The sequence below is a fragment of the Maribacter orientalis genome (assembly GCF_900109345.1).
Lineage (GTDB): Bacteria > Bacteroidota > Bacteroidia > Flavobacteriales > Flavobacteriaceae > Maribacter > Maribacter orientalis.
The window spans coordinates 288,358-519,043 of record NZ_FNZN01000002.1; the positions used below are offsets into that span (position 1 = coordinate 288,358).

Annotated in this window: 213 protein-coding genes and 1 pseudogene (2 of these 214 running past the window's edge); 91 read left to right on the top strand and 123 right to left on the bottom strand. The window is 34.8% G+C overall.

Annotated elements, in window-relative coordinates; all coding sequences use genetic code 11:
* The 5 genes in view from BMY56_RS04880 to BMY56_RS04900 are tightly spaced (at most 6 nt apart) and all read left to right on the top strand, a layout consistent with a single transcriptional unit that may run on beyond the window.
* Positions 1-66: the 3' end of a VCBS repeat-containing protein gene (locus BMY56_RS04880; RefSeq protein ID WP_091621803.1), read on the top strand. It extends 3,291 nt beyond the left edge of the window; the window shows 66 of its 3,357 coding nt (coding positions 3,292-3,357); the start codon falls outside the window, past its left edge; it ends in the stop codon at positions 64-66.
* Entirely contained in the window at positions 56-3,307 is a 3,252-nt protein-coding gene (locus BMY56_RS04885) for a VCBS repeat-containing protein (RefSeq protein WP_091620705.1), read from the top strand. Before BMY56_RS04880 ends, BMY56_RS04885 begins: the two co-directional genes overlap by 11 nt.
* A 4-nt stretch (positions 3,308-3,311) precedes the next feature.
* The gene (locus tag BMY56_RS04890; RefSeq protein ID WP_091620708.1) at positions 3,312-4,658 is read left to right on the top strand and encodes a vanadium-dependent haloperoxidase; all 1,347 of its coding nucleotides are present in this window, start codon (positions 3,312-3,314) and stop codon (positions 4,656-4,658) included.
* Between the two features lie 6 nt (positions 4,659-4,664).
* A complete protein-coding gene (locus tag BMY56_RS04895; protein ID WP_091620711.1) occupies positions 4,665-5,564 on the top strand; it encodes a GyrI-like domain-containing protein in 900 nt (299 codons plus the stop codon).
* The gene (locus BMY56_RS04900; RefSeq protein WP_091620714.1) at positions 5,557-6,414 is read left to right on the top strand and encodes a hypothetical protein; all 858 of its coding nucleotides are present in this window, start codon (positions 5,557-5,559) and stop codon (positions 6,412-6,414) included. The genes BMY56_RS04895 and BMY56_RS04900 overlap by 8 nt, the downstream gene beginning before the upstream one ends.
* A 9-nt stretch (positions 6,415-6,423) precedes the next feature.
* On the opposite strand, the gene BMY56_RS04905 is transcribed toward BMY56_RS04900, so the two are convergent.
* On the bottom strand, positions 6,424-10,134 hold the full coding sequence (locus BMY56_RS04905; RefSeq protein ID WP_091620716.1) for a metallophosphoesterase: 3,711 nt from the start codon (positions 10,132-10,134) through the stop codon (positions 6,424-6,426).
* Positions 10,135-10,191: 57 nt separating this feature from the next.
* Between BMY56_RS04905 and BMY56_RS04910 the strand changes: the two genes are divergently transcribed.
* Positions 10,192-11,409: a Pycsar system effector family protein gene (locus BMY56_RS04910; protein WP_091620719.1), complete on the top strand. Its 1,218-nt coding sequence runs from the start codon at positions 10,192-10,194 to the stop codon at positions 11,407-11,409.
* On the opposite strand, the gene BMY56_RS04915 is transcribed toward BMY56_RS04910, so the two are convergent.
* On the bottom strand, positions 11,398-13,770 hold the full coding sequence (locus tag BMY56_RS04915) for a GAF domain-containing protein (protein ID WP_091620722.1): 2,373 nt from the start codon (positions 13,768-13,770) through the stop codon (positions 11,398-11,400). The genes BMY56_RS04910 and BMY56_RS04915 overlap by 12 nt on opposite strands.
* Before the next feature lie 111 nt (positions 13,771-13,881).
* On the opposite strand from BMY56_RS04915, the gene BMY56_RS04920 reads away from it, so the two are divergent.
* The 9 genes and pseudogenes from BMY56_RS04920 to BMY56_RS04960 all read left to right on the top strand — a co-directional run bounded on the left by BMY56_RS04920 (position 13,882) and on the right by BMY56_RS04960 (position 22,889).
* A complete protein-coding gene (locus BMY56_RS04920; RefSeq protein WP_091620725.1) occupies positions 13,882-14,781 on the top strand; it encodes a metallophosphoesterase family protein in 900 nt (299 codons plus the stop codon).
* Positions 14,782-14,788: 7 nt separating this feature from the next.
* Positions 14,789-15,958, top strand: a complete 1,170-nt coding sequence (locus BMY56_RS04925; protein ID WP_091620727.1) for a helix-turn-helix domain-containing protein — start codon at positions 14,789-14,791, stop codon at positions 15,956-15,958.
* 77 nt (positions 15,959-16,035) lie between these two features.
* Positions 16,036-17,154: an acyltransferase family protein gene (locus tag BMY56_RS04930; protein WP_091620730.1), complete on the top strand. Its 1,119-nt coding sequence runs from the start codon at positions 16,036-16,038 to the stop codon at positions 17,152-17,154.
* Positions 17,155-17,348: 194 nt separating this feature from the next.
* Positions 17,349-18,048, top strand: a pseudogene (gene aqpZ / locus BMY56_RS04935) (aquaporin Z).
* A gap of 97 nt (positions 18,049-18,145) precedes the next feature.
* Positions 18,146-19,462, top strand: a complete 1,317-nt coding sequence (locus BMY56_RS04940; RefSeq protein WP_091621806.1) for a gluconate:H+ symporter — start codon at positions 18,146-18,148, stop codon at positions 19,460-19,462.
* A gap of 13 nt (positions 19,463-19,475) precedes the next feature.
* The gene (locus BMY56_RS04945; RefSeq protein ID WP_091620733.1) at positions 19,476-19,943 is read left to right on the top strand and encodes a RidA family protein; all 468 of its coding nucleotides are present in this window, start codon (positions 19,476-19,478) and stop codon (positions 19,941-19,943) included.
* Positions 19,944-19,948: 5 nt separating this feature from the next.
* Positions 19,949-21,061: a D-TA family PLP-dependent enzyme gene (locus BMY56_RS04950; protein ID WP_091620737.1), complete on the top strand. Its 1,113-nt coding sequence runs from the start codon at positions 19,949-19,951 to the stop codon at positions 21,059-21,061.
* Between the two features lie 2 nt (positions 21,062-21,063).
* Complete coding sequence (locus tag BMY56_RS04955; RefSeq protein WP_091620739.1) at positions 21,064-22,128, top strand: dipeptidase; 1,065 nt, start codon at positions 21,064-21,066, stop codon at positions 22,126-22,128.
* Positions 22,129-22,235: 107 nt separating this feature from the next.
* On the top strand, positions 22,236-22,889 hold the full coding sequence (locus BMY56_RS04960; RefSeq protein WP_091621809.1) for a hypothetical protein: 654 nt from the start codon (positions 22,236-22,238) through the stop codon (positions 22,887-22,889).
* 61 nt (positions 22,890-22,950) lie between these two features.
* Here the strand turns inward: BMY56_RS04960 and BMY56_RS04965 are convergent, their stop codons facing one another.
* Positions 22,951-25,128 carry an acylase gene (locus BMY56_RS04965; RefSeq protein ID WP_091620742.1) on the bottom strand — a complete coding sequence of 726 codons (2,178 nt, stop codon included), beginning with the start codon at positions 25,126-25,128 and terminating at the stop codon, positions 22,951-22,953.
* A gap of 47 nt (positions 25,129-25,175) precedes the next feature.
* Positions 25,176-26,249: a TPM domain-containing protein gene (locus BMY56_RS04970; RefSeq protein WP_245737140.1), complete on the bottom strand. Its 1,074-nt coding sequence runs from the start codon at positions 26,247-26,249 to the stop codon at positions 25,176-25,178.
* A 106-nt stretch (positions 26,250-26,355) separates the two neighbouring features.
* Here BMY56_RS04970 and BMY56_RS04975 point away from each other — a divergent pair, with 106 nt between their 5' ends.
* On the top strand, positions 26,356-28,092 hold the full coding sequence (locus BMY56_RS04975) for an ABC transporter ATP-binding protein (protein WP_091620747.1): 1,737 nt from the start codon (positions 26,356-26,358) through the stop codon (positions 28,090-28,092).
* A 121-nt stretch (positions 28,093-28,213) separates the two neighbouring features.
* Here the strand turns inward: BMY56_RS04975 and BMY56_RS04980 are convergent, their stop codons facing one another.
* From BMY56_RS04980 to BMY56_RS04995, 4 genes are all read right to left on the bottom strand, one after another.
* Positions 28,214-28,546 carry a 2Fe-2S iron-sulfur cluster-binding family protein gene (locus tag BMY56_RS04980; RefSeq protein WP_091620750.1) on the bottom strand — a complete coding sequence of 111 codons (333 nt, stop codon included), beginning with the start codon at positions 28,544-28,546 and terminating at the stop codon, positions 28,214-28,216.
* A 70-nt stretch (positions 28,547-28,616) separates the two neighbouring features.
* On the bottom strand, positions 28,617-29,675 hold the full coding sequence (locus BMY56_RS04985; protein WP_091620754.1) for an NAD(P)/FAD-dependent oxidoreductase: 1,059 nt from the start codon (positions 29,673-29,675) through the stop codon (positions 28,617-28,619).
* 70 nt (positions 29,676-29,745) lie between these two features.
* Entirely contained in the window at positions 29,746-29,988 is a 243-nt protein-coding gene (locus tag BMY56_RS04990; protein ID WP_091620757.1) for a NifU family protein, read from the bottom strand.
* A 2-nt stretch (positions 29,989-29,990) separates the two neighbouring features.
* Positions 29,991-31,136, bottom strand: coding sequence for an Mrp/NBP35 family ATP-binding protein (locus tag BMY56_RS04995; protein ID WP_091620760.1), 1,146 nt, complete (start codon positions 31,134-31,136; stop codon positions 29,991-29,993).
* A 196-nt stretch (positions 31,137-31,332) separates the two neighbouring features.
* Between BMY56_RS04995 and BMY56_RS05000 the strand changes: the two genes are divergently transcribed.
* On the top strand, positions 31,333-33,006 hold the full coding sequence (locus tag BMY56_RS05000) for an amidase (RefSeq protein WP_245737141.1): 1,674 nt from the start codon (positions 31,333-31,335) through the stop codon (positions 33,004-33,006).
* 71 nt (positions 33,007-33,077) lie between these two features.
* Here the strand turns inward: BMY56_RS05000 and BMY56_RS05005 are convergent, their stop codons facing one another.
* The 8 genes from BMY56_RS05005 to BMY56_RS05040 form a co-directional block, all read right to left on the bottom strand.
* Complete coding sequence (locus tag BMY56_RS05005) at positions 33,078-33,743, bottom strand: ABC transporter ATP-binding protein (RefSeq protein WP_091620762.1); 666 nt, start codon at positions 33,741-33,743, stop codon at positions 33,078-33,080.
* Positions 33,744-33,781: 38 nt separating this feature from the next.
* Positions 33,782-36,232 carry an ABC transporter permease gene (locus tag BMY56_RS05010; protein ID WP_091620765.1) on the bottom strand — a complete coding sequence of 817 codons (2,451 nt, stop codon included), beginning with the start codon at positions 36,230-36,232 and terminating at the stop codon, positions 33,782-33,784.
* A 12-nt stretch (positions 36,233-36,244) separates the two neighbouring features.
* Entirely contained in the window at positions 36,245-38,644 is a 2,400-nt protein-coding gene (locus BMY56_RS05015; RefSeq protein ID WP_091620768.1) for an ABC transporter permease, read from the bottom strand.
* A 71-nt stretch (positions 38,645-38,715) separates the two neighbouring features.
* Positions 38,716-41,148 (bottom strand): ABC transporter permease, encoded by a 2,433-nt coding sequence (locus BMY56_RS05020; RefSeq protein WP_091620769.1) that lies wholly within the window; start codon positions 41,146-41,148, stop codon positions 38,716-38,718.
* A gap of 29 nt (positions 41,149-41,177) precedes the next feature.
* Positions 41,178-43,613 (bottom strand): ABC transporter permease, encoded by a 2,436-nt coding sequence (locus BMY56_RS05025; RefSeq protein WP_091620772.1) that lies wholly within the window; start codon positions 43,611-43,613, stop codon positions 41,178-41,180.
* 107 nt (positions 43,614-43,720) lie between these two features.
* On the bottom strand, positions 43,721-44,416 hold the full coding sequence (locus BMY56_RS05030; protein ID WP_091620775.1) for an ABC transporter ATP-binding protein: 696 nt from the start codon (positions 44,414-44,416) through the stop codon (positions 43,721-43,723).
* A 64-nt stretch (positions 44,417-44,480) separates the two neighbouring features.
* Positions 44,481-45,731: an efflux RND transporter periplasmic adaptor subunit gene (locus tag BMY56_RS05035; protein WP_091620778.1), complete on the bottom strand. Its 1,251-nt coding sequence runs from the start codon at positions 45,729-45,731 to the stop codon at positions 44,481-44,483.
* A 17-nt stretch (positions 45,732-45,748) separates the two neighbouring features.
* A complete protein-coding gene (locus tag BMY56_RS05040) occupies positions 45,749-47,095 on the bottom strand; it encodes a TolC family protein (RefSeq protein WP_091620780.1) in 1,347 nt (448 codons plus the stop codon).
* A 201-nt stretch (positions 47,096-47,296) separates the two neighbouring features.
* Here BMY56_RS05040 and BMY56_RS05045 point away from each other — a divergent pair, with 201 nt between their 5' ends.
* Together BMY56_RS05045 and BMY56_RS05050 are read left to right on the top strand one after the other, a co-directional pair.
* Entirely contained in the window at positions 47,297-48,661 is a 1,365-nt protein-coding gene (locus BMY56_RS05045; RefSeq protein WP_091620783.1) for a sigma-54-dependent transcriptional regulator, read from the top strand.
* Complete coding sequence (locus BMY56_RS05050; RefSeq protein ID WP_091620786.1) at positions 48,661-50,007, top strand: sensor histidine kinase; 1,347 nt, start codon at positions 48,661-48,663, stop codon at positions 50,005-50,007. Before BMY56_RS05045 ends, BMY56_RS05050 begins: the two co-directional genes overlap by 1 nt.
* Positions 50,008-50,016: 9 nt before the next feature.
* On the opposite strand, the gene BMY56_RS05055 is transcribed toward BMY56_RS05050, so the two are convergent.
* Genes BMY56_RS05055 through BMY56_RS05075 form a run of 5 tightly spaced genes read right to left on the bottom strand, consistent with a single transcriptional unit; the run spans position 50,017 to position 53,475 of the window.
* On the bottom strand, positions 50,017-50,352 hold the full coding sequence (locus BMY56_RS05055) for an MGMT family protein (RefSeq protein ID WP_091621814.1): 336 nt from the start codon (positions 50,350-50,352) through the stop codon (positions 50,017-50,019).
* Between the two features lie 13 nt (positions 50,353-50,365).
* On the bottom strand, positions 50,366-50,992 hold the full coding sequence (locus tag BMY56_RS05060; protein ID WP_091620788.1) for a LysE family transporter: 627 nt from the start codon (positions 50,990-50,992) through the stop codon (positions 50,366-50,368).
* Between the two features lie 4 nt (positions 50,993-50,996).
* Entirely contained in the window at positions 50,997-51,665 is a 669-nt protein-coding gene (trmB, locus tag BMY56_RS05065; RefSeq protein WP_091620790.1) for a tRNA (guanosine(46)-N7)-methyltransferase TrmB, read from the bottom strand.
* Positions 51,666-51,717: 52 nt separating this feature from the next.
* Entirely contained in the window at positions 51,718-52,788 is a 1,071-nt protein-coding gene (locus BMY56_RS05070; protein ID WP_091620793.1) for a sensor histidine kinase, read from the bottom strand.
* Entirely contained in the window at positions 52,789-53,475 is a 687-nt protein-coding gene (locus BMY56_RS05075) for a response regulator transcription factor (protein ID WP_091621816.1), read from the bottom strand.
* 180 nt (positions 53,476-53,655) lie between these two features.
* Here BMY56_RS05075 and BMY56_RS05080 point away from each other — a divergent pair, with 180 nt between their 5' ends.
* From BMY56_RS05080 to BMY56_RS05100, 5 genes are all read left to right on the top strand, one after another.
* Positions 53,656-56,463, top strand: a complete 2,808-nt coding sequence (locus BMY56_RS05080) for a TonB-dependent receptor (RefSeq protein WP_091620795.1) — start codon at positions 53,656-53,658, stop codon at positions 56,461-56,463.
* Positions 56,464-56,485: 22 nt separating this feature from the next.
* A complete protein-coding gene (locus BMY56_RS05085) occupies positions 56,486-58,510 on the top strand; it encodes a hypothetical protein (protein WP_245737142.1) in 2,025 nt (674 codons plus the stop codon).
* A gap of 149 nt (positions 58,511-58,659) precedes the next feature.
* Positions 58,660-58,968, top strand: coding sequence for a T9SS type A sorting domain-containing protein (locus tag BMY56_RS05090; protein ID WP_091620798.1), 309 nt, complete (start codon positions 58,660-58,662; stop codon positions 58,966-58,968).
* 179 nt (positions 58,969-59,147) lie between these two features.
* Positions 59,148-59,471 (top strand): T9SS type A sorting domain-containing protein, encoded by a 324-nt coding sequence (locus BMY56_RS05095; RefSeq protein WP_079511186.1) that lies wholly within the window; start codon positions 59,148-59,150, stop codon positions 59,469-59,471.
* 74 nt (positions 59,472-59,545) lie between these two features.
* On the top strand, positions 59,546-60,523 hold the full coding sequence (locus BMY56_RS05100; RefSeq protein WP_091620801.1) for a LuxE/PaaK family acyltransferase: 978 nt from the start codon (positions 59,546-59,548) through the stop codon (positions 60,521-60,523).
* Here the strand turns inward: BMY56_RS05100 and BMY56_RS05105 are convergent.
* From BMY56_RS05105 to tyrS, 4 genes are all read right to left on the bottom strand, one after another.
* On the bottom strand, positions 60,520-60,960 hold the full coding sequence (locus tag BMY56_RS05105; protein ID WP_091620804.1) for a hypothetical protein: 441 nt from the start codon (positions 60,958-60,960) through the stop codon (positions 60,520-60,522). The genes BMY56_RS05100 and BMY56_RS05105 overlap by 4 nt on opposite strands.
* A gap of 70 nt (positions 60,961-61,030) precedes the next feature.
* Positions 61,031-61,564 (bottom strand): hypothetical protein, encoded by a 534-nt coding sequence (locus tag BMY56_RS05110; protein WP_079511189.1) that lies wholly within the window; start codon positions 61,562-61,564, stop codon positions 61,031-61,033.
* Positions 61,565-61,648: 84 nt separating this feature from the next.
* A complete protein-coding gene (locus BMY56_RS05115) occupies positions 61,649-62,035 on the bottom strand; it encodes a hypothetical protein (protein WP_091620806.1) in 387 nt (128 codons plus the stop codon).
* 49 nt (positions 62,036-62,084) lie between these two features.
* Positions 62,085-63,377, bottom strand: coding sequence for a tyrosine--tRNA ligase (gene tyrS / locus BMY56_RS05120; RefSeq protein ID WP_091620809.1), 1,293 nt, complete (start codon positions 63,375-63,377; stop codon positions 62,085-62,087).
* Positions 63,378-63,481: 104 nt separating this feature from the next.
* Here tyrS and BMY56_RS05125 point away from each other — a divergent pair, with 104 nt between their 5' ends.
* Positions 63,482-64,489: an NAD-dependent epimerase/dehydratase family protein gene (locus tag BMY56_RS05125; RefSeq protein ID WP_091620811.1), complete on the top strand. Its 1,008-nt coding sequence runs from the start codon at positions 63,482-63,484 to the stop codon at positions 64,487-64,489.
* Here the strand turns inward: BMY56_RS05125 and BMY56_RS05130 are convergent.
* The 3 genes from BMY56_RS05130 to BMY56_RS05140 are packed head-to-tail and all read right to left on the bottom strand — an operon-like array spanning position 64,486 to position 66,973.
* A complete protein-coding gene (locus BMY56_RS05130) occupies positions 64,486-64,908 on the bottom strand; it encodes a DUF4296 domain-containing protein (protein WP_091620814.1) in 423 nt (140 codons plus the stop codon). The two genes, BMY56_RS05125 and BMY56_RS05130, sit on opposite strands and share 4 nt — an antisense overlap.
* Positions 64,905-66,242 carry a dihydroorotase gene (locus BMY56_RS05135; protein ID WP_091620817.1) on the bottom strand — a complete coding sequence of 446 codons (1,338 nt, stop codon included), beginning with the start codon at positions 66,240-66,242 and terminating at the stop codon, positions 64,905-64,907. The genes BMY56_RS05130 and BMY56_RS05135 overlap by 4 nt, the downstream gene beginning before the upstream one ends.
* A gap of 2 nt (positions 66,243-66,244) precedes the next feature.
* The gene (locus BMY56_RS05140; protein WP_091620819.1) at positions 66,245-66,973 is read right to left on the bottom strand and encodes a polyprenol monophosphomannose synthase; all 729 of its coding nucleotides are present in this window, start codon (positions 66,971-66,973) and stop codon (positions 66,245-66,247) included.
* A 135-nt stretch (positions 66,974-67,108) separates the two neighbouring features.
* Between BMY56_RS05140 and BMY56_RS05145 the strand changes: the two genes are divergently transcribed.
* From BMY56_RS05145 to BMY56_RS05155, 3 genes are read left to right on the top strand one after another with little or no spacing between them, the layout of a single operon-like run.
* Entirely contained in the window at positions 67,109-68,782 is a 1,674-nt protein-coding gene (locus tag BMY56_RS05145) for an ArnT family glycosyltransferase (protein ID WP_091620820.1), read from the top strand.
* A gap of 53 nt (positions 68,783-68,835) precedes the next feature.
* Positions 68,836-69,435 carry a DUF4271 domain-containing protein gene (locus BMY56_RS05150; RefSeq protein WP_245737165.1) on the top strand — a complete coding sequence of 200 codons (600 nt, stop codon included), beginning with the start codon at positions 68,836-68,838 and terminating at the stop codon, positions 69,433-69,435.
* An 8-nt stretch (positions 69,436-69,443) separates the two neighbouring features.
* Positions 69,444-70,187: a uroporphyrinogen-III synthase gene (locus BMY56_RS05155; protein ID WP_091620826.1), complete on the top strand. Its 744-nt coding sequence runs from the start codon at positions 69,444-69,446 to the stop codon at positions 70,185-70,187.
* 55 nt (positions 70,188-70,242) lie between these two features.
* Here BMY56_RS05155 and pckA read toward each other — a convergent pair whose 3' ends face one another.
* The 4 genes from pckA to BMY56_RS05175 all read right to left on the bottom strand — a co-directional run bounded on the left by pckA (position 70,243) and on the right by BMY56_RS05175 (position 75,156).
* Positions 70,243-71,859: a phosphoenolpyruvate carboxykinase (ATP) gene (pckA, locus tag BMY56_RS05160; protein ID WP_091620828.1), complete on the bottom strand. Its 1,617-nt coding sequence runs from the start codon at positions 71,857-71,859 to the stop codon at positions 70,243-70,245.
* Between the two features lie 249 nt (positions 71,860-72,108).
* Positions 72,109-73,242: a glycerate kinase gene (locus BMY56_RS05165; RefSeq protein WP_091620831.1), complete on the bottom strand. Its 1,134-nt coding sequence runs from the start codon at positions 73,240-73,242 to the stop codon at positions 72,109-72,111.
* A complete protein-coding gene (locus tag BMY56_RS05170; protein WP_091620834.1) occupies positions 73,239-74,708 on the bottom strand; it encodes an SLC13 family permease in 1,470 nt (489 codons plus the stop codon). The genes BMY56_RS05165 and BMY56_RS05170 overlap by 4 nt, the downstream gene beginning before the upstream one ends.
* 55 nt (positions 74,709-74,763) lie before the next feature.
* On the bottom strand, positions 74,764-75,156 hold the full coding sequence (locus BMY56_RS05175; RefSeq protein ID WP_091621822.1) for a DUF423 domain-containing protein: 393 nt from the start codon (positions 75,154-75,156) through the stop codon (positions 74,764-74,766).
* Positions 75,157-75,237: 81 nt separating this feature from the next.
* On the opposite strand from BMY56_RS05175, the gene BMY56_RS05180 reads away from it, so the two are divergent.
* Entirely contained in the window at positions 75,238-76,611 is a 1,374-nt protein-coding gene (locus BMY56_RS05180) for a saccharopine dehydrogenase family protein (protein WP_091620837.1), read from the top strand.
* Between the two features lie 61 nt (positions 76,612-76,672).
* Entirely contained in the window at positions 76,673-77,143 is a 471-nt protein-coding gene (locus BMY56_RS05185; RefSeq protein ID WP_091620841.1) for an Lrp/AsnC ligand binding domain-containing protein, read from the top strand.
* A 56-nt stretch (positions 77,144-77,199) separates the two neighbouring features.
* Here the strand turns inward: BMY56_RS05185 and BMY56_RS05190 are convergent, their stop codons facing one another.
* The 4 genes from BMY56_RS05190 to BMY56_RS05205 all read right to left on the bottom strand — a co-directional run bounded on the left by BMY56_RS05190 (position 77,200) and on the right by BMY56_RS05205 (position 82,656).
* Positions 77,200-77,895 (bottom strand): zinc metallopeptidase, encoded by a 696-nt coding sequence (locus BMY56_RS05190; protein ID WP_091620844.1) that lies wholly within the window; start codon positions 77,893-77,895, stop codon positions 77,200-77,202.
* 135 nt (positions 77,896-78,030) lie between these two features.
* The gene (gene ald / locus BMY56_RS05195) at positions 78,031-79,131 is read right to left on the bottom strand and encodes an alanine dehydrogenase (RefSeq protein WP_091620846.1); all 1,101 of its coding nucleotides are present in this window, start codon (positions 79,129-79,131) and stop codon (positions 78,031-78,033) included.
* Positions 79,132-79,272: 141 nt separating this feature from the next.
* Positions 79,273-79,569: a SemiSWEET family sugar transporter gene (locus BMY56_RS05200; protein ID WP_218144551.1), complete on the bottom strand. Its 297-nt coding sequence runs from the start codon at positions 79,567-79,569 to the stop codon at positions 79,273-79,275.
* A gap of 165 nt (positions 79,570-79,734) precedes the next feature.
* Positions 79,735-82,656 (bottom strand): leucine--tRNA ligase, encoded by a 2,922-nt coding sequence (locus tag BMY56_RS05205; protein ID WP_091620849.1) that lies wholly within the window; start codon positions 82,654-82,656, stop codon positions 79,735-79,737.
* A gap of 146 nt (positions 82,657-82,802) precedes the next feature.
* Here BMY56_RS05205 and BMY56_RS05210 point away from each other — a divergent pair, with 146 nt between their 5' ends.
* The 6 genes from BMY56_RS05210 to BMY56_RS05235 all read left to right on the top strand — a co-directional run bounded on the left by BMY56_RS05210 (position 82,803) and on the right by BMY56_RS05235 (position 88,188).
* On the top strand, positions 82,803-84,674 hold the full coding sequence (locus BMY56_RS05210) for a T9SS type B sorting domain-containing protein (RefSeq protein WP_091620852.1): 1,872 nt from the start codon (positions 82,803-82,805) through the stop codon (positions 84,672-84,674).
* Between the two features lie 65 nt (positions 84,675-84,739).
* On the top strand, positions 84,740-85,618 hold the full coding sequence (locus BMY56_RS05215) for a cell division protein FtsX (protein ID WP_091620855.1): 879 nt from the start codon (positions 84,740-84,742) through the stop codon (positions 85,616-85,618).
* Positions 85,619-85,627: 9 nt separating this feature from the next.
* Complete coding sequence (locus BMY56_RS05220; RefSeq protein ID WP_091620857.1) at positions 85,628-85,888, top strand: DUF3098 domain-containing protein; 261 nt, start codon at positions 85,628-85,630, stop codon at positions 85,886-85,888.
* A 6-nt stretch (positions 85,889-85,894) separates the two neighbouring features.
* Positions 85,895-86,689, top strand: a complete 795-nt coding sequence (locus tag BMY56_RS05225) for an undecaprenyl-diphosphate phosphatase (protein ID WP_091620860.1) — start codon at positions 85,895-85,897, stop codon at positions 86,687-86,689.
* On the top strand, positions 86,690-87,394 hold the full coding sequence (gene truB / locus BMY56_RS05230; RefSeq protein ID WP_091620863.1) for a tRNA pseudouridine(55) synthase TruB: 705 nt from the start codon (positions 86,690-86,692) through the stop codon (positions 87,392-87,394). It begins immediately after the preceding gene.
* Positions 87,395-87,459: 65 nt separating this feature from the next.
* The gene (locus BMY56_RS05235; RefSeq protein ID WP_091620866.1) at positions 87,460-88,188 is read left to right on the top strand and encodes a hypothetical protein; all 729 of its coding nucleotides are present in this window, start codon (positions 87,460-87,462) and stop codon (positions 88,186-88,188) included.
* Here the strand turns inward: BMY56_RS05235 and BMY56_RS05240 are convergent.
* The 6 genes from BMY56_RS05240 to BMY56_RS05265 form a co-directional block, all read right to left on the bottom strand.
* Positions 88,171-88,767, bottom strand: a complete 597-nt coding sequence (locus tag BMY56_RS05240; RefSeq protein ID WP_091620869.1) for a thioredoxin family protein — start codon at positions 88,765-88,767, stop codon at positions 88,171-88,173. The two genes, BMY56_RS05235 and BMY56_RS05240, sit on opposite strands and share 18 nt — an antisense overlap.
* Before the next feature lie 64 nt (positions 88,768-88,831).
* Positions 88,832-89,710 (bottom strand): YitT family protein, encoded by an 879-nt coding sequence (locus BMY56_RS05245; RefSeq protein ID WP_091620871.1) that lies wholly within the window; start codon positions 89,708-89,710, stop codon positions 88,832-88,834.
* Between the two features lie 20 nt (positions 89,711-89,730).
* Positions 89,731-91,134 carry a TolC family protein gene (locus BMY56_RS05250; RefSeq protein ID WP_091620874.1) on the bottom strand — a complete coding sequence of 468 codons (1,404 nt, stop codon included), beginning with the start codon at positions 91,132-91,134 and terminating at the stop codon, positions 89,731-89,733.
* 2 nt (positions 91,135-91,136) lie between these two features.
* The gene (locus BMY56_RS05255) at positions 91,137-92,489 is read right to left on the bottom strand and encodes an HlyD family secretion protein (RefSeq protein ID WP_091620877.1); all 1,353 of its coding nucleotides are present in this window, start codon (positions 92,487-92,489) and stop codon (positions 91,137-91,139) included.
* Entirely contained in the window at positions 92,482-94,164 is a 1,683-nt protein-coding gene (locus BMY56_RS05260; protein ID WP_091620880.1) for a peptidase domain-containing ABC transporter, read from the bottom strand. Before BMY56_RS05260 ends, BMY56_RS05255 begins: the two co-directional genes overlap by 8 nt.
* Entirely contained in the window at positions 94,157-94,843 is a 687-nt protein-coding gene (locus BMY56_RS05265; RefSeq protein ID WP_091620883.1) for a TetR/AcrR family transcriptional regulator, read from the bottom strand. The genes BMY56_RS05260 and BMY56_RS05265 overlap by 8 nt, the downstream gene beginning before the upstream one ends.
* A gap of 227 nt (positions 94,844-95,070) precedes the next feature.
* Between BMY56_RS05265 and BMY56_RS05270 the strand changes: the two genes are divergently transcribed.
* The gene (locus BMY56_RS05270) at positions 95,071-95,433 is read left to right on the top strand and encodes a hypothetical protein (RefSeq protein WP_091620885.1); all 363 of its coding nucleotides are present in this window, start codon (positions 95,071-95,073) and stop codon (positions 95,431-95,433) included.
* A 139-nt stretch (positions 95,434-95,572) separates the two neighbouring features.
* Positions 95,573-95,890, top strand: coding sequence for a divalent cation tolerance protein CutA (gene cutA, locus BMY56_RS05275; protein ID WP_091620888.1), 318 nt, complete (start codon positions 95,573-95,575; stop codon positions 95,888-95,890).
* Between the two features lie 6 nt (positions 95,891-95,896).
* On the opposite strand, the gene BMY56_RS19020 is transcribed toward cutA, so the two are convergent.
* From BMY56_RS19020 to BMY56_RS19030, 3 genes are all read right to left on the bottom strand, one after another.
* Positions 95,897-96,178 (bottom strand): LysR substrate-binding domain-containing protein, encoded by a 282-nt coding sequence (locus BMY56_RS19020; protein WP_317040592.1) that lies wholly within the window; start codon positions 96,176-96,178, stop codon positions 95,897-95,899.
* Entirely contained in the window at positions 96,141-96,545 is a 405-nt protein-coding gene (locus tag BMY56_RS19025) for a LysR substrate-binding domain-containing protein (RefSeq protein ID WP_317040593.1), read from the bottom strand. Before BMY56_RS19025 ends, BMY56_RS19020 begins: the two co-directional genes overlap by 38 nt.
* An 81-nt stretch (positions 96,546-96,626) precedes the next feature.
* Complete coding sequence (locus tag BMY56_RS19030; protein WP_317040598.1) at positions 96,627-96,800, bottom strand: helix-turn-helix domain-containing protein; 174 nt, start codon at positions 96,798-96,800, stop codon at positions 96,627-96,629.
* Positions 96,801-96,901: 101 nt separating this feature from the next.
* Between BMY56_RS19030 and BMY56_RS05285 the strand changes: the two genes are divergently transcribed.
* From BMY56_RS05285 to BMY56_RS05300, 4 genes are all read left to right on the top strand, one after another.
* Complete coding sequence (locus tag BMY56_RS05285) at positions 96,902-97,216, top strand: hypothetical protein (RefSeq protein ID WP_091620890.1); 315 nt, start codon at positions 96,902-96,904, stop codon at positions 97,214-97,216.
* Positions 97,217-97,297: 81 nt separating this feature from the next.
* Complete coding sequence (locus BMY56_RS05290) at positions 97,298-98,260, top strand: sodium-dependent bicarbonate transport family permease (protein WP_091620893.1); 963 nt, start codon at positions 97,298-97,300, stop codon at positions 98,258-98,260.
* Between the two features lie 35 nt (positions 98,261-98,295).
* Positions 98,296-98,859 (top strand): DNA-3-methyladenine glycosylase I, encoded by a 564-nt coding sequence (locus BMY56_RS05295; RefSeq protein WP_091620895.1) that lies wholly within the window; start codon positions 98,296-98,298, stop codon positions 98,857-98,859.
* A 23-nt stretch (positions 98,860-98,882) separates the two neighbouring features.
* On the top strand, positions 98,883-99,470 hold the full coding sequence (locus tag BMY56_RS05300; RefSeq protein WP_245737143.1) for a hypothetical protein: 588 nt from the start codon (positions 98,883-98,885) through the stop codon (positions 99,468-99,470).
* Positions 99,471-99,486: 16 nt separating this feature from the next.
* Here the strand turns inward: BMY56_RS05300 and aat are convergent, their stop codons facing one another.
* Positions 99,487-100,140 carry a leucyl/phenylalanyl-tRNA--protein transferase gene (gene aat, locus BMY56_RS05305; protein ID WP_091621830.1) on the bottom strand — a complete coding sequence of 218 codons (654 nt, stop codon included), beginning with the start codon at positions 100,138-100,140 and terminating at the stop codon, positions 99,487-99,489.
* A 111-nt stretch (positions 100,141-100,251) separates the two neighbouring features.
* The gene (locus BMY56_RS05310) at positions 100,252-100,626 is read right to left on the bottom strand and encodes a DUF3127 domain-containing protein (protein ID WP_079511227.1); all 375 of its coding nucleotides are present in this window, start codon (positions 100,624-100,626) and stop codon (positions 100,252-100,254) included.
* Between the two features lie 126 nt (positions 100,627-100,752).
* Here BMY56_RS05310 and BMY56_RS05315 point away from each other — a divergent pair, with 126 nt between their 5' ends.
* Positions 100,753-101,901, top strand: coding sequence for a sensor histidine kinase (locus tag BMY56_RS05315; RefSeq protein ID WP_091620898.1), 1,149 nt, complete (start codon positions 100,753-100,755; stop codon positions 101,899-101,901).
* Positions 101,902-101,903: 2 nt separating this feature from the next.
* Complete coding sequence (locus tag BMY56_RS05320) at positions 101,904-102,260, top strand: hypothetical protein (RefSeq protein WP_091620901.1); 357 nt, start codon at positions 101,904-101,906, stop codon at positions 102,258-102,260.
* Here BMY56_RS05320 and BMY56_RS05325 read toward each other — a convergent pair.
* Both BMY56_RS05325 and greA read right to left on the bottom strand, forming a co-directional pair.
* The gene (locus BMY56_RS05325) at positions 102,247-102,639 is read right to left on the bottom strand and encodes an HIT family protein (protein WP_091620905.1); all 393 of its coding nucleotides are present in this window, start codon (positions 102,637-102,639) and stop codon (positions 102,247-102,249) included. The two genes, BMY56_RS05320 and BMY56_RS05325, sit on opposite strands and share 14 nt — an antisense overlap.
* A 75-nt stretch (positions 102,640-102,714) precedes the next feature.
* A complete protein-coding gene (gene greA / locus BMY56_RS05330; RefSeq protein ID WP_091620908.1) occupies positions 102,715-103,191 on the bottom strand; it encodes a transcription elongation factor GreA in 477 nt (158 codons plus the stop codon).
* A 132-nt stretch (positions 103,192-103,323) separates the two neighbouring features.
* On the opposite strand from greA, the gene BMY56_RS05335 reads away from it, so the two are divergent.
* Entirely contained in the window at positions 103,324-103,761 is a 438-nt protein-coding gene (locus tag BMY56_RS05335) for a Rieske (2Fe-2S) protein (protein WP_177170921.1), read from the top strand.
* Positions 103,762-103,764: 3 nt separating this feature from the next.
* Here BMY56_RS05335 and BMY56_RS05340 read toward each other — a convergent pair whose 3' ends face one another.
* Both BMY56_RS05340 and BMY56_RS05345 read right to left on the bottom strand, forming a co-directional pair.
* Positions 103,765-104,430: a hydrolase gene (locus BMY56_RS05340; protein WP_091620911.1), complete on the bottom strand. Its 666-nt coding sequence runs from the start codon at positions 104,428-104,430 to the stop codon at positions 103,765-103,767.
* A 105-nt stretch (positions 104,431-104,535) separates the two neighbouring features.
* Entirely contained in the window at positions 104,536-106,698 is a 2,163-nt protein-coding gene (locus BMY56_RS05345) for a TonB-dependent receptor (RefSeq protein ID WP_091620913.1), read from the bottom strand.
* 368 nt (positions 106,699-107,066) lie between these two features.
* On the opposite strand from BMY56_RS05345, the gene BMY56_RS05350 reads away from it, so the two are divergent.
* Positions 107,067-109,514: a hybrid sensor histidine kinase/response regulator gene (locus tag BMY56_RS05350; protein WP_091620916.1), complete on the top strand. Its 2,448-nt coding sequence runs from the start codon at positions 107,067-107,069 to the stop codon at positions 109,512-109,514.
* Here BMY56_RS05350 and BMY56_RS05355 read toward each other — a convergent pair.
* The 9 genes from BMY56_RS05355 to BMY56_RS05395 all read right to left on the bottom strand — a co-directional run bounded on the left by BMY56_RS05355 (position 109,489) and on the right by BMY56_RS05395 (position 116,504).
* Positions 109,489-110,844 carry a sigma-54-dependent transcriptional regulator gene (locus BMY56_RS05355; protein WP_091620918.1) on the bottom strand — a complete coding sequence of 452 codons (1,356 nt, stop codon included), beginning with the start codon at positions 110,842-110,844 and terminating at the stop codon, positions 109,489-109,491. The genes BMY56_RS05350 and BMY56_RS05355 overlap by 26 nt on opposite strands.
* 176 nt (positions 110,845-111,020) lie before the next feature.
* The gene (locus tag BMY56_RS05360; protein WP_091620921.1) at positions 111,021-111,338 is read right to left on the bottom strand and encodes a hypothetical protein; all 318 of its coding nucleotides are present in this window, start codon (positions 111,336-111,338) and stop codon (positions 111,021-111,023) included.
* 597 nt (positions 111,339-111,935) lie between these two features.
* A complete protein-coding gene (locus BMY56_RS05365; RefSeq protein WP_143057780.1) occupies positions 111,936-112,241 on the bottom strand; it encodes a hypothetical protein in 306 nt (101 codons plus the stop codon).
* Positions 112,242-112,394: 153 nt separating this feature from the next.
* Positions 112,395-112,697 carry a hypothetical protein gene (locus tag BMY56_RS05370; protein ID WP_091621835.1) on the bottom strand — a complete coding sequence of 101 codons (303 nt, stop codon included), beginning with the start codon at positions 112,695-112,697 and terminating at the stop codon, positions 112,395-112,397.
* A 205-nt stretch (positions 112,698-112,902) separates the two neighbouring features.
* Complete coding sequence (locus tag BMY56_RS05375) at positions 112,903-114,441, bottom strand: DUF4301 family protein (RefSeq protein WP_091620926.1); 1,539 nt, start codon at positions 114,439-114,441, stop codon at positions 112,903-112,905.
* Entirely contained in the window at positions 114,438-115,001 is a 564-nt protein-coding gene (locus BMY56_RS05380; protein ID WP_091620930.1) for an AAA family ATPase, read from the bottom strand. Before BMY56_RS05380 ends, BMY56_RS05375 begins: the two co-directional genes overlap by 4 nt.
* Positions 114,962-115,594 carry a nicotinamide riboside transporter PnuC gene (gene pnuC / locus BMY56_RS05385; protein WP_091620933.1) on the bottom strand — a complete coding sequence of 211 codons (633 nt, stop codon included), beginning with the start codon at positions 115,592-115,594 and terminating at the stop codon, positions 114,962-114,964. Before pnuC ends, BMY56_RS05380 begins: the two co-directional genes overlap by 40 nt.
* Positions 115,578-115,838 carry a thiamine-binding protein gene (locus BMY56_RS05390; RefSeq protein ID WP_091620935.1) on the bottom strand — a complete coding sequence of 87 codons (261 nt, stop codon included), beginning with the start codon at positions 115,836-115,838 and terminating at the stop codon, positions 115,578-115,580. The genes pnuC and BMY56_RS05390 overlap by 17 nt, the downstream gene beginning before the upstream one ends.
* Before the next feature lie 30 nt (positions 115,839-115,868).
* Positions 115,869-116,504 (bottom strand): 4'-phosphopantetheinyl transferase family protein, encoded by a 636-nt coding sequence (locus BMY56_RS05395; RefSeq protein WP_091620938.1) that lies wholly within the window; start codon positions 116,502-116,504, stop codon positions 115,869-115,871.
* 125 nt (positions 116,505-116,629) lie between these two features.
* On the opposite strand from BMY56_RS05395, the gene ahcY reads away from it, so the two are divergent.
* Positions 116,630-117,946, top strand: a complete 1,317-nt coding sequence (ahcY, locus tag BMY56_RS05400; RefSeq protein WP_091620941.1) for an adenosylhomocysteinase — start codon at positions 116,630-116,632, stop codon at positions 117,944-117,946.
* 68 nt (positions 117,947-118,014) lie between these two features.
* On the opposite strand, the gene BMY56_RS05405 is transcribed toward ahcY, so the two are convergent.
* Complete coding sequence (locus tag BMY56_RS05405; protein WP_091620944.1) at positions 118,015-118,599, bottom strand: DUF3332 domain-containing protein; 585 nt, start codon at positions 118,597-118,599, stop codon at positions 118,015-118,017.
* Positions 118,600-118,830: 231 nt separating this feature from the next.
* Here BMY56_RS05405 and BMY56_RS05410 point away from each other — a divergent pair, with 231 nt between their 5' ends.
* Positions 118,831-119,352 carry a 5' nucleotidase, NT5C type gene (locus BMY56_RS05410; protein ID WP_091620946.1) on the top strand — a complete coding sequence of 174 codons (522 nt, stop codon included), beginning with the start codon at positions 118,831-118,833 and terminating at the stop codon, positions 119,350-119,352.
* Between the two features lie 88 nt (positions 119,353-119,440).
* Here the strand turns inward: BMY56_RS05410 and rpmA are convergent, their stop codons facing one another.
* The 3 genes from rpmA to BMY56_RS05425 form a co-directional block, all read right to left on the bottom strand.
* Positions 119,441-119,701, bottom strand: a complete 261-nt coding sequence (gene rpmA / locus BMY56_RS05415; RefSeq protein WP_091620949.1) for a 50S ribosomal protein L27 — start codon at positions 119,699-119,701, stop codon at positions 119,441-119,443.
* A 40-nt stretch (positions 119,702-119,741) separates the two neighbouring features.
* Positions 119,742-120,407: a 50S ribosomal protein L21 gene (gene rplU / locus BMY56_RS05420; RefSeq protein ID WP_091620952.1), complete on the bottom strand. Its 666-nt coding sequence runs from the start codon at positions 120,405-120,407 to the stop codon at positions 119,742-119,744.
* A gap of 94 nt (positions 120,408-120,501) precedes the next feature.
* Entirely contained in the window at positions 120,502-120,957 is a 456-nt protein-coding gene (locus BMY56_RS05425) for a DUF4199 domain-containing protein (protein ID WP_091620955.1), read from the bottom strand.
* Between the two features lie 187 nt (positions 120,958-121,144).
* Between BMY56_RS05425 and BMY56_RS05430 the strand changes: the two genes are divergently transcribed.
* Together BMY56_RS05430 and BMY56_RS05435 are read left to right on the top strand one after the other, a co-directional pair.
* On the top strand, positions 121,145-122,467 hold the full coding sequence (locus tag BMY56_RS05430) for a M16 family metallopeptidase (RefSeq protein ID WP_091620957.1): 1,323 nt from the start codon (positions 121,145-121,147) through the stop codon (positions 122,465-122,467).
* A gap of 6 nt (positions 122,468-122,473) precedes the next feature.
* The gene (locus BMY56_RS05435) at positions 122,474-124,549 is read left to right on the top strand and encodes a M16 family metallopeptidase (RefSeq protein ID WP_091620960.1); all 2,076 of its coding nucleotides are present in this window, start codon (positions 122,474-122,476) and stop codon (positions 124,547-124,549) included.
* 71 nt (positions 124,550-124,620) lie between these two features.
* Here BMY56_RS05435 and BMY56_RS05440 read toward each other — a convergent pair whose 3' ends face one another.
* Both BMY56_RS05440 and BMY56_RS05445 read right to left on the bottom strand, forming a co-directional pair.
* Positions 124,621-125,364, bottom strand: a complete 744-nt coding sequence (locus BMY56_RS05440; RefSeq protein WP_091620962.1) for a head GIN domain-containing protein — start codon at positions 125,362-125,364, stop codon at positions 124,621-124,623.
* Positions 125,365-125,452: 88 nt separating this feature from the next.
* Positions 125,453-126,328 carry a DMT family transporter gene (locus BMY56_RS05445; RefSeq protein WP_091620965.1) on the bottom strand — a complete coding sequence of 292 codons (876 nt, stop codon included), beginning with the start codon at positions 126,326-126,328 and terminating at the stop codon, positions 125,453-125,455.
* 157 nt (positions 126,329-126,485) lie between these two features.
* On the opposite strand from BMY56_RS05445, the gene BMY56_RS05450 reads away from it, so the two are divergent.
* Both BMY56_RS05450 and BMY56_RS05455 read left to right on the top strand, forming a co-directional pair.
* Positions 126,486-126,842 (top strand): heavy-metal-associated domain-containing protein, encoded by a 357-nt coding sequence (locus BMY56_RS05450; protein ID WP_091620968.1) that lies wholly within the window; start codon positions 126,486-126,488, stop codon positions 126,840-126,842.
* A gap of 1 nt (position 126,843) precedes the next feature.
* Positions 126,844-127,266: a hypothetical protein gene (locus BMY56_RS05455; protein ID WP_091620971.1), complete on the top strand. Its 423-nt coding sequence runs from the start codon at positions 126,844-126,846 to the stop codon at positions 127,264-127,266.
* A 24-nt stretch (positions 127,267-127,290) separates the two neighbouring features.
* On the opposite strand, the gene BMY56_RS05460 is transcribed toward BMY56_RS05455, so the two are convergent.
* The 5 genes from BMY56_RS05460 to mutY are packed head-to-tail and all read right to left on the bottom strand — an operon-like array spanning position 127,291 to position 131,684.
* Positions 127,291-128,238 carry a pyridoxal-phosphate dependent enzyme gene (locus tag BMY56_RS05460; protein WP_091620974.1) on the bottom strand — a complete coding sequence of 316 codons (948 nt, stop codon included), beginning with the start codon at positions 128,236-128,238 and terminating at the stop codon, positions 127,291-127,293.
* Between the two features lie 12 nt (positions 128,239-128,250).
* A complete protein-coding gene (gldD, locus tag BMY56_RS05465) occupies positions 128,251-128,808 on the bottom strand; it encodes a gliding motility lipoprotein GldD (protein ID WP_091620977.1) in 558 nt (185 codons plus the stop codon).
* Positions 128,798-130,126, bottom strand: coding sequence for a gliding motility-associated protein GldE (locus tag BMY56_RS05470; RefSeq protein WP_091620979.1), 1,329 nt, complete (start codon positions 130,124-130,126; stop codon positions 128,798-128,800). Before BMY56_RS05470 ends, gldD begins: the two co-directional genes overlap by 11 nt.
* Before the next feature lie 19 nt (positions 130,127-130,145).
* A complete protein-coding gene (locus BMY56_RS05475; RefSeq protein ID WP_091620981.1) occupies positions 130,146-130,607 on the bottom strand; it encodes a single-stranded DNA-binding protein in 462 nt (153 codons plus the stop codon).
* A gap of 27 nt (positions 130,608-130,634) precedes the next feature.
* Positions 130,635-131,684, bottom strand: a complete 1,050-nt coding sequence (gene mutY, locus BMY56_RS05480; protein ID WP_091620983.1) for an A/G-specific adenine glycosylase — start codon at positions 131,682-131,684, stop codon at positions 130,635-130,637.
* A gap of 127 nt (positions 131,685-131,811) precedes the next feature.
* Between mutY and BMY56_RS05485 the strand changes: the two genes are divergently transcribed.
* Together BMY56_RS05485 and BMY56_RS05490 are read left to right on the top strand one after the other, a co-directional pair.
* Positions 131,812-132,102 carry an HU family DNA-binding protein gene (locus tag BMY56_RS05485; protein WP_027065813.1) on the top strand — a complete coding sequence of 97 codons (291 nt, stop codon included), beginning with the start codon at positions 131,812-131,814 and terminating at the stop codon, positions 132,100-132,102.
* A 258-nt stretch (positions 132,103-132,360) separates the two neighbouring features.
* The gene (locus BMY56_RS05490; RefSeq protein WP_091620986.1) at positions 132,361-133,908 is read left to right on the top strand and encodes an Rne/Rng family ribonuclease; all 1,548 of its coding nucleotides are present in this window, start codon (positions 132,361-132,363) and stop codon (positions 133,906-133,908) included.
* A 69-nt stretch (positions 133,909-133,977) separates the two neighbouring features.
* Here BMY56_RS05490 and BMY56_RS05495 read toward each other — a convergent pair whose 3' ends face one another.
* On the bottom strand, positions 133,978-135,618 hold the full coding sequence (locus BMY56_RS05495) for a hypothetical protein (protein WP_091620989.1): 1,641 nt from the start codon (positions 135,616-135,618) through the stop codon (positions 133,978-133,980).
* Positions 135,619-135,745: 127 nt separating this feature from the next.
* Here BMY56_RS05495 and BMY56_RS05500 point away from each other — a divergent pair, with 127 nt between their 5' ends.
* Positions 135,746-136,225, top strand: a complete 480-nt coding sequence (locus BMY56_RS05500; RefSeq protein ID WP_245737144.1) for a regulatory protein RecX — start codon at positions 135,746-135,748, stop codon at positions 136,223-136,225.
* Between the two features lie 4 nt (positions 136,226-136,229).
* Here BMY56_RS05500 and BMY56_RS05505 read toward each other — a convergent pair whose 3' ends face one another.
* The 4 genes from BMY56_RS05505 to bioA all read right to left on the bottom strand — a co-directional run bounded on the left by BMY56_RS05505 (position 136,230) and on the right by bioA (position 140,854).
* Complete coding sequence (locus BMY56_RS05505; protein ID WP_091620991.1) at positions 136,230-137,102, bottom strand: cupin-like domain-containing protein; 873 nt, start codon at positions 137,100-137,102, stop codon at positions 136,230-136,232.
* A gap of 77 nt (positions 137,103-137,179) precedes the next feature.
* The gene (gene bioB / locus BMY56_RS05510; protein ID WP_091620994.1) at positions 137,180-138,274 is read right to left on the bottom strand and encodes a biotin synthase BioB; all 1,095 of its coding nucleotides are present in this window, start codon (positions 138,272-138,274) and stop codon (positions 137,180-137,182) included.
* Positions 138,275-138,376: 102 nt separating this feature from the next.
* On the bottom strand, positions 138,377-139,573 hold the full coding sequence (locus BMY56_RS05515; RefSeq protein ID WP_091620997.1) for a beta-ketoacyl synthase N-terminal-like domain-containing protein: 1,197 nt from the start codon (positions 139,571-139,573) through the stop codon (positions 138,377-138,379).
* Positions 139,574-139,579: 6 nt separating this feature from the next.
* Positions 139,580-140,854: an adenosylmethionine--8-amino-7-oxononanoate transaminase gene (gene bioA / locus BMY56_RS05520; RefSeq protein WP_091620999.1), complete on the bottom strand. Its 1,275-nt coding sequence runs from the start codon at positions 140,852-140,854 to the stop codon at positions 139,580-139,582.
* A 63-nt stretch (positions 140,855-140,917) separates the two neighbouring features.
* On the opposite strand from bioA, the gene BMY56_RS05525 reads away from it, so the two are divergent.
* Positions 140,918-142,408 (top strand): ArnT family glycosyltransferase, encoded by a 1,491-nt coding sequence (locus tag BMY56_RS05525; RefSeq protein WP_091621002.1) that lies wholly within the window; start codon positions 140,918-140,920, stop codon positions 142,406-142,408.
* On the opposite strand, the gene bioD is transcribed toward BMY56_RS05525, so the two are convergent.
* Genes bioD through BMY56_RS05540 form a run of 3 tightly spaced genes read right to left on the bottom strand, consistent with a single transcriptional unit; the run spans position 142,394 to position 144,567 of the window.
* A complete protein-coding gene (gene bioD, locus BMY56_RS05530) occupies positions 142,394-143,011 on the bottom strand; it encodes a dethiobiotin synthase (RefSeq protein ID WP_091621004.1) in 618 nt (205 codons plus the stop codon). The two genes, BMY56_RS05525 and bioD, sit on opposite strands and share 15 nt — an antisense overlap.
* Before the next feature lie 7 nt (positions 143,012-143,018).
* Positions 143,019-143,402: a putative signal transducing protein gene (locus BMY56_RS05535; protein WP_091621007.1), complete on the bottom strand. Its 384-nt coding sequence runs from the start codon at positions 143,400-143,402 to the stop codon at positions 143,019-143,021.
* 7 nt (positions 143,403-143,409) lie between these two features.
* Positions 143,410-144,567, bottom strand: a complete 1,158-nt coding sequence (locus BMY56_RS05540; RefSeq protein WP_091621010.1) for an aminotransferase class I/II-fold pyridoxal phosphate-dependent enzyme — start codon at positions 144,565-144,567, stop codon at positions 143,410-143,412.
* A gap of 305 nt (positions 144,568-144,872) precedes the next feature.
* Here BMY56_RS05540 and BMY56_RS05545 point away from each other — a divergent pair, with 305 nt between their 5' ends.
* From BMY56_RS05545 to BMY56_RS05570, 6 genes are all read left to right on the top strand, one after another.
* The gene (locus BMY56_RS05545; RefSeq protein ID WP_091621013.1) at positions 144,873-146,351 is read left to right on the top strand and encodes a PAS domain S-box protein; all 1,479 of its coding nucleotides are present in this window, start codon (positions 144,873-144,875) and stop codon (positions 146,349-146,351) included.
* On the top strand, positions 146,348-146,746 hold the full coding sequence (locus BMY56_RS05550; protein WP_091621016.1) for a response regulator: 399 nt from the start codon (positions 146,348-146,350) through the stop codon (positions 146,744-146,746). Before BMY56_RS05545 ends, BMY56_RS05550 begins: the two co-directional genes overlap by 4 nt.
* Before the next feature lie 92 nt (positions 146,747-146,838).
* Entirely contained in the window at positions 146,839-148,635 is a 1,797-nt protein-coding gene (locus tag BMY56_RS05555; protein WP_091621019.1) for a M61 family metallopeptidase, read from the top strand.
* The gene (locus tag BMY56_RS05560) at positions 148,636-149,169 is read left to right on the top strand and encodes a GNAT family N-acetyltransferase (RefSeq protein ID WP_091621022.1); all 534 of its coding nucleotides are present in this window, start codon (positions 148,636-148,638) and stop codon (positions 149,167-149,169) included.
* Positions 149,170-149,249: 80 nt separating this feature from the next.
* Positions 149,250-149,774, top strand: coding sequence for a DUF2975 domain-containing protein (locus BMY56_RS05565; protein ID WP_091621024.1), 525 nt, complete (start codon positions 149,250-149,252; stop codon positions 149,772-149,774).
* A gap of 2 nt (positions 149,775-149,776) precedes the next feature.
* On the top strand, positions 149,777-149,983 hold the full coding sequence (locus BMY56_RS05570) for a helix-turn-helix domain-containing protein (RefSeq protein ID WP_091621027.1): 207 nt from the start codon (positions 149,777-149,779) through the stop codon (positions 149,981-149,983).
* Between the two features lie 50 nt (positions 149,984-150,033).
* On the opposite strand, the gene BMY56_RS05575 is transcribed toward BMY56_RS05570, so the two are convergent.
* The 7 genes from BMY56_RS05575 to BMY56_RS05605 form a co-directional block, all read right to left on the bottom strand.
* Positions 150,034-150,312 (bottom strand): F0F1 ATP synthase subunit delta/epsilon, encoded by a 279-nt coding sequence (locus BMY56_RS05575; protein WP_091621029.1) that lies wholly within the window; start codon positions 150,310-150,312, stop codon positions 150,034-150,036.
* A 72-nt stretch (positions 150,313-150,384) separates the two neighbouring features.
* Entirely contained in the window at positions 150,385-151,893 is a 1,509-nt protein-coding gene (atpD, locus tag BMY56_RS05580) for a F0F1 ATP synthase subunit beta (protein ID WP_091621032.1), read from the bottom strand.
* A 167-nt stretch (positions 151,894-152,060) separates the two neighbouring features.
* Positions 152,061-153,695 (bottom strand): SGNH/GDSL hydrolase family protein, encoded by a 1,635-nt coding sequence (locus BMY56_RS05585; RefSeq protein WP_091621841.1) that lies wholly within the window; start codon positions 153,693-153,695, stop codon positions 152,061-152,063.
* Between the two features lie 18 nt (positions 153,696-153,713).
* Positions 153,714-156,518 (bottom strand): TonB-dependent receptor, encoded by a 2,805-nt coding sequence (locus BMY56_RS05590; RefSeq protein ID WP_091621035.1) that lies wholly within the window; start codon positions 156,516-156,518, stop codon positions 153,714-153,716.
* A 188-nt stretch (positions 156,519-156,706) separates the two neighbouring features.
* Positions 156,707-158,551 carry a glutamine--fructose-6-phosphate transaminase (isomerizing) gene (glmS, locus tag BMY56_RS05595; RefSeq protein WP_091621038.1) on the bottom strand — a complete coding sequence of 615 codons (1,845 nt, stop codon included), beginning with the start codon at positions 158,549-158,551 and terminating at the stop codon, positions 156,707-156,709.
* Positions 158,552-158,704: 153 nt separating this feature from the next.
* Positions 158,705-160,615, bottom strand: coding sequence for a DUF4270 domain-containing protein (locus tag BMY56_RS05600; protein WP_091621041.1), 1,911 nt, complete (start codon positions 160,613-160,615; stop codon positions 158,705-158,707).
* 5 nt (positions 160,616-160,620) lie between these two features.
* Positions 160,621-161,430 (bottom strand): glycogen/starch synthase, encoded by an 810-nt coding sequence (locus BMY56_RS05605; protein WP_091621043.1) that lies wholly within the window; start codon positions 161,428-161,430, stop codon positions 160,621-160,623.
* Between the two features lie 102 nt (positions 161,431-161,532).
* Here BMY56_RS05605 and panC point away from each other — a divergent pair, with 102 nt between their 5' ends.
* The 6 genes from panC (at position 161,533) to radA (ending at position 166,530) form a co-directional block, all read left to right on the top strand.
* Positions 161,533-162,378 (top strand): pantoate--beta-alanine ligase, encoded by an 846-nt coding sequence (panC, locus tag BMY56_RS05610; RefSeq protein ID WP_091621046.1) that lies wholly within the window; start codon positions 161,533-161,535, stop codon positions 162,376-162,378.
* A 13-nt stretch (positions 162,379-162,391) separates the two neighbouring features.
* Positions 162,392-162,742 (top strand): aspartate 1-decarboxylase, encoded by a 351-nt coding sequence (panD, locus tag BMY56_RS05615; RefSeq protein ID WP_079511283.1) that lies wholly within the window; start codon positions 162,392-162,394, stop codon positions 162,740-162,742.
* A 2-nt stretch (positions 162,743-162,744) separates the two neighbouring features.
* Positions 162,745-163,710, top strand: coding sequence for a lysylphosphatidylglycerol synthase transmembrane domain-containing protein (locus tag BMY56_RS05620; RefSeq protein ID WP_091621049.1), 966 nt, complete (start codon positions 162,745-162,747; stop codon positions 163,708-163,710).
* A 27-nt stretch (positions 163,711-163,737) separates the two neighbouring features.
* Positions 163,738-164,880: an alpha/beta hydrolase gene (locus tag BMY56_RS05625; protein ID WP_091621051.1), complete on the top strand. Its 1,143-nt coding sequence runs from the start codon at positions 163,738-163,740 to the stop codon at positions 164,878-164,880.
* Between the two features lie 44 nt (positions 164,881-164,924).
* Complete coding sequence (locus BMY56_RS18585; RefSeq protein WP_177170922.1) at positions 164,925-165,095, top strand: hypothetical protein; 171 nt, start codon at positions 164,925-164,927, stop codon at positions 165,093-165,095.
* Positions 165,096-165,168: 73 nt separating this feature from the next.
* The gene (gene radA / locus BMY56_RS05630; RefSeq protein ID WP_091621054.1) at positions 165,169-166,530 is read left to right on the top strand and encodes a DNA repair protein RadA; all 1,362 of its coding nucleotides are present in this window, start codon (positions 165,169-165,171) and stop codon (positions 166,528-166,530) included.
* 105 nt (positions 166,531-166,635) lie between these two features.
* On the opposite strand, the gene BMY56_RS05635 is transcribed toward radA, so the two are convergent.
* The gene (locus tag BMY56_RS05635) at positions 166,636-167,676 is read right to left on the bottom strand and encodes an aldo/keto reductase (RefSeq protein ID WP_091621056.1); all 1,041 of its coding nucleotides are present in this window, start codon (positions 167,674-167,676) and stop codon (positions 166,636-166,638) included.
* Between the two features lie 73 nt (positions 167,677-167,749).
* Positions 167,750-168,514 carry an exodeoxyribonuclease III gene (locus BMY56_RS05640; RefSeq protein ID WP_091621059.1) on the bottom strand — a complete coding sequence of 255 codons (765 nt, stop codon included), beginning with the start codon at positions 168,512-168,514 and terminating at the stop codon, positions 167,750-167,752.
* Positions 168,515-168,640: 126 nt separating this feature from the next.
* Between BMY56_RS05640 and BMY56_RS05645 the strand changes: the two genes are divergently transcribed.
* Both BMY56_RS05645 and BMY56_RS05650 read left to right on the top strand, forming a co-directional pair.
* Complete coding sequence (locus BMY56_RS05645; RefSeq protein ID WP_091621062.1) at positions 168,641-169,162, top strand: DUF3575 domain-containing protein; 522 nt, start codon at positions 168,641-168,643, stop codon at positions 169,160-169,162.
* A 27-nt stretch (positions 169,163-169,189) separates the two neighbouring features.
* Positions 169,190-171,277 (top strand): TonB-dependent receptor family protein, encoded by a 2,088-nt coding sequence (locus BMY56_RS05650; RefSeq protein ID WP_091621065.1) that lies wholly within the window; start codon positions 169,190-169,192, stop codon positions 171,275-171,277.
* Between the two features lies 1 nt (position 171,278).
* On the opposite strand, the gene BMY56_RS05655 is transcribed toward BMY56_RS05650, so the two are convergent.
* Both BMY56_RS05655 and BMY56_RS05660 read right to left on the bottom strand, forming a co-directional pair.
* Complete coding sequence (locus BMY56_RS05655; RefSeq protein WP_091621068.1) at positions 171,279-172,823, bottom strand: glycine--tRNA ligase; 1,545 nt, start codon at positions 172,821-172,823, stop codon at positions 171,279-171,281.
* Between the two features lie 37 nt (positions 172,824-172,860).
* Positions 172,861-173,760: a hypothetical protein gene (locus tag BMY56_RS05660; RefSeq protein WP_091621071.1), complete on the bottom strand. Its 900-nt coding sequence runs from the start codon at positions 173,758-173,760 to the stop codon at positions 172,861-172,863.
* A 38-nt stretch (positions 173,761-173,798) separates the two neighbouring features.
* Between BMY56_RS05660 and BMY56_RS05665 the strand changes: the two genes are divergently transcribed.
* Together BMY56_RS05665 and BMY56_RS05670 are read left to right on the top strand one after the other, a co-directional pair.
* Complete coding sequence (locus tag BMY56_RS05665; RefSeq protein ID WP_245737145.1) at positions 173,799-174,509, top strand: ComF family protein; 711 nt, start codon at positions 173,799-173,801, stop codon at positions 174,507-174,509.
* A gap of 45 nt (positions 174,510-174,554) precedes the next feature.
* Positions 174,555-176,171: an Ig-like domain-containing domain gene (locus BMY56_RS05670; protein ID WP_091621074.1), complete on the top strand. Its 1,617-nt coding sequence runs from the start codon at positions 174,555-174,557 to the stop codon at positions 176,169-176,171.
* Here BMY56_RS05670 and BMY56_RS05675 read toward each other — a convergent pair.
* Together BMY56_RS05675 and BMY56_RS05680 are read right to left on the bottom strand one after the other, a co-directional pair.
* Positions 176,155-176,940, bottom strand: coding sequence for an amidohydrolase (locus BMY56_RS05675; protein WP_091621076.1), 786 nt, complete (start codon positions 176,938-176,940; stop codon positions 176,155-176,157). The genes BMY56_RS05670 and BMY56_RS05675 overlap by 17 nt on opposite strands.
* Before the next feature lie 8 nt (positions 176,941-176,948).
* The gene (locus BMY56_RS05680) at positions 176,949-177,413 is read right to left on the bottom strand and encodes an ankyrin repeat domain-containing protein (protein WP_091621079.1); all 465 of its coding nucleotides are present in this window, start codon (positions 177,411-177,413) and stop codon (positions 176,949-176,951) included.
* 135 nt (positions 177,414-177,548) lie between these two features.
* On the opposite strand from BMY56_RS05680, the gene BMY56_RS05685 reads away from it, so the two are divergent.
* From BMY56_RS05685 to BMY56_RS05695, 3 genes are all read left to right on the top strand, one after another.
* A complete protein-coding gene (locus BMY56_RS05685; protein WP_091621082.1) occupies positions 177,549-179,735 on the top strand; it encodes a PAS domain-containing sensor histidine kinase in 2,187 nt (728 codons plus the stop codon).
* A gap of 1 nt (position 179,736) precedes the next feature.
* On the top strand, positions 179,737-180,141 hold the full coding sequence (locus BMY56_RS05690; protein WP_091621084.1) for a response regulator: 405 nt from the start codon (positions 179,737-179,739) through the stop codon (positions 180,139-180,141).
* Positions 180,142-180,344: 203 nt separating this feature from the next.
* Positions 180,345-180,752, top strand: coding sequence for a response regulator (locus BMY56_RS05695; protein WP_091621087.1), 408 nt, complete (start codon positions 180,345-180,347; stop codon positions 180,750-180,752).
* 2 nt (positions 180,753-180,754) lie between these two features.
* Here BMY56_RS05695 and BMY56_RS05700 read toward each other — a convergent pair whose 3' ends face one another.
* On the bottom strand, positions 180,755-182,077 hold the full coding sequence (locus BMY56_RS05700) for a DUF5689 domain-containing protein (protein WP_245737146.1): 1,323 nt from the start codon (positions 182,075-182,077) through the stop codon (positions 180,755-180,757).
* Positions 182,078-182,355: 278 nt separating this feature from the next.
* Complete coding sequence (locus BMY56_RS05705) at positions 182,356-184,881, bottom strand: TonB-dependent receptor (RefSeq protein WP_245737147.1); 2,526 nt, start codon at positions 184,879-184,881, stop codon at positions 182,356-182,358.
* Between the two features lie 105 nt (positions 184,882-184,986).
* Here BMY56_RS05705 and BMY56_RS05710 point away from each other — a divergent pair, with 105 nt between their 5' ends.
* Positions 184,987-186,027, top strand: a complete 1,041-nt coding sequence (locus BMY56_RS05710; RefSeq protein WP_091621092.1) for an endonuclease/exonuclease/phosphatase family protein — start codon at positions 184,987-184,989, stop codon at positions 186,025-186,027.
* Here BMY56_RS05710 and BMY56_RS05715 read toward each other — a convergent pair.
* The 9 genes from BMY56_RS05715 to uvrC all read right to left on the bottom strand — a co-directional run bounded on the left by BMY56_RS05715 (position 186,024) and on the right by uvrC (position 199,123).
* The gene (locus BMY56_RS05715) at positions 186,024-186,620 is read right to left on the bottom strand and encodes a 3-keto-disaccharide hydrolase (protein ID WP_091621095.1); all 597 of its coding nucleotides are present in this window, start codon (positions 186,618-186,620) and stop codon (positions 186,024-186,026) included. The genes BMY56_RS05710 and BMY56_RS05715 overlap by 4 nt on opposite strands.
* Positions 186,621-186,636: 16 nt before the next feature.
* Positions 186,637-187,095 carry a hypothetical protein gene (locus BMY56_RS05720; RefSeq protein ID WP_091621098.1) on the bottom strand — a complete coding sequence of 153 codons (459 nt, stop codon included), beginning with the start codon at positions 187,093-187,095 and terminating at the stop codon, positions 186,637-186,639.
* 91 nt (positions 187,096-187,186) lie between these two features.
* Positions 187,187-189,868, bottom strand: a complete 2,682-nt coding sequence (locus BMY56_RS05725; protein ID WP_091621101.1) for a TonB-dependent receptor — start codon at positions 189,866-189,868, stop codon at positions 187,187-187,189.
* Positions 189,869-190,038: 170 nt separating this feature from the next.
* A complete protein-coding gene (gene pgi, locus BMY56_RS05730) occupies positions 190,039-191,676 on the bottom strand; it encodes a glucose-6-phosphate isomerase (RefSeq protein ID WP_091621104.1) in 1,638 nt (545 codons plus the stop codon).
* Positions 191,657-192,958: a peptidoglycan DD-metalloendopeptidase family protein gene (locus BMY56_RS05735; protein ID WP_091621106.1), complete on the bottom strand. Its 1,302-nt coding sequence runs from the start codon at positions 192,956-192,958 to the stop codon at positions 191,657-191,659. The genes pgi and BMY56_RS05735 overlap by 20 nt, the downstream gene beginning before the upstream one ends.
* Positions 192,958-193,929, bottom strand: a complete 972-nt coding sequence (locus tag BMY56_RS05740; RefSeq protein WP_091621109.1) for a tryptophan 2,3-dioxygenase family protein — start codon at positions 193,927-193,929, stop codon at positions 192,958-192,960. The genes BMY56_RS05735 and BMY56_RS05740 overlap by 1 nt, the downstream gene beginning before the upstream one ends.
* 7 nt (positions 193,930-193,936) lie before the next feature.
* Positions 193,937-194,716 carry a DUF3108 domain-containing protein gene (locus BMY56_RS05745; RefSeq protein WP_091621111.1) on the bottom strand — a complete coding sequence of 260 codons (780 nt, stop codon included), beginning with the start codon at positions 194,714-194,716 and terminating at the stop codon, positions 193,937-193,939.
* A gap of 335 nt (positions 194,717-195,051) precedes the next feature.
* Positions 195,052-197,352 carry a patatin-like phospholipase family protein gene (locus BMY56_RS05750; RefSeq protein WP_245737148.1) on the bottom strand — a complete coding sequence of 767 codons (2,301 nt, stop codon included), beginning with the start codon at positions 197,350-197,352 and terminating at the stop codon, positions 195,052-195,054.
* Entirely contained in the window at positions 197,330-199,123 is a 1,794-nt protein-coding gene (uvrC, locus tag BMY56_RS05755; protein WP_091621114.1) for an excinuclease ABC subunit UvrC, read from the bottom strand. The genes BMY56_RS05750 and uvrC overlap by 23 nt, the downstream gene beginning before the upstream one ends.
* Before the next feature lie 503 nt (positions 199,124-199,626).
* On the opposite strand from uvrC, the gene BMY56_RS05760 reads away from it, so the two are divergent.
* Positions 199,627-200,187: a 5-formyltetrahydrofolate cyclo-ligase gene (locus BMY56_RS05760; protein ID WP_091621119.1), complete on the top strand. Its 561-nt coding sequence runs from the start codon at positions 199,627-199,629 to the stop codon at positions 200,185-200,187.
* Here BMY56_RS05760 and BMY56_RS05765 read toward each other — a convergent pair.
* From BMY56_RS05765 to ileS, 4 genes are read right to left on the bottom strand one after another with little or no spacing between them, the layout of a single operon-like run.
* Positions 200,184-200,849: a lipoprotein signal peptidase gene (locus tag BMY56_RS05765; protein ID WP_091621122.1), complete on the bottom strand. Its 666-nt coding sequence runs from the start codon at positions 200,847-200,849 to the stop codon at positions 200,184-200,186. The two genes, BMY56_RS05760 and BMY56_RS05765, sit on opposite strands and share 4 nt — an antisense overlap.
* 33 nt (positions 200,850-200,882) lie before the next feature.
* A complete protein-coding gene (locus BMY56_RS05770) occupies positions 200,883-201,503 on the bottom strand; it encodes a DUF4097 family beta strand repeat-containing protein (protein WP_143057781.1) in 621 nt (206 codons plus the stop codon).
* Between the two features lie 38 nt (positions 201,504-201,541).
* Positions 201,542-201,925 (bottom strand): TraR/DksA family transcriptional regulator, encoded by a 384-nt coding sequence (locus BMY56_RS05775; RefSeq protein ID WP_091621127.1) that lies wholly within the window; start codon positions 201,923-201,925, stop codon positions 201,542-201,544.
* A gap of 3 nt (positions 201,926-201,928) precedes the next feature.
* The gene (gene ileS, locus BMY56_RS05780) at positions 201,929-205,327 is read right to left on the bottom strand and encodes an isoleucine--tRNA ligase (RefSeq protein WP_091621129.1); all 3,399 of its coding nucleotides are present in this window, start codon (positions 205,325-205,327) and stop codon (positions 201,929-201,931) included.
* A 186-nt stretch (positions 205,328-205,513) separates the two neighbouring features.
* Between ileS and BMY56_RS05785 the strand changes: the two genes are divergently transcribed.
* Positions 205,514-205,885: a hypothetical protein gene (locus BMY56_RS05785; RefSeq protein ID WP_091621132.1), complete on the top strand. Its 372-nt coding sequence runs from the start codon at positions 205,514-205,516 to the stop codon at positions 205,883-205,885.
* A 53-nt stretch (positions 205,886-205,938) separates the two neighbouring features.
* Here the strand turns inward: BMY56_RS05785 and BMY56_RS05790 are convergent, their stop codons facing one another.
* From BMY56_RS05790 to BMY56_RS05805, 4 genes are all read right to left on the bottom strand, one after another.
* On the bottom strand, positions 205,939-208,317 hold the full coding sequence (locus tag BMY56_RS05790; protein WP_245737149.1) for a TonB-dependent receptor plug domain-containing protein: 2,379 nt from the start codon (positions 208,315-208,317) through the stop codon (positions 205,939-205,941).
* A 25-nt stretch (positions 208,318-208,342) separates the two neighbouring features.
* On the bottom strand, positions 208,343-209,071 hold the full coding sequence (gene recO, locus BMY56_RS05795) for a DNA repair protein RecO (protein ID WP_091621138.1): 729 nt from the start codon (positions 209,069-209,071) through the stop codon (positions 208,343-208,345).
* 132 nt (positions 209,072-209,203) lie between these two features.
* Positions 209,204-210,547, bottom strand: coding sequence for an NADP-specific glutamate dehydrogenase (gene gdhA, locus BMY56_RS05800; protein WP_091621140.1), 1,344 nt, complete (start codon positions 210,545-210,547; stop codon positions 209,204-209,206).
* Between the two features lie 160 nt (positions 210,548-210,707).
* Positions 210,708-211,862: a cystathionine gamma-synthase gene (locus BMY56_RS05805; RefSeq protein WP_091621143.1), complete on the bottom strand. Its 1,155-nt coding sequence runs from the start codon at positions 211,860-211,862 to the stop codon at positions 210,708-210,710.
* Between the two features lie 85 nt (positions 211,863-211,947).
* On the opposite strand from BMY56_RS05805, the gene BMY56_RS05810 reads away from it, so the two are divergent.
* Positions 211,948-212,691: a DUF3298 and DUF4163 domain-containing protein gene (locus BMY56_RS05810; RefSeq protein ID WP_091621849.1), complete on the top strand. Its 744-nt coding sequence runs from the start codon at positions 211,948-211,950 to the stop codon at positions 212,689-212,691.
* Here the strand turns inward: BMY56_RS05810 and BMY56_RS05815 are convergent.
* A complete protein-coding gene (locus tag BMY56_RS05815) occupies positions 212,688-213,149 on the bottom strand; it encodes a DinB family protein (RefSeq protein ID WP_091621852.1) in 462 nt (153 codons plus the stop codon). The genes BMY56_RS05810 and BMY56_RS05815 overlap by 4 nt on opposite strands.
* Before the next feature lie 137 nt (positions 213,150-213,286).
* Here BMY56_RS05815 and BMY56_RS05820 point away from each other — a divergent pair, with 137 nt between their 5' ends.
* Together BMY56_RS05820 and BMY56_RS05825 are read left to right on the top strand one after the other, a co-directional pair.
* Positions 213,287-213,640 carry an arsenate reductase family protein gene (locus tag BMY56_RS05820; RefSeq protein WP_091621146.1) on the top strand — a complete coding sequence of 118 codons (354 nt, stop codon included), beginning with the start codon at positions 213,287-213,289 and terminating at the stop codon, positions 213,638-213,640.
* A complete protein-coding gene (locus tag BMY56_RS05825; RefSeq protein WP_091621149.1) occupies positions 213,637-214,542 on the top strand; it encodes a DMT family transporter in 906 nt (301 codons plus the stop codon). The genes BMY56_RS05820 and BMY56_RS05825 overlap by 4 nt, the downstream gene beginning before the upstream one ends.
* A gap of 28 nt (positions 214,543-214,570) precedes the next feature.
* Here the strand turns inward: BMY56_RS05825 and BMY56_RS05830 are convergent, their stop codons facing one another.
* Positions 214,571-215,179, bottom strand: coding sequence for a GntR family transcriptional regulator (locus tag BMY56_RS05830; RefSeq protein ID WP_177170923.1), 609 nt, complete (start codon positions 215,177-215,179; stop codon positions 214,571-214,573).
* A 102-nt stretch (positions 215,180-215,281) separates the two neighbouring features.
* The gene (locus tag BMY56_RS05835; protein ID WP_091621153.1) at positions 215,282-215,755 is read right to left on the bottom strand and encodes an acyl-CoA thioesterase; all 474 of its coding nucleotides are present in this window, start codon (positions 215,753-215,755) and stop codon (positions 215,282-215,284) included.
* A gap of 125 nt (positions 215,756-215,880) precedes the next feature.
* Here BMY56_RS05835 and BMY56_RS05840 point away from each other — a divergent pair, with 125 nt between their 5' ends.
* The 5 genes from BMY56_RS05840 to trxA all read left to right on the top strand — a co-directional run bounded on the left by BMY56_RS05840 (position 215,881) and on the right by trxA (position 219,792).
* Positions 215,881-216,855, top strand: a complete 975-nt coding sequence (locus tag BMY56_RS05840) for an NAD(P)H-dependent flavin oxidoreductase (RefSeq protein ID WP_091621155.1) — start codon at positions 215,881-215,883, stop codon at positions 216,853-216,855.
* Positions 216,856-216,997: 142 nt separating this feature from the next.
* On the top strand, positions 216,998-217,906 hold the full coding sequence (locus tag BMY56_RS05845) for a YheT family hydrolase (RefSeq protein ID WP_317040595.1): 909 nt from the start codon (positions 216,998-217,000) through the stop codon (positions 217,904-217,906).
* Between the two features lie 156 nt (positions 217,907-218,062).
* Positions 218,063-218,542: a c-type cytochrome gene (locus BMY56_RS05850; RefSeq protein ID WP_091621160.1), complete on the top strand. Its 480-nt coding sequence runs from the start codon at positions 218,063-218,065 to the stop codon at positions 218,540-218,542.
* A 201-nt stretch (positions 218,543-218,743) separates the two neighbouring features.
* Entirely contained in the window at positions 218,744-219,433 is a 690-nt protein-coding gene (locus tag BMY56_RS05855; protein WP_091621163.1) for a DsbA family oxidoreductase, read from the top strand.
* Between the two features lie 62 nt (positions 219,434-219,495).
* Positions 219,496-219,792, top strand: a complete 297-nt coding sequence (gene trxA, locus BMY56_RS05860) for a thioredoxin (protein ID WP_091621165.1) — start codon at positions 219,496-219,498, stop codon at positions 219,790-219,792.
* Here trxA and BMY56_RS05865 read toward each other — a convergent pair.
* From BMY56_RS05865 to BMY56_RS05875, 3 genes are all read right to left on the bottom strand, one after another.
* Positions 219,789-220,898, bottom strand: coding sequence for a lactonase family protein (locus BMY56_RS05865; protein WP_091621168.1), 1,110 nt, complete (start codon positions 220,896-220,898; stop codon positions 219,789-219,791). The genes trxA and BMY56_RS05865 overlap by 4 nt on opposite strands.
* Positions 220,899-221,001: 103 nt before the next feature.
* Positions 221,002-221,358, bottom strand: coding sequence for a DUF2237 family protein (locus BMY56_RS05870; protein WP_091621170.1), 357 nt, complete (start codon positions 221,356-221,358; stop codon positions 221,002-221,004).
* 154 nt (positions 221,359-221,512) lie between these two features.
* Positions 221,513-221,896, bottom strand: coding sequence for a DoxX family protein (locus BMY56_RS05875; RefSeq protein ID WP_262493775.1), 384 nt, complete (start codon positions 221,894-221,896; stop codon positions 221,513-221,515).
* A 45-nt stretch (positions 221,897-221,941) separates the two neighbouring features.
* Between BMY56_RS05875 and BMY56_RS05880 the strand changes: the two genes are divergently transcribed.
* Positions 221,942-222,313 (top strand): DoxX family protein, encoded by a 372-nt coding sequence (locus BMY56_RS05880; protein ID WP_091621173.1) that lies wholly within the window; start codon positions 221,942-221,944, stop codon positions 222,311-222,313.
* Between the two features lie 131 nt (positions 222,314-222,444).
* Positions 222,445-222,723: a hypothetical protein gene (locus BMY56_RS05885; protein ID WP_143057782.1), complete on the top strand. Its 279-nt coding sequence runs from the start codon at positions 222,445-222,447 to the stop codon at positions 222,721-222,723.
* Positions 222,724-222,747: 24 nt separating this feature from the next.
* Here the strand turns inward: BMY56_RS05885 and BMY56_RS05890 are convergent, their stop codons facing one another.
* From BMY56_RS05890 to BMY56_RS05910, 5 genes are all read right to left on the bottom strand, one after another.
* The gene (locus BMY56_RS05890; protein WP_091621178.1) at positions 222,748-224,379 is read right to left on the bottom strand and encodes a SulP family inorganic anion transporter; all 1,632 of its coding nucleotides are present in this window, start codon (positions 224,377-224,379) and stop codon (positions 222,748-222,750) included.
* 104 nt (positions 224,380-224,483) lie between these two features.
* Positions 224,484-224,807, bottom strand: coding sequence for a Dabb family protein (locus tag BMY56_RS05895; protein ID WP_091621180.1), 324 nt, complete (start codon positions 224,805-224,807; stop codon positions 224,484-224,486).
* A 144-nt stretch (positions 224,808-224,951) separates the two neighbouring features.
* Positions 224,952-225,746, bottom strand: coding sequence for an SDR family NAD(P)-dependent oxidoreductase (locus BMY56_RS05900; protein ID WP_091621184.1), 795 nt, complete (start codon positions 225,744-225,746; stop codon positions 224,952-224,954).
* A gap of 16 nt (positions 225,747-225,762) precedes the next feature.
* Positions 225,763-227,442: a sodium:solute symporter gene (locus tag BMY56_RS05905; RefSeq protein WP_091621186.1), complete on the bottom strand. Its 1,680-nt coding sequence runs from the start codon at positions 227,440-227,442 to the stop codon at positions 225,763-225,765.
* Between the two features lie 28 nt (positions 227,443-227,470).
* Entirely contained in the window at positions 227,471-228,445 is a 975-nt protein-coding gene (locus BMY56_RS05910; protein WP_091621188.1) for a phytanoyl-CoA dioxygenase family protein, read from the bottom strand.
* Between the two features lie 147 nt (positions 228,446-228,592).
* Between BMY56_RS05910 and BMY56_RS05915 the strand changes: the two genes are divergently transcribed.
* The 3 genes from BMY56_RS05915 (at position 228,593) to BMY56_RS05925 (ending at position 230,055) form a co-directional block, all read left to right on the top strand.
* Complete coding sequence (locus BMY56_RS05915) at positions 228,593-229,441, top strand: helix-turn-helix domain-containing protein (RefSeq protein WP_091621190.1); 849 nt, start codon at positions 228,593-228,595, stop codon at positions 229,439-229,441.
* Positions 229,442-229,556: 115 nt separating this feature from the next.
* Positions 229,557-229,901, top strand: a complete 345-nt coding sequence (locus BMY56_RS18485; RefSeq protein ID WP_143057783.1) for a DUF421 domain-containing protein — start codon at positions 229,557-229,559, stop codon at positions 229,899-229,901.
* Entirely contained in the window at positions 229,879-230,055 is a 177-nt protein-coding gene (locus BMY56_RS05925) for a YetF domain-containing protein (RefSeq protein ID WP_091621196.1), read from the top strand. Before BMY56_RS18485 ends, BMY56_RS05925 begins: the two co-directional genes overlap by 23 nt.
* A 54-nt stretch (positions 230,056-230,109) precedes the next feature.
* Here BMY56_RS05925 and BMY56_RS05930 read toward each other — a convergent pair whose 3' ends face one another.
* Positions 230,110-230,686, bottom strand: partial view of a nicotinic acid mononucleotide adenyltransferase gene (locus BMY56_RS05930; RefSeq protein WP_091621198.1) — the 3' portion only. It continues 338 nt past the right edge of the window; only the last 577 of its 915 coding nucleotides appear in the window; its start codon lies off the right edge, out of view — the gene reads right to left on this strand; it ends in the stop codon at positions 230,110-230,112.

Here is a 230,686-nt window from a genome sequence, read left to right on the forward strand (position 1 = left end):
AATCAATTTATCATTGCAGCAATCAATAATGACACTCCAAAACTTTATCGATTAAATGAAAAATAACATTTTTATTCTTTGTTTATTGGTCTTTGCAATTGGTTGCAAGGAAAATTCGGGTGAGCTTTTTATAAAACACTCCCCAAGTGATACTGGCATTAGCTTCGAAAATACCCTTACCGAATCTAAAGACCTTAGTATTTTAGACTACTTATACTTTTATAATGGTGGTGGTGTCGCCATTGGTGACATTAATAACGATAGCTTGCCAGACATTTACTTTTCAGGAAATCAAGTAAAAAACAAATTATACCTCAACAAAGGAAATCTCAAGTTTGAAGATATATCTATTAAAGCTGGTGTTGAAGGAAATAGCTCGTGGAACACAGGTACTATAATGGGTGACGTAAACGGAGATGGTCTTTTAGATATTTATGTTTGTGCCGTGGTAGGTCTAAACGGGTTTAATGGCCACAATGAACTTTTTATAAATCAAGGTAATGCCACTTTTAAAGAAAGTTCTGCCGAATACGGCTTAGATTATGAATCGTATAGTTCATCGGCAGCATTCTTAGATTATGATTTAGATGGTGATCTAGATATGTATTTACTTAATCATGCTGTACATACCCAAGACTCTTATGGCAACGCAGAAGTTCGCTTCAAAAGAAGCTATGAAACCGGCGACAAATTACTTCGTAATGATAATGGGCAATTTACCGATGTAAGTGAAGAAGCTGGCATCTATGGTGGCATCAATGGTTATGGTCTAGGTATTGCTGTTTCAGATTTTAACCAAGATGGATTTCCAGATTTATACATTGGCAATGATTTTCATGAAGATGATTATTATTATCTAAATAATGGCGATGGTACATTTAAAGAAAGTTTGAAACAATATTTCGGACATACCTCAAGATTTTCAATGGGTAGTGATGTGGCAGATATTAATCATGATGGTCTACCTGATTTAATTTCATTGGATATGTTGGCACAAGACGAAATGGTCTTAAAAACTTCTGAAGGTGATGATGATGTTCAAATTCAAAAATTAAAAACACAAACCTTTGGCTATCATAATCAGTATACCAGAAACATGCTATATGTAAACCAACCCAATGGCATGTTTTTAGAAACTGCTTTGCTTAGTGGCATAGCCGCTACAGATTGGAGTTGGAGCGCATTATTTGGCGATTACAATCAAGATGGCGAGCAGGATCTTTACATTAGCAACGGTATTCCAAAACGCCCGAACGACCTTGATTACATCAATTATGTATCGAACGATAATATCAAACAAAAAATAAATAGTACAAATCTTGTAGACCAAAAGGCATTGGCCATGATGCCATCGGGCTTTGTAGGCAATAAAATTTTCAAAGGCACTAAGAATCTTAAGTTTATCGATGAGTCGAAAACTTGGATTGCTCAAGATACTGTAATCTCTGGCGCAACAGCCTATGGAGATTTAGATAATGACGGTGACTTAGATATCGTGACCAATAATCTATTTAGCCCAGCAATCATACAAGAGAATACCACTAATAGCACTCGTAATTGGTTAAAAATAAAACTGAACTTTAAAAAAGAAAATAAATTCGGAATCGGCACCAAAATTTTCTCCTTTGCAAATGGTATTCAACAGTTCAAAGAGATGTATACTGTACGTGGTTTTCAAGCTTCTTCAGAACCTATTATACATTTTGGTTACGGGAACCTTAATACCGTTGATTCCTTAAAAATAATTTGGCCAGACAAAAGCTTTCAAATACTTAAGAACATAACCACTAACCAAACTCTTTTTATTAAACCAGAGCTAGCAAAACCGTTTGACTATAATAGCTTACACCTAAAACAAAAGCCTCTTTTTGAAAAAGAACCAAATAATCTTGGAATAAATTATGAGCACATAGAAGATGCCTACAGCGATTATCTACGCCAAAAGCTTATACCTTATCAAATGTCAGACAGAGGACCTGCCGTTAGCGTTGGCGACTTAAATGAAGATGGCAAGGAAGATGTCTTTTTTGGAGGCTCTAAATACATTCCTTCTAAGATTTTTATTCAAGGTGATTCAAGTTTTCAATTAAAAATTTTTCCAGAAATTCAGAACGATAGTATAAAGGAAGATATCACATCGATTATTGGTGATTTTAATTCTGATGGCAAAAATGATTTGATAGTTGGCACGGGTGGCGCTGATTTTTTCAATGAAATGAAACCTTTAACCGACTCTTACTACTCAGCAAGCGAGAGCACTTTCATTAAAAAAGAATTTCCTGAATTATTTGAAAATGCATCTGTACTTCTCAAATTAGATTATGATCATGACAATGATTTAGATATATTAATTTGTAATCAATCTATTAGTGCAGATTATGGCAATAAACCAAACAGCTATTTATTAGAAAATAAAAACGGAGACTTTACCATAGCGAACAATCCCTTTGAAAACTTGGGAATGATTACAGATGCAGTTGTTACAGATTTTAATAATGATGGCTGGGAAGACCTTTTATTTGTGGGTGAATGGATGTCTCCACTATTTTTTCAGAACAACAAGGGAGTATTTACTGAAGTACATCTGTTAGAAAATGATAAGGCAAACGGATTATGGCAAGCTGTTACCAGTTTCGATATCGATGCTGATGGTGACCAGGATTATTTGTTAGGTAACTGGGGATTGAATACGAAATTTTCAGCATCTTCAGAACATCCTATGAAAATGTATTATGGTGACCTTGATAAAAATGGAGCTACCGAAACCATCGTCAGCACATATAAAGATGGTAAAAATTATCCGATTGACGGACTAAGAGAGCTATCGAGTCAGTTGGTTTCACTTCGTAAAAAATTCACTAATTACACTTCTTTTGCCGGAAAATCAATGGAAGAAATTTTAGGTGAAGATGTGTTACCTAATGCAAAAATTCAAGAAGTACATACCTTAAGTTCTGGATATTTGAGAAATGATAATGGTAAATTTTCCTTTATTCCTTTTAATTTCGAATTGCAGTTAGCTCCTATTATGTCCTTTTTAGAATTTGATTTTGATGGTGATACTAAAACTGAAGTTTTAGCCGCTGGAAACTATTTTGGAGTAAAACCTTACCACGGTCGTTTTGATTCTTTCCCTGGAGCTTTGATAAATGATGTCAACAATATTACCTTAGCCAATCGAATTGGTCTTGACCTTATGGGTAAATCAATCAGAAATATTAATATTATACAATCAAACAACAATAATTACTTACTGCTAACATTCAACAATGAAGCGGCACAAGTATATAAAATACTAAAACAATAGACGTATGAAAAGGTATATTACATTATTAATGGCCGGCCTTATTCTTGCGAGTTGCGCTAAGAAAGAAGAGCCTATTATAATATCTCCGGAAGAATTGCACAACTCTATCGATAAGATAGTAGAAATAATGATTCATGATATATTCTCGCCCCCTGTGGCTAGTAGAATATTCGCTTACCCCAATATTGCTGCCTATGAAATAATAGCACAGGTGAACCCTGATTATCAAACGTTATCCGGTCAAATTACAGACTTGAAACCGATTCCTAAAATGGATTCTATCTCAGGAATAAATCCTCAACTGTCGGCTTTAATTGCACATATGAATATAAGTCGTCAATTGATTTTCTCAGAAGATAAATTCGATGTTTTGCAAGACAGTTTATTCAATGTATGGAAAACTAAAAATGAAACTGAATTCGAAGCTTCTAAAGCTTATGGATTAAAAGTCGCAGAACATATTAAAGGATGGATGAGCAAGGATAATTATAGCCAAACCCGTACCATGCCAAAGTTTACGGTAAACACGGATGAAGCTTCTAGATGGCAACCCACACCACCTGCATACATGGATGGTATTGAACCACATTGGAGCAAAATTCGACCATTTGTATTAGATTCTGCCTCACAATTTAAACCTGTACCTCCGCCACCTTTTTCATTAGAAAAAGATTCAGACTTCTATAAAGAACTGCTAGAGGTTTATAATATTAGCAACAAAATTACGGCGATTGGAGATGCGTCTGATGAAGTGGCCATTGCCAAATTTTGGGATTGCAACCCGTATGTATCTGTTACTCGGGGACACTTAATGTTCGCTACCAAAAAAATAACTCCAGGTGCGCATTGGATTGGTATTACCAAAATTGCCTGTAGAAGTACAGACAGCAATTTCGACGATACCGTTTTTGCATATACCAAAACGTCATTGGCAATCGCAGATGCATTTATTAGTTGCTGGGATGAAAAGTATAGAAGTAATTTAATTAGACCTGAAACTTTAATAAATCAACATATTGACGAAAATTGGAAGCCTATTCTTCAAACACCACCATTTCCTGAATACACTAGTGGACATAGCGTAGTATCAGGAGCCGCTGCTACTGCCCTAACCAGTATTTTTGGTGAAAATTTTAGTTTTATTGATGATACAGAAACACCATACGGCCTGCCCATTAGAAAGTATACTTCATTTAATACAGCAGCAGATGAAGCAGCCATTAGCAGAATGTACGGTGGTATTCACTATAGAGCAGCAGTTGAAGTTGGAGTTGGTCAAGGGAGGCAAATAGGCGCTCTATTGAACTCTAAAATTAAAATGAAGAACAACTCCAATATCGCACAGAATTAAATAAATATGAGAAAAGGTTATACCATTGCAATAGCTATTATTTCAATTGGATTACTCTGGTATTTTTTCATTAAGCCACAAGACTATCAGGTTAGAGTAACCGCTAAATCGAATACAGGCGTAATTAACCAAGCACTAAAAGCATGGAGCAAAACATTACCCAAAGCTTCTCTAAGACAAGTCAATGACATGAATCATTTAGAGCAAATAATTTATTTTGGTGATTCGACCCATATTTATGAATGGAATATTAATTATGTAACAGATTCTACATCGCATATAGTGGTAGATATAAAAGATGCGGACCATAGCTTAAAAAACAAGTTATACATTCCTTTTACTGATACCGATTTCGAAATAAAATCTAGAAAAACAGTTACTGAATTTATAGAAAATTTAAATGAACATCTTAAAGAATTCAAGGTTACATTTATTGGGAAAGAGGAGCTGCCTTCTACCTATTGTGCATGTGTAGAGCATAAAACCATTCAAAATAAAAAGGCATTTGCAATGATGGAAAGCTATCCTTTTCTTAATTCGGTTATTGGCAATAATGGAATTGAATTTAACGGTATTCCCTTTATAGAAACTACCGATTGGAATATGCAAAACGATAGTATTGTTTTTAACTTTTGTTATCCAATAATTAAAAAAGATACTTTACCGACCATAAAAGATCTTGTTTATAAGGAATTTATAGGAACGAATTCATTAAAAGCTGTATACAATGGTAATTACATGACTTCAGATAGAGCGTGGTATACTTTGCTAGATTATGCTGAAAAGAATGGCATTGAAGTAGACCAAAAACCTATTGAATTCTTTTTTAACAATCCGAATATGGGAGGAGATGCTTTACGTTGGAAAGCTGAAATATATATGCCATTATTAGATTCAGATGAATAGACTAGTATTAATCACATTTACCATATTTTCTACACTTACATCGTGCTCCAATTATGGGCAATTAAAAGTAATAACAGACTTACCAGGGAGCTTAAAGGAAAACTCTGGCTTGGTTACTTATGGTGATTCTACAGTTTGGGCGGTTGAGGATAACGGCAATAAGGATGAAATCTATCAGGTAAATTTTAAGGGTGACATCATAAAAACCCTAGAAGTGAAAAATGGAGATAATGATGATTGGGAAGATATGGCGATGGACCAGGCAGGTAACCTCTACATTGCCGACATAGGCAACAATGCTAATGCTCGTAAAAATTTGGTCATTTATAAATTACCAAACCCAAATATTGAACCGGGCGATAAAATAGATGCTGAACAAATTGAATTTAATTATCCTGATCAAAAAGAATTTCCACCTAAAGAAGACAGACTTTTATATGATGCCGAAGCACTATTTCATCATGAAAATTCACTTTATATCGTAACAAAAAACAGATCTAAACCATTTAAAGGAGAGGCTCATATTTATTCTGTTCCAGATACTGCCGGCAAATATGAAGCTACTTTAGTTGGATCATTTACACCTTGTACAGATTGGCAAATATGTCAAATTACCTCAATTGATATTTCACCCAAAGGAGATAAAATAGTAGCTCTTAGTTATGGCAAACTTTTTGTGTTTACTGAATTTACGTGGAATGATTTCTCTAAAGGAAAACTTCAGGAAATTGATTTAGGCGCAAGAACGCAGTTAGAATCTGTATGTTTTCTAAATGACAACACACTACTTATTTCTGATGAACGCTCACATGGCACTGGTGGCAATCTATACTCCTATTCTTTAAAGTGATTTTCGTTTTTAGAAACCGAAACCTAACCCAAAGGTAAATCTAGCCCCATCTTCACTTGCAAATAGTGCGGTATTAATAGATATAATATCAGAGGCATTCAAAAAGAATCCGCCACCGTATGACGTATGCCATCTTTCAGAACTCAACCCAGGATACCAAACTCTACCATAATCAAACCCTCCAAATAGCCCCATGGCCATTGGCAGTAATCTTGTCCGCTTTTTATTTAGGCTAAATCTGATATCCGTATTTTGATAGTATGATGTTTTACCAGTAAATCGTTGATTTCTAAAACCTCGCAAACCATCTAAGCCACCAATACTTGCTGCCTGGTAAAACTCATAACCATTACCCATATTAAAATGGGCTTTCCATTTAGTAGCCAAAACTAAGCGGCCACTTGGAATCAATTTATAATCGAAACTTATTGAAGGTATAACATATCCATAATTACCTCCATCTGTAGAAATATTGTCTTTAAAACCAACTTGTAAAGAGCTTGCCATACCTAATGTAGGAAAAGCTTCATTATCTCTGTTTTCATATGAATATCCTGCATGAGCACCAATAAAATCGCTATTGGTCTCTTCCCCATTTTGTTGGTAAAATGTATTTATAAATCTATCATCTGTTTCTTCAACACTAATATCTTGATATGATAGACCAACCTTTACTTTTGCCCCTAATTCCCCTCTCCAAACCAAAGAAGGTGAAAATTCAATTTGCCTAAGTTTTACTCGATTGTAATCAAGTTCTAGGTCATCATCTAAATTTACTGTGTTATTCCCATATCCGAAAAAATTCACGGCAAAATTAGGACTAGTAAAACGAGCGGATATTTCGCCGTTCCAATTTTCAAACAAATGTGCAAACTCACCCTGGTATTTAAAATCAAAACCACTGGTAGCAAAATAATATGATGCCCCAAAAGTATGCTGTTGGGTGAATGGATTCTGTCTAAATCCGTTATAGGTATATGTATTCATAAATCCAATACGTATGCCATCATCAGGATTAAAGCCAACAGTAGGGATAATTTGATTAAAACTATTTCTTAATTTAAGAGGTTGATACGTGTTTAGTTCATAATCATCGGACAATTTAACTTTTGCCCCTCCTCTTTCTTCAAAGGTATTCTCTTTGCTTTTGTAATCATATAGCGCAATATTCTTTCCATTTTCAACTCTATAGATATCATTATTATGGCCACCTATTATCCTAACTTTTACCCCATTATAATTTAAAGGATTGTTAACTTCAAAAATATCATCATCATCTAAACCAAATACCCATATTTCTTTGGTATCCTCTTTTGTAAATACTTTGTAAAAGAATAACTTATCCTTTTTACCATCTATATTTCTATATACTTTTACTTCTGTTTCTTTTTCATCAAGTCTGTTTATTTCAAACCAATCGTCCTTATCGGTACCTGCGACAACCGCATACTTATTCAATATTTTATAATACTCTTCAGCTGTCTCTTGAATATGACTTAAACGTGCTAACAAAATATTCTTTATCTCTTCGACTGTTTCATCGCGAACCTCTTTAGGAAAGGCTTCGAATGCTTTGTCAATGGCACTAACAGTCAAATTTTCTTGTAAATACTTTGCTTGAGCTAACCATTGGCTTTTTTCAGTTTCACCTAATAAGGTCAGATCCAAAACATAAGTCATCGGTGAAGAATTGAAACCTTTTACGCTTCTAATATCTTTATTAAAACCTTCCATGAGTCTTAAACCAGGTATAATACGTGTAGCAATGTTCATTAATGCTCCATCTCCCATTTTAGAATATACTTGGTCGCGATCTCTAGGTATAGGTCTATAAATTATTTTTTTCTTATCTTCAAATTCTGCCCAACGCCATTGGTCTACATGCCTATCCCAATCTCCCAAAACCATATCAAATAGTCTAGATCTTAGATATAAATCTTTATCGACTCCATACTTTTCATCATCACGTAAATCTTCAAGCATGCTATCGGTGCTTTTTAATTCGTTCGCGTAACCAAAACTCGCCAAATCGCCATGACCATCACCAGTATGTTCTTCTATCATATACAGCTCATCACCAAAAGAATCATTGTACTGCTTTAACGCAGGTTGTTTTGGCACATAGTAAAGTACAGGGTTAGTATGGTATATACCAACTGCATCTGAGAGCACACCTGTCGTAAACGGTCCATATGGGTGTGACCCGGTATAAAAATCTTGTAATATTTCTTGGGTATACGTTTCTTTTAAATCATCTAGCACATATTGGTCTTTAAATGCCATAGACTGTAAATAAAGCTCAGCGCTCTTTTTCAAAGCCCTCATTACATATTCTCTACCATCTTTATGTTGAAGACGTAAAGATTTAGACTGATGGCCTCCGCCTTTTTTTACAGGAACTAAACCGCCCATCAATGTATCAAGATTTACAGTTGGCACCTTGACCTCAGTACCATAATATTTACGATAACGTTCTCCCCAAACTCCTTTAAAGAAACCACTTTTATCAATTTCTTTTTTAGTGTAAACCGATGCTTTTACAGAATCAGGAAAGTTAGTTGTAAAGTCACCTATATATTCATTTAAAGTAGGTGGTAAAACAACATTGGTAAATAAAAAATCTTCTTTTTTATCTGTACCAACAGCATAAAATCGAACTCTAGAAGAACCATCAGTATACACTTCTAAAGTAGCAAATCCCATTTTACCTGTATTAAATTGAGATCCATTCAATAACTTAGTAGTACCCTCTTTTGATCCAGACCCACTAACAATCTGCGGCGTATTATTTTCAACTATATATTGTAATGTATGCTCATGACCCGATACAAATATTACCCGTTCAGAAAATTGAGCCAATGTAGTCATCCTGTTCATTAGCTCTCTATATCGCTTATTATTTAAATCTTCTATTGATGCACCAGATGTATTTCTTAAAACATTAATGAATGTACCCAAAACCGGAATTGGGAATGGTAATTCTTTGGGGTAAAATTGTTTTCTTAAGGAATATTGACCACCATGAGGACCATAACTGCTTGAAGGATGATGCATGGCAATAACTGTAGTTCTATCACGATAATCTTTAATAGCATCTTCAAGTTCTAACAAGAACTTTTCCCTACTTTTTATATCGCACTTGTCATTCATATCGGGCCTTTTATCCCAATTGGTAAGGTACCACTCCGTATCTATGGTTATAATCGCTATATCGTCACCAATTTCAACAACATCAATAGGGCAACCGTTTTCCGGTAAAAATGGATTCTTTTGTTTTAAGGCCTTTTTAATATAATCTTCTTCACGCTCAAGACCAACTAATCCTTCTGTATACCAATCATGATTACCTGGAATAAAAAGTGGTCTTCCTTTAAAATCGTCAAGTGTTTTCAACTGTGCATCTAAATGATTTTTTGCAGTCAAATAGGCCACTGTTGAATCTTTTGGGTCTGGCAAACCTGCTGGATATATATTGTCACCCAAAAAAATAGCGGTACTATTCTTATCTGCCTTATCTAATTTATCTTTAAAAATCTTAAGTGCAGGGTTCATACTTCCCATAGGTGATAAACCAGCATCACCTATTAAATAGAATGTATGTGAAATCTCTTTTAACTCTTTAACATCTACAGCATATTTCTCATCTACATACTTAGTGCTATATGTAGCGCAACTAGTAATGAATAATAAAATTAACAGATAGGAATAATATTTTTTCATAGCAATGTAACCCTATTTATATTTTCGTAATTTGTGTAATTCTAACCAACAGTTTCTATGTCGAACATTTTAGAGAAGACACAACAGTTTGTAGTCGAGCTACTTACCACCAAATTGGATAAAAATTTTCTGTACCACAACCTAAGACATACACAAAGAGTCGTTAAAAGTACTAAAGAATTACTTGAGGCATGTTCTCTTTCCAATCAAGAAAGAGAGCTATTACAATTAGTAGCTTGGTTTCATGACACTGGTTACACCAAAGGAACTGAAGCACATGAAGAAAGTAGTTGTGAAATAGTAGAAGCGTTTTTATTGAAAGAAGGGTATTATAAAGAAGGAATAGAGAAAATCAAAGCATGCATTAGGGCCACAAAATGGAATGCCAAACCATCTAATTTGATGGATGAAATCATTCGAGATGCAGATTCTTCTCATTTTGCCCAAAGTAGCTACATAGAAACTTCAGAGTTATTACGTGAAGAACTGAAGCTTTTAGGCATTAAAGATTATAGCCCAAAAGAATGGTTAGACGGAAATATTAAGGTTTTTAGAACTGACCATCACTACTATACAGATTATGCTAAAGAGCATTGGTTAGAAAAAAAAGATAAAAACCTTAGAAAATTAATTAAGGATAAAAAATCTGAAAAAAAACTAGCCAAAAAAGAAAGACTAAAAGTTAAGTTTAAAAGTGAGAGTCCAGATCGAGGAATCCAAACTTTATATCGTGTAACTTTAAAAAATCATATTGCCCTTAGTGATATTGCAGATACCAAAGCAAATATTCTATTATCTGTAAATGCCATTATTATCTCATTGGCCCTATCTAATCTTATTCCAAAATTAGATAATCCTTCAAACGATTATTTAATTTACCCAACCGTAATATTCGTTTTGTTTGCTATTATTTCAATGATATTGGCCGTATTGGCAACCAGACCAAACGTTACCAGCGGTGAATTCACTAAAGAAGATGTAGAAAATAAAAATGTTAATCTATTGTTCTTCGGTAATTTCCATAAAATGAATTTGACAGAATATGAGTGGGCAATTCAACAAATGCTAAAAGACAAAGACTACATCTACACCTCATTGACAAAAGATCTTTACTTTCTAGGTATTGTATTAAATAGAAAATATAAACTTTTACGTTGGACCTATACCATTTTCATGATAGGAATGATTTTATCGGTTATCGCGTTTGCAATATCTTTTAAATTCTATGGTCCAGATCGTAAATTAGAGCTACTAAGTCAGGTGTTATTCTTTTAAAGCTTCCATCAAATCCTCATAAGTGTAGGTCTTTTCAGGCTCTTGATCTCTTTTGTATAGAATTTCGGCACGTATAGCTTTTAAACCAGAAACACCCTGTAAACCTTCTAGCTCTACAATTTCAATCTTATCGGTGAAATAGCCTTTAGATCTTAAGAATGTGATGTATCTCAAATATTCTAACTCATCTTTTTTCTGAGAATAAACTATAGAAAGTAATCCTTTTTGCGTTAAACGTTGAGTAGTTCCTTTTATAAATGATTTATCAATTCTCTTTTTAATTACCTCATAACGAGCGTTATATGTGCCGTCAACATCAAATTGTTTTTCATCCATTCTAAATCGGATAGACAATGATGTATTATATACCAATATCAATGATGTGGCATCTAATGGTATCGGTAATTTTGGTTTTAATACATAATGAACATTCTCCATTTCACACATAACCTGCAATTGCCACAATCTAAGATTGTTTAGATATAAATTATTGTAGTCTGTATTTTCTGAAATAGAAGCGCCGATATACATATTATGTTCAACACCATCGGTTTTATAGCGCTCATAATAATGAGGAAACATTGCCTGTGCACTTTCCTGTCTTTTATCTATTACCGAAGACAGCTTCTTATTAATTAACGTAACACTTTCATCATAATTTTTTCTATGATCATAATAAGAATCTGTTCCCAGATCTATTTTAGCCTCATAAGCCAAAATATGTTTTTCTAAAACAACATCTGACTTTTTAAGGTGTTCAAAAACTGGAGAAATTTCATCTTTAACAAAGTCGAAAATGGATTGTTCACTATTTGTATATAGCATTTCTTTAATGCTTTCAAGATGATTGTTCACCCTAAAATTTAATTCTTCGTAGATAGGTAAATTCCATTTTTTCAATGCAATTACCAAGACATCATTAATTTCAGAAAGTTGAATCATCAAATCTCTTTGAATAGCTAAATTTCTAGCTTTCGATGAGTCTTTTATATCAATTTGTCCAAATAACGGATAAACATCTTTAAAAACAATTTCTCTAAAAGTAGGTGCTTTACCTTCTAGTTGATCGTTCAAAAACCTTTTGGCTTCCTCTTGAAATTTCCAATAAACAGATGAGTGCACAGAAGTACATTCATTTTGAATTATAGCATCTATTCTATTATTTTTTTCATTATTATTACGAACTAATGCTGAAACAATATATGGCAATACATCATCAAGCTTTTGAGCATTAACACCATTAAGCACCCCTTTTTTCTCAGATACTATTTCCAAAATTCCTAAGAGTTTATTCTCATAGGCAATAGGTGCAAAAATTGCACTCTGAACTCCCTGCTTTTTTAAGCCTGCATAAGGCTCCATCCCGCTAGATTGTTCAGCCATCCGATTAACATCTGTAATTGCAAAATATGAATTTTCCTTAATCAGTTTTCTGTAAGATTCTTCACAAAGCGCACGCTTACAACCGACTATTACTTCTCCATTTAAAAGATAACTTTCAAACCCCATACCTGCAACTGCCTCGAACTGATCTTGTCTTACATTGAAGTTTGCGAACCCTACTCTAATATTTGGCAACTTAAAAAACGATTTAAAAGTTTCTTGAAGTTCTTCCGTAAAATTATCTGGAGCCAAATGGTCCTTTGAAATCAATTTTGACTTTATATCAGAAATTGCCTGTTCCATAGTAACATCGAACAAATTGGCGATAACAAATCCTTTAGATATAAAACTTTCAGGTGGAATTTTATCCATCCAAAGATCAACATCATTTGGCCTTGCAAGTAATTCATCTACATCTTCTTGGGTAATCTTCTTAGATTTTTCTGTAGGAATAATGTTAATAAAATCAGCATTATATAAAACGCGATAGTGACGCATTACTCCATTAACATCTGGTATATCATAAAAGTATGGGCGACTAAAGTCTAACTGAAAACCATAGTAGAAATTTAATATGACCACACAGCTCATAATATAATCCATATCGTCGCCAAGACTTCGCAGTTCTGGCTCATACTCCTTACCCGCTTCGCTAATAATTTTCTGAAAGCGTTTCGAAGACTTTATAATGGTATTTTGATAAGGTAAGGTAGCCACCTTTATTTCATTCGTACTTAAAGCTTCCGTAAATGTATCTTGTAAAATACGATCAATTACGTCCTTATATTTTTCTAACAATGTAAAATCAGAAAATCCGTCACGTAATTCTGGGTATTCGCTTTGAGCATACAATATTCTCTCGGCAGTAGCGGCTAAAAAGGGATCATCACCTTCTAAATGTTCATCGTACTTCTTGAGAAGTTCTTCAAAACTAATGAGGTGCTTTACAGGCATTATCTTTCTCTCGTGCTGAACCATGAATTATTTAGTCTACTAAATCACTGTAAAGTTACAAAACAATACAAGTTTTTTAGGAGACTCACCCCCTATGGTTAACTGGATTTTCGGATATTTAACGAAAAATAGCCCATGTCATCGGATAGTAGACTTAATAGAGCTTATGAAAATGCCAAGGTCATTCCATTTGACAACAACTCTAAATTCATACTTTTTAGTGATTGTCACAGGGGTGACAACAGTTTTGCCGATGAATTTGCCAATAATAGAAACATCTATTTTCATGCCCTAAAATTTTATCATTCAGAAGGATTTCAATACTGCGAGCTCGGTGATGGTGATGAACTTTGGGAGAATATTAATTTTGCATCCTTATTTGAAGCCCACAAAAATATTTATAAACTTTTAAAGCAATTTCATTTAGAACATAGATTACATATGATTTGGGGAAACCATGATATGGTCTATAAAGATGAAGATTACGTAAAGAAACACCTGTCAAGTTATTTTGAACCGATAGAAGATAAAGACAAGGCGCTTTTTGAAGGAATTAAATATCATGAAGCAATTATCTTAAAACATAGGGACACTCAACAAGAAATTTTTCTAACCCACGGCCACCAGGCTGATTGGTGGAATTATACTTTTTGGCGTTGGGGTAGATTTTTAGTGAGGGTACTCTGGAAACCATTACAGGTTTGGGGTATTGCTGACCCAACATCACCAGCCAAGAACTACACAGAACTTATAAAAGTTGAACGACGTATTAAAAAATGGATCCTTAAAAACAGTTTAAAAGTAACCGTTGTTGGCCATACGCATAGACCCCGTTTTCCTGAACCGGGCGATATACCCCTATTTAACGATGGTAGTTGTGTACACCCAAGAAGTATTACTGGAATTGAAATAGAAAAAGGCAACCTCTCTTTAATAAAATGGCAGATAAATACCACAGATGATGGTACATTACGCGTAGTTCGTATTTTGTTAGAAGGACCTCAAAAATTAAAAGATTATTTAGAAAAAAGTTAAAGTGAACATGCTCAATGATCTCATAGAACAAATTCCGATAAGACATAATCTTACGTCAAGTTTTATGCTATTAGGCGTTGTTCAAAATCTATTTTTAAGCATTGTACTTTTCACCAAGAGCAAAGGTAATTTACCGTTGATTTATTTAGGACTCTTAATCTTTTTTGGAGCAATTGTATTTTTGGACACCTATTTATGCTACACTGGCCTAATGAAATATATACTAGTATTGAATGATTCAACTGAAGCCCTGGTTCTGTTGATAGGACCATTTCTATACTTTTCTATTTATGGTTTTTTAAAAAGAACATCTATTTCATTTAAGAAACATTGGTGGCATTTTGTTTTACCACTTGGTTATTTTATATCTCAAATCCCATTTTATCTTGCTCCTATTTCTGTAAAATTGAATGCCTATTTAGGCGCATATTACAGTAAAATGGAAACTGCAACCGTTCCAGAATCATTTAATTATAATTATCATTTTATAAAAGACATTTTAGATTGGCTCATACTTTTTAGCCTTTTGCTATATACATTACTGAGCTTAAAATTGGTCAGAGAAGAATGGTTCAGAAACTTAAACAATAATGCTGAAAAAAAATCGTCCAAATATATTTTCACACGAAATTCAGCTATTATACTATGTGCCTTCTTTCTGCTTCTATTTTTAATTTTCTACATATTTGATGATGATGGAGGCGATCATTATATTTCAATTTTTCAAACCATAGTCGCTTTTTCAACAACCTACATAATTATTACAGAATCACGATTCTTTGACAAATCTTGGGTTGCCGACAAATACGAGACCTTAGGTAAACCAATTAAAGAAATAGCATTTACTGATATTGAAAAATTTGTTGATGTTGAGTGTTATTATTTGTCCAAAAATACAAGTTTGAATGATTTGGCCAATCTTTTGAATATTCATCCCAATCAAATATCAAAATCAATAAACTCAGGGTTTGGCTCTAATTTTAACCATTATATCAATTCGAAAAGAATTGTTGTTGCTAAGGAAAGACTTGTTGATCCACAATACAATAAACTTACTATAGAAGCAATTGGAGATTCAGTAGGCTTCAAATCTAAGTCTGCTTTTTACAATGCTTTTAAAATTCAAACAGGCTACTCACCATCTCAGTACGTAAAGTCAATCTCTCCAAAATTGTAATTATGGACGAATTGTAAATGCTAAAATTTAATTTCCATATCATATTCCCTCAATTTTGACCAATTAAATATTGGGTCATGGAAAAAACATTTAGGAGGTACGATTTAGATTGGTTACGGGTAGTGGTCTTTTCGCTTTTGATTTTTTATCATGTCGGGATGTTCTTTGTCCCTTGGGGATGGCATCTAAAAAACAATATTATCTATGATTGGATTAAATGGCCAATGCTATTTTTGAATCAGTGGCGTTTACCCATTTTGTTCCTAATATCTGGTATGGGTACCTTCTACGCTTTATCAAAAAGAACTATTTGGCAGTTTAATAAGGAACGGTTTCTAAGATTAGGTATTCCACTGCTATTTGGGATGTTGGTGGTAGTGCCGCCACAAATATATTTTGAACGATTGGCAGAAGGTCAATTTCAAGGTTCCTATTTACATTATCTCAGTACCGTAGCTTATGAAGGTATCTATCCCGAAGGAAATATCAGCTGGCATCATCTCTGGTTTTTACCCTATCTATTTGTTTTCTCAGTGTTACTTTCAACCATCTTTGTGTATATCAAAAAAAGAAAAACCAAAATAGTTGATTGGTTTAGCAAAGTGATACAAAAGCCATTCGGACTCTATATTTTCACCCTACCCTTGTATTTATTAGAATCATTACTTGAACCTTTTTATGATATCACGCATGATTTAATTAATGACTGGTTTAATTTCTTTTCCTCAATGACCTTATTTTTCTTTGGATTTATCATGGTATCATGTGGTCAAATTCTTTGGATAGAGATAGAAAAAATACGTAAAAAAGCGTTTATTCTAGGCATTCTATGCTTCATAGGATTACTCATTATATGGCAATTTGAAGATGGTTATACTAGACATTTTACCGAAGCCCTTTTAAAAATTATTAATCTTTGGTCTTGGATATTGGTGCTATTGGGTTACGCCGCCAAACATCAAAATAAACCTAGTAAATTGTTGAGTTATGCGAATAGGGCCGTTTACCCTTTCTATATTCTTCATCAAACCATAACTGTTGCGATAGCTTATTACCTGATGTATTTAGATTGGGGATTGTTACCAAAAGCGCTTATTCTTGTTATTGGAACATTTTTAATTAGCTGGATTATTTATCACTTTATCATTCTAAAAATAGGTCTTCTGCAACCACTATTTGGTATAAAAAATAAATGACAGAATTACGAACTAAACACTTTTGAGTTCGTATTGATACAGCGTTTTAAAAACAACTCATAAATCCTTTCCATGCAAAATTTTCTGCAAAATTGAATCTACACTAGGTGTTTATTAAACAAAATGGTTAAAATTATGTGACTTACGTAATGTTTTTATTTCTAAATAAATAGAAACCAAATAACCTTTTTAAAATGAAAAAAATAATAGCAGAATTTGTTGACACCCTTTGGTTGGTGCAAGGTGGCTCTGGTAGTGCCGTACTTGCCGCAGGATTTCCTGAATTAGGAATTGGCTTTGTTGGGGTTTCCCTTGCCTTCGGTTTAACTGTAATTACAATAGCTTATGCCATTGGCCATATTTCTGGTTGTCACTTAAATCCCGCAGTCTCAATAGGCCTTTGGGTAGTTGGCCGTTTTGATGTGAAAAACGTACTACCTTATGTAATTGCCCAAGTCATAGGTGGTATTGCTGGGGCAGCAATACTTTTCTTAATCGCTTCAGGCAAGCCTGATTTTGTTATTGGTGGTTTTGCAGCCAACGGTTATGCCGAACACTCCCCAGGCGGATTCAGTATGACATCAGCATTAATTATTGAGGTGGCAATGACTTTCATTTTCATATTTGTTATTTTAGGATAAACCTATACCAAGGCGCCAAGAGGTTTCGCAGGCTTGGCAATAGGCCTTTGTTTAACCCTAATACATTTAATTAATTAGTATACCTGTTACAAATACTTCTGTAAATCCAGCAAGAAGTACCAGCCAGGCTCTTTTTGTTGGTGATTGGGCCATTGACCAACTATGGTTATTTTGGCTAGCCCCAATTGTAGGCGCCATTTTAGCAGGTCTACTTTATAAAATTAGTTCTCCAGAATTAACGGATCGTAAGTAGATTTTTATTGAATAGGCTCAACGTGTTTAGATAAAATATGTTGAGCTTATTTTTTATGGTATATTTAGGTTATCAACCTATTCAAACCAAATATAATATGCCATTAATCATTGTCATTTTAGGAATTTTACTCTTATTTATCCTCATTGCCAAATTCAAACTTAATGCCTTCATCACCTTCATTATAGTATCACTGTTTGTTGGTATTGCCGAAGGTATGGAGCCGTTATCTGTGGTAGACTCCATTCAAAAAGGAATTGGAAACATACTTGGTTTCCTTGTTATTATTTTAGGCCTAGGAGCAATGCTAGGAAAGCTGGTGGCAGATAGTGGGGCTGCACAACGCATCACAACAAAATTGGTAGAGAAATTCGGAAAAAAGAACATTCAATGGGCAGTGGTCCTAACAGGATTTATTGTAGGTATCCCTATGTTTTATTCCGTCGGATTTGTGATTTTAGTACCCTTGGTCTTTACCATAGCCGCCGCAACCGGGCTACCACTATTATATGTAGGGTTACCCATGTTGGCTTCCTTATCGGTTACTCATGGTTATTTACCTCCACATCCTGCACCAACAGCCATTGCGGCCACATTTAGTGCAGATATCGGTAAAACATTATTATACGGAATATGTGTTGCCATACCAGCTATCATCGTTGCTGGACCATTACTTTCCAGAACACTAAAGGGAATTAATGCGACTCCACTTAAAGAATTTTTAAATCCGGTTATTTTAAAGGAAGAAGAAATGCCGAGTATGGCAAATAGTATTATTAGTGCACTTCTACCTGTTATTCTAATCGCTATTGCTGCGTTAGCTGAGTTTGCATTACCCGATTCCTTTTTCTTGAAGAAGACCTTGATTTTTATGGGAAATCCGGCAATAGCAATGCTTATTTCAGTTTTGGTGGCGATTTACACCTTAGGTTTAGGTCGTGGTAAAAAAATGAAAGAGGTTATGGACTCGGTAGGTAGTGCTATAACGGGAATTACCATGGTTTTACTAATCATTGCTGGTTCTGGCGCATTAAAACAAGTGCTTATCGATAGTGGTGTTAGTGAATACATCGGTGCCATGCTACAAGAATCATCTATCTCCCCATTAATATTAGCTTGGCTGATAGCCACCGTTATTAGAGTTTGTGTCGGTTCTGCTACGGTTGCAGGTTTAACTGCTGCCGGTATCGTCTTACCGCTTACCCAAGGAACAGGTGTTAGTCCAGAATTAATGGTATTAGCAATAGGCTCTGGTAGTTTAATGTTGTCCCATGTTAACGATAGCGGATTTTGGTTATTTAAGGAATATTTCAACCTTTCGGTCAAAGACACCTTAAAAAGCTGGACTGTTATGGAAACTACAGTTGGTGTTATGGGCCTAGTAGGTGTCTTAGTTATTAATATGTTTATTTAAAATCTAAAGTATTATGAAAATGAAACCTTCAGAAAGAATTAAAGAGTTGGGTCTGGTTTTACCCCCTGCACCACCTCCTGCAGGCCTTTACAAACCTGTTTTAGTGGTTGACCACTTTTTATACATTTCCGGTCAAGGTCCAATGAAAAATGACGGTTCATTAATTATTGGCCGTGCAGGGCATGACATGACTATGGAGGAAGCTAAAGTAGCTGCACGGCAAGTTGCACTTACCATGTTATCTACCATACAAACTCATTTTGGAGATATCGATAAGATTAAAAGAATTGTCAAAACCTTGGGTATGGTAAATTCCACCCCTGATTTTGGACAGCAACCATTGGTCATCAATGGTTTCAGTGAACTTATGGCAGATATTTTCGGACCCGATAATGGCGTAGGTGTACGGAGTGCAGTTGGTATGATACTACCTGGTGGCATCCCTGTTGAAATAGAAGCTCATTTCGAACTACATCACTAAGAGCTATGCAAAAGAAAAATTGGTATTCCTTAAAAAATACACAGGAAGTTATCTCTCCTTCTTTATTGGTTTATCCTGATAGAATTCAACATAATATAGAGTTGATGATCTCTATGATTGGCGATGTAAATCGTTTGCGTCCGCATGTAAAAACATACAAGAACGCGAATATCATAAATATGCAGATGGCACGCGGAATTAAGAAATTCAAATGCGCTACCATCGCCGAAGCAGAATTACTTGGTAATTGTAATGCTCCAGATATTTTGTTGGCCATGCAACCTATTGGGCCAAATGCTCAACGGTATATTGAATTAACAAAACAATACCCAAATTCAAAATTTTCTACTATAGTCGATAACGAGACAATGGTTTCTATTTTAGGGAATTTAGCAGAGGCCAATAATGTCAAAATTCATCTTTGGGTTGATATTAATAATGGTATGAACAGAACTGGTATTGCTCCAGATAAAAAAGCCTTAGAGTTATTTACACAATTAAACAATCACCCTAATTTGATAGCAGAAGGCCTTCATGTTTATGATGGTCATTTAAGAAATACCGACCCGAAAATAAGAGAGGCAGAATGCAATACTGCTTTTGAAGAGGTCGAATTATTAAAAAAATCTATAGAAGACCAAGATATCCCTAGCCCAAAAATTATTGCTGGTGGGTCTCCGACGTTTCCATTTCACTGCAAACGCAAAAATGTAGAATCAAGTCCAGGTACAACCTTATTATGGGATATAGGTTATGGTGCTCAATTTCCTGAAATGAATTTTCTACCTGCTGCTGTTTTACTAACTCGAATACTCAGCAAACCTACTACCGGTATCTTATGTTTTGATTTGGGACATAAATCAATAGCTCCAGAAATGCCTTTTCCACGGATTGAATTTTTAGACCTTGAGCACAGTAACCAAATTAGTCAATCAGAAGAGCATTTAGTAGTTGAATATGATGATTTGACCATTCCAGAAGTAGGTGATGTTCACTATGCCATACCAAAACACATTTGCCCAACAGTTGCGAAATACGATACATTAACTGTTGTAAAAGATGGCATTATTATCGACTATTGGAAAGTAACCGCTAGAACCCATAAATCTACTATTTAAGCATGTTTATATTTGATGCGCATTTAGACCTGTCCATGAATGCTATGGACTGGAATCGTGACCTCACATGGTCAATAGAAGAAATAAGAAAGAGCGAACAGGGTTTAACCGATAAGCCAGGTCGTGGCAACAACACGGTTTCTCTAGAGGCTATGAGAGAAGGAAATATAGGACTCTGTATGGCTACCCAAATTGCACGCTATGTGCATAAGGACAATACCCTACCGGGATGGAAATCACCGCAGCAGGCTTGGGCACATACGCAAGGTCAATTGGCTTGGTACAAGAGTATGGAAGAAGCTGGCGAAATGGTACAGATTACTAACAGAACCCAACTAGAGGCCCACCTAGAACTTTGGAAGTCTGATGAAGAAAAAAAACCTATTGGTTATTTATTAAGCCTAGAAGGCGCAGATTCTATAGTCGATATCTCGTACCTACAAAAATCTTACGACCTAGGCCTACGTGCAATTGGGCCTGCTCATTATGGCCCTGGAACATATGCTCATGGCACAAATTCTGTAGGTGGCATTGGTACGAAAGGAAGAGAACTATTAAAAGAAATTCAACGATTAGGAATTATATTAGATGTTACCCACTTATGTGACCTTAGCTTTTGGGAAACTATGGTGAATTATGACGGTCCTCTATGGGCCAGCCATAATAATTGTAGAGCATTAGTAAATCATCATAGACAATTTACCGATGAGCAGTTGAAAGAAATTATTGCGCGAAAAGGCGTAGTTGGGGTTGTTTTAGATGCTTGGATGATGACGGCAACATGGGAACGCGGAGTATCAACACCTGAATCCGCTAACGTAAGTTTACAGCAAATACTTGATAATATTGACCATATATGTCAACTTTCTGGAAATGCAGACCATGTCGGTATTGGCTCTGACCTTGATGGCGGTTTTGGAAAAGAACAAGGGCCGGCGGATGTTGACACTATTGCCGACCTTCAAAAAATAGTGAGTTTGTTGGAAAATAGAGGATACATTCAGTCGGATATTGAAAAAATAATGAATGGAAATTTTATCGGCTTTCTAAGAAAAAATCTCAAATAATTGTAATTCGTTTATCGAATAATCATAGTATCGAAGTTAATTTAACGAAGCCTTAAGTACGCATGGCAGGGTATTTGTTATCTTTATTTCATCATATTGATAACTCAATGAGGAAACCTTTTTTTCTTTTTAGTATTTTATTCTGTTTTAACGTGGTTATCGTTTCCGCACAAACAGATTTACCTACGTCTAAGCCACTTAAAATTGAAAGTGCAAATCCTATTGAGCCTTTAGGAAAACCAAGTGCGGGTCCTGTATTAAATATGCCTTCTCTAATTAAAGAGCAGCCTAATGTTAATATGAAAGACCCAAATCCTGTTAAAATGCTGCGCGATGAAGAATTGGTTCAAGCTGGTACAGGTATGAAAATTGACCCTCGAATTGGTCCTGGTGAACGTTTAGGTGGTTCAGGACAATTTTTTGCTGACCAGTATTTAGGAGACGTGAAAAGCAGTGGAAAATTTATAGGTATTGTTTGTAGAGATCATGAATATGTAGATGGTGACCGAGTTAAAATCTACATGAATGATATGGTTATAGAGCCAAACCTATTACTTACCGGTGCATTTAAAGGAGTGAATGTCGATTTGCAAGATGGTTTCAATCGTTTAGATTTCGAAGCACTAAATCATGGGTCTTCTGCACCAAATACTGCCCAGGTCGATGTGTATAATGATAAAGGAGAATTAATTTATTCGAACAAATGGCTTCTATCCGCAGGTTCGAAAGCTACGTTGATTGTAACCAAAGAATCTATGTAGGTCTACTACTTCTCTTTATTGGATATACCTACCATTAGTACATACCAATACGCTTATAATATTATCTTTTCCCTGGAGTATATGTTTCTTGCGCTCTTTTTAATACATCTTCTCGATAATAAGCCGCATCCTTCCAATCTATGTTTAGATACTTTTCGGTTTGATCGTCAAAATGAGGTGATGTTGAATCACCACTTTGTCCGCCTGCCAAAATGGTTTTTGCTTTTACTTTATCCCCAAATTCTACCGCGGCAACAAAACTATTGCCTCGTGTACCGTATATTTTTTTAGCGCCAGGTGCAGTATATCTTGCCCCATAAGCAGCTAAAGCACCCCAAGTTCCCGAAGCAAAACCTACACCAATACTTGGTAAACCATCATTGAACGCTTGCCTAATATCACCATTTAAACGTTGGTATCGGTTGACTTCGCCCCAAGGCATTTTCCATGTTCCAAAATCATCATTTAAAATTTTTATAGTCTCTTTAAATACCGCCAGCTTTTCGGTATTAGGAGAGTCACTTCCCCAATATTCGACCAACTCCATACTATTAAGACCCGTTGGTCGAACTGCTTTTTGGTAATTCAACGTGCCATAGAAATGTGCTAAAGTCATCGCTACAGATTCTTTTGAAGTTCTATAGTCCCAATTGCGAAACACCTCAATCGCTTCTTTTAACTCCTTTTTTGGGCTAGCGTCATATGCTTTTACCAAACCAGGAATCAGCGCTTTAAAGGCTGGCAAATATGGATCGTGCGCTAATTGAATTAAACTATCGATGGTATATCCTTTTCTATCCGTTAGTAATTCAATGGCATGCACACCCCTAAAATTCTCTTGGTCTTTCGACATATAATTGGGATAATTCTCTTTTTTCGGACTGAACTCCAATGCTGAAGTATAGGGCGTAGAATTACAATTCTGAATCCATCCATTTTCTGGATTCAATACCAAAATATTTTCATCGACCGTGTGCAACCCTTGCCAATCTGTTTTGGGATTACTACCATCTACGGGCTCTTCATAATTAAACCTCACATCTCTTTTAGGAACAAAATTTCCGTGGAAATAAGCAATATTACCTTCTGCATCGGCATACACCGTATTGTTACTTGAATTCGTGCGAATGTCCATCATTTCACGAAATCCTTTATACCCACTTTGCTTGGTTCTAATAAAAGACTGCTCAAGTGCCTTTACAGGTTCCCACATCATAGCCGAAGCGGTCCATTGGCCATCGGCAAGGTGCGTTATTGGTCCGTGGTGTGTTCTGTAAGCGGGATATTTTTTTTCTTTAAGCTCATCGCCATCCAAATATTTAAGCACTATTTCAGATGATGTTACTGGGCGTAATTCTTCACCATATTGATACAACAGATTATCATCGTTTTTGACAATGGTTTCCTTGAATTCATCCATAACATCCGTGTAGGTCGATGTATGCATCCAACCCGTCTTTTCATTGAAACCTTGATATACAAAAAACTGTCCCCAAGTAACCGCTCCGTAGGCATTCAACCCTTCCTCCGAAACCACATGAACTTCTCCTCGAAAATAGAATGAGGTATGCGGATTAATCAATAACAACGGATTACCTGACTGCGTTAATTTTCCTGAAATTGCGATTCCGTTAGACCCTTGCGGTTCTTCTGCTTCCTTTTCCTTTTTCATTTGCAGCAATTGAATCTCTGGTAATGCCATATCGCTTTCATAAAAAGCCGCTATTTTTTTTGTAGAAATTCGCTCAATATCCCCACCTATTGAACCTTCGCTAAAATACATGGGCATCCACGGTTCAAAATGTGTCAATAATCTTGGTTGTACCTCAGGATGCGTATAGAGATAATAATTTACCCCAGCGGCAAAGGAATCACACAATTTCTTTAACCAATCGGGACTCTTTTCATAATTAGCTTTCGCCTCTTCTTCAGTCATGAACAATTTAGCCCGTAAATCACTATACAACGCCTCTTCCCCATCTAATTCTGCCAGCCTGCCGGTTGCCCATATATAATTCTGCTCTACCCGATTAAAATCGTCTTCGCACTGCGCATATAATAATCCGAATACAGCATCAGCATCCGTTTTACCATAAATATGCGGCACACCAAAATCATCTCTTATAATTTCCACATTATCAGCTTGTTCTACCCATTTCTCTACTTCTGGATTTTTAGAATTTTCAGCCTTACAGGCTATAATCAATACAAAAACTACCAAGTAAATTATTCTGTTCATAAAAATGCTATTATCAATTGTTTGAAGGTATATAAATGTAACTGTTTTTACCAACTTCCGCTAGAACCACCACCGCCAGAACTACCTCCTCCACCAGAAAAGGAACTTGAACTACCGCCAGAAGAACTACTACCCGAACTAAATGAATGTGTTCCTGAAGAAGAAAATGTTTTTCTATAATATGTTTTATCGTTCTTTAACCAAGATATACCTAATTCTTCTTTACCCAGCACCTTAAGTTTTATAAAAGCTATGATTGCTGCAATACCAAAATAAGGTAGTAGTAACCACAGTAAAACAGTTGGTTCATCAAAAACCTGTTTAGCGGCTTCGTGATTAGACGAATATATACTGTAAGCTACAACAAGCGGTACCATCATAAAAATCAGTCCAAAAATGCTTGACAGAGACCCAGCTACAATCATAAAAAATCCAGGTATGACTCCTAGTTTACCCATAAAAATTCCCCTAAAAACTTCTATTATATTTTTATAGCTCTTATAGAAGAACAATCCACCTACGGAGGTAAAAATCAAAAGGAAGAAACCAAGAAATAGATACCCGATAAGTTGGTCGTTATCTTCTTCGTCGGCTATCTCTTTTTTAAATTCTTCTAAAGCATCCGGGTTATTTAAAAATTCTATTAATTGATCTGTAGCTTCATTTATACCTTGAAAATATTTCTCCTCCTTAAAATTAGGAATCATGGTATTTCTTATAATTCTTGAAGCGACGGCGTCTGTAATATAAGGCTCTAAACCATAACCCACTTCTATTCTCACCTCTCTATCGAATGCTGAAAACAAAATCAACAAACCATTGTCCTTTTCTTGTTGCCCAATGCCATTTTGATTAAAAAGACCATTGGCATAGGTTTCAATCGTATCAAAACCCAATTCTTCTATAGTAACAACAACTAACTGATTCGTCGTTTTATTTTCAAAATCCACCAATTTTTGGTTTAAACCTTCAACTTGATTTTTAGTGAATATCTGTGCACTATCAGTTACAAACTCTTGTAACTGATAATACTGTTGCTGGGCATTAGCATGCACTGAGTTTAATAAAAGAAAGAATATGAGAATTTTATTGCTCATGGCTAAATCGATACCGACACTCAAATATAAAAACCTTTATCGATACTGTACCCCAATTTCAAAACCTTATCAATAAACATTCAAATCTTTAGAATTGAAGTAACTTGCAGACTTTTAAAATCTCCTTTTCATGTCAGAAAAAAAAGTAACTATACTTTCCGCATTTAAAACTATCATTTGGCCCAGACGAAAGCTAGTCTTCATAGGATTACTGTTAATCGTAATCAGTAAAGCTGCAAGTTTTGTAGCACCCTTATCCCTTAAGTATTTAATGGATGATATTATACCCAATAAAAATGTAGACCTTTTAAAAATTCTGGTACTTTCCGTTGGTTTGGCAATATTAGTGCAAGCGGTTACTTCTTTTTTACTAACAAAAATACTAAGTGTTCAGGCTCAATATTTAATATCAGAGCTGAGGGCACAAGTACAAAAGAAGGTTCTTTCATTACCTATTCGATTTTTCGATAATACGAAATCAGGAGCATTGGTTTCTCGAATTATGAGTGATGTCGAAGGTGTTCGTAATTTAATAGGAACTGGATTAGTACAACTCGTTGGTGGCACTATAACAGCTGTAGTATCCTTGATATTACTACTCCGAATTAGTTGGACTATGACAATTTTCACTTTAATACCCTTGGCTATTTTTGCTTTAATTGCTTTAAAGGCATTTAAAGTTATTCGCCCCATATTTAGGAATAGAGGAAAAATAAATGCGGAAGTAACTGGTCGGCTAACCGAAACTTTAGGCGGTGTCCGTGTAATTAAAGGTTTTAATGCCGAGGAACAAGAAAATAGAATTTTTGAGGAAGGTGTAGAACGTCTTTTTCAAAATGTGAAGAAGAGTTTGACTGCAACTGCTTTTATGACAAGCTCATCTACTTTTTTATTAGGGTTGGCAACTACAGGTATTATGGGAATTGGAGGTTACAAAATAATGATGGGTGAATTGACCATTGGTGATTTCTTGACCTTTACCTTCTTGCTGGGTCTTATGGTGGCTCCTATTGTTCAAATGAGCAATATTGGCAGTCAACTTACAGAAGCATTGGCCGGTTTAGACCGTACCGAAGAACTGATGAATATGACTCCTGAATCTGATGAAGAAAATCGTACCGAAATACTGAAAAACCTAGAAGGCCATATCGTTTTTAATGATGTGTCATTTGCCTATGAAGAGGACAAAGAAGTGCTACATAACATAAGTTTTGAAGCAAGATCGGGAGAGGTTATTGCTTTGGTCGGTAGTTCAGGTTCTGGCAAAAGTACTATTGCAGGATTAGCAGCGACTTTTTTGAACCCACAATCAGGTGTAATTACCGTTGATGGGGAAGATATCTCTAAAGTGAACTTAGGTAGCTTTAGAAAACATCTAGGGGTCGTTTTACAAGATGAATTTCTTTTTGAAGGTACTATACGACAGAACATTCTTTTCCCGAGACCTGATGCAACAGAGGAGGAATTGACCGCAGCAGTAAATGCTGCTTATGTAAATGAATTTACAGACCGTTTTGATGACGGATTAGAAACATTGATTGGTGAACGTGGTGTTAAATTATCTGGTGGACAACGACAACGTATCGCCATAGCAAGAGCTGTGTTGGCCAACCCAAGAATTTTAATATTGGATGAAGCAACATCCAACCTTGATACGGAAAGTGAAGCATTAATTCAGAAAAGTTTAGCAGAACTTACTAAAGGCAGAACCACCTTTGTTATCGCACACCGCTTAAGTACCATTAGAAAAGCTGACCAAATTTTGGTAATTGAAAACGGACGTATTGCAGAGCAAGGAACACATGATGAATTGATTGCAACGGAAGGAAGGTACCATAACTTGTTTACATATCAGGCGAGGATATAATTTGGTCGTTTGCTGTTGGAAAATAAAAATTCTATTTTAAATTTTGGCGCCATGGAAAATCTTCAGAACGCCAATTCAACAGATTACTTCGTCACTAAAATGTACATTTCAATAAATGGTATTAAGCCTCTTCTGGAGCTAGCTCTACTTCTAGCCCATCCATATCTTCAGAAATATGTAATTGGCAACCTAATCGTGAATTATCTTTTACATTAAATGCCTCTGACAACATGGCTTCCTCATCATCACCCATCTCAGGAAGTTCGTGATCGGATAACACATAACATTGACAAGATGCACACATCGCCATACCACCACAAATACCTATTGTCCCTTCTGGAGCTAATTCGTACGAACGAACTACTTCCATTAAATTCATGTTCATATCTGTTGGTGCATCGATTTCATGTGAAATGCCCTCTCGGTCAATTATAGTAATTTTAATATCAGTCATTAAGTAACACTTTTTTAAGCCAATAGCATTGTACTCGTTTTACATCGCTCAGCATATCATTATAATTCATTTATTCTATGGCCTTCACGACCGCTTTTGGCGATTCCTTCTTACTACCGTCAAAACCTTCTACCCCACCTACCGTAGTATACTTCATAACATATTTCTTATCCGGAAATATTTTTTGAAATGCACTTTGGCACATTAAAGTTGCTTCATGAAAGCCACAAAGAATCAGTTTTAATTTGCCAGGATATGTATTTACATCTCCAATTGCATAAATACCGGGTATATTGGTTTGATAATCAAATGTATTGACCTTAATAGCATTTTTTTCTATTTCCAAGCCCCAGTCATCAATGGGCCCAAGTTTAGGAGATAGTCCGAATAAAGGAATAAAAGCATCAACAGCTAAGGTGATATCCTCTTTAGCATCACTAGTCTTACGAATTAAAACAGACTCCAGTGAATTCGTTCCATTTAACCCTATAATTTCTCCCGGGGTAACAAGGTTGATTTTTCCTTGATTTTTTAGTTCTTGTACTTTTTCAACGGAGTCTAAAGCTCCCCTAAATTCATTTCTTCTATGAACCAAGGTTACTTCTGATGCAACATTAGATAAGAAAATACTCCAATCGAGAGCAGAATCACCACCACCGGCAATGACCACTTTTTTATCGCGATAGACTTCAGGATCCTTGATCATATAGGCAACCCCATTATCTTCAAATTTTGTCAAATTTTCCAATAGTGGTTTTCTAGGCTCAAAACTCCCTAAACCACCTGCAATTGCTACAATTGGCGCATGGTGTTTCGTGCCTTTATTAGTGGTTACCACAAAAGAACCATCGTCTAGTTTTTCAATAGTTTCAGCGCGCTCACCCAAGGTAAAACCGGGTTGAAATGGCTTAATCTGTTCCATAAGATTATCTACCAAATCGCCTGCCAAAACTTCTGGAAAACCGGGAATATCGTAAATAGGTTTCTTAGGATAGATTTCAGAACACTGCCCACCTGCTTGAGGTAGCGCATCGATTAAATGGCATTTTAATTTTAATAGTCCTGCTTCAAAAACTGCGAAAAGACCCGTAGGTCCCGCGCCAATTATAAGTATGTCGGTCTTAATCATTAAAAAAAGTATTTTTAAAACCCTTCAAAGTTATTGTTATGCTTCATAATATATAATGACATATCTCAGGTTATACACCTACTACATTAATCACCTCTTCAATTTGTGGTGCGTATTTTTTAATCGTCATTTCCACACCACTTTTCAATGTCATTTGATTGACACTACACCCTACACAGGCTCCTTCCAATCTTACTTTTACGGAATTTTCTTCAACAGAAATCAATGTAATATCTCCTCCATCACTTTGTAAAAAAGGTCTGATTTCCTCTAATGCTTTTTCAACATTCAATGTTAGTTCTTCCGATGTCATATCTATTTTTTCTTAACAGCAGAACATCCTGCCATTGTTGTAATCTTTATTGCTTCGGTCGGAGGCAGTGTCTTATTTCTTCCAACAACCTCACTTACTACTTGCCTGGTGATTTCTTCAAAAGCAGCTTCTACAGGTGTGCCACTTTGTAATGCCGCAGGTCTACCTACATCACCCGCCTCACGTATACTTTGAACTAAAGGTATTTCACCAAGGAAAGGAACATTCAAATCTTCCGCAAGATGTTTTGCCCCTTCTTTACCAAATATATAATATTTATTTTCTGGCAACTCTGCTGGTGTAAAATAGGCCATATTTTCTATGATACCTAAAACTGGCACATTAATAGAGTCTTGTTGAAACATTGCCACTCCCTTTCTAGCATCTGCAAGAGCAACTTCTTGTGGTGTACTTACCACAACTGCGCCAGTAATTGGTAAAGCTTGCATAATGCTTAAATGAATGTCGCCCGTACCTGGGGGTAAATCGATCAACATAAAATCTAAATCGCCCCAATGTGCATCAAATATCATTTGATTTAGTGCCTTGGAAGCCATTGGCCCTCTCCAAATCACCGCTTGATCCCGTTGTGTAAAAAAGCCTATTGATAATAGTTTTACCCCGTAGCTTTCAACAGGTTTCATTTTAGATTTACCGTCTATATTTACCGCAAGTGGTTTTTCATTTGGCACATCAAACATAATCGGCATCGATGGCCCATAAATATCGGCATCTAACAAACCTACTTTAAAGCCCATTTTGGACAAAGTAACTGCCAGGTTAGCCGTAACAGTAGATTTACCAACTCCACCTTTACCTGATGCTACCGCGATTATATTAGAAATACCAGGAATAGCCTTTCCCTTTATTTCATTTACTTTATTTGGCTTAGTATCAGGAGCCTCTACTTTAACGTTAATCTTGATCTTTGCTTTCGCATAAACCTCTTTATGGATTATTTTTAAAATCTCGACCTCTGTCTTTTTTCGGGCTTGTAGACTAGGGTTTTTAATGGTAATATCAACCTCAACCTCATCGCCAAAAATTTGAATATTGGTAACTGCACCACTATCTACCATATTCTGACCCTCACCAGGAACCGTAATATGTTCCAAAGCCTTCAAAATGTCCTTTTTATCTATCTTCATTATATAAATTCATTCTAAACAACAAAGATAATCCTTAGATGGGAGATTATGAAGTTCGTGTATTGAAAATGAAGATGCCATCATAAATAGAACCTTTTATTACTAGAAAATCATTTCTTATTCAATTATAATCCAGACAAGAATAGAAACTAGACAAAAATCGTAATTTAGAACACGACTAAAAATTCTATCAAGCATGTACCTACCAACCAAAAAAACAATTCAACAATTTGCTTTAAGTTCAATAATATTAATGACTATAGCTTGTTCAAGTTCAAAATCTGAATTTTCTAAAAAAGATGTCGTTCGGTCACAAAAATTAGTAGGCCTCGATTTTGATAAAAAATATATCGACACCCTTTACCCTTACCTAAAAAGTAATAAGGAGGGCTTCGATTCTTTACGCAAATATACGTTGGACAATGACGTTTTTCCTGCGATTCAATTCAATCCTTTACCTCTAAATTTTACACCAAAACCACAGGCTGGATTTCCAGATTGGGAAATTCCGGAAAATGTACAACTACCAGAAAAAGAAGCTGATTTAGCTTTTTATACCATCCCTCAACTTGCTTCCTTAATTAAAAATAAAAAAATAAGTTCTTTAAAATTGACTGAATTTTTTATAGCCCGATTAAAAAAATACAATCCCATATTACAATGCACCATTACCATTACCGAACAAATGGCTTTGGATCAGGCAAAAAAGATGGACCAAGAATTAGCTGATGGCCAATACAGAGGCATTTTACATGGAATACCTTACGGAGTTAAAGATTTAATGGCGGTTGAAGGCTACAAAACCACTTGGGGCGCAGAACCTTATAGAGACCAACAAATTGAGATGACTGCAACCGTAGTTGAAAAATTACAAAATGCCGGCGGAGTTTTAGTTGCTAAACTGGTTTCTGGTTCTTTGGCACGTGGTGATGTTTGGTTCGATGGAAAAACAAAAAACCCTTGGGATACCGAACAAGGTGCTACAGGCTCATCTGCAGGTTCTGGTTCTGCCACATCTGCTGGGTTAGTGCCTTTTGCACTTGGAACAGAAACATTAGGCTCTATAACCTCGCCAAGTACTAGAAACGGAATTACAGGTTTACGGCCCACCTATGGTAGGGTTAGTAGACACGGAGTTATGAGCCTTAGTTGGTCTATGGATAAAGTTGGTCCTATGGCAAGAAGTGCAGAAGAATGCGCCATAGTTTATAGCGTTATTACCGGAAAGGATCCAAAAGATGGTACGACTACAGATTTTCCTGATGGTTTTGAACCGAAAAAAGATTTTAAATCTCTTCGGGTAGCCTATCTAAAAAAGGACATTGAAAAAGATACCTCCCTAAACAAACCTAATTTAGAAAAAGCATTAGAAACTTTTAAGAAAATGGGAATAACACTAAATGAAGTTGAATTACCAGAAGATGTGCCCTATTCAAGTTTTGATGTGATTTTAAGAGCAGAAGCAGGTGCATTTTTTGACGACTTGGTGCGCTCAAGAAACGTTGATAAAATGGTAGAACAAGACCAAGGGTCAAGAGCCAATTCATTACGTCAAGCTCGCTTTATACCCGCTGTAGAATATTTACAGGCCAACAGGCACCGCCAAGTACTCATTGAAAAAATGGAAGGTATCATGAAAAATTATGACATTCTTATATCTCCAACCTTCGGAAATAGACAATTAATAATTACGAACCTTACTGGTCACCCCGTGATTTCTATTCCTACAGGATTGGATAAAGAAAAACACCCAACCAGCATTACTCTTGTTGGAAATCTATATGATGAAGCCAGTATTCTTTTGCTCGCAAAAGCTTTTCAGGACAATACCGAGTTTGATGAAATGCATCCGAAAGGGTATACGGATTAGGCTTGACTTAGGTATGAGTATGTCATTTCGATTTCTATTGCACCGTTAAACCGATTAAGGTGCTTTATTTATTAAATCTGTCTACCATCTAAAAGGTTGATGATTCTTGAACCATACTCGGCATTCTTTTCTGAATGGGTAACTTGAATTATGGTTACCCCATCTTCTTTATTCAGTTTTTGAAAAAGTTGCATAATTTCCTCGCTCTGTTGAGAGTTTAGATTTCCTGTGGGTTCATCTGCTAAAATCAATTTTGGTTTTCCAATCAATGCTCTGGCAACACCTACTAATTGCTGTTGCCCACCACTCAATTGGGTTGGGAATAAATCTTTCTTACCAACAATATTAAACCTATCAAGCATATCAGCAACCAAAGCTTTTCGTTCAGAGCCTTTTACCTTTTTATATAATAAAGGCATTTCTAAATTTTCCTCAACCGTAAGTTCATCCAATAAATGGTAGGATTGAAAAACAAAACCTATATATTCCTTATACAAATTAGACCGGTATTTCTCTTTTAAGGTATGAACCGATTCACTCAAGAAATCATATTCACCTTCATCAAAAGTGTCTAACATACCAATGACATTTAGTAAGGTTGATTTGCCTGAACCGGACGGACCCATAATGGAAATAAACTCACCTTCTTCCACTTCAAGATTAATATCTTTCAGTAAGAAGATGCGCTGGCCGCCTTGCTGTACCCATTTGAAAATATTGTTTAATTGTAGTAACATTCTTTTTGTTTTTTGGTTGTTATCAAAAATTCACATAATTACTCCGTACGTAAACTTTTTACTGGGTTTGTATTGGCAGAATTTATTGTTTTAATCGTCATTATTAAAAGTGAAATCAAAATCATTAAAAAGCCACTTAAGGCAAAAATCCACCAGCTTAAAGTTGCTTTATTCGCAAAACCTTCTAGCCAGTAATTTAGTCCGTACCACGCGATTGGCGTTGCTATTAAAAAGGCAATCAACACTAATTTTAAAAATTCTTTTGACAATAAAAAATTAAGTTGAAATAGATTGGCACCGAGTATTTTACGAATACCTATTTCCTTTGTTCTACGCTCAGTTGTGTGTATGACCAAACCAAACAACCCTAAACAACTTATAAGAATTGCAAGGCCAGTAGCCCATTGTAAAAGTATCGATGTTTTTTGCTCACTTTCGTAAAACTTTTTTACGGTATCATCCATAAAACTATACTCAAAATCAGACTCTGGATACAGGTTTTTCCATATGGTTTCTATCCGAGAAATAGTAGTTGACCAATCACCAGTATCCAAACTATTCAACTTAAAATGAATGGTTCTAAACTGTGTCCATTTTCCACTATAAGAACCTCCTGTAAATGCCATTGGTGCTACTCCATATTTTAAGGAGTGTTGGTTAAAATCTTCCATGACACCAACAATAGGAAACATTTTATTATTAGCCTTTAGATTTTTACCGACTACATCTTCAGGATTCTCAATTCCAATTACTTTTAAATAAGACTTGTTGATTACATATTCTATAATTGAATCATTTAAGGGCATTCGGCCTGCAACTAATTTTAAATTGTATAAATCAAAATAGTTGGCATTGCCATACATTAATTGTAAATCTGAATTTACTTCCTTTTCTCCATCTACAAACAAGGCGTTCATAAACATAGTTGAAAATGAAGCAGGCGGATTTCCAGAAAGTACAACCTGATTAATTCCTGGTAATTCTTTTATTTGACGCACAAACCTTGCTCGTTTAATTGCTGATGTATCTCGCCAAGGAGTTCTTAAATATGCAATGGCTTCTGTCTTAAAGCCCATGTCTTTTTTCATAATATAGTTCAATTGCTTACCTACCATCAGCGTAGCTATTATGAATACTTGCGCAATTACAAATTGAAATACGGTTAAATACTTTCTTAAAGAGCCTTTATCAGAATTGGGTAGAATCTGCTGTTTAAACACCGAAACGGGTTTGTATTTGGACATGACCAATGCCGGATAGAAACCCGATAAAACCGTTACTATAAGAAGCAACAAAACAATACCAAGTATAATCCAAGGATTCCAAAAAAGCTCAAAAGTGAGTCCTGTAGGAATAAAATCAGAAAATAATAGGAGCAACCATTTAGACAAAAAAAAAGAAAGAGCGGCAGCAGCCAAAGTCAATATAAATGTTTCCCCCAAGAACTGAAATATCAACTGCTTTCTAGAACTTCCCAATGTTTTTCTAATTCCAATTTCCTTTGCTCGTTGTATGGCTTGGGCAGTATTTAAATTGATAAAATTTATACATCCTAAAAGAACCAAGATGGCAGCCAATAACAACAAACTTTTTAGCGCTGCTATTGTTGTTCGGCTATCATCAAAATCAAACGTATTATAATCGGGATTCAAATGAATGTCAGCTAGCGACTGTATGGTATAGGTATTACTTCTGCCAATGGCAACCATTTCTGGCTCATCATGTTCCTTGGCAATTTGGGTAAGCGTTTCTTGAACCTTTATAGGGTCTGCCCTTTGCGAAAGTTTTATGAATAATTGAGAGGCAGAGTTGGTGTTGTTCCAATTTGCTTCGTTTACAGCATTGGTCATATCTTGGGTGGCTGCAGTTTTTAAAGAGATAAATTCTTCAAAAACAAGATCTGTTCTATTATCAAAATTTGCCACAATGCCCGATACCGTCGCTGGTATTGTATCATTATATATTACTGACTTCCCTAAAATGCCATTTAACTCTTTATTAGGGAAATATTTTCTAGCACGCTCTTCGGATAATACCACCATATTAGGTTCCTCCAACGCACTATTCTTATTTCCTGCTAACCAATTATATTCAAAGGTCTTGAAGTAGGATGGCTCGGTATAGATTACAAATTCAGGATTTTTAAAGCGATTGCCTGTTTCCTGATTTTCAACATGCAAAGGATATGTGATGAAAAATGGTGCTATCGTTTCCAATTCTTCCATCTTAAGATCTACAAGTGCTTGTGCCAGCGGTACCGTTACACCTGCATTGTAAAAATCGCCATCAGGACTTTTAAATGATGTGGTTACTCTATAGATTCTATCGCCATCTTGGTGAAATTTATCAAAAGAAAGATCATAAAAAACCATCGCACCAATTACAAAAGCAGCACTTAGACCAATGGAAAGACCCAAAATGTTTATCAATGAAAACACCTTATTTTTCCAAACATTCCGAAAAGCAATTTTTAAATAATTACGTAACATATAAGTTTAGTTTCACTCTGTTCTCAAACTTTTTACAGGGTTGGCCTTTGCTGCTTTAATTGCCTGAAAACTAACAGTTAAAATTGTCACCAACATCGCACCAACCATGGCCAAGGCGAATATCCACCACTTTAAGATTACCCGGTAAGGGTATTCTTGAAGCCAACCGTTCATAATGAAGTATGCAATTGGCACTGCTATAAAACAAGAGATGATTACCAGCTTTAAAAAGTCTTTCGAAAGCATATTCCACACATTAAATATACTTGCACCCAACACCTTTCTTACCCCTATTTCTTTCTTACGTTGTTCTGCAACGAATGATGTTAAACCGAAAAGGCCTAAACAACTTATTAAGATGGCCAATGCTGTAAAAATGCTAGAGAGGGTGCCAATACGTTCTTCTGAGGCGAATTTTTTACCATATTGTTGATCAACAAAATCATATTGAAACGGAATATCTGGAAAATGCTCCTTAAAAACGTTTTCTATAATTGCGATATTCTGACTAGCACTTTGGTTTGGGTTTAATCTTAAATTGTAATAACTACTATTCCCGTTTTTGTCATAAATATACCAGCCTTGCTTTACAGGTTCGTATGGTGATTGGGCAATCATATCTTCTACCACTCCAATTATTTTCATGGGAGGATCTGGGTTTTCTTCCGATGAATCCTTTACCAACTTACCAATAGGATTGGTCAATCCCATATACTTCATCGCCGTTTCATTAATCAAAATGGCATTGGAATCCGTAGCCATTTCCCGAGAAAAGTCACGCCCTTTTATAATTTTTAGACCTAAAGACTTAGCATATTCCGGGGTTACCTCCGTCCAGGCTAAATCCTCCTGAAAACCTTCTGGCTTTCCTTCCCAGGTGTACCCATTTCTGTTAGACCATATTTCTGTGGTTGGACTACTGGAGGCTGACATTTCCGTTACGGCCCCTGAATTTAAAAACTCAGTACGCATCAACTCATATTTTCCAGAAAAATCTTGGCTCATGGTTGGAATCTGTACCAATCCTTCCTTATCATACCCAATAGGCCTATTTTTTGCATAATTGATCTGCTGCATAACGATTACCGTTCCAATGATAAAAGCAACAGAAACCGTAAACTGTACCACTACCAAAATCTTACGTGGCAATCCGGCATATTTACCCACTTTAAAAGTTCCCTTTAAAACATCAACCGGCTTAAAGGAAGATAGATAGAGTGCAGGATAACTTCCTGCCAATAAGGATGTGAATAAAACAAATAAGAATGAAACCAACCAGAAAACACCACTATCCCATGGAAATGAAATCTCCTTTCTGGAGAGGTCATTAAACCCATTAATAGAAGCCAGAACAATTATAACAGCAAGAAAAAAAGCAACCAAAACCACTAAAAAAGACTCGCTTAAAAATTGATAGATCAATTGTCCCCTTTGTGAACCAATCGATTTTCTGATTCCAACCTCTTTACCTCGTTTTTCTGAACGAGCCGTGCTTAAGTTCATAAAATTGATACAGGCCAAAAGCAACACAAATGCACCAATAATACCAAATAACCAAACATTTTTAATACGGCCACCTACTTGTTTTCCATTTTCAAAATTTGACCTCAAATACCAGTCTTTCATAGGTAATAGAAAAAGCTGTGGATTAAATTCCTCACCATCTTCTTCAGCATTTTTTTTAACATCCTTAATGGTTGTACTTACCTTTTCCATAGTAGCATTATCGACAATCTGGACGAACATTTGAAAAGAGTTATTACCCCAATTATCAATTGCATATTTCAACCAATCTTGAGTTGTCAAGTATTTTTCCCAAGGCATAAAAAAATGTGCGTCGTTGAAAGAATTGTTAGTGGGTATATCTTCATAAACAGCGGATACAACCATGTCATACTGACTATTGACTTTAATGACCTTGCCAACAGCTTCTTCATCACCAAACAATGCTTTAGCAACGGATTCAGCCAACATGATCGAATTGATCTCCCTCAAACCATCTTTTTCTCCCTTTAAAATATTGAGGTCTAACATTTCGGGTGCTTTTTCTTGAATAAAATTCCCTGTACGGGAAATACTGGTTTCCTTATATTCCAAGTATTGAGGTTGGCTCCATGACGCCATTGTTAAATATTTGAAATTGTCTCCATAACCATCTCTTAAAGCACGTTCTAAAGGAATTGGAATTGCCGGCCCGGTTCCTATTTCCCCATTAAAGGTCTGTGATTGAAAAATTTGGGCGATTTTATCTTTTTTACTGAAATAGTTATTGTACGAAAGTTCATCGTGAATCCAAAGACCAATAATCAATGTAACGGCCATGCCTAAAGCAAGCCCTCCTACGTTGATAAACGTATACCCTTTGTTCTTCCAGAGATTTCTCCATGCGATTTTCAAATAATTTTTGAACATGATTAGTTTTTTTTATGATTGATGATGTTTGCTTTATACTACTATAAAGAGTGTTTTAAAATTGAAATGTTTCATTCTGAACGTAAACTTTTAACCGGGTTGACTATCGCTGCTTTAATACTTTGATAGCTTACCGTAACTACCGCTACCATAATTGCTAGAAATGCTGCCAATGCAAAAATTCCAAACCCAATTTCAATTCGGTATGAAAAATCTTCAAGCCACTTGTTCATGGCATACCAACCCAACGGCAAAGAGACCAAAATAGCTATCCCTACCAATTTTAGAAAGTCTACCGTAAGTCGATAAGAAATCTGACTTACAGTAGCCCCCAATACTTTTCTAACGCCAATTTCTTTAGTACGCTTTTCAGCATTAAAGGCAGCTAATCCAAATAATCCCAAACAAGCAATGAAAATGGATAGAATAGTAAAAATGAAAAATATTTGGCTAAGCTTTTGTTCCGCTTCATAAGTGGTATTAAAAGCTTCGTCCATAAACTGATAATCAAATGGTTGACCAGGTGCCATCTCATTCCATTTATTTTCTATCTCGGCAATTGAATTTGAATAATCACCGCCACTTAAGCTTATCGCCATATTTTCTGCAGTATTTTCTAAATGCATTCCTAATGCTCCTATATTTTCCCGAAGCGATTTAAAATGAAAATCTTTTACCACCCCAATAATGGTGTAGTAAGTAGGATCTTCCAATTCTATCTCCTCAGAAATTCGCATCCCTAACGCTTCCTCTGCAGTTGCATTTAAAAGTGGCAAGGTGGCTTCATTAATAATCAAAGCGGTTGAATCTGTGACATACTGCTTATTAAAATCGCGCCCCGCAACAATATCCATCTGCAACGTCTTTAAATAATCCGTATCTACCCCCCAGGTCTGCATTTGAATTGCATTTTCTTGACTTCTAACACCTTCCAGAAAGAATGAACTATCCGATCGCCATGACGGCGTAGGGTAATAGTTACTTAAGGTGACATCTTCAACATTGCCCATTTTAAGAATTTCTTCTTTGAATGTATTTGTTCCAGACCCTAAAGGACTTATCTCGTTGATCAACAACACTTGGTCTTTTGCAAAGCCTAAATCTTTACTCTGTATATAATTTAATTGCTGAAATACTACCAACGTGCTTACAATAAGAAAAACGGAAATTGAAAATTGAAATATTACCAAAGCATTTCTTATTCTACCATTACCTACACTTTCTGATGTTCCACCCTTTAGGGTTTTTACGGGAGTAAATCTAGACATGAAAAAGGCAGGGTAGCTTCCTGAAAAAAGTCCCAACACTATAGTCGCAGCCAGCAATACCAGCCAGAATAGCGGTTGTGTAACAGGAATGGTAATGGACTTACCCGTGAAACCGTTAAAAAATGGCAATGCTATCGTTGTGATCAATAATGCAGCTATTAATGAAATAAATGCTATTAAGCCAGATTCCGTCAAAAATTGAAAAATCAAATTCAATTTATTTGACCCCAAGGTTTTTCGAACACCCACTTCTTTGGCTCTTTTTAACGAGTGCGCCGTTGAGAGGTTCATGAAATTTACACTTGCCAAAATAATCAAGAACAGCCCTATAAATGAAAGTATATATATGTTCTGTATACTACTGGTAGCATTCATTTCCGAGCTTCTATCGGAATATAAATGAATATCTGTTAAAGCCTTAGTGTGGTAACGTATATAATTACCTGATGCCGCAAAGGATTCTGCCGTCATACCTGGAAAATATTTTTGTGCCCATGGCAACATATACCTTTCCAGCATGCCCTGTAATGGCTCTTTAAAATCTTCTACAGATGCTCCGGGTATTAATTTTATGAACGTGAAATAGTTATTACTGCCCCATAACTCTTCTCTTGATGCAACATTACCTGCCATTGCCAAAAAAACACTGTATTCGTTAAAATAAGAGTTTTTGGGCATATCATCAATAATCCCTGTTACTGTATAGGTATCGGAATTATCCAGAAGTAAATCTTGTCCCAGAACATCTGTTGATCCAAAGTATTTTTCTGCGGCTGTTTTTGTCAGCACTAAGGAGTTTGTAGCTGTTAACGCGGTTTTAGGGTTACCTGTCATTAAATCAATCCCGAAGAATTCGAAAAAAGTGGAATCTACATAGGTTACATGGGTTTCTTTAGAACTTTTATCACCACCTACCTTTTTTAAGTACATGCTACCCACCGTCCTGAAACGTACTGTAGATTCTACCTGAGAATAATCTCTTTTTAAGGCTGCCGCCATTGGCGGTGCAGATTCAGCTGCCTTTGTTTCCGCTCCACCAAATTTTATATCCGTATCTATTCGGTAAATACGGTCTGCATCGGCAAACATTTTATCATAGCTCAGTTCATCATATATGTACAATGAAATCATTAGTGCCCCAGCCATACCAATGGCAAGACCAAATGTATTTAGGAACGTAAAAAAGGCTTGCTTCTTTAAACTTCGCCATGCGATTTTAATATGATTTTTGAACATGATTTTCGTTTTTTGATTGATGATTTTTTTTATTCTGAACGTAAACTTTTGACCGGATTTACAATGGCTGCTTTTATACTTTGATAGCTTACCGTTAGCACAGAAATTAAAATCGCCAAGAATGCCGCCAGAAGAAAAACCCACCACGGAATGGTTATTCGATATGTAAAATCTTCTAACCACTTGTTCATGACAATCCAACCCAGTGGTAAAGAAATTAAAATAGCAATACCAACCAACTTCAAGAAATCTATCGTAAGTCTCATGGATATTTGACTTACACTGGCACCCAAAACCTTACGTACCCCTATTTCTTTAATTCGCTTTTCTGCATTAAATGCAGCCAACCCAAAGAGACCCAAACAGGCAATTAACAGGGAAAGGACGGTGAAGATGATGAAAATATTACCTAATCTTCGCTCACTTTGATAGGTATTATTAAAGGCATCCTCCATAAAATAGTAATCAAAGGGTTCACCAGGCACAATGGTATTCCAAACACCTTCTATTCGTGCAATGGCGTTAGAGAAATCACCTGCCTGTATTTTTACGGCCAAAGCGTAAGCTCTGTCTCCTAACCTAAGACTTACTGCATCGATTTCTTCTTTTAACGAAGCAATATGAAAATCTTTAACAACACCGATTATGGTAAAATACTCTGGATTATTTGAGTCAAAATTGGGGGTATATCGTTTGCCGAGAGCTTCTTTCGGGCTTAATTTCATTATTCTTACCGCGGCTTCATTGATTATAATAGTCGTAGAATCATTTCCGAAATTTTTATCAAAATCACGGCCAGCTACCAATTCAAAATCCATGGTCGAAACATAGTCATAGTCAACCGCCCATGTCTGCATGCTTACCGCATTCTCTTGATTGGTACCGCCTTCTTCAGGACTAAAAGTAGAATCACTTCGGCTAGAAGGCGTCGGGAAAAAACTACTTAATGTGGCATCTTTTACAAAGCTCAATTGTTTCACCTGTTCTTTAAAAGAGTTGACCTTATCGCCTGCAGTATATACATCATTAATAATCAAAACCTGATCTTTAGAGAATCCTAGGTCCTTACCTTGTATATACTTTAATTGTTGGTAAACTACCAACGTACTCACGATTAAAAAGACTGAAATGGCGAACTGAAATACAACTAGGGAATTTCTTATCGTTCCGCCACCAACACTGCTTCCGCCACCCCCTTTTAACACTTTAACAGGCATAAATCGCGACATAAAAAATGCGGGGTAACTTCCTGCAAATAGACCTAAAATAACTACCGAACCTAAAAGGATGACCCAAAAAACCGGGCTACTAAAGGGTATGTAAACCTCTTTATTCGCAAGCTCATTAAAAAAAGGTAATGCAATAACAGCAAAAACCAGGGCGAGTACTAAGGAAAGAAAAGATATTAATCCGGACTCCACCAAAAACTGCCGTACCAAATCTATTTTATTTGACCCCAATGTTTTTCGTACCCCAACTTCCTTTGCTCTTTTTAGAGAGTGCGCCGTAGAGAGATTCATAAAATTAACACTAGCTAAAACAATAAGAAATATTGCTATAAATGATAGAATATAAATACTTTGAATATCATTGTTAGCACTAATTTCGGCCACCCTATGTGATTTCAAATGAATATCGGTCAATGGCATCGTGCTATAAACCAAGTAGCTACCAGATTCCTTTAACTGTTCTTCAGTTATACCCGGCATAAATTGTTGTACCCCAGGAATGACATATTTACCTAAAAATCCCCGTAATTGTTCTTGTATATCTGCAGCTTTGACCGATGGTATTAGTTTAATAAATGTCTGATAGTTATTACTGCCCCAATTAATCTCTTTGGCATCACCATTCCCTTCCATAGATTCAAAAACAGAATAATCCCTTAAGAAAGAATTCTGTGGAAAATCATCAATGACACCAACTATGGTATAAGTCTCTTCATTATTAAGCACCAAATTTTGTCCTACCGCATTGCCAATCTCAAAATGTTTTTCAGCAGCCGTTTTAGTTAGCACTAACGTATTTGGATTTTTTAAAGCCGTTTTCACATCGCCTGACAATAATTCTACCCCGAACATTTCAAAAAAGCTAGGGTCAACAAAAGTGGTCTGCTCTTCTTTTACATTAGCTTGATCATCCGCCTTACGAACCAATGCACTACCCCGAGTTCTAAACCTAGTGACCAACTCGATTTCAGAAAAATCATTTTTTAATGCAGCAGCCATGGGAGCTGGTGTTACGGCAAACTCACGTGCATCGCCACCAAATTTTATGTCTGCATGAATTCTATGAATGCGATCAGAATCGGTAAACATTTTGTCATAACCCATTTCATCATGGATGTATAATGATATAAGTAGTGCCCCAGCCATGCCAATAGCTAGACCGAATGTATTGAGAAATGTAAAAAAAGGTTGCTTTTTAAGACTTCTCCAAGCGATTTTGATATAGTTTTTAAACATGATTCTCGTTTTATGATTGATGACAATTTTATTATCCGTGATCAAGGGATAAGTTTGGTTGGTTTGGTCTGTTGGCTGATTACTTGTTGATTGATGAATAAACTCGGCTACATCATGGCTCCTATTGCCCTATTTTGGCTCTCGGTAACTACTTGACCATCAAATAGATTCACCACTCTATGGGCATAATGTGAATCTCTATCTGAGTGCGTAACCATTACTATGGTGGTTCCCTCTTGGTTTAATTCTGTTAACAGGTTCATTACCTCTATGCCGTTTTTAGAATCTAGGTTACCTGTAGGCTCATCTGCCAGAATCAATTTCGGATTCGTTACTACCGCTCGTGAAATAGCTACACGTTGTTGCTGACCACCCGATAATTGCTGAGGAAAATGCTTTTCTCTATGTGCAATTTTCATACGCTCCAAAACCTTCATTACTTTTTCTTTACGCTCCGCTTTGCCCATTTTCAAATAAATCAATGGCAGCTCTACATTTTCAAATACCGTAAGTTCATCTATTAAATTAAAGCTCTGAAACACGAAACCTAGATTTCCTTTTCTTAACTGTGTACGTTGACTTTCTTTTAAGCCCCCAACTTCGTTACCAGCGAAATTGTAACTACCATCGGTAGGGTTATCTAACATACCTATAATGTTTAGAAGGGTAGATTTACCGCAACCCGAAGGTCCCATTATCGCGACAAACTCACCATCCTCAACTTTTAGGTTAACGTTGTTCAATGCTAAGGTTTCTACTTCTTCCGTTCTAAAACTCTTTTTAAGATTCGTAATGGTTATCATTTTCGATTGATTTTAATTGTTATATAAAAGACAGCGCTACACCGCCCCTTGTGACAGTTTGTTTCTATTTTAATACTATTCTTTCGGCCTCTCCGAAATTATCATAGTTACTTGAAATTACTTTTTCACCCGCTTGCAAGCCTTCCAATACTTCATAGAATCTAGAGTTTTGTTTTCCTATACGGATGTTTCTTTTAATGGCCTCGTCACCATTTGGTCCTACTACAAAAATCCATTGTCCTCCTGTGCTTTGAAAAAAGCTTCCTTTAGGTAATAAAAGTGCATCATTAGATTCTCCCAATTGTAATTTTATATTATAACTCTGACCTGATCGTATCGTTTCTGGTTTGTTATCTGTAAAAACCAAGTCTACCTTAAACCTTCCATTTCTTACTTCCGGATATACTTTTCTCAAACGCAAAGGAAACTCTGTGCCGTTACGTTCTAAAACTGCCGTTAAATCTCTTTTTACACGATCAATATAATGCTCGTCAATATCAGCTTCAATCTTATAATCGGTCAATACATTTATCTGACCAATTCGCTGCCCTTGTGCTATATTCTGACCAATTTCAGCATCTAAAAACCCTAATTGACCATCGGCCGGGGCGCGCACATTTAAATGATCCAATCGTTGGTATACCATGCCTAAAGTTTTCTGCATTCGGTCTAAATCGGTATCCAATCCTTTTAATGACGTTTCACGCAGTTCATCATCTTGTACGGTCTGTACTTTTATAATTTCATACTGCTTTTGAGATAGCTCATAATTTTCTTTCGAAAGTTGATAGACTTCTTTAGATATTAGCTCATCATCATACAAGGCCTTATTTTGCTCATAATTTCGCTTCAGACGCTGCAAATCGGTACTTGCCGTTGCCAATGATTTTCTACCTTCTACCTGTCTTGAATCGAAATTCATCTTAGTCGACCGCAAATCGTTTTGCTTCAATGCCAAATTACTTTCGCTTGCCAAAATCTGTTCATACAAGTTCATATTTTCCAACTTAAGGATGATGTCTCCTTTTTTGACTATAGCACCTTCTTCAATTAATTTTTCACTAACGCGACCACCTTCATAGGCATCCATATAAATAGTGGCAATAGGAGCAACATTCCCATTAATGGTGATGTAATCATCAAACTTCCCTGCTGTTACATCGACAATAGACAGTTTGTCCTTTTCGGTCCTAAAGGTTGAAACAGAACTCCCGAACAAAAGTTTATATCCGACAAATAGGATAAATAAACCTATTGCGATGTACCCATAATGCTTGGGTCTTAATCCTTTTTTCTTTTCTAATTTTATATCCATCTTTCGTGTTACTGTTTCTAGTTTATATTAAATACGGGTAATCCTCTGTAAAAATCTAAAGTACTTTTATTGATTTCTGAACGAAGTCTCACCTGTAAATTTTCATTTTGTGCACTAGCGAATAAATTTTTTGCAGTAAACAATTCAAGTGCGTTGATCATACCTTTTTCATAGCGTTTTTGAGCAATCGTGAATGCTAAGTTTTGCGCCTCCATTTTTTGATTACTCTGTACCAATTCTACCAAAAGTGAATTATAATCTTGTACCAATTGCTGTATTGCCTGAAAAAGCACTTGTTCTTGCGTCTTTAAATTATTTTCTGCCCTAAGCCGTTCAATTTTTGATTGTTTCACCCTAGATCTTGCAGACCACCCGTTACTTATAGGAACATTTAAATTTATACCTACATATTGTGAGGTATTATCTCTAAACTGCTCTCTAAAAGGTAATGTATTGCCCAATGTATCTCGTGTAGTCTCGAAATAGCCTGTACCCACACCAGCAAATAGTGATAGTGACGGATATAGTCTTCCCCTTGAAATTGCCACCTGCTTTTTAGCTGCCTTAGCTCTCAATTCTTGCGCCTTTATTAAAGGTAAAAATTCTCGTGCCTCATCGTAAATTGAATCTGATTTTAGCTCGTTATCCTCTTGCACCTCTTCTATGGCACCCAAATCTTCTTGAATCGAAATATCTGAAGTATTCTCTAAATTCATTTCTTGAATCAGAGTAAGTTTGGCGCTGGCCAATTGATTATTACTTTGTGTCACATTCAACTTATCTGTCAATAATAAAGATTCCGCTTCATACAAATCGGCACCAGCTTTCAGCCCTAATTCGATTTGCTTTTCAACTAAATTATAATTCGATTGTGAAACGGATAACTGTTCTTTTGAAATGGCTACCAACCCTTCAAAAAATTGAATATCATAAAAAGCCTGCATAACCCTAAATGCCAACAAATACTTTTGTTGTAAAACTTCTTCTTGAGTCGCCTTATATAAAAACTTTGATGCTTTAATGGAATTGATTTTCTGAAATCCTTGAAACAAATCTATCGACGATTCTAGCGAATAGTTATTCGAATAAAAATCTTGATTAACGAATGTTCCTGTATTTGGATCTTCAGCTCTACCAAAACTGATATTATAATTACCACTTGCATTTACAGATGGCAATAAATTTCGGATAGATTGTCTATAGGTCTCCTTATTCGATTGGTTGGTATACTCAACATCATTAAGCTGTAAATTATGCTCTAAGGCAAATGTTACACACTCCTCTAATGTCCACGTTTCTTGAGCAAAGATGGAACCCCAAATGGTTAAGAGTAAAATAGTTGTTATTTTAAATTTTTGATTCATTTCTATATTGGTATGCCATACTCATTACTATATATGTGCCAAAACTACAACTACCTGTTTATCAGTAATTTATATTTTTAAAAGAAATTCAAAATTAAGGATACTGTAAAAATGTTGTACAGATATTGTAAAATATTTTGACACTGTGTTGAAAATATAATCTTCTATGTGTAGTTTTAAATACGTTAATCGATTTCTCAAATGAACGAAGCCAAAATATTAGTAGTCGATGATACCAAAAGTGTTCTGAGCGCTTTGGAAATCTTATTACAGTTCGAATATAAAAGTGTTCAAACCATTTCAAATCCCAATCTTCTTACATCCTTTCCAAATCTCAAAGAAATTGATATCATATTATTGGATATGAATTTTTCAGCAGGAGTGAACACTGGTAACGAGGGACTATATTGGTTGCGAGAAATAAAAAAGAAAGCACCTCATATTTCGGTGATAATGATGACTGCATATGGTGCTATTGAACTTGCAGTTGAAGCGTTAAAAGAAGGTGCCACAGATTTTATATTAAAGCCTTGGAATAATGAACGCCTATTAACAACGGTTAAATCTGCTTACGAACTTCGAAAGTCACAAAAAGAAGTACGTCATTTAAAACAGAAAGAGAGCAACCTAAAACAGGTTATTAATCAGAATAAGAATTATATCATCGGCAATTCTAAAGCCTTGAACAGTGTTCTTAGTCTTGTACAAAAAGTTGCCAAAACAGATGTAAATATTTTGGTGACGGGCGAAAACGGAACAGGAAAAGAATTGATTGCCAGAGAATTGCATAAATCATCGGTTAGAAACAATGAGGTTTTTATTTCAGTGGATATGGGTTCTATATCTGAAAATTTATTTGAAAGTGAACTTTTCGGACATGTAAAGGGTTCCTTTACCGACGCAAAAGAAGATCGCGCAGGTAAGTTTGAAGCTGCAAATGGTGGAACTTTATTTTTAGATGAAATAGGAAACCTTTCTTTACAAATGCAGGCCAAATTATTATCGGTCATTCAAAATAGGGTCGTAGTTCGTGTGGGATCTAATAAAACCATACCTGTAGATATTCGGTTAATCTGTGCTACCAATTGTAATTTAGACCAAATGGTAGCAGATGGTTTATTTAGGGAAGATCTTTTATATAGAATTAATACTATTCAAATTGAAGTTCCGGCTCTTAGAGACCGTGACGGAGATGTTTTGATTTTATCTGATTTCTTCCTAAAAAAATTTGCTCATAAATATGGAAAGCCGAGTTTAAAAATTAACCAATCTGCCCAAGAAAAATTAATGGAATATGCTTGGCCTGGCAATATCAGGGAGCTTTTGCATACAATGGAGCGTGCTGTAATTCTATCTGAAGGAAATGTTTTAAAACCAACAGATTTTCTATTGGAAACCAAAACCTCTTTTTCCGTAGAAGACGAACCCAAAACTTTAGAAGAAATGGAACTTCTTATGATTACAAAGGCTTTGAACGAAAATGAGGGTAATTACAGTGCAGCCGCTGAACAACTTGGCATTTCAAGACAGACTCTTTATAACAAACTAAAAAAATCAGGTAGATAATGGTCAGCAAAAGTATTTACTACCAACTTATTTTCCGAATTATTCTAATTGCAGTTTGCGCTCTTTTAGTAGCTTTTCTATTTTTTAAGGAGCAATATATACTTTGTGGTATTTTCAGCATGGTATTTATTGGGTTATCGTATAGCTTGGTGTATTTTGTCAACCAAACCAATAGAAAAATCGCCTATTTCTTTGATGCCATAAAAAATGAGGATTTTACCTTACGTTTTCCAGAAAAACTAAGTGTTAAATCTTTGGAAGAGCTTAACCATAGTCTGAATATGTTGAACACCATGATTCAAGATATTTATTTAAAAAAACAAGCTCAAGAACAGTATTACCAAGAGATACTTCGGCAGGCAGATATTGGCATCTTTACCATTAATGAGAAAGGACATATTTTATATGCTAACCCAACTGTACAAAACCTATTGAACTACAGGCCTCTTAATCATGTAAAACAATTAAAGCAAATAGACCCCATTCTATATAGCCTTTTTGAATCTTTAGAGCCTTTTAAAAGCACATTATATTCTTTAGGTAACGAACGAGGGAATAAAGAACTGACGCTAAAGTGCACCCCTATTACCATAGAGGAAAAAAAACTATTACTAGTAATCGTACATGATATTCAAAAAGAACTTGATGATAAAGAAACCGATTCTTGGGTGAAATTGATACGTGTTCTTACACATGAAATCATGAACACCATTACTCCTATTACCTCGATATCCGAGTCTATTCTAAAATATTTTAAAAAAGGAAATGAATTAGCTACGGCTGAAGAGTTTGGGGAAATACAGATTAAGAATACGGCAAAAGGTCTCGAGGTTATCAAAGAGCAGGGTAATGATTTAATGAGTTTTGTACAGTCTTACAGAACTTTTCTAAGCGTTCCAGAACCTGACAGAGAATTGATTCAAGCCAAAAAGTTTCTGGAAAAGGTAAGATTGCTTTTACAAGAGTATACCAATGTTCATAACATTACCCTAGAAGTTACTTGTGAACCTGAGGATTTAGAACTTTATATTGATGAAAAACAGCTTACACAAATATTGCTGAACTTAGGTAAAAATGCCCAGCAAGCTATTGAAGAACAAGACGAGGGTAGCATAATCATAAAGGCAGGTATTGACCAACAAGAAAAAAAATATATTACGGTTACCGATAATGGCCCAGGAATTTCAACCGAACTTTTAGATGAGATTTTTGTACCCTTTTTCACCACCAAAAACACCGGAACAGGAATAGGCTTAAGTCTAAGCAAACAAATTATGCGTTTGCACGGAGGTTCTATTCGGGTAGTTTCTAATGACTCGACCACATTTACCCTATCTTTCGAATAGTTTTAAATATCAACTTAGTTCTTTAAAGGGATCCCAAAAATATTTTTCGAGATTTACTATTTGAAGATCTTTTATTATAACCCCTTCACCTTCTAAAAGTTGTTGCATTAAATTGGTGCCATCAAAATGATGCTTTCCGGTAAGGATTCCTGCTTTATTGACTACTCTATGCGCAGGTATATCTTCCATATGATGAGAGGCATTCATGGCCCAACCTACCATTCTAGCACTTCGGGCAGCACCTAAATACTTAGCTATTGCACCATATGAGGTTACACGACCTTCGGGAATTAATCTGGCCACCTGATAGACCCTTTCAAAGAAATTTTCATTTTCAGGTTTCATAGGCATTCAAACTTTACTTAAATAATCTAAAGCATGTAATTATGAAAAGAAGCACCATTAAAGCACTTAAAATATAATTACTATTTTTTGAAAATGCATTTGTTTTATGTTCCATCCTATTAAAATAGAACACATATAGGTACATGGCCAAAAAAGTTCCGCTACCCGCCGCAATTATAAATATAATTTCGTCAGCAATTTTATAGCGCATTAACTCCTGAGTATGAAATACGGTATTTAAGCCGCTATAAAAAGGTATGGCCAACAAATTGATAAGCGCCAAAAAGACTCCTTTAGAAAAGCTTTTACGCTTCTTTGCTTCAACGACTACAAACGGCTCTCTATGTTGCTTTTTTGCCTTAAAAAAAAAGTAAATTGCCAATATAAAAAACAAGACTAAGGCTATTTGTAATAAAACCTCTATAAAATGTTGATTTCTAGAAATGTATTTAGCGATACGAACTGCAAGATAAGTTTGCATCATAACAGCAACCGCAACGCCTAAACCGAAAATAACTCCATTTGCTTTGCCCTTCTCAACACCTGTTTTGGCTGCATTTAAATTGAGCAACCCAGGTGGCAATGAAGCAAAAAAAGCAGCCCCAAAAGTGAAAACAAATAAAGTTGCTAATTGTTGCATTGAATCAGTTTACCTTGAACCTAATAAAGGTAATAGGTTTTCCCTTTTCAAGATACTGATTTTCGTAGAAAGTCTGTATTTCAAGTACTTCTTGAGGACTCCCTTCATTCGTGTATACATCATGATTGGCGTAAATAACCTCTAAACCAAGACCATGAAGCAAGCCTAAGGTGTACCCATGCATAAACTCACTATCAGTTTTTAAGTTCACTGTTCCATCTGGTTTTAAAACCTGTCTGTAACGCTTTAAAAACTCTTGGTTTGTCATTCGGTGCTTAGTACGCTTATACTTAATTTGAGGGTCTGGAAAAGTAATCCAGATTTCGGACACCTCTTGCTCACCAAAAATATAGTCGACCAATTCAATTTGCGTACGTACAAAAGTTACGTTAGGTAAATTCTCTTCCATGGCGATTTTAGCGCCCTTCCAAAAACGTGCACCTTTTATATCAATACCAATAAAATTTTTGTTTGGAAATCTTTTTGCCAACCCTACGGTATATTCGCCTTTACCGCAACCCAATTCTAAGACGATTGGGTTATTGTTTTTAAAATGGGTATCCCATTTGCCTTTTAGCGGAAATCCACCTACAACCTCCTCGCGACTTGGCTGTATAACATTGGGAAAAGTTTCATTTTCCTGAAATCGTTTTAATTTATTTTTACTTCCCACAACTATGAATTCTAAACTTCGGCAAAGCTAAGAAAAAAGAGAGGCTTAGCGATTATTGAACTTCCTCAATTTGAACAGAACTTTTTTCAAGGGTAAAAGAAAACTCCGAGCCAACCTCAACCGCACTTTCCACATAAATTTTTTCGCCATGGGCCTCAATAATATGCTTTACAATTGCTAAACCTAAGCCCGAACCACCTTCACGTCTACTACCACTTTGATCAACCCTATAAAAACGTTCAAAAAGTCTAGGTATATGTACTGCTGGTATACCTTCCCCATTATCGGTCACCCTAACAATAATCTTATTCTTTACTAAATTTTCAACACTTACTTCAGTAGTACCATTTTCGTTGCCATATTTAATGGAATTCACCAACAAATTAGTTAGCACCTGTTGTATTTTTTCTTTGTCGGCATACACAAAAATCGGTTTTGGGTAAACCGTGTCAAATGTGAGGGTGATATTCTTTTTGGCTGCCTTCATTTCTAAAAAGTCGAAGACACTTTGAATCAACTCTATAATATTAAAAGACTTCTTCTCTAAATTAAGGTCACCGACCTCTAGCTTAGTTATGAGATCTAAATCTTTAACGATATAGATTAGACGGTCAACTGCCTTATTAGCTCGTATTAGGTATTTCTTTCTAACATTTTTGTCATCAATAGCACCATCTAACAAAGTTTCTATATAACCCTGAACAGTAAACAGTGGTGTTTTTAGCTCATGGGAAACGTTCCCAAGAAAATCCTTTCGATATTCTTCCCTAATTTTCAGCGTATCAATTTCTATTTTCTTGTCTTTGGCAAATTTTTCAATCTCAGCGGTCAAGGTTCTCATATCGGTCGTTACCGGATATGAAGGGACTATGCTAGATTCTAGCAACTCGACATCGTCATAGATTTTCTTAATTCGTTTGTATATGAATTTTTCAATTCTTAGCTGCAACGTGACAAATGATATTACAAAAAACAACACTGCAGCTGAAACAAGAATACCCCAATTAATAGTACTAAATCGCCATTGTAAAAAAGCTAGAACCGATATACCTATTACAACGATATAAAGCGAAGAGCGAAATGCAAAACGAAATGATCTTTTTGAACGTAGAGTTGAGGCCATCTATAGAACAAACTTATATCCTACTCCCTTTACCGTTTTAAAATGGTCCTCACCTATTTTTTCTCGAAGCTTTCTAATATGTACATCAATCGTACGACCACCAACAACAACTTCATTACCCCAAACCTTATCAAGAATCACTTCTCGTTTAAAAACTTTACTAGGTTTTGATGTAAGAAGTGCAAGAAGTTCAAATTCTTTTCTAGGCAAAATAATCTCTTTACCTTTTTTTATGATTTTATATTCTTCTCTGTTGATTACAATATCTCCTACCTGAACAATATCTTCTTGGGTATTTTCCTCGTTTTTAACTCGTCTTAATAGGGCATTCACCTTACTCACCAATACTTTTGGCTTAATAGGCTTGGTAATATAGTCATCTGCTCCTGCGTCAAAACCAGCTACCTGCGAATAATCTTCCCCCCTAGCTGTCAAAAAAGTAATTATGGTATTTTCCATACCAGGAGTTCTTCTCAAAATCTCACAAGCCTCAATGCCATCCATTTCGGGCATCATTACGTCTAAGACTATTAAATGAGGTAGTTTCTTTTTTGCTTTTGCTACTCCGTCCGCACCGTTTTTAGCAGTATAGACATCATAGCCTTCAGCTGAAAGATTGTAAGCTACAATCTCTAAGATGTCTGGTTCATCATCAACTAAAAGTATCCTAATGTCCTTCTTTTTCATGGTTTTCAAATTGATTGATTCACTCAAAAGTAAAGATAATACTATTACAGAAACGTCAGTTAACATTGATTTAATGTAGTAACGTTAAGGTAACACTAAGAAAATAAATGTTTAACATGGATCTAACTCGGCCTTTACAACAACTAGCGTCCTTTGCGCAAAATTTAAGACCATAGTATAATGAAAAAATTAATCACGTGTTTATTCTTAATTTGTGTATCCTACCTAAGTGCTCAGGAAACGGGCAGCATCATAGGTAAATTGATAGACAAAGAAGTTAATGATGAGCCATTGGCATTCGCCAACATACTCATTAAAGGCACAACTACTGGTACAACATCTGATTTTGACGGTTTATATGAGATTTCAAATTTAGCACCAGGTAGCTATACTATACAAGTTAGCTATTTAGGATATGAAACAGTAGAAATACCAGGTGTAGAAGTTATTGCAGGGAAAGTAACTACGGTCAATGTACCATTAAGCGCATCTGAAGGAGTTTCCTTAGATGAAGTAACTGTTACTACGGTTGCTCGTAAAGATTCTGAAACTGCTTTGTTGCTAGATCAGAAACGAGCTATAGAAATTAAAGAAAGTATCGGTGCTCAACAATTAACAAAAATAGGAGTGTCGGATGTAGCTACAGCAACAACAAAAATATCAGGAGTTTCTAGCAGTGAAGCTTCAGGTGATGTTTTTGTAAGAGGTTTAGGTGACCGCTACCTAAGCACCACATTAAATGGTTTACCAGTACCTTCTGATGACGTTGAAAAGAAGAACATTGATTTGGGCCTTTTTCCAACACGTGTAATTCAAAATGTAAGTGTAAGCAAAACCTATTCTGTTCTGTCATCAGCCGATCAAGCATCTGGAAACATCAATATATCCTCTCGAGAATTACAAGGTTCAGAAGAATTAAGCGTTTCTATTCGATCAGGGGTCAACACAAATGTTGCTAAGAGTGGAGTTTTTGACAATTTTAAAGTGTCTCCTAATCAACGAAATGTAGATTTTGGATTTTTTGACCAAAATGCCTCTACAAGAGATTTAATTACCATTCAAGGATGGAACCCTAAAGTTCAAAGTACCCCTATTAATTACACCTATTCAATAGCTGCCGGAAAGCGAATTAAAGAAAAACTTTCTGCATTCATTACTGCATCTCAATCAGAATCATATGAATACGGACAAGGTCTTTTTAGACAATTTCGGTCAAACTTCGTTGATGATACTATTACAGATGCTACAGTATATAGCAAGAAGGTAACTACAAGTGGGTTGTTAGACCTTACCTACTTTATTAATGAAAAGAACAAATTAAAGTCTAGTACTTTCTTTGTAAATAAATTGACTGATGAAGTTTATGAAGGCGGTAGAAATGGTGAAGGGACCATTTTTGAAGAAACCGACCCCGTAGAAGAACTTTCACAATTTGTTCGTGACCAAAATATTAAACAGACAAGATTATTAGTTTCTCAACTTTTGGGAACACACAAACTTGGTGAAAAGAATTCTTTAGAATGGGCTGGTGGATACAACCTTGTTAATGCAAATGAACCTAACAGAATTAGAAATGAAGTCAATTTTGACTCTAATGGCACTTTAGTGCAATTAGGACGTACAGGAGGATTTCAGCAAAGAAAATCAAAACAACTTATTACAGACAATGAATTCAATGGATATTTAAAAGATGTCATCGAAGTTGTAAAAGACGAGGATAATGAAAACTCCTTTAAAATAGAACTTGGGGTAAACTATAGAAATAAAAAAAGAGATTTTGAATCACTTTTTGTAGGTGTTGAAGAAACAAGTACTAATGCTATAAACCCTGTAGACATTGACAATATCGGTTCTATTTTTCAAGCATCAAATTTCGTTAGTGGCGTTTTAGAGTTAAATGAACTTCAAACAGATTTCTATAATGGAAAGTTAACCTCACAAGCTGCATTTGCAGATTTTAATGTTGGTTTAAAAAAATGGAATTTTAATGCCGGTCTTCGTTTTCAAAAAGATGACCTAAGAGTAACCTATGATGTTGGTAACGTTCCTGGCAGAATTGGTGAAGCGAATAAAAACTACAACAATGTTTATCCTAGTTTAAATGTTAAATATAGTTTAAATGATAATCAAGCGTTACGCCTAGCCGTAAGTAATACTATTACACTGCCTGAGTTCAAAGAAGTTTCTCCTTTTGAATATGTATCACAAACAGGACAAGTAACTAGAGGTAACCCAGATTTAGATGCATCTAAAGATATTAATTATGACCTAAAATGGGAGTACTTTCCTTCCAACGGTCAGCTTATATCCCTTGCTGGTTTTTATAAAGAAATCAAAGATCCAATAAACAAAGTACAAGATCGTGGTTCTGCTGGTGTATTCTCTTATTTTAATTCTGGAAACAAAGGTGAGGTGTACGGCTTTGAACTAGAGACTAAAGTAGATTTAGTAAAAGTTAACGACGAAGGTGAAACACCTAAAGGCATTAACCTTGATCTTAATTTAAATGCTACGAGAATGTGGCATTCACAAGACCTAAAAGAGGTTCGTGATGCCGACGGAAACTTTATAAGAACATTTCGTTACAAAGGCTTAACACAAACGGGTTTACAGGGCGCTTCTGACTGGATCGTTAACACAAGCTTAAACTTTTCGACACCTTCAGACAATCCTTTTTCCGCATCTTTGACTGCGAATTATGCTTCTGACAAGATATATGCTCTTGGGGCCCCAGAGGTACAAAGTCAAAGCGAAACCTTCTATAATGATGCAATTATTGAAAAAGGATTTGTGGTTTTCGATGCCACCTTAACAAAAGAGTTAGGCGAACATTGGACCGTGCGTTTTTTAGGTAGAAACTTATTGAATCCAGATATTAAAAGAACTCAATTAGTAAAGCCTAGTACAACCAATGTAGAAACCGATGAAATAGTACGCTCCTATACTAGCGGTACTACTCTAAGTTTAGGATTGAATTACAGCTTTTAAAAACTAAAATGAAAAAACTAAAATGAAAAAATTTATTAAAATTTCAATGATATTCGCAGCAGTATGCGCTCTTATGATGGCTAGCTGTAGTGGTGATGATAATGATGGAGGTGATCCAATACCAGATGCAACTTGTACCGATGGTAAACAAAACGGTGATGAAACCGGTGTTGATTGTGGTGGTACTTCATGTAATACTTGTCCGCCATTAGAAAGTACAGACCTTAACGGAAGTTTAGCAGAGGACAGAACATTAGATAGTTCAAAAGAATATTCTTTAACTGGAACTTTTAGTGTTGAATCTGGTGCAACTTTGACGATACCCGCTGGTACTAAAATTGTCTCACAAGCTGGGACAGATAAATATATTGTAGTTCAAAAAGGTGGAATGATTGATATTCAAGGTACTGCTTCTGCCCCTGTAACAATGACTTCTTCTAACGAATCTCCAGGTGACTGGGGTGGTTTAGTTATCGCAGGTAACGCAACTACAACAGAAGGTGTCGATGCTACAGCTGAGGTTGGTGGTATTAAGTATGGTGGGTCTGTTGACACTGACAATTCGGGATCTATTGAATACTTAATAATCAACTATGCAGGTGCTCAAATCAATGCTGAGTCACAATATAATGGTCTAACATTGTATGCAGTCGGTTCAGGAACAACCATTGAAAATGTGGCCATGTTAAATGGTACTGACGACGGTGTTGAATTTTTTGGTGGAACCGTGAGTGTAACCAATATGTATTTAGAAAACAATGAAGATGATGCTGTTGACTGGACCGAAGGTTGGAACGGTACTATTACGAATACATATGTACTACATAGCGCAGAAGGATTTTCTACTGCTGCTGAAGGCGATGGCATCAACAACAATCCTACTTTTACCAATTTTACTGCTGTTTCATCGGTTGGTGGTACTGCATTACAATTTAAAAAGGAATCTGGCGCAACAATTACCGGTTTATCATTAGCAGGTTATGAAACCACAATTGACATGAAAGACAATGGACCATTGTCTAATATAAAAATTGATGGTGTCGATGCCGATCCAACTAATACATATATTTCTGCCCCATCTGTAGATATTGCAATATTTGCTTGGGTTAATTCAAATACAGAAGTTACTACAAGTATTTTATCAGGTAGTATTTCTTCTGATCTTACTTTGGATGCTGCTGTAACCTACTATTTAAGTAGCACTTTTAGTGTAAATTCAGGAGCAAAACTAACCATACCAGCAGGTACAAAATTGATTGCAGATGTTGAATCAGGTGATGCAACCCAAACGTATTTAGTTGTTCAAAAAGGAGCGCAAATAGATATTCAAGGTACTGAGAGCAATCCAGTTATCATGACTTCTACTGGAGAAAGCCCTGGAGATTGGGGAGGTTTGGTAATTGCAGGAAATGCAATTACTACAGAAGGAGTTGATGCTGTAGCTGAAGTAGGTGGTATACTTTATGGTGGCAATAATGATGCTGATTCTTCTGGATCTATCAACTACCTAGTAATCAATTATGCAGGTGCTCAAATCAATGCCGAGTCGCAGTATAACGGTCTAACCTTATACTCAGTTGGTTCTGGAACTACCATCGAAAATGTTGCAATTCTTAACGGTAAGGATGATGGTGTTGAATTTTTTGGCGGAACCGTAAGTGTTACCAATTACTATGCTGAAAATAACGAAGATGATGCTGTGGATTGGACAGAAGGATGGAGTGGTACTCTTACCGATGCCTATCTTTTGCATTCTAGTACAGGATTTTCAACTGCATTGGAAGGTGATGGTTTGAACAATAATCCAAAATTTGTTAACCTAACAGCAATCTCAACGGTAGACGGTACGGCTCTTCAGTTTAAAAAAGAATCTGGTGCTACCATTACCAATCTTTATTTAGAAGGTTATGCTACACTTGTAGACATGAAAGATAACGGTGCTTTGGCAAATGTTCAAATTGATGGTGCAGCTGCTACAACAGCCGGACCATACAATACAGGTACACAGGTAGATGTTACTACTTTTGCATGGGCAACAGGAAACTAAATAAATAGTATATAAGATTAAGTAAAAGCCCGCAAATTGCGGGCTTTTTTGCATTTCATCGAAAAATTTAAAAGAATAGGCCTACCACCTTGACATTCAGGAATCAATATACCTATATTTGTGGTATACAATTTGTATTGTAGTAGCGTATGAAGCACCTTTACCTAATCATCTTTTTTCTTTTTATCTCCTTTAGCTATGGGCAAAGTGCCAAAAGCAATGGAGACATCGATGGTTTCAGTATGTACCCAAACCCTGTTACTACTGGTAAAGTCTATATTTCTACAAATCTCAACGCACCCAAAGAAATTTTCATCTACGATGTTTTTGGTACTTTATTACTAAAAACGACCATTCTAGGAAAAGAACTGAATCTATCCGATTTAGATGCTGGTGTGTATGTATTACGTGTTTTTGAAAAAGACAAAATGTCTACTCGAAAACTAATCGTTAAGTAGCCTATTACTCATTTATCCTACCTCTCAATTACTTTACCGCATTCGGTTAAATACACATATATCCGATGAATGGCTGCACGTATCATATTGACCTACAAAATCTTAGCTTTCACAACATTTTCAGACTCCCAGTATAGCTTATAAGTACCTTTATCTCGTTGATCCCAAATCAATTAGAAATGAAGAAAATCTACTTTTTGCTATTTATGGTTCTATCTTTTGGTATTTATGCCCAAGACACAATAGATATCAATAACCTACGTAAAGATGAAATTGCCGGATTTAAATTGTATCCGAACCCTGCACTTGCAGATGTCGTCTATGTCACTACTGAAAAGAACAACTTAAAAGAAGTTAGAATCTATGATGTATTTGGCGAATTGGTATTAACCGATAAATTAACGGGCAAAGCAATGAACATCTCACGACTGTCACCTGGTGTTTATGTTGTTCAAGTAACTGAGAACGATAAATCGATTACTCGAAAATTGGTTGTAAAATAATACGCATACTTAATTTGGTTACCAAACCTTTAAAATAATTTGGTTCAGTACCTTTGCTTCAACCGGAAAAATTCATGGAGCAAAATGCTATTTTCGATATACGTACAGAAAATGAATTTCTTATTCAAGCACTGCGTATTTTTAAGTTTCAATATGCAAATAACAGCGTTTACCGTACTTTTTGCGACCACTTACATGTTAACCCAAATACAGTCAAATCTTTAGAGCAAATACCATTTCTACCTATAGAATTTTTTAAATCGAAAAGTGTAGTAAGCTCCCCCAAGCTTGAAGAAATTATTTTTACAAGCAGCGGAACAACTGGCAGTGAAACCAGCAAACATTTCGTTACAGACTTAGGCCTTTACAAAGAAAGTTACTTACAAGCTTTCAAACAGTTTTACGGGAGTATTGAAGACTATTGTATACTAGCTCTTTTACCTTCCTATTTAGAACGAACAGGCTCTTCCCTTATTTATATGGTTGAAGATTTAATAGTAAAATCTAATCACCCTAAAAGCGGATTTTTCTTAAACGAATATGAACAGCTACACCAACTTCTACTTGAGCTTCAAAAAACAGATACTCAAATTTTAATTATCGGCGTTTCCTTTGCCTTATTAGAATTTACAGAGCAATATCAGCTATCTCTAAAGAACACCATAGTTATGGAGACTGGTGGGATGAAAGGTCGCCGTAAAGAGATTGTACGACAAGAATTACATCAATTACTAAGTGCTGGTTTCGGAGTAAACGAAATACACTCGGAATACGGAATGACGGAATTACTATCTCAGGGATATTCTAAAGGAAACGGAATATTCGATTGCCCTACTTGGATGAAGATTTTGGTTCGCGACACCGAAGACCCACTAACCTATCAAAAAACCGGGAAAACAGGCGGAGTTAATGTTATTGATTTAGCAAATATTAATTCTTGCTCTTTTATCGCTACTCAAGATTTAGGTAAGATTAATGAAGATGGTACTTTTGAAATTATTGGAAGATTTGACAATTCTGATATTAGAGGCTGTAACTTAATGGTGCTTTAGTTTTTACTCAGCACATAATCTAAACCAGGTCCGTCACAGGCTTGCCATGTACTAGAGATTTTAGTGGCCGATTTGTAAACCAACAATTCATTCACCCCATCTCCGCAATTACCAACTAATTCCTCACCAGATTCAAAAGTTAAGAGCAAATAATGTTCTGTATCATTTTCAAATTCCACTACCTCAAATGAGCCATTAGCAACTGTAACAACCTCTTCTCTTGTTCTAGATTTCTCAAATGTACCAGCTGGATTCAACACATAATATTCTTGCCAAGCCATGTCATCACCAGTAGTTTTCGAACCTTTATAATTTCCGGTCATTTGAATTAATTCCCATTTTTGTTCAGAAAAAACAAATTGAGTAGATTCTAAACCGAAGTCATCTTCATTAGAACATGAGAACAACACTAGTGCAAAAGCGGCAAGTTTTCTCATAAAATACTAATTAAAATCTATTAAGAAGATACCATAAGACCAAAGCGTTGCGTTTAATCGGCAACGAAATTTAAAGTCCTAATATCTTGGCATCCACAAAGAATGTTGAATTAACTTCTAATTCATGATCAGCGCTCATCAATTCATCTGTAACCGTATTTAAGCGTAGGCTAAATTCATCTTTCTTAATGTATTCCTTCAAATCTGTGTCTGACGTATTTAGGGTAATTCTATTTCCTGCATCTTCTGGAACTTCACTTAATGATGCTATTTGAATTTCCTCTAATCCGTCTGCAGAAATATATACTTCTATAGAATTTAAGAAACTAAAATCAGCAGTATCAGGAGATATAATAACCAATTCTAATTCAGTTAAGGTTATTTCTTCAATAAGGTCTTTGCGCGTATCGTTTACCGCAAACTTAGATTCAGAATTGGTCTCCATTTCTGGAGTAAAAATATCAAAAGGCAAATTTATACCCGTAGAGGAAGGAATAGTCGCTCGTTGGCTATATTCCATATCAAACTTGGTTAACTCATCTAGTTTATCACAGCTAACGAATAACGTAAATAGACAAAAAATTGAAAAATATCTCTTAAACATAGTGTAGGGGGTTTGACCATGCAAACGTATTATTCGCTTAAATATTTCGCAATAAATCTCATGAAATGATTAGTTCATTCATCTTCATCTTTTAAAAAGAAAAGTTACCTCATCATCTGCAATTTCAGTACTGTCCTGAAATGTCAATGTTAGCAGTGAACCTTCTACCTCAAAACGATATACTGAGTTATCTGAAAAGCCCAATCGGTCTGCTTGACCACCATAAAAATGTTCGCCACTTTCCCTAAAAAAAGTATATCCTCCATCATGGGTGACTGTCACCAAATCTCTATCTGTGTCAAATACAACTTTGGTTAGCGAGAAATCTGTGTCTGGTTCAAAACCACAATAACACACTACTTGTGAGAGCACCCATTCACCTTCTAAGGCAGCATCTGCAATAGCCGGTTCATCATCTGGATCACACGCCAAAAACAATACTGACAAAACAACCAAAAATCTAAGCTTCATATCTAAACCTTTCAATTAAGATGACTTAATATGGTAATGGTTGCTTAATCTAGTTAAATACTAATACAAAATAGTTTTTCTTACCTCTTTGTATTAATACAAATTTGTCGTTAATCAAATCTTCTGAAGTAATTAAAAAATCTTCCTTTACCTTCTCTTTATTTACCGAAATGGAATTTTGCTTTAACTCTCTTCTAGCTTCACCATTAGAGCCTAAAAAATTGGTTTTTGCAGCTAATGCTCCTATCATATCTAAACCATCGGCTAATTCAGATTTAGAAAGTTCAGCTTGTGGTACACCTTCAAAAATCTCCAAGAATGTTTTTTCATTTAATCCTTTCAAATCTGATGCTGTAGACTTACCGAATAAAATTTCACTGGCGCGCACCGCATTATCCAAATCATCTTGAGAATGCACCATTACGGTAACCTCATCTGCCAATCGTTTCTGTAACAATCGTAAATGCGGGGCTTCTTTATGTTGTTTCGTTAAATCTTCTATTTCTTGCTGACCTAAAAACGTAAATATTTTAATATATTTTTCGGCATCCTCATCAGAAGTATTCAACCAATATTGGTAGAATTTATATGGAGAGGTTCGTTCGGCATCAAGCCAAATATTTCCGCCTTCGGTCTTACCGAATTTGGTACCATCGGCCTTAGTAATTAACGGACAGGTAAGCGCATAACCTTTTCCGCCTGCAATTCTTCGAATTAATTCAGTACCCGTAGTTATATTACCCCATTGGTCGCTACCTCCCATTTGAAGGCTGCAATTATATTCTCTATATAAATGAAGAAAGTCATACCCTTGCACCAATTGATACGTAAATTCAGTAAAAGACATACCCTCTTTAGCTTCCGCAGAAAGTCGTTTTTTTACAGAATCTTTAGACATCATATAATTGACGGTTATGTGTTTACCCACATCCCTAATGAAATCTAAAAAAGAGAAATTCTTCATCCAGTCATAATTATTGACCAAAACCGCTGCATTTTCACCATCAACCGTAAAATCTAGAAAACGAGATAACTGCTCCTTTAAGGCATTCTCATTATGCCGTAAAGTTTTTTCATCAAGTAAATTACGTTCTGCAGACTTACCCGATGGATCACCTATCATACCCGTAGCACCACCTATTAAAGCGTAAGGTTTATGCCCGGCCAACTGAAAATGTCGAAGCATCATTACCCCTACCAAGTGACCTATATGTAAAGAGTCTGCCGTTGGATCAATACCCACATAAGCCGATTGCATCTCTTCTAATAAATGTTCTTCTGTACCTGGCATTGCATCATGTAACATTCCGCGCCATTGTAACTCCTTGACAAAATTTGTCATCTCTTCCTTTATTTTTATTGAATTGCAAATATAAATGGAATTCTTGCCAGAACACAGTAGATTAAAGCAGGAATTTATCCGCCTGTATTTCCTAAATTTGAAGCATGATATTAGTTACGGGAGGCACAGGATTAGTGGGGTCACATTTGTTGCTAAGATTAGTCAATGATAATATTGAAGTTCGTGCGCTTTATAGAACGAATGAAAAACTAGAACAGGTCAAAAAAATATTTGGCTATTACTCCCCAAATGCAAAAAAACTCTTTAAAAAAATTAATTGGGTAAAAGGAGATATTTTAGACATCCCATCTTTAGAACTCGCATTTAGAGAAGTAACCCATGTATATCATTGCGCAGCTTACATATCATTTAATCCATCAGATTTTAAATTATTAGAGCGCATTAATAGGGAAGGCACCGCTAACGTGGTTAATATGTGTATCGCATTAGGCGTAAAGAAATTATGCCATGTAAGTACCATTGGCACTATAGGCAAACCCAATTCGAATGATAAAGCTACGGAAGAAACCGAGTGGAGCAGGCAACATGCAAACCCGTATGCTATTACAAAACACCTCGCAGAAATGGAAGTTTGGCGCGGCGCCCAAGAGCAGTTGCAAATAGTTATCGTTAATCCCGGAGTGATTTTAGGACCGGGCTTTTGGGAAAATGGTAGCGGCACATTTTTTAAGACCGCATCTAAAGGCTATCCATTTTATCCTCCAGGGGGTTCAGGCTTCATCACTATCGCTGATGTAACACGTTCTATGGTTGAACTTATGAATTCAAAAATTACCGGAGAACGTTTTATACTGGTTGCCAAAAATCTATCTTATAAAGAAATATTGAGCCAAATAACCTCTACGATGGGAAAGAAAGCACCTAAAAAAGAACTAAAAATATGGCAACTTCAATTAGGGAAATTTGGTGACCAAATTAGAAACATCGTTACAGGAAAAGCTAGAACGATAACTAATAGTACCATTTACGGTCTACTGCACACTACCGAATTCGACAATTCTAAAATATCAAAAGCTTTAGAATTTGAGTTTCAGCCGTTAGATGAAACAATAAAATTTTCTGCTAAACTATTTACCGAGGAACACTCTTAAAGGGTGTCAGAAACCTTATCAGTTGATTTCAAATCTTTGCTTGAGGCTTTTTTTACAAGGTTAAGACTATCTTTTTCCTTTTTCATTGCCTCCAATTGTATGCGCTGATTTTCCAACCTGGATTCAACATCCTTATACATCGTTTCATATAGTAATGGTTTTGATGCATAATAACGATCACTATCTACAAACTGTGCACTATCAATCTCAAATTTTTCAAATATATAGGTAGTTGGTTCAATACCATTATCCTTTAATTTACCAATATTGGTTCCTTTTGCAGCATTAACAATAGCCATTTCCTTAAAAATTAATACCATTTTGTCTTGAGGTATTAAATTTTCTGGCTTTTCTATCAACTCTTCTGCGCATGAAAAGAGTAACAACATAACTAACATAAAACTTAAACTATACCTCATGGTCTATTAAAAGTTAGTCTTTTTGCATTTCTAATTTCTGAGAATTTACCATTAGTAAACCCTAAATGCCCATTTATTATGGTATGCACCACCTTTGAAGAAAAGGTAAGATCTTCAAATGGCGACCATTTACATTTATAAGCAATATTCTCTTTCGTAACCGTCCACGAGTTATTTAAATCGGCAACAACTATATCGGCGTAATACCCTTCACGAATAAATCCTCTTTTCTCTATCTGAAATAATATCGCTGGATTATGACACATTTTCTGCACCATTTTCTCCAACTTTATTCTACCTTCTTTCACCTTTTCTAACATAGCCGGAAGCGCATGCTGCACTAATGGTCCGCCAGATGGTGCTTTCGTATATACATTGTTTTTCTCTTCTAATAAATGTGGAGCATGATCTGTTGCAATGACATCAATTCTATCATCTAATAAGGCATCCCACAATTGTTCTCGGTCTTTTGCAGTCTTCACCGCAGGGTTCCACTTAATTAAGTTTCCTTTATCTGCATAATCAGCATCTGAAAACCACAAATGGTGAATACACACCTCAGCAGTTATCTTCTTTTGTTCTAACGGAATGTCATTTCGAAATAAATTAGTCTCCTTACCCGTCGACACATGAAATACATGTAACCTAGCGCCGGTTTTCTTTGCTAAGGCAATAGCCCTTGAAGATGACAAATAACACGCTTCTTCACTTCTAATAATTGGATGATACTGTATTGGAATATTATCTCCGTACTGTTCTTTGTATTTGGCCAGATTCTCACGAATAGTAGTTTCATCTTCGCAATGGACAGATATGACCATTTCTGTATTACTGAAAATACTCTCTATCACCTTCTCGTCATCTACCAACATATTGCCTGTTGATGATCCTAGAAATAATTTGATACCTGAACATGCATTCTTATCCAGTCTTTTTAATTCTTCAAGATTATCATTGGTGCCACCAAATAGAAATGAATAATTTGCAAAAGCAGAATTTTCAGCAATTGCAAACTTTTCTTCAAGCTTTTCTATGGTAGTTGTTTGTGGCGTTGTATTTGGCTGCTCCATAAAAGTGGTTATACCACCAGCAAGCGCTGCCCTACTTTCTGTCGCTATAGTGCCTTTATGAATAAGGCCCGGTTCTCTAAAATGAACTTGGTCATCGATAATGCCAGGTAAAATATGCATGCCTTTTACATCAATTACTGTTGCATCGGCATCACTAATATCTTTAGCTATTTTAACAATTAAATCATCTTCTATTAGAATATCATTCTCTAGAATGACTCCCTCATTTACAATGACACCGTTTTTTAATAGAATCTTACCCATAATTAAAATTTATTCCTTAAAAATAGACTTCGCATTTTCATTACAAAGACACCCCAAATTGCTTCGCTTATAATTGTAGAACTCATTTTTGATTTACCTAAAACACGGTCTCTAAAAATAATTGAAACTTCTTCTATTTTAAACTTTTTCAAATAGGCCCTAAACTTCATTTCTATCTGAAAAGCATAGCCCACAAAACGAACAGAATCTAAATCAATAGCCTCCAATACCTCCCTTTTATAACATACAAAGCCAGCTGTTGGATCATGCACCCGCATACCGGTAATAAGTTTAACATAGATTGAGGCACCGTAAGACAGCAACACCCTATACAATGGCCAATTTACTACATTCACTCCTTTTTTATATCTAGAACCTACAGCAACATCTGCACCATTCAAACAAGCCTTTTGCAGTCTAATCAAATCTGAAGGAGTGTGAGAGAAATCCGCATCCATTTCAAAAATGTAGTCATACCCTTTCGCTATAGCCCACTTAAAACCATGAATATACGCCGTGCCTAGTCCCGATTTTTCAGTCCGTGTCTCTAAAAAAAGTTTTCCTTCAAATTCCTTTTGAAGTTTTTTTACACAATCGCCTGTTTTATCGGGAGAATTATCATCGACAATAAGAACATGAAATTCTTTCTGCAAATCAAACACTGCCCTAATAATGGCCTCAATATTCTCAATTTCGTTATAAGTAGGTATGATTACAATACTACTGGCCATATATCTTAAAAAAGTATTTCGACAAAAGTAAGGTTTTAATGGTCGTCTTAAAACGTGCTATTATACCTTTATGAAATTTTTAAACTATGTAACTAACCTTAAATTTGTAATTTAGCCATCAAGTATCCTATGCGAATGTTGACTAAAATTCCAAAGCAGTTCTATTTTTTTCTAGCTGCAATTTTCATTCTTAATGTCATTCAATCTAGTTTTACACAACTTATTTTTGATGAAGCTTACTACTGGTATTACAGCCAAAACATGGCTTGGGGTTATTTTGACCACCCACCAATGGTCGCCTTATTGATTAAAATAAGTAGCTACTTTTTTAATGGCGAACTAGGGGTTCGGTTTATGAGCTGTGTGTTAGCTACCGTTAATATCATTTTGCTTTGGCTAATGATTGACAACCCCAAAAAGAACGATTATATAAAACATTTTTTTGTGTTGGTTTTTTCTATGACCCTTTTAAATGCTTATGGTTTTTTTACATTACCCGATACGCCCCTTCTGTTTTTTACAAGTTGTTTTTTATTGACTTACAAGCATTTTATCAAAAAACCAACGGTAGGTCTCTCAATATTGCTGGGTGTATTTATGGCAGCGTTAATGTACAGTAAGTATCATGCTGTACTTGTAATCTTCTTTGTTCTACTTTCAAATCTAAAATTAGTAAAAAACAAATATGCTTGGCTTGCTGTTTTCGTAGCCCTTATTTCCTATACTCCTCATTTTTATTGGTTATATGAAAATGACCTTGTATCCATTAAATATCATTTATACGAAAGACCAAATGGGGCGTATAGCTTTGAGAAATATACCTTAGGTTTTTTCGTGAATTTAGTAGCTGTTTTTGGCCTCACCTTTCCATTTATATACAAGGCTCTTTTTAAAACTAAAAGCAATGATTTATTTACAAAAGCACTAATCTATCTCACCTATGGTGTAATTCTATTTTTCTTTATTTCTAGCTTTAACAGAAGAGTACAGACACAGTGGATTATTATTATTTGTATTCCCTTGGTCATTATCGCCTTTAATTTCATGCTTCGGAACAAACAAGCATTGACATGGATTTTCAGGCTAGGGCTTATCAATACGATAATTATCATTTATCTAAGAATAGGACTTGCTTATCAACCTCTTCTTTTTAATTTCTATTATGAAAGTCACGGCAATAAAGAATGGGCTCAGGCGATTGAAGATGAAGTTGGAAAAATACCTGTAGTGTTTGAAAATTCTTATAGAAATGCCCCGATGTATTCTTTCTATACCAATGGCACACCAACATTTTCTTTGAATAATTATATGTACCGTAAAAATCAGTATTCAATAGATAATTCTGAAGAAAAGATACGAGGTAAGGACATTGCTTATATTTCAAAATATATTAACGACAACTCATTTTCTTACGAAAGGAAAGATGGTGGACTATATAAAGGAAAGTATATACCAAATTTTCAATCTTTTCGAAAGGTTCAATGTATAGTGGAGGACATCGAAAAAACTTTGAATTCGGATGAAAATATTACGCTAAAGGTTTTTAACCCCTATAAAGAGCCCATCGAATTGAGCAAACTAAAATTTGCGGTCACGTACATGGATAATTACAAAATACCAAAAAAAACTTTAAAAATAGTGCTTGAAGCTGTAGATCCAAATACCACAACACTAAAACAGCAGGACACTACTAATTTTACATTTCACTTACCAAAAACAAAAATGGAAAACATTGGTTACTTTAGGGTAGTCATTTCTGAGAACAATCTCTATTTTGGCTTAAACGGAAAACCAATTCCAATCAAATAATGGAACCTATTGCCAGAACATTCTCTCAAAACGATTGGATTACCATAACATTAATGGTAAGTCTTCTGTTTCCATTAATTGCAAAAAGCATCTATTATTCCCGCTTTTTTAGTTTTATAATTCTGCCATTTAACAACAAGTACATAACCATGTACACCAAGAAAGAGAAACTATTCAATTGGTTCCATATACTGTTAAGTATTTTTCAAATTATAAATACCACACTATTTATATTTTTTATTTGGCGTACATATATGCCTACTTCTCAGGTCAAAAATCCGTTTATTTTTCCGTTATTGCTTGCAGGTGTTTTCCTATTCTTATGTGCAAAAACAATAGCACAATTGTTCAACGGTTTTATATTTAATACTTATAACATCTTCAACGAACTGGTTTTTAGGAAATTAACCTACCTTAATTATTCAAGCATTGTTCTTTTTATTGCAAATATTCTTTTAACCTACGTTTTTATTGACTCGAGAATCGTTATCTATATTGCCGTTTTTCTATTCTTGATCATTAATATAATTGGCTGGGTGACAGTACTAAGGAATTACCAAAATTTTATAAGCTCCTATTTTTTCTATTTTATTTTGTACCTTTGCGCACTCGAAATTGCACCCTTAGTTATTATGGGAAGCTTTCTAAAATAGCGCAGCGTATGAAAGTAAAAACGATTTTGGTCTCTCAACCAGAGCCAAAAATGGAAAATTCCCCCTATTCCAAACTTATCGATAAAGAAAAGGTAAAGGTTGATTTTAGACCGTTTATTCATGTAGAAGGAGTTGACGCAAAAAGTGTGCGTCAGCAAAAAATAGATCTGAATGATTTTACTGCTATTATCTTAACCAGTAGAAATGCAGTAGACCACTTCTTTAGAATCGCAGAAGAGATGCGTTTTAAAGTGCCAGATTCTATGAAATACTTCTGTCAATCAGAAGCCGTGGCGTACTATCTACAAAAATACGTTGTCTATAGAAAACGTAAAATTTATGTAGGAAAACGATTATTCACGGATTTAGTGCCTTTGATTAAGAAATATAAAGACGAAAAATTCTTATTACCTTCTTCTGATGTACTTAAATTAGATGTACCCGACACTTTAGAAACTCTAAATATCAATTGGAAACGAGCCATTTTTTACAAAACTGTAATTAGCGACCTTTCCGACTTAAGAAATGTTTATTATGATATTTTAGTGTTCTTTAGTCCTTCTGGAATAGAATCTCTATTACAGAACTTTCCAGATTTTGAACAAAAGGAAACTAGAATTGCAGTATTCGGCAATTCTACTGTTGACGCAGCTACTGGTGCTGGTTTAAGAATTGATATTAAAGCTCCTACTCCAGAAACACCATCAATGACTATGGCGTTACAAAAGTACATTACAAGCGTAAATAAATAACTTGCTCAAAAAAGTCAATAAAAAAAGCCTTGCAATGCAAGGCTTTTTTTATGTTTTAGAATGCGTACCGTTGTGGTCCGCCTCTTCTAATTTCCTCCGTGGCATAACTTTCATACTTTTTAAAGTTTTCCCTAAAGGCATTTGTCAATTTAAATGCTGTGGTGTAATATTTTTCATCATTGTTCCAAGTTGCTCTCGGACTCAAAACAGATGTTGGCACACCAGGACATTCCCTAGGCTGAGCAACTCCGAATACCGAATGAATATGATATCTATCATAAGAGTACAAACCTAAATCACCATTCAAGGCAGCAGATATCATAGCTCTGGTATATTTTAACTTCATTCGTGTTCCAATTCCGTATGGGCCTCCGGTCCAACCAGTATTCACCAACCAAACGTCTACACCAGACTCCTTCATTTTCTTACTCAACATCTCAGCATATTTCGTTGGATGCAATGGCATAAATGGAGCACCAAAGCATGCAGAAAAAGAAGGTACCGGCTCTACTACCCCAGCTTCTGTACCCGCAACTTTAGCCGTATAGCCTGATATAAAATGATATGCAGCTTGACTAGGAGTTAGCTTGGATATTGGAGGTAACACCCCAAATGCATCGGCAGTTAAAAAGAAAATATTTTTAACATTCTTACCAATTGATGGCTGCTGTATGTTATCAATATGATAAATAGGATAACTAACTCTAGTATTCTGAGTAATAGAGGTATCGGCAAAATCGACATTGCCTTTGTCATCCAATACTACATTTTCTAAAATAGCACCTGGTTTTATAGCTCCGTAAATTTCAGGCTCTTGCTCTTCAGATAAATTAATCACTTTAGCATAGCAACCGCCTTCAAAATTAAAAACGGTATTTCTACTCGTCCAACCATGTTCATCATCACCAATTAACTTTCTATTCGGATCCGTTGATAAGGTTGTTTTACCTGTGCCAGATAATCCAAAAAAGATAGCCGTATCGCCATCTTCACCTACATTCGCCGAACAATGCATTGGCAAGGTTTCTTTATAAACCGGTAAAATAAAGTTCAGCGCTGAGAAAATACCTTTCTTGATTTCACCAGTATAACCGGTACCACCAATAAGTGCGATTTTATCAGTAAAGTTTAGTATCGCAAAATTATGCTGTCTTGTTCCGTCTAGTTCTGCATCTGCCATAAACCCTGGAGCGTTGATAACAGTCCACTCAGGAGTGAAATCTTCTAGCTCAGCTTCTGTAGGGCGCAAAAACATATTATAAGCAAACATATTAGACCACGGATACTCGTTTATGACCCTAATATTTAATTGGTAATCAGGATCTGCACATGCATAACTATCCCTAACGAAAAGTTCCTTTTGATTTAAGTAGTCTATAACCTTTGAATATAACGAATCAAATTTTTCCTTTTCAAACGGAATATTAATATTTCCCCACCATACTTTATCTTTTGTAATATCATCTTTTACGATAAAACGATCCATAGGAGACCTACCTGTAAATTCCCCTGTATTGACTGCAAGCGTACCATTGCTAGTTTCAACTCCCATATCCATTTCTAGAGAAACCTTCTGCAGTTGTTCGGGGTCTTCTTGGTAATGAAAATTAGAATGTGTTATCCCATATTTTTTTAGGGATATTGTATTCGCATTTGTTGTTGAGCTTTTCATGCTTTTGAAAATTTAATCAAGTAAAACTAAAAAAATAAAAGGTGACCCCTTGATTTTCAAAGCTTATTTAGCCCTAATTCTCGTCGAAATACGAATTCAATTAAAGAATGATGAAATTTAAAAAAATTCGCAACTAAATTATTCCTTTTATTACATTATTTTAAACTATACCGCATTTAAAATGCATTATTGTAAATTTTGATACGATATTTTAAGAAATAAATAAAATTATTGCTTTTTAATATAACTTTATTTTTTTAACAATTTAAAATATTCAGTCGTTTTAGCAGTCAACAAGCCTGCAGCATGCTTCATATTATAAGCAAGATCTTTAGTATAATCCTGTATTTCAAATACATCAAAAATACCTCGCTTTTTCAGTTCCTCTTTTTCTATTGCCAGCTTTCCACAAACAGCTATTACCGGAATATTTTCACGAGCACCTAAGGCAAGAACACCTTGAATTAACTTCCCATTCAATGTCTGTTCATCAATTTTGCCTTCTCCCGTAATTAAATAATCGAAACGCTCTTTGCTCAATAAATCATTTACACCTGAAAGCTCTAACACAAAATCAATCCCACTAAAATAATTTGCTCCAAGAAAAGTTTTAAGTCCATATGCTACACCACCTGCAGCACCAGAACCTGGTAACTTAGCATTTTGAAAATTATACTTTTTAAATACTATTCTATCCAAATTTTTTAGGCCAAAATCCAATTCTTTAATCATCTGTTCTGATGCTCCTTTTTGTGCAGCATAAACATGTGCCGCACCGTTTTCACCAAATAAGGGATTTGTAACATCATTTATGGCAAAAAACTTAACCTGCTTTAAACCTTCTAAAACATCTGTATCATCAATAGATTTAATTTGACTCAAACTAGCACCAGTTGCTTTAAGCTTCTTACCATTTTCATCTAAGAAAGAATACCCTAAGGCTTGTGCTATACCAATTCCGGCATCATTAGTTGCACTTCCGCCCAAACCTATATACACATTTTTTATACCTTTTTGAACAGCATCCTTTATTTGTAGTCCTGTACCAAATGTACTTGTCAACATAGGGTTTCTGTCTTCCGGAGTAAGCAGCTCCATACCAGACGCATTTGCTAATTCAACAAATGCCGAATTAGCTTCTTGACTATATAGGTAGTACGACTGTATTGGTTTCCCTATCGGATTTTCACTAATTACCTGAACTGAAACACAAGGTTTATAATGTGCTACAGCATTCATAAAACCATCACCGCCATCAGAGGCTTTAATGTAATGTGAAGTAAATTCAACTCCTGCTTTTTCAACACCTGCAATAAAAGCCTTAGACACTTCCTCGCTTGTTAATGAGCCTTTAAATTTATCAGGGATAAGCAATAGTTTCATTTTTTCAGATTTTGTGGGAAACTATCAATAGTAATATCCCATAATTCTGGGAGTACAAAATATACGAAAAATGTTAATATAAATATTGATATTATATTCATAATGAAGCCTTTACTCACCATATCGGGAATTCTTAAATATCCTGAACCAAAAACAACAGCATTAGGAGGCGTCGCGACCGGAAGCATAAAAGCACATGAGGCCGCCACCGCCGCACCGACCATTAATACAAATGGATGTACATCTATTGTGAGTGCCATTGGCGCCAATACCGGCAATAACATGGCGGTAGTTGCAAGATTTGACGTTATTTCAGTTAAAAAATTAACCGCAGCAATCAAAACTAAAACTAAAACCAAAATTGGCAATCCGGCAAGGGATGTCATCTGACTTCCAATCCAAGTTGCTAGTCCGCTTTCTTCAAATCCTTTTGCTAAAGCCATACCCCCACCGAAAAGTAAAATAATACCCCAAGGCATTTTTACGGCTTCTTCCCAATTTATTAATTGTTCTCCTTTTTTCTTTGAAGGAATTAAAAATAAAACAATAGCAAAAAATATAGCAATTATCGTATCATCTAAACCAGGTAATAATTTTTGCAATAAAAAAGAACGGGTAATCCAACAGAAAGCTGTTAAGGCAAAAACAAAAGCCACTACTTTCTCTTCGTAACTAATTGTACCAAGCTTTGACAATAGCCGTTTTATCTCCTCTTTACCACCAGGAAAAGTCTTTTGTTTGAAGGTAAAAGCATATTTTGTTAAATACTTCCAACATATGAATATTAATATGACAGATATTGGCAGTCCAAAAACAAACCATTGCATGAACGTTATTTCATAGCCATAGGTATCTAAAACCACGCCGGCCAACACCAAGTTTGGCGGTGTGCCAATTAACGTTGCCAAACCACCAATAGAGGCGCTATACGCTATTGCCAACATTAAAGCCTTACCAAAAGTCTGGTTTTCGTCTTCAACCGTATCTGGATTATCTTGTAGTTGTTTGATTATTGCCAAACCTATTGGCAGCATCATGACAGCAGTTGCCGTATTCGATATCCACATCGATAAAAATGCGGTTGCCACCATAAAACCAAGAATTATTTTTCGAACATCAGAACCTATCAAATTAATTATGTTCAACGCAATTCTACGATGTAGATTCCATTTTTCGATAGCTATGGCAATAATGAAACCACCCATATATAGAAATACGTATTTATGTCCGAAAGAACCAGAAGTGGCCGATAAATCTAATCCGCCAGAAAGTGGAAATAGTACTATCGGAAGTAATGCGGTAACAGCAATCGGAATTGCCTCCGTTATCCACCAAATAGCAATCCAAATTGTTGATGCCAATACGGCATTGGCTTGCTCAGAAAGCCCTTCTGGATGAAAAAAGAAAAGAATGAAGAAAAAAGAAACCGGACCTAAAACAAGCCCTAATAATTTTGTTTTACCCATTTGTGTGCCATTATGAGTTGAAAATACATCTTTCTTAGCTCTAACCTACTTTCTTCTATTTTAAAACTTTTGATTTCACTATACCAAATAGCATTAAGCCCCAAGCAATTATTAAGAAAACACCCCCTATTGGGGTAACTATACCGAACATTTTAAAATCGAATTGCATTAAATCATTCAACGCCAAAATATAAATAGAAAAGGAAAATAAAACTACCCCAATTACCACGCATAGATATATAGGTCTTTTTGATTTGAGCATGCTATCGGGCAGCAAAGCTAGAACAAATAGAAAAAATGCATGATACATTTGATAGCGAACACCTGTTTCAAATGTCGCAACCGCATCTAAATCGACTAAATTTTTTAACCCATGTGCGCCAAAAGCACCAAGAACAACTGCCAACATACCGAACAAGCATGCAGTACTCAAAATTGTTTTTTTCATAACTTTTTCTATAACTTTCTTTATAAATGTAACAATTTGATACCTTAGTATTTTGTTACCAATCAAAAATACTGAAATCGGATGATGCGAAAAATTCTTGTTATAGGTGCTGGTAAGTCTACCTCATATTTGTTAGATTATCTTTTAGGAAAAGCTGAAGAAGAAAAATTAGAAATAACCATTGGTGACATTAATCCGTCAGCTATACCAGCCACCGTCGCCGGCCATAAACACTGCTCAGTAATTGGGCTTGACATATTTAACAAAACGGAAAGAACAAATGCTATTGCAAATGCAGACATTGTTATTTCAATGCTGCCTGCACGATTTCATATTAAAGTAGCTGAAGATTGTGTTGTTCATAAAAAACACTTGGTAACAGCTTCTTACGTTAGTCCAGAGTTACTTGCTCTTGATGAAAAAGTTAAGCAAAATGGATTAGTATTTATGAATGAAATCGGCCTTGACCCCGGTCTTGACCATATGAGTGCCATGGAAGTCATTGACCGTATTCGAGATAAAGGTGGAAAAATCATACTATTTGAATCATTTTGTGGCGGATTGGTTGCACCGGAACATGACAATAACCTATGGAATTATAAGTTTACTTGGAACCCAAGAAATGTTGTTCTTGCAGGGCAAGGTGGCACCGCCAAATTTATTCAAGAAGGTACTTATAAGTACATACCTTATCACCGCCTTTTTAGGCGTACAGAGTTTTTCGAAATTGAAGGTTATGGACGTTTTGAAGGCTATGCCAATCGTGATTCTTTAGGCTATAGAGAAGCTTACCGACTGCAAAATGCCTTAACCCTATATAGAGGAACTATGCGTCGTGTTGGCTTCTCTAAGGCATGGAATATGTTTATACAATTAGGTGCTACCGATGACACATACACCATTGAGAATTCTGAAAAGATGAGCTACAGAGAATTCATCAACCTGTTCTTACCATATTCGCCAACCGATTCAGTAGAATTGAAACTTAGACACTATTTAAAATTAGACCAAGATGATATTCGATGGGACAAATTACTAGAGTTAAATATATTTGATCATACAAAGTTTATTAATATTCCTAATGCCACACCTGCCCAAGCTTTACAGAAAATACTGGAAGATAGCTGGACGCTTAAAGCAGAAGAAAAGGATATGATTGTTATGTACCATAAATTTGGATACGAACTAAATGGCGAAAAGAAACAAATAGACTCTAAGTTAGTTGTCATTGGTGAAAATCAAACTTTCACAGCAATGGCAAAAACAGTTGGATTGCCTGTAGCGATGGCCGCACTAAAAATATTGAATGGAAAAATTACCACCCCAGGCGTACAGATTCCTATTTCGAAAGAAGTCTACAAACCTATTCTTGAGGAATTAAAAACATACGGTGTCAAATTTAAAGAATATGAAGTGCCTTATTTAGGGTATAACCCTAATTCTGTAATTAACTAATCCTTTTTAACTATCACATTGAAACCAAATAGGTATTTTTATGTTTAAATTGACATAAGACATGAAAGCACCCACTTCTTTGGCTAAAATTGATGGAATAGATAAAAAGATTTTAAGGTTTTTAATGGCAGATGCACGAAAACCCGTATTGGAAATCGCAAGAAGTATCGGAATATCTGGTGCTGCAATACATCAACGCTTAAGAAAACTGGAAGCATCGGGACTATTATCAGGTTCTAAATTTATTGTTAATCCTAAATCGTTAGGGTATACTACCATGGCTTATATAGGCATTTATTTAGACAAGGCGATGAGCAATCCTATGGCTGTCAAACAACTTGAAAAAATACCTGAAGTTTTAGAATGTCATTACACCACGGGTAACTGGTCTATTTTAATTAAAGTTTTATGCAGGGACAATGAACACCTAATGCAGGTTTTGAACAAGGAAATTCAAGCCATAGAAGGTGTTTCTAGAACAGAAACTTTTATTTCCTTAGCGCAACAAATAGACCGACAAATCAGTATATAAAAGTAAAAACCTTCCCATATTGGGAAGGTTTTTACTTTTATATAAGATGGTTTTTCTTAATCTCTACCTCCAAAAACTTGAAGTCCCCAATATACCAATGTCGCCAAAGAACCAATGGCTGCGACCAAATAGGTTCTTGCAGCCCATTTTAGTGCATCTTCAGAACCTTTATATTCTTGTGGAGTAACAACGTTTTTATTCTTCAACCATGCCAGAGCACGATTACTCGCATCATACTCTACCGGTAAGGTTACAAAACTAAACAATGTAGCTAAGCCCATCATAACAAGACCTGCAACTGCAACCCAATATCCTAAACCTATACCAGCTGCTCCACCTAAGACCAAACCTCCAAAAACCACCCACATAGACATTCCAGAAGTTACGCTAACTATAGGTACTAATTTCGAACGCATACCTAACCATTCATAAGCCTGCGCATGTTGTACCGCGTGACCACATTCGTGTGCAGCAACTGCAGCTGCAGAGGCATTTCTTTGGTTATATACACCTTCACTTAAATTAACTGTTTTGTTCTTCGGATTGTAGTGATCCGTTAGCATTCCTGGAGTAGAAATTACCTTAACATCGCGAATACCGTGGTCCGCTAACATTTTTTCTGCAATTTCAGCTCCGCTCATTCCATTTTGCAAATGCACCTTGGAATAAAACTTAAACTTACTTTTTAATTTACTGCTTACTAACCAGCTCACCAAAGCAATGGCTCCGATTAATATATAATATCCCATCATAACGTTTCAATTTTTAAATCAACTAAATATACTTAAAGATTCGCTTTCTCAAGAAAATCTACTTGCAGTAAAGCAAAAACCCCGCCAAATTCCTTTCAGACTTTGTGGGGTATATTTTACTGACAAAATGTACGTTTAGGCAATCACTTCTTCCCAACCGAAGGCTTCAATTATCTCTTGATAAACTACTTCTCCCTTAACTATATTCAACCCTTTCTTTAATGATGCATCTTTCTCACAAGCTGCCTCCCAACCTAGGTTTGCTAATTTTAGCGCGTAAGACAAGGTTACATTTGTCAATGCCATTGTTGATGTATAAGGTACAGCACCGGGCATATTAGCTACGGAGTAATGCACTACATCATCAATAATATAAATAGGATCTTCATGCGTTGTTGGTCTAGTAGTTTCGACACAACCACCTTGATCTACGGCAACATCGACTATCACCGTACCGGGGCGCATTTCTTTTAACATATCTCTGGTAATTAAATTTGGTGCCTTGGCTCCTTTTAACAATACACCACCAATAATTAAATCATGCGTTTTAATAAGTCTTCTAATATTGAACTCGTTTGAGAATTCAGTAACAACATGTGGAGGCATTACATCATTTACATAACGCAAACGTTTCATATTAATATCCATAATGGTTACATGAGCGCCCAAACCTGCTGCCATTTTCGCAGCTTGCACACCTACAACACCGGCACCCAACACTAAAACTTTACCTGGCGCTACACCAGGTACACCACCTAAAAGTACTCCACGACCCTTAGCCGGCTTTTCCAAGTATTTTGCACCTTGTTGTATGGCCATTCTACCAGCAACTTCAGACATAGGGGTCAAAAGCGGCAATGTACCCTCTTCATCTTCTACCGTTTCATAAGCTATACAGACCGCTTTCTGCTTTATCATCGCTTTGGTCAAGGCTTCACTTGAGGCAAAATGGAAATATGTAAAGAGTATTTGCCCTTCTTGAATTAAATCATATTCTTCGGCAATGGGCTCCTTTACTTTTACAATCATTTCGCTCATGGCATAAACCTGACCTATTGTATCTAATATAATAGCTCCTGCCTGTTGGTAATCTTGATTAAAAAAACCACTGCCTTCACCAGCCTCAGACTGGACATATACTTTGTGGTTGTTCTTTACCATTTCGAAAACTCCGGCTGGCGTCATACCTACCCTGCTTTCATTGTTCTTAATTTCCTTTGGAATACCAACTATCATGATGTGTCATTTTATGTTACACTGCAAAACTGAAGCTATTTAATCAGATATCAAACATAAAATCGATAAAAGGCAGGGGTTAATTGTCAAAAAAAGATATTTTTTAAATCATATCCCCTATTTTTTTAGGGGGTGCGTATATTATTTATATTTTATTTTCATTATTACCATCAAAACTGATAGGGTAGCCGTAATAATATTAGCCGCAATTATAGGTAGACTATTAATATAAAAACCATAAACAACCCAAAGTAAAAGTCCTATTAAGAGTACTGTATACATTGATAAAGAAATATCTTTAACTGATTTATTTTTCCATGTTTTATATACCTGAGGAACAAATGCCGATGTAGTTAACGTTACGGCAACCAGTCCCAAAATTTCTATGTTTTCAATCGATAGTCTTTTGTTGTTTCCTTGCGAGTTTAGCTTAGTCATCAGTTAATCAAGTATCCCGAACTGGTAATTAACTACGTCGTGCCTTCTCGTAAAGACGACAATACTAAAAAAATAATTGCGAGTGTGCGGAACAATCTGTTAGTTTTGTGCACTAAACCTACAGATCACTTCGCTTTGCTCGTGATGACGTAATTAGGAAGATGTTTAACCTACGATATTTACGATTTTACCTGGGACTACGATTACCTTTTTAGGTTCGCGACCTTGTAATTGTTGTTGGGTTTTTTCATTGGCCATAACCGCAGCTTCGATTTCATCTTTCGATAAGTCCAAAGCCAACTCCATTGTAAATTTCATTTTCCCATTAAATGAAATAGGGTATTCTTTACTACTCTCTACCAAATATTTGCCTTCAAATTTTGGAAAAGGCACTGTGGCAATAGATGTTGAATGACCTAATTTATGCCATAGTTCTTCAGCTATATGTGGTGCATAAGGTGAAACTAAAATAGCCAATGGCTCTAAGATTTGCCGGCTTACACATTTCTGCGCAGAAAGCTCATTGACACAAATCATAAATGTAGATACCGATGTATTGAAGCTGAAATTTTCAATATCTTCCTCTACTTTTTTGATGGTCTTGTGTAATGTTTTCCAAGAATCTTTTGAAGGTTCATCTTCGCTTACCATAAAGGAAGCATTTTCACCTGTGTGGAATTGTCTCCATAACTTCTTCAAGAAAGAATGTGTACCTGTAATACCAGCCGTATTCCAAGGTTTGGATTGCTCTAATGGCCCTAAGAACATTTCATACAAGCGCAAACTATCCGCACCATATTCTTCACAAATAGCATCGGGGTTTACTACATTGTATTTAGACTTGGACATTTTTTCAACTTCGCGAGCAACTTTAAATACATCATCTAAATTTCTAATAAAGATTGCATCCTCAAAATCAGACCTCCACTTCTTAAATCCTTCAACATCTAACTCATCGGAAGCATTAACTAATGAAACATCAACGTGAGTTGATATCAAAGCACCATACTTAAAAGCTTTTGAATTCACTGGATCAGTATTTCTCCATTTCTTTATTACAGCATCAATATCATTTAAATCACTTTTGTTTATTGCAATAAAAAATTGCTTTTCATTTTCAAACCTTGCAGTAACAAAATGCACAAAAGCACTAGTCCCCGTAATCATCCCCTGATTAATCAGCTTCTTTGCAAATTCATCTTTAGGCACCAAACCTTTATCGAACATGAATTTTTGCCAGAAACGGGAGTACAACAAATGCCCCGTAGCATGCTCGCTACCGCCAATGTATAAATCTACATCTTGCCAATAGTTAATGGCTTTCTGAGAGAATATTTCCTCACTGTTATGCGGATCCATGTATCTATTAAAGTACTGCGAACTACCCGCCCAACCTGGCATGGTATTTAACTCTAATGGAAAAACACTCGTGTTATTTATCTCGCTGTTGTGCACTATTTTATTAGTTACAGCATCCCAAGCCCACTCGGTAGCATTACCCAATGGTGGCTCCCCAGTTTCGGTCGGTAAATATTTTTCAACTTCAGGAAGTTTAATAGGCAAATGCTCCGCTTCTATCATTTGAGGCATCCCGCCCACATAATACACTGGGAAAGGTTCTCCCCAATATCTTTGGCGACTGAATACTGCATCTCGTAATCGGTAGTTGATTTTCCCTTCACCTTGCCCCAATTTTTCCAATTCGAAAATGGCACGTTTCACCGCTTTTTTATAAGGCAAACCATTTAGAAAATCTGAGTTAGCAATCACCGTTTTATCCTTATCGGCATACGCTTCTTCAGAAATATCAACACCCTCAAAGATATTCGGAATCGGAATATTAAAATGTTTCGCAAAATCATAATCACGCTGATCCCCACATGGTACGGACATTACCGCTCCTGTACCATACCCAGCCAATACATAATCACCGATCCAAACGGGTACTGGTTCTTTTGTAAACGGATGCTCTGCGTAAGCACCTGTAAAAGCTCCCGTAATTGTTTTTACATCGGCCATACGGTCACGCTCAGAACGTTTTGCTGTAGCCTGAATATAATTCTCTACATCCGCCCTTTGTTCAGCAGTAGTTATTTTAGATACTAATTCGTGCTCTGGCGCTAGCGTCATAAACGAAACTCCAAAAATAGTATCGGGTCTGGTTGTGAATACTTCAATCGGAAATGACTTCTCGACTGCGCTAGAAGGAATTGTATGAAAAGTGACACTTGCTCCCTCAGAACGACCAATCCAATTGGTCTGTGAATCTTTTAAAGGTTGTGGCCAGTCAATCTTGCTCAACCCATCTAATAACCGTTGAGCATAGGCGGATATTCGCATACTCCACTGGGTCATTTTTTTACGAATAACTGGGTGACCACCACGTTCTGAAACTCCGTTTACTATTTCGTCATTTGCCAATACCGTACCCAATGCCGGACACCAATTCACTTCGGTATCCGCCAAATAAGTTAATCTATATTTTAAAAGAATTTCTTGTTTCTTAATTGCTGAGAAAGCCTTCCAATCATCCGCTGAAAAGAATTCAATGGCGTCATCGCAAACTGCATTTACGGTAGCGTTTCCATTTGTATTAAAAATAGAAATAAGCGACTCTATATCTTCCGCCTTATCGGTGTCTTTATTATACCACGAATTAAAGATTTGAATGAAAATCCATTGCGTCCACTTGTAATACTCAGGACTAGAAGTACGTACCTCTCTGCTCCAATCGAACGAAAAACCTAATTGATCTAATTGTCTTCTATAAGTCTTAATATTTGCTGCCGTAGTTACTGCAGGGTGCTGCCCTGTCTGAATCGCATATTGCTCAGCAGGTAATCCGAAAGAATCATACCCTTGCGGGTGCAACACGTTAAACCCTTTATGTCTTTTATAGCGCGCATAAATATCACTTGCGATATACCCTAATGGATGCCCAACGTGCAACCCTGCTCCCGAAGGATAAGGAAACATATCCAACACATAAAACTTCTCTTTATTAGAGTCATTCTCTGCTTTGAATGTTTGGTTTTCTGCCCAGTACTTTTGCCATTTGGCCTCAATTTCGTTGAAATTGTATTGCATGATAGTTGCTTCTTTGCGATAAGGGGCAAAAATAGGTTGAATCGATGAGAGTTAAAAAAATATTGGTGATTAACGGATTTTGGTTTCGATTACCCTAAAAAATATACCCTCTTATCTAAAAATGGTATCTTAGGTTCGTGAAAATTATGCATCCCAAATCATTCTACTTTTGCTTATTGGTACTCTGCATCGGTTCTACAGAACTTTCTGCACAACTAGGCTTTTGTGGAGGAAATTCTGGCGACCCTATTTTTACCGAAGATTTTGGCTCAGGAACTATAGACGGCCCTGCTTTACCAGCAGGCACTACAACATATAATTTCACCACAGGTACACCTAATGACGGCTCTTACACTATTTCAAGCACCACCAACTACTTCGATTGGCTTTCCATACAAGACCATACACCGGGCGATACTAATGGCAAATCTTTTATTGTAAATGCAAGTTTTACCGCTGGTGAATTTTATCAAAGAGAGGTTACAAGTTTATGTGAAAATACCTCTTATGAATTTTCATCATGGCTCATTAACCTGCAAGCTGCAGGTGGTTGTGAAGGCAATAGTATACCTGTAAATGTCCGTTTTCAAATTTGGGATGAAACGAACACTACCCTATTGGCCCAAGGAGATACAGGAAGTATTGTAGCAAACTCTAGTACCGAATGGCAACAATACGCTCTAGTTTTTAAAACAGAACCCGGCCAAACCTCGGTCATTTTAAAAATGAGAAACAATAGTAATGGTGGTTGCGGAAACGACCTCGCTATTGACGATATCGTTTTTAAATCTTGCGGAGACAATGTAACTGTTTCAACAAATACAAACGAACAAAGACTAGTAGTTTGCGAAGACCAAGGTGGGGTATCTAGAACTATTATAGCAACACCAGATTTTTCTATTTTCAATACCCACGCATACCAATGGCAGCAAAGTACAAACCAACAAATCTGGACCGACATAACAGGAGAAAACAACAATACCCTTTCTACACCTGCTGTAACTGCGACTACTTACTTTAGAGTTAAAACTGCCGAAGACCCCATAAATGTCAACAACGACTTATGTAATGTTGTTTCTGATGTTTTTGATATTATCGTATTACCTATTCCTGCTGCACCAACCAGCAGCGGAGATGTTACCGTTTGTGAGGGCGAAATAGGTATACTTTCTGTCTCTACACAAAACACGTATACCGTTAATTGGTATGATGCCGATACAGGAGGTAATCTAATATTAGCAAATAATCAGAATCTTGAAACCACTAGTGCCGGTATGTATTATGCCGAAACCAATTCTACTGAAATAGAATGTGCCTCTACAACAAGAACTCCCGTCACCCTTACAGTAAACCCGCTACCCGAAGTACCCGATGACACTTTTGCTTTTTTGTGTGAAGACTCATTCATTACCCTTGATGCAGAAGTCGAAAATGTCACTTATTTATGGAATACGGGGGAAACAACTCGACTTATTGATGTTTCAGCTCCTGGTGAATATTCCGTTGTTGTCACCAATATTAATGGGTGTTCGGATAGTCAAAGTTTCATTGTTGAGCAAATAGATTTGCCTAGAATTGAAAGTATAACTTCTGACGGACCGTCAATTATTGTTTCCACATCAAATGAGGGGAATTTTCAATATTCTTTAGATGGAAACATGTATCAAAATAGTCCTGTTTTTGAAGCTGTAGAAGGTGGCTTTTATACTATTTACGTTCAAGATAATGCCAATTGCGGTGTAGTAACCCAAGATTTTTTCCACTTGGTAATCCCTAAATTTTTCACTCCGAATGGAGATAGGGTAAACGACCTTTTTACACCCGACGGATTAGAAGTTTTTAGCACTATATCTTTTTCCATTTTTGACCGATACGGTAAGCTACTTAAATTCGGAAACTCAAATTCGTCTTCTTGGGATGGTTTTTTTCAAGGAAACCAGATGCCTTCAGATGATTATTGGTTTGTAATTGAGGCAGACACCACACAATTTAAAGGTCACTTTAGCCTTAAACGATAACGGGATGAAATTTTAAGTCCCATTTAACTTTACTTTGCTATTTTTACTGCACTTTTAAGTGCTATATGGCTAACTCTTTTGAAAATTATCAGCGACGCAAACTCATCTCATCCTATTTTTCAGTGGTATTGAGTATTGCCTTGGTTTTATTCCTATTAGGAATTTTAGGTCTATTGGTGTTGAATACCAAAAAAATGGCTGATCGATCCAAAGAACAGATTACTATTTCTGTCTTTTTAAAGGATAACACCAAAGAAATCGAAATAGAACAATTACAAAAGACACTCGCTATGTCTGAATATACCAAATCATCTATTTATGTTTCTAAAGAAGAAGCAGCCAAGCAACATAGCGAAGAAATAGGAGAAGATTTTGTAGATTATTTAGGATATAATCCGCTTAAAAACTCTATTGACGTAAAATTGAATGCAGATTTCGTTACCGCGGAAAAGGTAGAAGAAATTGCGGCTACACTTTCAGAAAAAGGATTCGTTGATGAGGTAAGTTATGATAAAGTGTTAGTGAGCATGGTTGCTAAAAGTGTGGAAACCATTGGCTTTTGGATTTTAGTTGCCAGTGCCATATTCACTTTTATTGCCGTTTTATTGATTAACAGCTCTATTCGACTTTCAATATACTCCAAACGATTTATTATTAAAACCATGCAAATGGTAGGAGCGACCAAAACCTTTATTAGAAAACCATTTATATTGCAAAATATAAAATTGGGAATGATCGGGGCAGCAATAGCATTATTAGCCATTAGTGGTGTGGTTTATTACGTAAATACTAATTTTCAAGATTTAGGGCTGTTTGATGAGCCTTATATTCTTGTAATCTTATTTGTAAGCGTTTTTCTATTGGGCATACTTATTTCGTTCATTAGCACCTATTTTGCTACCCAACGCTTTCTAAATCTTAGAACCGACGAATTATATTATTAAATTTGCGCCATGAGTAAAAACAATAAAGCAGAACAGCAAACCAAGCAAGAGTTTATTTTTCAGAAGAAGAATTATACGTTCATGTTCATAGGACTTGCCTTTATCGCCTTAGGTTTTATATTAATGAGCGGGGGTGGTAGTGACGATCCTAATGTTTTTAACCCCGAAATTTACAACTTTAGAAGAATTCGATTAGCACCTACCTTGGTACTAATAGGGCTAGGAATTGAAATCTATGCCATTTTATTAAACCCACACTCAAAAAAATAAGTTCATTTGAATATACTTGAAGCAATAGTGCTTGCCATAATTGAGGGCATTACTGAATATTTACCGGTGTCATCAACTGGCCACATGATCATCACTTCCTCGTTTTTCGGAATTGCACAGGAAGATTTCACCAAACTTTTCACAATCGTTATTCAATTGGGTACTATATTATCTGTAGTAGTCCTTTATTTCAAACGCTTTTTTCAAAGCATCGATTTTTACTTAAAATTATTGGTAGCCTTTATTCCTGCAGTAATTTTGGGATTATTGCTAAGTGATTTTATTGACTCCCTACTTGAGAATCCTATTACCGTAGCGGTGTCTCTCGTAATTGGTGGTTTTATTCTTTTAAAAGTTGACGATTGGTTTACTTATGGTGAAGAAGATGAGGTGAAATTAGTTTCTTACAGTACAGCATTAAAAATTGGATTTTTTCAATGTTTAGCCATGATTCCTGGTGTCTCTAGAAGTGGTGCAAGTATTGTTGGCGGTATGTCGCAAAAACTATCCAGAACAGCGGCAGCGGAATTTTCGTTTTTCTTAGCGGTACCTACCATGTTGGGTGCAACTATAAAAAAGAGCTACGATTACTATACAGATGGTTTCACGTTAACTGATGACCAAGTAAACTTACTTATCATAGGTAATGTTGTTGGATTTTTAGTAGCACTATTAGCTATCAAGACCTTTATAGGCTACCTAAGCAAACATGGATTTAAGATGTTCGGTTATTACAGAATTATTATTGGTTTTATTATTCTTGTAATACACTTTTTTATACAACCCCTAACTGTTATTTAAGTGACCAAAGAAGATTTTTTAAATGGTCAGTTATTATTGATCGACAAACCCTTGGGATGGTCATCATTTCAAGCAGTCAATAAATTAAAATGGGCGATTAGAAAGAAGTTCAGTTTAAAGAAATTTAAAATTGGCCATGCAGGAACTCTAGATCCATTAGCAACTGGTTTGTTAGTGATTTGTACAGGTAAATTCACAAAGAAAATTACAGAATATCAAGGTCAAGAGAAAGAATACACAGGTGTATTTACTTTAGGCGCTACCACGCCCTCGTACGACCTAGAAACAGAAATCAACGAAACATTTTCAACTGATCACATCACTCCAGATTTAATTCAAACAACCACTGCTCAATTTATTGGTGAAATAGAACAAGCACCTCCTGTGTTTTCAGCCATAAAAAAAGATGGAAAGCGATTATATGAATTCGCACGCGAAGGTAAGGCTGTCGATATCCCGAAAAGAAAAGTTTCAGTAAGTACTTTTGAAATTACTGAAATCGACAACTTAAATGTTCACTTTAGAATTGCTTGTAGCAAGGGTACGTATATACGTTCTATTGCCAATGATTTTGGGGAAGCCCTTAATTCTGGAGCACATTTAACATCGCTAAGAAGAACCAAAATAGGTGATTTTAACGTAGATATAGCTGAAGACCCTTTGGTCTTTGCAGATACTTTATTAGGGCCTCAAGTAAACGAGTAAACAAATAAAAGTTTACGTTATATCGATTCCCTAAAATATTTTAGTATTATTAAGGTTATATAACCATGAATCTGAATCGACAACAATTATCATTATTAATCACCTTCTTTAGCATGTCTATAGTGGTGTTGATACTTTATGGTATTCAGTTGGGCGGCGAAGAAGTGACCGAAGATGATTATGTGGTTGAAATGGTAATGGATACTGAAATTTTGGAAGAAATTTTAGAGGAAGAAAACGCCAAAGAAGACCAAGCAAACGCTGACCCTATTAAAAGTCATTTAGCATTCAACGAAACTGCAAAACCTAGTTATGGTAATCCTGAACCTTTACAAACTTTAGAAGAGTTGATGGAGGAACGCAGTGAAATGAGCGATGCAGATCCATCGGAAAATGCGATTTCTGACACTGGGTATGCTGAAAGAGTCAAAGCATTGGCAAAAAAGAGAGAAGAAAAGAAACAACTTTTAGGAGAAAAAGAAGCTCAAAAGAAAGAGTTCACTAACAATCTTGCTGCTAGAAGAACTTCAGTATCCTATTCTTTGGTAGATAGAAATAATTACAAATTACCACCTCCGATTTACACTTGTATTGAAGGCGGAAAAGTCGTCATTAATATTGAAGTGAATGCTTTAGGATATGTTACAGAAGCTGATTTCAATGAAAAAAGCTCTGGCACTTCTAATGGATGTCTTGTTGAAAACGCCATTGCCTATGCACTTAAAGCAAGATTCAATTCTTCCGAGAAAGAATCTCAAAAAGGCACTATTACTTACCTATTTCAAGGGAAGTAAGCGCAATATATCTTGCAACACACTTTGCCCTTTATCTTTATTATAAAACACCTGTAAGTCTTGCTTAAATTCTGGAGTTAATGCACCATGCTTATCTTTAAATGACTCAACCATTTGTGTGGCATTAATAGATCTAGGACCCCATGTTGCAACTACAGATTCTTCTTCATTAATTGCAATAAGTTTAGGTATAGACATAGACCCGTTTGTAAGAAATTGATTCATAACTTCTAAATTCTCATCACGAAGAATTAGAGACAATGAGATATTAGGATTTAATTCTGTTATTTTATGCATAACCGGTAATGCCGGAGCTGCATCGCCACACCAACTTTCAGTTAGCACCACCCAATCAATATTTTGTTTTATCGATTTTATTTTAGCAACGGCCTCTTCGCTAAACTTTAAGGTTTTGTCCCACCTTCGCATACGGCTATTATTTAACTGGGTATACTGTGCTAACACTTCTGTTTGTACTGGGCCTGTTGATTCTCCCTTTTCTGACAAATCAGAGACCAATTTTCTATATTCTAGATAGGTATAACTATTTTCTAAACTTTGCTCAATCACTTTATCCATCAATATTACTATTACTGGTTATTCATACTAAACGATGCCATTAGTAGTGCTAAAATTAGATTACTTACAAAGTGCGTTTCTTAATCATGCCACCACGCGTATCGTTAATTTTACCCATTACTACGAAAGCCTTTGGGTCTATTTTATTGATTTCAATATTAAGACGACGAATTTCTAGACGAGTTATCACTGTATATATCACATCATATTCTCTATGTGAACCCTGTTTACCATACCCGCCTTTAGCTTTATATATGGTTAATCCACGACCTAGTTTGTCGATAATCATACGCCTTATTTCTTCGCTAGAGTCTGATATGATGGTTACCCCTGTATATTCTTCAATACCTTCAATAACAAAATCTAAGGTTTTGGATGCAGATAAATAAGTCAGCATAGAATACAAAGCTGTTTCTAAAGACAACATATATGCCGCTGCTGAAAAAACTAAAATATTCACTAATATTATGATATCGCCAATGGTAGTCCCCAATTTACGACTTAGATAAATTGCCAAAACTTCAGTTCCATCAAGCACACTACCTCCTCTAACCGACAATCCTATTCCTGCACCAAGAAAGAAACCACCAAATACAGAAACCAAAAGTTTGTCTTGGGTTACCTCAGGAAATTTCACAAATGCCAGAACCAAGGCGAGACCTAAAATCGCCAAACCAGTTTTCAAAGCAAATATTTTTCCTATCACCCTATACCCTAAAAACACAAAAGGAATATTCACTAAGATTATTAATATGTACAAAGGTATATCTGCAGTTTCGGCTATCAACAGAGAAATACCAGTAGCACCACCATCAATAAAGCTATTAGGAAATAAAAAACTTTCTAAACCAAAAGCAGCGGCAAAAATACCTGTTACAATAAAAAAAGTATCCTTAGCGAGTAACCTATAGTCTACTTGCTCAATTACCTTATGTGGTCGCATACATTATTTCCTTGTACTATTTATAAATTTTCTGGATTGACGGCCAAACTATTGAACAGCTTCGCCTTAGCGGTAAAATATTTGTTCTCTACTTGGTTCTGCTTTAAAACGGCATCTATTAGTTTACTTTCCCTAGAATTAATTAAAAAAAGCGAACTTTCCCCGAAGCTAAATTTTCTCTCCTCAGCAGCCAATAAAGCAGCATAACTAGAAACAATATCATCAATCAGTATATTTTGATTTTCGAAAGAGTCAAGTTCATTATAAATGGCTATTATTTTATTCTGAATCTGAACCTCAGCATTATCTAGCTCGAATTCTGCATCTCTCAATTTCAATTTCGCCAATTTTAAATCTCCTCGTTCCTTTCGAAGAAACAGTGGCAGTTCAAAATTCAGTCCGCCCTTATAGTTCTGGGATTCAAACGAATCAAAACCATCTGGAGAATCAGTGATGAAATTATACTCTACGTCTATTCTTGGTAGCAATTTATTGGTCTTTAATCGTTTGTCTACAACCAAGCCATCTATCTTATATCCTAAAGATTTTAACTTAGGATGATTCTCAAGAGAAAAACTATCTAACGGTTTACCTAAAATCTCTAATGATTGATCAATTTCAGCATCTAAGGATAGGTCTGGCACCACATAGGGTTGCAATTCCATTGGAATATTGTCGCCCATCCATAGATAGTTGGAAAGATCTAACCGAGCATTCTGCAAGGTTACTTTAGCCTGCTCCATTTCTAATGCTCTATTCTGTACCGCTATCTTCGCTTCTACCGTATCAATAGCAGCAACTTCACCTGCCGCAGCACTACGGCCAACACCCTTAAGCCTTACTTTCGCATTTTTCAAAAAATCATTGAAAACCTGACTATTGCGATACGCTTGTAGCCAATTAAAGTAGGCTAAAGAAGCATCGAACAATATCTGATTTACCAATAGATCCCTATCGGCCTTAGATTGTTCCCTGAAAAATTTAGCTTTTTTTACGGTGGCCATTCGCTCATTCATCCAAGAACCACGACCTAGTGAAAGTGACACACCAGCACTATACAGCCCGTCATCAGGCACATTACGCTCAGCATTTACATATTCACCCGAGTATTGCTCAAAATTTCCTTTAAATTCAATACCATACCATGTTGGTATTTTAAAAGTTGTGTTGAGTAAATCGTAATATTCTGTTCCCTTAAATTCTTTGGTGGAATAATCGACTGCAACTTTTGGGTCAAAACCACCTCTTGCCCTCATAAGGTTTGCTTGACCTACACTCAAAACCATCTCAGCTTGTTTGGCTATAGGATGATACTTTTTCACATACCCCAAATACTCCCGAAAATTCAATTGAATAGAATCGGTGTTTTGAGCACTGGTTAATAAACCAACAGAAAAACAAAACAGAAAAATAGTTTTTCGCATCTTTATTGCTTTACAGGTTTACCTTGAGCACCTTCTGGTTGGTAATAATTAGGGGGAAAGCCATTTAACTGCCTCCATAACTCGTACCAAATTGGCACATCTTCCAATAACGCAATGGTATTGGCGCCAGAGCCTACACGCAGCGCACTGGGCCACGGCTGGTCTTTTTGATCTGGTGATAATAAAACTCTATACTTTCCATTCGGATTTATAAACGTTTCAATCGCCACAACCTCACCTGCATAAGTACCATAAGAAACATTTGGCCAACCACTAAATATGATTGCTGGCCAACCATCGAATTGAATTCTTACTTTTTCACCCAAATGTATTAGCGGTAAATCAATCGGACTCACAAAAGTCTCAACTGCCATGTCATAATCTGCTGGCATAATTCCTACTAATGGCGTGCCTTCTTTAAAAGTTTCACCAATACCTGCGGTAATTACCTTATTGATATATCCATTTTGAGGTGCTCTAATATAGTGTAGCTCATTACGCATTTGGTAATTGGTATAGTCATTTTCTAATTTACTTACTTGTGCTTCTGAGTCATACTGATTTGACATTGCCGTAAACTTATCGCTTTGGGCTTTTGAGATTTTATCTGTGTAAGATGCTTGAACACGATTAATTTCTACTTCAGCATTAATAATCTCATTTTTGGCCGCTAGCAATTTATTTTCTTGCGATAGTAATTTAGCCTGCGTTTCTTGAAGCTTTAACCTTTTCTCTTCTACATCAGTCACCGCTTTAAGCCCTTCACTTTCCAATTGTGCGGTTCGCTCATATTGGCGCTCTGCAATTTTAATATTCGTTTTTGCCGCTTCAAAGTCAATACTATCACTCTGAGCTTTCAACTTTGATTGTAATAATTTGTTTTTGGCCTGCTCAAGTTTTAACCTTTTTTCCTTAAAAAGTGCTGCAACCTGATTATCTAATGACTTCACCTTTTCCCCATAAGACACTACTGATGAACTTTTTGACTTCAATTGTTCACCGGTACGCTCTACCAAATTAGGGTCAAAATACTCTGACTTAATTTCTGATATAAACAGAATAGTATCACCCTTTTTAACATAATCGCCTTCTCTAACGAACCATTGCTCTATTCTGCCAGGTATTTGAGATTGAATCGTTTGTGGTCGTTGCCCTGGAGTTAAAGTAGTCAAGAACCCTCTAGAATTGATAGTTTGAGTCCAAGGTAGAAACAGAACAATGACACCTACCACTGCGAAAGCGAATAAAAAGCGATTAAAATGTTTGTAATGCCTTTTGTGGTCAACTTTTTGAACGGATTTAAAACGCTCTAAAGAAACTTTTTCATTCAGTTTTTTATGAGATATATTAAGCATCTTTCCCCTTTATTTCGTTTACAATTCTTCCTTTATCCATCGTAATGATTCTCGAACACTTTTTAATCCATTTATCACTTTCACTCACAACCAAAAGGGCCCACCCGTTAGATGAATCACTTAAGAAATTTAAAATTCTGTCAGCTTCTTCAGTATTAAATTGATCTAATGGATCCTTTAAAATAAGTAGTTTAGGCTTTCTTACAATACTTCTTGCCAATACAATTTTCTTAGAAATGGTATAAGGTATTTGTTTCCCCTCAGGATAAAGAACCGTATTCAATCCATCTGGTTGTTTTTTAACAAACTCAGTAAGCCCTACTTTATCAAGCGCCCAATATACCTGCTCATTTGTGGTGTTCTTATCCCCAAAAGTTATGTTGTCTAAAATTGTGCCTTCAAAAGGTGATTCTTCGGGCAAAGACTGACCTAAATGAGAACGGTAATAGTTTAAATTCATCCCTTTTAACGAAACCCCATTCACATAAACTCCACCACTGTCTGGCTCCAAAATTCCTGCAATGATTCTTAATAAGGTGTTTTTGCCAGAACCACTCTTTCCTCTTAATAAAATGGTGCAATTTGGCGTAATCGTCAAATCAAGATTTGAAATAATTAGTCTTTTCGGTTGCGGAACACTATAAGAAACATCACTTAACTCAATTGTAAAAGGTTGGTTTTCAATGAATGGTTTTTCTCCTTCTTGTGGCTCTAATTCCTTATCGACCACTTGACCCATTTTCTCTAATGATGTCAATAAATCATAAAAAGTCTCTAAACCTAGAATTAATTTTTCTACAGAATTTATGACCAATAGAATGATAATTTCTGCCGCCACAAACTGCCCGATATTCATCTCTTGATTCAAAACCAATAACCCACCTATCAACAAAAGTCCGCCAGTAACTAAGACTTTAAAGCCGATCATTTGAATAAACTGAAGTACTAAAACATTAAAATGACTTTCTCTGGCATTTAAGTATTCAACGACCAACGCATCATTTTTATCTAATGCATGAGATGTTTTCCCGGAAAGCTTAAAACTAACTATTGATCGTGCCACCTCCTGTATCCAATGCGCTACTTTGTATTTGCTTTTAGATTCATCTAAGCTCGTATCTAAACCTCTTTGCGCTGTAAACTTGAATACCACATATATCAATAAGAGTAAGAGAATACCGTATACGATGAAAAAAGGATGGTAAAATGACAGCAACAATAACCCGAATACAATTTGCAATAAAGCAGCAGGAAAATCTATCAAAACCTTTGATAATGATTTTTGTATAGTCAACGTATCAAAAAATCTATTTGCCAATTCTGGCGGATAATAGTTATGAAGTTCACTCATCTTAATTTTAGGGAACCTGTACGCAAATTCAAATGAAGATCTGGTAAATATCTTTTGCTGAACATTTTCGATAATCCTAATCTGCATTAACTGAAGTATCCCCACAAAGGCAACCCCTATCGTTACAAGTATTACAAGAACAATCCAAGAAGTACTTATTTGAGCACCTTGCATTAAATTTATAATTGCTTGTATACCTAACGGAAGCGACAGGTTTACAACGCCCGCAAAAATGGCGTAATAAAAAACTTGAAAAACGTCTCTTTTATCAAGCTTCAGTAACCCTATGAAACGTTGCCATGATGTTAATATATTTTTAGCCATTAAAATTCTGATTTAAAGTATTAAACACAAGATCGGTTAAATATTCCGTTGGTGTCACCTTATCATTACAATCTGTAATGGAGATGAAATGATCCTTTAAAAAATGCTGATGTAGAGCACCTTCTAAAATAGTACTTGCCAAACTGGAAGGATATTTATAATCTGAATTTACTTCTATTATCATATCACGCAGTCTACCTACCATTCTTTTATAAATAACAAAATACCCTTCTTTGTTTTCAGCATCCACCTCTTTGGTCAAATAGGATTTCGAGTATTCGTTTATAACAATTTTATTCAATAAAATTTCATTAATGTGCGAGAAAGCTGAATCTTCTTTAACTTCTCGGGTAATAATCTGCACAGCTTTCAGTAATTTTTCTTTCGGCTGAGCGATACTGTTTGTTGCAAAAACCAAATAATATTCCATCCAACCCCAATACCAAGAGGTTAAGTACAACAGTAGTTTGTGTTTATTTTCAAAATAACGGTAGATAGAACTTTCATTCGAACCAATTTCATTGCCTAGCTTCTTGAAAGTGAAATTTTCCCAACCCATTTCATTAATCATCAAAATACTGACTCTCACAATATTCTTACCCAATTCAGAAGAAACAGGATCTTTAACAAATAGCTTGTCGTTGATTTTAATAGTTACACCCTGTAATAATCTATCCATGTTTAAATAAATTTAAATCCATTACAAATATAATAGCATTACTATTAACTAATAATAGTTTAACATTATTTAACGAAAGTATTGCTTTCTTATTTTAGATTTTTTGCTATTTTAGATCTAATCAGAAAAATATCTGATGCTTATATTTCTGTATTTGATAAAAAACACATTAATGAAATATATGTTTCAAATGATGAAAACAACGTTTAACCCTTAAATGAAGTATTATGAAGTATACAATTGTACTGCTTGCTTTTTTAATGTTCTCATATAGCAGTTTTAGCCAAAACGAGGTCAGTGATTTGAAACCAGGCGATGTATTAATTATAAGTAAAGATTCAAACACTCCATTTCAATATCTCTATTTTCCAAAGCCCAATTTTATAATTAAACGCGGTTCCATTGCCAATTACAAAGGCCTAAATGGAATGCGTGTACAAATTGAAGCAATATCAGACGAATCTGTTGCTAGACTGATTCCTTTAAATGGTAAAAAATTTTTTAATATATTTTCTTACGTGAATGCCGACTTAAAAAGCGCGTTGAACAATAAGGAGCTTAAGCAATTAAACTCTGGTCAAAAATCTTGACGTAATAAATCAATAAAAATTGATGAAAATCCTAAATGGCACTTTTTATTACAGACCAGTTAGGATTTTTTTTGCTAATTAATCAACACTGAAATAACATTAACGGATACAACTAAAATTGTATCAAAATATTTAAGATATGATATTAGGATATATTACTGTGAAAAATAAAAAGCAAGCCAAGGAGATAGCAAAATTACTTTTGGCCCAAGATCTAATTTATAGTGCAAGTATTTCAACCAAAAAAGTATTTGGCAAAAATTTAAATACGGGTGAAATAGGCTATGAAAAACAAACAATCGTAGAAGGGAAGACGAAAGCTTTATTATTTAGTACTATTAATCAAATTCTTAGAGTCAATTATCCTGAAAATATGCCAATGCTTTATGCTGTACCAATTATTTATATGGATGCAGAACAGACCCAAACGTTACGTGATCAAACGGCCAAAGTATAGAAATGATCAGTAAGCATCTATCCAATTATCATTTATCATTTGTTCTTTTTCTGATCTTAAATATTCTAAAAAAAGCCTTAGCAGTAGGTGATAATTTTTAGACTTCAACCATATTAAATTCCATTTGGTAATAATTGGCCGTCCTTTAACTGGTATAATTTGAGTGTCATTGTTCATGAGCTCATTTTTCAATCCCATAATAGGCATTATCGAAAATCCTAAACCAGCAATAACCGCCTGCTTTACCGCTTCATAAGAAGTAAGCTCTATTTTTTTTTCGAACGTCAAACTTATTCTTAATTATAAATTGCTCCATTGCAACTCTTGTTGCAGATCCCATTTCTCTATAAATTAATGGTAATTGTTCAAAAAGCTTCTTTTCGCTAAGATTGGCTTTATTCAAACCACGTTTACCTGCAATTAAATAGAGTTTATTCTGCATCAGCTCAACACGTTCAAAATTTAATTTTTTAGGCACCACGGAGACCATTGCAAAATCAACTTTGTTCAACTCCAAACTTTCAATTACCTGAACCTTATTGGTAACGTCTATAATTAAGTCGACACCTTTATTTTGACCTATAAAATTAGATAACATATACGGCATTGCATATTTAGTGGTAGTTACTTTTGAGAATTTTAATTTACCGACCAACTCACCTTTAAAAACAAGGGTCTTATAGTTTATCTCATCTACCTCATTTAATATTTTTTCAGCAGCTAACGCAATTTCTTTTCAGAAATCTGTCACATAAAGTTTTCTACCAACCACCTCGGTAAGCGGAATGGAAAATTGGTCTTGAGAGTTCTTTAACTGTATTGAAATAGCTGGCTGTATTAAATGTAGCTCCTCAGAAGCTTTCGTAATACTTTGGTTTTCAAATATATTTAATTGATGATAAAATATAATTCATTAATTATTTTTATGCTTAACATAATTAATATAAATAAAAATTTATGAATTAAAAATATAAGATTTGTATCAGATTTAAAAATAATAAAAAATATTTTATGAAATCAGCAGTAAAAAATCCAGTTCAAAAAATTAGAACAAAACAAAAGATTCAACTTATTGATGGAGAATTTACCGTCTCAGAAGCCAATGATGTAATTCAATCATTAATTAATGAAAAAATAAATTTTCACAAACTACAACGCTTAGCCATGTGTGAAGGTTTTTCTGGAGCAAACACCAAATTTCCTGATAGTAGAATTACAGAATTAGAAAATGATAAATTGGCAGCAAAACAGTTTTTTAAACAAGCGAAGTCTAAAGGGGTTACTATTAAAATAAATGGTGTTTTAGAAATTTCAATTAACGAATAAAACTTGCGTCTCTAATATTTAAAATTAAGTGAGTTATTAAAACAACCTAATTCTTTATTCTCCTTTATAAGTACCAATTTTATGGATTTAAACTTATTGTTAGATAACCTGACCAACCCTGCGCTGCTCTTTTTCTTTCTAGGTGTAATAGCAGTTCAATTAAAGAGTGACTTAGAAATACCTCCAAATTCATCAAAATTCATTTCTCTGTATTTGATGTTCTCCATTGGGTTTAAAGGTGGATTAGAACTTTCTCACAGCCATTTGGATATAGAAATATTATGGTCTCTATTATTCGGGGTCTTTCTAGCCCTCTTTGTACCCATCTATACTTATTTTGCACTAAGAACAAAATTTAGTGTTGCCAATTCTGGCGCAATAGCGGCTTCATACGGCTCTGTTAGCGCAGTAACATTTGTAACTGCCGTTTCATTCTTAGAAATGGAGCAAATAGAATTTGGCGGACATATGGTTGCAGTTATGGCACTAATGGAAGCTCCCTCAATAATCATTGGTGTATTACTCATGTCATATTTTCAAAAAAATAAGGAAAATAAAATTTCATTACCAAGTGTTTTTAAACATTCTCTCACTAACGGTAGTGTACTATTAATCATAGGAAGCTTAGTTATTGGGTTCTTGGCAAGCGATCAACACGCAAGAGGCATTGAGCCATTTACAACAGACATTTTTAAAGGATTCTTAGCTGTTTTTTTATTGGACATGGGAATTACAAGCGGCAAAAAATTGGCTGATTTCCTTAAAAAAGGCTGGTTTGCATTCTTATTCGCAATAATCATCCCTTTAATAAATGGTAGTGTAGTAGCTATAATAAGCTCTGTATTTACCGAAAGTATCGGTAACCGATTTTTGTTTGCTATACTAGCCGCTAGCGCATCTTATATAGCGGTGCCGGCCGCCATGAGATTGGCCGCTCCCAAAGCGAATCCTAGTTTGTATTTACCAATGGCTCTCGCAATCACTTTTCCCTTTAATATTACCATAGGCATGCCCTTATATTTATATATTGTTAATTTATTTTAATTTGACAGCACAGCAATATATAGTACTTTTAAATCATGGGAAAACATCGCTGTGGTTGGTGCAAAGGTGATTCGCTTTACGAAGCATATCATGACGAAGAATGGGGAGTTCCCGTTAAAAATGATGATTTATTATTTGAATTTTTGGTTTTAGAAACATTTCAAGCAGGATTAAGTTGGATTACCATTTTAAAACGACGTGAGAATTTCAGAAAAGCATTTGATAATTTCGATTACCAAAAAATTGCCAAATACCAAGAACCTAAAATTTTAAAACTATTACAAAACGAAGGTATCATTAGAAATAAATTAAAAGTTCGTGCTACCGTAAGTAATGCTCAAGCATACATTGATGTTCAAAAAGAATTTGGAACGTTTAGTGAATACTTATGGCAATTCGTTAAAGGTGTATCGGTGAAAAACAAAGTTCTCAACTACAAAGAAGCTCCTGCGAATACCCCAACTTCTGATGCAATAAGCAAAGACTTGAAAAAGCGTGGTTTTAAATTTGTTGGAAGTACAATTATATATGCGTTTATGCAGGCCACGGGATTAGTTAATGACCATGAGATAGAATGCTTTAGATACCACGAGGTATAATCATCAATTTAAACCTACTACAATTGAAAAAAATATATGTTAATCTTATTTTGGTTTCAGTTTTTGCATGCGGTCATTTGAGCTTTGCACAATCTACTTATGAACGAGAATTTCGCATTTTAAAATCTCAATTTCCTTCAGCCGCTCATGCTCTTATAGTCGATAATATTATAGGTGCTAAACGTTTAAAATTCTATCAAGAAACCGATAGTAAAAAAGTAAGTTTTAGAGCCAAACTTAAGAAAGATAAGCTGTGGTATAGTATAGAATTCGACAAGGAAGGCTCTTTAGAAAAAATTGAAATATTAATTAATTCCACAGATATCCCGAACGACACGTATTCAAATATTGAACAATATTTGAACAATAATTTCTCTAAATATCGAATTAGAAATCTTCAACAGCAATATTATTCAAATGATAATACTATAGAAGAAATATTTAAAAATGCTTTTCAAAATTTAATTCTACCTTCAATCCTTTATGAAATTGATGTGGTAGGAAAAAAAGAAAAAAGGAATTTAGACTATGAAATTCAATTTGATGCAGATGGTAATTTTAAAAAAATGAGAAGCGCGCTTCCTTCAAATTATGACCATGTTCTTTATTAGTTGAAAAACAGATAACTCACTTTAAAAGTTTTAAAAATTCTTTTCGAGATATTTCTTGTGCTCCTAAACTTTCTAAATGATCTGTGTGTAATTGGCAATCAATAATTTTATATCCCTGTTCTTGTAATTCTTGTGCCAGTTTTATGAAGACGAATTTAGAAGCGTTTGATGTTAAACTAAACATACTTTCTCCACAAAATACATGACCTAAATCTACTCCATAGAGCCCACCCACCAACTTATCTCCTTCCCAGGCTTCATATGATTTAGCTATGCCTTTTTCATGCAATTGTAGATATGCCTTTTTCATTTGCTCTGTTATCCATGTGCCATCTTGACCAGGTCTATCTACTGAAGAACAATATTCTAACACCTCTTTGAAACACGTATTTTTGGTTAACCTGAATCGATTATCTCGAAGCACTTTTCCCATGCTTTTAGATATTTTAATCTGCCTTGGATAAAGAACCATTCTCGGATCAGGACTCCACCATAATATTATGGAATCTTCATTGAACCAAGGGAAAATACCCTGATGATACGCTAATAACAATCGCTCTGGAGAAAGGTCACCACCAACCGCTAAAAGACCATCTGAATTTGCAGTATCCACTGGTGGAAACCCTAATTCATCGGTTAAAAAAAACAATCTGTGTTGAGACTTTTCCATTTTTTTCAAATTAAACAAAAGTTCATAAAAACAAAAAACTTGTTTAACCATTAAAGTCAAACAAGTTTTAAATTATAAAGACAATACGTCTATCTATGATTATCTAGCCCTTTAAAATGGTAAATCGTCATGGTCTTCTTCGTTTAAATCATCTGCTGGCTCAAATGCTTCCATAGGTGGTACCGGTGGCATACCTGCTGGTTGTGCTTGAGATGAACCTTCTATTCGCCATCCTTGAATAGAGTTAAAGTATTTTACCTCTCCTTGAGGGTTGGTCCATTCACGGCCTCTTAGATTAATGCTGACTTTTACATCTTGCCCAACCTTATAAGAATTTAATAAATCGCACTTATCCTGAACAAACTCTACCATAATATGTTGTGGATATTGTTCATCTGTAGTTACTACCAATTCTCTTTTTCTAAACCCATTAGAACCAAAGGTTTGGGTTTCACCGATCAATTTTACTTTACCTTCTATTTCCATCTTGAACTCTTTTTACAATAAAGTTCAAAAATAGGTAAAATGAAGCGGGAATAAAACAACCTGTGCAGATAACAACACAACAATTATTTACATTTTAGGTTATCTTTAGTATTAGACAACTTTTGGATGAACTTTATCCCTAAAAACAAGATTTCCAACATTTTTCTATTGATAGGCTCCTTTGCTGTTGTGAGCCTTATCTTATGGAATACCAATAGTTTTTTTAAACAATTTAAAGAAGAGGAACGTTTAAAAATGGAGATTTGGGCAACCGCACAATCCGAATTTTTACAATCGTCTGAGACCGTAGACTTAGGTAGCCTTCATTTAAAGGTATTTCAAAACAACACCTCTACCCCAATGATCCTTATTAATAAGGATGAAACCATTAGGGTCAATAATTTTCCGCCGAACAAAGCTAAAGATTCCATTTACATACAAAATCAGCTAAAAAAGTTTAAGAACGAGAACACTCCTATTTCCATAGACCAACAAGGGGAACACTTGGCAACACTATACTACGGCAATTCAGAGGTACTGAATAAATTGAAGTTTTATCCTATTGCCTTATTACTTATTATTTTTCTGTTCGCAGCGGTTATTTACTTTCTGTTCAAAACCAATAAGGCAGCCGAGCAGAATAAATTATGGGCAGGTATGGCCAAGGAAACCGCTCATCAAATAGGAACTCCACTATCTTCGCTTTTAGGTTGGAACGAATTATTAAAGACCGAATCAATAAACCCAAGCATCACTAAAGAGATTGAAAAAGACATTGATAGGTTGCAAACAATTACCGAACGATTTTCAAAAATTGGATCGTTGCCTAAACTTGTAGAAAGTGATATTGTTAAAGAAACGCAAGACGCCTTCGACTATCTAAAAAGAAGAAGTTCTAAGCTCATTCATTTTTCATTTAGTTCAAAAGTGAATCAATTACCTGTTTTACTAAATAGCTCTTTGTATAATTGGACCATTGAAAATTTAGTCAAAAACGGAATCGATGCTATGCGCGGCAAGGGCAGTATCGCTATAGAAATTGTACCCGACGGTAAATATGTGAATATCTTAATTGCAGATACGGGACATGGTATTTCTAAGAGCAACTATAATAGTATCTTTACACCTGGTTTCACTTCTAAAAAAAGGGGCTGGGGCCTAGGGCTTTCTTTGGTTAAACGTATTGTTGAAGAATATCATGATGGCAAAATAAAAGTGCTATCATCTGGCAAAGAAGGTACTATTATGCAAATTTCTCTAAAAGTGTCCCACTGATTATGGCTAAGGAAAAACTAGTAGTTATTAAAGAAACCGGATTAAACAATAACTGTCCTGAGTGTTTTAACCAAGACTTAAAACTAACCTTCTATCAAAAACATTCTTATGGCAGTTTTTTTCACAAAACCACTGCTGTATTAAGTAACAAACTGGTATGTAATACTTGCCATTCCACAATCTATCCTGTTAGCTGGACCGAAGACATTGAACGCATGTTCAACTATTATCAAAAAACGACTATTCCCGAAAAAAAATCCTCTAAACCAACCTTACTTTTTTACGCATTATTATTGGCTTTAATAGCAATAGTTGCGGGTGCTGTTTATTTATTAATTTCTGGGGCTATTCAATTTTAGCACGTATTGCTTTTGCAAGGCTAGTTAGCTCTTTATCTGTTAATTTCACCTTATGTTGAAAAGTGGCATCTTTCATTTCATTTAATGGTATTAAATGAACATGCACATGAGGCACTTCTAAACCTATTACACTCATACCAATACGTTTACAATCGACTGTTTTTTCGAGAGCCTTTGCAACTTTTCTCGAAAAAGACATTAATCCTAAATAGGCATCCTCATCAAGGTCAAATAACTTGTTTTCTTCCTTTTTTGGGATACAAAGGGTATGACCTTTTGCATTCGGGTTAATATCTAAAAAAGCCAAATAGTTTTCATTTTCGGCAACCTTATAACAAGGTATTTCTCCAGTAATAATTTTGGTAAAAATAGTCGGCATAATTTAAATTTTTGTGGAAATAAAAAATCCTACCCTTTTTAAATGGGTAGGATTAAATATAGTTATTTTAAAAATCTAACCTCTTGTAATTTCAAGAATTTCGAATTTCAATGCACCATTTGGCACAGTAATTTCAGCAGTGTCTCCTACTTTTTTACCTAGCAGACCTTTACCTATTGGCGAATTCACAGAAATTTTACCCGCTTTTAAATCCGCTTCGCTTTCTGCGACCAATTTATAGGTCATCTCCATGCCGTTATTTTGATTTTTCAACTTCACGCTAGAGAGCACCAATACTTTAGATGTATCTAATTGTGACTCATCAATTAAACGAGCATTAGCTACAGTATTTTCTAATCTAGCAATCTTCATTTCAAGAAGACCCTGCGCTTCTTTTGCAGCGTCATATTCAGCATTTTCTGAAAGATCACCTTTATCTCTCGCTTCGGCAATTGCCTGAGAAGCCTTAGGCCGCTCAACATCTCTTAAGTGATTTAGTTCTGCTTTAAGTTTTTTTAAACCCTCGGCAGTATAGTATGATACGTTACTCATAACATCCTCGTTTTATAAATAGACAAATCCTCTGCAATTGCCATTTAGTCTGGCTTTTTAAGAGAGGATTTAACACAAATATACATAATTTTTACGCACATTTGTCCAAGTTTTTCAAAACAAAATTATAGCATGATTCGTTATTTAAGCATCCTAATGTTACTGATAATCACTGCTTGCAGCAATGATGGCACCAATAGAAATCCATATTTACAGGAGATAAGTTTTCGTTTCGAAGCTAATTTAAATTTACCTTCTTATAGCCCTCTAACGAATACGGGTAGTGCAGTATTTATACAAAGTGCCACAGCTGGCACAAAAGGGGTATTTGTTATTAATGCCGGCTTTGATCAATTTAGAGCTTTTGAGGCAAGTTGCCCTAATCACGCTCCAAACGATTGTTCTACTATGACCCTAAATGGTCAAGTGGCAACCTGTTCTTGCGAAGATTATGAATATAGCCTTTTTACCGGTCAGCTCTTAAATAGACCTGAGGATGGCAACCGCTATTATGACATGCTGGAATATAGAACCAGTTTTGGCGGTAACATAGTTGTAATATCGAATTAACGTTTATTCCTCTAATCTATATCTATCCATTATTTCTTTGAAAATCTCACCTGTACTCGGTGGCGTATAAGAAATTGCATTGGCACCAGCCTCAATGGCCATCATTATAGTTTCATCGGTTTTACCACCCGTAGCAATAATGGCTACATCTGCATCTAAATCTCTTATTTTCTTTATGATATCTGCTGTTTTTCCTGCTCCAGAAACATTAAAAATATCTACTCCGGCGTGCAGTCTACCTTTAATATCATCTTTTTCGGATACTACCGTTATAGTAACCGGAATATCAATTTTCTCTTTTAACAGACAAATAAGGCTATTTGGGGTTGGCTTGTTTAATACCACCCCCAAAGCTCCTTGAAATTCTGCATGAATGGCTAACTCTAAAGACCTAGCTCCTGTTGTTATTCCACCACCTACTCCGCAGAAAATAGGTTTATCGGCAGCTAAAATCAATGCATTTGAAATAACTGGCTGAGGTGTAAAAGGATAAACGGCAATTATAGCATTGGCATTTGTATTTCTAATTATTGCAACATCGGTACTAAACAGGAACGATTTAATTGATTGTCCAAAAACCCGTATTCCAGAACACTGCGAAATAACCTCTGGAACTGTAACAATATTGTTTCTCAATCTACTACCAAATACAGGAATATTACGCTCCATAACCCCAGAATTTAAGTAACTAAAATTAGAATATTCTTCCTTACATCGTATCTAATAAACAAATATTTAAGATAAAATAGCTATACTTTAAGTTGACTTTATATATTAAAAATTAAGCGTTGCTCCAATTAGAAAGTTTGTCCCAGCTTGTGGATAATACCCCTGTACTTCAAAAGTATTTCCAGGTGTTGACCATGAATCTAAATACGTATATCCGTTAGAAACATATTTTTCGTTTAACATATTATTCACCAACCCAGAAATTACGATAGACTTCAAAATTTTGTCCATTTTAATCTCATAAGTGACATTAAAATCTGTTGTAAAATAAGAATCTAACTTCGATGCTTCGGTATCTGTATTACTAAGATATTGCTCACCTACATATTTTGAGAAAAGAGATAAATTCAAAGCTTCATATGGTGTATAGTTCAGAATATTACCCGCAACTAAAGATGGTGAAAATGCAATGGTTGTATTCCCCAAATCTTGCAACACATCATCTCTAACAATAAAAAAGTCAACATTTTTATTAGTGCTTAAAGCAACGTTAGGTCGAATACTAAACTTGTCACTAAATCGAATGTTTGCGTCAATTTCAAGTCCTAATCTATAACTATCTCCTATATTTTCTCTTAATGGTGCACCTACATCATTTAGTTCTCCTGTAAGAACCAATTGATCCTTATAGCTCATATAATACATGTTAGTATTAAACTGAACATCGGTCGATACATACCGCCACCCTAATTCAAAATCGTTCAACTTTTCTGGTTTCGGATTTCCGCTTTCATAATCATTTCTATTCGGCTCTCTGTTCGCTACCGCGTAAGACAAATAAAAATTGTTGTTCGCATTCAAGTCAAACGTAACCCCAGCTTTCGGATTAAAAAAATTGAAGGTATCATCTACAATACCTGTATCTTCACCATTCGCTTTATAACCGACAGTTCTATATTGTAAATCTCCATATACCGACCACTGATCATTCAAATGATAATTTGCTTTAGTATATACATTAAAGTCTGTTTTAGATGAACTGTCATCGTAATAACGGTCTTGATAACTACTGTTACTTGCATATCTTGCCCAAATTACTTCACCAAAATGGTCGCCTTCATACTTGTTAAAACCACCTCCCATAATTAAATCTAACTTTTCTTTCCTGTAATTTGCAGAAAAAACAGTTCCATAAAAGTCATTATCTAACCAACGCCTTCTTATTACGTCTGTAGTATTCACTTCTTCCCCATCAACAATTATGGGCTCAAAACCATAGGTAGAAAAATCATCCGCTTCTTTATATTGTTCAAAAAAACCCCTACCTCTGGTATAGTGTAAGGCAATATTGGTGCTCCAGAAATCTGAAATCTTTTCATTCCATAATAACTGGGCATGATCTTGCTTATAATTATCTACCTCATTGTCATAAAACTGGGTATTACCATCTATATCTGTATAAATACCTGAAGGATTAAATGTTCTGTCATCAGTCAAAGTTTGAGAATCAACACCATACCATGCTTGGTATGTAATTTCATGACCGCCGAATAGTAATGCCTTTATTAAAGTATTGTCATCTTTATATGCTCCTTGTAAAAAGTAAGAATCCAAATCTGACTCCGCCCTATCAATATAACCGTCCGAATTAATTTTTGATAATCTCCCAGAAAACTCTACTTGATCATTTAATAGGCCAGTACTGAACTTTAAATTATTTCTCAGTGTATTAAAACTACCAATCGAAGTTGATATTTGACCATAAGCATCTTCAGAAAAACCATCGGTCAATACATTTAAGCTGGCTCCAAAAGCACCTGCCCCGTTGGTTGATGTACCGACCCCTCGCTGTAATTGTAAACTTTCAGTTGAAGAGGCAAAATCTGGCATATTAACCCAGAATGTTCCTTGCGATTCTGCATCGTTATAGGGTATGCCGTTTATGGTAACATTTACCCGCGAAGCATCACTACCTCTAACTCTTATACCTGTATACCCTATACCTGCACCTGCATCTGTGGTCGTTACTACAGATGGTAAAAAATTCATTAAGACAGGAATATCTTGACCCAAGTTTCTTGGTTTAATATCCTCTTTGGTAAGATTAGAAAATGTAACCGGAGACTCTTTGGTTACCCTAATTGCCGAGACGAACACTTCGTCTAGTACTACTTTTTGACCCTCTAAAGAATCGGTTTCCTGGTCTTGGGCACAGACACCCATACTCAGCGCAAAAAACGCCGCAATTGTGAAAATAGATAGTTTCATTCGTAAAATAATTACGAATAAAAGGGGCTATTATTCTAAGTTAAAATTGATTTTTGAGCAACTAAGCTCGGTTTCCAAAAGATTTCATATGAATAAAAAAACCATACTACGTCTTACTTCAAAAATTTAAATTAAATTTTTGAATTGTCCCTTGGCAGCATTACCCGCCCAGGTTCTTTGGGTATAATCTCAGCTTTATTCTAAATATGTTTAGATTTCGGCACCCCTTTGAGATGCAGCAAATGTAATGCAGTTATTTAAACTGTCATAAGGAATTTCATAAAAATAACAGCTTGTTTAATTAACAACATTTTAGAACTTACTCTCAAGGTTTTATCGTATTTATACTAAGCGCATTACTAGATTATATGGATTCTAAAAAAAATAAATTCACTCTTAAAATTACCATAAGCTATTTGCTTTTGGTCATATTAGGTGTCATAGCATCGTACTATATATATACCGAACTTCAAGAATACTTAGCTACAGAAAAGACTACAGAAAAAGACAATAAACTACTTAAAACCAACTCGTTTCTAGCGCAACTTTACGAAGCGGAAAGCCTTTCTAAATTGGCTATACAAACAAAAAGTAAGGTCAATTTTACCGCTTACGAGAACAAAATAGATTCTATTTACACCAATATTGAAGAACTAAAAACCCTTACCGATAGTGATTACCAAGCCGGACTCTTAGACAGTCTTAGCGCTTTGCTGAACAAGAAGGTCACCAATATTAACGCACTACGCTCCATAAGACTTAAAGATCAAACGGGAACAGCCATAAACTCTGCATTAAAAGAGTTTGATAAACTTGAAGAATCCTTAGGCATCATTAAACCAGAAGGATTGGCTCCAAATCTTGATGAACTATCGCCAAAAGCGCAAAGTGCCATTAAAAAGGTAGCAGATTATTTAAATGCAAATGTACTCGATGAAAATAATCCGCTACAAAAAGCACAAACTATGGACAGTGTAGTTCAAGTTTCTAAAAATCTATTGAAAGATGTACAACAAGAAAACACCCTGAACGAAAATTCATTAGCTGTTCGTGAAACGAATATCAACAAAACCGATCTTGAACTTTCACAGCAATTACGTACCATACTTTCTTCTTTTGAGCAAGAGATCATCATGAATAGCTTAGCAAATTCTATTAAAAAGGAAAACTTATTAAAAAGAAGTATCCGTTTAGCGGTAATTGCAGCCCTTCTCGGCTTTTTGGTAGTAGCGTTTTTTACATTTATTCTTAACCGTGATTTTTGGAAAGCGAACCAGTTTAAAGAAAATCTTGAAAAAGAAAAGGCATATTCAGAATCGCTACTAAAAAGTAGAGAACAATTAATAGCAACTGTTAGTCACGATTTACGAACGCCGTTAAATACCATTAGTGGATATGCCAATATCATTGAAGAATCTGATAACCTTGAAAATAACAAAGAGCACATTTCCCATATTAAATCTGCAACCACGTACGTAAATAATCTAGTAAATGATTTACTTGATTTTTCCCAGCTAGAGGCTGGTAAAATGATTGCCAAGAAATCTACTTTTAGGCTAGATAAGTTGATACAGGAAAGCTCAAAAAATATTGCATCACAATACAAAAATAAAGAAATTAAGCTAATCTTAAATTTGGACGAATCATTGAAGACCTCTATAGTTTCTGATGCTTTTCGTTTACGCCAGATTATTTCTAATTTATTAGGAAATGCCTACAAATTCACCGATAAAGGCACTATAACTTTGACTGGAAAGGTGATTGAAAAGAATATGTTTAACCATCTTATATTTCAAATAAGCGACACAGGTATTGGCATCTCAAAAGAGAAGCAGGAATTAATTTTTAAGGAATTCACTCAAGCTGAAAACGATACCGACAAAAAATATGGAGGTTATGGCTTAGGATTAACAATAACTAAGAAGCTTACCGAATTACTAGGTGGTACCATCTTTTTAGATAGTGAAATTGATAAAGGAAGTTCATTTATACTTGAAATACCCGTAGAATTTGGAGTAGAATCTGACCCATTACCCAAAGAAAAGGTAATTTCAAAAAATCTGAAAATGTTGGTTTTTGACGATGACACTTCGTTTCTAAAATTGATAGGTGAAATGTTGAAATCTGAAGATATAGAGACACTACTTTTTTCTGATTTCAATTCCTATAAAACAGAAGAGAAGTTTAAATATGATGTAGTATTAACCGATATTGAAATGCCAACTGTAACGGGTTATGAGATTGTTTCAAAATTAAAATCAGGAGTATATCTTAATTATACAAATCAACCTATTTTGGCTATGACCGGTAGAAGAGATTTACCTCTTGAACATTTTACACATGAAGGTTTTGACGAGCTTATTCTTAAACCATTTTCAAAAACAGCCTTGCTCCAAAAACTTAATGAAATAAGTAATCGTACAACGAAAACGGAAGTTATTGAGACGATTTATTCGAATAAAAAAAATGAAGATTCGTATAGCTTAGAGACTATAAAAATGTTCTTAGGAGAAGATAAAAGGGCAATTAATGAAGTACTATATTCTTTTAAAATGGACACAATAGAAAATAGAAACCATCTTAAATATGCCATATCTAATTTTGACATTTCTAAATTGAACCAAATAGCACACAAAATGCTTCCTATGTTCAGACAACTTCAAGTTCTAAATGCTATTCCAATTTTGGAGAATTTTGAAGTCTTGAAAACAGGTGAAAAAACCTTAGAGGAATTGAAAGAGGAAAGCACAGAGGTACTGCAAAAAATCGAGGCTCTTATGCAAGAAATTACTACAAATCTAAATCATAATAGTTGATTCGATTATACAGTGTTTTTCTCGTAATCTGAAGTAATTTAGCTGCCTTAGACTTATTATAATTTGTGCGCTTTAAAGCATTAACAATCTGCTCTTTCTCAAAATCAGCTTTTGAAAGATTTCCGAAATCAGTTCGCCTTTCTGCCGGACTTAACAATTCAACAGGTAATACCTTCTGTTCTATTTTATCTGCAGTGGTCAATAAAACTGCTCGCTGTATTATATTTTGAAGCTCACGAATATTTCCTGGCCAGTGGTACGCATAGAACAAATCCCATACCTCGTCAGAGAAATCTGTAATTTGCTTACCTAACTTCTCATTGAACTTATTTAAAAAATGATTAGCTAGAGTTTCTAAATCACCTTCTCGATTTTTTAAAGATGGTATCTGTAACGAAAACTCGTTCAGCCTATGATATAAATCTTCTCTAAATGCACCTTTCTCAACCGCAACTTTTAAATCTTCATTGGTCGCAGATAAAATTCTAACATCGACATTGATTTCAGTATTACTCCCAATTCTTTTAATCTTTCTTTCCTGTAGTGCCCTTAATAGTTGCATTTGATTTTCGTAAGACAAATTTCCCACCTCATCTAAAAACAATGTTCCGTAATTTGCTGCTTCAAAGCTACCTGCCTTATCTGCAATGGCTCCCGTAAAACTTCCTTTTATGTGACCAAAAAACTCACTCGTCGCCAGCTCTTTTGGTATTGCGCCACAATCTAACGCTACAAAAGGTTTTTCTTTTCTTGTACTATTTTCGTGTATTTGTTTTGCAGTTACTTCTTTTCCCGTTCCGCTTTCCCCAATAATCAATACCGACATATCTGTTGGAGCAACAAGGGCAATATATTCTTCCAGTTTTTGAGTAGCATCACTCGTTAAAATCAACTCACCAATCTTGGCTTCATTATTCAGAATTACTTTAGAAACAGCCTCCTCTTTTGCTGGTGGAATTACTTCAATACGGGAAATAGGTTTAGCGTTTAAAGCCCCTTCAATAACCAATAGCATTTGATCGGGAGTGAAGGGCTTAGATATATAATCATAGGCCCCCATTTTCATGGCTTTGACGGCTGTGGAAACCTCTGCATAACCCGTCATTACAATAATTGGAATTTTTCCATTGAAATCAGACACTAATTTTATACCGTCATAATCTGGTAAGCGAAGGTCAGTAATAATCAAGTTGAAATTGTTCTCTTTCAATTGCTTTTCACCATCTAAACCTGAATGACTTAAAACAACATCAAAATCATTTCTTGTCAAAAACTTTTGAAGCATTTGAGCAAATGAGGTATCGTCTTCAATTATCAAAATTTTGGTCATAGCGAAAGTGGCATTCAAAGTATCTACGTAAAAATACCATAAGGCGACTATTAGTATTTAAAAATTATCATAAAGCTTACACCAATATCTTCACTTACTTTATAAAAATAGGAAAGGGTAGCATATAGCTACCCTTTCCTGACCAAACCAACTTGAACAAACAAGTATTATTATAATTACATATCTAACCAATTACCGTCTTCATCGGCATAAACGGTACCTTGGGTACCATCATCAAGAGAAAGCACTAACTTGTATTGCTTCTCTTCATTTGCGTATGCTTTATCTAAAGTCGCCATTGGGAAATTCTTAGATATCGCATCAGTGACAGCTTGTGGAATCTCTGAAACCGAAATTTCTGTAAATTCACCGGCAATTACCACAATATCACTGACTTGGTTATGACGTACACCATTCTGAGAAAGTAATGCATCTTGCGCACTAACTGCGAAACCTCCTATTGTTAATGCTCCAAATAAAAATAATGTCTTCATCTTTTTATATTTTAAGTTAATAAATCATTCTAATACTATTAACAGTGTAAAAAGAGTGCCACAAATTATATTTAATACAAAATACTATATATCAATTACTTATATAACCATCACCCTTCTCATGAATGGGTAATCTTGTCTATTTTGTGTACTACTGTATATTTATTACACAGTATAACCCAATATTTTAAAGAACTTTAAGTAAAGTCTTAAATAAAAAAAGGAGCTGCAACCGCAGCTCCCTCCAACCACCTATCAAACTTCTGTCTTAAAATCGTAAATTAACATCTCTATTTGTTTTAAAAATCAAATAAAGTAATGCCAATTTGGGGGCTATTTCAAAACAATTTCTTCTTGGTGGCACCTTCATAGTTAACGGTTAGTGTTTACGCGAAAGTGATATTTTGAATTTTTAATTTTCCCAACATATTTTTGAAATCATAGCTATTGCTAAAACTAAAATTGTTGTTGTAATCGAAATAAAAACTATAGTGACCATTGTTTCATATATTAAGACACCACTTATTTTGGTTGGTCACATTTTTAAATAAAAAAAACTGCATTTTGCAGTTTTTTTAAACGCTAAGAGAGAAACTCTTATTTTTTATTGATCCAATTACCATGTTGGTCAATGTACACAGTTCTTCTAGTCCCACTTTTTAGAACCATAACCAATTTAAATTCTCCTTTATCATTCTTATATGCAGCTCCAAGTTTAGATGTCGGATATTGTTTTAATATCTCCTCTATAACCGGAGGCGTTAATTGATTGGATTTTATTTTTACAAATTCATCAACCGAATTCATTACTACTTCTGATACTACTGTATTTGAAACATTCATAGCCGATGCGTTAAGCGTCATCCCCAAAGCTAATAAAACAAGTATTGCGTAATTTTTCATTCTAACTATTTTAGTCGTTATTACATCTTTAATCTTAATCATTTACGGAGTAAATCAGTAAATGGATTATCCATTTACTGATTTTTCAAATTTTACCTATAAAAAAAGCTGCCGAAGCAGCTCTTTATAAATAACTAAATTGAATAGGGGGTATTACATTTCTATCCAGTTTCCATTGGCATCAGCATAAAGTTCTGTCGAAGTACCATCTTCCATTGAAACCTCTAACTTATACTTGTTTTCATCATCAACGTATGCTTTATTTAATATCGCCCCAGCATAATCCGCTTCTAATGCTTCTATAATTGGTGTAGGTACATCCGAAGTAGCTACTTCAGTATAATCTTGTAAAAATATATCTTCCATAATACCATCATGAAATATAATTGGGGTAGCAGCAGTTCCCATTGTTAAACTACCTAACGCTAAAGCTGTTGCAAAAACTAATTTTTTCATCTTTATAATTTTTAAATTAAACAATCTCATAAACTGTATTAGAAAAATTATGCCAAGACATCTTACGACTCAAAAATTACATTAAAACACTGTAATTCAGCAATCTGAAACAATATTCGCCACCAAAAGAATTGGGTAAAACTGTGCGCAAATAAAAAAAGCGTGTAAAAACTACACACTTTTTAGACTATATTATGTTGGAAACTTATGCCTGATGCGATTCTTTTAAAAGATCAACCACACTTTTTACCGGATTAAAAGTTACCAAAGGCACCTCTACAAAGATTGTATTCCAAAATGCCATAGCTCCGTTCCACAGACCTGGTAGTTCTAGTGCCTTTAATTCTTTACCATCTTTTGTTTTACTGGTGATAAAACCTTGCTTATCATCTACAAATTTTAATAGGTCAAATTTTTCACCTTTATAATTACGAACACCACATACCAAATCAACTGGATTAAAATGAGTTGAATTCTTCATAATATTTGCCTGTTGCTCATTTTCCATATCTATTTGAGCAGATTCTATTATCTGTAAAGAAACCTCACCTTTTGCATTTGTAATCCAAAATGGCCCACCTCCTGGCTCACCTTCATTCTTAACCATTCCACAAATACGAATTGGTCTATTAATTTTACTTTTTAATATGTTCAGCTTATCCGATTTTGATTTGGAATCAAAATCATTAGAAAATCTCACGTTAAGACGCTCCATTAAAAAGGTCTTAATTTCTGTAATTTTATTGTCAGAAACCTCATCTTTGTCCAATTCAGCGGCATATGAAAATGCTTTTTCCTGTACTTTGAGAAGAACGCCAGCCAATACTTTTTTACTATCTGCAACTGCCTTAGCATCTTCCATTACAGCTACATTATCAATATTTTTTATAAAAATGACATCAGCATCTTGGTCATTCAAATTTTGAATTAATGCACCGTGTCCACCTGGTCTAAATAATACAGTCCCATCTTCATTTCTAAATGGGTTGTTATTCATATCAACTGCCAATGTATCGGTTGATGATTTTTGAAATGAGTAATCTACCTCATATTTTATACCTGTAACTTCTGAAACTCTAGGTCCTGATTCTGCAAATTCTTTTTTGAACATTTCTTCGTGCTGCTCTGAAACAGTAAAATGAAGTTTTGCTTTTCCTTTCGAACCCGCATATAATGCGCCTTCTTTTAAATGCTCTTCGAAAGGCGTTGCCGCTACATCTCCATAATTGTGAAATGGCAGTAAGCCCTTTGGATAAAAACCATAATTAAGTGCATTATCATTCAATAATTCTGAAACAAAATGAAAGACTTTTTCACCTTGCGAAGCAAAGTTTTTAGGTAACCTAGCCATTACTTTTTTATAAAACGGCAAACGCTCTAAGCCTTCTGAAAAAATTCTAATGTCTTTATCATTGGTTCTTTTCAAATAAGCATCAAGTGTTTCCTTCTTTGGATTATAAACATCTAAAAAATTAAAAAGGGCCTTGAACATACGGGAAGCGGCACCAGAGGCAGGTACAAATTTTAAAATATCCAAATCTTTTGATTTAGAATCGTAAAAAGTTATAAGCTCTTTTTCTTCCGAACTAGTAAATTTGAGAATTCCATTACCTATTACGGCAGCATTCTTAAGTTGCACAAATGGAATACCTTCTTTAAAAGTATTGATATGACTCTGCATACTTTCTTTAGAAATTCCTTTTTCCTTTAATTGTTTTTCGTCCCTTTCTGTAAGTTCTATCATTTATCTAATAACTGATCTATATGGTTAATGGCTTTATCTAAACGTTGCTTTTTGTTCCCCTTCAAGATAATAAAATTTTTGCCGTATTTTTCTAGGGTACGCTTAAAATAGTTGAACATTTCTTCCCTTTCATTTGGCTTATCTCTTAAATCATCCTCTTCCCAAGGTATATCTATATAGGTCAAGAGGTAAAGATCATAAGAATTCTGCAGGGCATATTTTTCTAAAATAGGGTCGCAATCACCAATATAGTAAGCTTCGGAATATACTTTAGTTTCTAATAAATCAGTATCGCAAACAAGAATTTTTGTTGCTTTTTTGGTAAGCTTATTCTCGAGTCGCATTTGACCCTCAGCTATAGGCAATAAATCATGTGGCTCACAGGTTTTTCGTTCATTATTCCATTTTTCTTGCAAATAGTCTCTAGCATATTCTGGTACCCAAACAGTATTATAATGTCGTGCTAGTTGTTCTGATAAGGTAGTTTTACCGGTAGATTCTGGCCCAAAAAGAACCACTTTTACGATATCTGAAGGTTCCTGCTTATATTTTTCTTCCATGCATTATAACCATATATGGCCAATATTGTAAAAATTAAATATTGAAAACTCGTAAATGTAAATCCTTTATAAAAATAAAGTGGCACCGAAATAATATCGCCAAGTATCCAATATATCCAATTTTCAACTTTCCGTTTAGCCATTAACCACATACCCACAAAAAATATAGCAGTTGTTATGGTATCAACATAAGCCGTCCAGCTGTTCCATTTATCAAAAACTTGATATACAATAAATACAAAAATGACAGTTCCAATAAAAATAAATATCGATGTTCTATTTTCCTTTTTAGTAACTGTGGTAATGGGGGTGAAATGTTCAGCGTCTACTTTTCTTGTCCATATATACCAACCATATATACTCATAATAAAATAATAAACATTAATTAGCATATCGCCAATTAAACCCCACTTTAAAAGTAAGTAAACGAAAATTGAAGTACTTATCAATCCTGTTGGGTACACCCAAATATTATTTTGCTTGGAAAACCAAACAGATAAAAGTCCGAAAATCACTGCAACGATTTCAAGAACAATATCTAAGGTATCATACTCATTATATTGTCCAAAGAAATAATCAAAAATGGGGCTCATAGGCGCTTCTATCAGATTTAACTATTTTCATAAACAACAACCCTCTATCCATTAATTCGAACGCTGTCTTGATTTCAGTAGTCAAGACTTTCATAACCTTATCGTAAGAACCAAAAACTTGAGTACTTAGCGGATTCTCAAGAATGGTTAACCCTGATTCGCGTAATTTTTTAATAAAATCTATAATGTGTTGCTCGAAATCATCTTGCAAAGGTGAAAAGGTTAATTCTACTGATATTTCCATTAATAGTTATTTACTGATATTAATTATACCCTAATTATCTCTTGTTGAATACACACAGGTAAAATCTTCAAATTCTAGAAACCGTACCTTATAATTAGACATATTTCCATTGAAAATTATTTGCGCTGTTGTATTTTTAGTATCAAACCTGAAATCTTGAACATCTATATGATGTAAAAAGCTCAACCCTCTGTGTCCATAAATTTTATATAGAGATTCTTTAGCTCCCCACACAATGGTCAACTTTCTAACAATGGCAGCAGTATTTGCCAAGGTTTTATATTCTTCAAAGGGAGTAAATTTATGCGCTATTCTAAGAATTTTATCACGTTGCATTTCAATGTCGATACCTACATGCTCAGTGGTACTGATAATTATTCCTGTAAAATTATGTGAGTGAGTTATAGAAATAAAATTACCATCGCGTAAATGGGGTTTCCCATTCTCATCATAAACCAAATCAGAATCTACATATCCATACCCAGCCAACAAATGCCTTATACTTAAGAATGCCTTTCGATGAAGTTCAGACTTCATACCATTGAAACGATTTTGGCAATGCGGCGTCAATTCTATCCTTTCCCACAACTTCTCTTCGGTCTCTTCAACCTTCCAAATTGCTAAGGAAGTTTCGTCATTTACTGTTATAGTTTTGTAAAGCGGCATGAGATTCTTAGTGTTATTCCTACATTTGCACGAAATAAATCTAGGTTTGCACGAAATAAATTTAGGTTTGCACGAAATAGGTCTAATTTCGCACCATTAAACGAAAGTATAAAATTTTTAAAGATATGAGCACGAAAACTATTGCGTATGTGCCTTATAAGGTTAAGGATATTTCCCTTGCTGGTTGGGGAAGAAAAGAAATCGAATTAGCAGAAGCTGAAATGCCAGGTCTAATGGCGTTAAGGGAAGAATATAAAAATGAGCAACCTTTACAAGGTGCTCGTATTGCTGGTTGCCTTCACATGACTATACAAACAGCTGTTTTAATTGAAACATTAACAGCCTTAGGTGCAGATGTAACTTGGAGTTCATGTAATATATTTTCTACTCAAGATCAAGCTGCCGCAGCAATTGCAGATACTGGAGTTTCAGTTTATGCCTGGAAAGGTATGAATGAAGAAGAATTTGATTGGTGTATAGAACAAACTTTATTTTTTGGTGAGGATAGAAAGCCATTGAATATGATTTTAGATGATGGTGGCGATTTAACCAATATGGTATTAGATAAATATCCAGAAATGGCAAAAGGCATCAAAGGACTTTCTGAAGAAACCACGACAGGAGTTCATCGTTTATACGAACGTGTTAAGAAAGGAACATTACCAATGCCTGCCATTAATGTTAACGATTCGGTAACGAAATCGAAATTTGACAATAAATATGGCTGTCGCGAGAGTGCTGTGGATGCTATTCGTAGAGCCACTGACACAATGTTAGCTGGTAAACGTGTAGTCGTAGCCGGATATGGTGATGTAGGAAAAGGTACGGCTGCTTCTTTTAAAGGCGCAGGTTCTATTATAACTGTTACCGAAATTGACCCAATTTGTGCATTGCAAGCTTGCATGGACGGTTTCGAAGTAAAGAAACTAGAAACTGTTATAGGAAATGCTGACATAGTGATTACCACTACTGGAAATAAAGATATTATTAGAGCTGAACATTTTGAAGCCCTAAAGGACAAAGCCATTGTTTGTAATATTGGTCATTTTGATAATGAAATCGATATGGCTTGGTTAAATAAAAACCATGGCCACACCAAGGATGAGATTAAACCTCAAGTTGATAAATATACAATTAATGGTAAGGACCTTATTATTTTGGCAGAAGGAAGATTAGTGAATTTAGGCTGTGCTACCGGTCATCCAAGTTTTGTGATGAGTAACTCTTTCACGAATCAAACCTTAGCGCAGATTGAGCTTTGGAAGAATAGCGATAACTATGATAATGATGTATATATGCTGCCAAAGCATTTAGATGAAAAAGTTGCAAAACTTCACTTATCTCGTTTAGGTGCCGAACTCACCGAATTGAAGAAATACCAAGCCGATTATATAGGCGTTACGGTTGAAGGACCATATAAACCAGAGTACTACAGATATTAAAATATCGGTTATAAATTAAAAAGGTCCTGATTTTCATCAGGACCTTTTTTTGTTTAAAATTCTTTGTTTTAGTTGTTTACAGCCAACATACCTTCTAAATAATAGCAATCTGTTTGCTCCTTTATTTGAGCTAAACCTTCTTCCTTAGAACTCAAAGCATTTATCTTAACCTCTGTACCATTTGGCATGTAAACGATATAAAATCCTTCTTCAAAAGATGAAAGTTTTATAATCTCACCATTAGGTCTTACCGCATTCCAGGACTTTTCACTTGGCTTATATACTAAATCAATTTTCTTTCCTTTTTTAGGTCCTTCAATAACCGTTACCTGCATTCTGTTTTTAGTAGCGGTCATTTCAAAAGTGTTCCCGTCTCTTTCTACCATCTGAATTTCTTGCTCACCTTCTTTCATAGCAATAGGATTTGACCCACTCCAAAATTCGATTACGTTAAAGATTATAGTATCTCCTAAAAAGAAAAGACCATATACCGGTATAATATTTAAACCCCAAAAAACTAGGTTATTAACGAACTTACTATCCGATAACCCTTGATTCCAGTCTTTTAAATTATTAAAAGCACTAAAAGAACCCAAACAACTAGAGAATAATAAAGTACTAGCCATTGCAACACAAACGATTGATTTTTTCATGATTTAGATTATTTTAAATTAGATTTCAAAGTATATAAAATTCCTACAGAAACCTATGCTGATTTAATAAAATTATTGACTTCATACCAATTTTCATTAAATACAAGGCTTTAGGCTATTCGCTTTTTATATCCTAAATTTTAAGTTGAACAGAAATATTGAATAATTTCTTTATTGTTTTCATTTTCTCTTTAAAATCGTTTTGACGAACTTCGTTAAAAATTAATTTATATGATACTATTTGTTGATATGGATGAAGTTATTGCTGACACCTATGGTGCTCATATAGAACTTTATAATGCGGAATTCAATGGTGAATTAACTACTGAACTATGCTCTGGATCAGAAGTATGGCGAATGGTACCTGAAGCACATCAAGATAGCGTTAGAAAACACGCCACAAGAAGGGGTTTTTTTAGAAATCTCAAAATTATACCTGGTAGTCAAGATGTTTTAGAACAACTTTCAAGAAAACATGAGGTTTATATAGCTTCAGCAGCCATGCAATTCCCAAATTCTCTAGAAGAAAAAAGCGAATGGCTAGATGAACATTTTCCCTTTATACCATGGCAAAACCGAATTCTTTGCGGACACAAACATGTTTTAAAGGGTGATATATTAATTGATGACCGAAATTATAACTTGGAAAATTTCGATGGTCGTGGCTTACAATTTACCTCACCACATAATGTAAATACACAAGGTTTTGAACGTGTAAATACTTGGTTTGAAATAGGAGAGAAACTTTTGTAAAAATTGATTTTTTTAATACCTCCAAATTATAAAACAAAAAAGCCTCTTCGTAAATGAAGAGGCTTTTTTAAATAATTTACTATTTAGATTAAGCTTCGAAAGGCTCAATGGAAACAAAAGATTTTCCACCTGCTTTTTTCGTAAACTTCACTAAACCATCTACACGTGCGTGCAATGTATGATCTTTTCCTGCGTAAACATTTTCACCAGGATTGTGTCTTGTTCCTCTCTGTCTAACTAAAATGTTACCAGCGATCGCAGCCTGACCACCAAAAATCTTAACACCTAATCGTTTTGATTCTGATTCTCTACCGTTTTTCGAACTACCTACACCTTTCTTATGTGCCATTGTCTAAGGTTTTAAATATTATACTTTAATGATATAAGCCTTATTTAGCTACACCACCATCTAATTCATCTTGCCATTTCTGTAACTCGTCCCATTTACCATCAGCAGCTAATTGTGCTTGCTTTGGCCAAGTATCTGTTACATGGTTTCCACGTACATCAGCAATAATTTCAGAAATTTTTACTGAATCGGTTTTTGCTAACTCTGCAAAAGTAGAAATACCTGCAGCATTTAAAGTTTCGGCGATTTTTGGTCCGATACCTTCAACCTTCTTCAAATCGTCACCTTTACCTGTGGCTTTTTTAGCTTTTGGCTTAGCAGCAACTGGAGCGGCTTTAGCTTCTTCTTTTTTAGCTTTTGGTTCAGCTTTCTTAGTTTCCGCTTTTTTAGCTCCATTTGAAATGATAGATTCGATTACAATCTCGGTTAAAGATTGACGATGTCCATTTTTCTTTCTGTAACCCTTACGTCTTTTCTTATGAAAAACGATTACTTTGTCACCTCTAAGGTGTTTAACGACTTTAGCCTCTACTGCGGCTCCGTCTATAGCCGGGGCGCCAATAGTAACGTTCGATCCATCAGACAAAAGAAGAACATTGTCAAAAGTGACTTTCTTACCTTCTTCTACCTGTAAACGGTGAACGTACACTTTCTGGTCTTTTGCAACTTTAAATTGCTGCCCTGCCATCTCTACAATTGCGTACATATTGTTAAATGTAAAAATTAAACCTGATGGATTTTTTCCATAGGCGGGTGCAAATATAATTCTTAATCATGAATTTACAAGCGTTTTTTTAATTTTAATTCCGCTTATTTTTTGTCGTATTTGAACTCTTAAAAAGTTGCATAAATGATAGGGTCAACACTAAACTTGTTGTAAAACCCATAGTTGCCACAACTAAAAACACAATGGCCTCAAAACTACGATACGTATTTGCCCAGCGTGTTGAAAGTTCTTCTAGAAAGCCTGGCTGAAGCTCTGTTGAATAAATCGCGAAAAATATAGTAAATATTAATGTCGCAACCCCTCCTGTAATAAGACCGGCCATAAAACCAGTTGCATAAGTAAAAGCGCCACCTTTTTTCAATTTAAAATACTTGATGGCTTCAAAAATTGCAAATCCAGTAATGATAGCGTTAAAAAGACTGTAGAAAACATTCACGTGTAATCCCAGTAGTGATAATATTAAAAAGTAAGCAATTAAACACCCGCTAGCGGCAACTCCAAATCGAATAGGTAAGGCATAGTTCTTCATCTTTATGGCTATTTTTGTTTAGACATTTAAGGTAATGAATAAACAACAATAACTTTGATAAAAATTGTTAAAGAATACATATCTTGAGGATTGTTCCTACAAAATAGTATTTTGACGTAACATTACAATAAAAACACCTACTAATGGTACGGAACATTAAAACAAAGCTTAATTAAACACTAATTAAATGAGAAACAAACTTATACTGGTCGCGGCCATACTATTTAATGGAATTTTAGCCTTCGCACAAGAGGTTGATTTTGAAGAGTATGACTTAAATAATGGCCTTCATGTGATTTTACATCAAGATAATACAGCACCTATTATCTCAATTTCTGTGCTTTATCACGTAGGTTCTAAAGATGAAGACCCAGAGCGTACTGGTTTCGCTCATTTTTTCGAACATCTACTTTTTGAGGGTACGGAAAACATAGAAAAAGGAGAATGGGATCAAATCGTATCATCAAACGGTGGTTCTGGTAATGCCACTACAGATGAAGACAGAACCTATTATTATGAGGTTTTCCCATCAAACAATTTACAATTAGGCCTTTGGTTAGAATCAGAAAGAATGTTACATCCTGTCATTAACCAAAAGGGAGTCGATACTCAAAATGAGGTTGTAAAGGAGGAAAAAAGGCTACGTGTAGACAATTCACCTTATGGCAAGTTTATTGAAAACATTAAGAAGAATCTCTTTAAAAATCATCCTTACAAGGAAACCGTAATTGGCAAAATGGATCATTTAGATGCCGCTACCCTAGAAGAATTCATAGCTTTTCAAAAAAAATTCTATGTTCCCATTAATGCCGTATTGGTGGTTGCAGGCGATTTTAAAAAAGAGAATGCGAGAAAACTGATTTCTGATTATTTCAGCACCATACCTAAAGGTCAAAAAATTTCTAGAAACTTCCCTAAAGAGCAACCTATTCTAGAACAAATAAATGCAAAAGCGTTCGATCCAAATATTCAAATTCCGGCCACAATGATTGCTTATAGAACTCCGGGGCTTAAAAACAGGGATAGCCAAGTACTAGATATGATATCTACATATTTAAGTGACGGACCTTCATCTAAACTTTATAAAAAAATTGTTGACGAACAAAAGCAAGCCTTACAAGTAGGTGCTTTCCCCGCTACACAAGAAGATTATGGTATGTATATTGTTTTCGCTTTACCTGTAGGCGAAACAAGCCTAGAAGAGCTTAATACAGAAATGGAGGAAGAGATCGAGAAATTAAGAGTTGATCTTATATCTGAAAATGATTATCAAAAACTACAGAATAAATTTGAAAATCAATTTGTAAACAGTAATTCTAGCGTTGAAGGTATCGCAAATTCTTTAGCTGAATACTATATGCTTTATGGTGATACTTCTTTAATAAATAAAGAAATAGAAGTTTACAGATCTATTACCAGGGAGGAAATAAAAGAAGTAGCTAAAAAGTATTTAAATCCTAATCAAAGATTGGTATTAGAATACCTACCTGAACAAAATACTGCAAACTAAAAAATTATGAAAACTACCTATATATTATTATTATTTTCTCTATTCTGCTTCTTCACGGTACAAGCTCAAGTAGACCGTACAATTATGCCAACACCAGGCCCGGCACCAGAAATTAATCTAGGCGAACCCGAAACTTTCAATCTCAATAATGGCTTAAAAGTGTTAGTGGTTGAAAACCATAAATTACCCAGAGTATCCATTCAATTGTCAATAGATAATCCACCTATTTTAGAAGGTGATAAAGCCGGCGTTGCCAGTTTAACAGGAAGCTTGTTGGGCAAAGGTTCAAAAAACATTGCTAAAGATGAATTCAATGAAGAAATTGATTTTTTAGGTGCTCGACTTAGCTTTAATTCACAAGGTGCTTATGCTCAATCTCTTTCTAAATATTTTCCTAGGATGATGGAACTTATGGCCGATGCTGCAATTTATCCAAACTTTACCCAAGAAGAATTTGACAAGGAAAAAGATATACTTCTTGCAGGACTTAAAGCTGAAGAAAAGGTAGTTTCTGCTATATCAGGTAGAGTACAACGCGCACTAGCCTATGGGAAAAACCACCCATATGGGGAATTCGCTACTGAGAAAACTGTAAATAATGTTACCCTTGCTGATGTAGAGGAATTTTACAGGGATTATTTTGTCCCTGCAAATGCCTATCTAATTGTAATTGGAGACGTAACCTTAGATGAAGTCAAGACATTGACAGACACCTTTTTCACCTCATGGACGAAGGCCGTACCGCCAAGTTTCAGCTATTCGGAACCTAAAAACGTACCGAACACACAGATAAATTTAGTTGACATGCCCAATGCTGTGCAATCTGAAATTACCGTACAAAACCTCGTTAACCTGAAAATGAAAGACGATGATTTTATTGCGGCATTATTAGCAAATCAAATTCTAGGAGGCGGTTCTGATAGTCGGCTAAACCTAAATCTTAGAGAAGATAAAGGGTATACCTACGGAGCATATACTTCATTAGGAAATGACAAATACGCTCCTTCAAGATTTACAGCTTCAGCAGAGGTAAGAAACATGGTTACCGACAGTTCAATAGTAGAAATATTAAAAGAACTTGAGCATATTAATACGCAACCGGTCACTGAAAAAGAGCTTAAAACCACTAAAGCATTATATGCCGGAAGTTTTATAATGGCTTTAGAAAACCCACAGACCATTGCAAGGTATGCTTTGAATGTAGAAAAGGAAGATTTACCAAAAGACTTTTATAAATCATTTTTAGAAAAACTAGAGAACGTTAGTAAAGCGGATGTAGAACTAGCTGCCAAAAAGTATTTCAATGTTAACAATGCACGCGTTGTAGTAGTAGGAAAAGGAAGTGAAATTTTATCGAGTCTTGAAAATATTGATTTTCATGGTAAAAAATTACCTGTTTTGTCTTATTCTAAAACAGCCGATAGAATCGAAACTCCTGATTATAAAGCATCCGCACCTGAAGGCATTACAGTCAAAACAGTTATTGAAAAATACATTAAATCAATCGGAGGCAAAGCCAAATTGGAAGCCGCTAAATCTTACGCCATGACAGCTGCTGCCGAAATGCAAGGAATGAAGCTTGAGCTAGAAATGAAGAAAACTACCAATAATCAATTTATGCAAGATGTAAAAATGATGGGGAATTCGATGAGCAAGCAAGTTCTTAATGGTGATGGTGGCTATATGGTAGCACAAGGCCAACGTAAAGATTTCTCAGAGGAGGAAGTCATGAAAATTAAAGAGGAGTCAGCACTTTTTCCTGAACTAAACTATGCGACACTTGAAGGAATATCATTAGAAGGCATGGAAATGGTTGGCGACAAAAATGCATACAAACTAAAGGTAAACGACAATAAATTGGCCTTTTACGATATAGAAACCGGACTAAAACTGCAGGAGGTTAATACAACCGAAATGCAAGGACAGCAAATGACAAGCACTTCTAACTTTGAAAATTACCAAGAAGTAGACGGAATATTATTCCCATTTAAATTAATTCAAACAGTGGGACCCCAAAATTTTGAGTTCATAGTTTCTGAAATTAAAATTAATGATGGTGTTTCCGATGTTGATTTTGAATAACAATTGAATTATTAAGTATAGAAAAACCCGCTAAATAGCGGGTTTTTTGTTTCTCTTTAAAGGCTAAATCCCTATCCTATCTTTCTTATTCTCGCTTCGCCAAAAATTAATCCTTTATCTACAGCTGGGTTGCCTGAATAATTTACATTGGTTTCACCATAGCATGTAACCTTTAATCTGTCCACAACATTCACCCTAAAATTGCTTTCACCGTAGGCAGTGATTTTAGTTTCGTCAGCAACCATACCTTCGGTATTTACTTCACTTTCTCCATATGCTCTAAACACTTGACGTGATACCGTGCCATCACCAATTTCCAAATAACTGCTACCATATATTGCAACGGTCATTTCATCTATAGAAACCGAGTCAAAATAAACTTTGGCTTCACCATACAAGGACATTTTAAAATCATCGGCAGTAAATAGGTTTTTACATCTTACTATCTCTTCGCCTCTTATAGATAAATTCTCAAGCTTTCTATAGGTTACGGTAACTGATGCCATGGTACCCTTATATAATGGCTTACTGCCTCGCCATTGATTACTAGATATACGCTCAGATTTTGTTACCATTTTAGCACCATCTAAGTACAATCGTAAGGTTCTACCCTCTACTTCTACGTTTATTTTATCTAATGAAACTTTTGCATTATCGATTACAACGCTTTCTTCATCACCTTCAACAAGGTTTACTTCAATATGCGGACTTACAATTAACTTATCAAATGATTTAACGGTATATGTTTTTTCTTGAGCTTGAATTCCGCCTATAATGAATACCAAGGTTAAAGCAGTAAAAATTAATTTTTTCATGAGTTCTAGTTTTTAATCTAATTACTTCTGTTAAAAGACAATACTATATTTTATTTGTTACAGTTGTTTTTGATTTAACCCGCACTAATTATTGTTTTTTGCGATTTACAAGCCATACACCAAACAAAATAATCAGTCCGCCTAATAACTGAACCATTGAAATTCGTTCACCATCTAAAAAGCCCCATAATACCGCTACAAGAGGTATTAAGTATGTTACGGACGCTGCAAAAACCGGACTAGAAAGCTTGATAAGCTTATTAAATAATATGTTCGCCAATGCGGTACCCAATAATGCCAATGCCAACAGATACCAAACTGCTTGCTGCATAGCAGCACTATCTACAAAATGACTGAAAACCCCTGAATATATAAGCAAAATTAAAGCCGGAAAAAAAGCTACTCCAAAACTTGCAGTCGTTACCGCCAATGGACTTAAATGTGATAAGTGTTTTTTAATGATGTTGATATTAAAGGCATAGCCCAAAGCAGAAAAAATGATAAAAAACGAATACCAATAGTTTTGATTGACATTATTATCCATTCCTGCAGCGATAAGCACGACAGTTCCTAAAAGACCGATAAACACACCTAGAATCTGCCTCACTTTTAATGCCAGTCCAAAAAGAGCAATTCCGACCAAAGTGGTGAACAATGGCGCAACAGAATTTAAAATCGATGTAATGCCACTACTTATTTCCGTTTGCGCTAAAGCAAAGAAAAATGGAGGAAAAAATGAACTACACAGACCAGCAACAACCACCCATTTCCAATCGGCTTTTTCTAGAGTTTTCAATGACTTAAAGCCTATTAAAAAAAGTAAAAGGGAAGCAAATAAAATACGTAGCCCCCCAACTTGCATAGGTGTAAAGCCCAACAATGATTTTTTAATCAGAATAAAAGATGAACCCCATATCATTGAAAGAACAATAAGGTAAACCCACTTTTGATCAATATTCTTCAACTCCTTAAATTTTAAGCAAAAGTGGCTTTTTTTCTAAGATAATGATTGGTCTAAGTTCTTATTTTAAAAATAGTTTACGGTATGCATTTTCGATATTTGCTATCTTTACAAAAGCATCTTTTTATGTATTACTTTTTATTAACCATAAAATGTTAAAATGAAAATCAACTATTTACTTCTAAACATTATTATGTTCTGTTTAACAGCAAATATTTTGGTAGCTCAAGACACTTCTAATACTGTTACCATAATTGAACCGACCTTATCTACAATGGTTACTATAGAAATTGATGGTATGGCCTGTCAAGAAGGCTGTGCAGATAAAATAGCTTCGAACCTAAATGAGACGCAAGGTGTTATCTCAGCAGAAGTTAGTTTTAAAGATAAAAAAGGAATTATTGTATTCGACCCAAATCTAGTTTCTATTGAAGATTTGAAATCTAAAATAACAAGCACCAAAGTAAAGGATTACGTGTATACTATAAATTCAGTAACCATTAAAGAAAAAAATTAAAATGAAAAAATTATTTACACTACTTACTATCGCCGGTCTACTAAGTGCAATCTCTTGCAAGGATTCTAAAAAAGTGGATGAACCTACACGAATGGAACAAGTTATGGACATTCATGATGAAGTAATGCCAAAAATGGGAACTTTAGGTAAACTAGTAGGGCAATTAAAACCTATGGCAGATTCACTTGGCGCAGAGTCTATAGAAGCAAAAGCGATGAAAGATTTACAACAAGCAAATAAATCTATGATGGATTGGATGCAAGGTTTTGGTAATCGTTTTGACTCTGAAGAAATAATGAACGGTAAAGAACTTTCTGAAGAAAAAGAGCAATGGCTAAAAGAAGAAGAAGAGAAAGTTAAAAAGGTGAAAGAGGATATCAACGCTAGCATTCAACGTGCTGAAGAAATTTTAAAAAAGCAATAAACAATTCTAGGAGAACTTAGAGAATTAAAAAGGAAGATTAGATAAATCGACATTTCCACCAGAAATAATAATCCCCACATTTCTATTTTTTAGCGCCTCTGGGTTCTCTTTAGATTGTCTGATAACTGCTGCAACAGTTACTGCGCTAGATGGTTCAATGATAATTTTCATTCGTTCCCAAACAAGTTTCATTGCTGCAACAATTTCAACTTCATCAACCCTGATTATACCATTTACCAACTCCTTTATAATTGGGAAATTTATATCCCCTAATGTAGTTTTGAGCCCATCTGCAATGGTATTCACAGTTTCATTACCTTCAATTTTTCCACTCAATAAAGAACGATAAGCATCATCTGCCTCAAAAGGCTCTGCTCCATATACTTTACAACTATCCCCAAAATATTTTGCGGCTAAAGCCGAGCCTGCTATAAGTCCCCCACCACCAACAGGACAAAAAATAAAATCTAAATCAGGATGTTCTTTTAACAACTCTAAAGCAGCAGTACCTTGGCCTAGTATTACATTCTCATCGTTAGAGGGATGAATAAACGTTGCTCCTGTTTTTAAAGCGATTTCATCAGCCAAAGCTTGCCTAGCTTTCACTGTAGGCTCGCACTCATAAATCTTGCCACCATACTCCTTTACACCTACTTTTTTTACTTCTGGCGCCGTATTAGGCATTACTATATAAGCAGTTACACCTACACTTTGTGCTGCCAAAGACAATGCTTGGGCAAAATTACCAGATGAATGTGTTACCACTCCGTTTTTCTTCTGTTTCTCCGATAATTGCAAAATTGCATTGGTAGCACCTCGCATTTTATAAGCACCTGCCCTTTGAAAATTCTCACATTTAAAAAAGAGATTTGCATTTATTTCCCTGTCTATTAATCTAGAAGTAAGCACTGCGGTATTATGAATAAATGGCCGAATTCGCTTATGACAGTTTAAAAGATTCTCTTTTGTCATTATAGTATACAATTAGTTTTTCCACCTAAGGGTTTCTATAATTCCCCTAATATCATTCTGAAGATATGATGCCGCCGGAAGTATGGAATCATAATTAGGTTTTGTATAAAAATAAACCGAGCCCGTAAGAAAATGATTGATACTATCAGTCACAAAAAACTGTGACTGTGAAGCTGCATTGCCCTGAACTTCAAATAAAGCCCCGTATATTTTCTCATCAGGGTTTACATAAGGTTGCTCTACAATATTATCTGCTTTTACAGCATGCTCGTAACTTAGTCGTTTTGAATCGTTGATTAGTTGTTCCAAATTATTATCTACTTTCTTATAGCTAAGAAAAATAGCGCCCTTCATATCTGGATACGAAATGGTGTACGCCTTATCTCCATTCAACTTAGCCGCTGCCAGCTGATTATATTTAAAACTAAAATTTTCGGTTTCTAAATCTGCCAATTTTCCCTGCGGATACTCTAAGCGCATTTTAGCTTTTGGTTTAGGAATTGGCTCGTCTTGACAGCTCATGACAAAAAGAACCACACACAAAATACCAACTAACGATTTAAGCTTCATGGGGAAGGGTTACTTTTATTTGTTTCAATCTTTTTTTATCCATACCCTCAACCATAAAAGTATAAGACTCAAATAATATCTTTTCACCTCGTTTTGGAAAACTACCTGCTTTCTCTAAAACAAATCCTGCAAGGGTTTCCGATTCTCCTTTGTTTTCTTCAAAGATATCGCTGTCCTCTAATTTTATGACACGGTAAAAATCTTTAAGTGGGGTTTTGCCTTCGAAAACGTAATTAAAATCATCCAATTTAGAAAAAATCAAATCCTCATCATCAAATTCATCGCTAATATCACCAACTATTTCCTCAATAATATCTTCTAATGTAACCAACCCTGAAGTACCACCATATTCATCGACCACAATTGCCAAATGATTTTTCTTTTCCTGAAACTCTGCCAACAAATCATCTAGCTTCTTATTCTCAGGAACAAAGTACGGCTCACGTATCAACGTCATCCAATTAAACGTCTTTCTATCTAAATAGGGCAACAAATCCTTTACATACAACACCCCTTTTACAGTGTCTATATTTTCACCAAATACGGGAATACGAGAATAGCCGTTTTTCTTTATTTCACCTATTACTTCTAGAAACTTCATTTGCTCATTAAGGGCAAAAATATCGATTCGAGGGCGCATCACCTGTTTCGTGTCCGTATTACCAAAGGTCACTATACCTTCTAGAATTTTCTTCTCTTCCTTAGTCGTATCGCCATGAGAAGTCAAATCTAGTGCTTGAGACAAATGGTCTATGCTTAAATTTGATTTCTGTTTACCTAGTTTGTTGTATAAAAACAATGTTCCTGAACGCATGGGTAAACTTAATGGCGAAAAAACAAAATCTAATACACGTAATGGAAATGCCATTAAATGCGAAAAACTCATTCTATTTCTATTCGCATAGACCTTAGGTAGAATTTCACCAAACATTAAAATTAGAAATGTCGCTACAACTACTTCAAGCAAAAAGCGAACTGATACTAACCCAAATAATACTTGATTTACATTTTTAAAAAGTGTGTCACCAATTATACTAAACAATAGAACAATACCAATATTAATGGCATTATTGGCAATTAATATGGTGGCCAGTAGTTTTTTTGGGCGCTCAAGCAACTTAATAAGAATTGCACTTTTTGCCGATTTTTCATCTTGCAACTCTTTAATTTCGGTTGGCGAAAGACCGAACATTGCCACTTCAGCACCAGAAACGAGTGCCGAGCAAGCGAGTAATACACATAGCACGATTATATTAATTGTAAACACCCCGTTTACAGCCAATAAAGTTACTAAAAACGAAAAGGGGTCTAAGTCCAATAGATTCTGTTATTTATTATTAAAAGGGAAGATCATCTTCAGCCTCTGGACTTAATGGTGCCGGGGACTTCGCTGGCTTACCGTTGTCATTGCTTGCTTTTGGAGAATTAGAAACTGTACTACTATCATTTCCCCCAGCCTCTTTCTTGGTGGTCAAAAAGGTAAATTCTGTTACATGTACTTCTGTACTATACCTTGTATTACCATCTTCACCTTGCCATTGACGATTTTTCAGCCTTCCTTCAACATATACTTTATCACCTTTACTCAAGTATTTTTCGCAAATTTCTGCAGCTTTGTTTCTAACGACAATATTATGCCAGTCGGTATTTGTAACACGCTCACCAGTAGATTTATTGGTATATGTTTCATTTGTGGCAATAGGAAATCTACCAATACTGCCACCTCCTTCAAAATAATGCATTTTCACCTCATCACCTAAATGTCCAATCAACATTACCTTATTTAATGTACCACTCATAACTTAAAGATATAAAAATCAAAAGTACTAAAATTTAAACGCTTTTATAAAATCTGCTATTAAAACAGGTACAGGAAATTCTTTAATTTTTTCAAAGGAAATTTGGTTTGGAATTTGAATCCCCGTATTTAATATCCAGAATTTAGTATGTAAATGCTGATGTGATAACTTATGAATAATGGCAACCTCATTAAATTCTATTAATTCAACTTCGCCAATACCATCCAATACTTCCTTATACCTATTATCTACATCTTCTATATCTAATATAGAATTAGATTCCAATAACGGAAACTCCCATAAATTCTGCCAAATACCCTTTCCTTTTCTCTGTTGAAGATTTGTAAATTGATTCCCATTGGCATCCTTATATATAGGTATAAGATAATTAAAGTACCGATTCCTCACCTTTGTCTTTTTCAGCTTAACTGGTAATCGATCTACAATCCCCTTTTGCAGTGCTACACAACTTTCATTTAAAGGACAGTGTAAACAAAGTGGTTTCTTTGGTGAGCATTGAATAGCACCAAACTCCATTATACCTTGATTATAATCTCTAATATCATTGATATCCATAACTTTTTCAGCCAATGACTTAAAATACTTCACGCCTTCAGTACTATTAATTGGGATATCAACTCCATAATACCTAGACAGAACTCTGTATACATTACCATCTACTACTGCTTGGGGCTCATTATAACATATAGAAGATATGGCACTTGCCGTATAATCACCCACGCCTTTCAACTTTAATAGCTCTTTATAGGTATTTGGGAAATTACCATTATATTGGTTAACAACTATTTTTGACGTAGCATGTAAATTTCTAGCTCTAGAATAATAGCCTAAACCTTGCCAAAGTTTTAAAACTTCTTCTTCACTAGCATTAGCCATATGATGTACCGTTGGGAATTTCTCAACAAACCTTAAGTAATATGGTGTACCTTGGGTAACACGAGTCTGTTGTAGAATGATTTCTGATAACCATATTTTGTATGGATTTATGGATTTGCGCCATGGCAATGAACGCTTATTTTGATGATACCAATCTAAAATTTTACCCGAAAACGACATGCTCTTTAATGCTAAGTGATAAAAGTAGCAGTTTATACACTTAAAATTAACCCATTAGAAAGAAAGATTGAATTTAATTTATATATTTGCAACCCGAAAAAACATACAGAAAATCTAATATTGAAAGATGACGAAAGCGGAAATTGTATCGAAAATCTCAGATAAGCTGGGAATTGAAAAAGGAGATGTACAAGCTACAGTTGAATCCTTTATGGAAGAGGTAAAAACATCATTGGAAAGTGGTGACAATGTTTACCTTAGAGGTTTTGGCAGTTTTATTATTAAAACTAGAGCCGAAAAGACCGGTAGAAATATTTCCAAAAATACAACCATTAAAATACCCGCTCACAACATTCCAGCATTTAAACCTGCAAAGGTTTTTGTAGAAGGAGTTAAGAGCAACGTACACGTAAAATAATTAATCTTAAAAAAAGAACTTTATGCCAAGCGGTAAGAAAAGAAAAAGACATAAGGTAGCTACACACAAGCGCAAGAAGCGTAGAAGAGCTAACCGACACAAGAAAAAGTAGTTTTATAACTACTTTTTCTTTTTACGTTCATTGACATAGAGATCCATATATATTGGATTTCGGCAGATACGTTCGTATCTGTCTATGGTATTTGTTTAATCAGTTCGTTCCTTACAATTTGTTGGAACGACTAAAAATATATTCAGGTGAATAGAGAATTAATCGTAAGATCTAGTTCCCAAGCCGTTGACTTTGCCTTATTAAAGGACGGAAAACTCACTGAACTGCATAAAGAAGAAAGTAGTAATGATTTTTCTGTAGGTGATATTTTTCTCGCCAAAATCAGAAAACCGGTGACCGGTCTCAATGCTGCGTTTGTTAACGTTGGCTATGAAAAAGATGCATTTTTGCATTACCATGACCTTGGTCCTCAATTATCTTCTATGCTCAAGTTCATAAAACAAGTGAGTTCAGGAAAATTAAAGGATTATTCCTTAAAAAACTTTCCGGTTGAAACCGATATTGATAAAAACGGTGTAATAACCGATGTCATAAAAGCAAACCAATCTTTATTGGTTCAAATTGTAAAAGAACCTATATCTACTAAAGGACCAAGAATTAGCTCTGAGCTATCAATTGCTGGACGTTTTTTGGTTATGGTTCCTTTCTCAGACCGTGTATCCGTTTCTCAAAAGATAGAGAGCAAGGAAGAGAAAGACAGGTTAAAAAGACTAGTTAGGAGTATTAAACCAAAAGGATTTGGTGTAATTATCAGAACAGTTGCAGAAGGGCAAAAAGTTGCGGAGCTGGACAAAGATCTAGAAAACTTGCTGAACAAATGGTCAGCAATGTGTAAAAAATTATATCGTGCTCAAACACCATCAAAAGTATTTGTAGAACTCAATAGGGCATCATCTATTTTAAGAGATGTATTTAACGATAGCTATACAGGTATTCATGTAGATGACATCACCTTATATAATGAAGTTAAGGACTACGTGGCCGAAATTGCGCCAGACAAGGAGAGTATCGTCAAACACTACGACTCCAACGTACCTATTTTTGAAAAATTTGGGATAGAAAGACAAATAAAAACGTCTTTTGGCCGTACCGCTACCATGAGCAAAGGAGCCTATTTAATTATAGAGCATACCGAAGCACTTCATGTGGTAGATGTTAATAGTGGCAATAGATCCAATAAAGCCAAAAACCAAGAAGATACTGCACTAGAAGTAAATTTGTTAGCGGCATCAGAAATTGCAAGGCAATTACGCCTACGTGATATGGGAGGCATCATTGTAGTAGATTTTATCGACATGGTAAAACCACAACATAGAAAAAGGCTTTTTGAACATCTAAGGGATGAGATGAAAGACGATCGCGCCAAACACAAAATACTACCCCCAAGTAAATTTGGTTTGATTCAGATTACCCGACAAAGGGTACGCCCTGAAATGAATATTAAAACAACAGAAGAGGACCCTAATAATGCAGGAAAAGAGGTCGAAGCACCTATTGTTTTAATAGACAAAATTACAGTGGATCTTGAAAAACTCCTTAAAGGGCCAGCAAAGGATAACAGTATAACACTAAATATACATCCTTTTATAGCAGCCTATATCACTAAAGGATTTCCATCATTGAGAACAAAATGGTTCTTAGAATACAAAAGATGGGTCAAAATACAACCACGTGATGCGTATACGTATCTTGAATACTGTTTTAAAAACAAAGACGGTAAAACAATATATTAAGTAAAAAAAGCGACTTCCTAACGGAGTCGCTTTTTTTTGTTTTAGGTTATTGGGGATTTTTTTGAATTGTTAATCAAAAAATGTATCTGAATCGAACATAAAATCATTATACTTGTCATTAGATATAAATTTTGCTTCAAACAAAGGGCTTACTTGAAATAGAATTTTATTCTCTCTTATAATTTGATTTAAATAACTATCATAATCTTCTATATTTTCATACCTCTCTACTCTAAACCATTTAACATTTAGATTCGAAGAATTATAAAATTTTCCAAAACTCCAATTTTTAATTTCTTGAGGCACTTCAGGAAGTGTAATCATTGATGTTTCATTACTATCAAAATTAATGTTCCAAGAATAATAGCTCTTTCTTCCTTCTACAGTAGGGATTTCATCAGACGAATTTCCAGAAGAAATTAATAATTTACCTACGTTATGACCACTTCCATTGACTGTTAAATTTATTTGCCTATCAATAATTTGAAAATCTAAATCCCAATTTGGTATATTATATTTTTCAAGAGGTATCCCAATTCTATTTGTTATATAATCCTCTAAATGTAAGAAATGTGAATATTTATAAAATGAAGTATTTAATACATAATCTTCTATAGGCTGAATATACATATCAGGAGATTGCGTCGTGTTATGACCACTACGCCAAATTTCATGATAATCATTATTATTAAATTCATTTTCATTTTGGTATCCTTTTATTTGAAGATTTCGAGTATGCCCATTCTCTAATCCATCAGAATAAGTTACATCTACAAAACCTTCAAACTGGTCTTCAGTAGATAATTCGTTAGCATTTAATTCTTGATTGTTTGTTAAAGTATCATCGTTAATCCACATATGACTTACTTGCCTAGTATTTCGATTATAAGCGTTGATATAATAATTATCTATAGTATTATCCTGGTTTAAATATTCATATTTGATAAAAGAAAAAGAAAAATCCAAAAAATCGTAACCTGTGGAATACCCTGGGTTAATTGACCCTGATATTATTACATCCTCCGAAAAACCTATAGTTTTTAATTCATATAGTTTAAAATACTCTCTTCTTCGTGGAGATTTTGGTCTAAATTCATTAAAACCTGACCTGGTTACATCCATTATAGAGTACAAATTTGCATATTCTATATCTACGAATTCGTTTCTTGAGGCAATAGTGAACATATAAGGTGTTTCTAAATCTATATCTACTTCAGTAGATAAAACAAACGATATTGGAGTAGAATCAATCCTTCTTGTAGCTAACAATGAACCATCATATGCCGATGCAAAAATCATAAAATCATTATTTCCTTTGCGAAAAAAGTAGTTATCTAATTCAACATCTAATAACTTTCTATGAATTGTAATTGGATAATCTTTTGAAATAACACCACCAGATTTTTCGATTATTTCAATCTTAATATTTGCTGATCCAGTTGGGTATAGTTCCGGATTAAAATTGAAGTTGACACTAGAATTATTCTCTAAGTTTAAAAGTATTTCATCATCAAAATAAACTACTATAGATTCTATTGCCCCACTATTATTTTCAATAGTGATATTGACATCCGTTGGCTCATATATAATAGGATTATTTATTAACATGTTGCTTGTAATATCCTTTAGCTCTATCTCATTAACTATTATATCTTCTTCGCAAGCAGTTAACATCGAAAAAACTAATACTACTAACAACAATTTTCTCATCTTTAATATTTTACTTAAAATGTATTAACAAAACTCATAATTATTCAAAATATTACAAAATTTCTACTTTTAGATAAGTTATGGTAAATTTACCTAACATTTCTTCTCAATTATAATCAATAAACTTTTGACAACTCCAAAAACTAAAGGCTACACCATTCAAGAAGCCACAAAAAAAATAGAGAGTTATTGCGCCTATCAAGATCGTTGCCATAAAGAGGTTAATAGCAAACTGAAAGAAATGGGTATGATTCCGCTAGCTATTGACACCATTATAGCTCAGCTTATTGAAGATAGGTTTTTAAACGAAGAACGTTTTGCCAAGAGTTTTGCAAGAGGAAAATTCAATATTAAAAAGTGGGGAAAGAATAGAATTGTCAACGAATTAAAATTTAGAAATATTTCTAAATACAACATAACTACTGCTTTAAAAGAAATAGACCCTCAAGATTATTTAAACACATTAGATATTTTAGCTATAAAAAGATTAAGGCAAATATCTGAGTCTAATATTCAAAAAAGGAGAAAAAAACTTGCTGATTATCTATTGTATAGAGGATGGGAGAGTCACTTAGTATATGAGAAATTACAAGAACTCATAAAATAAAAATTTATTTTTCGACCAAAGTTTCAAGGCTTTTATTCGTTCTGGAAATGGCCTTTTTATTCTTCCAATCTATCCAGTCTTGCCCTTTAAGTTTTCTCATCAATACATCGTAATACCGCATTATCAGAATATTATAAGAAGCTTTCGCTAAATTTTTCGGATTACGAGCCATAGCTCGAAGACTCATAGAAAACCCAGGAGAATTATACTTCATATAATGCCAATAACCTTCTGGCATATACAACACTTCGCCATGTGATAAGGTAGTTTTATAACCAGAAGCTCTTTCTAAAATAGGCCACTTTTCGTAATCTGGGTTTGAAAAATCAATACTTTCATGAGTAATTAATGAATGTGGAACTTTATAGAGATTTTTTGTTTCCGATTGCGGAAAGAGCACAACCTCCTTTTCGCCATCAAAATGAAAGTGAAATATATTGGCCAAATCAATATCGTAATGCATAAAAGTGTACGAATCCTTTCCACCAAAAAACAACATGGGCAATCCTTTCAAAAGCTTTAAACCAAAATCAGGAAAGGTGTAATCTTTTTGTAATACAGGCACCTCTTTCAAGATATTCCAAAGAAAAATTCGATATTTAGTAGGCTCATTTTTTAACAAATCCACATAATCTGCCATCTTCATCTTGGCATGTGGCTCATTAAAACCATCTTTATGCTGCACAGGTCTATTATCGTACAAAGGCACAATTTTATCACCTGCAATCTTTTTCATATAATCAAGATTCCACTTATCAAAAGCAGGCCAATCTTCAATAGCCCTTTCCAAAACAACTGGTTTTTGGGGCTTAAAGTAGTGCTCAATAAAATCGTCCTTAGTAATATAACTTACTCTAGGGATATCTGCTAAATTCAATTAAACTTGGTTTTTTAGGGAAACCAAAGGTAATTAACCCTAAGAATATAATTTCTTAAAAATGTATTAATGTGGACCTATTTGATAATTTTAGCTTTTTGCTTCGCAGTTTCATTACGTTCAATGGAATGACCTGGTCTAGACCATTTTGGCTTCTCACCCATTGCCTGTAATTGCGAATCTGTTGCTTCCACTGTTTTCGGCTGAGATACTTTTGTAAATGGTTTTTGCGGATTTAAGCCTAACATTTTAAACATTGCCATGTCTTCATTGACATCAGGGTTTGGTGTAGTCAATAATTTATCACCTGCAAAAATTGAATTGGCACCAGCGAAGAAACACATAGCCTGACCTTCTCTACTCATTTCTGTACGTCCTGCAGATAAACGTACTTGGGTTTCTGGCATTACAATTCTTGTGGTAGCTACCATACGTATCATATCCCATATAGAAACTGGTTCGATATCCTCCATTGGTGTGCCTTCAACTGCCACTAGCGCATTAATAGGAACTGATTCAGGTTGTGGATTCAAAGAGGTTAAAGCAACTAACATGCCTGCTCTATCTTCTAAAGCCTCACCCATACCAATAATACCACCGCTACAGACCGTTACATTACTTTTACGAACGTTCTTTATTGTATCTAAACGATCCTCGAATGCACGTGTAGAAATTACGTCCTTATAATAATCTTCAGACGTATCTAGATTATGGTTGTAAGCGTATAAACCAGCTTCTGCCAATCGCTTTGCCTGATTTTCGGTAATCATGCCCAACGTGCAACATACCTCCATATCTAATTTATTAATAGTTCTAACCATTTCTAAAACTTGGTCGAACTCAGGGCCATCTTTTACATTTCTCCAAGCGGCACCCATACAAACTCTTGAGCTTCCAGAGGCTTTCGCTCGTAAGGCTTGAGCCTTAACTTGAGAAACTGCCATTAGATCGTTTCCTTCAATATCTGTATGATAACGAGCTGCTTGAGGGCAATACCCACAATCTTCAGGACAACCCCCTGTTTTAATAGAAAGCAAAGTAGAAACCTGAACCGTATTTGGGTCATGGTTTTTTCTATGCACCGTTGCAGCTTCATAAAGAAGCTCCATTAAAGGCTTATTATATATTTCTAGAATTTCCTCTTTTGACCAATTGTGTCTTGCTTCGCTCATATAATCTTAGGTTGTTACCAGAGTTCAAAAATAACTGAATTAGAATAGAAAATATAATTGCTGGGTTTTAAAATGCTGTGAAAACCATAATTGTTAAACAAGCTATTCTTCCTTACATACTAAAATACTAACTGCATTACCACCAAAACCTACCGCATTTACCATTACATATTTGATATTTCTTTCAACTGATTTTTGACTTAAAAATGGCACCGGTATGAATTCATTAAATTGAAGCATTAATACCGCCATCTCTAAGTTTAGCATGCCCGATGTTGCGAATGTGTGACCTAATTTCCATTTATTGTTTGTTAACGAAGGTATGTTGCTGCCAAAAACTTTTTGAATAGCATTATGTTCTGATAAATCACCTTTTATAGTTCCTGGAGCATGCATTACAACTACATCAACCTCAGAAGGGTCTAAATCACCCAAAGCCATTTTCATCGATTTTTGAAAACAAAGGGCATTTGTAGAAATAGATGTATTGTGTTTTAAAATTTCAGTTGCATAACCGACACCGTCAATTGTAGCCAAAGCATTTTTCACAATTCCCTTTTCTAAACACACTACCGATGCGCCTTCACCAAGTATCATGCTGTTGTACTCCTTTTCTAAATTCAATGCTTGGCAAGGGTAGTTTTTGTTACGCTCAACTACCGAGTCAGAATTCGACTCGGGCGCTTTTGCGTAAATCTTTAATGCCTTCATTTGGGCAATCGTAAAATCTGTCAAGGGTGCTTCACTTGCTCCGACCAAAAACTTATTGGCCATACCGCTATTGATCCAAGCAATACCATTTAGCAGAGCATGTAGACCCGTGGAACAAGTAATAGAATGGGAAATTTCAGGTCCTCTAGCTCCTAAATCATGTGATACCCATGAAGAAATATTACCTAAGGTGGTGGTGGGCGAACTTAATGTTGATGCTAAACCTGTTTCTAAAAACTCTGTATGGTATTGTTCGAATAATTTTGTAGCCCCTCTAGACGAACCTAAATTGATTCCGAATTCGGAATCGCTTTTCCAACCAGAATCTCTTACAGCTAATCTTGAAGCGACCATTGCATATAAAACGCTTTCATCTAATTTCCTATACTTAGCATCAGATACTCGAAGTTTCTCAACTAGAACGCTACCCGATTTAGACAATGGTGAAACCCAAGACTTCTCGCCATTTTTCTGAATCAATGAAAAATAATGTTCATTATTTTGATAAGACTGCCAAGTTTCTTCTAATGTGCTACCTAAAGGTGAGAGCGATGCTATAGCTGTTATGGATATTTTCTCTTTCAACATCGTGATCTAAATAGTTTCTAATGCCGCTGTAATGGTATCGTAAATTTTTTGAAGTTCGGAATTTGTAATTACATAAGGCGGAAGCACGTAAATTGTATTACCGAGCGGTCTTAATAAAACCCCTCTTTCTACAAAGAAGTTATATAAGTCATCACGTAAATTACCATAACGCTCCATTTGTATGTTTAAGTCTATGGCCAGTATAACTCCCATCACTCTTACATTACGAACTTTTTCATGCTTCTCTATTATTGCAGCAAAAGAGTTATGGGCGCTCTCAATATATTTTCTTCTTTCTACAATTTCAGGTGAATTTAAAAGTTCAATACCCGCTAAGGCAGCGGCACAACCAACAGGGTGTGCACTAAATGTATGTGCATGAAAGAACCCTTTATGAACCTCGTCGCTTAAAAAGCGATTAAAAACTGCTTGTGAACAACTTGTAATACTTAAAGGAAACATACCTGCCGTGAGTGCTTTGCTTAAACAAATAATATCAGGTTTGTTTTCAAGATAATCTGAAGCAAAATTCTTTCCAGTTTTACCGAAACCGGTCATTATTTCATCGGCAATACTTAAGACATTATTTTCTTTACATAGGTTAATCAATTCATCAAGACCTTTGGCAGAATGAAATTTCATACCAGCTGCACCTTGCACTAAAGGCTCAAATATGAAGGCTGCGCTTTTGTTTTCTTGTAGAATTTGAGCAAGTCTTTCTTTTACTTCCTTAATATTATTCAGTTGTGGTGTAGGTATTCGCACAACCTTCAAAAGAAAATCTTCAAAAGGACCGTTGTAGGATGAAAGTCCTGATGCACTCATAGCACCAAAGGTATCGCCATGAAATCCATCTTCAAATGCTATAAGCGTATCTCTTAATTCACCATTGTTATGATAAAATTGCAATGCCATTTTTATTGCCGCTTCAATAGCAGTAGAACCATTATCATTGAAAAATATCTTTGCCTGATTTTCTGGCAAAATCTCCATCAATTTCTCAGATAATTCAATTGCCGGTTCGTGTGTTAGACCGCTGAACATCACAAAATCTAACTTGTTCATTTGCTTGGTCATTGCAGAAACAATATACTTGTTAGAATGACCATACATTACCGTGTACCAAGAAGCTATGCCATCAATATATTCTTTTCCGTCCTCGTCAAACAATAACGCATCTTTCGCTCTAACAATAGCCAATTGCCGTTTATTGAACTTATGCTGCGTTAGAGGATGCCATAAATATTTTTTATCTCGAGTAGATAGATTTTCCACAGTCATAGAATTTATAATTCGTCATTTTATCTATCTTGCAAAGATCGGGAAATAAACCGCAACAAAGAGATGCCCTCAAAAAGAAACAAAAAAGCATTTTTAAATTTTTCCGAGATAAAGAGTAGCTTGGTATTCCTCATCTTTTTCCTTATTACCTTTTTAATTCGTTTTCCCTTTTTCTTTCGAGATTATATTGACCGAGATGAAAGTACTTTTATTCTTCTAGGCCAATCGTGGGCAGATGGCTTTCTACCCTACACCCAATTATGGGATTTAAAACCACCCTTAACTTTTGCCTTTTTTGCCGCGATTATATCTGTTTTTGGCAAAAGCTTTATTGCCATACGATTGGCAGGCGTTTTTTTAGTGGTCATTACTGCTTACTTCACGTATAAAATTGCATTAACAGTGCTGTCTAAAAAAGCATCTATTATAGTGGGCTTGCTTTGCATTTTTCTATTAAGTCTTTTCGGCAGCCTGCAAGGGGTAATGTCAGAACATATTTGTATCGCATTTTTCGTCCCTGCAATCTACCTTTTACAAAGTAAAAAGACTATTCGTTATACTTTTCTAGCAGGATTGTTAATGGGAGTTACCGTTATGGTGAAATTGAATATGGCTTTTCCTATATTCTTTATCGGCCTCTATCTTATCTACGAATCATTTTTCTCGAAAAAGTATATCAATGTACTTCATGTACTATTATTCGGAGTGGGTGTTTTAGTCATTATTTTTGCTACAATACTACCCTACTATCTTTCTGACCAAACCTTTGTTTGGTGGGAATCTGTGGTTTTAGCTCCTTTAGAATACACTGAAGCTAGAAGGTATTCTATTTTTAAACTAGCCCCAATATTTGTCGTTACAGGTCTTTTTCTTTTTTACGCTTATAAAAGCCGTAATCTTAATTTTAGAAATAGGACAGTACAAATAGTATTGGTTGCTATTGCCGGTGTATTGGTGTCTTTTGTAAAAGGTGGAAGAATAAACGGGCATTACCTAATACAATTACACCCCATGCTATTGATTTTGGTTGCAATAGTAGTTCAGAAACTAACCATAGACTACAAATCTAAGGTCCCAAAATATGTACTATTTCTGATTTTATTAATACCTGCGGAAAGTTATTTAGAATATGTCAATATTCTTAAAAATAAATATGAACGCAATACCTTTTTTAATGGGGAGGGATTTTCTGTGCCTACTTTTATAAAAAACAATAACCTTGAGACTAAAAACATTTTGTTTTTTGAATATCATATTGGTTATTGGAATTTAGATACCCTACCTCCAACGATTGCCTCAACCCACCCTAGTAACATTTGTAGAGATGAACTTTTTATTTTCTTTGAGAACCCAAGGAAAAACTCTTTAGATGAACTGAAATTTATTATGGAAGAATTACAACCAAAAACTGTGGTGATTCGAAAAGGCCGCCGAATTTTGGACAAAAAAGAAATAGAGGAAAATGAATATATTGACGCGTATTTAGCCAAACACTATACCAATTTCGCTACCATTGAAAATGCAGAAATTCTACAACGTTTAGAGCGACCTTAATGCGCCTGCAAACTTATCGGCATATTTTTTAATGACTTCTTTATCAAATTTTTCCTCTTCATCAATTCTACCCAAAAGAGTTACTCCGGTTTTTTGTAGAATAATATTTTCTGATTGTGGATTAGATTCTCCACTAAACAAAACAGAAACATCATACCCTTTGTGTTGCAACCAATATATCGTCAATAAAGAATGATTTATACTGCCTAAATAATTTCTTGACACCACAACAACTTTATAATCTGGCATTATTATATCGAACAAGGTGTCTTCCTCATTTAAGGGTACCAAAATTCCACCAGAACCTTCAATAATTAAATTGTTTTCTGTTTCAGGTTCATTGATATGAAATCTATCAATTCGAATACCATCGATTTCAGCAGCAGCATGCGGACTCATAGGAGATGTCAACTCATAACTGCATGGGTGAAATTTAGTTTTATCATTCGAGATCAAACTTTTAACCCTGTCTGTATCTGAATTATCTAAATCTCCTGCTTGTACAGGTTTCCAATAATCTGCCTGTAAGGCTTCAGTAAAAATGGCCGAAGCAATAGTTTTTCCTACTCCTGTTGAAATTCCGGTTACAAAAATCTTCTGCATTCTGTTCTTACTTTGCGTTAGTGATCATGCCACAATTTAGGCACTTATATTTTCTTTTTTCAAAAAATGGGAAAAGTTTATAAAAAACTCCTTTCCTGTTATAATACGCTTCTGATTTTTGAGCTTTACAATTTGGGCAAACAATAGGTTCACCATCATTATCAATAGCATAGGCCCTAATTTCATTATAAATAGCTACTGCCCTCTCTTTATCTTTAGAGTACACCTGTAATTTAACCCCACCAATAGCATTACTGATTATAGGGTCTGAATTCAATGTATTTTCATCTCTAAGAAATACCGGTATCCCTTCAGACTCAAGTTTTCCTTTCACTATCTGTACATCGGCAACATATTCAAAAGTGGCGAGTTGATAAAATTTATCTTCCATGTATTTTTTAAATAAAGCTAGATAACAATTTTATTAAAAGCCCTATTTCTTCTTTTGAATTAAAGCTGTGCAAACAAATTCTGAGTCTTTCTTGCCCTTCTGGCACTGTTGGTGCAAGAATCGCTTTTACATTAAAGCCTTTGTCAATGAGTTTTTTAGAAACTAGTTTTACTTTTTTTGAACCAGGAATTATACAGCCTTGTATAGCAGTATTACTAGGTATAAAAAGTTGATTTATCTTTTGAGAACTAATTTGCTTTTTGAAAAACTCAATGTTCTCTTTTAATTTGAGTTTTGGCTCCTCACCTAATTCTTTAAAAAATGTATGCGATGTAATTATGGTTGCTAGCGTATGTGGTGTTAATGCTGTAGTATAAATAAAAGGTTTAGCGAAATTCACCAAATAATCTTTCAAATCTTCAGAACCCAATATTGCTGCACCGTGACAACCAAATCCTTTGCCAAAAGTAACCGTTCTGGCAAATACATCATTTTCAAGGCCTAGCGCTGGTATCAGACCTTCCCCGTTCTTCCCTAATACCCCAACTGCATGAGCCTCATCTACTATTAAATTATAACCATTCGCTTTGGTGTACTCTGAAAATGCTTTTAAATCGGGTGTGTCTCCATCCATAGAAAAAACACTTTCTGTAACTACATAAATTACTAGTTCATCATTCTCATTTCTAGCAGAATTTAAATCTACTTTTTCCTTTAAACTATGTAGATCATTATGTGAAAAGCTATAGGACTTCGCATTGCTCATGCGTATACCTTCTCGAATACTGGCATGTACGAACTCATCATAAAAAATTAAATCGCCACGTTGTGGTAAAGCGCTAAACAACCCCATATTAGCATCATAACCAGAGTTAAAGACAAGTGCAGAATTTACTTTATAAAATGTAGCCAATAATGGTTCTAGAATAGTGTATAATTTATGATTACCTGACAATAACCTTGATCCACCTGATCCGTTTGAAGCAACACTTTCGTTTAATAATAACTGAAACGTTTTTGAAAACAAGGTTTCATTTGTTGCAAAACCTAAATAGTCATTTGATAAAAAATCTATTAAACCATTTATAGAGTTTAATTGCCGAAAAGTCTCTTCCTTTTTACGGTTTGCTAAATTATTAAGCAATTTTAGGGGTAGTTGGTTCATTTAACAAAAATAGCTTTTCTATGAAATCAAAGCTTCACAAAACATGAAAAAGGCTTTTAATACTAAAAATTTGAAGGGCTATATCTTAAAGTCTGCTAACAATAAGGCACAATATAGTCGCTGATCATAAATAATTGATTATTAATTATTTAAAAACTTGTTGAATTCATAAATGTAAATTAAAGTATTCTTAATTGAGCTGATTTAAAAAAGATAAATTCTAATTTTGTCGCCTTTTTTAAAGTGTTTTCCTACCGAATGTCGGTTAGTGACTACAATAATTTAGAATAGTTATCCCAAATTTTATGGCAAATTCTAGAATTGACAATAACAGAAGAATAAGGACCTTGGAATCTTATGAACTTATGGACACTTTACCCGAAAGTGTTTATGACGAGATAACCAAATTAGCTGCAGCTATATGCAACACACCTATAGGTTTAATAACTTTAATCGACAACAAACGTCAGTATTTTAAGTCGTTTCATGGTATAGACTTGAATGAAATTCCATTGGAACATTCGTTCTGCCAATACATTATAAAAGATGATGTAGATGTATTGATTGTAGAGGATGCGAAAAAGGATGCTCGGTTTGCAGATAACCCTATGGTTCAAAACGCCCCCAACGTTTCTTTTTACGCCGGTGTTTCCTTAACAACACCTCTTGGTTTTAGACTTGGTGCTCTATGTGTTATTGATGATCGACCAAAAAAGCTTAGTGAAATTCAAATTAACGGTTTACAAACCCTTGCTAAACAAGTCGTGCAATTGTTTGAATTCAGAAAAACCAAAAAAGAAATTGAAAAGAAAAACCTGGCATTAGAGAAAATTTTTGATACTTCCCTGGACATTATTTGTACACTGGATGAAGATGGTATTTTTAGGACAGTAAGTAAGGCAAGCGAAAAAATATGGGGATATTCTCCGGATGAATTGATTGGCAAGAATTATATTGATTTTGTTTATCATGAGGATCGGTTTGCCACCTTAAAATCTGAGAAATTAGTAATTTCCGGAGAACAAGAAACCAATTTTGAGAATAAGTATGTTCATAAAAATGGTAGTTTAATACCAATGTTATGGTCCTCAAAGAGTAGTACGGGAGATGGAATCGTTTATTGTGTGGCGAAGGATATTACCGAAAAGAAAAAGGCCCAACATTATTTAGAACAAAGTGAACGTCGTTTTAAAACTTTAGTACAGGAAGGAAGTGATCTTATTGGTATTTTAGATTTAGAAGCTAATTACAATTATGTAAGTCCCACTTCTTTAAAAGTGCTACAAATTGCTCCAGAGGAGTTTATTGGCACCAATGCTTTTGATTATATCCATCCAGAAGACCAAGAATCGGTTTTTAAGCAGTTTAAGGATGCTATAGAAAAGTCGCAGGTCATTATAGAACCCTTCAGGTTTAAAAATAAGGAAGGTAATTGGAGATGGATAGAAACAATTGCCACCAATCAAATAAAAGAACCTTCCATTAACGGTATTGTTACCAATTCAAGAGATGTAACAGATCGTGTATTATACCTTAAAGCAATAAAGAAACAGAATTCAAAACTTAAAGAAATTGCTTGGACCCAATCGCACATTGTTAGAGCACCTGTAGCGCGACTTATGGGGTTAATTGATTTAATAAGGAATGAAAAGAATATATTGGATTCTGAAGAAAAAGAACAAGTATTGAATTTTATATTTCAGTCGGCAGACGAAATAGACACAGTCATAAAACAAACGGTTCAGAAAACCGCAAATGCTATAGATCCAAAAGAAATTAAATGAATTACCAACTACTATTAATTGAAGACGATCCTATATTCACTTTTTTATTAGAAAAAGGAATTGAGGCCACAGCATTAGAAGGTGATATATGTAATTTTCTAAATGGCCTAACCGCTATCGAATATCTAAAGAGAGAATATTCAAAGGAAACCAATTATATTATTTTTCTAGATTTAAATATGCCTGTAATGGATGGTTGGCAGTTTATGGAGCAATTTGAAAAATTTGCCGCCCCAGATAATTGTATGATTTTTGTTTTAACATCTTCTGCCTATCAACAAGATATAGATAAATTATTGGAAAATCCTTTGGTAGAGGACGTTGTAACCAAACCTATTACAGACTATATTTTAAAAGAAATCAAAAAAACTGTTGTAGCAAAGTTTGAAAATTAATACGCTACCGAACTCACATACTTAGTATTTTACAACAAAAAAAAGTTTAAAATACATGAATTAGCTTCATTATCTTAGCCAAAAATCATTGTATGCGATTCTTACTCCTAATTCTTCTATTTTGTTTTCAGTCAATTCAACTATCTGCACAGACCAACAATTATTCTATTTCTTTTGATAATGCAGTTCATCATGAGGCAGTAATTTCTGCCACTTTTAAGGATATATCTACTGACACCTTAACGTTAAGAATGAGCAGAACTTCACCTGGTCGTTATGCATTGCATGAGTTTGCTAAAAATGTTTATAATTTTACTGCGTTCGACAGTAAAGGAAATTCTTTGAAAATAACAAGAGAGAATCCATATGAATGGAAGGTTTCAGGTCATGATGGACAGGTAAATATAAAGTACACTTTATTTGCAAATAGAGGTGATGGCACCTATTCGCAGATTGATGAAACCCATGCTCATTTAAATATACCGGCAACCTTTATGTATGCTCCCACTTTAAATGAACGACCAATCGATGTCAATTTTTCAATAAGAGAAGATTTAGGATGGAAAGTTGCTACACAACTACCTCATGTAAAAGGTAACACGTACAGTGCACCAAATCTTTATTATTTTATGGATAGCCCAACAGAATTGAGTAATCATAAAGTAAGAGAAATCAATATCGATGGACAAACGGTAAAGTTTGCACTACACGACCCAGGAACCGAAGATGAGGCAGACACCTATTTTGAAAAAGTTAAAAAAGTAGTAATCGCTGAAAAGGAAGTTTTCGGAGCACTTCCTAAATTTGATTATGGCTTATATACTTTTTTAGCTTGCTACATACCAAATGCCTCTGGTGATGGTATGGAGCATAGAAATTCTACTATATTAACTAGTACCAGAACCTTGGCAAACGGCGGTATGGAAGGAAATATTGGAACGGTCTCTCATGAATTTTTTCATAGTTGGAATGTTGAACGTATCCGCCCAAAGACATTAGAACCTTTTAATTTTGAAGAAGCCAATATGAGCGGTGAACTCTGGTTCGCCGAAGGTTTCACTAGCTACTATACTAATCTAATACTCTGCAGGGTAGGACTAATTTCACCTGAAAAATATGTTGAAGGATTAACAGGCACTTTTAATTATGTTTGGAATTCCCCAGCAAGACAGTTTTTCAATCCTATAGAAATGAGTTATCAAGCTCCGTTTGTAGATGCAGCAACTTCAGTAGACCCTGTAAATAGGGAGAATACCTTTATCTCTTATTATTCCTACGGTAGTGTATTGGGGTTGGCCCTTGACCTTTCTTTAAGGGAGAAAGGATTGAATTTAGATGACTATATGAAACATGTGTGGAAAACGTACGGGAAAACTGAAAAGCCCTATACCATAGAAAATTTGAACCAATCTTTAAATCAATATGCTGGTGAGGAATTCGGACATAATTTCTTCAATAACTATATTCATAAAAGTGATATGCCTAAGTATAACGAACTATTTAGCTCTGTTGGTATTGTTTTGTCTCAAGATGACAATGCTGCTTATTTTGGCGCCGCAGTATCCATAACGGATGATTTAAATGGTAAGATTCAAAGTAACACCAAAATTGGGAGTCCTGCATACAAAGCAGGCTTAGATAAAGATGATGTAATCACCTCTATTAACGGTAAACCATTTCCAAATGGAATTCAATTTGAAGCGTTCGTTAAAAAGTTTAAACCAAATGATATGCTTTCGGTTACATATTTAAGCGATGGTCAAGAAAAAAATACAGAAGTGATTCTTGAGTCAGACCCAAGCTATGCCATTAGTTTACAAGAGAAAAATGGCGATAAGCTTTCGAAAAAGGTTTTAAAGGAACGCAAAGATTGGTTAAAAATTGAATAAATGAATATCCAATACACTACAGCTAAAACAATAGATGAGATGTTGCAAATTCTATCCTTACAGGAAATGAATTTAAAATCCACGGTAACCGCTATAGAAATAGCACAAGAAGGTTTCGTTACCGTTCATCATAATCTAGATATACTTACCAGAATGAACAATGCTTGCCCACACATTATAGCTAAAGATAATGACCTAGTAGTTGGCTACGCACTTTCCATGACCGAAGATTTTAAAGATGAAATCTCAGTTTTGAGACCAATGTTTACAGAACTTGAAGGTAATAACATTAATAACTATATAACCATGGGGCAAATTTGCGTGGCAAAAACCCATAGAAAACAAGGAATATTCAGAGGTCTATATGAAGCAATGAAGAAAGCTTCTTACCCTACTTATGATGCTATTATTACTGAGGTCGATGCTACGAATATCCGCTCATTAGGGGCTCATTATTCCGTTGGATTTGAAAAAATATGTACCTACCATTCTTTGGGGCAAGACTGGGAGTTAATCTCTTTAAAGACTTCCTAATTCATATATTTTTTAAAAATATTATTGTTTTTCGATAATTTTTATATATTTGTTATCGTTAAACGATAATTTATTAAATTATGATAAATAAGTTCCCATTTTCAATCTTAATAAATTTTTTATATATCCTAGTGCTCCTTTCTATATTCAGTTTAGTAATATCGATAATAGATAAAACATATACATTAGGCACAAATCTCTTATATTTAGAGAATTCACTGGGTACTTTAAATAATAATGATAATAATATTTTCTATAGATTATTTCCATTAACTGAAATTCTTTTAAAAGTATATATGCTTTGTATACTATTTAATGTAAACAAAATAAAATGTGGAACTAAATCAAATCTTTTCTTTACAAAAAAAAATGGTAAAATTTTTGAATTACTTGGAAGTGGCCTCATCTACTACTCTATCGGTTTTATTTTAATAAATATTATTAGCAGTGGTTTGGTTAAGTTTGGTATATTTGAGGAAGTTAACCTAAATGTTAACTTAAGTGAGTTAATTTATTTGATTGTGATTGCCATTTTCATGCTAATTATTTCAAAAATCTTAAAAAATGGATATGAGTTGAAAAAAGAAAACGATCTAACCATTTAAGCATGAGCATTGTCGTAAACTTAGATATTGTTTTAGCGGAACATAATATGAAGAGCAAGGAGCTGGCGGAACTCATAGGTATTACCGAGGCGAATCTATCTATACTTAAATCAGGAAAAGCTAAAGCTATACGCTTCTCTACACTAGAAGCAATTTGTAAAGTACTAGAATGTCAACCAGCTGATATTTTAGAATATAGAGCAGAATAAATAAAGGCCATACTTTACAGTATGGCCTTTAAAATTATTAAAATTGTGCACTAATCTGCTAGTACAATAACTTTATTGTTCTTCAATTCAATTGTACCGCTAGAAATCGGTAATACCGTATTTCCATTAGCATCTTTACTGAACTTTGAGGCATAGTCCTTATCCAAAATAACACTCCCTTCAAACTTTACCTTACCTTCTTGCAATAAGGAAACAATTGGTGCGTGATCTTTCAACATTTGAAACTCTCCATTAATACCTGGTACGGTTACTGAAGTAACTTCCCCTGCAAATAATGTAGCTTCTGGTGATACAATTTCTAAATACATAATTTTTCAGTATTCAGTATTCAGTATTCAGTACTCAGTAGTAAAACTAGCACCGCAAACCGTTTACTAGTTTTAAGCTTCAGACAACATTTTTTCACCTGCTTCAATAGCCTCTTCAATTGTACCTTTAAGGTTAAAAGCAGATTCTGGTAAGTGATCTAATTCACCATCCATAATCATATTAAAGCCTTTTATTGTTTCTTTAATATCTACTAAAACTCCTTTAAGACCAGTAAACTGTTCTGCTACGTGGAAAGGTTGAGATAAGAAACGTTGTACACGTCTAGCTCTACCCACAGCTGATTTATCTTCTTCAGATAATTCTTCCATACCTAATATGGCAATAATATCTTGAAGCTCCTTATATCGCTGTAAAAGCTCCTTTACTCTTTGCGCACATGCATAATGATCTTTTCCTAAAATTTCAGCAGTCAAAATTCTTGAAGTAGAATCTAATGGATCTACAGCAGGATAAATACCTAGCTCTGCAATTTTACGAGACAATACAGTTGTTGCATCTAAGTGAGCAAAGGTTGTTGCTGGTGCTGGATCCGTTAAATCATCTGCAGGTACGTAAACCGCCTGTACAGAAGTAATAGAACCTCTCTTTGTTGATGTAATACGTTCTTGCATAGCACCCATCTCTGTTGCCAAAGTTGGTTGGTATCCTACTGCAGAAGGCATACGACCTAATAACGCCGAAACCTCAGAACCTGCTTGTGTAAAACGGAAAATATTATCTACGAAGAAAAGTACATCTTTTCCTTGACCTTCACCTGCACCATCGCGAAAATACTCCGCTATTGTCAAACCTGAAAGAGCAACTCTTGCACGTGCTCCCGGTGGTTCGTTCATTTGTCCAAAAACGAAAGTCGCTTTTGATTCCTTCATCACCTTTTTATCTACTTTGGATAAATCCCAACCGCCTTCTTCCATAGAATGCATGAAATCATCACCATACTTTATAATACCTGATTCTAACATCTCACGAAGTAAATCATTTCCTTCACGAGTTCTTTCACCCACTCCTGCAAAAACAGAAAGACCACCGTGCCCTTTGGCAATATTGTTAATCAATTCTTGAATCAATACCGTTTTACCTACACCAGCACCACCAAACAGACCAATTTTACCACCTTTTGCATAAGGTTCAATTAAATCGATAACCTTAATACCAGTGAATAAAACCTCTGTAGTAGTAGTAAGATCTTCAAATTTTGGAGCTTCTCTATGAATAGGAAGACCATCTTTTCCTGATTTAGGTAAATTACCCAAACCATCAATAGCATCACCGATTACATTGAACAAACGACCATATACATCATCGCCAATAGGCATTTGAATCGCGCTTCCTGTAGCAACCACATCAACACCTCTACTTAGACCATCGGTAGAATCCATAGAGATAGTTCTTACCGTATTTTCGCCTACATGAGATTGTACTTCCAATACCAATATAGACTTATCCTTGTTAATTATCTCCAAGGAATCATAGATTCTAGGTAGAACATCACCTGATTGAAATTCTACATCAACCACGGGTCCAATGATTTGCGAAACTTTACCTGTAACTTTTGACATTACTTTTATGTTTATGTATTACGTTTAATATAACCTTAAAAATGCTCTCATTTTCAGGCTGCAAAGATATAGTATTCAGTTTTAAACAAAAACTGTTTTTTGCCTTTTTTACAAAAGTTAAAAGGTGCCTATTAGGCACCTTTTAAATATTACTATTCTATATTTTTCTATTGAAGCATAGGAGAGAAGTTGGTAGGATAATCCCCAACGTTTAATAGATTACCTGATGCTTCAAAATTTGAGCCATAAGTTACATCAATAGCTTTCATAAATTCATTTGCAATTAAGGCATAACCCCTAGCGGTAGGATGTATCCCATCTAAAGAAAAAGCACTACCGGTAACTAAACTGGAAGTAAGTGTAAACTGCCCACTAGTAATTCCTCCATTCGCTAATTGATTCAATAGTGAGTATGTATCAACAAAAGCAAGGCCAGCTTGACTAGCCGTGGCTGCAATTATTTGATTAAATGCTTCGGTCGCAACCGCTATTTCCTCTTGTTCACTTGGCAATAGCACCCACTTATCAGCGAGCGGAAGTGATATTCCCTCAACAGAAAACTGGCCTGCTAATGCTGGCGGTAAGCCTGCCAAAACTAATGCTGCCGCAGATTCTGTATTAACCGTTCCTATGACTGAAGCACTTGGCAATACAAATAAATCTTCTGCAGTTGCTTCTCTTGTTTGACCATAGGTGGACCCCAACAAACCTGCAACAAGAGGGGCCGCCTGGGCTGGTAGACCAAAAGATTCTACAAATACAGGAAAGGTTGGGCTTTGTAAAAGCACACCCGCTATTTGAGTAGATAAATCTGGTAATGTTTCGTCTCTTATAACCACTTCACTTGCAGCCGTTGAAGAAAAAACAATGGAACGTTCTGGAACACCTAAAAAAGCATACACCTGATTTAATTGTCCAAAAATTCCATTTAAAACAGGAATTTGAGGGCCAAAATCTGGATTTGTAGGGTCTAAAGGGTTATGAGGTACCGTCGTAAAATGGGGGATATTAAGAACATTAGGAATGTTGGCAACCACTCCTTGGGCTCCTCCCGCAGTCAAAGTTGCAATCAATGCTCCATAACTACCATCAAAACCGACACCAGGGACTCCTGAAACCGGGGTAATAGGATTCGAGCCATCTCCACCGGTGGTGGCATAACCAAGAACATCATTTTCACCGCCCCAAAGGGAGAAAAAACTAGGTGACTGCGCTACTGCCAACTCCAAAACACTTGCATTTGGAGTAGCACCGGTCATTCTAACGAAATATGGATTTGCAAGACCCGCTTCTAAATTGGCCAAATTACCATATCCTGGCGCTAAAAGGTGAAAACTTTTTGCCCCGGGCACACCCAAATTATTAAAGGGCCCTGTTGGAGTGTTCAATACAACATCCGTTGTAACCGTTACGGGACCAATTAAAGTTTCTAAACCTACTGGACCAGCGCCACCAAAAACCAATCTTGGATTTTGTATTCTAGCACCACCAGCTGCAAGTCCTCCTAGATTATCATTTGTAAGCGGTTGAACAAAACTACCACCACCTACTAAACTAAATTTTTGTGATAACAAATTAGGCAAAGACAAAGTCTGACTTGCTTGAAATAAGGCACCATCGGTAAAACCAGCCGTTAACGAATTACCTAATGCAACATAATTTGAAAAATCAGCGGAACCAGCAGTTAATGTAGCGCTCACCTCAACCATATCCTCCGGGGTGATGTCTACGTCTTCTGGGTCATTACAAGCCGTAAAAGCTAAAATCCCAACAGTTATATATATAAATTTTAATTTTTTCATTTCAACTTTCATTTAAAATTAGTTGTTAATAGTCCAAGATAGGTAGTACATAGAGCCAATAAAACCTGTTCCAACGGCTGTAAAGTACTCATCGCCTAAGATGTTTGTACCCCCTGCCTTAAATGTAGATTTTATACTTGGAACGGAATAGTTTATTTGCGCATCGACGTTATGAAATTCAGGTACTACGCCTTGAGCAAATGTTGCTTCCCAAAAATAGTCATCACTAAATCTGTAAGAAACATTAAAACCAAAATTCTTAAACAATTCTTGATTTCCAAAAGAAGCCTTGAATTTATGTTCTGGTGTGTTAAAATTTAATTGTAAGTCTGGATTCGCTTCGCGATCAAAGTCCAATTTCGTATAGGTGTAACTCCCCTCTAAATCATAATTACCTAATACTTTCATGCTCAAACCTAATGAGGCACCATATGAATTTACGTCAGCATCGCTATTCGTATAAGCGCTGAATTCTTGTTCATCCCCATTTACAATTGCATCTACCGAAAGTGAACCATCACCAACAGTACCGTAATAAGGCGTGATTACGACTTCTTGAGAAATGAAATCTGAATAACTGTTATAATAGGTGCTAAAATCAACTACTAATTTATCTATCTTTCCTCTATACCCAATTTCAAATGAGGCTACTTGTTCTGGTTTTATGATATCTGGGTTTCCTATCTCTAAATCAGCAACGTTTCCAGTTTCATTAAATCTATTTACTGAACTTCTAGTATACGAGTTTTCGTAAGCGGCTCTTCCTGATTGTGCAATGGTTGCTGGTTGTCCTAAAAGTTGACCTGCAGCGCTTATGTTATCTGGACGTGCAGTATATCTATCTAAATTATCTGGAGCTGAACCTACCAAATTAGGTCCTCCGGTAGCTAAACCAATAAAAAGGTCTTGGGTTGTGGGGTTTCTAAACCCAGTTTGTGCCGATGCCCTAATATTATGGTTTCTATTTAAGGTTAAACCAGCAGAAACTCTTGGGGAAAAGAAACCATCAAAAAATTCAGATTTGTCATAACGTACTGATCCAGTCAACTTTAAACTTTTTTCACCAGCCAAAGGCAAATTCTTTTGAACCTGTGAATAAATCCCAAATTCTGAATAATTAATTGGTCCGTCAGCATCTGTATAAATAGTTCCTGAAGAATTTAAACTGTATTCCCTAAAGGAACCTCCCAGTTGAATTTCTGCCCAATCAATCAAATGGCTAAAATTATAATTAGCATCCGCATGATAATATTTTGACGCATCTTGAAATTTTGAACCTGTAAGCAAATTAGGGTCGTTGACGCTTCTATCAAAAGCTGCTTGAAATTCAGGAGTTCCGGGAAGAAAACGCCCAGTTTCTGCTGTTGCACGAGCCGCCGCATGAGCAGCTTCATCTGTAGCGCCACCTAGAGTCGCTTGAAGGTAAGCTCCCGTATATTCGCCAAACCACGTATTATCATCTTTCCAAGCTCTATTGATTTGGATACCTGTAAAACCCATATCATAGGAATCACCTGATTTATCTCCAACTAAATACCCACGAACAAAGAAATTGTCATTCCTGACCTCTAGTTTGTGTTGCTCTTGAAAGAAACCTTTTATATTATATCTATTGGTACCTTGATAAATAGTATTCCCTGTACCCACCTTACCTACATAAGAAATTTCTAAACTATTATCTTCAATAGGTCTATAGTATAAACCCCAATCCGCTTTAATACTTTCAGCATTATAATTGGTTAAATCACTTTCGTTATATCCTGTTCTACTAACTTCTACTGAAGGAATTAGAGCATTTGCACCCGCGGGTATAAGACCACGGGCTTCTAGCAAGAGTGCTACATTTTTGATATTACCCGCATAATCATCCCCATATACATTGACTCCATTATAGTTTAAATCATTAGCTCGGGTTCTATCGGTAGTGATAAAATTATTATCATCCTTTCCAGCTATATTATTTGCCGCCCAATCAGTTCCTTTTAAGTACCCAAAATTAACTTTCGCAGCAAATTTGTCGCTAAATTTATGGGCCGCCCTAATACCAAAATCAGTATAAGCATTGTCTCCTGCAGCTTTCTGAGAAGTAATACCACGCTTGATAGATACACTTATACCTTCATAATCAAATGGATTTTTACTGCGCATAAACAAAATTCCGTTAAAGGCATTTGCACCATATAATGCAGATGAAGCACCAGGTAATAACTCCACACTTAAAACGTCAGTTTCTACCATACCTACCAAGTTTCCGATAGGGAAGTTCAAGGCCGGCGTAGAATTATCCATACCATCAACCAACTGCATAAAACGTGTATTCGCAAATGATGCAAAACCCCTAGTATTTACAGATTTAAATGTTAAGCTGTTTGTATTGACATCTACACCCTTTAAATTTTCGAGCCCGCCATAAAAGTCCGCAGCTGTAGTACTCTTTATAGTCTCGAGCCCCATACGTTCAACGGTTACAGGTGATTCAAAAATACGTTCAGGTGTTCTAGATGCTGATATTACTACTTCATCTAAAAAAGTTTGTGACTCATTTAAAACAACGGTTATCGTTTGGGAATTACTCGTAATGGTTTGCGTAGAACTTGTATAACCAATACTCGAAACCTCTATTTTAAAAGGTGGGATTTCGGAAGTAGCCAAATTGAAATTGCCGTCAAAATCAGTTACAGTCCCTATGGTTTTACCAACAATTACAATATTGGCCCCGGGGATAGGATCGTTGTTTTGATCAACAACATTACCATTAATATTGGTCTGGGCAAACCCAATAGTCCCTATACCAATCAATGCTAAAAGTAGTATTGCTCTCATTCTTAATTAAAGTTTAAAATTAGTTGGGGCTCAAGATACAGATTATTTCATATGGATTATAGTAATTTGAAAAAAATTATGCATGCATAGTATTATTATGATAATCATATGCCTGTTTAATTCACAAATATGCAATAAAAAAGGGGCATGAAATATTTCATACCCCTTTTTAAATAATTAGTTAAAGCTTATTCTACCGTTACCGATTTTGCAAGGTTTCTTGGTTGATCTACATTACAACCTCTCATTACCGCAATATGGTAAGAAAGTAATTGTAATGGTATAGTAGTCAGCAATGGGGTTAAACTTTCTAAAGTTTCTGGCACCTCAATTACGTGATCTGCCAAATCTCTTACCTGTTCATCACCTTCAGTAACAATAGCTATAATTTTACCTTTTCTTGATTTGATTTCCTGTATGTTGCTTACTACCTTTTCATAATGACCTTTTTTGGTAGCAATTACGAAAACCGGCATATGCTCATCAATCAATGCTATTGGACCATGCTTCATTTCTGCCGCTGGATATCCTTCTGCATGTATATAACTTATCTCTTTTAACTTAAGAGCTCCTTCTAATGCAACCGGAAAATTATATCCTCTTCCTAAATAAAGACAATTTGTCGAATCCTTATATACATCGGCAATAATTTCAATTAATGTATTTGACTGTAATGCCTTTTCCACTTTACTAGGAATAGTCTCTAATTCAGTTAAATACTCATGATATCTAGATTCTGAAAAAACACCTTTTGCTTTTGCCAGTTTTAAGGCAATTAATGTAAGTACCGTTATTTGCGTTGTAAAAGCTTTTGTAGAAGCTACTCCTATCTCTGGTCCAGCATGTGTATATGCTCCTGCATCGGTTTCTCTAGCAATTGACGACCCAACCACATTACAAACTCCGAAAACAAAAGCACCTTTTTCTTTAGCCAGTTTAATTGCCGCTAAAGTATCTGCTGTTTCTCCCGATTGAGAAATAGCAATCAACACATCCTTATCAGTAATAACAGGATTTCTATATCTAAATTCAGAAGCATATTCTACTTCAACTGATATTCTCGCTAAATCTTCAAATATATATTCAGCAACTAAACCTGCATGCCATGAAGTACCACATGCAACAATAATTATTCTATTAGCATTAAGAAATTTTTCCATATTCTGGTCAATTCCTGCCATTCTAATTATACCTTGATCCGCTAACAAACGACCTCTATATGTATCCTTTATTGCCCTTGGTTGTTCGTAAATCTCTTTCAACATAAAGTGGTCATAACCACCTTTTTCAATTTCCTCTAAATTCATTTGCAATTCTAAAATCCTAGGATATGCAACTGAATCATCTTTTATTTTTCTTAATTTAATTTCTTTACCCAACCTAATAATAGCCATTTCCTCATCTTCAAGATAAACAGCATTATTTGTGAACTCTATAAAAGGGGAAGCATCTGAAGCTATGAAAAATTCATTTTCACCAATGCCAATTGCTAATGGACTACCTAATTTGGCAACTACGATTTCATCTGGCTTTTGCTTATCAAATACTGCTATAGCGTAAGCCCCGACAACTTGATTTAAAGCGATTTGTACAGCCTTACCTAATTTTACGTTTTCTGTTTTCTTAACCTCTTCAATAAGATTAACCAAAACCTCAGTATCAGTATCAGACTGAAACGTATATCCTCTTTTAGTCAACTCTTGCTTAATAGCCTCATAGTTTTCTATGATTCCATTATGGATAATTACTAGTTCGCCAGAATTCGAATAATGTGGATGAGAATTTACATCATTTGGAACACCATGTGTAGCCCAACGTGTATGACCAATTCCAATACTCCCTTTTTGGGAAATATCCTTAGCCTTCTTCTTTAAATCTTCTACTTTACCCTTAGTTTTAGCAAGGTTAATTTGATTACCATCGAACAACGCAATCCCAGCACTATCGTAACCACGATATTCTAAACGCTGAAGACCTTTTATTATAATAGGAAAAGCATCCCTATAACCTATATAACCTACAATTCCACACATAATACTTTTGTTTGATGATTTTAAGCAAAATTAATTACCACGAAATTATGCTAACGTGATTAAAAATTAACCTATTTAAGATGTATAACGCGAATATTCTTTAAAATGATATGTTTAGCTGAAAATACACAAAAATCCATGATAAAGTTTTACTTAATTGGCTTTTGTATAAAATATTTCAAGCTTTAATCGTTTATCATAATCAGGGTCAGTAACCTGAAGATTGCTGCCATATAAGACAGTACCCAAAGGGGTTAAATTAGAAGTTGTCGCAATTCTTTTTTCACCGCCACCAACCTTAGCCTCAGTAACATTCCAATTTTGAATATTAGTTGACAACGTTAAAGCTAATGTTGCGTTTACAGAATCTCGAACCACCAAGTTATTGATATGATCAGTAATTTTTACTGAATACTTAACACCTTTTCCATTCGACTTCTCTATAATACCGTCATAATTTAAATACGTGCCAAACAACGCGTTTACCGTAAGATCGGTCTGCTCAGTATTAGGGTTTATCAATGGAAAATTATTTTCTGCATTATATAAATAAAGCCTAGGAGGATCTAATAAACTACCACTTGCATCTAATTGATTTCTGTCAATATAAAAAACGAGATTGGCCTCATTAATCACCCAATTCTCACTTCGTATTTGTTCAACAATATTCTCGCTTCCATTTTCTTCAAACAAATTAATTTCAGCATAAGTACCTGGCCCACCTTTTAAATATATTCTTGAAGCGTTCTCTGTATTATCTAAGGCTTGTATTATTTGAGGGCCATAATTCTCTGTGATAATTGAGTTTACTGCATTCCCAGATACAGAGCCGCTTTGAAGTTGTGACAAGAACGAAAAAACAAAATCATTTTCTTTTACTTCATTAGGAGCATCGTCACTAGTGATATCGTTAGTACCATTCGTATTATAACTACTATAGGTGTATGTCATAGTAATATTTGTACTTTTTAAATCAAAAAGAAACATTACGTCATCGCCCGCTCCATCCTCGATAGATAAATGCAAACCTCTTATAAAATCGGTAAAGTTAGATTGACTCAACAACTCAGAACTTCCTTCTTTATCCAAAATATTCTGTTGAAAAAATTCATTATTCAAAGGAATTCGAATACCTGGGCCAAGTTTGCTAAAAGTTAATGATTCATCAACATCTTCAGTTGTTGAATCATCCTCGTTAGCGATTAATATTTCTTCATCGCTGATTTCAACAACATCTTCAAACAACAAGTCTGAAACGAATTCTGGAGAAAATTCTTGATTTGAAAAATACTCTTGTGATTCTTGAAAATTAGTGTTAGGATCTAAATCACGAAGAAAAAAAGTTGATCTCTCTACCTTAAGACTAAATGAAGGAATAGCAGATTTTGAAAAAATGTCATAATTAGAACCATTTACATAAATGCTATCCAATTCAATCTTTTTCGCAAAGTTATTAGTAAAAATAGGCGCGTTATCTCCGTCATTTAATCCATCTCTATCTTCATCTACGCTATTAATATCTAAAGGGTCAGTACTTGATGCAATTTCAACAGAATTCAAAACGCCATCCCCATCATTATCATTGTCACTATCTGGAACTTTATCAAATTCATCAACTACACCATCACCATCGCTATCCGTAGCTATACTTTTTGTCAAAAACGGAATATAAAGAAATACTTCTTTTACCGTTTCATTTTCCTCAATGGTGGTTATGGACTCACCCGAATTACCAGCTTTATCTTCCTTCTCTTGAGAAAAAGCTCCAAAAGTTGGATTAGCTACACTAAGAAACATTTGAGATGTTACCGACGCATTAGTTTTACCATATATAGGGTCATTGAAAACACCTAACTGATAAATTGGCAATTTATTAGTTTGAACCGCTTCAATATTCTTATTATAAACAAAAACATCATATGTTTCTTGACCTGTAGTAAAAGGCTCATTACCTACAACACCAGCACCAACTGTGGTTAAATCTTGTTCACATGATACTAAAAAACCAAATATCAATATCATTCCCAAAAATTTGGGAGTAGCGGAATTATCAAAAAAATTCATTCAGATTATTTTAAAACTTCTGTGTTATAAAAATTAGCATACGCCTCCTCAAATTCTTGAACGGGTACATATGGTAACACTGGTTTTTCTTGGTTGGAAATGTGGTTTTCTAATTCTTCTGGAATGTCTTCCGATGCTAAAATAATAGCATCAGAATAATCTACAGCTATCTTTAACAAATTATTATAGGTAGGATCTGCTAAAGATGCAATTGCCTCATCTGGTATACCATCAAACGCAATTTTTTTAATCATATCCTTATCTAAAGAACCTTCAAAGGTTTTGCCATAAACAGACAATACAATTTTACTATCAGCAAAAAGTGGCTCATCTGCATAGAATTTTTTCAAATACAACGGCAACAAGCTAGCCATCCATCCATGTACATGAATAATATCAGGCGACCAATTCAATTTCTTCACAGTTTCCATAACACCTTTGGCAAAGAAAATTGCACGTTGATCATTATCTGGAAAAAGATTTCCTTGCTTATCAGTAAATGTTGCTTTACGCTTAAAGTACTCTTCGTTATCTATAAAGTAAACTTGTATTCTTTCTTTTGGGATAGATGCTACCTTAATGATTAATGGCATGTCCATATCATTAATTACCAAATTCATTCCGGAAAGCCGAATTACCTCATGTAATTGATGCCTTCTTTCATTGATGTTTCCATATCTTGGCATGAATATCCTGATTTGACCACCATTGCTGTTGACCATTCTAGGCGCTTCATAAGACATTAGAGAAACTTCGTTTTCGGGTAAGTAAGGAACTAATTCAGAAGATACAAACAATATCTTTTTACCATTCATAAAGGTTATATTTTATTTTTCACTTGAACGTAACTGCAAAATTACAAAAAATATAGAGATTAGCCGTAATTATAGTAAGTTTGCTCGCTAATGAACTTTTCAATGCTGGTAGTTAAGACCATAAATGAGCTTAGGAGCGAACTAAATAAAATTGATGACTCTTCAGATGTTGGCTTAGTACCGACAATGGGAGCACTGCATCAAGGACACATGTCTCTATTAGAAAAGGCCTTGTCAGAAAATAAAAAAGTAGTTGTTAGCATTTTCGTTAACCCAACCCAGTTCAATAATACCGAGGATCTTGAAAAATATCCAAAAACTTTAGACAATGATGTTGATTTAATTTCTTCTATTTCAAAAAATATTATTGTCTTCGCACCTGCAGTAGCTGAAATATATCATGACAAGGTTAAAACCAAAATTTATGATTTTGCTGGTCTTGATAAAGTTATGGAAGGTGAATTTAGAGATAATCACTTCAACGGAGTCGGTACAATTGTTGAAACACTATTTAGTCTTGTTAAACCAAAAAGAGCCTATTTCGGTGAAAAAGATTTTCAACAATTACGTATCATTCAAAAGCTAGTAGAGATACAAAAAATACCTGTTGAAATTATTGGCTGCGAAATAGTACGTGAAAATCATGGGTTAGCCATGAGTTCTAGAAATGAAAGGTTAAGCAAAACAATACGACAAAATGCCGCTTTCATTTACGAAACCTTGAAAATCGCCAAATATAAATTTGGCATGGAAAGTGTTTTAAAAGTTAAAGATTGGGTAGCAAAGCAATTTGATAACAGTGCAGATTTTAAACTAGAATATTTTGAAATTACCGATGTTGAAACTTTGACCCCAGCAAAGAATAAAAATATTGATATAAAATATAGGGCCTTTATTGCTGTTTATGTAGAGGGTGTAAGACTTATAGATAATATTGCCATCAATTAATTAATTTTGCATTATGCAAGTAGAAGTAGTAAAATCAAAAATACATCGAGTAAAAGTTACTGGCGCAGACCTTAATTACGTAGGAAGCATCACTATTGATGAAGATCTTATGGATGCCGCAAATTTTATACGTGGAGAAAAAGTACAGATCGTAAACAATAATAACGGAGAGCGCCTTGAAACCTATATTATTCCAGGGCCAAGAAAAAGTGGAGAAATCACTTTAAACGGCGCTGCTGCAAGAAAAGTTTCGGTAGGTGATGTGCTTATTTTAATTTCGTATACTTGGATGGATATTGAAGAAGCTAAAAAATTCAATCCGTCATTGGTTTTTCCAAATGAAGAAAATAATTTATTGACTTAATCTTGACGAGTATTCTAAAAAAAAATCTAAAGATTATACTCCCAATGGCATTGGGAGTTTTTTTAGTTTGGTATTCTTATAATTCTACCACACCAGAAAATAGAAAAGAAATAATCTTTTATATTAAAGAAGCAGACCCTCTTTATGTTTTGCTTTCTGTATTTTTAGGTGTTTTAGGTCATATTTCTAGAGCAGTTCGATGGAATTATCTCTTAGAACCTTTAGGTTACAATCCTCGTATTATCAATAATATCTTAATAATATTAATTTCCTATTTTGCAAATCTTGGCATTCCAAGAACAGGTGAGGTTTTAAGAGCTACAGCACTCACCACCTATGAAAATGTGCCTTTTGAAAAAGGATTTGGTACTATAGTTACCGAAAGGGTCATAGATGTTATAATGCTGCTTTCAATTATTCTAATAACATTTTTATTACAGACAGATGTAATAATGAACATGCTTCAAGAACGTGGCTTTAATTTAAATGGCCTTCTTATACTTGCTGGGGCAGGAATTATATTATTCATTTTATTCGTTGCACTGATTAAAAAATCAAAAAATGCATTTGCTCAGAAAATCAAAACTTTTGTAAAGGGATTACTTGATGGTGTTTTCAGTATTTTTAAAATGAAGCATAAGTGGCTTTTCATTTTTCATACTTTATTCATTTGGGGATGCTATATAGGTATGCTTTGGATCATAAAATTTACAGTACCCGAAACTATTTCTCTTACACTTAGTCAATTGCTTGTAGCCTTTGTAGCTGGCGCTTTCGCTATGGCAACCACGAATGGAGGCATAGGCCTTTACCCAATCGCCGTTAGTAGTGCTTTAACTATTTTTGGCATCAGTACCGTCTCTGGTGATGCCTTCGGATGGATAATTTGGATTGCCCAGACATTAATGATAGTTGTTTTCGGTGCAATATCTTTTATTTTATTACCGTTATTGAACAGAATCAAATAGTATTCTTACTATTTACAATTACCATATATGCGTTATGTATCCATAATATTCGCACTTTTATTTGGCGCAATATCCTATTCTCAAACAACTCAAGAGATTTTTGAGTCGTTTAAACTTCAAGAAAGACGAGACGTACATTACTATTTTCCTGAAAATATGGATGTGGACAAAAAGTATCCTCTCATTATAGTGCTTGATGGAGAATATCTTTTTGAACAAGTTGTAGCCTCATCAAAATTCTATAGTCGCTTTCATGGTATGCCTCAAAGTATTATTGTTGGCATAGATCAAAGCAAGGATGATTTAAGATATGAAGATTGTGCATTTGATGCTGAAAGCGGTTTACCTTCTGAAAAAGGCAAAAGCTTTTATGAGTTTATTGGCATGGAACTTATTCCATATTTAGATTTAAACTTTAGTACGGCTCCTTTCAAAATGATTGTTGGTTACGACATCACTGGTAATTTTATGAATTACTGGTTATTTAAGGATAATTCAATCTTTGATGCCTATATAAGTATTTCACCTACTCTTGCTCCTGAAATGGAAAAAAGAGTACCAATAAGACTTAATACATTTGAAAATCAAATATTCTATCAAGTTATAGTAGAAGGTGAACAAAACAAGGATACTCAACGAATAGCAGCTATGAACCAAGGCATTAAAGCTTTGGAAAAAGAATCATTACATTACTATTTTGATGAATACAAAAATGCCGACCACATTTCAGTAGCTACATATGGTATAGGCAAAGCTTTTGATAATATTTTCGGCATGTTTAAACCTATAAGTCCTAAAGAATATAAAACACAGATACTTATAAGCGAAGAACCGGTATTCAATTATTTAGAAAGCAAATACCAAGGCATTGTTGACATATTTGGATTTAGCAAGCCTGTAGAACTTAATGATATCATGGCAATTTACGCAGCGTCAAGAAAAAAAGAAGATTTTGAGTCATTAAAACCACTTTCTGATCTTTGTAAAAAAGAATATCCTGAAACTATGCTCGGCTTTTATTTTGAAGCTGAATATTATGAGCAATTAGGAGAACCTAAAAAAGCGCTTAAAACATTTGAAAAAGCTTTTCAAATGGAAGAAATAGATTTTTTAACTAAAGAAATGGCCCTTGAAAAAATGGACGCATTAAAAGCCGATTTCGGATTTTAATGTATTTAAACAGCTAGTTCCCAAATTAGCCCAACCTACTTATTATGATAAAAATTAACGCAATGTATTTCGTCTTTTCTGGAGTACTGTTTACCTATTTCGGATTGAAAGGAGATTTTATAATTCCATACAGTGGTATTGCCCTATTCATGGCTTGGGCATCCTTTTTCTTAGCGTTTAGTGCTCATAAAAAGGAAAATTCACAAGATTATTAACGCTTAATCACTAAGCGATATCCGCTCATTTCAAACTTCTTGTTACCTTTAGCTCTTTCAGTAAAAGCTAAAGATGGCCAAAACAAAAACTGCATTTTTTTGTCAAAATTGCGGAACACAGTATGCTAAATGGGTAGGGCAATGTTCTGCCTGTAAACAATGGAATACCGTTGTAGAAGAAGTTGTACAAAAGGAGGAAAAGGTAAATTGGAAATTACCTTCACAAACTTCAAAAAGAGTCTCTAAACCTCTTTTGGTCAATGAAATTAGCATTGAAAAAGAGATTCGCTTAAATACCTTCGACCTTGAGTTCAATAGGGTTTTAGGTGGTGGACTAGTGCCTGGCGCTTTAGTGTTGTTGGGTGGAGAACCTGGGGTAGGAAAAAGCACCCTTTTACTTCAGATTGCCCTAAAACTTCCTTATAAAACATTATACGTTTCTGGTGAGGAAAGTCAGAAGCAGATTAAAATGCGGGCCGATAGAATTCACCCAAATAGTGAAACCTGTCTCATTCTAACAGAGACTAAGACTCAAAATATCTTTAAACAGATTGAGGCCACAGAACCGGATATTGTGGTTATAGATTCAATTCAAACTCTACATTCTGAATATATCGAATCTGCTGCAGGTAGTATTTCACAAATACGTGAGTGCACTGCTGAACTTATTAAATTTGCCAAAGAAACAAATACACCTGTAATTCTCATTGGTCATATTACCAAAGATGGCTCTATTGCAGGACCAAAAATTTTGGAACATATGGTAGACACCGTGTTGCAGTTTGAGGGTGACAGAAATTACGTCTATCGCATACTAAGGTCTTTAAAAAATAGATTTGGCTCTACAGCAGAACTTGGTATTTATGAAATGCAAGGCAGTGGCTTAAGGGAAGTTAATAACCCATCTGAAGTATTAATTTCTAAAAATGATGATGGATTAAGTGGTACTGCAATCGCTTCAACGGTAGAAGGTATGCGTCCTCTCCTTATTGAAATACAAGCACTGGTTAGTACTGCGGTATACGGCACACCTCAACGATCCACTACAGGCTACAATGCCAAACGGTTAAATATGTTGTTGGCAGTTTTAGAAAAACGTGCTGGTTTTAAATTAGGCGCAAAAGATGTATTCTTAAATATTACTGGTGGAATATCTGTTGATGACCCAGCTATTGATTTAGCGGTAGTTGCGGCGATACTATCGAGCAATGAAGACATACCGATAGACAAAGGAACCTGTTTTGCCGCAGAGGTTGGCCTAGCTGGCGAAATTAGACCAGTTCAGCGCATCGAGCAACGTATTTTAGAAGCAGAAAAATTAGGCTACAACACAATTATAGTGTCCAAAAACAACAAGATAGGTCTCAAATCAACAAAGATAAAAATACTATTGGCCTCTAAAATTGAAGAAGTTGCCCGCAACCTATTCGGTTAACGTTTATCCCGCATTATCCTTGCAAATACCATAATAACTATTACCACGACTAGTATAACTACTATTTGCCAAAAACCAATCTTTAAAAGAACAAGACTTTCCATATTACGGTGCAGGGTTAGGTATTAAATTCTGTATTGCTTCAATTTCTTTTAGAATATCATCAGATAAGTTAACATCTATACTTCCTATATTCTCTTCCAATTGACGTAATGTTGTAGCTCCAATAATAGTGCTAGTCACAAAAGACCTAGAATTTACAAACGCCAATGACATTTGTGCCAAAGTAAGGCCATTTGCCTGTGCCAGTTCATAATACTTTTTTGTTGCCTCTATGGCAGTGGCACCAATATACCTACTATAATTGGGAAAAAGAGCTAAACGTGAGCCCTCTGGCATACGATTACCTAAATATTTACCACTTAAAGCACCGAAGCCTAATGGAGAATATGCCAACAAGCCAACTTGCTCCCTAGCTGATATTTCTGACATACCAACTTCAAACAATCTGTTTAAAAGACTATATGGATTTTGAACTGTTATCGTTCGTGGTAATGTACTATGAACTTTACTTTCCTCCAAAAAACGCATCATCCCCCAAGGGGTTTCATTAGATACACCTACATTCCTAATTTTACCCTCTCGAATTAAATCTCTTAATGTCTCTAAAACCTGATGAATGTTATCTTCCCAATAATCTGATATATCATTTGTAAAACCTCTTTGTCCGAAATAATTGGTACTACGATCTGGCCAATGTAATTGGTACAAATCAATATAATCCGTTTGTAATCTTTCCAAACTACCCTCAACAGCCTCAATAATAGATTCCCGTGTAAAACCGGTTGTGCGAATGAATTTAGACATCTCAGCCTTTCCCGCTATTTTTGATGCCAGAACAATATCTTCCCTATTCCCATTCTTCTTGAACCAATTACCGATAATCTTCTCTGTTGCTGCATATCTATCTTTATGCGCAGGTATTGGATATAATTCTGCTGTATCTAAGAAATTTATCCCTTTATCCACTGCAAAATTGATTTGCTCATGACCTTCGGCTTCCGTGTTTTGGTTTCCCCAGGTCATTGTTCCCAAACATATTTTACTTACTTCAATATCGGTATGTGGTAAATTGGTATAAATCATTAATCTTTAATTTTTTTGCATAATTAAAACGTAAAACTACTAAATATATTGAGGTCAACCGTGACTCATACGCCTAACTATCTATCTCTATCAAAATAGGGCAATGGTCACTATGCTTCGCGCCAGATAAAATTACCGAACGAGACAATCGATTTTTTAAGGATTTTGCCACCATACCATAATCTAATCGCCATCCTTTATTATTATTTCTTGCATTTGCCCTATAACTCCACCATGTATAATTATCTGGCTCAGAATTGAATTCCCTAAAACTATCGATAAAACCACTTTCGATAAAATCACCAATCCATTTACGTTCTACAGGTAAAAACCCTGATACATTCTTTAAACCAACCGGGTTATGAATATCTATTGCCTCATGACAAATATTATAATCACCAAGAATAATAAGGTTGGGATTTGTTTTGCGCAATTCATTTGTATACTCTTGAAAATCTGACATATACATGAGTTTATGGTCAAGTCGTTGAATATTTGTTCCAGAAGGCAAATACATACTCATGATTGACACATCCCCAAAATCTGCCCTAATATTTCTACCCTCAAAATCCATATATTCAATACCAGTACCAAATACCACAGCATCGGGCTTAGATTTAGAAAGTATTGCAACACCACTATAGCCCTTCTTTTGAGCACTATACCAATAATTATACTTGTACCCAGCCTCTTCGAACAAAGAAAGATCTAATTGTTCCTCATTGGCTTTTATTTCCTGTAGACAAACAACGTCGGGTGAAACGGCACCCAACCAATCTAAAAATCCTTTTCTCAGCGCTGCCCTAATTCCATTTACATTATAGGATATGATTTTCATCGATATGCATTTTGGTCTAAAAATAAAAAAGACTTGTAAATTAAAGGTGTATACTTTCCATTAAAATCATAATTTCACAGCTTTAAATTATTTTTTATCCCAATTATTATTACACAATAACTTCACATGAACAAGTTTATATTTTCCGTTCTATTAGTTTTTATAACTACTTCTTCATTTTCACAGGCTTATTATAATAATGAAAATAGCCATGAGGTAAAGTTGAACATTGGTCAATTTCTGGTAACAACTTCGTTAGAATTCGGTTATGAATATTATATCAATGAAGACACCAGTATCGGCGGAACACTGTATTTTGATGGTAAAGCTACAGATTACAATGGCAATTTTGGCATTGGCCCCAATTTAAGAGCTTATTTTGGATATGGACCTAAAAGCGGTATTTTTGCTGAAGTATTCGGGCTATACTACACAGGGGAAGATGACGTAGATTCTGAAAACTTAGGCGACAGAAATTATGATTATTCTACCATTGCCCTTGGTCTTGGAGGTGGTTACAAATGGGCCACGAGAAGTCAAAAATTCACCATTGAATTAAATGGCGGACTGGGCAGAAATATTAATCCCGAAGATTTTCAAAATGACTTGATGTTCAGGGCTGGTCTTTCATTAGGTTTCCGTTTTTAATAGGTATTTTTAAGGTTTTAATTTTCTATGAAAAAATCGCTTTTTTTTATTCCTCTATTAATATTCTATTTCAGTGCAAGTGCACAAACTAAATCTGTAAAAGATAGCATTACCGAATTAGATGAAGTTATATTAATTGACACACTTACCGCAAAAAACGCGATAGGTATTATTCCATCACAAATAATTGGAGCAAACGTTTTTAAAAATTATAGCCCTGTTGATTTTATAAGCTCCATCAATCAAATTTCTGGAGTATATGCATTATCTGGCGCCCTGAATACCAATAGAATTACCATTCGAGGGGTAGGTTCAAGAACAGCATTTGGCACCGACAAACTTAGACTTTACTATAATAACATACCCGTAACAAATGGAACGGGATTTTCTACTATTGAAGCTTATGATTTAGAAAACTTAACCTCAGTGGAAATCATTAAAGGTCCCAAGGGAACTGGCTTCGGCACAAATTTAGGCGGTTCGATAATTTTAAACACCAAACAACTCAGCAGCCAACCTACAAAACTTACTAATAGTTCTACCCTTGGCTCTTATGGCTTATTTAAAAATAGTTTAGGATTTACACATTCTCAAGATGATTTTTATATGACCTTACAATACGGACATATGGAAATTGATGGATACCGCGAAAACAATAGATTTGAACGTGACGGATTTCTTTTAAACTCAATTTTTAAACTATCCGAAAAAAGCGAGTTAGGTCTTTTAGTAAACCATATTGACTACTCAGCTCAAATAGCTAGCTCAATTAGTCAAGCAGATTTTGATGAAGACCCAACACAAGCTGCATTCACATGGAAATCATCACAGGGTTATGAAGACAATAACTATAGCCTTATTGGCCTATCACACACCTATAAAGCTAGCACAAAACTAAAAAATACTACAAGTTTATTCTACACGTATTTAGACCATTATGAACCTCGACCTTTTAATATTTTAGATGAATATACAAACGGATATGGTCTACGAACCTTGTTTTCTGGGAATTTAAATATTTCTGAAAACTTACTTTCTTATACCATCGGGGGCGAATTATATAAAGATGAATATGCATGGGGAACCTTTCAAAATCTTTATGAAGAAAATAATGGTAACGGTAGTTTACAAGGTGATAGATTATCTAAAAACAAAGAATTTCGAAGCCAAGTAAATAGTTTCGCTACCATCTCATATCCCTTTACAACAAAACTTACTGCGCAGTTGGGCTTAAACGTTAATAAAACACAATATGACTTTAGAGACTTGTTTAATTCAGGAGGCACAAACACTAGTGCAAATAGAAACTTTAAAGCACTTTTCTTACCTAGTTTAGATGTCAACTATTCAATTACAGCAACAAGTCAATTGTATGCGAATATTAGTCGTGGTTTTTCAAATCCTAGTTTGGAAGAAACCTTAACTCCCGATGGAATTATAAATCCTGATATAGTTCAGGAAACAGGTACTAATTATGAACTCGGTATTGAACATAAAAGCAAAGATGATAGAATGAAACTAGATATTGCTTTCTATTTAATGCCCATAAAGAATCTACTTGTTGCGAAAAGGGTTGGTGATGACCAGTATATTGGTCGTAATGCCGGTAAGACAAAGCATCAAGGAATTGATTTAGATTGGAATTATAAATTTAATATTTCAAATAAAATACTGCTTACCCCATTTATAAGCTACACATTCAACAATCATTCTTTTGTTGAATTTATTGATGAAGAAGCTAATGAAGATTATAGTGGAAATTCATTAACGGGTGTTCCAAAACATAAATTAAATACCGGACTACAGACTACATTCGGTAACGGCCTTTATGCCAATATTACCCATCAATTTATAGATGAGATTCCGTTGACAGATGGCAACACTCTTTATAGTAAATCGTTTAATTTACTCAACGCAAAATTAGGGTACAAGAAACAAATTTTAGAGAAACTATTGCTCGGATTAGATTTTGGTGTCAACAATTTAACAGATACCAAGTACGCACAATCCGTGTTGATAAACGCTAGTAGCTTTGGGGGAAATGCCCCAAGGTATTTCTACCCTGGGAACAATATAAATTATTATGGAAGTTTAAAACTAAGTTATACGCTTTAGCTTATTCCATTTTTTTCAACCAAGTCTTCATGTCAACAGCAGCATGTATGATACCGTTTAAATCAGAAATTGCTACACGCTCCTGCTCCATCGAGTCTCTATGTCTAATGGTTACTGTTTGATCCTCTAAAGTTTGATGATCTACTGTAATACAAAATGGTGTGCCATTGGCGTCCTGCCTCCTATAACGTCTACCCACAGCATCTTTTTCGTCGTAAGTGACGTTAAAATCCCATTTAAGCTCATCTACGATGCTTTGCGCTACCTCTGGCAAACCATCTTTCTTAAGTAATGGTAAAATAGCTGCTTTAATAGGAGCTAAAACCGCTGGCAACTTAAGAACAGTTCTGGTGGTATTATTTTCCAATTCTTCTTCCTTAAGAGAATTTGAGAATACCGCCAAAAACATTCTATCTAAACCTATTGAAGTTTCAAGTACGTATGGAACATAATTTTTATTTACTTCATGATCGAAGTATTGTAATTTTTTTCCTGAAAATTTCTCGTGACTACTTAAGTCAAAATCGGTACGTGAATGTATCCCTTCCAATTCTTTAAAACCAAAGGGAAAACGAAATTCTATATCAGCAGCCGCATCAGCATAATGTGCTAATTTTTCATGATCATGAAAACGGTAATTATCTTGTCCTAAACCTAAAGATAAATGCCATTTCATTCGCTTCTCTTTCCAGATTTCATACCATTCTTTTTGCGTGCCAGGCTGAATAAAGAATTGCATTTCCATTTGTTCAAATTCACGCATCCTAAAAATAAATTGTCTAGCAACAATTTCATTTCTAAAAGCCTTACCGGTCTGTGCAATTCCGAAAGGAATCTTCATACGACCAGATTTTTGAACGTTTAGAAAGTTAACAAAAATACCTTGAGCAGTTTCTGGCCTAAGAAATAAGTCCATAGCACTTTCTGCATTGGCACCTAATTTTGTGCCAAACATAAGGTTGAATTGCTTAACATCTGTCCAGTTTTTAGAACCAGACATTGGACATGCAATATCCAATTCTTCAATTAGTGCTTTTACATCTGCCAAATCTTCGTTCTGCAAAGATTTACCTAATCTTGTTAAAATGATTTTCCCTTGTTCTTGATATTCAACTACACGTTGATTCGTTTCCAAAAATGTCTTCTTATCAAAAGCATCACCAAAACGTTTTTGAGCTTTGCTAACCTCTTTTTCAATTTTAGCATCTATTTTGGCTACGTAATCTTCTACCAAAACATCTGCTCTATATCTTTTTTTAGAATCCTTATTATCTATTAATGGATCATTAAAGGCATCAATATGACCAGAGGCTTGCCATGTAGTTGGATGCATAAAAATCGCTGCATCTAACCCAACAATATTGTCATTAAGCTGTACCATGGCTTTCCACCAATATTCGCGAATATTCTTTTTTAGCTCAACACCATTCTGACCATAGTCATACACAGCACTTAAACCATCGTAAATTTCACTTGATTGAAATACGTAACCATATTCCTTTGCGTGAGATATTACACGCTTAAAATCATCTTCTTGCTTTGCCATGCGGCAAAAATAGAATATTAGCCCAAAAAAAGAATAATTATTTCAATTGAAATTCTGAAGAAGTAATCAATCGTTCGTCTTCAAAGACATTTAAGGTGTAGTTACCTTCCATTAATGAGCCTTCTGGTATGGTAATAGACTCACATACATAGGTATCTATACCTGTAAAAATAAACTCTACTCTTTTGCTATATACATTTCCGTTTACGGTAATTGTATTCGCATTATCCTCTATAATTTGTTTGTTAGGATCTAAAAACTGTAGATAAATAATTTTCTCATTATTTGCCTCGCTTTCATCGGCCAAAATAGTGACACATCCTCTTAATTTTTCAATGATAGAAGCTTTGTTGGTCTTAGTAGGTTTTGTGTTTCGAATAAGTCTAAAACCACTGCCTTCTGCATTGGCCATCTTTAGGTAGCTCTTCGTTTTTAACCTTTGGTTTAATTCAAGAATTTTTCTTCTTTGTAAGGCCTCTGCCTCAGCCAAAGAATTTGAGTTAGCCCTCAATTGCTCTATTTGCTTTCGCGACTCATCGTATTTATCGGTAAGAAGCATGTTATTATATCGTAAAAAGTTATTTTTTAATAGTAAACTATCGTTCTTAGATTCTAATCTGCGAAGTTCAGTTTTATATTCTCTCAGTTTCTGAACGGTAAAATTTAATCTTCCTACTGAATCTAAAAGCTCTTGAACCCTATATTTAGAATCTTGAAGTTCAATTTCATTCATTTCGCTTTTAGCAGCCAAACGATCTACATCAGCTTTCATAATGGTAAGGTCCTTTATCAAAATCGCTTTCTCATCTTCTAAAAAACTTATTTGAGCGTTTGATTGAGCGTAACTGTAGTAGAATGCAATCAATAGTGCTATAATAACCGCCACAAATGCAGCGAGTATTATTTTATAATTGAATTTGTTATCTTGACTGTCCATTTAATTGGTGGGCTGTAGGTTAATTTAATCTGTAAGATTTGATACAAAACAGAATTTCAAATATACTAAAGGATGTTACCAACATACTGTTGCCCATATCATGTTTTGGATGTAATGCACGATTATATAGAGGAGAGGTCTTTCTATGCACATCTTGCCGACATCAATTACCTCTCACCGAGTATAACTTTAACGAAGAAAATGCCGTTGACCGTATTTTTTACGGTCGAATTAACATAAAAAAGGCAAATTCATTCTTATTCTTTACCGAAATTGGAATCGTAAAAAACCTGATTCACTTCTTAAAATATAAGAATCAAGAAAGTATTGGACAATTTTTAGGTGATTGGTATGGACAGATTTTGAAGGAACAAGGTCATTTAACAAAAATTGATTTTGTAATTCCTGTTCCTTTACATAGAAAAAAATTAAGGCAACGCGGCTATAACCAAGTGGCACTTTTTGCTAAACAAATTGCATTACACATTAACGCCAATTACACCGATGATATACTTATAAAAACAGCTAATACGAAAACGCAGACCAAAAAGAACAGACTAAGCAGATGGCATGATAACCGTTCTCTGTATGAGATAAAAAATAAACAAATACTTAAAAACAAAAACATATTATTACTCGATGATGTAATTACTACAGGTGCTACAATGGAGATTTGTGCCAACACCTTCAAAGACATAGAAGGTATTACTATTTATATTTCGAGTATGGCCGTTGTACCAAAGGCTTAGTTTTCTATAAAATATGTTGTTTCTTTGTGATTGATAATCGCACTTATGAGCAGAAAAATTCTTGGATTTATATTTGTTTTTATCATTGTATTGGTCTCATACCAATGCGCTCAAAGAGGCACTCCTACTGGCGGCCCAAAAGATATTGCACCACCAGAATTGATACGGGCAGAACCACCCAATATGTCCATTAATTTTAAAGACCAAAAAATTAGGCTATATTTTAATGAATTGGTGAAATTAAAAGATATTCAAAAGCAACTTATTGTATCTCCACCTTTAAAATACACACCTGTTCTCTCCCCGCAGGGCAATGCCAATAAATACGTTGAAATTACCATAAAGGATACTTTAGCTGCCAATACTACTTACACATTAAATTTTGGCCAGGGTATTGTAGACAACAATGAAGAAAATCCTCTTCCATTCTTTACCTACGTGTTTTCAACTGGTGATTATATAGATTCTTTGGAATTAACAGGAGTCATAACAGATGCCTTTAATAAAAAGGTTGATGAGTTTGTAAGCGTTATGCTTTATAAAATAGACTCGAGCTATACCGATTCTACCCTTTATCAAAAACCACCGAACTATATAACCAATACACTTGACAGTGCCGTAATATTTAAGCTTAGAAATTTAAAAGAAGGTAAATATGCATTATTTGCCATTAAAGATATTGCCGGAAATAATATATTTGACCAGAAGACAGATAAAATTGGCTTTGTAGAAGACACCATAAATTTACCTACTGATTCTATTTACCTTTTAAATCTCTTTAAGGAAATTCCTGATTATGGAGTTGCTGTTCCTAGTATGGAAGCCAGTAATAAAATTAGTTTTGGATATTATGGCGATGGCTCCACAATAGACATTGAAACCCTTACTAAATTACCCGATAGCGTAAGATCGATAATCACTAAAGAAAGGGAAAAGGATACCTTAAATTTCTGGTTTACTCCATATGCAATGGATTCTATCCTTTTTTCCATTACCAATGAAAATTTAAAGATTTCTGATACCTTTAATGTAAAAAGCCGCAAAGTTCAATTTGATTCGTTACGATTATCATTAAACCAACAGGGCAATATTGAATTTGAAAAGCCTATTAAAGTTTTAGTCAATACGCCATTGGTAAGTTTTGATTCTACTAAAATTAAACTTACTGACAAAGACACGCTACTTGTAGCCAATAATTTAAAGTTGGACACTCTCGAAAATCAGTTAAATTTTGATTTTAAAATTCTACCTAATCAGAGCTATAAAATTGAACTTTTACCTGGGGCAATTACAGATTTTTTTGATAATACGAATGATACCGTAGTATATAATCTAAGAACAAAAAGCATTGCAGATTATGGCAATCTTAGTTTAGAACTAAATGGCAATAACATCAAATACCCAATCATCGTTCAACTTACCAATGAAAAAGGTGACTTACAAAGAGAAATTTACGCCAACCAACCGCAAACCTATACGTTCAATAATTTAAACCCTGGCAAATATTTGGCTAGAGTCATATTTGATTCCAATAAAAATAGAAAATGGGATACCGGTAATTTTTTAAAGAAAATACAACCAGAAAAAATAAGTTACTACCCTAACTTAATAGAGTTGCGAGCCAATTGGGAAAAAATAGAAACCTTTAATCTAATAGATTAAATTGATCTCGGTCTTCTAAAAATGTAAGTTTATTTCGCAGTTTTTCAATCTCATTTTTAGTTACCTCAACGATTAATATTTCTTCTTTTTTGGAGAGTGCCAATTCATTTCCGAGCGGAGAGTACATACTGGTATGACCAGGGTATTCATGCCCTTCATTATCCTCTCCAATTCTATTGACCCCAATACAAAATACCATATTTTCAATAGCACGCGCTTTCAATAGAGCATCCCAAGCATTAATTCTTGGCGCTGGCCAATTTGCTGAATAAAGTAAAATATCAATATTCTCGGTATTTCTACTCCAAACAGGAAACCGGAGATCGTAACAAATCAATGGACAAAAATTAAAGCCTTTATAGCCCACCACCAATCTTTGTTTACCAGATTGATATTTTTTATGTTCCCCTGCCAACGTAAACGTATGTCTCTTATCGTATGTAAAGGTTTCGCCATTAGGTTTTACAAAAAAAAGACGATTAAAATAAGTCTGTTTTTCATTATAAACTATACTGCCAATAATTGCACTGTTTTTTCTAGCAGCTATATCTTTCATCCAATTTAAAGTTATAGAACCTTCTTCACTTGCTATGTTTTGTGGCGACATGGTAAAACCAGTCGTAAACATTTCTGGCAAAACAATAACATCAACATCTTCTTCAATTTGTTCAATTTTGCCGTTGAACATTGCTCTATTGGCAATTGGATTTTCCCAATGTAAAACAGATTGAACAAGAGCTATTTTTAAGGCATTATTCTTATTTTTCATAAAAGTTCTTATTCAAGCAAATCAATAAAAGCATTTAAACCTTGGGTTTTGGCGTGATCTAAGGCTGTATTACCTCTATTATCTTTAATAGATTTATCAGCCCCATTGGCAATCAATAATTTAGCAATCTCAAAACGATTAAACTGAGCAGCATAGATAAGGCATGTTGCACCCATCGCATTTCTCTCATTTAATTGTGCCTTTTTCTCAATCAGAAGTTTAGCTATATCGGTAAATCCTTTGAAACATACACCCATTAGGGCCGTATTTCCCGAAGCATCTACTGCATCTATTTTAGCTCCTTGATCTAACAATAAGGCCGCTATCTCCATTTCATCATAATACGTAGCGAGAATTAATGGTGTAGATCCTCGAACATCTTTACTATTAATAAGTACCGGGTTCTTTTCTAACATAGGTTTAACCTCGTTTAAATTACCCTCTCTAATTGCTTTAAAAAAGAATTCGTTCATAGTTGTAATTATTATTAAACCTCATGAAACTATTAAAATACCAACAAGAATTTAAGTTAACGTATTTTCTTACTTACTAAGTATTTTTCCTACTTTATAAGAAATATGTACCTTTAATTTATAAACAGAACCATATTGAAAACATTAGCCACTGATTTTCTCTTAAAGGAGTCTCCAAATGCAATTGCTATAGTGGACACTAAGTTAAACTTTATTAACTACTCAAACCAATGGCAAAGCGATTTTACACCAAACAAAACAGACATAATTGGTAAGCATCTTTTTGATGTCATTTCAGAAATGCCAATTTTATTCAATAACGCAATCAAAGTAGGATTAACTGACAAGGAAAACATCAATGCTGGGCAAAAATTCATTTTACCAAGCGGAAAAGTACAGTGGTTGAAATGGAAGATTTCTCCAATTAGAAACGATATTAATATTTTAGAAGGATTAGTTATTTATTTAGAAGACATTACCGCTGATAAAAGAGAGCTCGAACTACTGCAAACGGCAGAAACTGTAGCAAAAATAGGAGGCTGGGAGGTTGACCTACAAAAAAATTCGCTTTATTGGACCAAAACCACCAAGGACATACACGAGGTGCCAGAAGATTTTATACCTGATTTAGCACAGGGTATTAATTTCTATAAAGAAGGAATTCACAGAGAAAAAATAACCGAATTGGTCAGTGCTGCAATTGAAGAAGGTAAGCCTTGGGACACCGAATTAATTATTATTACAGCCAAAGGAAACGAAATTTGGGTAAGGGCCAAAGGTGAAGTTGAAGCGGTCAATGATAAACCAATTCGAATTATAGGAACTTTTCAAGATATTGATGAAAGAAAAAAAATCGAATTAGCGCATGAGGAAATTTCTGAACGTTTAAAGCTTGCTACACAAACCTCCCAAATTGGTATTTGGGAGTATGACCTTATAGCGAATGAATTAATTTGGGATAATGCGATGTATAACATCTTTGGAGTTGATGAAAATCAATTTGCTGGAGTATTCGAGGCTTGGGAATCTACCATACACCCTGATGACAAAGAAAAAGCCTTAAAAGCCACAAATGATGCCATAATAGGAGTAAAAGATTTTGACGAAGAGTTTAGAATCAAATTACAGAACGGCGAAGTAAAATATATAAAAGGTCTTTCTAAAACTATAAGAGATTTAAAAGGCAAACCTATTAAAATGACTGGGGCCAATTGGGATATTACTATGTTACGCAGTACAGAATTGAAATTGGAACGAAGTACTGAATCATTTACAGAGACTTTCGACAATGCAGCAATCGGTATGGCATTGATAAGTCCTGAGCTCAAATGGTTAAAAGTGAATAAAAGTTTACTGACTAGCTTAGGGTATTCAGAAAAAGAGTTATTAGGAATGAGGACCACAGATATCACGCATCCTGATGATTTAGAAAGCAGTACAAAAACAGTGTTTAACGGTGTAAAAGATACCTATCAATTACAAAAAAGATATTTTCATAAAAATGGACATATAGTTTATGCAATTATTGGCGTAACTCCGGTTAAGGATTTAGATGGAAACCCTAGCCATGCCATAGCCCAATTTCTAGACATTACCGATAGAATTGAAGGTGAAAAGAGACTTGAAACTTTAGTAGAAGTTACAAAAAGCCAAAATGATAGTCTATTGAACTTTGCACATATCGTTTCTCATAATCTACGTTCACATTCAACGAATATGACAATGCTTGCAAAATTTTTGTCACAAGAAGAAGATGAAAAAGAGCTGAAAAATATTAATCGAATGATTACAGATGCTGCCGAAAGCCTATCTGAAACCATTGCGCATTTAAATGATGTTGTTCAAGTTAAAACAGGGGCTTTGAAGAATCTTCAAAGTATTAGCGTATTAAATACAATTGAGCAAATTAAAAAGAGCATAGGTGGCTTATTAGAGAAGCAAGAGGCCATTATAAAAATAGATATTAAAAATTCTCATTTTGTAAATGCCGTTCCTGCATATTTAGAAAGTATATTTTTAAATATTCTAACCAATGCATTAAAATATAGTTCTCCAGACCGTACCCCTTTAATTGAAATAAAATCACAGCTTAAAAAAGAAACTGTGCTTATCAGCTTTAAAGATAATGGACAAGGAATCGATTTGAAACGACATGGCGATAAAATATTTGGCATGTACAAAACCTTCCATAAACATAAAGACGCGAAAGGTATCGGTTTATTCATTACAAAAAATCAAATAGAAGCTATGGGTGGGAGCATTAAAATAGAAAGCGTCGTAGACCAAGGCACCACCATTTTCATAGAACTTAATAAAATTTAATATGAAGAAAGTACAAGTATGCTGTATTATAGATGACGACCCCATTTTCATATACGGAACCAAAAGAATCATTAAAGAAGTTGATTTTGCAGAAAATATAATCGTTTATAATAACGGACAAGAGGCAGTAGACGGGCTTAAAGAAATCATTAATGAGGGAGGCTTTCTGCCTGAAGTGATATTTTTAGATTTAAACATGCCTATCATGAATGGATGGGAGTTTTTAGAGGAATATAAAAATTGTCAATATGACATCTCTAAAAAGACCACCATTTATATCATTAGCTCCTCGGTAGACCCTAGAGATTTAGAACGTGTTAAGCACTATAATGAAGTTGACATGTATATTTTAAAACCAATTACACCAGATGACTTAGGCAAAATTTTAAGCTCGACAACAGTATAGCTTATACTGCCATCTTGGCATTTTAGTTTTATTAAATACAGGTCTAAAACCTTAAAGATGTTAGAATTACATTAATTTATATGTTAATAAAAGGTATTGTAAATAATACTATTAATTACTACCACACCTTACTATTTCCCTATCTTCACGATTTATTATTTGCCCTATTAACACAGAAAGATTTAATTAAGAATTAATCACAAATGAGCAAATTTCATAGCTGTTGTATCATTGATGATGACGAGTTTTTTTCTATAAGCAGTAAAAGAGTTTTAAAACAATTTGACTTTTCTGACAACATCTTATATTACACCGGGGGTCAAGAAGCACTTGATGGTTTAATTGGCCTAGTAGTTGAAAATATACCATTACCAACAATAATTTTTCTTGATTTAAATATGCCCAGAAGAGATGGATGGTCATTTCTAGAGGAGTTTCAAGACCTGCCTGGAGAAAAAATTGAACATGTTCAAATTTATATTACCAGTTCTTTCATTAGCCCAGAGCTTATGGAAAAGTCGAAAAATTACAGTTTGGTAAAAGATTATATCGTTAAACCCTTAACGGAAAATGCTGTTAGAAAGATAATTGATTCACAAGAATTGGAGTAGTTCTATCTTACTCCGGGCGTAAAGTTAAAAGGAGCATTTTGTGGTATATTTATAGTACCATTATTACCCGTGTCATTATATATAATCCATTCACTTTCTGTGAAAACCGAGTTTCCTGATATCACCTCTATTATTCTTTCTGCTTTCCCATCTTCAAATTCATGGTTTGTATTACTACCATCTTCCCCAATAACACCAAACATATCTATTACAGTACCGAAAGGGTCTACTAAGGCAATATTATCATCGCCATTAGAATCTGCTGGTGAATTTGTACCCACAGTAATTGTTGGCAAAAACCCATAGACCGTTTCAAATTCTAAAGCATTTGGCGAAATTACTATAAGTCCGTTGGCGTTTATACTATACTCAGATAAGTCTATAGATGAACTCACTTCTGTGCTTGAATTCGTATATCGCACCAAGGTCCAGCCATTTAATGATAAAGGTTCATTTGAAGAATTATATAATTCTAAAAATCTAGCTCCGGCATTATTGTCAGGATCAGCGATTTCAGAAATAAAAATAAAGTTCGATGTAAACTCATCGATTAACTCTACACAGCGTACTTTATTAAAATCTACATCATCTACCGTTCTAATAATTAATTGAAACTCATTTTTATCCATCGTTAAAACACCAGTAGCAGTTCCCATTTTATCAGGGATAATTTGCGCTTGAAAATCAGAATAGCCACTATTTAAAAGCATTAACTCATTATCATCACAATCAACTAAAGTTCTTTGTGTCTCTTCTTTTTCAACTGCAAAAGATTTACCTAATTCATCTTCTTTAAACTCAACATTAGCTACACGCACCAACGTATTCACCATACTTTCGTTTAATTCTAAAATAGAAACAGACGTAGGAGAAATGTTTTCAACTGGATCACAGGACAATAAAATATGATTAAAAACAACACTGTTGGGCAACCTACCTACACTACGATTGCCGAAAGAGGTAAATACGCCTCCTATTTTGAATAAACCGTTAGATTGACCTAAATACAGTCCTTTTAACTTTATAAAAACTGTCTGGCCTAAATCAAAAAATAAATGTGAATCCCTTAATTCCAATTCTATCTGTAAACCCTCTGTAGGATTACTCGACGCGTTTTGAAAATGAAGTGTATTGAAAAAATTACCTGACTTGTCAGAAGAAACAATATACCCTTTAACAACCCAATCTTCTTGAATTTGAAAAGTCTCGCCAGCGTATAATTTTTTTAGTTCTGATATACTTACAATACTGAAATCTTCATCAGAACAAACTAATTTAGGTTCATAAAAGTCCCTATTTTTTACACATGCGTTAAACACTAGCATAATGCTTAAAACATAGATTTTAAATAAATAATTGTTTTTAAAAATCATCTTAATCACATCATATTTAGAAACTAAAGGCCATATTTAAAAAGTAGGTTCTACCGAAACCATACCAATATTTTGGACCAAAAGATGGGTTACCGCTAAAATTATCTTGCTTCAGTTGACCATAATTGCCATTTCTACTTTGTTCATACCCCCCAGTTCTAAAGGTGGTGTCAAAGACATTGTTGACACTTGCAAAGACACTAAAATATTTTCCCTTCTTTAGCCAAGACTTACCTCCTACTAGGTAATAGATAGAAATTATCTAACCTATTTTGTTTTAAAAGTTTTTGAACATTTTCATCAGTAGCATCTGGGAATCTTTGTCCCGTTTCTGGATCTACTAAAAAACTTTTAGTTCTGGTTATTGTAGAAATATTTGCATAATTATTGGCCAAATAATTTGCAGTCATGCTTACCCACCAATATTTTGGGTCTCTATATTCAATTCCTACAGCAATTGCCTTCTGTGGGCCTTGCGCCAATTTATATCCTTTAATAGCAGACTGGCCCAAAAACTTTGAGCCAGAAACGTCAATTAATTCTTCGGTCGCCCCAGCAGTATCAAAGTTAATTGTTACGAAAGGGTCACTAGCATATAGATACTTCGAAACCGATGTTACTAAAGATAATTTTACCGCGCTCGATAATTGATACTCTAAACCTAGTTCTGTACCTAAATGCAACTTATCTAAATCGGTTAATACCTCTTGCACAAAATCTGAACCTATACCAGAATCAACGAAAAAGAAATTAACATCTGTACCATCTTGAAATCGCGTATAGAAACCTGTTAGTCTACCGGTAAGTTTTGGCATTCTAAGAAAATAATTTAAATCTATACTAGTAATTTTTTCACTTTGCAAATTAGGCACAACCGTATTATTCTCTCTTGGATTTATAAAGACATTTTGAAGCAACGGCGCCTTATTTACATAAGCGGCATTAGCTGTAGCCCAATGTCTTCCTGTAATATTATAAGTTAACCCAGACTTACCTGACCAATTTGAAAATTGTATTGGTTCACTTTCTCCAAGCGAAGCATCCGGAAAGCGTTCATTTTGAAACAATCCAATTCTTTGATAATCTACTTTGCTGTATTTACCAGATATAAATGCATTTACTTTATCGTAGTTTAAATTTAGTTGGGCATACATGTCAGTCATATTCCCTTCAAAATCATACTTGTAATTAAAAATATCGCCATTCTGTTTATTAACATTCCCAACAACATCGTTGAGTGTTTCAGAAAATGTGTCGATATCTCTGTGATATTTAGCACCAATCAAATCATCGATTAGAGCATAATTTTTAGACGTTAAATGTTTATAGGTTAGTCCAAAATCTAACCTTAAATGACTATTCATATCTATGTTAGTACTTACCCTAGCTGTAAACTGATTATCTTTTGTCGTATCATCATACAACACATATGCGGCTTCACCTTCTTGGCCTAAACTAGTATTAGCCTTAAATATATTGCCCCAATTCATTTGCGGATTTTGAATAAAACCTTCCTCAGCCAAAACCGCACTTTCAAAATTTGCCCCAATTGGACTATTCAGATAAAAACTCGGTAAATATCTATAGTAGGTAGGGTCAGGATTTGGAGCATTAAAATAACCCAACCTACTTCTTTTATAAATACCGGTTTGGTAAGCTAAACCTGCATTTATTACTAATCCGTTAGATTCATGATTATAATTCAATAAAAATAGTGGCTCCCGTATATTTCGCTCTCTAGAATTTCTAATCTTACCGTTCTGAAAACCCCAGTATGGATTGTATCTATTTCCTTGAATTTGAAACACTTCTTCGGTAATTGCAGAAGAACGACCTCTTCTGTTCGAAGCTACAATAGCAGTCGCAGATAGTGTATTTTGCTTATTTAGTAAATATTCAACAGAGCCATATAAAGAATATGAATCATATAAAGTTCCAGCAATATAACCTTCCTTAGCCCATCTTCTAGAAGCCGAAAGTATATAGGCATATTTGCCCTTTTTAAGTCCAGAATTGTATGTTGCCATAAGCCTACCACTATATGTTCTGTTCGATACAGATGATGATAGTCTAGTGCCAGGTCGTAACCCTGATGGCCGTAAATCTATATTAGTATTTCCTAGAATACCACCAAAAGTGAAATCTGAAGCACTTAACCCATTAGCATATTGTTGATTTCTGATTACATCATTCAGCCCTCCCCAATTATTCCATTGAGGTCTGCCGTCGAACATTTTGTTCATGGGTATACCGTTTAGATGCACCTCTCCAAATTGAGAATCATATCCTCTTACCCTAAAAAATGCTTGTCCGAAATCAAAAGCAGCTCTATTAAGAAAAATATCTTTAGTAGATTGAAGCAATGCCAATGCATTAGAGTTAACCTCATCATCAAGCAACTCATCATCAGTAATGTTTACCAGATTTATAGTTTTCTCAAAGGTTATATCACGCTCTAAATGTATTGTTCCTAAGTCTAAATCAACACCATCAAGAAAAATAGGTATTCGCTTAATAACATAATCTGGTGCAGTAATATTTAAAATAAATTGCCCTTTCTTCGAAGTAGCTATACTAAACTCTCCCATATCATTGGTGCCAATTGATAAGACGCTTCCCTCAACCATTACTACTGCATTCGTAATTTTCTCCCCATTGGTCGTCTCTTCAACAACTCCTGTAATAGTAGAAGTGGCCTGAGATTGTAGGGTGCAAATTTTAAACACTACTAATAAAAACAGTAAATGTTTTATCATTTAAAAACTCAACGTATTGTTACTAAGCCATTAAGATACATTTTTAAGAAATAATTAACGTGAAAATTCCGTATACTAGCTAATAATTAAGACACAATGCCCTCGATGAAGCTATATCTATTCTATTTTTTACTTTTTTCTCAAATGGGTTTAATTGCACAAGAGGCAGCCAGTTATCAAATCAGAACCGTTGCTTTTTACAATTTGGAAAATCTTTTTGACACGAAAAATGACACATTAATTTTTGACGATGACCGAACACCAACAGGAAAAGATCACTGGACGGAAGAACGCTATATAGAAAAAATTACTCAGATGTCTAAAGTGATTTCTGAAATTGGTTCTTCAGAAAACAAAACTGCTCCTGATATTATTGGTGTTTGTGAAGTTGAAAACTTAAGTGTCTTACAAGATTTGGTACACCATAGTAATCTATTACAGACCAATTATGGTATTATACATTTCGATTCGCCGGATGAACGCGGTATTGATGTAGCACTGCTATATAAAAAGGATGCATTTATTCCCGTAAATTTTAATAGTCATCGGCTTTTGCTTTTCGATTTAGCTGGAAAACGCAACTACACTAGAGATCAACTTATCGTTGAAGGATTATTAGATAACGAAAAGATATATTTTCTAGTAAATCACTGGCCTTCTAGAAGTGGTGGTGAGGCCAGAAGCAGGCCTTATAGGTTAGAGGCCGCTAAACTTAACAAACGCATTATTGACTCAGTAAGAAGACAAGATATCAATGCTAAAATAATTAGTATGGGCGATTTTAATGATGACCCTATAGATCCTAGTTTTAAAAAAATCTTAAACGTACAGAAGAACTATAAAAATCTAGATTCACTTAGTCTCTATGGCCCTATGGAAAAACTATTTAGAAAGGGAAAAGGTTCTTTGGCATATAGAGATAAATGGAATCTTTTTGACCAATTATATATGACCTATAGCCTTTTAGATAAGCAAAAACAAACGTATAGTTATTGGAAAGTAGGTATATTTACACCCAGTTATTTAATGGATCCAAAAGGAAAATATAAAGGCTACCCATTACGCACCTATGCGGGAGGTAGCTATATTGGTGGATATAGCGACCATTTTCCCGTTTTTCTTCATTTAATTAAAAAAGTAAATTAATCTAATTCCTCAATTTCGATATTTTTCCACTTTACTTTAATACCACCACCAGAATGAATTTGCAATAAAATAGACCCTTTTCCTTTACCAATAATTCTATCTTTTATGGAAACCATTTCTACGCCATTCACCCAAGAGGTTACTTCTTTGCCGTCCACTTTAATTTTCATATGATTCCATTCACCAAACTTTAATGCCTTGTCTTTATCTAGCGTTGGTTTAATCAACCATTGTCTACCATAAGATTCATAAATGCCTCCTGTGAATGCACCAGGTGGAGCAACTTCTACCTGCCAGCCACTAACAGTCGTACCTTCTACTGTTGACCTAATAAAAACTCCGCTATTACCGTCTGCTTCTTGTTTAAAATCTAGATCAAGAATGAAGTTTTTATAATGCTTGTCTGTACCCAAATATCCATATTCTGCGTCAGGACCGCTTTCACAAATTAAAAGCCCATCTTCAACATACCACTTTTCAGTGCCATAAACAGACCAGCCTTCTAAGCTTTCACCATTAAACAATTCTTGTTTTTGAGCTAATAATGAGGCACTAAATAATAGCACCAATAATGTAGATGTAATTTTATTCATTGATAAATTTTATTGATTAATTAAACCATTGTCCCCAAGGTATTCTGCTTAATATAAGCACCAAGCCAATTCCGTAGAAAGTAGCGATACTTTTAAATTTTTTATCTCCTTCAACAAACTTTTTGTGTCTAGACCAACCAATAGTTATTGAAACGATGGCCAAAATATTAATAAATGGATGCTCTACTGCAAGTAAGCGAGCTGCAGAGGTTAAACCTCCCATTCCGAATTCTTGAATAGCACTTAAACCACTTGGCGAAACAAAATAAAGCAACAGACCAACCAACAATTGTATATGGCACAAAATCAAGGCGAAGAGACTTAGCCTTAAATCTTTACCCATATTAAAAATTCTTTTTCCTATTAAACCAGTTATCGCATTTGCAACAGCTAAAATCAATACCGCTAATGCGATATAGGCCAAATAAGAGTGTAAAGAATGTACCCAAGTATACGCTAATCCTGTTTCTTCCATAATTTCATTTATTAAGATTTAAAAGTACTGAATTTTGAGCATAAAAAACCCCGACCTTGAAGTCGGGGTTATATTTATTCTACTTCTATTATTAGAATTCGTAACGCAAGGTAACGTTCCAAGTTCTACCCCAACCAAAGTAACCTTGGTTAGAAACGGCAATACCATCATAAGTTTCATCACCAGCTTCTGCAAAATTAGCAGTAGTTAAACTTGATAAATACTCGGTATCAAAAACGTTATTAATATTACCTCTAATTTTCAATTGCTTCAATTTATCAACTCCTAAAGGAACTTTAAAAGTAACACCTGCATCTAATAAATTAAAAGAAGGTAGTTTAAGGTTTTCTTTTACTGCGCCTACATCAGAATATAAGTTGTCATAATATCTCCAGTCAGAATCAACTGAAAATTTTTGGCTTATTTTGTAAACAACACCTAACCCACCTGATAATTGTGCAGCACCACCAACTTTACCGCCATCAAAATCTTCATTTTCAAAGCTAATAACATTTCTATTTTCATCTGTTATTTGTTGTACGGCTTCACCTTTATATTGCCAATCTCCTACAGATAGAAACCCGTTAAAAGAAAGATCAGTTGCCGGTCTTAATTTAAAATCTAATTCAACACCAGAGTGTAATTGCTCTGTACCAAAGTTAGTAGTAAATTGAACCACATCATCAACTATATTCGAGCTAGATACCACTCTATCTTTCCAAGAGGTTCTATATAAGTTTAAGTTTGCTGAGAAAATTGAACTTTTAAAACCGTAACCTGCCTCTAAACCAAATATCTTTTCATTTTCAGTTAATGGGTTTACTTGGTTTGTAAAATTCAAGTAAATATTATCATGGTACGGTTGACGGTTGTAGTATCCAGTGTTTACATAAAAAGCGTGAGCTTCAGAAGCTTTGTAGCTAAACCCTGCTTTAGCATTGTAACCAAAATTATCTACTTTTTCAGAATCTGTACCAGGAGTTATACCTGCAGGTAAGGCTACACCAGTTGATTGGCTAGAAGTACCGTCAATTAATGATTGATCCGCATACTGGTAATAATCAAATCTTTGATGGTATTGATTAGAAACCGAACCTTGGAAAAAGGCAGACAAATTATCATTTGCATATTCTAACTGAGTAAATAAACCACCATATGAAATACGCTCTTCGTTATTATAGCCAATTTTTTGATCTAATGGATAAGAAGCAAATGCAGCTTCCCAACCAGAAGGTTTAAATGTTTCTGTTGCCGTAGCAAACTTGTATGTACCAAAACTACCGTAAGTTTGGTGATCATTGTTTTGGTCTCTTAAACGAATATTATCGGTAAACGAATTTAAACCATGTAGATTAGAAGCAACTCTAAAGTGCTTACCATAATAAGTTCTTAAATCGAAACCTACGTTCCAAGAAAGTTCGTCGGTAATTTTAGTTTCATAGTTGGTAATTAAACCATACCAACTATGCAAGTTCATTGATGATCTTGTAATGTAAGCTGGTTCAGAACCAAAATTAACACCAGCACCATCAGTTACTACAGCATTTTGAGCATAAATTGCATCGTAATCTATACGACCATCTTCAGTTCTTATGCGGTTACCTAGGTTACCCGTACCACCACCGTTACCCCATGAGGCATATAATACTGTAGAAAGGTTAGACTTTTCACTGATAGTCCAATCCCAGTTTAAGTTAGCTACTGGCTTGTGATAGAAGTTTCTTCTTTCAGTCAAATACTGTCCCTTGTAAGTACCCCAGTTGTTGTTGTAACGTAAACCATTTTCTAAGTAGCTAGAAATAGATTTTGTAAAGTTTTGATCGTGAAATTGTGGAGCGCCAGTAATTAAAAAGTTAAATCCATGCTTTTCGTTTGGTTTATAACCAGCAGAAATAAAGTACGTTTGACCTTCACCAAAGTTACCTTCGTTATAACCATCTCCTTGCCAGTGCGAAAGCATTACACTTAATCCCCAACCTTTATCAGAAACACCAGTGTTATAACCTGCAGTTGTTTTAATGTAATTATTGTTAGCAACTGTTGCGTAAGCAAAACCACCTGCATTCATCTCTGTTGCTTTGGTTACAAAGTTAACCGTACCACCAACAGAAGAAATTGCTAATTTAGAAGAACCTAAACCACGTTGTATTTGAACTCCACTGGAAATATCATTTAAACCAGACCAGTTAGACCAGTACATTTTACCGTCTTCCATACCGTTAATCGGCTGACCGTTTAAAAGAAATGCTGTGTTGTCTTGCTCAAAACCACGAACTCTAATGTCAGAATCACCATAACCACCTGCTTGTCCTGAAACATAAACCGATGGAGTGTTTACCATTGTCATAGTAATATCTTGTGTACCAATCTTCTCTTGTATAATTTCAACAGGTATAGAAGAAACGGCGATTGGCGTTTGTCTATCACTAGCAAGATCAATAATACCCCTACCAACTACAACAACACCCTCTAACTCTTCAGCATTAGGCTCTAAAACAATTGAACCGATATTACCTGAAGCAGTAAAAGAAATTTGTTTAGAATCAAATCCAATGTAAGATATTACTAAAGTTCCAGTTGCTGAACTTACGTTAATTGTGAAATTCCCATCAAAATCAGATGAAGTACCATTCGTGGTACCTTTTACCATTACGGTTGCACCAGGTAAAGGTGAGTTAGAATCACCATCTAGCACAGTACCAGTAATAGTTCCTTGTGAAAAAGCAGATACGGTCATTAAAAATACCGCAATCGCAAAGTACATTTTTTTCATTTTTTCAAGTATTTGTTAGTTTTTAACTTGCTGCAAAAGTCTTCTAATTTTTGTCCTCTAACGTTAAGACAACGTTAAATCAGCATTGCAAAAATACTTGAAAAAATAACACAATTGAACTGTAAATGAAATAGTTACCCCCCTTCTAAAGATCTTATCAAAACTCTAAATTATTTCTTAAAATATTGAAGAAGTCTCAATGTAGAGCTATCGTGCTTTGAAATTTCTGTATTTTCAATATCATTAAGAATAGTGCCCGCTAATTGCTTACCTAACTCTACCCCCCATTGATCATAACTAAAAATATTCCAAATTACACCTTGCACAAAGATTTTATGCTCATAAAAGGCAATCAATGAACCTAAACTTCTTGGTGTTAATTTATCAATTAGTATTGTATTTGTTGGCTTATTACCCGCAAAAACCTTAAACGGTGCAAGTTTATCAATTTCTTTTTTCGCCACGTTTTTAGCTTCAAGTTCGGAAATCACTTCTACCTTAGTTTTACCGTTCATTAAAGCTTCTGTCTGTGCAAAATAATTTGCCATCAATTTATTATGATGGTCCTTATTGCCATACAATGAGTGCTTGTACCCAATAAAGTCAGTAGGTATTAATTTGGTGCCTTGATGTATTAGTTGAAAAAATGCATGTTGTGAATTTGTACCTGGCTCACCCCATATAATGGTACCCGTTTCATAACCAACAACATTACCAGCGCGGTCAACACTTTTACCATTACTTTCCATTATACCCTGTTGTAAATAGGCAGAAAATCTACTTAAGTATTGTGCATAAGGAATTATTGCTTCGGTCTCTGCACCATGAAAATTATTATACCATACACTTAACAGTGCCATAACAACGGGAATGTTATCAGAAAACTCCGTTTCCTTAAAATGTACATCAGCCTCATTCGCACCTTTTAACAGGGCATCAAAATTATCATAGCCCACTGCCAAAGCAATCGTTAGACCCACAGCACTCCATAATGAAAATCTACCTCCAACCCAATCCCACATAGGAAAAACGTTTGCTGCATCTATTCCAAATTCAGCAATTTTTTCACTATTAGTTGATACCGCCGCAAAATGTTTGGCAATATCATCTTGAGTCGCGTACTTTAAAAACCATTTTTTAATAGTGGTAGCATTACTTAAAGTTTCTTGTGTAGTGAACGTTTTAGATACTACAACAAATAAGGTTGTTTCTGGATCTAAGGTTTTTAGAACTTCATGAACATGATCACCATCTACATTACTTACAAAATGAATTGATAGATGATTTTTATAAAATTTTAAAGCTTCGGTCACCATAGCCGGTCCAAGATCCGAACCACCAATACCTATATTTACAACATCGGTAAATGTTTTACCCGTGTATCCTTTCAATTCACCATGAATAACTTTATCGGTGAATTCTTTTATATGTTGCTTAACCTCATATACCTCTGGCATAACATTGACTCCATCTACTAAAATCTTGTCAGTTTTTTTAGCCCGTAATGCCGTATGTAATACAGCCCTACCTTCTGTTTCATTTATGATGTCACCATCATAATACGCTTTAATAGCACCTTTTAAATTCACCTCTTCTGCCAATTGAAGTAGCAACTGCATAGTTTCTGTAGAGATTCTATTCTTAGAATAATCAAAAAGAAAATCTTTCCATTGCAACGTAAACTTTTCCGCCCTATTTGTATCCGAAGAAAAAAGATCTCTTAAATGCGCATCTTTTGTTTCCTTATAATGAGTAGTTAGCTTTTTCCAAACCTCAGTTTTTGTTGGATTAGTTTTGTTTAATGCCATCTTCTTGATTAAGTGTTAGTAAATCTTCTTCCTCTTCTAATAAAACCTTAGGGTATATAATACAATCTAACTGTTCTTTTAAAGGGGATATATAAGCGAAATATTCTTCTCTTAAAGTTTCATGCAAAGGTTCTGCCTGTGGTAGTTCTTCTCTTAATGGATCTACTTGTTTTCCATTTTTCCAAAAACGATAACAAACATGAGGACCTGCAGTACTGCCAGTCATTCCAATCCAACCAATAACATCACCTTGGCGAACAAACTCACCTTTTTTGACTTTTTGGGCTTTCATGTGCAAGTATTGTGTTGCGTAAGTTCCATTATGCCTAATCTTAACATACTTTCCATTACCCCCTCTGCGAGTTGATTCTACAACCGTACCGTCTGCGGTAGCCATAATAGGTGTACCTATAGGTGCTGCATAATCTGTTCCTTTATGTGGTCTTATTTTAAAACCGTAATGCTTTATTCTTCTTTTTAGATTATATCTAGAGGATAGTCTACCATATTCAACAGGCATTCTTAAGAATGTTCTTCTTAAATTATTTGCATCTTCATCAAAATAATCTACAATACTTTTTAGTGAATCATTCTCATACGCAAATGCATAAATCGGTTTTCCGTTATGTTCAAAAAACGCCGCTTCTATTGGTTCTGCTCCTGCATAAATTGAATCGTTAATGTATTTTTCATTGTAGATTACCTTGAATTTATCTTTCTTTTGTAATCTTGAAAAATCTATTGTCCAAGCATATACATTGGCTAGATTATGGGTTACGTTATAATCTATACCTTGATCTAAAATTGCTTCTGACAAACTAGTTTCAATAATACCAGAAACTTCTCGGCGTACGTATTTAACCTTTCTTTTATCTGTATAAACTTTTACGCTATCTCTCATATCTATGACCGTATAGTTTATAGGGTCGTTTTCATAGATGAATATTTGAGCCTGCGCAATAGTATCCTTAGATTTTAAAATGACATATGGTTTACCCACTCGAATTTTACGAACATCGAACGTGTCTCTATAATTCGCTGAAATAGCTGCTATTTTTGGGTAAGCAACTTTGTTTTGCATCATTAATTCTCCAAAACTGTCTCCATATTTTATCGTATCTAACTGAACATTAAATTCATTTAGATTAAAGCCAAATTGTTCATTAACAATATCAACTTTTGGCACGCTAATTTCTTGTACAATGTCATTTTTCTGCTCTACTTCATCTTTACATGATGCCAAAACAGTTAATGCCAATATTATGCCCCAATATTTCTGCATTACTTCATCTTTGATTTATCTGGATTTAGCATATGATCAACCCACTGCTTACCCCAATTATTTAATTCTTTTTCTGAATATAATTCTGGAAAGAATATAATTTTCTGAAAACTAGGTGGCAAATATTCTTTCCAGTTTGTGCCTCCAGTTGCTTCAATATCACCTGACTCTCTTCTTAAATATCGATGAGCAGAACCCATATGCATTAATTGCCAATTGATATTAGCATTAACATCTAAAGTTTTTAGCGCTTCAACCAATGATTCATTTTGTTGTAAGTCATTTGGCAAACTTAAATATTTATGATAGATAGTTGAATTTTTTACTTGCTTTGCTATTCTAATCAATCTAGGTGTATATCTATATTCAAATTGTTTTAAGGTAAGGGTCTTTTCTCCGGTACTAATATCGGTAGCTCCTTTTTTCCAGTATATATGCTCGTACAATTCTTCTACTGTACTTTCTGAAGAGTATTGAGCTCGTTCAGACACATGAACCAAATTTTCTAAAGGTGTAGCGTAAATTTCAATCATTCTAAATTGTGCTGATTGAAAGCCGCTTGCAGGAAGCAAAGCCATGCGATATTGTAAAAACTGCTCACGCTCCATTCCTTTAATCATAACACTGAAGGAGGAAATCAGAACGGTGTAGTAACTGTTTATTCTTCTAACTTTTTCAATAAAAAAGTCAAGATTACCAGTTTTTTCATCTACCAACTGCTTTTGCTCATGGAGAATCAATTTAAAGTAGAGTTCGGTAATTTGGTGGTACATGATGAAGATCTCTTCATCTGGAAAATGTGTTCGGGGTACTTGTAAGCTTAAAAGGGTATCTAAATGAATGTAGTCCCAATATGTTAAATAACGTTGATGTAATAAGCCGTCTAAATAAGAGCTAAGATCTTGCCCAGAATTTTTATATTTTTCTTCAAGTTTAGATATTTGGGATTGAATCTTCTCTTTGTCTTCCATTTATCGGCTAATCCATTATAATTTTAAACTGATGCTTTAGTCCGTTATACCCATCTAAATCAGCTTTTATCGCCCCTACCGCTAAATCTGCCTTAATCCTTATAGGTATTCTATTTTCGTCATTTGAAACCCATAATGACAAACTTTCTTGTTCTTTGAATACACGACCAGATTGAACCAAAGGCCTAAATTTTAAACATTCTACCTTACCGTATTTTGTATTGACAACTTCCTTACCTAAATATTTAAGTTTAAAGTTAAATACACCATCATCGTCATAAAGCATTTTCAGGGTAATTGCCTTCCCCACTTCAAGGTCTTCCGTTTTATAGTTATTCCTTAAGTAGTAAAAAGCAGATATTAAATCTTGTATATTGTCCTGTAATGTAAAATTAAGCTTTTTCTTGTTTTTTCTATCATTAAGTTCAGCTTTCGACTCCTTATAATCAAAGTTTATTTCAACATCTTTGGTATAACCTCCTTCGTTGATTTTTCGAACAAATCTATATGGTTTGCCGTCATTTTTATCAAAATAACTTTCATACGTATCATCGACATTAAAAAACCAACTAGCAACTCCGGTTGTTTCACCATGCCCAACAACATGATAAACAGGCTTATCATTAATAGTCGCTGAATTAACCTGTAATGTCGCATAACTAGCATTCAAAAACCCATAATGCATTCTAAATTTTAACCACTCTCCAACGCTGAAAGCCGAATTTTCATTTTGACTTTGAGCAATGAAAAAAGAAAAAAGAAAGATTAGTATAATCGATTTTCGCATAGCCTTCCATTTAAAGTAAAAGTAGTAATTGATAATTTTCAAATACTATTGTTACAATATCTTAAACAAAATTTATTCCAAAGTATTGCACAAAAAAAGCCCAGTGTAAAAACTGGGCTTTTCCTAAATAACCAACCAAACTTTAAATTATGAAAAACCACTACTTAAAGTTGTAAGGGAACCACCCCTTAACTGATGTAAATTTAAGACACAATATCATACCCAACGTACGGTTTAACTTACTTTAATGATAACCTTAACAATTATTCACACTTCACTTTAATATTTGGGAAATTATTAAGAATAATGGGGAGTTTAAAAATCTTTTATTCAGCCTAGAACCAATAGCCTACACTCACAAAAAATTGTGATCTTTCCGTTTCTGGCGACCAAGAATACAAAAGATTAACTGGGCCCAAAAACGATTCCCAACCATACCCAACTCCATAGCCCGAATATGTTGGTGCTTTGAACCAATCTCCTGTTCTAAAAAGGTCGTCATCTACATTAGCAAAATTAGCTGAGAACAATGCGTGATTTTTTTTAGCGAACTCAAAATCTAATCTTGCATAAGCTTTAACAAAACTATTACCTGGCAGGCTTAAAAAATCATACCCAACAAATTGAGTGAAATTATTTATAAAATCTGTACCGTAGCCTCCAAGAACAAAATCATATGTTGTTACATTAGAGGTTCCCAATTTAAACCCCCCTTCAGTTTCTAGATTTAAGGATAGGTTTTTTGCGAAAGGAAAAGCCGCGCCCATTCTAGCTTTGGATACAGAGAAATCTTTAAAGTTATTATTGAAATCTGAGGATAAAACATAATAATGCATGTCACCGTTAAAATACAAGCCTCTTGATGGAAAATACTTATCATTATAAGTATCTAACTTTAAAGCCCCATATGCACTTACATAATTACTTTTTTCAAAATACGTTCGCCCATTGTCTATGGTAGTATTTATAGTTAGGTTAGCATCAGGTATATCACCAAATGTTCTAGTACTGTATTGCAAATATTTGAACTCAGCACCTAAAGTAAAAGCAAACTCTTCTCTTATAACTGTTTGAATATATAACTGATTCGTAAAATCAGATACAGCAAGATTAATTGTATTAATTCTCGAACTTGGTGTAACATCGAAATTGTCTCCTATAAGGTCAAAATCTATCTCCTGTTCAAAATCATTAAATCTTGAATTAAATCCAAAACTCCAATACGACCCCTTATCTACATAATATTCAAAATTGTACCTAATATTATCCCCCAAAATCAAATCAAAAGATGCTACATCATCCTTTGACAATATTCTACGTTTTGTAAGATTAATTATCGCAGCACTTTTATACAAATCATCAAAATGAGCTCCTAATCTTAAAAAAGAGGTGTTGGGAGTTTCATCTAAGGGTAAAATTAAATCCTCTCCATCATTTATATTTTTTAATAATTTATACTTAATGGTCTTAAAGTTACCTGTTGCTGCCAAATTACCAATACCTTGCTGTAATCTCTTAAAGCTTATAGGTTCATCCAAATTAAACCTTAGCTTCCCTTTTACATATCCTCTAGTATGACTTGTGTTGCCATCAATCAACAATCTGTTGACAGTTAACTCCTGATTCGAATCGACGGCAGGTATTGGACTTTTATCTTTTTTAAATTTTGTTCCGAATTTTCTAAGCTCATCTATTTTTAAATTTGCAGCATCTACTCCTGTTTGAATAATTGCATTTAATTTATTGAATTCAATTACAGAATATTTTTCTATTTGTGGCTTTATATAGACATCGGTTTTTGCAGATTTTATTTTCATATCTGCCACTGTTCTATAATTATTAATTTGCAATAAGATTTCTGTCGCAGACAAAAGCGCCTCCCTTTCAGATAAATCATGCTGCACATCTACACCTATAATAATATCTGCACCCATAGCCAGAACCTCATCGATTGGATAGTTATTGACCACGCCACCATCTATTAAGACCTTATCGTTTATTACTGAAGGCTCAAACAGTGAAGGTAATGTTCCACTGGCCAAAATTGCTTCTGGCAAATAACCAGAATCTAAAACAACCTGTTTACCTGTTTCTATATCTGTAGCCACACAAACAAACGGGGTAGGTAATTTACCAAAGTCTTCAATATCTTTCACGTGATACAAAAGTCTAACCAATTCATTATATATATTTTGTCCACCTGAGTATGCAGGTGGAACGGAAACCTTAAAATTATTGAAAGGCAAGGTTAACGAATACCGCTCAGAGTCATCTTTTTCATAAAATGTTTTAGCACTTCTTGGAAGGTTATCTTGAATAAGTGTACCAAAATTAGTTGCATTAAACATGGAATCTAACTCTGTCGCTGTGTAACCGGCAGCATACAAAGCACCAACAATTGCCCCCATACTTGACCCTCCTATATAATCTAATTCTATACCCGCCTCCTCAATTACTTTTAAAGCACCAATGTGCGCCATTCCTTTTGCTCCACCTCCGCTTAGCACTAAACCTATCTTTGGCCTTTCTTTATATGAATCTGTCTGCGCGATTATGCACAAAGAGTTAAGTAACAATACTGTCACTACCATCATCACTTTGTTCAAATCGAAACTATTCTTTACGAAAAGACTCATATATTTTCTTTGCTTTTGAGACTCCAACTTCTTGGCTTAGGTTTTCTATAGTAGCCTCTTTTATACGTTTAACGGATTTAAATTTTTTTAATAATTGTTGTGCTGTTTTTTCACCTACCCCATCTATTCCCTCTAATTGAGAATTAATAGCCCCCTTACTTCTTTTATTTCTATGAAATGTTATACCAAATCTATGCGCTTCATTCCTTAAAAATTGTATAATCTTTAAACTTTCAGACTTTTTATCTAAATAAAGCGGAATCGGATCTTCTGGAAAATAAATTTCCTCTAATCGTTTCGCAATACCTATAATAGCAATTTTTCCTCTTAGCCCTAAAATATCAAGACTTTTTAACGCTGATGACAATTGCCCTTTTCCACCGTCGATTACAATAAGCTGTGGAAGTGGCTGCATTTCTTCTTGTAACCTTTTATACCTGCGATAGACAACTTCTTCCATTGAAGCGAAGTCGTCTGGCCCGGTTACCGTTTTTATATTATAATGTCTATACTCTTTTTTAGAAGGCTTACCATCTTTAAATACAACACAGGCCGCTACCGGATTGCTCCCCTGTATATTACTGTTATCAAAACATTCTATATGCCTTGGCTCTGCAGATAACCTTATATCCTTCTTCATTTGAGCCATAATCCTATTCGTATGACGATCAGGATCAATTATCTTAATCTGATTAAAACGTTCTTGCCTAAAGAATTTGGCATTACGTTCAGACAAATCTAGTATACGTTTTTTATCTCCTAATTTCGGCACAGTAACTTTCAAGCCCGCAGGCACAGCTAATTTAAAAGGAACATATAATTCTTTAGAATCTGATTTAAAACGCTCTCTAATTTCAACTATAGCAAGCTCTAGTAAATCTTCATCTAGCTCTTCAAGTTTCTTTTTTATTTCCATCGTATGCGACCTAATAATAGAACCATGGGCCAATTGCAAAAAGTTTACATAAGCGAAAGAATTATCTGAAATTATACTGAATACGTCAACATTACTAATCTTAGGGTTAACTATGGTTGACTTTACCTGATAGTTTTCCAGTACATCTATTTTATCCTTTATTTTTTGTGCCTCCTCAAATCTCATTTCGGCAGCCAACATCTTCATCTGCCCTTTAAAGTAGGTAATGGACGACTTAAAATTTCCTTTCACAATTTGACGTATGTCTTCTATTTGTCGGTCATATTCTGCAATGGTTTGATGGCCTTCACATGGGCCTTTACAATTACCTAAATGATATTCTAAGCAAACTTTATACTTCCCCGCGTTTATTTTCTCTCCAGACAAATCATAATTACACGTTCGCAAAGGGTAAACACTTTTTATTAAATCTAAAAGAATTCTAACCGTTTTCATGCTAGTATACGGACCATAATATTCTGACCCATCTTTTATAACTCGTCTGGTAGGAAAAAATCTTGGGAAACGCTCATTCTTCAAACAAAGCCAAGGGTACGATTTGTCATCCTTTAGTAAAACATTATACCGAGGCCTTAATTCTTTAATCAAATTATTCTCTAGCAATAGGGCATCTGACTCTGTTGGAACAACAATATGCTTGATAGACCTAATTTTTTTAACTAATACCCGAGTCTTTCCATACTCATGGTTTTTATTAAAATAAGAGGAAACCCTTTTCTTTAAATTCTTTGCCTTGCCAACATATAGAATACCGTCATTTCTATCATAGAATTGATAGACCCCTGGGCTAGAGGGCAATGAACTTAATTGTATATTTAAGGGGATTTCAGACATAATTTTACACTACTAATTTAGTCTATAAAAATCAGTTTAAATTACACTACAGTACTATAATCAACAAACAAAACTCTGTAAAACATACTTGTCACCAAAATTGTGAATATGCCATTATTTTAATTAAATACTACTACATCTTAAAATTATTAACCCTTATTTTATTGTATTGTCAATATGTATATGGAGTTAAAATTTTATTTAATTGAATATCAATGTTTTATATAAAAATTGTTATCCTAATATTTACCAGTATGTTAATTTTTACTAAAATATGTGCACTTTAACGATAAAAAAGTACTTTTCATAGATTGTTATTAATTATTTTACTTATTTTTAACTCGATAACAACGCAGGTTAGTTCAATTCAATACTAGAATATTATGGAAAGCTATATAATCACCTTAGGAACATATCTTATTTTAATGTTATTCTTTAAAGTATTTTTTGCTGTTGCAGGTAAGGAATAAATTAGTACATACTAGAGCCAAAATTACTTCACTATGCTGAAGAAAGATTTACGCTTAAAATATTTAAGATTACGCAATTTAATTACCCCCATCCTTTTAGACCAGCAAAGTATAGCTATTGCAAATTCTGTTTTGCAATTACCCATATGGGAAAATCAATATTTCCATATATTTCTTCCTATTGAAAAAAACATAGAAATAGATACAGAAGGTATTATTTCTATTCTTCTTGGTTTTGATAAAAATGTTATTGTACCAAAAGTTATTTCGAATACCGAATTAGAACATTACTTACTTACCGATAACACAAAATTCAAAACCAATTCATTAAATATACCAGAACCCGTTGATGGTATTACGGTACCTCCTAATAAAATTGACGTTGTTTTTATACCGCTATTAGCATTCGATAAGCTTGGTAATAGAATTGGATATGGCAAAGGTTACTATGACCGTTTTCTAAGTCAGTGTAAGACTAATGTGATAAAGATAGGCTTATCTCTTTTTGAGGCAGAAGATTTAATTGAAGATATCGCACCAACTGATATTCCACTAGATTACTGTGTTACCCCGAAAAAAACCTACACCTTTTAATATTCTTGATTCCTTAATGAATCATTTTCCAATTCGGTTGAAGTTTCCTCTTCTTTGTGAAAGGCCTTTTTGTTAAAAACTAGTAGAATCCCAACCCCAGTACTTATTGCAGTATCTGCAATATTGAACACTGGCTCAAAAAATCTAAAGTTTTGTCCTCCAACTCCCGGCACCCAACTAGGCCATGTGGTATCTACCATAGGAAAATATAGCATATCTACCACCTTACCATAAAATAATTCACCATAAGGCTCCTCAGAAAAAAGAGTGGCAACCTGATTGTAGCTATCATTAAAAATGATCCCATAAAATAAAGAATCTAAAATGTTACCTAATGCGCCAGCAAAAATCAAAGACACGGCCCAAATTAATGTTGAAGAAGCTTTTTTCTTGATTACATCAAAAAGCCAATACCCTATTCCAAAAATTGCAAATAATCTGAAAATTGTAAGCACTAATTTTCCCACATTATCGGAAATTGGTAAAATGTCACTCAACTTGGCTCCCCAAGCAGCGCCTTCATTTTCAATGAAAAGGATTTTAAACCAGTTAAATACATCTACTGATTCGCCCAACACAAAATGGGTCTTTATATATATTTTACTCCATTGATCAATTATAAGAATCAATAAAATAAATAGTACAGATTTTTTAATATTCATAGGAGTAAATCAACGAGGGCAAAAATATAAATATTATTCGGTTTTACTTAATTCTATATTTCCAGTCACCGTTTGTAGTTTATAAATGAATAATCCTTCTGGAATTGGATTAAATGAGACCTTACCATATTTGCTGTTCGCATTTATTTGTGCAGATTTTGCGAATACATTGATAGTTCCACTTTGCGTCTTTACATTCGCATTACCCAAAATATTATGCAACTCACATTCGCCGTCGGATAAGGAAACATCTAATTCTTTATATTTTCCTTCTAATATAACTCTTGAATTAGTACCGTATACTTCTACCTCCTTGAAGGATGGAATTGTAAGCTTCAATAGAATTGAAACAACTTTATGAGCGCTTAATTTATCATTAGGGTATTCAAAACTTGGTGCAAACCCAGCCTCAATTAAAACAGTGGTACCACTAGTATTAACTTCTAAATCTAAATCTTGACTATACTCACCTTCTATTTCAGCTTCAATTGTAATTTCATTGCTGTCACCTGTGTGAAATTCAACCTTAAAACAATTAGCGGCATTCACTTGAATTAAGCTAATGTCATTTGCACTTATCGTTCTATATAAATTCTTTTGTCCCTTTAAAGTAAAGGAAAGCAAGAGCAAACAACAAACAATACAAGTCTTCAAAGTCTAGCTATTAAAAAACGCCCCTAAAGGCGTTTTAATTATGATTGCATGTTTTTAGCTTCAATGCTTAGCGTAGCGTGCGGCACCAGTTTTAACCGCTCTTTATTGATAAGTTTACCGGTAACACGGCATATACCGTAAGTTTTGTTCTCTATACGCAATAATGCATTTTTTAAATCACGAATAAATTTCTCTTGTCTAATCGCCAATTGTGTATTCGCTTCTTTGCTCATTGTCTCCGACCCTTCTTCGAAGGCTTTAAAAGTAGGTGAAGTATCATCCGTACCATTATTACCATCGTTCATATAGGCGCTTTTCAAAAGTTCTAAATGACTTTTAGCCTTTACAATTTTATCCTCGATCAATACTTTGAATTCTGCCAAATCTTTGTCAGAATACCTTACTTTTAAATCTTCTGCCATATTTTAATATTTTTCAATATACAATTTAGTGTTCACCTCGTCAAAGGCAATTTCGACGCCTTTGTTCAATTCTTTTTCAAAACTTAATTCAGCCGTTAAAGTCTCCGTTTTAATATAATCTAAATTATCCTTAACAGCAACTTCAACAAAACCGTCTTTTAATATTTTAATCGCAATTTTATCAGTCACTTCAAAACCTGAATCTTTTCTCATATTTTGAATTCTGTTGACCAATTCTCTAGCGACACCTTCGTTTCTCAATTCTTCGTTAATAGTTACATCTAACGCAACTGTCAATTTACCAGAGGATGCCACCATCCATCCCTCAATATCTTGAGAAGTGATTTCTACATCCTGTAACTGTAAATTAATACTTTTATTTCCTAATTGGATTGTTAATTCGCCATCCTGCTCAATTTTTTGGATATCATTCTGAGTAAAGGCACCTACTTTCTGAGCGATTTCTTTCATTTCTTTACCAAATTTAGGACCTAACGTCTTGAAATTAGGCTTTATACGTTTCACAAGAATACCAGAAGCATCATCAAGTAATTGAATCTCCTTTACATTCACTTCAGATTTAATTAATTCTGAAACTGCTTCTATTTCTTCTCTATCCTTATTGTCCAATACAGGAATCATTATTTTCTGTAATGGTTGACGCACTTTTATTTTCTCTTTTTGACGGATAGATAATACTAAAGAAGAAATAATCTGCGCTTTCTGCATTTTCACCTCCAAGCTTTTATCTATTAGTGATTCGTCAGCAACCGGAAAATCTGCCAAATGAACACTTTCAAAACCTTTCTTAACAGTAGCTTTATTTAAATCTAAATACAAACGATCCATGAAAAAAGGAGCGATTGGAGCAGATAATTTGGCCACAACATCTAAACATGTATATAAAGTTTGATATGCAGCAATTTTATCTTGAGCATATTCGCCTTTCCAAAAGCGTCTTCTACATAAGCGAACATACCAGTTACTTAAGTTCTCTTGTACAAAATCTGATATTGCTCTCGCTGCACGTGTTGGCTCATATTCATCATATGCAGTATCCACTACTTTTATCAATGAATTCAATTCAGATAATATCCAACGATCTATCTCTGTACGGTCAGCCATAGGTATATCGTCTTCGGCATATGTAAAATTATCTAAATTAGCATATAGGCCGAAAAAGGAATACGTATTATAAAGTGTGCCAAAAAATTTACGCTTAACTTCTGCTATACCTTCGGTATCAAACTTTAAATTATCCCAAGGGTTGGCATTGCTAATCATATACCACCTTGTAGCATCTGCTCCATGCTCGTTCATAGTCTCGAAAGGATCAACCGCATTGCCCAATCGTTTAGACATCTTTTTACCTTCCTTGTCTAAAACCAATCCGTTAGAAACTACATTTTTATAAGCAACAGAGTCAAATACCATAGTTGCAATAGCATGTAACGTATAAAACCAACCACGAGTTTGATCAACACCTTCTGCTATAAAATCTGCCGGAAATGTCTTTCCTTCGTCTATTAAATCTTTGTTTTCAAATGGATAATGCCATTGTGCATAAGGCATAGAACCACTATCGAACCAAACATCTATTAAATCGCTTTCTCGCTTCATTGGCTTACCTGAAGCGGAAACCAATGTAATCTGATCTACTATATTTTTATGTAAGTCTATTTTATCATAGTTCTCTTCAGACATATCGTCCACAATGAAATCTGCATAGATATCTTTTTCTAAAACCCCCGCTGCTACAGCTTTTGTCATTTCAGATTTCAACTCCGCTACGGAACCTATGATTATTTCTTCCTTCCCATCTTCTGTTCGCCAAATTGGCAATGGAATACCCCAATATCTAGAACGAGACAAATTCCAATCATTGGCATTGGCCAACCAATTACCAAATCTACCTTCTCCGGTAGCTTTTGGTTTCCAATTAATGGTTTGGTTCAACTCGAACATACGATCCTTTACATCGGTTACCTTTATGAACCAAGAATCTAATGGATAATATAAAATCGGTTTATCAGTACGCCAACAGTTAGGATAACTGTGCACGTACTTTTCAACCTTAAATGCCTTATTCTCTTCTTTTAATCGTATCGCTATCTCTACATCAACAGAGCGTTCTGGAGCTTCACCATCCTCATAATATTCATTCTTGACGTATTTGCCACCCAACTCCTTTAATTCAGGTCTGAATCTACCTTGTAAATCAACAACAGGCACCAAGTTTCCATTTTCATCCAATACTAACATTGGTGGAATTTCAGGCACTGCTTGTTTGGCAACAAAAGCATCATCAGCACCAAAGGTCGGTGCCGTATGCACTATACCTGTACCATCTTCAGTAGTAACGAAATCTCCAGCAATTATTCTAAACGCATTTTCCGCATTTTCATACGGAAGCACATAATCTAACAACTGTTCGTATCTGATTCCCAATAAATCTTCACCCTTAAATTCTTTTACAACATAAAAAGGGATTTTCTTGTCACCAACGGTATATTCTAATAATTCTGACTTTTCAGAAACTTGCTTAAACTTTCCTACGAATTGCTTTCCTACCAAATTTTTGGCAAGTATAACGTTCATTGGCTCAAAAGTATATTGGTTATATGATTCAACCAATACATAGTCTATTTTAGAACCAACGGTCAATGCCGTATTCGATGGTAAAGTCCAAGGTGTGGTCGTCCAAGCTAAGAAATAAATAGTGCCTTCATTCTGTAAAAATTCTGGCAATGTTTCTTCTACCGCTTTAAACTGTGCCGTTACTGTTGTATCCGTTACATCTTGATAGGTGCCTGGCTGGTTTAACTCATGCGAGCTAAGTCCTGTTCCTGCTTTTGGAGAATAAGGCTGTATGGTGTAACCCTTGTAAATTAATCCTTTTGAATAGATTTGTTTTAGCAACCACCAAACGGTTTCCATGTATTTGGATTTGTAGGTGATATATGGATCTTCCATATCTACCCAATACCCTACTTTTTCAGTCATGGAATTCCAAACATCGGTATATCTCATTACCGCTTTCTTACAAGCAGCATTATACTCCTCAACCGATATCTTAACCCCAATATCCTCTTTTGTAATACCCAACTCCTTTTCAACCCCTAACTCAATTGGTAGTCCGTGTGTATCCCAACCGGCTTTTCGCTTAACCTGAAAACCTTTCATGGTTTTGTACCTAGGAAATATATCTTTTATGGTACGAGCCATTACGTGATGTATACCAGGCATACCGTTTGCTGATGGTGGACCTTCATAGAATACATAACTATCCTTACCCTCACGGGTAGAAATACTTTTTTCAAATATGTCATGCACTGACCAGTAGTCAAGTATCTCTTCTGCGACCTTTGGTAAATTCAAACCTTTATATTCTGCGAACTTCATACGAAATGCTTATGGTACTGGATTTTTAAGGCTGCAAAATTATAAAATTTAGATTTAATTTGAGTAAAATGACGACACTGATATACCTCTAACTAACTGATTAGATTAAATAAGAGCAAGTTTAACGACTAAAATACCCTTTGAACCGTATATAACTTCGAACAATAACCATTTTAACGTAACACAATGAAAAAAGTAATTTTAGGATCATTAACTATTTTAGCATTAAGTATGTCATTTTCTTGTAGAGATACTGTTGACAAAGCTAAATCTGCAACTGAAGAAGCTGGTGCTGCGCTAGAAGAGGCTGGTGAAGATTTGAAAGAAGCAGGAAAAGATTTAGAAGAGGCTGGCGAAGATGCAATGGATGCTGCTAAAGAAGCAAGCGAAAATGCAATGGAAGCTGCTGAAGATGCTGCAGAATCAGTAAAAGAAGCTGGTGAAAACACAATGGATGCCGCTAAAAAAGCTGGTGACGATGTAAAAAAGGCAGCTAACGATGCAGCTGATAAAGCGGCAAAAAAAGCTAACGAAATAGAAAAGGTAGTTAAAAACTAAATTTAACTACCCTATAATTTTAAAAGACCCGTATAAAACGGGTCTTTTTTTATTTAAAAATGATACCCTATTCCTAATATTAAATTTTGTCCTGGGGCTACAATACCCGATGAATATGTTCTATACCGCTGGTCTGTTATGTTCTCTAAACTAGCAGTAGCTTTTAGGCGATTGGTAATATCGTATTGTGATCGAAAGTTTACGGTGTACCAAGAAGGAGCATACGGGTCACCGTTTTCATCTAAAGCATAGATATATTCTTTAGATTGTTCTGACATTGCGAGATCGTTATACTCAATTTCGCCATTATAATTCACAAATAAATCTGTTCGCAGTCTTTGGTTTTTCCATACAATATGAAAATCTCCAAAAGTCGGTGCTGCATGGCGAGCAGGTGTTTCAGTGCCATCATCTTCCTCTTCTACACCTTCAGTTATGGTAAGGTTAGACGATAAAGACCATTGCTCATTAAGATATACCTCTAATCCAAATTCAAAGCCATACACATAAGCCTTTGCTGCATTCTGTATTGCTTGTACATTACTTAGCTCACCTCCATATTCAATTTCAGAGACACCATTATAACTAAAATCTCGACGTACCAAAGCATCTACTAAATACGTGTAGTAAGCCGTTCCTTTCAAAATAAACTTATCGTTAATATTTCGTTGGATTCCAATTTCAGCATTATACGCATATTCAGGCTCTAAATCTGGATTAGGAACTACTACCGACCCTGGCTCAGAATCAAATATCTTGCCTACATCATCTATATTTGGAGCTCTAAAACCAGTAGAACCATTTAAAGTGATTTGAAGATTTGCTCTTGGAAACCAGCTGAAACCTAAACTACCTGTTAATGCTCCCGTACTTAAATCTGCGGTCTCAAAAGGAAAATCATAAAAGGTGTCATCAAAAACGGCATCGACCCATACATGACTATACCGTAAGCCAGTCATAATTGTGAAATTAGGTTTTGCTTTATATTCCCCATTTACATAACCTGCCAAGCTTTGCCAAGCAGAACCATCTGGATATCTAGATGCAGCATCGGTTTTATTATCAGTATCGATATTTAAATCGAATCCATTAGACCTTACTTTGTTATATATATACTCTGTACCATAATAGAGTCTAAAATTACCCATCTTCTTATTTTCAAGATCAATATTCATATTCAAAGCATCAACTTTTTCCATCGTTGTATTCAATACCGCATCTTGAAAATCTCGATTGCTTCTACTTTCTTCAAAATGTTGGTAAGCAAGTCCTAATTTTAAACCATCATAAAACTTTCCATTCCCTTTTTTTTGAAGTTGTGCATTGCCCATAAACCATTTTTGAGGTCCATAATACCATTCAGCTGAACGCAGCCCTAATCCATCACTTGTTGGCCTAATCAATCTGTCGTATCTAGAATAATCTGAAGTTTCTGAATAGTACGCGCCAAGGTTTAAATCCCATTTCGAATTGGGTTTATACAGAAACTTTTGCATTAGGTTTATTTGATCGTAGCCTGTAGGAATTTGTTTTGCAGGTGAGTCATTATTCACTAACTCATCTACGCCATTCACTGTTCGAACATATGTATTTCGCAAATATGAATCAGGGCCATGTGAACCCATTCTTAAATCTTGAAAATTATTGTAGGTAATACTTGTCATAGAGGACCAATCCTTTTTACCAATATTAACATCAGCGTGCACCGTGTTTTCCATATTTACAGACGCAAACCTATAATTGACATTACCGTGTACCAAAAGAGTATCGTTCTGACTTAAAATAGGCTTCTTGGTATAAAAATTCATTACTCCACCAATGGCATCACTCCCATAAATAACCGAACCAGGGCCAAATATCACCTCAGTATTTTTTATTGTAAAAGGATCTATCGATATTACATTTTGAATATTTCCTCCTCTAAAAATTGCATTATTCATTCGAACACCATCTACAGAAAGTAATAGCCTATTGGTTGCAAAACCCCTAATCATTGGGCTTCCACCTCCTAATTGACTTTTTTGCACAAAAACTTTACCACTATTTTGAAGTAAATCTGCAGAAGTTTGTGGCGATGAAAAGGCAATCGACCTAGCATCTATAGAAATAATTCTATTAGGAATATCTCTTTTCTGTTGCTCCCATTTAGAAACTGACATTACAACTTCATCTAATTGCTGAGCCTTCATAATCAAATACACCTTTTGACCCTGCCTCCTAATTTGCTGTATGGTTGATTTATACTCTTCGTAGCCTAAGTGTCTTAAAATAAGACGCTCTTTATCAGTGAAAATTGAGCCATCGATTACTCCGTCAAAATTTGATAATGCTATTTTCGACTTATCTCTATTAAATACGGCTACGTTTGAGATTACCTCACCACTATCCGCATCTAAAACAGTTATCTCTTGGGCATAACTAAACATTGTCATCAAAAAAAATACGGCAAACAGAAATTTATACATATGTATTGAAAACTTCATTTAACACGGCAAGTGATTTTGGTTTCCTGAAACCTTGTAAGTGTAATTCAAAATAAAGTATCAGGGATTTCAACAATTCTTGGCGGTTGGTTTTTTTCATCTTTACGTTGTGTATAGCATCAAAATTTATGCCCAAGAAGGTCTTGAAATAATAAATATTTTCACCTCTCAACATCGGATTTAATGATTCTACCGAAACAAATTCACCTTCTAACAAATCAAAATATGGCTTATCTATCTGATACACATCAGGATAAAACCCTAAAAATTTCGTGATTGATAACATAAAAAATAAATGAAAATTAGCAATATCCTTATGTATATCCAACCACTGTAACGAAGCTTCTAAAAATTCGAATAATTCTTCGTTTCGTTCTTCTTCCCGAATACTATTCACCAAAAGTTCTGCTAAAAATAGGGTCATAGCATTTTTGGCCATATCTGCGTAAAGGGATTGATAATGATAGTACACTTTAGCTTCGCGTAGTGTTTCTAATGTACCTTTATTTCTATGGTTTGCGACAATTTCTAATTGTGTTAAAGGTTGAAAATAAGCGGTCTTTAATTTCCCCTTTTTAGATGATAACACACCTCGTAACAAATAGGATTTTATACCGTCTGAGGCTGTAAATGCTTTAATGATAAGACTCGTGTCGCCATATTTTAATGCAGAAAATACTATCGCTTTTGTTGTTACCTGCATAATAAACCATCTATTTCAACAAATATAATAGTTTGCATATTGGTGACGATATAACGCACGAAAAATGCGAGGCTCTAAAATAGAACCTCGCATTACAAATTATACCCTAAATTATTAGGTATGTGTTAAGAATTAAATAACCCCTTGGGCAAGCATTGCATCGGCAACTTTTACGAAACCAGCAATATTGGCTCCTTTAACGTAGTTACAGAATCCATCCTCTTCTTTACCGTATTCGATACAAGAATCATGAATGTCTTTCATAATATCTTTAAGACGCTCATCAACCTCTTCACGGGTCCAGCTAATTCTCAGTGAATTCTGGGACATTTCTAAACCTGATGTTGCAACACCACCAGCATTAGATGCTTTACCTGGTGCAAACAATATTTTTGCATTATTAAATTCATGAACAGCATCTGCATTACAAGGCATATTGGCACCTTCTGCAACACACATACATCCATTTTTCAATAGATTTTTAGCATCCTCTTTATTCAACTCATTTTGAGTTGCACAAGGTAATGCAATATCACATTTAACATTCCAAGGAGTTTTACCTTCATGAAATTCTGCAGAAGCATATTTATCCACATACTCAGAAATACGTCCTCTTCTATTATTTTTAAGGTCCATTACAAAAGCTAGTTTTTCATCATTTAAACCATCTTTATCGTATATATATCCACTAGAATCTGAAAGAGTTACCACTCTAGCTCCTAATAAAATAGCTTTTTCTGCAGCGTATTGAGCAACATTTCCTGAACCAGAAATCACAACGGTTTTACCGTCGAAAGTTTCATTTTTGGTCTTTAACATACTTTCGGCAAAGTACACAGTACCATAACCTGTTGCTTCTGGTCTAATTTTAGAACCACCCCATGACAGACCCTTTCCTGTAAGGACACCGGTAAACTCATTACGTATCTTCTTATACATACCAAATAGGAAACCTATTTCACGAGCACCAACACCAATATCTCCTGCAGGTACATCTGTATTTGGACCAATATGTCTATTCAATTCTAACATAAAGGCATGGCAAAAACGCATTACCTCATCATCAGATTTGCCTTTAGGGTCAAAATCAGAACCACCTTTACCACCACCCATAGGCAATGTGGTAAGACTATTTTTAAAGACTTGTTCAAAAGCCAAGAATTTAAGAATACTCGCATTTACAGTTGGGTGAAAACGCAAACCACCTTTATAAGGGCCAATTGCAGAATTCATTTGTATTCTATACCCACGGTTTACGTGTATTTCACCATCATCATCTACCCAGGCCACTCTAAAAGAAATTAAACGCTCTGGCTCAACCATTCTTAAAAGAATATTCTTACCATTATATATCTCTTGTTTTGCGATATAAGGTATTACCGTTTCTGCTACTTCTTGTACCGCTTGTATGAATTCAGGTTCGTGACCGTTTCTGGCGGTAACCTCATCCATAAATGCTTTTATTTTATCGTCCATAAAGCTATTTACACTTAGTTAAATTATTGATTTCAAAATATAACGGCAAAATTATGCTATTTATGTAATTTGATTGCTTATTTTTTTAAAAATCGATAAAATTTGTTGTTTTAGCAACAAAGAGCCTATTCTTAATGTGTAAAATATAACGAATTACGGTTTATCCTATTGCTTGCTCTAAATCTGCTATTAAATCTTCCGAATCTTCTATACCTACACTAAGTCTTATTAGCGCATCTACTACTCCACTTTTTTCACGTTCTTTTTTAGGTATACTCGCATGAGTCATACTCGCTGGGTGACCAGCTAAACTTTCAACACCACCTAATGACTCTGCCAGAGTAAAAACTTTTAAACGCTCTACAATCTTAATAGCATCTTCGTAGTTACTCCCTTTTGGTACAAATGAAATCATTCCACCAAAATCTTTCATTTGTTCTTTTGCTACTGAATGATTAGGATGATTACTGAAACCAGGCCAATACACTTTTTCAACTTTAGTATTATCCTTAAGATACTCAGCTACTGCTCTTCCATTTTCACAATGACGTTGCATTCTTACATGCAGCGTTTTTATTCCTCTTAAAACCAAAAAGCTATCCATTGGCCCACAAACTGCCCCACTTGCATTTTGTATGAAATAAAGCCTATCTGCTAGTTCCTTATCTTTTACCACCAAAGCTCCAACCACGGTATCACTATGACCACCAAGATATTTAGTTGCTGAATGCATTACAATATCTGCCCCTAATTGCAGTGGCATTTGTAAGTATGGGGTTGCGAAAGTATTATCGACCGCTAAAAGTATATTCTTATTATAAATTAACTTTGCAACTGCTTTTATATCAATGATGTTCATCATTGGGTTTGTGGGCGTTTCAACCCAAATCAATTTAGTTTTTGAATTCATTTTGTCACGTATGGCATCGGTGCCTTGCATGCCAACAAAATGAAAAACGATGCCAAATTTCTCAAAAATCTTTTTAAATATTCTATAAGAACCCCCATAGAGGTCATTTGTAGAAATAACTTCATCACCCGGTTCTAATAACTTTATGACCGCATCTATTGCCGCAAGACCACTGCCAAACGCTAAACCAAATTCACCATCTTCGATACTTGCTAAAGCATTCTCCAAAGCAGTTCGGGTTGGGTTCGCACTTCTCGAATATTCATACCCTTTATGGCCACCGGGGGTTGTTTGCGCATAAGTTGATGTTTGATAAATAGGTGGCATTACCGCCCCATATGCCTTATCTGGTTGTTGACCACCATGAATGGTCTTTGTATTAAACTTATAATTTTTAGCGGCCATTTTTAAAGTATTTAGCACACAAATGTATCGTTATCTTTTGGAGAATACAATGAAGGTGTATTTTTACATGAAATCTAATTTTTACATGAAATCAAAGCTACTCTACCTACTTATATGTATTTCTCTTATTGCTTGTAATACCGAGGAATCTCTCACTTTTGAGACACTAACGATATCTAACGATGCCTGTGAGAATTGCACTTCAGTATCTATTGAAATTCCAAAAGCATTAGGTCAAATTAAATTAAGTGAGACCATTAATATCGCCCTACAAGAAGAAATCATTGCATTGTTGAATTTTGACGAAGAAAGTAATGCCCAGACTATTGAGGGAGCTTCTGAAGCATTTGTAAAGGATTATGAAGAACTGAATGGCAAATTTCCGGAAGAATCCATGCCTTGGGAGGCTAAAATAAATGGTACAATAATTTTTGAAAATATGGAGGTATTAACCATAAAACTAGAATCATATATGTATACAGGTGGTGCACATGGCTACGACACCAACCGATTTTTGAACTTTGACAAAACTAAGGAAGTGGAATTAGACCGCCTAGAATTATTCAAAAATGAAGATGAATTCAAAGCATTTACTGAAACTATATTTCGAAAACAAGAAAATGTACCAACAGACGCAACCATAAATAGTACAGGTTTTATGTTTGAAACGGAAAGTTTCTATTTACCAGAAAATATTGGCTATACTGATAAGGGCCTATTACTATTTTACGAGCCTTACGAAATTGCTTCTTTTGCCGATGGCCCCATCATATTGACCATACCTTATAATGATGCTAATAATTTTTTAAAGATTTCAGTAAAGCCTTAACCGACCTTTCTTAACAATAGAATGATTGCCCCAATATGTAGGCCTTCATGAAATAAATTAAATGCAATCGCATCATCAATATTTTTAAGCGTTACCCGCGCACTAGTCGTATACTCTATATAATTTTGAAATAGGTCTGTATCATAATCTTCTTTTAACCATTCTATTGTAGAGATTAAAAAATCTGCCACCATCATAATCTCCTCATCGGTCGCTGTACCATCTGGAGTTGTCCCTTTCATAAACTTAGCTACCAATTCATCGGGCACACGCATTTGAAGTCCGCTGAATTTATATTGTAAAATTTGCTGAGTGACTATGGTGTGCGCTATATTCCAAAATATATTATTATTGAAGCCTTCTGGAATCTTTAAAAGCTTTTCTTTTGGAGTTTTTGTTAGTATCGCGTGTAAGTTTCTACGATTCTGTAAGGTGATTTCAAATAAATTTTTAGACATTATTTCACATTTAAAGGAGCATAAAAATAGTACAATTAATGGGAAATAAGTTTCTTTGCAAACCATAAGGACCATATGAAATTTGTCATTTACACCATTTTTAGGTTTAAAATACATTTGAAGCAATACCTCAAATCATGAAAAAAATATATCATCTAAGTACTTGTTCTACTTGCCAACGAATTATTAAGGAATTGCAACCAATTAATGATTTTAAATTACAGGATATAAAATCTGAACCCATTACAGAGTCTCAGTTAGAACAAATGCATTCTCTATCTAATAGCTACGAGGCATTGTTTAGCAAAAGAGCCATATTATATCGTGAGCGAAATTTAAAAGAGCAAAATCTTACCGAAGATGATTATAAGGCTTTGATTTTAGAACAGTACACCTTTTTAAAGCGTCCAGTGATACTAATGGACGACCAAATATTTATTGGCAATAGCAAAAAAGTTGTAGAGGCCGCAAAAAAGGCCATTAATTCGTGAATAAACGTCTACTAGCAATAATCGCTGCAATTGGGGCCACTACTATTTATGGAATAAACCATACCGTTGCAAAAGGCATAATGCCCCATTACGTGCAACCTTTTGGTTTTATTATTTTAAGGGTTCTGGGTGCTGCAATTTTATTTTGGCTCATATCTCCTTTTGGTCCAAAAGAGAAGATCGATCGCAAAGATTATTTAAGAATGATTGTTTGCGCCTTTTTAGGCATGGGTTTAAATATGCTCGTTTTCTTTAAAGGACTGTCACTATCTACACCTATAAATAGTGCCGTTTTAATAACTACAACTCCTATTGTTGTTCTTGTTTTATCTGCAGTAATTCTAAAGGAAAAAATTTCAAACAGAAAGATATTGGGCATCGGAATAGGTCTATTAGGCGCTTTGGGCCTTATTCTATATGGATCTGAAGTGCGCCAAGATGCACCTAATATACCGATGGGAAATTTCCTTATTTTTCTTAATTCTATGTTTTATGGCTCCTATTTAGTAGTTGTAAAGGCACTAATTATGAAATATCACCCATTTACATTTATGAAGTGGTTATTCTCATTAGGTGTCCTTATCTGTTTACCATTTGGATATGAAGAATTTATGCAGATATCATGGGCTACATTGCCTTATGAAGCATACTGGGGAATTGCCTTTGTCATTTTGGGCACAACATTCTGCACCTATTTATTTAATATTTTTGCATTAACCCAACTAAAGGCTTCGACACTAAGTGCCTTTGTTTATGTTCAACCATTGGTTGGTATTGGGTATGCCATTATTACCGGGCAAGACAACCTCACCTTGGTGAAAATAGTTGCTGCATGTTTCGTGTTGGTAGGCGTATATCTCGCCAGTAGACAACCAAAGAGATTTTATAAAAAATCAACATAGCACAATCTTAAAGGTAGATCCCGATAATTTAAATATGTGATTTTCTAGCGTTCTCAAGATGCGTCTGTATTGCCCTTACGGCCATTTCTTCATCTCTATGATGCATCGCTGAGACTAAATCTAAATGCTCTTGCATTATTAATTTCAATGGCCTCACTAGACCTACAAGATCCATGAACGGTAATATTTTGGCAGTCTTAAACAATTCATACAACATTCTATTCCCACAATTTTTGGCAATATATTCGTGAAAATAACTATCTATTTTATGGAAAACATATGCGTTTTGTGGTCCATTCTCGAACGGAACCAAAAGATTTCGCAAATCGTCAATTCTCGACTGTGAGGCATTACGCGTAAATAGTTTTACGGTCATTGTCTCTAGGGCAATTCTGCAATCGAACATTTCAGAAATATCCTGTTCACAAAGCTCACGAACGGTTAGGCCATTAGTAAGCGTACCTACCAATAAAGATTCTTCTTGCAATTGTAGCAATACCACTGGTATGGTATCATCTTTAATATTAAGTGTATGCGACAATCTATGTTGCGTAATTAACTGACCTGGCGCCAATTTCTTGGTAACAATCAATTTCTTCACTTTCCCGTATGTCTCTTGAAATAATTCTTCTGGCAAGCTGACCATTTCGTAAATATACTAAAATAGCTTTATCAAAATATACTTAAAATACTATAAAGGAATCGATTATAATTCAGTGGCTAAATCACAATAATAGACCTATAGATTTTTAGGAAGTCTAGCAAATTTGCGTGAATCTTCTTTAGTAAGAACTCTAAAACCATCCGCTTTTTCTACATCACTAAAAGCAGTTAACAATTCATTGGTCAAACCTGTTAACTTTCGAGTCTTTAAATCTATCCATGCACCCATCATTTCACAATGGGCAATATTCTCCCCTTTATGATTATAAAAATTATGATGAAATTCAAAAAATTTGCAATCCTCACTCATTCCCATTATTTCCAAGGTCACTTTAATAGGTTTACCTATAAATGCTTCTTTAAAATAATACATATGCTCATAAAACGCAACAGGTCCTATTTCATGAATTGCCATTGTTTTATGGTCAAATCCTAATTCCATCAAATATGAAATACGTGTATGGCTCATAAAATTAATATATGCTGAATTTGCTAGATGACGATTTGCATCTATGTCACTCCATCTTATTTCAAAATCTTTCAAGTACATCTTCTTCTTTTTTTACTGTGCATGCATAATACCCAATAAAAATAACATAGTTTTGAAACGTAAGAGATAAAGAACATGGTTTATTATACTTATTTTTATTTCAAGTCGAAAAAATTTATTTCAGAATGTCAAACAAGCCTGCTTTCATTAAAGAACTATCATTACCTATAGTTGCCGCTCCCATGTTTTTAATATCTGGACCGCAATTGGTAATAGAATGTTGTAAAAATGGTATTGTTGGCACTTTTCCCGCTTTAAACCAACGCTCAAGTGAAGGTTTTGAAGAATGGTTGATCGAAATTAAATCTAGCTTAAAGGAATTTGAAGAGCAGACTGGTAAAAAAGCGGCACCATTTGGTGTTAATTTAATCGTGCACCCTACAAACCCACGGTTAGAGGCCGATGTTAAATTATGCGTCAAACATAAAGTACCATTAATAATTACCTCTTTAGGTGCGGTTTCTGAAGTTGTCGATGCCATTCATGGTTATGGTGGTCTAGTTTTTCATGATGTTATTAAAAAGCGTCACGCAGAAAAAGCTGCTGAGGCTGGTGTTGATGGGTTAATTCTAGTAGCTGCAGGGGCTGGTGGTCATGCAGGCACAATAAACCCAATGACTTTAGTTGCTGAAATAAAGAAATTCTTTCATAAAACTATTTTACTATCTGGATGTATCAGTACTGGTCGAGATATTGCATCGGCATTGCAGATGGGTGCAGATTTAGCTTATATGGGAACTCGTTTCATTAATACAAACGAAAGCAAGGCTACACCAGAATATCGCCAAATGATTATTGATGCTGGCGCTAGTGATGTTGTATATACTGCTGCAATTTCTGGAGTTCACGCGAATTTTCTCGGAGCTAGTTTAAAAGCTGCCGGAATAACCGAAGAAGATCTTAAAAAAGACCGAAAAATTGATTTTGGCAAAGAATTGGATACCGAGGCAAAAGCATGGAAAACCATTTGGTCGGCAGGCCAAGGTTCTGCTCTTATTACAGATACCTTACCTGTAGCCGAGTTAGTATCACATTTAAAGTCAGAATTTAAAGAGGCTGTAGAAGAGCAAATTAAAGTGCTTGAAAACTATCCAAAATAAAATTCTATAATACTGTTTTAGTGCCTTTGGTTTATTTTAAAATGTAGATTGACTATTAACTATTTCAAAAAATCTCATAGAAATTGTAATGCCCTTACTTAACTCGTCATACAATCCACCACTATTTTTTAAAAACGGACATTTGTCGACGATATATTCTGGCTTACTTCGAAAAATTGAGCCTCTAGAACAAATAAGAATACGGCTAACTTTACCCGACACTGATTTTCTAGATTTGGATTGGAGTTATTCAAAAACTCCATCTAAAAAAGTAGTGCTTATTATACATGGCCTTGAAGGAAGCTCTAAACGCGCTTATATACAAGGAAGTGCCAAAGCATTAACTGAATCAGGTTTCGATGTCTGTGCCATTAATCTTAGAGGTTGCAGTGGTACAATGAATAATTTGTATCGATCATACCATTCTGGCGCTACAGAAGACTTACAATCTGTCATAGACCATGTACTTCAACTAGATAAATACTCCTCTTTATTTTTACACGGATTTAGTCTTGGTGGCAATCTGTTACTAAAGTATTTAGGTGAAGAGCGTATACTGCCTAAAGAAATTAAAGGTGCAGTAGCTATTTCTGTACCCTGTCAATTGGCAGATTCACTTGATCAGTTATTACAATTTAAAAATTTTCTATACGCGAGAAGATTTAAGGGTAATTTGGTTGAAAAACTTAAGCTGAAAAAACAGTCATTTCCAGACCTGATATCAGATTTGGACATTGAACAAATAAAAACATTGAAAGATTTCGACGATATTTATACGAGCAGAGCACATGGGTTTAAAGATGCTATGGATTATTATGCGCAATGTAGTAGTCTTCAATTTTTAAACACTATTGAAATACCTACCCTAATAATTAACGCTGAAAATGATACCTTTTTAGGAGAAGCTTGCTATCCTATAGAAATTGCCAAACAACATAAAACCTTGTTTTTAGAAGTTCCAAAATATGGAGGGCATGTAGGTTTTTATGGCTCTGATAATTTCACGTATACCGAGCGTCGTACTTTAGAGTTTCTTTCGAATTGCAATTAATCTCAGTTCATCATTTTAAAAAAACAATGTATCACACTACTATTGTTAAAAATCTCCTTAAAGTTAAATTGTACTTTATGAAAAGATAGTGCTACACATAAAAATTCCTATCTTAGTAGTTCAATTGACTTACAACATTTAAATTATAATAAACGTATGCGTAAATTATTTACTTTATTAGCTCTTAGCACCATTATTATCAGCTGTGGCGAAAAGAAAGAAGAGAAAAAAGAAGGTTTTGAAATGAACAGAGCCAAAAAAGAAGTTAAAGCTGAAACAGCAAGTGAAGGTGTACCTGTTGACCTTGATAACAAAGGAGTAGGTCCAATAACAGATGTCACATTTTCTGATGCTATCAACGAAGAAATGGCTGCGGCAGGTAAGGAAAAATTTCAAGCAATTTGTACGGCATGCCATATGGCAGAGCAACGTATGATCGGGCCAGCATTAAAAGGTGTCTTCGAACGTAGAAGCCCAGAATGGGTTATGAACATGATTATCAACCCAGATAAAATGTTGAAAGAAGACCCTATTGCAAAAGCATTATTGAAAGAATACAATAATGCCATCATGCTTAATCAAAACTTAAAAGAAGAAGACGCTCGTAATTTAGCAGAATACTTACGTACGCTCTAAGTTAATTTATACACATTATAAAAAAACCCTTTCAATAGCTTGAAAGGGTTTTTTAGTTATAAACACATTTCTATTTCTCGATTTAATAATTAAAACCAATCTTTAATTTTACAATTAAATCGTATAATTGAGAAAATTACGTAGTGTAGGTTTTAGCCGGTTTTTTCGACCAAGAAGATATAATTTGAAATTAATAATCTAATGCAAAACGATAAAATAAAGATTGATATAGTTTCTGATGTTGCATGTCCTTGGTGTTATGTTGGTAAAAAAAGATTAGAAAAAGCAATTAAACAATGGGGTGGTATTCCAATAGAAATAGAATGGCATCCATTTCAACTAGATCCCAATATGCCAAAAGAAGGTTTGGATAGAGATACTTATTTAACCAATAAATTTGGAAGCTTAGAAGGCCCACTAGAAATGACAAAACATTTAGAAAAAAGTGGAAAGGAAGAAGGCATTACTTTCAACTTCGGACAAGAATGGCTTGCAGTCAATACACTTCAATTACACCAACTATTACATGTAGCTGGTGAAGAAGGATTTAAAGATGTATTGAAAGAGCGTTTAATGAAAGCTTATTTTGATGAAAACCTTCACTTGAATACCATTGATGTATTAAGCTCAATAATGGCTGAATATAATTGGTCTGCCAAAAAGACAAAACAAGTTTTAGATGATGATGGCATCGCGTATGCTGTTAAACAAGAGATTGCTCATTATCAACAACGTGGTGTTAATAGCGTACCGTATTTCATTATTAATGACAAATATGGTATTAGTGGCGCACAGCCGGCATCGGTATTTTTAGAAGCATTTCAACAAGTATCACCTTTAAATATCATAAGTAAAGGTGATAGTTGTGATCCGGCATCTGGAGTTTGTTAACGTTACACTAAAAGAATAGAAGTTATTCAATATTATATTTTGAACATTAAAAAGCAAGAACTATGAAATCATCATTTTCTGAAATAATAAAAGGAGAAACACCTGTACTGGTTGATTTTTTTGCTGACTGGTGTGGCCCATGTAAATCATTGGCTCCAATTCTTAAAGACGTAAAAAGTGATTTAGGAGATTCAATAAAAGTCATAAAAATAGATGTAGATAAAAACCAAGCGTTAGCCACACAATATCAGGTAAGAGGAGTGCCTACTATGATTTTGTTTAAAAACGGCAAACAAGTTTGGAGACAATCGGGAGTGGTGCCCAAGCATGACCTTTTACAGATTATTAAAACTTCTTAATAAAATTTCAAACAAACTGGACTAGGCAAATCAACCTGGCTAACGTAACTCAAAGTACCGAGTTCAATATTTCGTTTAAAGACAACGATGTTGTTACTGCGTTGATTTGCTACCAGCACATATTTTCCGCTAGGATCAATTGAAAAATTTCGAGGCCAATCGCCCTCTACAGATTCTCTACCTAATAGATTCAGTTTACCGGTTGCTTGATCAACCTCAAAAATAACTATGGTATTTTCTCCCCTATTTGTACCATAAAGAAACTTGCCATCTGAAGATAAATGAATATCGGCACAAAAACTTTCACCCTCAAAATTAGAGGCTGTGGTTTCTTGAGTTTCAATAGCATAGTACTTTTCGTCATCCAAACCAAAAACCGTAATGGTTGAATTCAATTCATTTATTACGTAAATAAACTTTTCATCTTTAGAGGTAACAAAATGTCTAGGCCCTGCACCCTCAGCCACAACTAATTCTTTCTGCCCGCTTGAAAAGTATTGACCATCATTTTTACTGTACTTTTCAATTCTATCTAATCCTAAATCAGACACAAATAATTCTCCATTTATAAATTCCGCCATATGAGCATGAGCAGTCTTGGTTGTATCTAAAATCTTATGGTCTATAATTTGAGGTGAAGGATTAAGGTTGCCATTATCCGCAGCACTGTAAACTGCAACATTCCCTCCTGTATAATTTGCTACTGCCACCATATTGCCGTTTTCACTAACGCCAACATAACAAGGATTAGCACCATAGGTAGACTTTACATCTACTTCTGTAAGTACAGTATCTTTGACCCTAAACGTGGTAATTGAGCCATGATCTTCTTTAAAATCATCAACCTCGCTTACTGCATACATGGTATTCTTATCAGGAGATAAAGTTAAATATGAAGGGTTTTTAATAGCCGCAGCTAGGGTTTTATTCTCTAACTGTCCTGTTTCAAGATTGAAGTTATACCTATAAATACCTTCACTCCCATTATTGGTATATGTACCAACAAATAGAATCTCTTCATTTTGCATCTCCTTCATCTTACAACTATTTACCAGGCTCAATACTATTCCTAATAACAAAACAGCAACCAGCGATTTGTATTTCATATTCTAAAAATAAGCACAATTTAATTCTGTCTAATACGAAACGCGAAATATTATACCTAACCAAATGGTATTGAATACTCCTATTTAAAAATAAGTGTAAATATTAGTATTTAGCTTCTAAAAGCATTGTAAAATCTATATGGTCCAAAGTTTTCTTATGAGTGGCTTCTAAAACAACAGGAGGCGCAACACCGGCCTCAGAAGCTTGCTTCCAACGTAAGGCGCAAAGGCACCATTTATCACCGACTTTTAGTCCGGGAAAATTATACATTGGCTTAGCAGTACTTAAGTCATTTCCTTGTTCTTTTGTGTATTCCAGAAATTCTGTTGTCATTACTGCACAAACCGTGTGGGTACCAGAATCCTCTGCACCGGTTTTGCAGAAGCCATCTCGATAAAAGCCCGTTAAAGGCTCATAACAACAAGAAATTAAATTTGTTCCTAAAACATTAAGAGGCATAATTTTCTATTTTAAAATCAAGTAGTACCAACATTAAGATAACATTCTTATTTACCCCAAAGGGCTGTAAATACTCTCTTTTCATTCTATGATACAATTTAACAAATAACTAAAGAACCAATCCGTTTTATCTTTTAATACAGTGATTTGTCAGCTACTTAGTTTCGAATCGAATTAAAATGATGAATAATATCATATTTAGTAGCGAGTAGAATAATGATGGAAAAGCTAATATAAATGGGTCCTTGATTTTAATTCTTACCATAAACCCAAAAGCCATTAAAATAGCTAAACCTAAGCTTGCTAACATTGCCCAGTTTTTAGAAAAAAGACCCATAAAAAGACCTACGGAACCTAATAATTGCAGAACACCGACCAAGACTCTAAATTTCTCTAAATCATAACGTTTAAATTCAATCACCATGAAATTTGAAAACAAACAGCTAATCCCAAAAAAAAGAAACGAAAGTCCGGAAAAAACAATAATTACCTTAGTAACCCACAAATATTCCTTAAAATCAGAGAACAATATATTCACATTTAAAATATTTTGTTTAATTTTAATTCAAATATATCAAACAATATGGATTTTGTTGTCATTTTTGCCAAAGTAATTATTTTCGTAGCCATCATTAATGTTTGGTTCTTTCGATTCAATAAAAAAACAATGTACAGGGGAGGAAATGCTTCGTCAATGAAAGAAGAATTCGCCGCTTATGGATTATCTGAATCTACTATGTATACCATTGGTGCCTTAAAAGTACTTGGTGCCCTAGGCTTAATAGTTTCTATTTGGGTTCCTATGTTAACTCTACCTTCTGCCGGTTTAATGGCAATACTAATGGTAGGAGCCATATTAATGCATGTAAAGATTAAAGATTCACCGAAACAATCAATGCCTGCAGCAATATTTCTATTACTATCTCTATTTATTATTAGCCAATCTTACATTTAGTAAGTTGCCACAAAAAATATGCTATCCTTGAAAATTTAAAAGCAATAAAATCTTAAAAATAATACCTAAACACTTCGATAAATAAGATTTTATGTAACCAAACCTTCAATTTCTCTACATACAAGAAAGATATGACAATGGGTTTCTCAGGGCATGCTACACAGGTTTTAAAGTCAAATAGGGTTTTACTTAAAAAAAGTAGAAGCTTTAGTGAATTGCGTAAAGATTATCTTAACTACTCACAAGAAACAAAACTTCACTTTAAAGAACTTACCGATGTTGAGCGTAAAGTGGTACGTGATAAAATAAGAGCTCAAGCCAAAAAAGATAGCATACAAGAAATAGGTATTTATATACTCTCTTTAGCTTTAGTCTTAGGAGTCTTTTACGCTATCTATAATTTTAGGTAATAACAATGACTAATGTGCGGGCTCCTATAAACCCCAAAGTTTAAATGGGTTTTTAGTTTCTGCATCTTTTGTTTTAGAAAGAGGTTTATCAACCATGACCTTGTAGGAAGGATCTTCCATGACATTCACATCAATTATTTCTTCTGCATTTTCTAATAAACGAATACAATCTTTACTTAAATGGCGCAAATGCACCTTTTTGCCAATTTTAGCGTAACGCTCTGTAATCTTATTCAAGGCCTCAATACCACTCATGTCAGCTACCCTACTTTCTTGAAAATCAATTATTACTTCATTAGGGTCACTAACCACATCAAATTTTTCGCTGAAAAGCGTTGTAGATCCAAAAAATAAAGGTCCGTAAATTTCATAATGCTTAACTCCATTCTCATCAACATACTTTCTTGCACGTATTCTCTTTGCATTCTCCCAAGAATAAGCCAGTGCAGAAATAACAACACCTAAAAGTACCGCAACCGCTAAATTGTGCGTTACCGCAGTTATTAAGGTTACTAAAATCATTACTACAACATCTGAATTTGGCATTTTACGAAAGGTCTTAAAACTTGCCCACTCAAAAGTACCTATGGCTACCATAAACATTAACCCAACCAATGCGGCCATAGGTAAACGTTCGATTACACTTGACCCGAACATAATAAACACTAACAACATTACAGCTGCGGTTATACCAGATAACCTTGCTCTAGCCCCTGAAGAAGTATTAATTAAACTTTGACCAATCATTGCACAACCACCCATTCCTGATAAAAATCCTGATAGTATGTTAGCGGTACCTTGTGCCACACATTCCCTATTACCACTACCTCTTGTTTCGGTTATCTCATCAATAATGTTCAATGTCAATAAACTCTCAATTAAACCAACACCTGCAACAATGGCTGCAAACGGAAATATAATTTTAAAAGTTTCAAATGTTAATGGTATTTGCGGGATGGATAATGGCGGGAATCCACCTTTAATAGATTCGCCTTCTCTCATTGTATCGGCAACCGTCAAGGTATCAATTCCAAAACCTATTACTATCGCCGAAACTACAACGATAGCTACCAATGAGGATGGTATTGCTTTGGTTAATTTAGGAAGCCCCCAAATGATAAGCATTGTAAGAAGGGTAAGCCCTAACATCATTGCCATGTTCATACCCGTTAACAAATTGTCGGTTCCTTTTTGATAGAAGTTCGGAAATTGAGCCATGAAAATAATAATGGCCAAACCATTAACAAAACCGAACATTACCGGATGCGGTACTAAACGTATGAACTTTCCTAATCGTAAAACTCCCGCTAATATTTGTAAAATACCTGCGATTATGACCGTAGCAAAAACATAATTCAATATTGTTTCAGGCTCAATACCTGGAAAATTACGTTTCAATTCTAGTATCAACCCAATGAAAATTACGGCAACAGCACCTGTTGCTCCAGAAATCATTCCTGGTCTACCGCCAAAAATTGAAGTGATTAGAGCAAGTACAAAAGCTGCATATAGCCCCGTTAACGGAGAGAAGCCGGGGATAAGAGCAAACGCAATTGCCTCTGGTACTAAAGCCAAGGCTACCGTGAGTCCAGATAGAATTTCTGTCTTATAATCTACTTTTTGTTTAAAATTGAATAAATTAAAAATCTTCGCCATGCGCCTTTACTTTTAAAGGGCGCAAATTTAAGGCTTATTGTTCTGCAAAAGAATCAATTACTAGAAAAACCCCCATTAAATCCCAACCTCAATTATTCAAAAACTCACTTTGCCCAATAGTCAACTACAAATACTTTTTCTAAATGGGGCTGAAGACTTGCTACAAACTCTTGATGTTTTGGATGTGGAGTATATATACTATCTCTATCTTTTTTTGAATTAAATGTAATCATATAACAATGAGTAAAATCTTGATGAAAGTTTTCAGGACTATCATTTAAGCCCCATTCAAAATCTTTAATTACCGAAATGTAATCTGGTAGGGCATTAAAATTATCATTTAACTTTTGTACATCTGCTTCACTAGCATCATCATTGAATTTAAAAATCACGATATGTCTTAATAAATTTTTATTCTGTTTCTTCATTTATACTAATTCTTATTTATAGCTTAATTTCTTTACTCATATCGTCTTGTAATATCCCTCTAGAAAAACGCTGATTAAAATGATGGACAATCAGTTTTTTAAAAAATCTATATTAAATCAGAATTATTTTTCAAATTGTGGTAATTATAGAATTCCTCCCATACTACCTCCATCAACCCTTATAGCAGACCCATTTGTTGCAGAAGAAAGAGAACTTGCCATATAGGTAATTGTATTTGCAATTTCACCAACCTTAGCAAATCTTTGCAATAGTGAAGAGGTTCTCACTTCGGTAAAAAAAGAGGTTTCAATTTGAGCTTTTGTCTTTCCTTCTTTTTGAGCGGTATTTTCTAAGAATTGCTCAGCTCCTTCAGACAAAGTAGACCCTGGAATTATGGTATTCACCGTTACTCCAGTACCCTTAGTTAGTTGCGCTAAACCTCTTGAAACCGCTAAAATTGCAGTTTTGGTCATACTATAGGAAATCAAATCGACAGGCACCAAAGTGGCACACTCACTTGAAATAAATAAGATGCGGCCCCAATTCTTAGTCAACATTATGGGTAGTATTCTTTTAGATAAGCGTACTCCACTCATTACATTAACTTCAAACTGTTGCTGCCAATCTGAATCTTTCGTTTCAAAGAATGACGCTGATGAGTATATACCCACATTATTCACAAGAATATCAATCTCAGGAAGTCTGCCCAAATGCTCTTCTATCTGCTTTGTATTGCTGAAATCAATACAAAGTCCTGAAATAGTATTATTGGGAAATTCTCTTTGTAATTTTTGCACTGCCTCTTGCAGTTTGGTTTCTGTTCTACCGTTAAGAATAACATCTACCCCTTCACTAGCCAAAGCCCTTGCCGTTGCATAACCTATACCAGCAGTAGACCCTGTTATGAAAGCTGTTTTTCCTTGTATTTTTAAATCCATTGTTTCCTGATCTATTCTAATTTGCTATTCCCCATGTACTAAACAACCACCATAAAGCAAGCACAAGACCTATTAAAATTACAGTTAAAGTTGCATCAGAAGACCATTTAACTTTTAGCCGTTCTGAACGCCTTTTAAATGTTACTAGTTCTAACATTTCGGCAGGTTGTGGTTGACCCATTTTACTTACTATCATTAATATCACAGCGCACAAAATGAACAAGAATAAGGCAAAGTGCAAGAAATTAATATCTAAAAAGACCCCTAAAAAAGATCCTTCATTTACTTGAATAGTTCCTTCGTTACTTAAAAACTCGGCTACCAGTCTAAAAACTCCAACTGCAAACCCTACCCATAAAGAGACAATAGCGCCTTTAGCGTTTATCCATTTGTAAAATAATCCAAAAAGAAAGACCGCAGCAATTGGTGGTGAGATATAGGCCTGTACACTTTGTAGATAGTGGAAAATACCGCCACCCATTAATGATTTCATAAAAGGAATCCAACCAAGGCTCACAATAACCAAAACAACAGTAGCAATACGCCCAAAACTTACAAGATCTTTTTGAGTAGCCGTAGGCTTATACTTTTGATAAAAATCGATTGTCAATAACGTAGAACTCGAATTAAACGCAGATGAAAGCGAACTCATTAATGCAGCTAACAGTCCTGCTATGGCTAAGCCTTTCAAGCCTGAGGGCAAAAATCCATTTATCATTGCTGGAAGGGCTTGATCTGCATTTTCCATTGAAAAATCAATAGCTCCTTCTTGTAATAAAGCATAGGCGATTACACCTGGAATAAAAAATATAAATACAGGAAGTAATTTCAAATACCCCGCAAATAAGGCTCCCTTTCTTGCGTTATTAATATCTTTTGCAGAGAGTGTGCGCTGTACGATATACTGATCTGTACACCAGTACCAAACCCCTAAGATTGGAGCACCAAACAGCATACCGGTCCATGGGTATTCCGTATCAGTCATGGGTCTCCATAGATTAAAAAACTGCTCAGTAGGTGGATTGCCTTCTTGGGCAGATGCAATGGTAAGAACATCAATCATATGATCCCATCCACCTAAAGCATATAACCCGAATGCGGTAACCGCAATGGTGCCAATTAACAATATAAACGCTTGTACCATATCTGTATAAATCACAGCCTTTAGTCCCCCTAATACCGTGTAGAAGCCAGTTGCAACAACAGTAATTATAGCACCAGTCCAAAAAGGGATTCCGATAGTTTCAAAAACTAAGGCTCCTGCAAATATGATCAACGAAATTTTTGTGATCACATAGGCTAAAATTGAAATTACCGAAAGGTAACTTCTACAGGCCTTAGAATATCTTTTTTCAAGAAACTCGGGCATTGTATATACTCCCGTTCGAAGATAAAAAGGCACAAATACCCAGCCTAGAAGTATTAATACCAGCGATGCTATAATTTCAAAATTCGCCATTGGCATATTACCCCGTGCCCCAGCGCCTGAAACGCCTAAGATAATCTCTGATCCAATATTTGAAGCAAAAAGTGAGGCTCCAATAACCAACCATCCAGAGTTCCTTCCGGCTAAAAAATAATCAACAGCGCCTCCTGATTCTGATTTGTTTTTTGAGGCCCATTGGGCAATCCATAATATAATTCCAAAATAAATAAGTATAATAGTAATGTCTAAATAGCTCAAGCTTGAAAGCATATGTTATATTTTTTCTTTTAATCAAAATTTACCAGTCATTCAACCCTAGCAGTTTTTTTCCTAAATCAGTTAACTCTGCTTCTTCATACTTAGTTTGTTCCCAGTTTCTAGGATCACCAGGGAAAGCATATCCTTCTGGTGCGATTCTATTCTTCCAAGAATTAATTCTCCAATTCTTAAGTACTTCGTTTTCAGGTTCTGCTGGCATCATAGAAATATATTGCGCTATACGTACTTTATCTTTAGATTTATTCGGCCGAATACCATGTGGTTCTGTACTGTTGAAAATTAGCAAATCACCTGCTTCCATCTTCACCTTTACGATTTTATCTTCTAGACCTTCTAGACTAGGTTGAAAACGATCCCTATCTTCTGGCTGTGTAAGTTTCCAAGTGTCATAGTTACGGTACAACCACGGTATACATTGAAAACCACCCATATTCTCATCGTCTTGATCCGCAAGTGCCAACACACCTTGCACATTTTGCGGCTTGGTTTCTGGATCATAATCCCAATGAATAAACCCCTTTTTTTCTACACCAACTGGCAAGGGAAAATTGAGGTTGGCTCGATCAATGGTCACCCATAATTCTTCTGTTCCCCAAACATCTACAAAAGCATCATATACTCTTTGCGTTTGCCTGTTATTCCATAAATGTTGATGGTTATATACCTCAACCATACCTGTACCCGTTAATTCTTTCATTTTCATTTCAGCACGTGGTGGCGCATACCAAGTAGAAGAATCGGTAGGACTCTTTTCGTCAAATTCCCAAAGGAAATCGGCTGTACGTCTTGCTTGTTCTTTTGATACTGCATTCTTAATTACTATGTAACCATTTTGCATCCAAAACCGCCAATCCTCTTCACCTAACACACGTAAGGGTTTTCCATTAGAACGATCGTTTAGTTTTTGACTACTGCTGGTTGCAGTAGATGGGTTGCCCGGAATAGCTTCATGAGCTTTATTCCCTTGTTCTACTTTGTTATTTGTTTGTTGCATATTGTATGTAATTTAAGTTTAAAGCGTTTTATAAAACTACATAGCATTTAAAACTGAAACTACCGTTATATTGACCATAATTTGAACGATATTGATTTAATAAGGTCATATACTTTAATTTATACGCAATTTAGTTACATTTAACCCATGAAGATTGAACTAGAAACCATTGATCCTAACTCTAAAAGCCCGTTCAGGCTTTTACATGACCCTAAGTTGAGCCATCTATTTTATTGGCATTTTCATCCTGAATATGAGTTGGTTTATATTGAAGGTGCAAATGGCACTCGACATGTTGGGGATCACATTTCTGAATATGAAGAAACCGACCTTGTTCTTATAGGCTCGAATATTCCTCACTTGAATTTTGACTACGGAGTGAAGACAACTTACAGAGAAGAAGTCTTACATATAAAACCTTCATTTAAAAATAGCTTTGTTGACCCCATGCCTGAATTGCAAAGCTTGAACCGTTTACTTGACTTATCGAGATATGGACTTGCATTTCATGGAGAAACTAAAAAAGTGGTTGGTGAATTATTAAAAGAACTCCATACCCTTAAACCTTTTGAATATTTTATGACGATTATGAGTATTCTCAAAAGATTGTCTCAAAGCAATGAGTTTGAACTCCTACATAAAAAACCTTATAAAAATAGATATAGTAAAAAAGAGCAAAGTCGAATTCGTGATATTTATGCCTTAATCGATGAACGATACCAAGGCAAAATTTCAGTAGATGAAGTTGCCAAATTCTGTAATTTAACAAAGCCTGCTTTTTGTCGTTATTTCAAAAAAGCAACAGGTAGCACATTTATAGAATTCTTAAATCAATATCGTATCAGTCAATCTAAAAGATTGTTACTAACCGGAAAGAATGTAAGTGAAACATGCTTTGAATGTGGTTTTGAAAGTCTGTCTTATTTCAATAGAACGTTTAAGAAAGTTACAGGAGAAAATCCATCCGCATTTAAAAAGAGATTACATACCAATTAATGCTTTCACAAGAAATGAATCATGATTAAATACAAAAGAGTAAACCTTTAAGGGAAAACCATATTAATTTTAAGTAGTAATTACTATTTAAAATTATACTCCTTTAAAATACAATATGAAAATTTTCGAACCTCTTTCAATAAACACTATTGTTCAAATGAGTGTTGCAGCAATTTGTATTTATTTATACATCATGTTTATCATAAGAATATCTGGCAAACGGACTTTTGCTAAAATGTCAAGTTTTGATTTTGCAGTAACTATTGCAATGGGTTCTATTTTAGCAGACGCCGTAAACAAACCGATTTCAAGTTTTATGCCTGCTGTTGTTTCTTTTGCTCTCTTAGCAGTTTTACAAGCTGTTTTTGCTAAAATCATATCATCATCCAACAAAGCTCAAAGGACACTTACGAATACCCCTATTTTACTTATGAAAAATGGCACTAGTAAGTCAGGCTGATTTAATGGCAAAATTACGAGAAGCAAACGTACTTCAATTGTCACAAGTAAAAGCGGTGGTTTTTGAAACTACAGGTGATATTTCTGTATTACACTCAGAACATTCAATGCAAATTGATTCAATAATTATGGACGATGTTTCTTTAAAATCATAAAAAAAACCCAATTCATTACGAATAGGGCCTTTATTAAGACAACCAACCTAAAAACTATTTTAACTTCTTCCTTTTTACATTCATTGTAGGGTTAGAAGATTTAATTCTTTTTTTACTATCATCACCTTTTGCAGATTTTAAATATTCTTGATATCCCCTACCTCTAAATTCATAGGTAGTTCCACTATCTGGGTGATATAATTCTATAGTACTATCATTAATTACATATAATTCAAAATAATCGTCATTAAAGAAATCATAGTCTAAGGTTAAGGCTTTTAAAGTATTATCTCCCTGCACATCATACACTTCATAATCCCCCTCAAAATCCCACTGTAAATTAGAAATACTTGTACCGGGCATGTCTAAAGACGACCTAAAAAAGTTAGGTAAAAACTGTAAGTAATTCTCATCATCAAAATCATTTAAAGCTCCGGTATCACTTGTGTATATTTTCTCCCATGCATCGTATTCTTGAATGAGATAATTGATGTTATCATAAAAAACCATATCATAGTCGAAGGTATTTGTCTGATATCCTTTTAGAAAATAAGAGGTGTCACCTCTGGCATCATATAATTCTATTGTATTTCTATTTATAGCAAATACTTCCAAAGCCCAGCGGCCATCA

Bases quoted from the DNA above. Each gene is read 5' to 3' on its own strand.
- BMY56_RS04885 (WP_091620705.1), top strand. From the start codon at position 56: ATGAAAAATAACATTTTTATTCTTTGTTTATTGGTCTTTGCAATTGGT.
- BMY56_RS04890 (WP_091620708.1), top strand. From the start codon at position 3,312: ATGAAAAGGTATATTACATTATTAATGGCCGGCCTTATTCTTGCGAGT.
- BMY56_RS04895 (WP_091620711.1), top strand. From the start codon at position 4,665: ATGAGAAAAGGTTATACCATTGCAATAGCTATTATTTCAATTGGATTA.
- BMY56_RS04900 (WP_091620714.1), top strand. From the start codon at position 5,557: ATGAATAGACTAGTATTAATCACATTTACCATATTTTCTACACTTACA.
- BMY56_RS04905 (WP_091620716.1), bottom strand. From the start codon at position 10,134: ATGAAAAAATATTATTCCTATCTGTTAATTTTATTATTCATTACTAGT.
- BMY56_RS04910 (WP_091620719.1), top strand. From the start codon at position 10,192: ATGTCGAACATTTTAGAGAAGACACAACAGTTTGTAGTCGAGCTACTT.
- BMY56_RS04915 (WP_091620722.1), bottom strand. From the start codon at position 13,770: ATGGTTCAGCACGAGAGAAAGATAATGCCTGTAAAGCACCTCATTAGT.
- BMY56_RS04920 (WP_091620725.1), top strand. From the start codon at position 13,882: ATGTCATCGGATAGTAGACTTAATAGAGCTTATGAAAATGCCAAGGTC.
- BMY56_RS04925 (WP_091620727.1), top strand. From the start codon at position 14,789: ATGCTCAATGATCTCATAGAACAAATTCCGATAAGACATAATCTTACG.
- BMY56_RS04930 (WP_091620730.1), top strand. From the start codon at position 16,036: ATGGAAAAAACATTTAGGAGGTACGATTTAGATTGGTTACGGGTAGTG.
- BMY56_RS04940 (WP_091621806.1), top strand. From the start codon at position 18,146: ATGCCATTAATCATTGTCATTTTAGGAATTTTACTCTTATTTATCCTC.
- BMY56_RS04945 (WP_091620733.1), top strand. From the start codon at position 19,476: ATGAAAATGAAACCTTCAGAAAGAATTAAAGAGTTGGGTCTGGTTTTA.
- BMY56_RS04950 (WP_091620737.1), top strand. From the start codon at position 19,949: ATGCAAAAGAAAAATTGGTATTCCTTAAAAAATACACAGGAAGTTATC.
- BMY56_RS04955 (WP_091620739.1), top strand. From the start codon at position 21,064: ATGTTTATATTTGATGCGCATTTAGACCTGTCCATGAATGCTATGGAC.
- BMY56_RS04960 (WP_091621809.1), top strand. From the start codon at position 22,236: ATGAGGAAACCTTTTTTTCTTTTTAGTATTTTATTCTGTTTTAACGTG.
- BMY56_RS04965 (WP_091620742.1), bottom strand. From the start codon at position 25,128: ATGAACAGAATAATTTACTTGGTAGTTTTTGTATTGATTATAGCCTGT.
- BMY56_RS04975 (WP_091620747.1), top strand. From the start codon at position 26,356: ATGTCAGAAAAAAAAGTAACTATACTTTCCGCATTTAAAACTATCATT.
- BMY56_RS04980 (WP_091620750.1), bottom strand. From the start codon at position 28,546: ATGACTGATATTAAAATTACTATAATTGACCGAGAGGGCATTTCACAT.
- BMY56_RS04985 (WP_091620754.1), bottom strand. From the start codon at position 29,675: ATGATTAAGACCGACATACTTATAATTGGCGCGGGACCTACGGGTCTT.
- BMY56_RS04990 (WP_091620757.1), bottom strand. From the start codon at position 29,988: ATGACATCGGAAGAACTAACATTGAATGTTGAAAAAGCATTAGAGGAA.
- BMY56_RS04995 (WP_091620760.1), bottom strand. From the start codon at position 31,136: ATGAAGATAGATAAAAAGGACATTTTGAAGGCTTTGGAACATATTACG.
- BMY56_RS05000 (WP_245737141.1), top strand. From the start codon at position 31,333: ATGTACCTACCAACCAAAAAAACAATTCAACAATTTGCTTTAAGTTCA.
- BMY56_RS05005 (WP_091620762.1), bottom strand. From the start codon at position 33,743: ATGTTACTACAATTAAACAATATTTTCAAATGGGTACAGCAAGGCGGC.
- BMY56_RS05010 (WP_091620765.1), bottom strand. From the start codon at position 36,232: ATGTTACGTAATTATTTAAAAATTGCTTTTCGGAATGTTTGGAAAAAT.
- BMY56_RS05015 (WP_091620768.1), bottom strand. From the start codon at position 38,644: ATGTTCAAAAATTATTTGAAAATCGCATGGAGAAATCTCTGGAAGAAC.
- BMY56_RS05020 (WP_091620769.1), bottom strand. From the start codon at position 41,148: ATGTTCAAAAATCATATTAAAATCGCATGGCGAAGTTTAAAGAAGCAA.
- BMY56_RS05025 (WP_091620772.1), bottom strand. From the start codon at position 43,613: ATGTTTAAAAACTATATCAAAATCGCTTGGAGAAGTCTTAAAAAGCAA.
- BMY56_RS05030 (WP_091620775.1), bottom strand. From the start codon at position 44,416: ATGATAACCATTACGAATCTTAAAAAGAGTTTTAGAACGGAAGAAGTA.
- BMY56_RS05035 (WP_091620778.1), bottom strand. From the start codon at position 45,731: ATGGATATAAAATTAGAAAAGAAAAAAGGATTAAGACCCAAGCATTAT.
- BMY56_RS05040 (WP_091620780.1), bottom strand. From the start codon at position 47,095: ATGAATCAAAAATTTAAAATAACAACTATTTTACTCTTAACCATTTGG.
- BMY56_RS05045 (WP_091620783.1), top strand. From the start codon at position 47,297: ATGAACGAAGCCAAAATATTAGTAGTCGATGATACCAAAAGTGTTCTG.
- BMY56_RS05050 (WP_091620786.1), top strand. From the start codon at position 48,661: ATGGTCAGCAAAAGTATTTACTACCAACTTATTTTCCGAATTATTCTA.
- BMY56_RS05055 (WP_091621814.1), bottom strand. From the start codon at position 50,352: ATGAAACCTGAAAATGAAAATTTCTTTGAAAGGGTCTATCAGGTGGCC.
- BMY56_RS05060 (WP_091620788.1), bottom strand. From the start codon at position 50,992: ATGCAACAATTAGCAACTTTATTTGTTTTCACTTTTGGGGCTGCTTTT.
- BMY56_RS05070 (WP_091620793.1), bottom strand. From the start codon at position 52,788: ATGGCCTCAACTCTACGTTCAAAAAGATCATTTCGTTTTGCATTTCGC.
- BMY56_RS05075 (WP_091621816.1), bottom strand. From the start codon at position 53,475: ATGAAAAAGAAGGACATTAGGATACTTTTAGTTGATGATGAACCAGAC.
- BMY56_RS05080 (WP_091620795.1), top strand. From the start codon at position 53,656: ATGAAAAAATTAATCACGTGTTTATTCTTAATTTGTGTATCCTACCTA.
- BMY56_RS05085 (WP_245737142.1), top strand. From the start codon at position 56,486: ATGAAAAAATTTATTAAAATTTCAATGATATTCGCAGCAGTATGCGCT.
- BMY56_RS05090 (WP_091620798.1), top strand. From the start codon at position 58,660: ATGAAGCACCTTTACCTAATCATCTTTTTTCTTTTTATCTCCTTTAGC.
- BMY56_RS05095 (WP_079511186.1), top strand. From the start codon at position 59,148: ATGAAGAAAATCTACTTTTTGCTATTTATGGTTCTATCTTTTGGTATT.
- BMY56_RS05100 (WP_091620801.1), top strand. From the start codon at position 59,546: ATGGAGCAAAATGCTATTTTCGATATACGTACAGAAAATGAATTTCTT.
- BMY56_RS05105 (WP_091620804.1), bottom strand. From the start codon at position 60,960: ATGAGAAAACTTGCCGCTTTTGCACTAGTGTTGTTCTCATGTTCTAAT.
- BMY56_RS05110 (WP_079511189.1), bottom strand. From the start codon at position 61,564: ATGTTTAAGAGATATTTTTCAATTTTTTGTCTATTTACGTTATTCGTT.
- BMY56_RS05115 (WP_091620806.1), bottom strand. From the start codon at position 62,035: ATGAAGCTTAGATTTTTGGTTGTTTTGTCAGTATTGTTTTTGGCGTGT.
- tyrS (WP_091620809.1), bottom strand. From the start codon at position 63,377: ATGACAAATTTTGTCAAGGAGTTACAATGGCGCGGAATGTTACATGAT.
- BMY56_RS05125 (WP_091620811.1), top strand. From the start codon at position 63,482: ATGATATTAGTTACGGGAGGCACAGGATTAGTGGGGTCACATTTGTTG.
- BMY56_RS05130 (WP_091620814.1), bottom strand. From the start codon at position 64,908: ATGAGGTATAGTTTAAGTTTTATGTTAGTTATGTTGTTACTCTTTTCA.
- BMY56_RS05135 (WP_091620817.1), bottom strand. From the start codon at position 66,242: ATGGGTAAGATTCTATTAAAAAACGGTGTCATTGTAAATGAGGGAGTC.
- BMY56_RS05140 (WP_091620819.1), bottom strand. From the start codon at position 66,973: ATGGCCAGTAGTATTGTAATCATACCTACTTATAACGAAATTGAGAAT.
- BMY56_RS05145 (WP_091620820.1), top strand. From the start codon at position 67,109: ATGTTGACTAAAATTCCAAAGCAGTTCTATTTTTTTCTAGCTGCAATT.
- BMY56_RS05150 (WP_245737165.1), top strand. From the start codon at position 68,836: ATGGTAAGTCTTCTGTTTCCATTAATTGCAAAAAGCATCTATTATTCC.
- BMY56_RS05155 (WP_091620826.1), top strand. From the start codon at position 69,444: ATGAAAGTAAAAACGATTTTGGTCTCTCAACCAGAGCCAAAAATGGAA.
- pckA (WP_091620828.1), bottom strand. From the start codon at position 71,859: ATGAAAAGCTCAACAACAAATGCGAATACAATATCCCTAAAAAAATAT.
- BMY56_RS05165 (WP_091620831.1), bottom strand. From the start codon at position 73,242: ATGAAACTATTGCTTATCCCTGATAAATTTAAAGGCTCATTAACAAGC.
- BMY56_RS05170 (WP_091620834.1), bottom strand. From the start codon at position 74,708: ATGGGTAAAACAAAATTATTAGGGCTTGTTTTAGGTCCGGTTTCTTTT.
- BMY56_RS05175 (WP_091621822.1), bottom strand. From the start codon at position 75,156: ATGAAAAAAACAATTTTGAGTACTGCATGCTTGTTCGGTATGTTGGCA.
- BMY56_RS05180 (WP_091620837.1), top strand. From the start codon at position 75,238: ATGATGCGAAAAATTCTTGTTATAGGTGCTGGTAAGTCTACCTCATAT.
- BMY56_RS05185 (WP_091620841.1), top strand. From the start codon at position 76,673: ATGAAAGCACCCACTTCTTTGGCTAAAATTGATGGAATAGATAAAAAG.
- BMY56_RS05190 (WP_091620844.1), bottom strand. From the start codon at position 77,895: ATGATGGGATATTATATATTAATCGGAGCCATTGCTTTGGTGAGCTGG.
- ald (WP_091620846.1), bottom strand. From the start codon at position 79,131: ATGATAGTTGGTATTCCAAAGGAAATTAAGAACAATGAAAGCAGGGTA.
- BMY56_RS05200 (WP_218144551.1), bottom strand. From the start codon at position 79,569: ATGACTAAGCTAAACTCGCAAGGAAACAACAAAAGACTATCGATTGAA.
- BMY56_RS05205 (WP_091620849.1), bottom strand. From the start codon at position 82,656: ATGCAATACAATTTCAACGAAATTGAGGCCAAATGGCAAAAGTACTGG.
- BMY56_RS05210 (WP_091620852.1), top strand. From the start codon at position 82,803: ATGCATCCCAAATCATTCTACTTTTGCTTATTGGTACTCTGCATCGGT.
- BMY56_RS05215 (WP_091620855.1), top strand. From the start codon at position 84,740: ATGGCTAACTCTTTTGAAAATTATCAGCGACGCAAACTCATCTCATCC.
- BMY56_RS05220 (WP_091620857.1), top strand. From the start codon at position 85,628: ATGAGTAAAAACAATAAAGCAGAACAGCAAACCAAGCAAGAGTTTATT.
- BMY56_RS05235 (WP_091620866.1), top strand. From the start codon at position 87,460: ATGAATCTGAATCGACAACAATTATCATTATTAATCACCTTCTTTAGC.
- BMY56_RS05240 (WP_091620869.1), bottom strand. From the start codon at position 88,767: ATGGATAAAGTGATTGAGCAAAGTTTAGAAAATAGTTATACCTATCTA.
- BMY56_RS05245 (WP_091620871.1), bottom strand. From the start codon at position 89,710: ATGCGACCACATAAGGTAATTGAGCAAGTAGACTATAGGTTACTCGCT.
- BMY56_RS05250 (WP_091620874.1), bottom strand. From the start codon at position 91,134: ATGCGAAAAACTATTTTTCTGTTTTGTTTTTCTGTTGGTTTATTAACC.
- BMY56_RS05255 (WP_091620877.1), bottom strand. From the start codon at position 92,489: ATGCTTAATATATCTCATAAAAAACTGAATGAAAAAGTTTCTTTAGAG.
- BMY56_RS05260 (WP_091620880.1), bottom strand. From the start codon at position 94,164: ATGGCTAAAAATATATTAACATCATGGCAACGTTTCATAGGGTTACTG.
- BMY56_RS05265 (WP_091620883.1), bottom strand. From the start codon at position 94,843: ATGGATAGATTATTACAGGGTGTAACTATTAAAATCAACGACAAGCTA.
- BMY56_RS05270 (WP_091620885.1), top strand. From the start codon at position 95,071: ATGAAGTATACAATTGTACTGCTTGCTTTTTTAATGTTCTCATATAGC.
- cutA (WP_091620888.1), top strand. From the start codon at position 95,573: ATGATATTAGGATATATTACTGTGAAAAATAAAAAGCAAGCCAAGGAG.
- BMY56_RS05285 (WP_091620890.1), top strand. From the start codon at position 96,902: ATGAAATCAGCAGTAAAAAATCCAGTTCAAAAAATTAGAACAAAACAA.
- BMY56_RS05290 (WP_091620893.1), top strand. From the start codon at position 97,298: ATGGATTTAAACTTATTGTTAGATAACCTGACCAACCCTGCGCTGCTC.
- BMY56_RS05295 (WP_091620895.1), top strand. From the start codon at position 98,296: ATGGGAAAACATCGCTGTGGTTGGTGCAAAGGTGATTCGCTTTACGAA.
- aat (WP_091621830.1), bottom strand. From the start codon at position 100,140: ATGGAAAAGTCTCAACACAGATTGTTTTTTTTAACCGATGAATTAGGG.
- BMY56_RS05310 (WP_079511227.1), bottom strand. From the start codon at position 100,626: ATGGAAATAGAAGGTAAAGTAAAATTGATCGGTGAAACCCAAACCTTT.
- BMY56_RS05315 (WP_091620898.1), top strand. From the start codon at position 100,753: ATGAACTTTATCCCTAAAAACAAGATTTCCAACATTTTTCTATTGATA.
- BMY56_RS05320 (WP_091620901.1), top strand. From the start codon at position 101,904: ATGGCTAAGGAAAAACTAGTAGTTATTAAAGAAACCGGATTAAACAAT.
- BMY56_RS05325 (WP_091620905.1), bottom strand. From the start codon at position 102,639: ATGCCGACTATTTTTACCAAAATTATTACTGGAGAAATACCTTGTTAT.
- greA (WP_091620908.1), bottom strand. From the start codon at position 103,191: ATGAGTAACGTATCATACTATACTGCCGAGGGTTTAAAAAAACTTAAA.
- BMY56_RS05335 (WP_177170921.1), top strand. From the start codon at position 103,324: ATGATTCGTTATTTAAGCATCCTAATGTTACTGATAATCACTGCTTGC.
- BMY56_RS05340 (WP_091620911.1), bottom strand. From the start codon at position 104,430: ATGGAGCGTAATATTCCTGTATTTGGTAGTAGATTGAGAAACAATATT.
- BMY56_RS05345 (WP_091620913.1), bottom strand. From the start codon at position 106,698: ATGAAACTATCTATTTTCACAATTGCGGCGTTTTTTGCGCTGAGTATG.
- BMY56_RS05350 (WP_091620916.1), top strand. From the start codon at position 107,067: ATGGATTCTAAAAAAAATAAATTCACTCTTAAAATTACCATAAGCTAT.
- BMY56_RS05355 (WP_091620918.1), bottom strand. From the start codon at position 110,844: ATGACCAAAATTTTGATAATTGAAGACGATACCTCATTTGCTCAAATG.
- BMY56_RS05360 (WP_091620921.1), bottom strand. From the start codon at position 111,338: ATGAAGACATTATTTTTATTTGGAGCATTAACAATAGGAGGTTTCGCA.
- BMY56_RS05365 (WP_143057780.1), bottom strand. From the start codon at position 112,241: ATGAAAAATTACGCAATACTTGTTTTATTAGCTTTGGGGATGACGCTT.
- BMY56_RS05370 (WP_091621835.1), bottom strand. From the start codon at position 112,697: ATGAAAAAATTAGTTTTTGCAACAGCTTTAGCGTTAGGTAGTTTAACA.
- BMY56_RS05375 (WP_091620926.1), bottom strand. From the start codon at position 114,441: ATGATAGAACTTACAGAAAGGGACGAAAAACAATTAAAGGAAAAAGGA.
- BMY56_RS05380 (WP_091620930.1), bottom strand. From the start codon at position 115,001: ATGGAAGAAAAATATAAGCAGGAACCTTCAGATATCGTAAAAGTGGTT.
- pnuC (WP_091620933.1), bottom strand. From the start codon at position 115,594: ATGAGCCCCATTTTTGATTATTTCTTTGGACAATATAATGAGTATGAT.
- BMY56_RS05390 (WP_091620935.1), bottom strand. From the start codon at position 115,838: ATGGAAATATCAGTAGAATTAACCTTTTCACCTTTGCAAGATGATTTC.
- BMY56_RS05395 (WP_091620938.1), bottom strand. From the start codon at position 116,504: ATGCCGCTTTACAAAACTATAACAGTAAATGACGAAACTTCCTTAGCA.
- ahcY (WP_091620941.1), top strand. From the start codon at position 116,630: ATGAGCACGAAAACTATTGCGTATGTGCCTTATAAGGTTAAGGATATT.
- BMY56_RS05405 (WP_091620944.1), bottom strand. From the start codon at position 118,599: ATGAAAAAATCAATCGTTTGTGTTGCAATGGCTAGTACTTTATTATTC.
- BMY56_RS05410 (WP_091620946.1), top strand. From the start codon at position 118,831: ATGATACTATTTGTTGATATGGATGAAGTTATTGCTGACACCTATGGT.
- rpmA (WP_091620949.1), bottom strand. From the start codon at position 119,701: ATGGCACATAAGAAAGGTGTAGGTAGTTCGAAAAACGGTAGAGAATCA.
- rplU (WP_091620952.1), bottom strand. From the start codon at position 120,407: ATGTACGCAATTGTAGAGATGGCAGGGCAGCAATTTAAAGTTGCAAAA.
- BMY56_RS05425 (WP_091620955.1), bottom strand. From the start codon at position 120,957: ATGAAGAACTATGCCTTACCTATTCGATTTGGAGTTGCCGCTAGCGGG.
- BMY56_RS05430 (WP_091620957.1), top strand. From the start codon at position 121,145: ATGAGAAACAAACTTATACTGGTCGCGGCCATACTATTTAATGGAATT.
- BMY56_RS05435 (WP_091620960.1), top strand. From the start codon at position 122,474: ATGAAAACTACCTATATATTATTATTATTTTCTCTATTCTGCTTCTTC.
- BMY56_RS05440 (WP_091620962.1), bottom strand. From the start codon at position 125,364: ATGAAAAAATTAATTTTTACTGCTTTAACCTTGGTATTCATTATAGGC.
- BMY56_RS05450 (WP_091620968.1), top strand. From the start codon at position 126,486: ATGAAAATCAACTATTTACTTCTAAACATTATTATGTTCTGTTTAACA.
- BMY56_RS05455 (WP_091620971.1), top strand. From the start codon at position 126,844: ATGAAAAAATTATTTACACTACTTACTATCGCCGGTCTACTAAGTGCA.
- BMY56_RS05460 (WP_091620974.1), bottom strand. From the start codon at position 128,238: ATGACAAAAGAGAATCTTTTAAACTGTCATAAGCGAATTCGGCCATTT.
- gldD (WP_091620977.1), bottom strand. From the start codon at position 128,808: ATGAAGCTTAAATCGTTAGTTGGTATTTTGTGTGTGGTTCTTTTTGTC.
- BMY56_RS05475 (WP_091620981.1), bottom strand. From the start codon at position 130,607: ATGAGTGGTACATTAAATAAGGTAATGTTGATTGGACATTTAGGTGAT.
- mutY (WP_091620983.1), bottom strand. From the start codon at position 131,684: ATGTCGTTTTCGGGTAAAATTTTAGATTGGTATCATCAAAATAAGCGT.
- BMY56_RS05485 (WP_027065813.1), top strand. From the start codon at position 131,812: ATGACGAAAGCGGAAATTGTATCGAAAATCTCAGATAAGCTGGGAATT.
- BMY56_RS05495 (WP_091620989.1), bottom strand. From the start codon at position 135,618: ATGAGAAAATTGTTGTTAGTAGTATTAGTTTTTTCGATGTTAACTGCT.
- bioB (WP_091620994.1), bottom strand. From the start codon at position 138,274: ATGAGCGAAGCAAGACACAATTGGTCAAAAGAGGAAATTCTAGAAATA.
- BMY56_RS05515 (WP_091620997.1), bottom strand. From the start codon at position 139,573: ATGTTGAAAGAGAAAATATCCATAACAGCTATAGCATCGCTCTCACCT.
- bioA (WP_091620999.1), bottom strand. From the start codon at position 140,854: ATGACTGTGGAAAATCTATCTACTCGAGATAAAAAATATTTATGGCAT.
- BMY56_RS05525 (WP_091621002.1), top strand. From the start codon at position 140,918: ATGCCCTCAAAAAGAAACAAAAAAGCATTTTTAAATTTTTCCGAGATA.
- bioD (WP_091621004.1), bottom strand. From the start codon at position 143,011: ATGCAGAAGATTTTTGTAACCGGAATTTCAACAGGAGTAGGAAAAACT.
- BMY56_RS05535 (WP_091621007.1), bottom strand. From the start codon at position 143,402: ATGGAAGATAAATTTTATCAACTCGCCACTTTTGAATATGTTGCCGAT.
- BMY56_RS05540 (WP_091621010.1), bottom strand. From the start codon at position 144,567: ATGAACCAACTACCCCTAAAATTGCTTAATAATTTAGCAAACCGTAAA.
- BMY56_RS05545 (WP_091621013.1), top strand. From the start codon at position 144,873: ATGGCAAATTCTAGAATTGACAATAACAGAAGAATAAGGACCTTGGAA.
- BMY56_RS05550 (WP_091621016.1), top strand. From the start codon at position 146,348: ATGAATTACCAACTACTATTAATTGAAGACGATCCTATATTCACTTTT.
- BMY56_RS05555 (WP_091621019.1), top strand. From the start codon at position 146,839: ATGCGATTCTTACTCCTAATTCTTCTATTTTGTTTTCAGTCAATTCAA.
- BMY56_RS05560 (WP_091621022.1), top strand. From the start codon at position 148,636: ATGAATATCCAATACACTACAGCTAAAACAATAGATGAGATGTTGCAA.
- BMY56_RS05565 (WP_091621024.1), top strand. From the start codon at position 149,250: ATGATAAATAAGTTCCCATTTTCAATCTTAATAAATTTTTTATATATC.
- BMY56_RS05570 (WP_091621027.1), top strand. From the start codon at position 149,777: ATGAGCATTGTCGTAAACTTAGATATTGTTTTAGCGGAACATAATATG.
- BMY56_RS05575 (WP_091621029.1), bottom strand. From the start codon at position 150,312: ATGTATTTAGAAATTGTATCACCAGAAGCTACATTATTTGCAGGGGAA.
- atpD (WP_091621032.1), bottom strand. From the start codon at position 151,893: ATGTCAAAAGTTACAGGTAAAGTTTCGCAAATCATTGGACCCGTGGTT.
- BMY56_RS05585 (WP_091621841.1), bottom strand. From the start codon at position 153,695: ATGAAAAAATTAAAATTTATATATATAACTGTTGGGATTTTAGCTTTT.
- BMY56_RS05590 (WP_091621035.1), bottom strand. From the start codon at position 156,518: ATGAGAGCAATACTACTTTTAGCATTGATTGGTATAGGGACTATTGGG.
- glmS (WP_091621038.1), bottom strand. From the start codon at position 158,551: ATGTGTGGAATTGTAGGTTATATAGGTTATAGGGATGCTTTTCCTATT.
- BMY56_RS05600 (WP_091621041.1), bottom strand. From the start codon at position 160,615: ATGAATTTTTTTGATAATTCCGCTACTCCCAAATTTTTGGGAATGATA.
- BMY56_RS05605 (WP_091621043.1), bottom strand. From the start codon at position 161,430: ATGAATGGTAAAAAGATATTGTTTGTATCTTCTGAATTAGTTCCTTAC.
- panC (WP_091621046.1), top strand. From the start codon at position 161,533: ATGCTGGTAGTTAAGACCATAAATGAGCTTAGGAGCGAACTAAATAAA.
- panD (WP_079511283.1), top strand. From the start codon at position 162,392: ATGCAAGTAGAAGTAGTAAAATCAAAAATACATCGAGTAAAAGTTACT.
- BMY56_RS05625 (WP_091621051.1), top strand. From the start codon at position 163,738: ATGCGTTATGTATCCATAATATTCGCACTTTTATTTGGCGCAATATCC.
- BMY56_RS18585 (WP_177170922.1), top strand. From the start codon at position 164,925: ATGATAAAAATTAACGCAATGTATTTCGTCTTTTCTGGAGTACTGTTT.
- radA (WP_091621054.1), top strand. From the start codon at position 165,169: ATGGCCAAAACAAAAACTGCATTTTTTTGTCAAAATTGCGGAACACAG.
- BMY56_RS05635 (WP_091621056.1), bottom strand. From the start codon at position 167,676: ATGATTTATACCAATTTACCACATACCGATATTGAAGTAAGTAAAATA.
- BMY56_RS05640 (WP_091621059.1), bottom strand. From the start codon at position 168,514: ATGAAAATCATATCCTATAATGTAAATGGAATTAGGGCAGCGCTGAGA.
- BMY56_RS05645 (WP_091621062.1), top strand. From the start codon at position 168,641: ATGAACAAGTTTATATTTTCCGTTCTATTAGTTTTTATAACTACTTCT.
- BMY56_RS05650 (WP_091621065.1), top strand. From the start codon at position 169,190: ATGAAAAAATCGCTTTTTTTTATTCCTCTATTAATATTCTATTTCAGT.
- BMY56_RS05655 (WP_091621068.1), bottom strand. From the start codon at position 172,823: ATGGCAAAGCAAGAAGATGATTTTAAGCGTGTAATATCTCACGCAAAG.
- BMY56_RS05660 (WP_091621071.1), bottom strand. From the start codon at position 173,760: ATGGACAGTCAAGATAACAAATTCAATTATAAAATAATACTCGCTGCA.
- BMY56_RS05670 (WP_091621074.1), top strand. From the start codon at position 174,555: ATGAGCAGAAAAATTCTTGGATTTATATTTGTTTTTATCATTGTATTG.
- BMY56_RS05675 (WP_091621076.1), bottom strand. From the start codon at position 176,940: ATGAAAAATAAGAATAATGCCTTAAAAATAGCTCTTGTTCAATCTGTT.
- BMY56_RS05680 (WP_091621079.1), bottom strand. From the start codon at position 177,413: ATGAACGAATTCTTTTTTAAAGCAATTAGAGAGGGTAATTTAAACGAG.
- BMY56_RS05690 (WP_091621084.1), top strand. From the start codon at position 179,737: ATGAAGAAAGTACAAGTATGCTGTATTATAGATGACGACCCCATTTTC.
- BMY56_RS05695 (WP_091621087.1), top strand. From the start codon at position 180,345: ATGAGCAAATTTCATAGCTGTTGTATCATTGATGATGACGAGTTTTTT.
- BMY56_RS05700 (WP_245737146.1), bottom strand. From the start codon at position 182,077: ATGCTAGTGTTTAACGCATGTGTAAAAAATAGGGACTTTTATGAACCT.
- BMY56_RS05705 (WP_245737147.1), bottom strand. From the start codon at position 184,881: ATGATAAAACATTTACTGTTTTTATTAGTAGTGTTTAAAATTTGCACC.
- BMY56_RS05710 (WP_091621092.1), top strand. From the start codon at position 184,987: ATGAAGCTATATCTATTCTATTTTTTACTTTTTTCTCAAATGGGTTTA.
- BMY56_RS05715 (WP_091621095.1), bottom strand. From the start codon at position 186,620: ATGAATAAAATTACATCTACATTATTGGTGCTATTATTTAGTGCCTCA.
- BMY56_RS05720 (WP_091621098.1), bottom strand. From the start codon at position 187,095: ATGGAAGAAACAGGATTAGCGTATACTTGGGTACATTCTTTACACTCT.
- BMY56_RS05725 (WP_091621101.1), bottom strand. From the start codon at position 189,868: ATGAAAAAAATGTACTTTGCGATTGCGGTATTTTTAATGACCGTATCT.
- pgi (WP_091621104.1), bottom strand. From the start codon at position 191,676: ATGGCATTAAACAAAACTAATCCAACAAAAACTGAGGTTTGGAAAAAG.
- BMY56_RS05735 (WP_091621106.1), bottom strand. From the start codon at position 192,958: ATGCAGAAATATTGGGGCATAATATTGGCATTAACTGTTTTGGCATCA.
- BMY56_RS05740 (WP_091621109.1), bottom strand. From the start codon at position 193,929: ATGGAAGACAAAGAGAAGATTCAATCCCAAATATCTAAACTTGAAGAA.
- BMY56_RS05745 (WP_091621111.1), bottom strand. From the start codon at position 194,716: ATGCGAAAATCGATTATACTAATCTTTCTTTTTTCTTTTTTCATTGCT.
- BMY56_RS05750 (WP_245737148.1), bottom strand. From the start codon at position 197,352: ATGAGTCTTTTCGTAAAGAATAGTTTCGATTTGAACAAAGTGATGATG.
- uvrC (WP_091621114.1), bottom strand. From the start codon at position 199,123: ATGTCTGAAATCCCCTTAAATATACAATTAAGTTCATTGCCCTCTAGC.
- BMY56_RS05760 (WP_091621119.1), top strand. From the start codon at position 199,627: ATGCTGAAGAAAGATTTACGCTTAAAATATTTAAGATTACGCAATTTA.
- BMY56_RS05765 (WP_091621122.1), bottom strand. From the start codon at position 200,849: ATGAATATTAAAAAATCTGTACTATTTATTTTATTGATTCTTATAATT.
- BMY56_RS05775 (WP_091621127.1), bottom strand. From the start codon at position 201,925: ATGGCAGAAGATTTAAAAGTAAGGTATTCTGACAAAGATTTGGCAGAA.
- ileS (WP_091621129.1), bottom strand. From the start codon at position 205,327: ATGAAGTTCGCAGAATATAAAGGTTTGAATTTACCAAAGGTCGCAGAA.
- BMY56_RS05785 (WP_091621132.1), top strand. From the start codon at position 205,514: ATGAAAAAAGTAATTTTAGGATCATTAACTATTTTAGCATTAAGTATG.
- BMY56_RS05790 (WP_245737149.1), bottom strand. From the start codon at position 208,317: ATGACAATGTTTAGTTATGCCCAAGAGATAACTGTTTTAGATGCGGAT.
- recO (WP_091621138.1), bottom strand. From the start codon at position 209,071: ATGCAGGTAACAACAAAAGCGATAGTATTTTCTGCATTAAAATATGGC.
- gdhA (WP_091621140.1), bottom strand. From the start codon at position 210,547: ATGGACGATAAAATAAAAGCATTTATGGATGAGGTTACCGCCAGAAAC.
- BMY56_RS05805 (WP_091621143.1), bottom strand. From the start codon at position 211,862: ATGGCCGCTAAAAATTATAAGTTTAATACAAAGACCATTCATGGTGGT.
- BMY56_RS05810 (WP_091621849.1), top strand. From the start codon at position 211,948: ATGAAATCAAAGCTACTCTACCTACTTATATGTATTTCTCTTATTGCT.
- BMY56_RS05815 (WP_091621852.1), bottom strand. From the start codon at position 213,149: ATGTCTAAAAATTTATTTGAAATCACCTTACAGAATCGTAGAAACTTA.
- BMY56_RS05820 (WP_091621146.1), top strand. From the start codon at position 213,287: ATGAAAAAAATATATCATCTAAGTACTTGTTCTACTTGCCAACGAATT.
- BMY56_RS05835 (WP_091621153.1), bottom strand. From the start codon at position 215,755: ATGTACTTGAAAGATTTTGAAATAAGATGGAGTGACATAGATGCAAAT.
- BMY56_RS05840 (WP_091621155.1), top strand. From the start codon at position 215,881: ATGTCAAACAAGCCTGCTTTCATTAAAGAACTATCATTACCTATAGTT.
- BMY56_RS05850 (WP_091621160.1), top strand. From the start codon at position 218,063: ATGCGTAAATTATTTACTTTATTAGCTCTTAGCACCATTATTATCAGC.
- BMY56_RS05855 (WP_091621163.1), top strand. From the start codon at position 218,744: ATGCAAAACGATAAAATAAAGATTGATATAGTTTCTGATGTTGCATGT.
- trxA (WP_091621165.1), top strand. From the start codon at position 219,496: ATGAAATCATCATTTTCTGAAATAATAAAAGGAGAAACACCTGTACTG.
- BMY56_RS05865 (WP_091621168.1), bottom strand. From the start codon at position 220,898: ATGAAATACAAATCGCTGGTTGCTGTTTTGTTATTAGGAATAGTATTG.
- BMY56_RS05870 (WP_091621170.1), bottom strand. From the start codon at position 221,358: ATGCCTCTTAATGTTTTAGGAACAAATTTAATTTCTTGTTGTTATGAG.
- BMY56_RS05880 (WP_091621173.1), top strand. From the start codon at position 221,942: ATGGATTTTGTTGTCATTTTTGCCAAAGTAATTATTTTCGTAGCCATC.
- BMY56_RS05885 (WP_143057782.1), top strand. From the start codon at position 222,445: ATGACAATGGGTTTCTCAGGGCATGCTACACAGGTTTTAAAGTCAAAT.
- BMY56_RS05890 (WP_091621178.1), bottom strand. From the start codon at position 224,379: ATGGCGAAGATTTTTAATTTATTCAATTTTAAACAAAAAGTAGATTAT.
- BMY56_RS05895 (WP_091621180.1), bottom strand. From the start codon at position 224,807: ATGAAGAAACAGAATAAAAATTTATTAAGACATATCGTGATTTTTAAA.
- BMY56_RS05900 (WP_091621184.1), bottom strand. From the start codon at position 225,746: ATGGATTTAAAAATACAAGGAAAAACAGCTTTCATAACAGGGTCTACT.
- BMY56_RS05905 (WP_091621186.1), bottom strand. From the start codon at position 227,442: ATGCTTTCAAGCTTGAGCTATTTAGACATTACTATTATACTTATTTAT.
- BMY56_RS05910 (WP_091621188.1), bottom strand. From the start codon at position 228,445: ATGCAACAAACAAATAACAAAGTAGAACAAGGGAATAAAGCTCATGAA.
- BMY56_RS05915 (WP_091621190.1), top strand. From the start codon at position 228,593: ATGAAGATTGAACTAGAAACCATTGATCCTAACTCTAAAAGCCCGTTC.
- BMY56_RS18485 (WP_143057783.1), top strand. From the start codon at position 229,557: ATGAAAATTTTCGAACCTCTTTCAATAAACACTATTGTTCAAATGAGT.
- BMY56_RS05925 (WP_091621196.1), top strand. From the start codon at position 229,879: ATGGCACTAGTAAGTCAGGCTGATTTAATGGCAAAATTACGAGAAGCA.